Source organism: Mesorhizobium sp. M0808, from assembly GCF_040320025.1.
Classification (GTDB): domain Bacteria; phylum Pseudomonadota; class Alphaproteobacteria; order Rhizobiales; family Rhizobiaceae; genus Mesorhizobium.
Genome location: NZ_JAMYOX010000007.1, coordinates 1 through 227,011 on the forward strand (window position 1 = coordinate 1; position 227,011 = coordinate 227,011).

Annotated in this window: 210 protein-coding genes, 4 tRNA genes, 1 pseudogene and 1 riboswitch (1 of these 216 cut by a window edge); of the genes and pseudogenes, 106 read left to right on the plus strand and 109 right to left on the minus strand. The window is 62.8% G+C overall.

Translation table 11 applies throughout. The features are described from left to right. Positions 1–33: 33 nt before the first annotated feature. The 3 genes from NKI25_RS11475 to NKI25_RS11485 are packed head-to-tail and all read left to right on the plus strand — an operon-like array spanning position 34 to position 1,621. On the plus strand, positions 34–366 hold the full coding sequence (locus tag NKI25_RS11475; RefSeq protein WP_352587685.1) for a DUF6422 family protein: 333 nt from the start codon (positions 34–36) through the stop codon (positions 364–366). 19 nt (positions 367–385) lie between these two features. Beyond that, positions 386–748 (plus strand): hypothetical protein, encoded by a 363-nt coding sequence (locus tag NKI25_RS11480; RefSeq protein WP_023676489.1) that lies wholly within the window; start codon positions 386–388, stop codon positions 746–748. 48 nt (positions 749–796) lie between these two features. Beyond that, positions 797–1,621 (plus strand): class I SAM-dependent methyltransferase, encoded by an 825-nt coding sequence (locus NKI25_RS11485; RefSeq protein ID WP_352587688.1) that lies wholly within the window; start codon positions 797–799, stop codon positions 1,619–1,621. Positions 1,622–2,028: 407 nt separating this feature from the next. On the opposite strand, the gene mmsB is transcribed toward NKI25_RS11485, so the two are convergent. Then, the gene (gene mmsB, locus NKI25_RS11490) at positions 2,029–2,913 is read right to left on the minus strand and encodes a 3-hydroxyisobutyrate dehydrogenase (RefSeq protein WP_352587691.1); all 885 of its coding nucleotides are present in this window, start codon (positions 2,911–2,913) and stop codon (positions 2,029–2,031) included. 169 nt (positions 2,914–3,082) lie between these two features. Next, positions 3,083–4,249, minus strand: a complete 1,167-nt coding sequence (locus tag NKI25_RS11495; RefSeq protein WP_352587693.1) for an isobutyryl-CoA dehydrogenase — start codon at positions 4,247–4,249, stop codon at positions 3,083–3,085. 151 nt (positions 4,250–4,400) lie between these two features. Between NKI25_RS11495 and NKI25_RS11500 the strand changes: the two genes are divergently transcribed. Both NKI25_RS11500 and NKI25_RS11505 read left to right on the plus strand, forming a co-directional pair. Further along, a complete protein-coding gene (locus tag NKI25_RS11500) occupies positions 4,401–5,015 on the plus strand; it encodes a dimethylsulfonioproprionate lyase family protein (protein ID WP_352587696.1) in 615 nt (204 codons plus the stop codon). Positions 5,016–5,017: 2 nt separating this feature from the next. Continuing rightward, positions 5,018–6,487, plus strand: a complete 1,470-nt coding sequence (locus NKI25_RS11505) for a cobyric acid synthase (protein WP_352454593.1) — start codon at positions 5,018–5,020, stop codon at positions 6,485–6,487. A gap of 52 nt (positions 6,488–6,539) precedes the next feature. On the opposite strand, the gene NKI25_RS11510 is transcribed toward NKI25_RS11505, so the two are convergent. From NKI25_RS11510 to NKI25_RS11520, 3 genes are all read right to left on the minus strand, one after another. Next, positions 6,540–6,959 (minus strand): VOC family protein, encoded by a 420-nt coding sequence (locus tag NKI25_RS11510; RefSeq protein ID WP_352587699.1) that lies wholly within the window; start codon positions 6,957–6,959, stop codon positions 6,540–6,542. Positions 6,960–7,032: 73 nt separating this feature from the next. Beyond that, positions 7,033–7,863: a helix-turn-helix domain-containing protein gene (locus NKI25_RS11515; RefSeq protein WP_352454591.1), complete on the minus strand. Its 831-nt coding sequence runs from the start codon at positions 7,861–7,863 to the stop codon at positions 7,033–7,035. 111 nt (positions 7,864–7,974) lie between these two features. After that, entirely contained in the window at positions 7,975–8,145 is a 171-nt protein-coding gene (locus tag NKI25_RS11520) for a hypothetical protein (protein WP_023676480.1), read from the minus strand. Between the two features lie 511 nt (positions 8,146–8,656). Between NKI25_RS11520 and NKI25_RS11525 the strand changes: the two genes are divergently transcribed. Further along, a complete protein-coding gene (locus tag NKI25_RS11525; RefSeq protein ID WP_023676479.1) occupies positions 8,657–9,088 on the plus strand; it encodes a TerB family tellurite resistance protein in 432 nt (143 codons plus the stop codon). Positions 9,089–9,339: 251 nt separating this feature from the next. On the opposite strand, the gene NKI25_RS11530 is transcribed toward NKI25_RS11525, so the two are convergent. The 7 genes from NKI25_RS11530 to NKI25_RS11560 all read right to left on the minus strand — a co-directional run bounded on the left by NKI25_RS11530 (position 9,340) and on the right by NKI25_RS11560 (position 17,864). Beyond that, positions 9,340–9,576, minus strand: coding sequence for an Imm53 family immunity protein (locus tag NKI25_RS11530; RefSeq protein WP_352998484.1), 237 nt, complete (start codon positions 9,574–9,576; stop codon positions 9,340–9,342). 820 nt (positions 9,577–10,396) lie between these two features. Next, on the minus strand, positions 10,397–11,149 hold the full coding sequence (locus NKI25_RS11535) for a CPBP family intramembrane glutamic endopeptidase (RefSeq protein ID WP_352644762.1): 753 nt from the start codon (positions 11,147–11,149) through the stop codon (positions 10,397–10,399). Positions 11,150–11,299: 150 nt separating this feature from the next. Continuing rightward, on the minus strand, positions 11,300–12,919 hold the full coding sequence (locus tag NKI25_RS11540) for an ABC transporter ATP-binding protein (protein ID WP_352998485.1): 1,620 nt from the start codon (positions 12,917–12,919) through the stop codon (positions 11,300–11,302). Further along, positions 12,916–13,785, minus strand: a complete 870-nt coding sequence (locus NKI25_RS11545) for an ABC transporter permease (RefSeq protein ID WP_352644758.1) — start codon at positions 13,783–13,785, stop codon at positions 12,916–12,918. The genes NKI25_RS11540 and NKI25_RS11545 overlap by 4 nt, the downstream gene beginning before the upstream one ends. After that, the gene (locus tag NKI25_RS11550; RefSeq protein ID WP_352998486.1) at positions 13,782–14,729 is read right to left on the minus strand and encodes an ABC transporter permease; all 948 of its coding nucleotides are present in this window, start codon (positions 14,727–14,729) and stop codon (positions 13,782–13,784) included. Before NKI25_RS11550 ends, NKI25_RS11545 begins: the two co-directional genes overlap by 4 nt. A 236-nt stretch (positions 14,730–14,965) precedes the next feature. Further along, on the minus strand, positions 14,966–16,444 hold the full coding sequence (locus NKI25_RS11555; RefSeq protein WP_352998487.1) for an ABC transporter substrate-binding protein: 1,479 nt from the start codon (positions 16,442–16,444) through the stop codon (positions 14,966–14,968). 130 nt (positions 16,445–16,574) lie between these two features. Beyond that, positions 16,575–17,864 carry an acetylornithine deacetylase/succinyl-diaminopimelate desuccinylase family protein gene (locus tag NKI25_RS11560; protein ID WP_352998488.1) on the minus strand — a complete coding sequence of 430 codons (1,290 nt, stop codon included), beginning with the start codon at positions 17,862–17,864 and terminating at the stop codon, positions 16,575–16,577. Between the two features lie 222 nt (positions 17,865–18,086). Between NKI25_RS11560 and NKI25_RS11565 the strand changes: the two genes are divergently transcribed. Beyond that, a complete protein-coding gene (locus NKI25_RS11565; protein ID WP_254818202.1) occupies positions 18,087–18,515 on the plus strand; it encodes a L,D-transpeptidase in 429 nt (142 codons plus the stop codon). Between the two features lie 142 nt (positions 18,516–18,657). Here the strand turns inward: NKI25_RS11565 and NKI25_RS11570 are convergent, their stop codons facing one another. The 8 genes from NKI25_RS11570 to NKI25_RS11605 form a co-directional block, all read right to left on the minus strand. Next, positions 18,658–19,650 (minus strand): lipid A biosynthesis lauroyl acyltransferase, encoded by a 993-nt coding sequence (locus NKI25_RS11570; RefSeq protein ID WP_352998489.1) that lies wholly within the window; start codon positions 19,648–19,650, stop codon positions 18,658–18,660. Between the two features lies 1 nt (position 19,651). Beyond that, positions 19,652–20,680: a zinc-binding dehydrogenase gene (locus NKI25_RS11575; RefSeq protein ID WP_352998490.1), complete on the minus strand. Its 1,029-nt coding sequence runs from the start codon at positions 20,678–20,680 to the stop codon at positions 19,652–19,654. Between the two features lie 83 nt (positions 20,681–20,763). Further along, positions 20,764–22,053, minus strand: a complete 1,290-nt coding sequence (locus NKI25_RS11580) for a beta-ketoacyl-ACP synthase (RefSeq protein WP_352998491.1) — start codon at positions 22,051–22,053, stop codon at positions 20,764–20,766. Between the two features lie 75 nt (positions 22,054–22,128). Next, positions 22,129–23,316 carry a beta-ketoacyl-ACP synthase gene (locus tag NKI25_RS11585; RefSeq protein ID WP_352998492.1) on the minus strand — a complete coding sequence of 396 codons (1,188 nt, stop codon included), beginning with the start codon at positions 23,314–23,316 and terminating at the stop codon, positions 22,129–22,131. 39 nt (positions 23,317–23,355) lie between these two features. After that, entirely contained in the window at positions 23,356–23,640 is a 285-nt protein-coding gene (locus NKI25_RS11590; protein ID WP_023676462.1) for an acyl carrier protein, read from the minus strand. 213 nt (positions 23,641–23,853) lie between these two features. After that, positions 23,854–24,402, minus strand: a complete 549-nt coding sequence (locus NKI25_RS11595) for a histidine phosphatase family protein (RefSeq protein ID WP_352454578.1) — start codon at positions 24,400–24,402, stop codon at positions 23,854–23,856. Between the two features lie 106 nt (positions 24,403–24,508). Next, the gene (locus tag NKI25_RS11600) at positions 24,509–26,944 is read right to left on the minus strand and encodes a caspase family protein (protein ID WP_352998493.1); all 2,436 of its coding nucleotides are present in this window, start codon (positions 26,942–26,944) and stop codon (positions 24,509–24,511) included. After that, positions 26,887–27,522: a caspase family protein gene (locus NKI25_RS11605; protein WP_352757462.1), complete on the minus strand. Its 636-nt coding sequence runs from the start codon at positions 27,520–27,522 to the stop codon at positions 26,887–26,889. Before NKI25_RS11605 ends, NKI25_RS11600 begins: the two co-directional genes overlap by 58 nt. Before the next feature lie 149 nt (positions 27,523–27,671). Here NKI25_RS11605 and NKI25_RS11610 point away from each other — a divergent pair, with 149 nt between their 5' ends. The 5 genes from NKI25_RS11610 to NKI25_RS11630 all read left to right on the plus strand — a co-directional run bounded on the left by NKI25_RS11610 (position 27,672) and on the right by NKI25_RS11630 (position 34,235). Continuing rightward, positions 27,672–28,622, plus strand: a complete 951-nt coding sequence (locus NKI25_RS11610) for an AEC family transporter (RefSeq protein WP_352470327.1) — start codon at positions 27,672–27,674, stop codon at positions 28,620–28,622. Positions 28,623–28,813: 191 nt separating this feature from the next. Next, positions 28,814–30,271, plus strand: coding sequence for an NAD-dependent succinate-semialdehyde dehydrogenase (locus NKI25_RS11615; RefSeq protein WP_352454576.1), 1,458 nt, complete (start codon positions 28,814–28,816; stop codon positions 30,269–30,271). Positions 30,272–30,353: 82 nt separating this feature from the next. Further along, a complete protein-coding gene (locus NKI25_RS11620; RefSeq protein ID WP_352470329.1) occupies positions 30,354–31,379 on the plus strand; it encodes an aldose epimerase family protein in 1,026 nt (341 codons plus the stop codon). Between the two features lie 449 nt (positions 31,380–31,828). Next, the gene (locus tag NKI25_RS11625; RefSeq protein ID WP_352998494.1) at positions 31,829–33,565 is read left to right on the plus strand and encodes an adenylate/guanylate cyclase domain-containing protein; all 1,737 of its coding nucleotides are present in this window, start codon (positions 31,829–31,831) and stop codon (positions 33,563–33,565) included. 187 nt (positions 33,566–33,752) lie between these two features. Next, a complete protein-coding gene (locus tag NKI25_RS11630; RefSeq protein WP_352697837.1) occupies positions 33,753–34,235 on the plus strand; it encodes a GNAT family N-acetyltransferase in 483 nt (160 codons plus the stop codon). Positions 34,236–34,734: 499 nt separating this feature from the next. On the opposite strand, the gene NKI25_RS11635 is transcribed toward NKI25_RS11630, so the two are convergent. The 5 genes from NKI25_RS11635 to NKI25_RS11655 form a co-directional block, all read right to left on the minus strand. Next, positions 34,735–35,727 carry a phosphorylase family protein gene (locus NKI25_RS11635; RefSeq protein WP_352577041.1) on the minus strand — a complete coding sequence of 331 codons (993 nt, stop codon included), beginning with the start codon at positions 35,725–35,727 and terminating at the stop codon, positions 34,735–34,737. Continuing rightward, a complete protein-coding gene (locus NKI25_RS11640; RefSeq protein ID WP_352624600.1) occupies positions 35,670–36,461 on the minus strand; it encodes an ABC transporter permease in 792 nt (263 codons plus the stop codon). Before NKI25_RS11640 ends, NKI25_RS11635 begins: the two co-directional genes overlap by 58 nt. Next, positions 36,454–37,341 carry an ABC transporter permease gene (locus NKI25_RS11645; protein ID WP_352998495.1) on the minus strand — a complete coding sequence of 296 codons (888 nt, stop codon included), beginning with the start codon at positions 37,339–37,341 and terminating at the stop codon, positions 36,454–36,456. The genes NKI25_RS11640 and NKI25_RS11645 overlap by 8 nt, the downstream gene beginning before the upstream one ends. After that, complete coding sequence (locus NKI25_RS11650) at positions 37,338–38,375, minus strand: ABC transporter ATP-binding protein (RefSeq protein ID WP_352568997.1); 1,038 nt, start codon at positions 38,373–38,375, stop codon at positions 37,338–37,340. Before NKI25_RS11650 ends, NKI25_RS11645 begins: the two co-directional genes overlap by 4 nt. A gap of 127 nt (positions 38,376–38,502) precedes the next feature. Then, positions 38,503–39,543 (minus strand): ABC transporter substrate-binding protein, encoded by a 1,041-nt coding sequence (locus NKI25_RS11655; protein WP_352635575.1) that lies wholly within the window; start codon positions 39,541–39,543, stop codon positions 38,503–38,505. A 33-nt stretch (positions 39,544–39,576) separates the two neighbouring features. Between NKI25_RS11655 and NKI25_RS11660 the strand changes: the two genes are divergently transcribed. Further along, on the plus strand, positions 39,577–40,740 hold the full coding sequence (locus tag NKI25_RS11660) for a LacI family DNA-binding transcriptional regulator (protein WP_352635573.1): 1,164 nt from the start codon (positions 39,577–39,579) through the stop codon (positions 40,738–40,740). A 12-nt stretch (positions 40,741–40,752) separates the two neighbouring features. On the opposite strand, the gene NKI25_RS11665 is transcribed toward NKI25_RS11660, so the two are convergent. Continuing rightward, a complete protein-coding gene (locus NKI25_RS11665; protein WP_352587761.1) occupies positions 40,753–41,337 on the minus strand; it encodes a TetR/AcrR family transcriptional regulator in 585 nt (194 codons plus the stop codon). A gap of 107 nt (positions 41,338–41,444) precedes the next feature. Here NKI25_RS11665 and NKI25_RS11670 point away from each other — a divergent pair, with 107 nt between their 5' ends. From NKI25_RS11670 to NKI25_RS11680, 3 genes are all read left to right on the plus strand, one after another. After that, a complete protein-coding gene (locus NKI25_RS11670; RefSeq protein WP_352587764.1) occupies positions 41,445–42,260 on the plus strand; it encodes an oxidoreductase in 816 nt (271 codons plus the stop codon). Positions 42,261–42,346: 86 nt separating this feature from the next. Then, a complete protein-coding gene (locus NKI25_RS11675) occupies positions 42,347–43,267 on the plus strand; it encodes an alpha/beta fold hydrolase (RefSeq protein ID WP_352998496.1) in 921 nt (306 codons plus the stop codon). A gap of 32 nt (positions 43,268–43,299) precedes the next feature. Further along, positions 43,300–44,301, plus strand: a complete 1,002-nt coding sequence (locus tag NKI25_RS11680; protein WP_352624594.1) for an NADP-dependent oxidoreductase — start codon at positions 43,300–43,302, stop codon at positions 44,299–44,301. On the opposite strand, the gene NKI25_RS11685 is transcribed toward NKI25_RS11680, so the two are convergent. Next, positions 44,294–45,223 (minus strand): sugar kinase, encoded by a 930-nt coding sequence (locus NKI25_RS11685; RefSeq protein ID WP_352624592.1) that lies wholly within the window; start codon positions 45,221–45,223, stop codon positions 44,294–44,296. The two genes, NKI25_RS11680 and NKI25_RS11685, sit on opposite strands and share 8 nt — an antisense overlap. Before the next feature lie 157 nt (positions 45,224–45,380). On the opposite strand from NKI25_RS11685, the gene NKI25_RS11690 reads away from it, so the two are divergent. Together NKI25_RS11690 and NKI25_RS11695 are read left to right on the plus strand one after the other, a co-directional pair. Continuing rightward, positions 45,381–45,827 (plus strand): FixH family protein, encoded by a 447-nt coding sequence (locus NKI25_RS11690; protein WP_352624626.1) that lies wholly within the window; start codon positions 45,381–45,383, stop codon positions 45,825–45,827. A gap of 7 nt (positions 45,828–45,834) precedes the next feature. After that, complete coding sequence (locus NKI25_RS11695) at positions 45,835–47,034, plus strand: cytochrome-c peroxidase (RefSeq protein WP_352624591.1); 1,200 nt, start codon at positions 45,835–45,837, stop codon at positions 47,032–47,034. Positions 47,035–47,236: 202 nt separating this feature from the next. Here NKI25_RS11695 and NKI25_RS11700 read toward each other — a convergent pair whose 3' ends face one another. Then, positions 47,237–47,689: an Lrp/AsnC family transcriptional regulator gene (locus NKI25_RS11700; RefSeq protein ID WP_023676441.1), complete on the minus strand. Its 453-nt coding sequence runs from the start codon at positions 47,687–47,689 to the stop codon at positions 47,237–47,239. A gap of 162 nt (positions 47,690–47,851) precedes the next feature. On the opposite strand from NKI25_RS11700, the gene putA reads away from it, so the two are divergent. Then, positions 47,852–51,463, plus strand: a complete 3,612-nt coding sequence (gene putA, locus NKI25_RS11705) for a bifunctional proline dehydrogenase/L-glutamate gamma-semialdehyde dehydrogenase PutA (RefSeq protein ID WP_352998497.1) — start codon at positions 47,852–47,854, stop codon at positions 51,461–51,463. A 66-nt stretch (positions 51,464–51,529) separates the two neighbouring features. On the opposite strand, the gene tolA is transcribed toward putA, so the two are convergent. From tolA to NKI25_RS11720, 3 genes are read right to left on the minus strand one after another with little or no spacing between them, the layout of a single operon-like run. Next, entirely contained in the window at positions 51,530–52,828 is a 1,299-nt protein-coding gene (gene tolA / locus NKI25_RS11710; RefSeq protein WP_352998498.1) for a cell envelope integrity protein TolA, read from the minus strand. Positions 52,829–52,863: 35 nt separating this feature from the next. After that, positions 52,864–53,295: a hypothetical protein gene (locus tag NKI25_RS11715; protein ID WP_352568901.1), complete on the minus strand. Its 432-nt coding sequence runs from the start codon at positions 53,293–53,295 to the stop codon at positions 52,864–52,866. A 5-nt stretch (positions 53,296–53,300) separates the two neighbouring features. Then, positions 53,301–55,514: a TonB-dependent hemoglobin/transferrin/lactoferrin family receptor gene (locus NKI25_RS11720; protein WP_502894570.1), complete on the minus strand. Its 2,214-nt coding sequence runs from the start codon at positions 55,512–55,514 to the stop codon at positions 53,301–53,303. Positions 55,515–55,716: 202 nt separating this feature from the next. Between NKI25_RS11720 and hemP the strand changes: the two genes are divergently transcribed. Genes hemP through NKI25_RS11745 form a run of 5 tightly spaced genes read left to right on the plus strand, consistent with a single transcriptional unit; the run spans position 55,717 to position 59,819 of the window. Beyond that, positions 55,717–55,923, plus strand: coding sequence for a hemin uptake protein HemP (hemP, locus tag NKI25_RS11725; protein ID WP_352587787.1), 207 nt, complete (start codon positions 55,717–55,719; stop codon positions 55,921–55,923). 9 nt (positions 55,924–55,932) lie between these two features. Beyond that, positions 55,933–56,991: a hemin-degrading factor gene (locus tag NKI25_RS11730; protein WP_352998499.1), complete on the plus strand. Its 1,059-nt coding sequence runs from the start codon at positions 55,933–55,935 to the stop codon at positions 56,989–56,991. 11 nt (positions 56,992–57,002) lie between these two features. Continuing rightward, positions 57,003–57,911, plus strand: a complete 909-nt coding sequence (locus NKI25_RS11735; RefSeq protein ID WP_352587793.1) for a heme/hemin ABC transporter substrate-binding protein — start codon at positions 57,003–57,005, stop codon at positions 57,909–57,911. Positions 57,912–57,916: 5 nt separating this feature from the next. Next, complete coding sequence (locus tag NKI25_RS11740; protein WP_352635557.1) at positions 57,917–59,020, plus strand: FecCD family ABC transporter permease; 1,104 nt, start codon at positions 57,917–57,919, stop codon at positions 59,018–59,020. Between the two features lie 10 nt (positions 59,021–59,030). Further along, on the plus strand, positions 59,031–59,819 hold the full coding sequence (locus tag NKI25_RS11745) for a heme ABC transporter ATP-binding protein (RefSeq protein WP_352587799.1): 789 nt from the start codon (positions 59,031–59,033) through the stop codon (positions 59,817–59,819). 156 nt (positions 59,820–59,975) lie between these two features. Here NKI25_RS11745 and rirA read toward each other — a convergent pair whose 3' ends face one another. Then, positions 59,976–60,437 (minus strand): iron-responsive transcriptional regulator RirA, encoded by a 462-nt coding sequence (rirA, locus tag NKI25_RS11750; RefSeq protein WP_023676431.1) that lies wholly within the window; start codon positions 60,435–60,437, stop codon positions 59,976–59,978. A 191-nt stretch (positions 60,438–60,628) separates the two neighbouring features. Here rirA and NKI25_RS11755 point away from each other — a divergent pair, with 191 nt between their 5' ends. The 3 genes from NKI25_RS11755 (at position 60,629) to NKI25_RS11765 (ending at position 63,081) form a co-directional block, all read left to right on the plus strand. Beyond that, on the plus strand, positions 60,629–61,933 hold the full coding sequence (locus NKI25_RS11755; protein ID WP_352454554.1) for a DUF445 domain-containing protein: 1,305 nt from the start codon (positions 60,629–60,631) through the stop codon (positions 61,931–61,933). Positions 61,934–62,016: 83 nt separating this feature from the next. Then, complete coding sequence (locus NKI25_RS11760) at positions 62,017–62,445, plus strand: phasin family protein (RefSeq protein WP_023676429.1); 429 nt, start codon at positions 62,017–62,019, stop codon at positions 62,443–62,445. A gap of 138 nt (positions 62,446–62,583) precedes the next feature. After that, positions 62,584–63,081, plus strand: a complete 498-nt coding sequence (locus tag NKI25_RS11765; RefSeq protein ID WP_023676428.1) for a MaoC family dehydratase — start codon at positions 62,584–62,586, stop codon at positions 63,079–63,081. 39 nt (positions 63,082–63,120) lie between these two features. On the opposite strand, the gene NKI25_RS11770 is transcribed toward NKI25_RS11765, so the two are convergent. Beyond that, complete coding sequence (locus NKI25_RS11770; protein WP_352517638.1) at positions 63,121–64,524, minus strand: aminotransferase-like domain-containing protein; 1,404 nt, start codon at positions 64,522–64,524, stop codon at positions 63,121–63,123. A 104-nt stretch (positions 64,525–64,628) separates the two neighbouring features. Between NKI25_RS11770 and NKI25_RS11775 the strand changes: the two genes are divergently transcribed. Continuing rightward, positions 64,629–65,537, plus strand: a complete 909-nt coding sequence (locus tag NKI25_RS11775) for a DMT family transporter (RefSeq protein WP_023676426.1) — start codon at positions 64,629–64,631, stop codon at positions 65,535–65,537. Positions 65,538–65,579: 42 nt separating this feature from the next. On the opposite strand, the gene NKI25_RS11780 is transcribed toward NKI25_RS11775, so the two are convergent. Further along, the gene (locus NKI25_RS11780) at positions 65,580–67,028 is read right to left on the minus strand and encodes an MFS transporter (protein WP_023676425.1); all 1,449 of its coding nucleotides are present in this window, start codon (positions 67,026–67,028) and stop codon (positions 65,580–65,582) included. A gap of 139 nt (positions 67,029–67,167) precedes the next feature. On the opposite strand from NKI25_RS11780, the gene NKI25_RS11785 reads away from it, so the two are divergent. Further along, entirely contained in the window at positions 67,168–68,061 is an 894-nt protein-coding gene (locus NKI25_RS11785; protein ID WP_352998537.1) for a LysR family transcriptional regulator, read from the plus strand. A 19-nt stretch (positions 68,062–68,080) separates the two neighbouring features. Here the strand turns inward: NKI25_RS11785 and NKI25_RS11790 are convergent, their stop codons facing one another. The 3 genes from NKI25_RS11790 to NKI25_RS11800 are packed head-to-tail and all read right to left on the minus strand — an operon-like array spanning position 68,081 to position 70,513. Next, entirely contained in the window at positions 68,081–69,121 is a 1,041-nt protein-coding gene (locus tag NKI25_RS11790; protein ID WP_023676423.1) for a zinc-dependent alcohol dehydrogenase family protein, read from the minus strand. Between the two features lie 34 nt (positions 69,122–69,155). After that, the gene (gene maiA, locus NKI25_RS11795) at positions 69,156–69,806 is read right to left on the minus strand and encodes a maleylacetoacetate isomerase (protein WP_023676422.1); all 651 of its coding nucleotides are present in this window, start codon (positions 69,804–69,806) and stop codon (positions 69,156–69,158) included. After that, positions 69,803–70,513 carry a fumarylacetoacetate hydrolase family protein gene (locus NKI25_RS11800; protein WP_023676421.1) on the minus strand — a complete coding sequence of 237 codons (711 nt, stop codon included), beginning with the start codon at positions 70,511–70,513 and terminating at the stop codon, positions 69,803–69,805. The genes maiA and NKI25_RS11800 overlap by 4 nt, the downstream gene beginning before the upstream one ends. A 372-nt stretch (positions 70,514–70,885) precedes the next feature. Here NKI25_RS11800 and NKI25_RS11805 point away from each other — a divergent pair, with 372 nt between their 5' ends. After that, complete coding sequence (locus NKI25_RS11805) at positions 70,886–71,908, plus strand: acyltransferase family protein (protein ID WP_352998500.1); 1,023 nt, start codon at positions 70,886–70,888, stop codon at positions 71,906–71,908. Positions 71,909–71,927: 19 nt separating this feature from the next. On the opposite strand, the gene NKI25_RS11810 is transcribed toward NKI25_RS11805, so the two are convergent. Together NKI25_RS11810 and NKI25_RS11815 are read right to left on the minus strand one after the other, a co-directional pair. Next, entirely contained in the window at positions 71,928–72,416 is a 489-nt protein-coding gene (locus tag NKI25_RS11810) for a GNAT family N-acetyltransferase (RefSeq protein WP_023676419.1), read from the minus strand. A gap of 32 nt (positions 72,417–72,448) precedes the next feature. Then, positions 72,449–73,213, minus strand: coding sequence for a copper homeostasis protein CutC (locus tag NKI25_RS11815; protein WP_023676418.1), 765 nt, complete (start codon positions 73,211–73,213; stop codon positions 72,449–72,451). A gap of 225 nt (positions 73,214–73,438) precedes the next feature. Between NKI25_RS11815 and NKI25_RS11820 the strand changes: the two genes are divergently transcribed. Together NKI25_RS11820 and NKI25_RS11825 are read left to right on the plus strand one after the other, a co-directional pair. After that, positions 73,439–73,882, plus strand: coding sequence for an SRPBCC family protein (locus NKI25_RS11820; RefSeq protein ID WP_023676417.1), 444 nt, complete (start codon positions 73,439–73,441; stop codon positions 73,880–73,882). Between the two features lie 119 nt (positions 73,883–74,001). Beyond that, entirely contained in the window at positions 74,002–74,457 is a 456-nt protein-coding gene (locus NKI25_RS11825) for a carboxymuconolactone decarboxylase family protein (protein WP_023676416.1), read from the plus strand. Between the two features lie 27 nt (positions 74,458–74,484). On the opposite strand, the gene NKI25_RS11830 is transcribed toward NKI25_RS11825, so the two are convergent. Then, on the minus strand, positions 74,485–75,393 hold the full coding sequence (locus tag NKI25_RS11830) for a LysR family transcriptional regulator (protein ID WP_352587806.1): 909 nt from the start codon (positions 75,391–75,393) through the stop codon (positions 74,485–74,487). 128 nt (positions 75,394–75,521) lie between these two features. Between NKI25_RS11830 and NKI25_RS11835 the strand changes: the two genes are divergently transcribed. The 3 genes from NKI25_RS11835 to NKI25_RS11845 are packed head-to-tail and all read left to right on the plus strand — an operon-like array spanning position 75,522 to position 77,616. Then, a complete protein-coding gene (locus tag NKI25_RS11835) occupies positions 75,522–76,025 on the plus strand; it encodes a nuclear transport factor 2 family protein (protein WP_051406120.1) in 504 nt (167 codons plus the stop codon). A gap of 59 nt (positions 76,026–76,084) precedes the next feature. Then, positions 76,085–77,068: an alpha/beta hydrolase gene (locus tag NKI25_RS11840; protein ID WP_352697817.1), complete on the plus strand. Its 984-nt coding sequence runs from the start codon at positions 76,085–76,087 to the stop codon at positions 77,066–77,068. After that, the gene (locus NKI25_RS11845) at positions 77,065–77,616 is read left to right on the plus strand and encodes a nuclear transport factor 2 family protein (RefSeq protein ID WP_352568879.1); all 552 of its coding nucleotides are present in this window, start codon (positions 77,065–77,067) and stop codon (positions 77,614–77,616) included. Before NKI25_RS11840 ends, NKI25_RS11845 begins: the two co-directional genes overlap by 4 nt. Before the next feature lie 37 nt (positions 77,617–77,653). On the opposite strand, the gene NKI25_RS11850 is transcribed toward NKI25_RS11845, so the two are convergent. Next, a complete protein-coding gene (locus NKI25_RS11850) occupies positions 77,654–78,085 on the minus strand; it encodes a cupin domain-containing protein (RefSeq protein WP_352635535.1) in 432 nt (143 codons plus the stop codon). A gap of 70 nt (positions 78,086–78,155) precedes the next feature. Then, complete coding sequence (locus NKI25_RS11855) at positions 78,156–78,986, minus strand: AraC family transcriptional regulator (protein WP_352635533.1); 831 nt, start codon at positions 78,984–78,986, stop codon at positions 78,156–78,158. 84 nt (positions 78,987–79,070) lie between these two features. Here NKI25_RS11855 and NKI25_RS11860 point away from each other — a divergent pair, with 84 nt between their 5' ends. Next, positions 79,071–80,270, plus strand: a complete 1,200-nt coding sequence (locus tag NKI25_RS11860; RefSeq protein WP_352635531.1) for an amidohydrolase — start codon at positions 79,071–79,073, stop codon at positions 80,268–80,270. Here NKI25_RS11860 and NKI25_RS11865 read toward each other — a convergent pair. The 5 genes from NKI25_RS11865 to NKI25_RS11885 all read right to left on the minus strand — a co-directional run bounded on the left by NKI25_RS11865 (position 80,209) and on the right by NKI25_RS11885 (position 86,369). Beyond that, positions 80,209–82,470: a xanthine dehydrogenase family protein molybdopterin-binding subunit gene (locus tag NKI25_RS11865; RefSeq protein WP_352451927.1), complete on the minus strand. Its 2,262-nt coding sequence runs from the start codon at positions 82,468–82,470 to the stop codon at positions 80,209–80,211. The two genes, NKI25_RS11860 and NKI25_RS11865, sit on opposite strands and share 62 nt — an antisense overlap. Further along, positions 82,467–83,456 (minus strand): FAD binding domain-containing protein, encoded by a 990-nt coding sequence (locus NKI25_RS11870; RefSeq protein WP_352451925.1) that lies wholly within the window; start codon positions 83,454–83,456, stop codon positions 82,467–82,469. The genes NKI25_RS11865 and NKI25_RS11870 overlap by 4 nt, the downstream gene beginning before the upstream one ends. Further along, positions 83,453–83,938, minus strand: a complete 486-nt coding sequence (locus NKI25_RS11875; protein WP_352998501.1) for a (2Fe-2S)-binding protein — start codon at positions 83,936–83,938, stop codon at positions 83,453–83,455. The genes NKI25_RS11870 and NKI25_RS11875 overlap by 4 nt, the downstream gene beginning before the upstream one ends. Before the next feature lie 249 nt (positions 83,939–84,187). Further along, positions 84,188–85,168, minus strand: a complete 981-nt coding sequence (locus NKI25_RS11880; protein WP_352587831.1) for an NADP-dependent oxidoreductase — start codon at positions 85,166–85,168, stop codon at positions 84,188–84,190. Positions 85,169–85,295: 127 nt separating this feature from the next. Next, the gene (locus NKI25_RS11885) at positions 85,296–86,369 is read right to left on the minus strand and encodes an alkene reductase (protein WP_352587834.1); all 1,074 of its coding nucleotides are present in this window, start codon (positions 86,367–86,369) and stop codon (positions 85,296–85,298) included. Between the two features lie 87 nt (positions 86,370–86,456). Between NKI25_RS11885 and NKI25_RS11890 the strand changes: the two genes are divergently transcribed. Then, positions 86,457–87,326, plus strand: a complete 870-nt coding sequence (locus NKI25_RS11890; RefSeq protein WP_352998502.1) for a LysR family transcriptional regulator — start codon at positions 86,457–86,459, stop codon at positions 87,324–87,326. 433 nt (positions 87,327–87,759) lie between these two features. On the opposite strand, the gene NKI25_RS11895 is transcribed toward NKI25_RS11890, so the two are convergent. Further along, positions 87,760–88,410, minus strand: a complete 651-nt coding sequence (locus tag NKI25_RS11895) for a hydrolase (RefSeq protein ID WP_023676403.1) — start codon at positions 88,408–88,410, stop codon at positions 87,760–87,762. Between the two features lie 180 nt (positions 88,411–88,590). On the opposite strand from NKI25_RS11895, the gene NKI25_RS11900 reads away from it, so the two are divergent. Next, positions 88,591–89,484, plus strand: a complete 894-nt coding sequence (locus NKI25_RS11900) for a LysR family transcriptional regulator (RefSeq protein WP_023676402.1) — start codon at positions 88,591–88,593, stop codon at positions 89,482–89,484. A 511-nt stretch (positions 89,485–89,995) separates the two neighbouring features. Here the strand turns inward: NKI25_RS11900 and NKI25_RS11905 are convergent. Continuing rightward, positions 89,996–90,070, minus strand: a tRNA-Asn gene (locus NKI25_RS11905). A 220-nt stretch (positions 90,071–90,290) separates the two neighbouring features. On the opposite strand from NKI25_RS11905, the gene NKI25_RS11910 reads away from it, so the two are divergent. After that, on the plus strand, positions 90,291–90,551 hold the full coding sequence (locus NKI25_RS11910) for a hypothetical protein (RefSeq protein WP_352998503.1): 261 nt from the start codon (positions 90,291–90,293) through the stop codon (positions 90,549–90,551). 64 nt (positions 90,552–90,615) lie between these two features. Here the strand turns inward: NKI25_RS11910 and NKI25_RS11915 are convergent, their stop codons facing one another. Further along, a complete protein-coding gene (locus NKI25_RS11915) occupies positions 90,616–90,816 on the minus strand; it encodes a hypothetical protein (protein WP_352998504.1) in 201 nt (66 codons plus the stop codon). Between the two features lie 218 nt (positions 90,817–91,034). Here NKI25_RS11915 and NKI25_RS11920 point away from each other — a divergent pair. The 8 genes from NKI25_RS11920 (at position 91,035) to NKI25_RS11955 (ending at position 102,133) form a co-directional block, all read left to right on the plus strand. Next, positions 91,035–91,108 (plus strand) — tRNA-Cys (locus tag NKI25_RS11920). Between the two features lie 88 nt (positions 91,109–91,196). After that, positions 91,197–91,865 (plus strand): protein-L-isoaspartate O-methyltransferase family protein, encoded by a 669-nt coding sequence (locus NKI25_RS11925; protein WP_352998505.1) that lies wholly within the window; start codon positions 91,197–91,199, stop codon positions 91,863–91,865. 186 nt (positions 91,866–92,051) lie between these two features. Continuing rightward, a complete protein-coding gene (locus NKI25_RS11930; RefSeq protein ID WP_352587844.1) occupies positions 92,052–93,443 on the plus strand; it encodes a TolC family outer membrane protein in 1,392 nt (463 codons plus the stop codon). Positions 93,444–93,642: 199 nt separating this feature from the next. Beyond that, on the plus strand, positions 93,643–94,512 hold the full coding sequence (locus NKI25_RS11935) for a PopZ family protein (RefSeq protein ID WP_352998506.1): 870 nt from the start codon (positions 93,643–93,645) through the stop codon (positions 94,510–94,512). Positions 94,513–94,898: 386 nt separating this feature from the next. Beyond that, the gene (locus tag NKI25_RS11940; RefSeq protein WP_352998507.1) at positions 94,899–97,682 is read left to right on the plus strand and encodes a valine--tRNA ligase; all 2,784 of its coding nucleotides are present in this window, start codon (positions 94,899–94,901) and stop codon (positions 97,680–97,682) included. 403 nt (positions 97,683–98,085) lie between these two features. Further along, the gene (locus tag NKI25_RS11945; protein ID WP_352998508.1) at positions 98,086–99,306 is read left to right on the plus strand and encodes an outer membrane protein transport protein; all 1,221 of its coding nucleotides are present in this window, start codon (positions 98,086–98,088) and stop codon (positions 99,304–99,306) included. A gap of 279 nt (positions 99,307–99,585) precedes the next feature. Then, positions 99,586–101,310, plus strand: a complete 1,725-nt coding sequence (gene ilvD, locus NKI25_RS11950; protein WP_352587856.1) for a dihydroxy-acid dehydratase — start codon at positions 99,586–99,588, stop codon at positions 101,308–101,310. Next, positions 101,297–102,133 (plus strand): tetratricopeptide repeat protein, encoded by an 837-nt coding sequence (locus tag NKI25_RS11955; protein WP_023678939.1) that lies wholly within the window; start codon positions 101,297–101,299, stop codon positions 102,131–102,133. The genes ilvD and NKI25_RS11955 overlap by 14 nt, the downstream gene beginning before the upstream one ends. A 24-nt stretch (positions 102,134–102,157) precedes the next feature. On the opposite strand, the gene NKI25_RS11960 is transcribed toward NKI25_RS11955, so the two are convergent. The 4 genes from NKI25_RS11960 to erpA all read right to left on the minus strand — a co-directional run bounded on the left by NKI25_RS11960 (position 102,158) and on the right by erpA (position 104,117). After that, on the minus strand, positions 102,158–102,475 hold the full coding sequence (locus NKI25_RS11960; protein WP_352587859.1) for a hypothetical protein: 318 nt from the start codon (positions 102,473–102,475) through the stop codon (positions 102,158–102,160). Between the two features lie 77 nt (positions 102,476–102,552). Beyond that, positions 102,553–103,347: an exodeoxyribonuclease III gene (gene xth, locus NKI25_RS11965; RefSeq protein WP_023678937.1), complete on the minus strand. Its 795-nt coding sequence runs from the start codon at positions 103,345–103,347 to the stop codon at positions 102,553–102,555. A gap of 30 nt (positions 103,348–103,377) precedes the next feature. Next, positions 103,378–103,767, minus strand: coding sequence for a VOC family protein (locus NKI25_RS11970; protein ID WP_352998509.1), 390 nt, complete (start codon positions 103,765–103,767; stop codon positions 103,378–103,380). A 2-nt stretch (positions 103,768–103,769) separates the two neighbouring features. Then, positions 103,770–104,117: an iron-sulfur cluster insertion protein ErpA gene (erpA, locus tag NKI25_RS11975; RefSeq protein ID WP_031212336.1), complete on the minus strand. Its 348-nt coding sequence runs from the start codon at positions 104,115–104,117 to the stop codon at positions 103,770–103,772. 73 nt (positions 104,118–104,190) lie between these two features. On the opposite strand from erpA, the gene NKI25_RS11980 reads away from it, so the two are divergent. The 13 genes from NKI25_RS11980 to NKI25_RS12040 all read left to right on the plus strand — a co-directional run bounded on the left by NKI25_RS11980 (position 104,191) and on the right by NKI25_RS12040 (position 120,834). Next, a complete protein-coding gene (locus NKI25_RS11980) occupies positions 104,191–105,405 on the plus strand; it encodes a deoxyguanosinetriphosphate triphosphohydrolase (protein WP_352454504.1) in 1,215 nt (404 codons plus the stop codon). A 61-nt stretch (positions 105,406–105,466) separates the two neighbouring features. After that, positions 105,467–107,224 carry an arginine--tRNA ligase gene (argS, locus tag NKI25_RS11985; RefSeq protein WP_352467014.1) on the plus strand — a complete coding sequence of 586 codons (1,758 nt, stop codon included), beginning with the start codon at positions 105,467–105,469 and terminating at the stop codon, positions 107,222–107,224. A gap of 103 nt (positions 107,225–107,327) precedes the next feature. Beyond that, positions 107,328–110,942, plus strand: a complete 3,615-nt coding sequence (locus NKI25_RS11990; protein WP_352998510.1) for an SPOR domain-containing protein — start codon at positions 107,328–107,330, stop codon at positions 110,940–110,942. Between the two features lie 116 nt (positions 110,943–111,058). Continuing rightward, complete coding sequence (gene nagZ, locus NKI25_RS11995) at positions 111,059–112,078, plus strand: beta-N-acetylhexosaminidase (protein WP_352998511.1); 1,020 nt, start codon at positions 111,059–111,061, stop codon at positions 112,076–112,078. Between the two features lie 58 nt (positions 112,079–112,136). Then, positions 112,137–112,937: a segregation and condensation protein A gene (locus tag NKI25_RS12000; protein WP_023678931.1), complete on the plus strand. Its 801-nt coding sequence runs from the start codon at positions 112,137–112,139 to the stop codon at positions 112,935–112,937. After that, positions 112,934–113,713, plus strand: coding sequence for an SMC-Scp complex subunit ScpB (gene scpB / locus NKI25_RS12005; protein ID WP_352998512.1), 780 nt, complete (start codon positions 112,934–112,936; stop codon positions 113,711–113,713). The genes NKI25_RS12000 and scpB overlap by 4 nt, the downstream gene beginning before the upstream one ends. 178 nt (positions 113,714–113,891) lie before the next feature. Further along, positions 113,892–114,113 carry a twin-arginine translocase TatA/TatE family subunit gene (locus NKI25_RS12010; protein WP_352490594.1) on the plus strand — a complete coding sequence of 74 codons (222 nt, stop codon included), beginning with the start codon at positions 113,892–113,894 and terminating at the stop codon, positions 114,111–114,113. A 28-nt stretch (positions 114,114–114,141) separates the two neighbouring features. Next, a complete protein-coding gene (tatB, locus tag NKI25_RS12015) occupies positions 114,142–114,828 on the plus strand; it encodes a Sec-independent protein translocase protein TatB (RefSeq protein ID WP_352998513.1) in 687 nt (228 codons plus the stop codon). Continuing rightward, a complete protein-coding gene (gene tatC / locus NKI25_RS12020; protein WP_023678927.1) occupies positions 114,825–115,688 on the plus strand; it encodes a twin-arginine translocase subunit TatC in 864 nt (287 codons plus the stop codon). The genes tatB and tatC overlap by 4 nt, the downstream gene beginning before the upstream one ends. A gap of 413 nt (positions 115,689–116,101) precedes the next feature. After that, positions 116,102–117,409 carry a serine--tRNA ligase gene (serS, locus tag NKI25_RS12025; RefSeq protein ID WP_352827175.1) on the plus strand — a complete coding sequence of 436 codons (1,308 nt, stop codon included), beginning with the start codon at positions 116,102–116,104 and terminating at the stop codon, positions 117,407–117,409. A gap of 244 nt (positions 117,410–117,653) precedes the next feature. Beyond that, complete coding sequence (surE, locus tag NKI25_RS12030) at positions 117,654–118,412, plus strand: 5'/3'-nucleotidase SurE (protein ID WP_352827173.1); 759 nt, start codon at positions 117,654–117,656, stop codon at positions 118,410–118,412. Further along, a complete protein-coding gene (locus NKI25_RS12035) occupies positions 118,409–119,074 on the plus strand; it encodes a protein-L-isoaspartate(D-aspartate) O-methyltransferase (RefSeq protein ID WP_352500868.1) in 666 nt (221 codons plus the stop codon). The genes surE and NKI25_RS12035 overlap by 4 nt, the downstream gene beginning before the upstream one ends. 227 nt (positions 119,075–119,301) lie before the next feature. Then, positions 119,302–120,834 carry a peptidoglycan DD-metalloendopeptidase family protein gene (locus NKI25_RS12040; protein WP_352622430.1) on the plus strand — a complete coding sequence of 511 codons (1,533 nt, stop codon included), beginning with the start codon at positions 119,302–119,304 and terminating at the stop codon, positions 120,832–120,834. 97 nt (positions 120,835–120,931) lie between these two features. On the opposite strand, the gene NKI25_RS12045 is transcribed toward NKI25_RS12040, so the two are convergent. Next, positions 120,932–121,807 (minus strand): ATP-binding protein, encoded by an 876-nt coding sequence (locus tag NKI25_RS12045; RefSeq protein WP_352998514.1) that lies wholly within the window; start codon positions 121,805–121,807, stop codon positions 120,932–120,934. A 292-nt stretch (positions 121,808–122,099) separates the two neighbouring features. Between NKI25_RS12045 and yajC the strand changes: the two genes are divergently transcribed. The 4 genes from yajC to NKI25_RS12065 are packed head-to-tail and all read left to right on the plus strand — an operon-like array spanning position 122,100 to position 126,303. Beyond that, on the plus strand, positions 122,100–122,441 hold the full coding sequence (gene yajC, locus NKI25_RS12050) for a preprotein translocase subunit YajC (protein WP_352451381.1): 342 nt from the start codon (positions 122,100–122,102) through the stop codon (positions 122,439–122,441). Between the two features lie 51 nt (positions 122,442–122,492). Continuing rightward, complete coding sequence (gene secDF, locus NKI25_RS12055; protein WP_352577596.1) at positions 122,493–125,045, plus strand: protein translocase subunit SecDF; 2,553 nt, start codon at positions 122,493–122,495, stop codon at positions 125,043–125,045. Positions 125,046–125,060: 15 nt separating this feature from the next. After that, positions 125,061–125,450, plus strand: coding sequence for an Mth938-like domain-containing protein (locus tag NKI25_RS12060; protein ID WP_352746044.1), 390 nt, complete (start codon positions 125,061–125,063; stop codon positions 125,448–125,450). Positions 125,451–125,475: 25 nt separating this feature from the next. Continuing rightward, positions 125,476–126,303 carry a phytoene/squalene synthase family protein gene (locus tag NKI25_RS12065; protein WP_502897365.1) on the plus strand — a complete coding sequence of 276 codons (828 nt, stop codon included), beginning with the start codon at positions 125,476–125,478 and terminating at the stop codon, positions 126,301–126,303. Positions 126,304–126,386: 83 nt separating this feature from the next. Here the strand turns inward: NKI25_RS12065 and NKI25_RS12070 are convergent, their stop codons facing one another. The 5 genes from NKI25_RS12070 to NKI25_RS12090 form a co-directional block, all read right to left on the minus strand. Next, complete coding sequence (locus NKI25_RS12070; protein WP_352998516.1) at positions 126,387–126,722, minus strand: type II toxin-antitoxin system RelE/ParE family toxin; 336 nt, start codon at positions 126,720–126,722, stop codon at positions 126,387–126,389. Further along, the gene (locus NKI25_RS12075; protein WP_352454489.1) at positions 126,706–126,996 is read right to left on the minus strand and encodes a type II toxin-antitoxin system ParD family antitoxin; all 291 of its coding nucleotides are present in this window, start codon (positions 126,994–126,996) and stop codon (positions 126,706–126,708) included. Before NKI25_RS12075 ends, NKI25_RS12070 begins: the two co-directional genes overlap by 17 nt. A gap of 70 nt (positions 126,997–127,066) precedes the next feature. Further along, a complete protein-coding gene (trmFO, locus tag NKI25_RS12080) occupies positions 127,067–128,476 on the minus strand; it encodes a methylenetetrahydrofolate--tRNA-(uracil(54)-C(5))-methyltransferase (FADH(2)-oxidizing) TrmFO (RefSeq protein ID WP_352647786.1) in 1,410 nt (469 codons plus the stop codon). A gap of 374 nt (positions 128,477–128,850) precedes the next feature. Next, the gene (locus NKI25_RS12085; RefSeq protein ID WP_023678914.1) at positions 128,851–128,991 is read right to left on the minus strand and encodes a DUF1127 domain-containing protein; all 141 of its coding nucleotides are present in this window, start codon (positions 128,989–128,991) and stop codon (positions 128,851–128,853) included. A 48-nt stretch (positions 128,992–129,039) separates the two neighbouring features. Next, complete coding sequence (locus tag NKI25_RS12090) at positions 129,040–129,180, minus strand: DUF1127 domain-containing protein (protein WP_023678913.1); 141 nt, start codon at positions 129,178–129,180, stop codon at positions 129,040–129,042. A gap of 222 nt (positions 129,181–129,402) precedes the next feature. Between NKI25_RS12090 and NKI25_RS12095 the strand changes: the two genes are divergently transcribed. After that, positions 129,403–130,521, plus strand: coding sequence for a DUF2157 domain-containing protein (locus tag NKI25_RS12095; protein WP_352568847.1), 1,119 nt, complete (start codon positions 129,403–129,405; stop codon positions 130,519–130,521). Beyond that, a complete protein-coding gene (locus NKI25_RS12100; protein WP_352587907.1) occupies positions 130,518–131,102 on the plus strand; it encodes a GDYXXLXY domain-containing protein in 585 nt (194 codons plus the stop codon). Before NKI25_RS12095 ends, NKI25_RS12100 begins: the two co-directional genes overlap by 4 nt. A gap of 91 nt (positions 131,103–131,193) precedes the next feature. Here NKI25_RS12100 and NKI25_RS12105 read toward each other — a convergent pair. Then, positions 131,194–131,278: transfer RNA gene (locus tag NKI25_RS12105), tRNA-Leu, on the minus strand. A gap of 343 nt (positions 131,279–131,621) precedes the next feature. On the opposite strand from NKI25_RS12105, the gene tig reads away from it, so the two are divergent. The 5 genes from tig to NKI25_RS12130 all read left to right on the plus strand — a co-directional run bounded on the left by tig (position 131,622) and on the right by NKI25_RS12130 (position 136,553). Beyond that, entirely contained in the window at positions 131,622–133,097 is a 1,476-nt protein-coding gene (gene tig, locus NKI25_RS12110; protein WP_023678910.1) for a trigger factor, read from the plus strand. A 160-nt stretch (positions 133,098–133,257) separates the two neighbouring features. Then, a complete protein-coding gene (locus NKI25_RS12115) occupies positions 133,258–133,779 on the plus strand; it encodes a hypothetical protein (protein WP_023678909.1) in 522 nt (173 codons plus the stop codon). Between the two features lie 212 nt (positions 133,780–133,991). Beyond that, positions 133,992–134,345: a c-type cytochrome gene (locus NKI25_RS12120; protein WP_502894605.1), complete on the plus strand. Its 354-nt coding sequence runs from the start codon at positions 133,992–133,994 to the stop codon at positions 134,343–134,345. 146 nt (positions 134,346–134,491) lie between these two features. Then, positions 134,492–135,424: a heme o synthase gene (locus NKI25_RS12125; protein ID WP_023678907.1), complete on the plus strand. Its 933-nt coding sequence runs from the start codon at positions 134,492–134,494 to the stop codon at positions 135,422–135,424. A gap of 316 nt (positions 135,425–135,740) precedes the next feature. Next, positions 135,741–136,553, plus strand: coding sequence for a DUF2189 domain-containing protein (locus NKI25_RS12130; RefSeq protein ID WP_254818341.1), 813 nt, complete (start codon positions 135,741–135,743; stop codon positions 136,551–136,553). Positions 136,554–136,619: 66 nt separating this feature from the next. Here the strand turns inward: NKI25_RS12130 and NKI25_RS12135 are convergent, their stop codons facing one another. From NKI25_RS12135 to NKI25_RS12180, 10 genes and pseudogenes are all read right to left on the minus strand, one after another. Then, positions 136,620–137,093 (minus strand): aminoacyl-tRNA deacylase, encoded by a 474-nt coding sequence (locus NKI25_RS12135; RefSeq protein WP_352454470.1) that lies wholly within the window; start codon positions 137,091–137,093, stop codon positions 136,620–136,622. A 144-nt stretch (positions 137,094–137,237) separates the two neighbouring features. Continuing rightward, a complete protein-coding gene (locus tag NKI25_RS12140) occupies positions 137,238–137,642 on the minus strand; it encodes a cytochrome C oxidase subunit IV family protein (protein ID WP_352998517.1) in 405 nt (134 codons plus the stop codon). A 10-nt stretch (positions 137,643–137,652) separates the two neighbouring features. Next, positions 137,653–138,375, minus strand: a complete 723-nt coding sequence (locus NKI25_RS12145) for a heme-copper oxidase subunit III family protein (protein ID WP_023678903.1) — start codon at positions 138,373–138,375, stop codon at positions 137,653–137,655. Positions 138,376–138,388: 13 nt separating this feature from the next. Continuing rightward, on the minus strand, positions 138,389–139,093 hold the full coding sequence (locus NKI25_RS12150) for a cytochrome c oxidase subunit 3 (RefSeq protein WP_023678902.1): 705 nt from the start codon (positions 139,091–139,093) through the stop codon (positions 138,389–138,391). Then, a complete protein-coding gene (gene ctaD, locus NKI25_RS12155) occupies positions 139,090–140,859 on the minus strand; it encodes a cytochrome c oxidase subunit I (RefSeq protein ID WP_352470447.1) in 1,770 nt (589 codons plus the stop codon). The genes NKI25_RS12150 and ctaD overlap by 4 nt, the downstream gene beginning before the upstream one ends. Positions 140,860–140,951: 92 nt before the next feature. Next, on the minus strand, positions 140,952–141,767 hold the full coding sequence (gene coxB, locus NKI25_RS12160; protein ID WP_023678900.1) for a cytochrome c oxidase subunit II: 816 nt from the start codon (positions 141,765–141,767) through the stop codon (positions 140,952–140,954). 167 nt (positions 141,768–141,934) lie between these two features. Further along, positions 141,935–142,127: pseudogene (locus tag NKI25_RS12165) on the minus strand (efflux RND transporter permease subunit); the annotation flags it as partial. A 6-nt stretch (positions 142,128–142,133) separates the two neighbouring features. Beyond that, positions 142,134–143,480: a PQQ-dependent sugar dehydrogenase gene (locus tag NKI25_RS12170; RefSeq protein WP_352998518.1), complete on the minus strand. Its 1,347-nt coding sequence runs from the start codon at positions 143,478–143,480 to the stop codon at positions 142,134–142,136. Then, positions 143,480–143,929 (minus strand): DUF2231 domain-containing protein, encoded by a 450-nt coding sequence (locus tag NKI25_RS12175; protein ID WP_352647795.1) that lies wholly within the window; start codon positions 143,927–143,929, stop codon positions 143,480–143,482. The genes NKI25_RS12170 and NKI25_RS12175 overlap by 1 nt, the downstream gene beginning before the upstream one ends. Positions 143,930–144,060: 131 nt before the next feature. Then, positions 144,061–144,417 carry an SPW repeat protein gene (locus tag NKI25_RS12180; protein ID WP_023678896.1) on the minus strand — a complete coding sequence of 119 codons (357 nt, stop codon included), beginning with the start codon at positions 144,415–144,417 and terminating at the stop codon, positions 144,061–144,063. Positions 144,418–144,911: 494 nt separating this feature from the next. Between NKI25_RS12180 and NKI25_RS12185 the strand changes: the two genes are divergently transcribed. The 3 genes from NKI25_RS12185 to NKI25_RS12195 all read left to right on the plus strand — a co-directional run bounded on the left by NKI25_RS12185 (position 144,912) and on the right by NKI25_RS12195 (position 150,037). Continuing rightward, positions 144,912–146,006: a glycosyltransferase family 4 protein gene (locus NKI25_RS12185; protein WP_352680115.1), complete on the plus strand. Its 1,095-nt coding sequence runs from the start codon at positions 144,912–144,914 to the stop codon at positions 146,004–146,006. A 234-nt stretch (positions 146,007–146,240) separates the two neighbouring features. Beyond that, positions 146,241–147,107, plus strand: coding sequence for a class I SAM-dependent methyltransferase (locus tag NKI25_RS12190; protein WP_023678894.1), 867 nt, complete (start codon positions 146,241–146,243; stop codon positions 147,105–147,107). A gap of 350 nt (positions 147,108–147,457) precedes the next feature. Continuing rightward, positions 147,458–150,037: a bifunctional diguanylate cyclase/phosphodiesterase gene (locus tag NKI25_RS12195; protein ID WP_352647839.1), complete on the plus strand. Its 2,580-nt coding sequence runs from the start codon at positions 147,458–147,460 to the stop codon at positions 150,035–150,037. 89 nt (positions 150,038–150,126) lie between these two features. Here the strand turns inward: NKI25_RS12195 and radC are convergent, their stop codons facing one another. Next, positions 150,127–150,873, minus strand: a complete 747-nt coding sequence (radC, locus tag NKI25_RS12200; protein ID WP_352647799.1) for a RadC family protein — start codon at positions 150,871–150,873, stop codon at positions 150,127–150,129. 52 nt (positions 150,874–150,925) lie between these two features. Next, positions 150,926–151,753, minus strand: a complete 828-nt coding sequence (map, locus tag NKI25_RS12205; RefSeq protein WP_352998519.1) for a type I methionyl aminopeptidase — start codon at positions 151,751–151,753, stop codon at positions 150,926–150,928. Positions 151,754–152,050: 297 nt separating this feature from the next. Between map and NKI25_RS12210 the strand changes: the two genes are divergently transcribed. Continuing rightward, the gene (locus NKI25_RS12210) at positions 152,051–152,347 is read left to right on the plus strand and encodes a DUF982 domain-containing protein (protein WP_352647801.1); all 297 of its coding nucleotides are present in this window, start codon (positions 152,051–152,053) and stop codon (positions 152,345–152,347) included. A gap of 125 nt (positions 152,348–152,472) precedes the next feature. Here NKI25_RS12210 and NKI25_RS12215 read toward each other — a convergent pair. The 3 genes from NKI25_RS12215 to phaC form a co-directional block, all read right to left on the minus strand. Further along, positions 152,473–152,547 (minus strand) — tRNA-Glu (locus NKI25_RS12215). 174 nt (positions 152,548–152,721) lie between these two features. Next, the gene (locus NKI25_RS12220; RefSeq protein WP_352998538.1) at positions 152,722–153,834 is read right to left on the minus strand and encodes a YcbK family protein; all 1,113 of its coding nucleotides are present in this window, start codon (positions 153,832–153,834) and stop codon (positions 152,722–152,724) included. 327 nt (positions 153,835–154,161) lie between these two features. Beyond that, on the minus strand, positions 154,162–155,997 hold the full coding sequence (gene phaC, locus NKI25_RS12225) for a class I poly(R)-hydroxyalkanoic acid synthase (protein ID WP_352568837.1): 1,836 nt from the start codon (positions 155,995–155,997) through the stop codon (positions 154,162–154,164). A gap of 97 nt (positions 155,998–156,094) precedes the next feature. On the opposite strand from phaC, the gene NKI25_RS12230 reads away from it, so the two are divergent. The 5 genes from NKI25_RS12230 (at position 156,095) to recJ (ending at position 162,124) form a co-directional block, all read left to right on the plus strand. Then, the gene (locus NKI25_RS12230; RefSeq protein ID WP_352587928.1) at positions 156,095–156,481 is read left to right on the plus strand and encodes a hypothetical protein; all 387 of its coding nucleotides are present in this window, start codon (positions 156,095–156,097) and stop codon (positions 156,479–156,481) included. A gap of 40 nt (positions 156,482–156,521) precedes the next feature. Beyond that, positions 156,522–157,739, plus strand: a complete 1,218-nt coding sequence (locus NKI25_RS12235) for an LL-diaminopimelate aminotransferase (protein ID WP_352647807.1) — start codon at positions 156,522–156,524, stop codon at positions 157,737–157,739. 40 nt (positions 157,740–157,779) lie between these two features. Further along, positions 157,780–159,093 (plus strand): homoserine dehydrogenase, encoded by a 1,314-nt coding sequence (locus NKI25_RS12240; protein ID WP_352454459.1) that lies wholly within the window; start codon positions 157,780–157,782, stop codon positions 159,091–159,093. Between the two features lie 202 nt (positions 159,094–159,295). After that, entirely contained in the window at positions 159,296–160,279 is a 984-nt protein-coding gene (gene glpX, locus NKI25_RS12245) for a class II fructose-bisphosphatase (RefSeq protein WP_352998520.1), read from the plus strand. A gap of 60 nt (positions 160,280–160,339) precedes the next feature. Then, positions 160,340–162,124, plus strand: a complete 1,785-nt coding sequence (gene recJ, locus NKI25_RS12250) for a single-stranded-DNA-specific exonuclease RecJ (protein WP_352998521.1) — start codon at positions 160,340–160,342, stop codon at positions 162,122–162,124. 19 nt (positions 162,125–162,143) lie between these two features. Here the strand turns inward: recJ and NKI25_RS12255 are convergent, their stop codons facing one another. From NKI25_RS12255 to folE, 3 genes are all read right to left on the minus strand, one after another. Beyond that, positions 162,144–163,115 carry a patatin family protein gene (locus tag NKI25_RS12255; protein ID WP_352998522.1) on the minus strand — a complete coding sequence of 324 codons (972 nt, stop codon included), beginning with the start codon at positions 163,113–163,115 and terminating at the stop codon, positions 162,144–162,146. Between the two features lie 84 nt (positions 163,116–163,199). Continuing rightward, positions 163,200–163,670, minus strand: coding sequence for a phosphoribosyl-AMP cyclohydrolase (hisI, locus tag NKI25_RS12260; protein ID WP_352568834.1), 471 nt, complete (start codon positions 163,668–163,670; stop codon positions 163,200–163,202). 10 nt (positions 163,671–163,680) lie between these two features. Continuing rightward, positions 163,681–164,343 carry a GTP cyclohydrolase I FolE gene (folE, locus tag NKI25_RS12265; RefSeq protein ID WP_023678880.1) on the minus strand — a complete coding sequence of 221 codons (663 nt, stop codon included), beginning with the start codon at positions 164,341–164,343 and terminating at the stop codon, positions 163,681–163,683. Between the two features lie 240 nt (positions 164,344–164,583). On the opposite strand from folE, the gene NKI25_RS12270 reads away from it, so the two are divergent. After that, the gene (locus NKI25_RS12270) at positions 164,584–165,030 is read left to right on the plus strand and encodes an iron-sulfur cluster assembly scaffold protein (RefSeq protein WP_023678879.1); all 447 of its coding nucleotides are present in this window, start codon (positions 164,584–164,586) and stop codon (positions 165,028–165,030) included. Here the strand turns inward: NKI25_RS12270 and NKI25_RS12275 are convergent. Next, entirely contained in the window at positions 165,027–165,941 is a 915-nt protein-coding gene (locus tag NKI25_RS12275) for a LysR substrate-binding domain-containing protein (protein ID WP_352998523.1), read from the minus strand. The two genes, NKI25_RS12270 and NKI25_RS12275, sit on opposite strands and share 4 nt — an antisense overlap. Before the next feature lie 91 nt (positions 165,942–166,032). On the opposite strand from NKI25_RS12275, the gene NKI25_RS12280 reads away from it, so the two are divergent. The 4 genes from NKI25_RS12280 (at position 166,033) to thrS (ending at position 169,757) form a co-directional block, all read left to right on the plus strand. Further along, positions 166,033–166,200 carry a hypothetical protein gene (locus NKI25_RS12280; RefSeq protein ID WP_198023609.1) on the plus strand — a complete coding sequence of 56 codons (168 nt, stop codon included), beginning with the start codon at positions 166,033–166,035 and terminating at the stop codon, positions 166,198–166,200. Positions 166,201–166,279: 79 nt separating this feature from the next. Further along, positions 166,280–166,654, plus strand: coding sequence for a membrane protein insertion efficiency factor YidD (yidD, locus tag NKI25_RS12285; protein ID WP_352454656.1), 375 nt, complete (start codon positions 166,280–166,282; stop codon positions 166,652–166,654). A 146-nt stretch (positions 166,655–166,800) separates the two neighbouring features. After that, complete coding sequence (gene blaOXA, locus NKI25_RS12290; protein ID WP_352587947.1) at positions 166,801–167,616, plus strand: class D beta-lactamase; 816 nt, start codon at positions 166,801–166,803, stop codon at positions 167,614–167,616. 167 nt (positions 167,617–167,783) lie between these two features. Continuing rightward, positions 167,784–169,757, plus strand: a complete 1,974-nt coding sequence (gene thrS, locus NKI25_RS12295; RefSeq protein WP_352587949.1) for a threonine--tRNA ligase — start codon at positions 167,784–167,786, stop codon at positions 169,755–169,757. A 151-nt stretch (positions 169,758–169,908) separates the two neighbouring features. Here the strand turns inward: thrS and NKI25_RS12300 are convergent, their stop codons facing one another. After that, positions 169,909–170,874 carry an RgsD C-terminal domain-containing protein gene (locus NKI25_RS12300; protein ID WP_352587951.1) on the minus strand — a complete coding sequence of 322 codons (966 nt, stop codon included), beginning with the start codon at positions 170,872–170,874 and terminating at the stop codon, positions 169,909–169,911. Positions 170,875–171,030: 156 nt separating this feature from the next. On the opposite strand from NKI25_RS12300, the gene NKI25_RS12305 reads away from it, so the two are divergent. Beyond that, complete coding sequence (locus tag NKI25_RS12305; protein ID WP_352568828.1) at positions 171,031–171,615, plus strand: nitroreductase family protein; 585 nt, start codon at positions 171,031–171,033, stop codon at positions 171,613–171,615. Positions 171,616–171,634: 19 nt separating this feature from the next. Here NKI25_RS12305 and NKI25_RS12310 read toward each other — a convergent pair whose 3' ends face one another. Then, entirely contained in the window at positions 171,635–172,516 is an 882-nt protein-coding gene (locus NKI25_RS12310; RefSeq protein WP_352587953.1) for an HpcH/HpaI aldolase/citrate lyase family protein, read from the minus strand. 3 nt (positions 172,517–172,519) lie between these two features. Next, positions 172,520–173,011, minus strand: a complete 492-nt coding sequence (locus NKI25_RS12315; RefSeq protein WP_502897363.1) for a MaoC family dehydratase — start codon at positions 173,009–173,011, stop codon at positions 172,520–172,522. A gap of 110 nt (positions 173,012–173,121) precedes the next feature. On the opposite strand from NKI25_RS12315, the gene NKI25_RS12320 reads away from it, so the two are divergent. Next, a complete protein-coding gene (locus tag NKI25_RS12320; RefSeq protein ID WP_352998524.1) occupies positions 173,122–174,243 on the plus strand; it encodes a DUF2336 domain-containing protein in 1,122 nt (373 codons plus the stop codon). Here the strand turns inward: NKI25_RS12320 and NKI25_RS12325 are convergent. Both NKI25_RS12325 and parE read right to left on the minus strand, forming a co-directional pair. Continuing rightward, positions 174,240–176,306, minus strand: a complete 2,067-nt coding sequence (locus tag NKI25_RS12325) for an FUSC family protein (protein WP_352587959.1) — start codon at positions 176,304–176,306, stop codon at positions 174,240–174,242. The two genes, NKI25_RS12320 and NKI25_RS12325, sit on opposite strands and share 4 nt — an antisense overlap. A 42-nt stretch (positions 176,307–176,348) precedes the next feature. Then, a complete protein-coding gene (gene parE, locus NKI25_RS12330; protein WP_352587961.1) occupies positions 176,349–178,400 on the minus strand; it encodes a DNA topoisomerase IV subunit B in 2,052 nt (683 codons plus the stop codon). 273 nt (positions 178,401–178,673) lie between these two features. Between parE and NKI25_RS12335 the strand changes: the two genes are divergently transcribed. After that, entirely contained in the window at positions 178,674–179,843 is a 1,170-nt protein-coding gene (locus NKI25_RS12335) for a GGDEF domain-containing protein (RefSeq protein WP_352998525.1), read from the plus strand. A 72-nt stretch (positions 179,844–179,915) separates the two neighbouring features. Here the strand turns inward: NKI25_RS12335 and gcvP are convergent, their stop codons facing one another. The 3 genes from gcvP to gcvT are packed head-to-tail and all read right to left on the minus strand — an operon-like array spanning position 179,916 to position 184,236. Continuing rightward, positions 179,916–182,726 carry an aminomethyl-transferring glycine dehydrogenase gene (gene gcvP / locus NKI25_RS12340; protein WP_352998526.1) on the minus strand — a complete coding sequence of 937 codons (2,811 nt, stop codon included), beginning with the start codon at positions 182,724–182,726 and terminating at the stop codon, positions 179,916–179,918. 17 nt (positions 182,727–182,743) lie between these two features. Continuing rightward, a complete protein-coding gene (gene gcvH / locus NKI25_RS12345) occupies positions 182,744–183,112 on the minus strand; it encodes a glycine cleavage system protein GcvH (protein WP_352865088.1) in 369 nt (122 codons plus the stop codon). Between the two features lie 5 nt (positions 183,113–183,117). Continuing rightward, the gene (gene gcvT / locus NKI25_RS12350; RefSeq protein WP_352998527.1) at positions 183,118–184,236 is read right to left on the minus strand and encodes a glycine cleavage system aminomethyltransferase GcvT; all 1,119 of its coding nucleotides are present in this window, start codon (positions 184,234–184,236) and stop codon (positions 183,118–183,120) included. Positions 184,237–184,384: 148 nt separating this feature from the next. Next, positions 184,385–184,471: riboswitch (glycine riboswitch) on the minus strand. A gap of 203 nt (positions 184,472–184,674) precedes the next feature. On the opposite strand from gcvT, the gene NKI25_RS12355 reads away from it, so the two are divergent. Beyond that, on the plus strand, positions 184,675–185,673 hold the full coding sequence (locus NKI25_RS12355; protein WP_352998528.1) for a hypothetical protein: 999 nt from the start codon (positions 184,675–184,677) through the stop codon (positions 185,671–185,673). Between the two features lie 298 nt (positions 185,674–185,971). Here NKI25_RS12355 and NKI25_RS12360 read toward each other — a convergent pair whose 3' ends face one another. Further along, the gene (locus tag NKI25_RS12360; protein ID WP_352827149.1) at positions 185,972–186,418 is read right to left on the minus strand and encodes a Fic/DOC family protein; all 447 of its coding nucleotides are present in this window, start codon (positions 186,416–186,418) and stop codon (positions 185,972–185,974) included. 356 nt (positions 186,419–186,774) lie between these two features. After that, positions 186,775–187,605 (minus strand): transporter substrate-binding domain-containing protein, encoded by an 831-nt coding sequence (locus NKI25_RS12365; RefSeq protein WP_352998529.1) that lies wholly within the window; start codon positions 187,603–187,605, stop codon positions 186,775–186,777. Between the two features lie 86 nt (positions 187,606–187,691). On the opposite strand from NKI25_RS12365, the gene NKI25_RS12370 reads away from it, so the two are divergent. Next, positions 187,692–188,294 (plus strand): DUF3011 domain-containing protein, encoded by a 603-nt coding sequence (locus NKI25_RS12370; RefSeq protein ID WP_352998530.1) that lies wholly within the window; start codon positions 187,692–187,694, stop codon positions 188,292–188,294. Positions 188,295–188,317: 23 nt separating this feature from the next. Here NKI25_RS12370 and NKI25_RS12375 read toward each other — a convergent pair whose 3' ends face one another. From NKI25_RS12375 to NKI25_RS12400, 6 genes are all read right to left on the minus strand, one after another. Next, a complete protein-coding gene (locus NKI25_RS12375; RefSeq protein ID WP_352587982.1) occupies positions 188,318–189,127 on the minus strand; it encodes a molybdopterin-binding protein in 810 nt (269 codons plus the stop codon). 1 nt (position 189,128) lies between these two features. Next, the gene (locus NKI25_RS12380) at positions 189,129–190,007 is read right to left on the minus strand and encodes a cytochrome b/b6 domain-containing protein (RefSeq protein WP_352587985.1); all 879 of its coding nucleotides are present in this window, start codon (positions 190,005–190,007) and stop codon (positions 189,129–189,131) included. 102 nt (positions 190,008–190,109) lie between these two features. Further along, positions 190,110–190,787, minus strand: a complete 678-nt coding sequence (locus NKI25_RS12385; protein WP_352998531.1) for a DUF1345 domain-containing protein — start codon at positions 190,785–190,787, stop codon at positions 190,110–190,112. 5 nt (positions 190,788–190,792) lie between these two features. Continuing rightward, positions 190,793–191,260 (minus strand): YaiI/YqxD family protein, encoded by a 468-nt coding sequence (locus NKI25_RS12390; RefSeq protein ID WP_352454435.1) that lies wholly within the window; start codon positions 191,258–191,260, stop codon positions 190,793–190,795. A 66-nt stretch (positions 191,261–191,326) separates the two neighbouring features. Next, the gene (gene gfa, locus NKI25_RS12395; protein ID WP_352697755.1) at positions 191,327–191,896 is read right to left on the minus strand and encodes an S-(hydroxymethyl)glutathione synthase; all 570 of its coding nucleotides are present in this window, start codon (positions 191,894–191,896) and stop codon (positions 191,327–191,329) included. 71 nt (positions 191,897–191,967) lie between these two features. After that, positions 191,968–193,095 (minus strand): S-(hydroxymethyl)glutathione dehydrogenase/class III alcohol dehydrogenase, encoded by a 1,128-nt coding sequence (locus tag NKI25_RS12400; RefSeq protein WP_352998532.1) that lies wholly within the window; start codon positions 193,093–193,095, stop codon positions 191,968–191,970. A gap of 213 nt (positions 193,096–193,308) precedes the next feature. Here NKI25_RS12400 and NKI25_RS12405 point away from each other — a divergent pair, with 213 nt between their 5' ends. Beyond that, on the plus strand, positions 193,309–195,321 hold the full coding sequence (locus tag NKI25_RS12405; RefSeq protein WP_352998533.1) for an acetyl-CoA carboxylase biotin carboxylase subunit: 2,013 nt from the start codon (positions 193,309–193,311) through the stop codon (positions 195,319–195,321). A gap of 436 nt (positions 195,322–195,757) precedes the next feature. After that, positions 195,758–199,285: a DNA polymerase III subunit alpha gene (gene dnaE / locus NKI25_RS12410; protein WP_036239474.1), complete on the plus strand. Its 3,528-nt coding sequence runs from the start codon at positions 195,758–195,760 to the stop codon at positions 199,283–199,285. Between the two features lie 14 nt (positions 199,286–199,299). Here dnaE and NKI25_RS12415 read toward each other — a convergent pair whose 3' ends face one another. Continuing rightward, a complete protein-coding gene (locus NKI25_RS12415; protein ID WP_023679994.1) occupies positions 199,300–200,181 on the minus strand; it encodes a DMT family transporter in 882 nt (293 codons plus the stop codon). Between the two features lie 173 nt (positions 200,182–200,354). Here NKI25_RS12415 and NKI25_RS12420 point away from each other — a divergent pair, with 173 nt between their 5' ends. Further along, on the plus strand, positions 200,355–200,861 hold the full coding sequence (locus tag NKI25_RS12420) for a hypothetical protein (protein ID WP_352594501.1): 507 nt from the start codon (positions 200,355–200,357) through the stop codon (positions 200,859–200,861). A 5-nt stretch (positions 200,862–200,866) separates the two neighbouring features. On the opposite strand, the gene NKI25_RS12425 is transcribed toward NKI25_RS12420, so the two are convergent. Continuing rightward, positions 200,867–202,195 (minus strand): DNA polymerase IV, encoded by a 1,329-nt coding sequence (locus NKI25_RS12425; RefSeq protein WP_352594500.1) that lies wholly within the window; start codon positions 202,193–202,195, stop codon positions 200,867–200,869. Between the two features lie 68 nt (positions 202,196–202,263). Here NKI25_RS12425 and NKI25_RS12430 point away from each other — a divergent pair, with 68 nt between their 5' ends. Together NKI25_RS12430 and NKI25_RS12435 are read left to right on the plus strand one after the other, a co-directional pair. Next, on the plus strand, positions 202,264–202,839 hold the full coding sequence (locus NKI25_RS12430; RefSeq protein WP_023679991.1) for a GNAT family N-acetyltransferase: 576 nt from the start codon (positions 202,264–202,266) through the stop codon (positions 202,837–202,839). A gap of 96 nt (positions 202,840–202,935) precedes the next feature. Continuing rightward, the gene (locus NKI25_RS12435) at positions 202,936–204,483 is read left to right on the plus strand and encodes a hypothetical protein (RefSeq protein ID WP_352998534.1); all 1,548 of its coding nucleotides are present in this window, start codon (positions 202,936–202,938) and stop codon (positions 204,481–204,483) included. A gap of 190 nt (positions 204,484–204,673) precedes the next feature. Here NKI25_RS12435 and NKI25_RS12440 read toward each other — a convergent pair whose 3' ends face one another. Beyond that, the gene (locus NKI25_RS12440; protein ID WP_352568802.1) at positions 204,674–204,973 is read right to left on the minus strand and encodes a DUF3572 domain-containing protein; all 300 of its coding nucleotides are present in this window, start codon (positions 204,971–204,973) and stop codon (positions 204,674–204,676) included. A gap of 172 nt (positions 204,974–205,145) precedes the next feature. Here NKI25_RS12440 and NKI25_RS12445 point away from each other — a divergent pair, with 172 nt between their 5' ends. The 8 genes from NKI25_RS12445 to NKI25_RS12480 all read left to right on the plus strand — a co-directional run bounded on the left by NKI25_RS12445 (position 205,146) and on the right by NKI25_RS12480 (position 213,715). Beyond that, entirely contained in the window at positions 205,146–205,562 is a 417-nt protein-coding gene (locus tag NKI25_RS12445; RefSeq protein WP_348625950.1) for a response regulator, read from the plus strand. A gap of 33 nt (positions 205,563–205,595) precedes the next feature. After that, positions 205,596–206,969, plus strand: a complete 1,374-nt coding sequence (locus NKI25_RS12450; RefSeq protein WP_023679987.1) for a PleD family two-component system response regulator — start codon at positions 205,596–205,598, stop codon at positions 206,967–206,969. 462 nt (positions 206,970–207,431) lie between these two features. Further along, on the plus strand, positions 207,432–208,166 hold the full coding sequence (locus NKI25_RS12455) for a FadR/GntR family transcriptional regulator (protein ID WP_352622652.1): 735 nt from the start codon (positions 207,432–207,434) through the stop codon (positions 208,164–208,166). After that, complete coding sequence (locus tag NKI25_RS12460) at positions 208,163–209,350, plus strand: PLP-dependent transferase (protein WP_352622650.1); 1,188 nt, start codon at positions 208,163–208,165, stop codon at positions 209,348–209,350. The genes NKI25_RS12455 and NKI25_RS12460 overlap by 4 nt, the downstream gene beginning before the upstream one ends. 29 nt (positions 209,351–209,379) lie before the next feature. Beyond that, positions 209,380–210,657: an ABC transporter substrate-binding protein gene (locus NKI25_RS12465; RefSeq protein WP_031212851.1), complete on the plus strand. Its 1,278-nt coding sequence runs from the start codon at positions 209,380–209,382 to the stop codon at positions 210,655–210,657. A 214-nt stretch (positions 210,658–210,871) separates the two neighbouring features. Continuing rightward, positions 210,872–211,795, plus strand: coding sequence for a carbohydrate ABC transporter permease (locus tag NKI25_RS12470; protein ID WP_352622648.1), 924 nt, complete (start codon positions 210,872–210,874; stop codon positions 211,793–211,795). Further along, positions 211,795–212,643, plus strand: a complete 849-nt coding sequence (locus NKI25_RS12475) for a carbohydrate ABC transporter permease (RefSeq protein WP_352998535.1) — start codon at positions 211,795–211,797, stop codon at positions 212,641–212,643. The genes NKI25_RS12470 and NKI25_RS12475 overlap by 1 nt, the downstream gene beginning before the upstream one ends. A gap of 4 nt (positions 212,644–212,647) precedes the next feature. Further along, the gene (locus NKI25_RS12480) at positions 212,648–213,715 is read left to right on the plus strand and encodes an ABC transporter ATP-binding protein (RefSeq protein WP_023679981.1); all 1,068 of its coding nucleotides are present in this window, start codon (positions 212,648–212,650) and stop codon (positions 213,713–213,715) included. Between the two features lie 68 nt (positions 213,716–213,783). Here the strand turns inward: NKI25_RS12480 and rpmG are convergent, their stop codons facing one another. The 9 genes from rpmG to NKI25_RS12525 all read right to left on the minus strand — a co-directional run bounded on the left by rpmG (position 213,784) and on the right by NKI25_RS12525 (position 223,469). After that, complete coding sequence (gene rpmG / locus NKI25_RS12485) at positions 213,784–213,951, minus strand: 50S ribosomal protein L33 (RefSeq protein WP_006201775.1); 168 nt, start codon at positions 213,949–213,951, stop codon at positions 213,784–213,786. A gap of 322 nt (positions 213,952–214,273) precedes the next feature. Next, positions 214,274–214,642 (minus strand): YybH family protein, encoded by a 369-nt coding sequence (locus NKI25_RS12490; protein ID WP_023679980.1) that lies wholly within the window; start codon positions 214,640–214,642, stop codon positions 214,274–214,276. Between the two features lie 51 nt (positions 214,643–214,693). After that, the gene (locus NKI25_RS12495) at positions 214,694–215,155 is read right to left on the minus strand and encodes a YqfO family protein (RefSeq protein WP_023679979.1); all 462 of its coding nucleotides are present in this window, start codon (positions 215,153–215,155) and stop codon (positions 214,694–214,696) included. Positions 215,156–215,265: 110 nt separating this feature from the next. After that, complete coding sequence (locus NKI25_RS12500; protein ID WP_023679978.1) at positions 215,266–216,441, minus strand: MFS transporter; 1,176 nt, start codon at positions 216,439–216,441, stop codon at positions 215,266–215,268. A 16-nt stretch (positions 216,442–216,457) separates the two neighbouring features. Further along, positions 216,458–217,192 carry an NUDIX hydrolase gene (locus NKI25_RS12505; RefSeq protein WP_023679977.1) on the minus strand — a complete coding sequence of 245 codons (735 nt, stop codon included), beginning with the start codon at positions 217,190–217,192 and terminating at the stop codon, positions 216,458–216,460. A gap of 72 nt (positions 217,193–217,264) precedes the next feature. Beyond that, on the minus strand, positions 217,265–217,717 hold the full coding sequence (locus NKI25_RS12510) for a DUF983 domain-containing protein (protein ID WP_352998536.1): 453 nt from the start codon (positions 217,715–217,717) through the stop codon (positions 217,265–217,267). Next, positions 217,717–220,023, minus strand: coding sequence for a ribonuclease R (gene rnr, locus NKI25_RS12515; protein ID WP_502897364.1), 2,307 nt, complete (start codon positions 220,021–220,023; stop codon positions 217,717–217,719). Before rnr ends, NKI25_RS12510 begins: the two co-directional genes overlap by 1 nt. 6 nt (positions 220,024–220,029) lie before the next feature. Beyond that, a complete protein-coding gene (gene topA / locus NKI25_RS12520) occupies positions 220,030–222,645 on the minus strand; it encodes a type I DNA topoisomerase (RefSeq protein WP_023679974.1) in 2,616 nt (871 codons plus the stop codon). A gap of 446 nt (positions 222,646–223,091) precedes the next feature. Then, a complete protein-coding gene (locus tag NKI25_RS12525) occupies positions 223,092–223,469 on the minus strand; it encodes a COG4315 family predicted lipoprotein (protein ID WP_352594491.1) in 378 nt (125 codons plus the stop codon). A 187-nt stretch (positions 223,470–223,656) separates the two neighbouring features. Here NKI25_RS12525 and NKI25_RS12530 point away from each other — a divergent pair, with 187 nt between their 5' ends. Further along, a complete protein-coding gene (locus tag NKI25_RS12530) occupies positions 223,657–224,403 on the plus strand; it encodes a cytochrome c biogenesis CcdA family protein (RefSeq protein WP_352594490.1) in 747 nt (248 codons plus the stop codon). A gap of 53 nt (positions 224,404–224,456) precedes the next feature. On the opposite strand, the gene NKI25_RS12535 is transcribed toward NKI25_RS12530, so the two are convergent. After that, positions 224,457–225,362, minus strand: coding sequence for an SDR family oxidoreductase (locus tag NKI25_RS12535; protein ID WP_352594489.1), 906 nt, complete (start codon positions 225,360–225,362; stop codon positions 224,457–224,459). 129 nt (positions 225,363–225,491) lie between these two features. On the opposite strand from NKI25_RS12535, the gene NKI25_RS12540 reads away from it, so the two are divergent. Together NKI25_RS12540 and glmU are read left to right on the plus strand one after the other, a co-directional pair. Then, a complete protein-coding gene (locus NKI25_RS12540) occupies positions 225,492–226,439 on the plus strand; it encodes an AraC family transcriptional regulator (protein ID WP_352594488.1) in 948 nt (315 codons plus the stop codon). A gap of 129 nt (positions 226,440–226,568) precedes the next feature. After that, positions 226,569–227,011 carry the beginning of a bifunctional UDP-N-acetylglucosamine diphosphorylase/glucosamine-1-phosphate N-acetyltransferase GlmU gene (glmU, locus tag NKI25_RS12545; protein ID WP_352594487.1) on the plus strand. Its footprint extends 919 nt past the window's final position, so only the first 443 of its 1,362 coding nucleotides appear in the window; the start codon lies at positions 226,569–226,571; its stop codon lies beyond the right edge, outside the window.

Genomic DNA, 227,011 nt, shown 5'->3' on the forward strand with positions numbered 1-227,011 from the left:
GTAATCGGGCGCCCGGAGATTGAATGCCGCTTCATGCGAAGAGTTCGCCAGACGAGGATCTTTAAATATCTGTCTCGGGAAGGTCTCACGCGCGAACAATCGGAAGCCCTGGAAAAGGCCGCGTTCTTGATCATTAGCGCGCGGAAAGAAGCCGCGGCGCTACTGGCGCGGGCGGGAGTAACTTTACCTGATGATGGGTTTGGGTTCGGGAACCCTTGCAACGCGCACATAGAGGCGCACGGCAACTGCCCGTGCAACGATTACACGGGCGATGGTGGGCCATGTTTGACGCAGACTACCCTCGATACGGCCTTCCCCCCGTCCCGGAGTTGCGGCCATCCACCATCAAAACATCTCTCCACGTAAGGCGTATTGGAGACAGTTGATGCGCACCATTTCTTTGATCCTAGCCTTGGTTATGCAATCGGTCATCACTGTATGTCTTGCGCAGGACGCCAAAACACCTTTCAAAAGGCCGGTTCCAGAAGAGCACAAGGGCTTCGTGTCAGAAATTGAGAGTGTTTTCAGGAAATATCCAAAGGCGATCGCTCGCTACAAACTCGTGGATATCGGCCTCGTAAATATTGGCGAGATGCCGCGCGTGGAGTGCACAGTGGAATGTGAGTTTGATTCTACTTGGGGCGGATGGTGTAAGACCGTTGTGATACGGAACGAGAAGAATAGCACCCTGCCGGTTTCCATTGCCCGGTTGCTAGTCGACAGACACGCGCTTTATGATGGCTGCTGAAGCGCCGATCGGGCCCGTTGCCCGAGATCGTTGTGCGGGAGGGAAACTATGGCCAAACAGGAGCAGTGGCAGCTGGAAGGCAGCGCCGCGGACCTCTACGAGCGCTACCTAGTCCCGGCAATCACAGCCCTGTGGGCTGCGGACCTGATGGATCGTGCTGCGCCTCAATCTGGTGAGCGGATTCTGGACGTAGCTTGCGGCACCGGCGTGGTGGCACGCTCGGCTGCCGAGCGTATGGGAAGTGGGCAGGTCGTCGGGCTCGACATCAATACGGGCATGCTCGCCGTTGCTCGGTCGCTCCCGAGAGGCGCTGGAGCGCGTATCGACTGGCACGAGGGAAGCGCGCTCGAAATGCCGTTCCCTGACTCCGCCTTCGATCTGGTTCTTTGCCAGCTCGGACTGCAGTTTTTTCCGGATCGATCTAGTGCGCTCCGTGAGATGTTCCGGGTTCTGGTGCCTGACGGCCGACTGGCTTTAAACGTTTTCAGCGCTATTGAGCACACTCCTGCGGCGAAGGCGCTGGCGGATGCCTTGGATCGACACCTCGGTCCAGGCGCTTCGGCAACGAAAAGGTCTGAGCATTCACTCGCTGATGCGGACGAGCTTTACCGATTGGTGGCCGAGGCGGGATTTCGTCAGGTGACCATCCACACGACGACACAGAACATCCGATTTCCCTCGTCGAGGGAATATGTGCGACTACAATTGGCGGCGACTCCGCAGGCCGGGCTGGTCAGCGGAATGGATGCCGGACATCGGGAAGCAGTCATCGCAGCGATCACCGGTGATCTAAATTTTTCGCTGGCAATCTATTCAACTGAAGGGGAGCTGATGTTCCCCCAAGAGGCCCACGTCGTGCTCGCACGCAAGTAGCGTAGCTGACCGATGAGCCATGGCACCGACGCGCTGGGGGGTTGGGGCGCGACCACCTGTGGGTCGACGTAGCTCAGGACAGCAGCCACGACGCCGACGATCATCTGGAGACGCGCCAGGGCGATCGCCTCATTGTCCTTGAAGAATGCGAAACGCAAAAACCGCGCTCCATCGGAACGCGGCTTTGCCAGATACGCATGGCGCTTCGCCAACAATACACTTGCGAAACTAACGGCGAAACTTACGGGCTCCGGTACGCGAGACCTGATCCGGAGCGCCGGGCGGATGTCCGCCTCGCAATCCGTTCTAAACGCATATCGTTACTGCAGGGTTAGCAAGAGCTTAAGCAAACCTAAATTTGCCGACTTTCCGCTTTGGGCAGATCGAAAACCTGTGAACTTGGAAGGTTACGCCGGGTTACCACGGAGCAAATTAATGATGCCGGAAAAATCCGCGCCGGCATTCCCTTGTGCGTTGAACAGCGCATAGAGCTGGGCTGCCTCGGCGCCGAGCGGCGTTGCTGCACCGACGCTCTGTGCGGCCTCCTGCGACAGTTTCAGGTCCTTCAGCATCAGTGCCGCCGCGAACCCAGGCTTATAGCCATTGTTGGCGGGCGATGTCGGCACCGGGCCGGGCACCGGGCAATAGGTGGTCAGCGACCAGCACTGGCCGGACGAGGTCGAGGCGACGTCGAACAGCGCCTGGTGCGACAGGCCGAGCTTTTCCGCCAGCACGAAGGCCTCGGCAACGCCGATCATCGAAATGCCCAAAATCATATTGTTGCAGATCTTCGCCGCCTGTCCGGCGCCGTCGTCGCCGCAATGAACGATGCGGCCGGCCATCGGCTTGAGGATTGGTTCGGCCTTGGCGAAGGCATCCTTCGAACCGCCGGCCATGAAGGTCAGCGTGCCGGCCGCCGCACCGCCCGTGCCGCCGGAGACCGGCGCGTCGATCGACAGCAACCCGTGCTTGGCGGCGATGGCATGGGCCTTTCGAGCCGACTCGACATCGATGGTCGAGGAATCGATGAACAGCGCGCCTTTTTTTGCCTTGGACGCTATGTCTGCGTAAACCGACAGAACATGCTTCCCGGCCGGCAACATGGTGATGACCGCATCGGCGTCTTTCACCGCCGCAACGGCGTTGGCCATGACGACGACGCCGTGTTCCCTGGCGATGACGAGGTTCTCCGGCACCAGGTCGAAGCCGTGCACGGCATATCCGGCCTTGACCAGGTTGGAGGCCATCGGATTGCCCATATTGCCGAGGCCGATGAAGGCGATGGTGGTCATAATGGCGCTCCGTGAGTGGAATAGTGAATAGTGAATAGTGAATAGTGAATAGTCAGTAGTCAGTAGTCAGTAGTAAGTAGTCAGTATGGATCATGTATTACCTCATGGTCTATATGATAGCCTCACCATTCACCATTCACCATTCACTATTCACTATTCACTAAATTCTCTATCGTCCGATCAGCGCGCGAGCGATGATGACGCGCATGATCTCGTTGGTGCCTTCGAGGATCTGGTGGACACGCAGGTCCCGCACCAGCTTCTCGATGCCGTAGTCGTGCAGGTAACCATAGCCGCCATGCAGCTGCAGGGCGTCGTTGGCGACGTTGAAGCCGGTGTCGGTGACGAAGCGCTTGGCCATCGCCGACCATTTCGAGGCATCCGGCGCGTTGCGGTCGAGCTTCGAGGCGGCGGTGTAGAGGAAGACGCGCGCTGCCTGCAGTTCGGTCTCCATGTCGGCGAGCTTGAACTGCAGCGCCTGGAACTGGTTGATCTTCGAGCCGAAAGCCTTGCGTTCGGCGGTGTAGGCGAGTGCCTTGTCGAGCGCCGATTGCGCGCCGCCGAGCGAGCAGGCAGCGATGTTCAACCGGCCGCCGTCCAACCCGGCCATGGCGATGCCGAAACCGGCGCCCTCGACCGACAGCAGGTTTTCCGCCGGCACCTTGCAGTCCTCGAAGACGACCTGGCGGGTCGACTGCATGTGCCAGCCCATCTTGCGCTCGTTGGCGCCGAAGGAAAGGCCGGGCGCATCGTTCGGCACGACGAAGGTGGAAATGCCTTTCGGCCCGTCGGCGCCGGTGCGCGCCATGACGACATAGAGGTCGCTGTCGCCGGCACCGGAGATAAACTGCTTGGCGCCGTTCAGCACATAATCGCCGCCGCTTTTGACCGCACGCGTCTTCAGCGCCGCGGCATCGGATCCCGAACCCGGCTCGGTCAGGCAGTAGCTGGCCAGCCATTCCATCGAGGTCAGCTTCGGCAGGAAGCGCCGACGTTGCTCGTCGCTGCCGAAGCGGTCGATCATCGATGCCGCCATATTGTGGATCGAGATGAAGGCGGAAAACGCCGGATCGGCCCGCGAAAGCGCTTCGAAGATCAGCACGGCGTCGAGCCGGCCGAGCCCCGAGCCGCCGACATCCTCGCGGACATAGATGCCGCCAAGGCCGAGCGGACCTGTCTCGCGGATCACATCGGCGGGGAAATACTTGTTGCGATCCCAGTCGAGTGCGTTCGGCGCCACACGGTCGGCGGCGAAGGCTTGCGCCATCTCCTGGATGGCGCGCTGGTCTTCGTTGAGTTCGAACTGGCTGGTGCCCGCATCGACAGCGGCGTCCATGGCGTGCTCCCTGATGTTTCCGGCCTGCTGGCCTGTCGTTTTTGGCTTTGCGCGCAGTCCAATCTAGACCAATGATGCCGCCGCGCAACCCGATCGTCTCCATCCAACCATCTGGGCAGCGGCTGTGTGCGAATGCGCTTTGGAGCAAAGTGTGACGACAAATTTCGACGAACTGCTTGGACGCTTCCATGCCTATCTCCAGACGTTCGATGATGCGCTGGTGCGCGACGCCGTGGCCCGAATCGGCTGGGACATGCCAAGCCGGCCGCTCGAACCGCATGCACTGCCTTGTCTCCTTCAGCTCGACCGTATCGTCGAACTCGCTCCCGCTGCGGCCAAGCCGCTGGCGCGGCTGGTTGCGGAGCGTCGCGGCGATCTGCGCTGGGGGCAAACCTATGGCGAGGCGGATTTCGGCAAGGTTTTCATCGACAATTACGGCTGGCTGGAGGTGTTCGGTACACGCGGGCATTTCGTCAATGACGAGGTTGCGGCCGGCCTGCTGATCCTTGGACCCGACATCGTCTACCCCGATCATCACCATGTCGCGGAGGAGATCTACATCCCGCTGACCGGCGGCACCGAATGGCGCATGGGCGACGGCGGTTTTCGCCTTCGAGCGGCGGGCGAGGTGATCCACCATGCCTCTGACGTCAACCACGCCATGCGCACTGGCAAGGAGCCGCTGCTGGCGCTCTATCTCTGGCGCGGCGGCCCGCTGGCAGCCAAGTCGACGATCACCGCAACCGTTGCGCAGGGCAGGGGCTGATAATGGCCAAGGCAATCATGCTGCAGGGCACGGGTTCGGATGTCGGCAAGACAGTGCTCGTCGCCGGTCTGTGCCGCGCGGCGAAGAAGCGCGGCTTGAAAGTGCGGCCCTTCAAGCCGCAGAACATGTCGAACAACGCCGCTGTCGCCGATATTCCGGGCGATTCAGGCGGCGGTGAGATCGGCCGCGCGCAATGGCTTCAGGCGATCGCCTGCGGCGTGGCGCCGACCGTCCACATGAACCCGGTGCTGCTCAAGCCGCAGACCGATGTCGGCGCTCAAGTCGTCGTGCAGGGCAAGGTGTTCGGCGAGGCGCGGGCGCGCGACTACCAGGCGCTGAAGGGCCGGCTGATGGATGCGGTGCTGGACTCCTGGGCAAAGGTCGGCGAGGGCGCCGATCTGGTCATCGTCGAGGGCGCGGGATCGCCGGCCGAGATCAATCTCAGGAGCCGCGACATTGCCAATATGGGCTTTGCGACGCGCGCCGGCGTGCCGGTGATCCTGGTCGGCGATATCGATCGCGGCGGCGTTATCGCCTCGGTCGCCGGCACCCATCTGATCCTGCCGGAGGAGGACCGGCGCATGATCGTCGGCTATCTCATCAACAAGTTCCGTGGCGACGTCTCGCTGTTCGAAGACGGCATCAAGGCGATCGAAAAATTCACCGGTTGGCGCTGTTTTGGCGTCGTGCCGTGGCTGAAGGCGGCGGCGCGGCTGCCATCGGAAGATTCCGTCGTGCTCGAGCGACTGGCGTCCGGCGAGAAGCGCGCGCTGAAGATCGCCGTGCCGGTGCTCTCGCGCATCGCCAATTTCGACGATCTCGACCCGCTCAAGGCCGAACCGCAGGTCGAGGTGGTGTTCGTGCCGCCTGGTGAGCGCTTGCCCGAAGGTGCGGGTCTGGTGGTCATTCCCGGCTCGAAGTCGACGATCGGCGATCTCCTGAAATTTCGCGAGAACGGCTGGGACCGCGACCTTGCCGCGCATAGGAAACGCGGTGGTCATATCGTCGGCATTTGCGGCGGCTTCCAGATGCTTGGTCATATCGTGCGCGATCCCGACGGCATCGAGGGCAGCGTTACCGAAACGCAAGGCCTCGGCCTGCTCGACGTCGAAACGGTGATGGAGCCGGAAAAGACGGTGCGCAACGTCAGCGCGCGCTCGGTGCCGTTTGATCTGCCGCTCGACGGCTACGAGATCCATCTCGGCCGCACCACCGGTCCGGATACGCTGCGGCCGTCCGCCGTTATCAACGGCATCGATGACGGCGCTATCTCGGCCGATGGCAAGGTGCTGGGCACCTATATGCACGGGCTGTTTTCCGCCGATGCCTTCCGGGCGAAATTCCTCGAAAGCCTTGGCGTCAAGGGCGGCGGCATCGACTACCGCGCCGAGGTCGAACGGGCACTCGACGAGATCGCAGCCGAACTGGAAACCCACCTCGACTGCGACGCGATTTTTGGGCTGGCGCGTTAGATACTTTGCTTGAGCATGATCTTGTCCGAAAACCGGTCTCCACTTTTCGGGATCATGCTTTCTCGTCAGCCTTCGGCCAGTAGGTGCCGAACGACCAGACATTGCCTTCCGGATCGCGGCATATGAATTCGCGGCTGCCATAGTCGCGGTCGGTGAGCTCTTCCAGAATCTCGGCGCCGGCGGTTTTTGCGCGCGCGTATGCCGCGTCGGCATCAGCGACCGCAATGTAGATCGACTTGCCGCCGCCCGAGCCGGGCGCGCCGACCATCTTGCCATAGGCATCGTCGCGCGCCGTGCCGAGCATGATGATCGAAGAGCCGAATGCGAGTTCGGCGTGGTGCACCACGTCGCCTTCGCCATGGCGGGCGCGAACGCTGAAGCCGAAGGCCTCGCACAGCCAGTCGATCATGTTGCCGGCATTTCTGTAGCGCAGCGCCGGATAAAGCCGCGGTGGTTCGGTGGTGTTCGGCATGGCTGATCTCCTTCAACGGGTTGGTCGATCAACCCAGTCTGCGCGAAGGCCGGTTGCGCGTCTTGAAGAAATGTTACCTCGCGGCGACAGTGGTCGGCGTGACGCCTGCGAGGTCGCGGAACTCGCGCACCAGATGCGCCTGGTCGGCATAGCCGCAGCCGGCGGCGATGTCGGCCCAAGCGCTGTTCGCCTGTCTCGACAGGCCAAGCGCATGGTTGAAGCGGACGATGCGCGACAGCGTTTTTGGGCCGGTTCCGATCGCGTCCGAAAATTTTCCGGCAAGATGCTTGCGGCTCCAGCCAAGCTTTTCGGCCAGCGTCGAGATGCGGGTCCGGCCACGCGTCGAGACGATCGTCTCATAGGCCCAGACTATGTCGGCTTGAGTGCGGTCTGCGGTTGCCAACCGATCGGCGACGAAGGCTTCGACGATGGCGAAGCGTGTGCTCCAACCCGGCGCATTGCCGAGCCTTTCACGAAGGGCGATGCCTTCAACGCCGAGCACGTCATCCAGGCCGACCATGCGGTCGGTCAGTTCGCTCATCGGCCGGCCGAAGAAGCGACGAGCGCCGAGCGGGGTGAAATTGATCTGCACACAGCAGGTGCCGCCGCAGGATTCGATCACCACCGGCCCGGCATAAAGGCCGGCGGCAAAACTGGCGAAGCGGTCATTGTCGCTGGGGTCCCTGCCGAGCCCGATGGCAAAGGGTTCGGCAAAGCTGATGACCAGCGGCACGGTCAGCGAGGCATATTCGATGGCGCGGAAATGGCCTGGCATGGTTTCGCGAAAGCCGCACATGTCGGTGACGGCGCCCTGAAGCCGATGGCTCGGCGCGCGCCGCACCATCTCGAATCGATCGAGGCCTGGGCTGTCGTGATGGCTGCCGTCTTTGCTGTCGGCGGGCATGCGCTTTCCTTCCGCCAAGCGACTTTAACAGACCATCCGTCGGAATCAAAAGCGCCCGGCTTTTGGCCGGGCGCTCCGAGTTGCCTGAGATTCGGAGTTGTCTGGATGTGTTTAAGCCCCGCGCATCAGGCAGCCGGCGGCCAGCACGATGTAGGCGATGACGACAATCCACGCGGCATTCAAAGGTATAAACGCAAGAACGCCAAGCGCGGCGAGAACGCCGATGATGGCGATGACAAGGGATATAATGAAAATAAGCTGGGTAGGCGCACTGAGATTCATGTTCGGTCCCTCCTCAACATGATTCGTACAGCGGCATAGTATCAGGCGCGCGGTCACACACCAATGAGCGCACGCAGCGGGGCTTGCCGGATTGGCCAGCAGTTTTATGGGAGTGGCCAGAACGGTGCTGCGCGTTCGATCAGAAGGGCATCGCTTCAGACGAATGACAGTTTCCAAATTGTGGCGGAGACCACCAATTGTCGATGTCGCCGCCGCCCCTCATTGCCCTGCCGGGCATTTCTCCCCGTATAGTGACGGGGAGAAAGGGCTGGTCGCAACGTCGGCGCCTTTTCTTGCATCGCCTGCGATTGGCGAAATCGGTGACGAGAGCGCCCCTCTCCCCGTCACTAAACGGGGAGAGGACGCCGGCAGGCAGGTGAGGGGCAGCGCCAACGCCCTAAAAGGGTGAGGAGGCGAATTCAAACCTGAAGCGATTGTCCTTTTCACCATTCGCACCCCGTTTGCGCAAATCCGATTCCGCGCTACCTTCCGAACGAATCGGAAGGGGCTGATGGCGATGGGATTGCTGGACCAGATACGCTCGATCTTCGACGGCGATCCTGGCGTGCGCAAGGTCGCGGACGATCCGGTGCTGTCGGCGGAGCTGCTGATGCTGTTCCGTATGATATTGGCCGATGGATCGGTCAGCGAAAGCGAAATGACCGCCTTCAGGCGTATCTGCCGGGACGCCTTCGGCATTCCCGAAACCAGCATCGACAGCGTCATCGAATATCTCAACGAATTCGGCTACGAGACCAACGGCTCGCAGGCCGTCGCGCAGTTCCGCGACCTCGACGTCGAACGGCGCAAGCTGCTCGCCCGCCACATGGCCGAAATCGCCAAGGCCGATTCGCAACTCGCCGGGAGCGAAATGCAGCTGTTGCGCCGCACGCTCGACCTGCTCGACATCAGCCCGGCCGACGTGGTGAAGCCGCAAGGCTGAGGCATCGGCTGACTGTTGACGTTCTGAACGTCATTTTGTCTGTCATAGGCCATCCTCCAAGGATAGCCTGTCACAGAAATTACCGTGTCTCACTTACGGGGTGCAGTCCAGCACTGTCACCGTAGTTCCCGTTTTGTACATCTGGCGAAAAAAAATCTTGAGGCATCTAATTGCTCTATTTACCTTTGCGTATCCATCGCAAACTTTTTAAACTCTTCGATAATCTTCGACAAGTTCCTTGCCCCTCCAAATCACTTGAAAGTACCGTCCTTTACTGTTACAAAAAACCAATCTATTTCGTCGCCATACTGAAAGCTTACGTCTGTAAACTTTCTTCCATAGAGCTGCGTCCCGTGCAAATCTATTGAAACTTCCCATCCAGGGTTGTCGATCGTATCAATTTTTATGCCGTATTGGTGTTCCCAATCGCCGTTGCACTGCCCTTGGTACCACTCCTCTAACCACTCGAGCATTGATAGGTCGACCATTAGCCCCTCCTGTTAGTCGTTTGGAACAGAGGGAGGTTTATCGCCTCCTTTGTTGGGGGACTAGGCGAAGGCGACAAAGTGCACCCGTCACCCCATCCCCTAATTCGTCACCGCAATTTAGAAAAGTTCGCCGGCAAAGTCCCGTCGCGCAATCAGATGTCGTTCAGGCCGAAAGCTGGCGTCCTGTAGCCTTGGGAGAAGGACAATGCCCTCGAAGTAGTCACGTATGCCACGTCTCACAGTCGAAGCCGCTACAATCTCCATGATCTGACTTCATTTACTTATTGAATTATCCACTATTATTATGTTATCCTCGCCGTGATAGACAAAGCTTTCCGGAGAAATCCCGCGCTCAATTACTCGCGATATGCGAATCTCAGATCTGTCAGAGAATATAATGGAAACCCATCCGGAGTCGGTGACAACGTCAATAATATTGATAGACTGCATGTATGCCAGGATAGAGCATGAAATTTTGGTATTTACTGCGATAGAACCTCTCTCAAGTACGATCATGATACTGCCGTTTTCGTACTTAATTGATCGAAATTCTTTTCCAATGAGATTTTCCTTTAGGTAGTCCATATGACGTTTACCCTCTCGCGTTCAGTTTGGAATGTGTGCGAATTGACGTTCCCTTGAACTCGCCCCCCCCCGGAAGGTACCAAAAGTGGGCCCCGGTGTAAGGGTTCAGAGATTGTCTGGCAGGACTTGAACTGCCGCACTCGGGTTTGTCGCGTTCATCATTCTCAGATTCGTCGTTTCCTTGGTTCGGCAGCTTTGCTCCGCTCCGCGTCAAGCCCTTCACTTCGTGCGGCATTCATGCAAGCCCGAACGCCAGGACCAAGAAGCCCATCGCTCCGAACCCGGCGTGGATAACCATCCCGGCCCATGTGCTGCGACGCCGCTGGACGACATAGGGCAGCAGCAACGTGATCGGCACAAGGGTCAACAGGACTTGCCAGGGGAAGGCAGCGTGGAACAGCAACCACGGGATCCCATTGACCAGCCAAGCCCGCCTGCCGAAGGCGATCTCTTGCCGCGGCAGCGCGAAACCCCGCCAGACAAACTCTTCCCCAACGATGTTCAGCACAAAAAACGGAAGCCACGCGCCGAGAATCCAGTACCGGCCGGGACCGAGCGGCTCGAAAGCCATGAACGAGGGATTAAAATTCTTCCCGTCTTGCAGCATCCGGAGCGCGGCGCCGATGCCGCCGGTCAACACGCCGACGGCCGCCAGCCCTCCAACAGCCCAGAGCCAGTCGCCGCCATTCATCGGGCGAAGCCATAGCCGCGCGCCCAACCACCCCGGCCTTCCTGAACGCCGTTCCCGATACAACAGCAGGGCAGCCGTGAGAAGCAGGGGGCCAAAAAGGACGATGCTTGCGGCCAGGAACCACATCACCACAGGCTCTGCCCCGGTGGCGGAGACGAATGCCGGGACGGCTACCCGCGTTGTCAGGAACAGCAGCAGAGCACCCGCGCCGAACAGAGCAGCGGAGCCGCCCAGGCCCAGCGGAGGAACCCGATCAGGCTCCGGCCCGTCGCGCCTTTCATAACCGTTTGCTGTCAATGGCCATTCTCCCGCCCGTGCGCCGAACGAATAAGGTTAGCCGTGCCACGAAGCGACACAGCCGGGTCCCCGCTGCTCCGCAGCGTCCCGGCGTTCGCTGGCCTTTCATTGTGCCACCGGCACGATGAACTCGCTTTGCGAACCGGCTGCTCAGCCCTGTTCCTGCAGCCGTTTCGCGATCGCCCGGTGCAAATCGGGAGCAGCAGTGACCAGCGCCTTGGCCGCTTCGGATTGCGGGTGGTCGAGCACTTCGCTCGTCCTGCCGCGCTCGACGATCTTGCCATCATGCATGACCATCACCTCGTCGGTGATGGCGCGGGCGACGGTCAGATCATGGGTGATGAACAGATAGGCGATGCCGAGTTTTTGGTTGAGCTCGGCGAACAAATCGAGGATCTGCGCGCGGATCGAGACGTCGAGCGCCGAGACCGGCTCGTCGGCGACGACCAGCTTCGGCCGGGTGATGATGGCGCGGGCGATCGACAGGCGCTGGCGCTGGCCGCCCGAAAACTCGTGCGGGTATTTGTCCATGTCGCCTGGTGAGAGGCCGACCTCGTGCAGCGCATGCGCCACCATCTCGCGCCGCGCGGCGGGCGCCGGCTTCTTCTCCAGCACATGCAGCGGCTCGGCCACCAATCTCTCGACCTTCTGGCGTGGGTCGAACGAGCCGTACGGGTCCTGGAACACGACCTGCATGTCGCGCCGCGCCGGCTTCAGCTCCGCCTCGCTCTTGCCGGTGAGGGTGTCGCCGCGGAAGCGGATTGTCCCTGATGTCGGCCTGTCCAGCGCCAGGACCATGCGGGCAAGCGTCGACTTGCCGCAACCGGAGCGCCCGACCAACGCCACCGACTGGCCGGGCGCCATGGAGAAGGAAACATCGTCGACGGCGCGGATGGGAGCCCCTCGCTTGAGCAGCGATATGCGCCGTGCCGGATAGTCGCGCGTCACGCTGTCTACCTCAACCAGAGGTTTTCCTTGGCCGACGCTGTGCCTAGCCCGCGCGGGCACATGCATCGAGGCCTGCGCCAGCTGGCGCGTATAGGGATGAAGCTGTCCGGACAGAATGCGCGCCGTGTCGCCGGCCTCCATCACCTCGCCATGGCGCAGGATGGTGATGCGGTCCGCCATCTCGGTCACCACGGCGAGGTCGTGCGAGATCAGCAGCAGGCCCATGCGGTTTTCCGCTACGAGGTCGCGCAGCAGGTCGAGGATCTGCGCCTGCAGCACCACGTCGAGCGCGGTCGTCGGTTCGTCGGCGATCAACAGCTTGGGTTTCAGCGCACAGGCGATGGCGATGACGACGCGCTGGCGCTGGCCTCCGGACAACTCGTGCGGATAACGCGACAGCGGGAACTGCGCCGCCGGCAGGCCGACCCGGTCGAGCATTTTTCGCGCCCGTTGCTCGGCGTCGCCGCGGCTCGCCCTGGTGTGCCAGCGAATACCCTCGGCGACCTGCTCGCCGATGGTCTTGACCGGGTTGAGCGCCGTCATCGGCTCCTGGAACACCATGCCGATGTCGTCGCCGCGCAGCGCGCACATCTGGTCCTCGCTCGCCGCCAGGATGTCGATGCCGTCGAAGGTGACGCGTCCGCTGGCGTGCGCCGCCCAGGGCAGCAACTGCATCACCGTGAGCGCCGTCATCGACTTGCCGGAGCCGGATTCGCCGACCAGCCCCATCACTTCGCCGGGCGCGACGGAAAGTTCGATGTCCCTGAGGATGGGCGTGCCGCCGATGGTCAGCGACAGCTTGTCGATTTCGAGCAGGCTCATCGCTGCCGCCGCGATTTCGGATCGAGAATGTCGGCAATGCCGTCACCAAGCAGGTTCAAGCCAAGCACGGTGATGACGATCGCCATGCCGGGAAAGATCGCCATCCACGGCGCCACCACCATGCGGGTCTGGGCGTCGAACAGCATGCGGCCCCAGCTCGGCATTGGTGGCTGCGTGCCCAGCCCGACATAGGAAAGCCCGGCTTCGGCCAGTATGCCCAGCGCGAACTGGATGGTGCCTTGCACCAGGAGCAGCGTGGCGATGTTGGGCAGCACATGTTCGATACTGATCAGCGTCCTGCTCTTGCCGGCGGCGCGCGCGGCGAGGATGAATTCGCGCGGCCAGATCGCCAGGGCGCCGGCCCGGGCGACGCGCGCGAACACCGGGATGTTGAAGATGCCGATGGCAATGATGGCGTTGAACGCGCCCGGCCCGAAGATGGCGGTGATCATGATTGCCGAAAGCAGCGCCGGAAAGGCGAAGACCAGGTCGTTCAGCCGCATCAGCATGTCGTCGACGAAGCCGCCGCGCGCCGCGGCAAAGGCGCCGAGCGGCACGCCGATGCCCATGCCGATGCCGACCGCCACCAGCGCCACGGCAATCGAGTTGCGGGCGCCGACCATGATCATTGACAGGATGTCGCGACCGAAATGGTCGGTGCCGAACCAGTGCGCCAATGATGGCGCCTGGGTCTTGTCGGAAATGACAAGCCTGGTGACGTCGTAAGGCGTCCACAAGAAGGAGAGGATCGCGACCGCGGCCACCAGTGCGGTGACGACGAGGCCGGCGAGGAACGAACGGTTTCGAAACGCCTTGGCCAGGATGCCGGCAAGGTTCTCGTCGGGGATGTCGATGTGCAGCGTCATTGCCGGCCTTTCAGGCGCGGATCGACCACCGCATAGGAGAGATCGACAACGAAATTGACGATGATGACCGCGGCGACCAGCAGCATGACGACGCTCTCGACCACGATCAGGTCACGCTGGTTGATCGCCTGGAACACCAGCCGCCCGAGGCCGGGCAAATAGAAGACGTTTTCGATGATGATGGTGCCGGCAAGCAGGAAGGCGAATTGCAGGCCTAAAATGGTGACCACCGGGATCATGGCGTTGCGCAGTGCGTGCCGCCACAAGACAAGCCGGTAGGGCAGGCCCTTGGCGCGGGCGGTGCGGATGTAGTCCTCGTTCAGCACTTCGATCAGCGCCGAGCGGGTGACCCGGGCGAGGATCGCCGCCTGCGGCAGAGCGAGAGCGACTGCCGGCAGGAGCAGCGACTTCAGCGCCGGCCAGACACCGGCGCTCCAGCCGGGAAAACCGCCGCCCGGCACCAGCCGCAGCCAGACGGCGAACAGATAGATCAGCATCAGCGCGAACCAGAAGTTGGGCACGGCGACGCCAAGCTGGGCGGCGCCCATCGCGATCGTGTCGCCGGCCCGGCCGCGCCGGCTGGCGGAAAACAGCCCGACCGGGATGGCAATGACGGTGGACAGCGCCAGCGCCATCAGTGCCAGCGGCAGCGAGACGACGAGGCGCTCACGGACCAGATCGACGACCGGCACCGAATAGGTGTAGGAACGGCCGAAATCGAGGCTCAGCAAGCCGCCGGCCCAATGCAGATAGCGCAGCACGACGGGAGCGTTGAGGCCCATCTGGTTGCGCAGCAATTCGATCTGGTCGGCGCTGGCGTTCAGGCCAAGCATCAGCCGCGCCGGGTCGCCGGGAATGATCTCCAGCACGGCAAAAACGACCATCGAGGCCAGAACCAGCGTGACGACGGCGATGACCAGGCGCTTGAGGAGGTAGGCGGTCATGAGCTGCCTGATGCAAGCACTGGGCGAAGGTAGCGTTCCCGCCCACCCCCCTCTGTCCTGCCGGACATCTCCCCCTCAAGGGGGGAGATTGAGCCCTCATCGCCGCTTTCGCTAACCACTAGCGTTGCAAGGACAGGGCCAGCGTGGAAACTGCCAATCTCCCCCCTCGAGGGGGAGATGTCCGGCAGGACAGAGGGGGGTGTGACGGAGTGCAACTTTCGCCTTTCTGTCAGCGATCAATCCGTCCACTTCACCTTGGTCAGGTCGTTGGCCTGGATCGGGGCGTTTTCCCACAGGCCCTGCAGTTTGGCGTCCCAGACGCCGACCTTCGGCAGCTCGTAGAGGAAGCCGACCACGGCGTCATCGGCCAGGACCTTCTGCGCCTCGCCGAGCAGCGTCATGCGCTTGGCCTCGTCGGAGGTAAGGTTCAGCTCGTCGATGATCTTGTCGAAGGCCGGGTTGTCGTAGTTGAAGTAATAGTCCTTGCGCGAATAGATATCGATGTCGTTAGGCTCGGTGTGGGAAACGATGGTCAGGTCGTAATCCTTCTTGGTGAAGACCTGGTCCAGCCACTGCGCCCATTCGACCGGTATGATCTCGAGATCGATGCCGATTTCGCGAAGCTCGGAGGCGATGATCTCGCCACCAAGCCGCGCATAGGAGGGCGGCGGCAGCTTCAGCGTCGCCTTGAAGCCATTCTCCAGGCCGGCTTCCTTCAGCAACTCCTTGGCTTTCTCCACATTGTGCGGGTAGAGGCCGGTGAGGTCGACATAGGCCTTGCTGGCGGGCGACATGTGCGAGCCGATCGGCACGCCGAGGCCGGCCGAGGCGCCGTCGATGATCGCCTTGCGATCGAGTGCAAAGGAAATAGCCTGCCTGACCTGCAGCTTGTCGAAGGGCGGCTTCTTGTTGTTGATCGACAGGATGGTTTCACCCTCGGTCGAGCCGATTACCACCTTGAAGCGCGGGTCGTCCTTGACCTGGGCGACACTGTCAGGATCGAAGAACGGAAAGGCCTGGACGTCGCCGGAAAGCAGCGCCGGAACGGCGGCGGCGGCATCTGGAATGATGCGGAATTCGGCCTTGTCGAGGAACACCGGGGCGCCCCAGTAATTGTCCGACTTGACCAGCGTGATCGACGAGCCCTTGGCCCAGTTCTGGAACTTGAACGGGCCGGTGCCGATCGGTTTTTCCTTGTTGGTGTCGGCTGTCTCAGGCGCGACGATAACCGCGTCGCCCCAGCCCATATTGTAGAGGAACGAGCCTTGCGGGTTCTTCAGCGTGACATTCACCGTCGTGGGATCGACGACCTCGACCTTGTCGATGGCGGCGAACAGGCTCTTTTGCGCGTTGACGGAATTGTCGGCGCGGGCACGATCGAGCGAGAATTTCACGTCGTCGGCATTGAAGTCGCTGCCGTCATGGAATTTCACGCCTGTATGCAGCTTGAAAGTGTAGACCTTGCCGTCGTCGGAAATGCTCCAGCTTTCGGCGAGATCGGGCAGCACCTCGCCGTTCGGGCCGATGCGGGTCAGGCCCTCGAAGACATTGGCATAGAGCACCTCGTCGATCGCCGCCGCGGCGCCCGCCGTCGGATCGAGATGCGGGGGTTCGAGCGTAATGCCGATGACCAGGTCGGTGCGCGCGGCCATCGCCGAGGTTCCGGCGGCCAACGCCAGCGCCGCGGCGGCCAGAATGGTTTTCCACAATTTCATCGTGCAACTCCCCATATCTAAAACACGTGCTCAAACCCGGGCGGATAGAAGCGTGAATTCGCCGCCGAGTAAATTGCGTTTCGTACCGTCCGCCGTCGCCGGGAGGAATGTTTTTTCGCCCATGGCCGGATCATCGCGGGCCGGCGTCCCTCAGCAGAACGTCGAGGCCGATGGCCATCACCTTTGCCGAGTCCAGCATGTCGGCAATGCCGACCCATTCATCGGGCCGGTGGGCGAGATCGAGGATGCCCGGGCCATAGGCGATGCAGTCATAGATATGGCCGATGCGGGCGATGTGCTTCTGGTCGTAGGTGCCGGGCGAAATCACATAATCCGGCTCGCGGTCGAATATCTCCATGATGCCTTGCGCGACCGCCTTCACCACCGGTGCGTCGCGCTCGGTCATCAGCGGCAGCACCTCCATCAGATCGCGGATCTCGTAATCGAACTTTTTGCGCTCGCGCTTCAGCCGTTCCAGGATATCGGTCACCTCGCTCTTGACCGTAGCGAGATCCTCTTCGAGCAGGAAGCGGCGGTCGATTGTCAGCCGGCAGGAATCAGGCACGTTGGGCGAGGGCAGGCCGGGCAGGAAATCCTCCGTCTGGCCGCCATGGATCGAGTTGATGTTCATGGTCGAGCGCTTTGCGCCTTCGGGCACGACCGGCATGCGCGTCATCTTGCGGTCGAGCGCCGGAAACAATTCGTCTTCGAAGGCCCGCAGCACGGCGCCCATATGGCGCACCGCATTGTCGCCGAGGAACGGCATCGAGCCATGCGCGATCTCGCCCTTGGTCTCGATCTCCGCCCACCAGACGCCGCGATGGCCAAGGCAGATGCGATCCTTGTTGAGCGGCTCGGGAATGATGACGTGGTCGACCTTCGGCCTGGAGAAATAGCCGAGCGTCGCCAGATGCGCGACGCCGCCAAAGCCGCCGGACTCCTCGTCGACCGTCCCCGAAATCTCGATGGCGCCGGGAAAATCGGGAAACACCTCCATGAAGGCTTCAGCGGCGATGATCGAGGCGGCAAGCCCGCCTTTCATGTCGCAAGCACCGCGGCCATAGACCTTGCCATCCCTGACGATGCCGGCGAACGGATCGAGGCTCCAGCCGTCGCCGGGCTCGACCACGTCGATGTGCGAATTGAAGTGCACGCAAGCACCCGGCGCCCGGCCATCGAAACGGGCGACGACGTTGACGCGCGGATAACGGTCAGTGTCGCCGGGCGTGCCCTCGGCACGGATGAATTCGATCTCAAAACCACGCTTCTTCAGCCGCGCGCCGATATATTCGGCACATGGCCGATAGGCCTCGCCGGGCGGATTGATGGTCGGAAAGCGGATCAGATCCGCAGTCAGTGCAACCAGATCATCGGCTCGGTCATCGATAGCCTTGAGGAGCCGTTCGTTCGGTTCGTTCATTCGGCGAATTGAGCAGCGGATGAGGCGGTTTTGCAAGCCCGATGGCGAATTGCGAGGCGATTGCGTGTCGTTGCGGCAACTATTGCGGGAAATCGTTCAAATTCACTGCTTTGGATTGGTGAAATCGTCAGGGAGTAGGTGTTAGCTCGCTGGCTTGCCATCAAAACGCTGGAGAACAGCGTGACGGCAGGCAGGCAAGGGGCATCAAAGGGGTTTGATTGCATGAAAAACACTGTTCTCATGGCAGCGGCATTGGTGGCGATGCTGTTCGGTTCGTCGTTCGAGAGCCGGGCGGCCAGCCTGGTCGCGAACATCGACATATCCTCACAGACGATGACGGTAAGATACGGGCTTTCGTATTACCGGTGGAGCGTTTCCACCGCCCGCAAAGGCTACATCACGCCGCGCGGCAGCTATCGCCCACAGCGGACGGCCCGGATGTGGTATTCGCGCAAATACGACATGTCGCCGATGCCCTATTCGGTGTTCTTCCGCGGCGGCTATGCTATCCACGGCACCGGCGCGATCCGGCAATTGGGGCGCCCGGCATCGCATGGCTGTGTGCGCCTCCACCCCAGCAACGCCGCCGCGTTCTATTCGATGGTGCGCAAAGCCGGCTTCGGTAATACGCGGATCCTCGTGACGAATTAGGGCCTGCTCCTCGGCCCGCAATAAAAAACCCGCCGGAGCGGCGGGTTCGTCGGGGCCAAATAGCACCATACCGAAATTAGTAGCATAGCTGCCGGCACAAAGCAAGAACAAAATAGGGCCTGTGCCCAAAAGATCGTTCCGCTCAGGCGGCTTTGTCGCGCATTGTCGCCGGCCGACGCTTTTTGCGGCCGCTGATCTCCCAGCGCTTGTGGAACCACATCCACTGGCCGGGGTCTTCTCGCACCCAGCGCTCGACCACGTCGTTGAGAAGCTGGGTGGTGGCGCGGACGTCGACACTGCCGCCGGCGGTGCGCGGCAAGGTGAGCTTGTCCTCGATCTCGAGCCGGAAACGGTTGTTCGGCAGGCGCACGCAGCGCGCCGGGTAGACATCGCAATCGTAGTGCCGCGCCAGGGTGCCGAGAACCCGGTTGCTCTCGCAGGGGCGGCCGAAGAATGTCGTCTCGAGCCCGCCCGTGAATTTCTGGTCGACCAGCACGCCGATATTGCCGCCTTTCTCGAGGATGGCCGCAAGTGCGAACGAGGCACCGGTCGAAGACGGCAGCAGCGATCCCATGCTCGAGCGGCGGGTCGAGAGGATGTAGTCGGCGAGGTAAGGGTTGTTGGGCGGGCGAAAGAGCGCCGTGATGTTCATGCCGAAGGTCGCCGCCGCCACCGGCAGCAGCTCGAAATTGCCGAGATGCCCGGTGAAGACGATATGCGGCTTGTCCTCGCCGGCAATGCGCACGAAATGCTCCACGCCCTTGACCTCGACACGGCCCGGCTTCGTCGCAGCGGGATCGTAGTCGAACAAAGCATCGAGAAAGATGTATTCGGCGGCCAGGCGGGCCATGTTGCCCCACATGTCGGAAGCGATCGCCTCGATCTCGGCATCGCTCTTTTCCGGATAGGCCTTGCGCAGATTGTCGACAGCAACCTGATGGCGCACTACCCAAGGGCCGATGCGGCGGGCAGCGCGGTCGGCGAAATTGAGCGCCCTGTCGGGCGGCAGCAGGCGCAGCGCGGAGATGATGATCATCGCGACGCGCGCGACCAGCCAGTAGTTGAACTGGCGAAGCCGCCTGCCATAGCGGAATCCCACGTCCCTGCGGATCTTCCTGAAGGCGTTGCCGATCATTTCAGCCGACGCGCAGGATGATCTTGCCGAAGACGTCGCGGCCTTCCATGCGCTTCAGCGCCGCATCGATTCCGTCGAAGCCAACCTCGGTGTCGATCACCGGCGCCACCAGACCCGCCGCCATCTTCTGCATGGCGTCCGCCATGTTTTCCATGCGGCAGCCGAACGAGCCTAGCAGCTTCAGCTGCTGCTGGAACAACTGCATCAAATTGATCTGCGCCGACACGCCGGAGGTCGAGCCGCAGGTGACCAGCCGACCGCCGCGTTTGAGGCACAGCATCGAGGCGGCAAATGTGTCGGCGCCGACATGCTCGAACACCACGTCGACGCCCTTCTTCTTGGTCAGCTTGCGAACGACGCCTTCGAAGCGGTCGTCGCGGTAATTGATGACGTGGTCGGCGCCGAGCGCATTGGCCTTGTCGATCTTGTCGTTCGAGCCGACGGTGGTGATGACCGTGCAGCCCATCTTCTTGGCCAGCTGAATCGCGGCGGAGCCGATGCCGGAGCCGCCGGCATGGACCAGTATCGTCTCGCCGGGCTGCAGCCGGGCATTGTCGAACAGCATGTGCTCGACCGTGCCGAAGGTGACAGGCGCCACCGCCGCGCCGATTTCGCTCACGCCGGGCGGAGCTGGGACCAGAAGGCGCGCCGGCAGGTTGATCTTTTCCTGCGCAAAGCCGTCGAGATGGAAGCCGTGCACGCCCGAAACATGCTCGCAGAGATTGTCGCGGCCTTCGCGGCAGGCGCGGCAAAGACCGCAGGTGCGGGCGCCATAGATCGACACCAATTGCCCGGTCACAAGGCTGGAAACGCCTGGGCCGACCGCCTCGACCTCGCCCGAGGCCTCGGCGCCGACGACCAGCGGCAGCTTGCGCTTGGCGAAGGCCATGCCGCGCCAGCCCCAGACGTCGATATGGTTCAGCGCCACGGCCTTGATGCGCAGCGTCACCTCGCCGAGCAAAGGCGGCGGCGGCGGCGGCAGGTCCACCGTTTCAAGCCGGCGATCCTCGATAAGTTGCAATGCGCGCATGCCAGATCCCAGGTTGCGCATGACCGAGAACCGTTTCGGAAGGGATCATGCGCACGACAACAGTGCTAGAGCGGAACGGTCGCTTAGACCGGTTCCCGCGCCATGACAAGGCAGGTGTTCTGGCCGCCGAAGCCGAAGGAGTTCGACAGGACCGTGCCGACCTCGGCGTTGCGCTTGGTGTTCGGCACCACGTCGAGGACGATCGCCGGGTCGGGATTGTCGTAGTTGATGGTCGGCGGAATGACGCTTTCGCGCATCGTCATCAGCGAAAATGCTGCCTCGACAGCACCGGCAGCCGATAGGGTATGGCCGATCATCGACTTGTTCGACGAGACCGGCATTGACGAGATCCGCTCGCCGAACACCGTCGACAGCGACAAATGCTCCATCTTGTCGTTTTCGGGCGTCGAGGTGCCATGGGCGTTGACATAATCGATCCCGTCCTCGCTCAAGCCGGCATCGGCAAGGGCGGCGCGCACCGCCGCGATCGCCGGCGAACCGTCCGGCTTGGAGCGGGTGCGATGGAAGTCGTCGGCCTTTTCGCCGCAGCCGCGCAATATGCCGAGAATGGTGGCGCCGCGGGCAAGTGCTGCCTCCAGCGATTCCAGCACAAGGGCGCCCGAGCCTTCGGCCAGCACGAAGCCGTCGCGGTCCTTGGAGAAGGGTTTTGAGGCCTTTTCAGGGATGTCGTTATGGGTGGAGAGCGCCGACAGAAGCGAGAAGCGGATCAGCGCCTCGGCGGTCGCCGAGCCATCGGCGCCGATCGACAGCGCCCTGTCGCATTCGCCGCGGCGGATCGCCTCGACGCCGAGCTGGATCGCCGTGGCGCCCGAAGCGCAGGCTGTCGACAGCGTGATCGGCAGGCCGCGCGTGCCGAAACGGTCGGCAAGCCGGTCGGCAATCGAGCCGAACTGTGTGGTCTCGAAGATGTCGAGTTCCCTGAGGCCGCGCGCCACCCGCAGTAGCCTTTCGGCGCCGGAATCGTGCCTGTCTGAATTATTGGGCTTGTCGGAATTATAGAGCGAAAAGCGCTCGCTCCAGTCGAGCTCGACCGGCGGCGAAGCGAGGAAAAGCGGTCCGCCGAAATCGCCGGCATCGAGGCCCGCCTCCGACATCGCTTCCTGGGCGGCGGTTTCGGCAAGCTCATAGGTGAGGAGACTGGCGCCCTTGGAGCTCGACGGCAGGAAATCGACCATGCCGGAGATGCGGGTGTTGAGATGATCGACCGGGAAGCGGGTGATCGGATGAATGCCGGATTTGCCTGACGTAAGCGCCGCCCAATTGTCGGCTTTGCCGACACCGAGCGACGTCACCACGCCGATGCCGGTGACGGCGACGATGGGCCTGCCCATGTGGTCGTTCAGATTGGCCATTTGTTGTCCAAAAACCTGTTTCTCTTGGAGCGTCGGATCGCCCGAAAACCGCGTCACACTTTTCGGTCCGATGCTCTAGGCGGCTTTGATCAGCGCCATGCCCTCGAATTGGTGATAGCCGATCGCAGTTGCAAGGACGGTCTTCGGGACACCGGCAAACGGTTTTTCGACTGTGGCGTCGAAGACAGGGTAGGCGGCCTTGCGGTCGACAGCCAGTGCCGCCAGCGCAACGGCAAAGGGGAACTGCGCTTCCTTCATGTGGCCGGTCAACGTCGAAAAGCCGCGTGCGGCGATCGCCGGATTGGCGTCGAGCGCCGATTTCTCGGCGGCGGTCGCGGCATGGGCGCCCGAAGCGCCGGAGATCGCCAGCAGTTCGCCGTCCGGCAATACCGCTTGCTTCAGCAGCGCGGCGATCTCACCGTCGAGTTCGCCCCGCCGGCGCTTGGCGCGGCCGGACAGGATCGGGCCGAGTTCCGCATAGATCTTCCGGCCACGGCTTTCCGCATGCTCTCGCTGCTCCAGGACGAGAAACGCGCCGCCGGATCCGGTCACCACACCGCCGCCCTCGGCACCTTGTCTTTGCCAGACCGGCGTCCACGGACCGCGATGCAGGTAGCCGGCCAGTTCATAGCCGAGCAGCATGTCGGAGTGTTCGGTCTGGAAAGCGCCGCCGACCAGTATATGCGTCGACTGGCCGGAGCGGATGCGCGCGGCCGCCGTCTCGACAGCGGCAACGCCGGCACCTTCCTCGCCCATGAAGGTGCGCGACGATCCCGTCACCTTGTGGACGATCGAGATGTTGCCGGCGAGCAGGTTGGAGAGCTGTGCCAGAAACAGCGTCGGGCGCAATTCCGTGGTCAGCTTCTCGTTGAGCAGCACGTCGCGGTCATTGCGGCTTTCCGATGCCGCGAGAATGGCCGCGTCGACTGCCTCGTCGCGCTCGCCGCCGCCGGCGGCCACCACCATGTCCATGGTCGCGCAGAGTTCGTCATTGCCCTTGATGCCGGCATCGTCGAGCGCAAGGCCGGCCGCATAGGTGCCGAGCCTCTGCCAGGTCTCCATCTGCCGCTGGTCGCCACGCTTGGCGATCTGCAGGTTCCAGTCGATCTCCGGCAGCGGGTGGACTGTATAGGGCGAGAAGCGCGAGGCCTCCAGAACCGGTTCAAGGCGCGCCTGGACGAGCTTTTGCCAATGCGCATCCGGACCCTCGCCCAACGACGAGACAAGGCCGATGCCTGATATGACGACGTCGCGGGGGTTCATGGGCGGCTGTTGTGGGTGAGGGCGCGTCAAGCGCTGTGCTTAGATGGCGTTCTTGGCGGCGACGAGCGCGTCGATCTTGGCGCACAGGTTCTTCATGACGAAATAGTCGTCGGTCGAGGCCTTGCCGTCGTTGACCTCCTGCGTCCACTTTTCCAACGGCACCTTGATGCCGAATTCCTTGTCGATGGCAAAGACGATGTCGAGGAAGTCGAGGCTGTCGATGCCGAGATCGTCGATGGTGTGGCTTTCGGGCGTGATCGTCTCGATGTCGATCTCGCTGGTGTCGGCGATGATCTTGGCGACTTTGTCGAACGTGGTGGACAAGGGCTTTTCCTTCGATTGCGGGCGGAATCTGTCCGCATGTGTTTTGGGCTGTCTAATCGGTTTTTCCGGGCAGGAAAAGGCCTCATACGCCGGGCGCAGATGGGATTGCTGCCCAGGCGGAGCAAGATGAGATCGGAATCCAACCACGGCTTCTCGTGGCAGTGGCATTTCGGCAACACCTATCTCGCTCGACGCGAGGAGCGACCGGCCCGGTCAGAAGGTAACGCGGCCGAGCACGCGCAGGCCGTCGCCTTGCGGCTCGACGACCACGGCTTCGCCTTCGCGCGGCGAGATGCCGGTCAATTCCTTGATGTCTTCGAGATGCGTGACCATGACCAGATTGTCGGATCCGGAATAGCCGCGGATCTCTGCCAGGATCGCCGCGATCTGAGCGGCCTTCTCCTTTTCGTCGGTCTTCAGCAGGTCAAGCGGTGCGAACGGCTCCGGTTCGCTTTCGAAAGCGATGCGCGCGGTTTCGAGGCAGCGGCAATAGCGGCTGGACAGCACGCGCTCGACCGGTGCCGCGCGGGCGCCAAACAGCGCGCCGATCTTGCGCGCCTGTTGCTTGCCGCGCTCCGAGAGATTGACCTGGGTGGCGCATTTGCCGAGGTCGAAATTGGCCGCATCGGTGGTGCCTGTGACCATGGCATGGCGAAGCAGCACGACATGCCCGCCGTCGCGCAGCAGCGCCCAGCCGGCTTCCGTCGCATGGGCTGTGGCGGAAACGGCAAGCAACAGCAGCGCCAGCACAAATCGAAGCATCAGACATCCTTTTCGGGTGACCGGCAGGCAGGTCCCCGGTGACCGGCATATAGGGACGGCAAAGCCGGCTGAAAGACAAGCCGAGTGCAACCTGCGGCCGAGACGCCTATTTCTTCGCTATCTGCTTCTTCACCAGATCGATCTTGCGGTCGGTCAGCGGGATCGGGAGTGTGTAGCCGGCTTCGGTAAAGCCCTGCTTGGCGTTCTCGAAGAATTCGATCGCCTTTTCGAATTCGGCATTGCCACCGCCATAGCTGCCGCGGTTCCAGTGGACGTCGCCGAGATTGTTCTGCTCGAAGGCCCATTGCATCGGCTGGCTTTCGCGGGTGAAGACCTTGAGCGTTGCCTCGAAGGCGGCTTCGGCTTCGTCCAGATATTTGCCGGTGCGTTCGAGATTGCCGAGATTGATCAGGCTCATGCCGATGCCGTTCTGCGCGTTTGCCCAGTCGACGGGCGAGGTCTCGAAGGTCAGCACCTCCAGCGCTGCCCGGCGCGCGGCGATCGAAGCGGCCAGTTTGCGGGGATCGGCCTCGCTCATGCTTAGCCATTGCAGCGCCGAGCCGAGGCCGGCCTGCGCCAGTGCCCATTGCCGCGGCGTGGTCTCGCGCTTGTATTCGCGAAGTGCATCGCGATAGGCCTCGATCGCGTCCTCGTAATGCACCGGCTTGTCGGTCACGCCGCCGAGCAGTTGCAGCGTGTTGCCGAGATTGTAGTGGGTCATCGCCCAGTCGAGCGGAAACTCCTTTTTGGTATAGACGCGCCGTGCCGCCCGGTATGCAGCGGCCGATTGCTCAAGCCTGGCAGGATCGCGCGTGCGCTGGCCAAGCGTCTGGTAGATCGAGCCGAGATTGTTCTCCGCCGAAGCCCAATACGTCGGAAAACGCTGGCGGGTGAAGATGGTCAGCGCATCGCCATAGGCGGCAGCCGCCTCTTCGAGCAGGCCGGTGCCGAGATCGAAACGTGCAGCACTGTTCAGCGCGTTACCCAGATTGAGACGGCTGCTCGCCCAGGAGAGCGGGAAGGTGTCGCGGGTGCGGATTTCGAGCGCGGCGCGGAATGCCGCGGCTGCCTCGTCGATTTTTGCCTTGTCGTTGCGTTGCGTGCCGAGAGACACCAGGGTATTGCCGAGATTGTTCTGGACCATCGCCCACTGAACGGGGGCTTTTTCGCGCGTGTATTCTTCAAGCGCCAGCCGATAGGCGGCCTCGGCCTCAGTCAGGCGCTCGCCGTCCGGTTCGCGCTCCGAAAGCGCGTAAAGCGCAAGGCCAAGGTTGCTTTGCGAGGCGGCCCAGTCCAGCGGGACTTTGTCGCGCGGCCGCTTCTCCAGCGTGGCGCGCATCGCCACCACCGCCTCGTTCAGGCGTTTCGGGTCGCTCTCGCGTTCGCCGATCTTCAACAGCACATTGGCCAGGTTGTTCTGGGCCGCGGCCCAGTTGATGTCGTCCTTCTCGCGCTCGAACACGGCAAGCGAATCGCGAAAGATTTTCGCTGCCTCTTCCAGCCGGTCGGTTTCGCGCTCGCGCTCGCCGATGGTCTGCAGCACCACCGCCATGTTGTTGCGGGTGATCGCCCAGTCGCGGTTCTGCTCGCCATTGGGGATGAAGTTCAGGATGACGCGGTAGGCGTCGATGGCGCGCTGCAGCACTTGCCTGTCGCCGGTGGCGCTGCCATGCGCGTTGAGCGCTTCCGCCTCCTGGTTCTTGTAGTTCCAGCGCAGCCTGTCGTCCCATCTCTCGACCAGCGAGAAGGCCTTGCCGTAATCGTTGGCGGCCGACAGATAGTCGAAGACCAGCGCCGAGGCGTCGGCACGCCTGGCATAGATCGCCGCGTCGGCAAGACGCTTCTGCCTGACCAGATCCTCTGCCCGATCGACCACGCCGCTGGCCTGCTCGACCCGGCCCACCGCCTGGTCGAGGAAGTTGCGCGCGGTGACGATGGCGCCCTGGCCGATCGCCTTGTCGGCCGAGGCGACGAGGCGGCTGATCTCGGGGTCGTCGGTGCGCAGCGCGTCGCGCTCGGAGATCATCTTCTTCAGGCGCTCGGCCTGGGCGTCGAGCAGCTTTTGCAGGTCGGTGGGGTCCTCCGGCATCTTTTCGGTGCCGAGCGCCTTCAACACGCCATAAAGCGCGTCGAGCGGCACGCCGTCCTGCAGCGAGGCCAGTTCCACCTGTGCCCGCTTGGGGTCAGGCAACTCGGCGATCGTCAGCAGCAATTGCCGCCGCTCGCCGGTGATCAGGCCGTCGTCGCCGGTCGGTTCCTGCGGTGCTACGCCGAAGTAGAGCAGCCGGCGCAGGCTTTCATTGACCCATGGCCGCTGCTTGGCCTTGGTGTCGAGATAGACCTCCTCGGTCACCATGCGCATGACCGAGCCGAACTCGGTGCCCTTCATCGCCGCGAGGTGGCGCAGAAGTGCCGCTGCGTAGGGGCTGTTTTCGCCGACGATGCCATCGAGTGCCGGCCGCCCCGGCTCGGCGGCAAAGCCGATCACCGTTCCCAGATTTTCCGTCGCGGTCGCGTTTGCCAGTGCCCTGGCACCGCGCACCGGCTCCAATCCGCCGGCGCGCTGATCGGCGAGGCCGAGGCCGTCGGCGCCCGGCGCAGCACCGCATCCGCCGGAAACGGGTTGGTGCGGCAGGCATCGAGCAGCATGATCGTTACCGGCACGGTCGTCTTCAATTCGTCCATGACGGCGGAGATCGGCACCAGGGCCTGATCGGCGTCCTTCAATGAAGAAACGTCGGCGTCGACCGGCACCAGATAGTTTTCGCCGCCGGCCTCGATGCCGTGGCCGGAATAGTAGATCAAGGCGACGTCGGCGTCCTCTGCATCCTCGGCGAAACGCTCGAGGTCGCGCTTCAGCTTTGCCGTGTCGCGGTCGGTGACGCTGCGCGCGTCGAAGCCGAGATCGGTCAGCATCTTGGCGATGTCGCGGGCGTCGTTGGCGGGGTTGGGAAGAGCCGCTATGTGCTGGTATTTCGACTGGCCGACAATCAGCGCCACGCCCTTGAGGCTCGCCGGCTCCGCGGCATGAGCCGAGGTCACCACGAGGCAAAGCATGGCGCCGACGAAAGCCGTCAGCCACGCCTGCTTGAAGAAGTGCTGATTTCCGACAAGGCCCATTCGCCGCGTGTCCCCCGACAACCCTGTATAGCGCTGGCATCCAACCATGAGCAAATTCGGGCAAGATCCGAGCGGCCGGATTGTTGGCCGGTACATTCGCGAGGGAAGGGCGATTGCGCCGCCGCCGGGGCTCGCCTATCACGGGAAAAATGTCTCCGCTTACCGAAACCGTCCTCTTCGTCTTCAGTCTCGTCGGGCTCGGCTATCTTGCCGGGTTGACCGGCTATTTGAAGCCGGCGAGCGGCGAGGGCGTATCCGAATTCGCCATCAACGTGGCAATGCCGCTTTTGCTGTTCCAGACCATGGTAAAGGCCGATTTCCACGGCGTGGCGCCGTGGTCGCTATGGGGCGCTTATTTCGCGGCGGTGGCGCTTACCTGGGCTGCCGGCCATCTGGTCATTACGCGCATCTTCGGGCGGGACGCCCGCGCCGGCGTCGTCGGCGGCGTGTCGTCGTCCTACTCCAACGTCGTCCTGCTCGGCGCGCCCTTCATCATCGGCGTGTTCGGGCCGGCGGGGTTCGAAGTGCTGTCACTGCTCGTTTCCATTCACCTGCCGGTGATGATGATGGCCTCGATCATCCTTTTCGAGATGTTCGGCCGCGGCGGCAGCGAGCCTGTGCATCCGCTCCGCGTCGTCAGGAGCTTTCTCAGGAGGGTATTCATCAATCCGCTGATCATCGGCATACTGGCCGGGCTGGCGTGGCGCTTCACCGGTGCGCCGCTGCCGGTGCTTGCGACGCGGCTGAGCGACGCGCTGGCCGGCACGGCCGCCCCGGTGGCGCTGTTCGCCATGGGGCTCAGCCTGCGCCGTTTCGGCATTTCCGGCAATGTAAGGCCGGCGCTGGCGCTGTCGGCGCTGAAACTGTTCCTAATGCCGGCGCTGGTTCTCGGCCTGGTCTGGCTGATCGGCCTGCCGCCATTGACGGCCAAGGTGGCGGTCATGGTTGCGGCGTTGCCGTCCGGCATCAATTCCTATCTCATCGCGGTGCAGTTCAACACCGGCCAGGCGCTGGCGTCGAACCAGATGACCATCGCCACCGCCTGTGCGGTCGTGACCACTGCGTTTTGGCTGACAGTGGTCGTCCATGTTTTTGGATAAGAGCCCGGGTTTTTGGATAAGAACCCGGCTGCATCGCCTCTCGCTTTGGCTGGCCCAAACCCTATATGCCATCTTGTGATTGCTTGCGGGGCTTGCCCTGGGCTAAGAGCAGTGGCTCTAGCGATGCTATCGCGCACGTCCATTCACGAAATCAGCGACCGGCCCGCCAGGTGCCGAACGGAGGCGAGATCATGCTTCAGAAAACCAGCCATTTCATGCGGCAGGCCAATCTCATCAATGGCGAATGGGTGCAGGCCGATTCAGGCCAGACGGTCGACGTCAACAATCCTGCCACCGGCCTCAAGATCGGCACCGTGCCGAAGTCGGGCAAGGCCGAGACCCGCCGCGCCATCGAGGCCGCCGACGCTGCCTTCAAGACATGGCGCAAGACCACCGCGCTCGAACGCTCGAAGCTGTTGCGCAAGCTGCACGACGCGATGATGGACAATCAGGACGTGCTGGCCGAACTACTAACCATCGAGCAGGGCAAGTCGCTGTTCGAATCGAAGGGCGAGATCGGCTCGGCCGCGTCCTACATATTGTGGTTCGCCGAGGAAGGTCGCCGCACCTATGGCGACGTCGTGCCGTCGCCCTGGGCTGACCGCCGTATCCTGGTGACCAAGGAACCGGTCGGCGTCGTCGCCGCCATCACGCCGTGGAATTTCCCATCCTCGATGCTGGCCCGCAAGCTTGGCCCGGCGCTTGCCGCCGGCTGTACCGCCGTGGTCAAGCCGGCGTCGCAGACGCCTTATTCCGGCCTTGCCTGGGGCGCGCTTGCCGAGGAAGTCGGCTTCCCCAAAGGCGTAATCAATATCCTGACCGGCGCTGCCGGTGAGATCGGCGACGAGATCTGTGCCAACCCGCTGGTCAAGAAGATCACCTTCACCGGCTCGACCGAGGTCGGCAAGATCCTGATCCAGAAGTCGTCGGTGACCGTCAAGAAAGTGTCGATGGAGCTCGGTGGCAATGCGCCGTTCATCGTCTTCGACGACGCCGACATCGAGCGGGCCGTCGCCGGCGCCATCACCGCCAAGTACCGCAATTCCGGCCAGACCTGCGTCTGCACCAACCGCTTCCTGGTGCAGGCCGGCATCTACGACCGGTTCGTCGAAAAATTGGCTGCTGCGAGCAACGGACTGAAGGTCGGTTCCGGCCTCGAAGACGGCGTCCAGCAGGGGCCGCTGATCGACGAAAAGGCGGTGGAGAAGGTCGAGGAGCTGATTGCCGACGCTACCGCCAAGGGCGGCAAGGTCGTCGCCGGCGGCAAGCGCCACGCGCTCGGCGGCTCGTTCTTCCAGCCGACGGTGATCGCCAATGCGACGCCGAAGATGCGCTTCATGAAGGAAGAAATCTTCGGCCCGGTGGCGCCGGTGTTCAAGTTCGAGACCGAGGAAGAGGCGGTAGCACTCGCCAACGACACCGAGTTCGGCCTGGCCTGCTACTTCTACACCGGCGATCTCGGCCGCGCCTTTCGGGTCATGGAAGGGCTCAAATACGGCATGGTCGGCGTCAATGAAGGGCTCATCACCACCCCTGAGGCGCCGTTCGGCGGCGTCAAGGAATCGGGCCTCGGCAAGGAAGGCGGCCATCAGGGCATCGAGGACTATCTCGACACCAAATATGTCTGCATCGGCGGACTTGGTCTCTAGAAGCCTCATGCGGTAATACCGAAAAAGACCCTGAGCCGCTTCGGAAAAGGCCAGGCTGGCGTCGAGCAACGAACTTGCGAGCATGGCGATGAAGGACGGCGAGGTTTTCGGCACGACGCAGGCGGGCGAGGAAGTCCGCCGTTTCACCATTCGTGGCGGCGGCCTTACCGCCAACATTATCGGCCTGGGTGCGATCATCCAGGATCTGCACCTGGCCGGGCACGAGGCGCCATTGGTGCTCGGCTATGATCGTTTCGAGCACTATGAGACGGATACCGCCTTCTTCGGCACTGTCGTCGGGCGCTATGCCAACCGTATCCGCGACGGCCGCTTCACGCTTGCCGGCAAACGCTACCAGACCGAGCGCAATTTCCTCGAAAAGCACACGCTGCATGGCGGTTCGCAAGGTTTTTCGCGCCGTGCCTGGGCGGTTTCGCTGCATGGCAGGGATTTTGTCACGCTGACATTGCACGACCCGGACGGCATGATGGGCTTTCCCGGCGCGCTCGACGTGACCTGCACCTACCGGCTCAAGATCCCCGGCACGCTCAGCGTCGAACTGACCGCCACCTGCGAGGAGCCGACGCTCTGCAATCTCACCCAGCATTCCTATTTCAACCTGGACGACGGCGGCGCCGGCGACATTCTCGATCACCGGTTGATGCTGAATGCCGGCGCCTATCTGCCGGTCGACGCGGATCTCATTCCGACAGGCACGGTAAAGCCGGTCGACGGCACACCTTTCGACTTTCGCCAGGCGCGGCCGCTGCGCATGGAGACCGAGGGCGAGCAACTCCCCTACGACCAGAATTTCTGCCTCGCTTCGACGCGCGGGCCGCTGAAGCAGGCGTCGTGGGCGCAAGGCGCGAATTCCGGCGTCGAGATGGAGCTCTGGACGACCGAGCCGGGCGTCCAGCTCTATACCGGCCAGTATCTGGCGCCGTCCTCGCCTGGACTGGGCGGACGCCAGTACAAGGCGTTTTCAGGCTTCTGCCTGGAACCGCAAATCTGGCCGGATGCGCCGAACCGGCCGTATTTCCCGCAAGCCACGCTGTGGCCGGGCCAGATCTATCATCACGTGACGGAATACCGGTTCAGGCTGCCTTAGGGCATGACCCCCGGAAACCGGCATGGTTTTGCTGCGCTGACCTCCGGTTCGGAAAGGATCATGCAAAATTCAAAGTGTTATAGCGTCCTTTGCGCGTCCAATGACGCGCGGCGCTCTGGAGTCAAAACGCAATCACTCTGAACGACCGACTTCGAACCCTCTCGGACCTTTGACGCCGAGAGCCCTGACGACGCAAGTTGACCCTGAGCTGCCCTTCGTCAGCCCATTTCACTGCCCGATAGCCGACATTCGCGGCAATCGGCACTGATCCCTTGCTGACCTTCTCCAAGACGATCCCCAAGGGCAAGTCGTGGCCCCAATGGGGACAATCGACAGGCGCGATCACCCTATGTAGCTGCTTGACGATCGAGCCTCGAAGTCAGCCTGATAGACTTTTGAAATGGGCGGCATAAAATTCGCTTTTCTGCTTTCAATGAAAGCAACGCGAAATGGCCGAAGAACGCGCCCAACGCCGCCTTGCCGCCATATTGGCTGCCGACGTGGTGGGCTACAGTCGACTTCTGGACCTGGACGAGCAAGGAACGTTGGCCGCTTTAAGGAGGAGGAGGAAGGAAATCCTCGAACCACTCGTCCGCGACCGTCATGGCCGTATTGTGAAAGTGATGGGTGATGGCGTTCTGGTCGAGTTCGGAAGCGCGGTGAACGCCGTGTCATGCGCCGTGGACCTTCAGAAGCGGATGGCGGCCGCAAACGAGGGTGTGACCGCCGACCGGAGAATCTACCTGCATATCGGCATCAATCTGGGCGATGTCGTTGTCGAGGACGGCGATCTGTTCGGCGACGGCGTCATTGTCGCAGTGCGGCTCCAGGCAATGGCCGGGGCAGGAGATGTCTGTGTGTCCAGCAGCGTCTACGACCAAGTCAAGCGGAAGCTCGATTGCGGCTTCGACGAACTTGGTCCGCAAGCGATCAAGAACGTCACCGAACCAGTGTCTGTCTACCGGATCCGGCTGTCGACCGCATCGGACGATGGCGGGCTCGCGGAGAAAGCGCCTCTGCAGCTCCCCGCCAAGCCCTCCATTGCCGTCCTCCCCTTTATGAACATGAGCAATGATCCGGAGCAGGAGGCATTTGTCGATGGCCTCACCGAAGACTTGATCACGGATCTGTCGAGGACAAGCGAGTTGTTCGTCATCGCCAGCAACTCGGCATTTGCATACAAAGGCAGGCACGTGGATGTGCGTCGCATCGCGCGAGAACTGGGAGTTCGCCATCTTCTTGAAGGTAGTGCACGGCGGGCCGCTGGACGGGTGCGTATCAACGCCCAACTGATCGACGCGATCGCGGGTGACCACCTTTGGGCCGAAAGATTCGACCGGAGTCTAGAAGATATCTTCGCCGTTCAGGACGAGGTGACCGGCAAGATTGTCGAGGCTCTGGTTGGCCGCCTGACCACCGCGCCGGCGCGCAACAGACCGAGCAACCTGGAGGCCTATGATCTCTGTGTGCGTGCCCGGGCCCTTGGCCTGCAAACGGCGCTCACCGCGAAAGAGGCCATTTTGCTGCTAGACCGGGCAATCGCGCTCGACCCGGAATACGCGGAGGCGCACCGTTGGCTGGCACTCAACCTCTGGCTGGGCTGGGAGTTCTGGGACGAACCGATGGACCCCAACCGCGCAAGAGCGCTCGCCGAAGCACAGCTGGCGGTCGAACTCGACCCGAACGACGCCGGGAACAGATGGGTATTGGGCGTCATACTGGGACATGAGAGTCGCTGGGTGGAATCGGATGCCGAATTCGATGCTGCCCACGAGCTGGACCCCAACCACGCCGACGCTTGGGCAATGCAGGCCGAGTTGACGACGGAAAAGGGGCGACCTGCCGAAGCCATAGAGCAGGTCCGCAGGGCACTGCGACTCAACCCTCACCCGCCCGGTTGGTATTACTGGATGTTGGGCCAGGCCCAATATGCCATGGGCGACTACGAATCCGCGATCCAAACGCTGAGCAGGCCCGAAACCTATCGCACGACTTCACGACGCCTGCTTGCAGCAAGCCTTGCGCAACTTGGCCGTTTGGAGGAAGCGCGCTGGGAGGCGAAAATGTTCATGATAAGCAATCCGCACTTCACCATCCGGCACTGGTCGGATTCGCAGCCATTCCCAGCCGAAGACGTGCGACGGCATATCGTGGAGGGCTATCGCATGGCGGGGCTGCCAGAATGACTGTCATTGGCTATACCTTCGGCCTGCTGTCGACAGGCGTCCCAAGGGCTGCCGCAGCAGCGAACATTTGGTCTTCTGACGGAACGAAATTCGCCATATCGTGCGTTTGTTTCGCCTCACGGTGTGCTTGAACATGGCCAGTGAAGACTTTCGGCACCGGATAGCGCGACGCGAGGACCTCGCTTCCATGATTGCGCTCATGGATGCAGCGATCTCCGAACTCCAGAAACCGTTTCTCGACGATGACCAGATCCGATCCAGCCGCGCAATCATGGGGCTGGACACGCAGCTTGTCGATGATGGCACCTATTTCGTCGTGGAGCACGACGGCGTCCTGGCAGGGTGCGGTGGCTGGAGCCGGCGCCCGACCATGTATGGTGGTGATCAGTCACCGGGACGCAACGCGGCACTGCTTGATCCAGCCACGGACGCGGCGCGTATCAGAGCCATGTATACGCATCCGGACTTTGTCCGGCGAGGCGTCGGCCGCCTTATCCTTTCGCTGTGTGAACGTGCCGCTAAGGCTGAGGGCTTCCGCCGTGCCGATCTGGCAGCCACGATGGCAGGAGAGCCGCTCTATCGAGCCTGCGGCTACCAACCCGCCGAGAAATTCGTCGATGACCATGGCGGCGCTCCGGTTCCGATCCTGATGATGAGCAAGACGCTCTGAGCTACGCTCAAAGGCCACTCGCTCGCGGCCGGCACTCGCTCCGGCCAGTATGGCAGGAGGAGGATGCTGGAGATTGAACCAGGCCATCTCGAACGAAACAGTACTTCGCCTGTACTTCCGCTCCATGGTCGAGTCGCGACCGACGTGGAGGTTTTCGCGAACGTCTCGAGATGGCGCGCGTGGTAGGGTGGCGCGTTGAGTTTAACCGGATCAAACGACCATCCGCTTCGGGTCCGCATCAGGTCGTAGCGAGAACGACCGCAATGGTGAAGCGCCATGATTGTCAGCAAATGGCGCTCTGTGCTCATTCCCGCCGACTAATTCAAACGGCAAGTTCCGCCCATCTGGGCCATTGGCGGCAGCCAGTCTGATTGAGTTTTGACCCTAATCCTCAAACGCGGCCCTCAGCGTTTCGAACGTCGCAAACACGCCCAATGCAGCGCCCTCGGGATTCTTGGTCGGTGGCAGAGCTTCAGCTATCCGGCGCACCAAGGTCGTCTCAGAACCGGCTGGAGCGTTCTTTCGGCTGAGGCGACTTCAAGCCGTGACAGGAGCATTCCGGATCAGCGGGAAGTCGCGCGGCGGTCTCCAGCGCGACCCGCGAGGCTGTCATGGAGAGACTGGGCAGCACGTCCTCCTGCAGCAATTTCTGGCGATTGCGATCCATATAGTCGTTGAAGCCCGCCGTCACGAACGCGCAAGGCACGAAACACGCGCCGATCTCGCGCGACAAGGTCGCCTCAGGGGCGATGGAATGGTTGAGTACATCCGCCCCCATGCCCCGATATGCCAAGGCTTCGGCAGGCGTTGTCAGCCGGGGCCCATAACAATGGGCAGCCACCAACTGCTGTTCGATGCCATAAACGCGGCATTCGGCTGGCCAATGACGGCGGGCCGTTTCGACCAGAACCGCCGCACATCTTGGACACACGATTTGCTTGCCCGAACAGTCGAAGCTCTGGCGGTCAGGAAGCAGTGAAAACGGGGTCTGCGTCAGTTCAATGATATCGGCGGTCACCACCATGTCGCCCGGCTGGATCGCCTTGTTGACGGCGCCTACAGTCGAGCAGGCGAGAACTTGCCGTACACCCGCCCGCATCAATACCCAGAACGCGCGGCGATGGCAGGAATGGTCGATACGGTCGCGGGGATTGCCGTGCGAATACATGCACAGCGCGCGTTTTGCTCTCCCTTCCGCTGTGATCGACGCATCGAACTCGAGCAGCTTCCAGTTGTCGGTGCGACCGAAAGGTGTTTCAAAACTCATGTCGCGCCGCAAGGTGCGCACACCATCGAATTCGACATCTTCCGGGAAGGCAAGCCCCCAGTTTGCCGACCCGGTGATGATGGCCAACCCTACCTGAGGGATGTCCGTCGAATGATCCGTCAGATCGTCGGCTGCATGGTAATTGGTGGGCATGTTTCCAGTCTCGGTCAGGATTTTTGGCGAAGGGTCACAATCAGGACCACGGCCACGACGATGACGGTCCACAATGTCGAGATCGCCGCAATGGTCGGATCGATCTGATCGCGCAGCGACAGGAACATAAGCTTCGGCATCGTGCTATTGCGACCACTTGCGATGAAGATCGAAATCACGGACTCGTCGAGCGAAGTCAGGAACGCCATTAATGTCGCCGACAGCAAGCTGATCCGAAGTTGCGGAACGATGATTCCGCCAATGGACCTGGCCCAGTTTGCACCGAGGCTGCGCGCCGCCTGAACCTGGTTCCAGTCAAAGCGGGCGAGAGCGGGTAGCAACACAATGCAGGCGACCGGAACGGCCAGCACCACATGTCCGACCAGCACACCGAATAGCGTTCCGATCAGATGTTGTGCGGCCAACACAAAGAAGAGACCGATCGCAAGCAGGATACCTGGGGTGATCGAGGGGGTCAGCAGGACGCTCTGGATGGCCGCAGCGGTCTTTCCGCCCAGCCGATTCATTGAAATGCAGGCGAGCAGCGCGAAAGGCACCGCGATCAACGCCGTCAACGTCCCGAGGATCAAACTCGTTCTGAGCGCGGCCATCCACGTTGCCGAGCCGAAGAAGTTCTCGTACCAGCGCAACGAGTAGGCGTGCGGCGGAAACTCGAGGAGATTCGACGCCGAAAAGGAAAGCGGCACCACCACGAGCGTCGGCAGCATCAGAAATGCCATGACAAGAGCGGCAAAGCTCCAGAGCAAAATGCGGGCGAGCCTGTTTTGCGGATAGGCTTCAAGCATGGGAGGCTTCCACGGTGTTCTGGGCCACCAGACGGCGTGCCGCCAGCAACATCACACCGATCAGCGCCATAAGAACGAGGAGCAGAATGCCCAGGACGCTTGCCGACCCCCAGTCCTGAAAGGTCGATAATGTACGCTCGATCCGGGTAGAGAGCGGATTTACCTTGCCGCCGCCAAGCACCGCCGGCGTGATGAAAAAACCTATGGCGTAGATGAGGACGATGATCGAACCCGAGAAGATGCCGCCCGCCGAAAGCGGCATAATGACTGTGCGGATGACCTGCCTGAGAGTGGCTCCCATGCTCGCAGCCGCGCGAATGAGATTTGGGTCGATATCGCGCATCGCAGCATAAACAGGCAGCAGAAAAAGTGGCAGCATGTAGTGCACCATGCCGATGAGCGTTCCCGTGAAGTTGTAGACCAGCGGCAATGGCTCCGCCGTCAGGCCTGAACCGGTCAAAGCCGCGTTGATCAGGCCGTCGCGCCGCAAGAGCACGAGCCAACCATAGGTACGCACCAGAATAGAGGTCCACAGCGGCAGCATGACGAACGCCATGAGCACGTTGGCCAGCCTTGGTCTGACGCTGGCCAGCGCCAGCGCCAGAGGAGTGCCGAGGAGAATGCAGGCCGCCAGCGTACCCAAGGACAGTTCGAGGGTCGTGACGAGCGCCGACCACGTCAGTCCGCTCGAAAGGACCTTCTCGTAGTTGCCGACGGTGTACTCACCCCCGGTGGTCAGGAAGGATTGCCGGATGATCCAAAGGATGGGCAGTATCGCCGCCAGTCCAACGATGAACAGCGCCGGGAGCGAAAGTGAAAGAAAAAACCGCCGCTCGCGCCGCGCATCCGCCGCGAGCGCCGGGTCCCGGACGACGATCACGCCATCGCTCCCGGTATCGCGTGAACCTTCGCTGCTGGTGCATATGCGGTCATCCGCTGACCGGCGGCAAGCTCGGCGCAGCCGCCGGCCAGCGCTGCCGGAATGCAGACAAGAACCTCTTGCCCGCCGTCAAGCGCCAGCGTCAAAAGCCAGTTCTCGCCGCGGAACGCTTTGGCGCGCAGTATTCCTTCGAGAGCCACTCCGTCTCCCCCGACGAGCTTCGCATCAAGATGGAAGCTTTCGGCGCGGATCATCAGAGTTTCGCGTGATGCTTCGGCGCCGTCGATTCTGCGCGCTGAGCCCGGGGCCACAATGTTGGCCTCGCCCATGAACTCCGCGACGAAGCGGGTCGATGGACGATCATAAATCCGCTGCGGCGTATCTATCTGCTGGATGCGGCCAGAATTCATCACCGCAATCCGGTCAGACATAATCAGCGCTTCGCGCTGGTCGTGGGTTACATAGATTGTGGTGATCCGTAGATGATCATGCAGACGCCGGATCTCATACTGCATGCTCTCGCGCAGGTTCTTGTCGAGCGCCGACAGCGGCTCGTCCATCAACATCACGCGCGGTTCGAAGACGATAGCCCGCGCCAATGCCACCCGTTGACGTTGGCCGCCGGATAGTGCGGCAATATTGCGCTCCGCCAGACCATCCAGCTTCACGCGGGCCAAGGTATCAAGCGCCCGCTGACGCGCCTCCGCTCTCGGTACCTTGCGCAGCACCAGCGGATACGCGACGTTCGCCATGACATTCATGTGGGGAAACAAGGCGTAATTCTGGAATACTATGCCGATGTCTCGTTTGTTGGGCGGCAGGCGGGTGATGTCTCGATCGCCCAAGAAAAGTTTACCGGAATCCGGCCGGACAAAACCGGCCAGAGCCATGAGTAACGTGGTCTTGCCCGATCCCGATGGCCCTAGCAGCGTGAGGAATTCGCCAGCCTGGATGTCGAGCGAAACATCATCCAGTGCGACGTAGGACCCATAAGCCTTGTGCACGCTTTCGATGGTGATCGCGAGCGACTTCATCATGTGCTCCAGCCTTGAAGCGCGTCGCGTTCGACCGGCTTCACGCGACGCGCTTTAGGTTCTTGTTTTCATGCATGTCGTTGTCGCGCGCTGCACATTTTTGCGCGACATGCGTCAGAGCTGAGAGTCAGCGGGCCATCATTTCATCGAAGGCTCTTTGGGCAGCCTCGCCATTCTTGACCCACCATTCTGAATTGGAAAACACCGAAGTGCCAGCATTTTCAGGCGCGGTCGCAAGGGTCTTCAGACGGTCCTCGGGAATAAGGCCACCCTCATATGCCGCAGGATTGACTGGGCCGTAGGCAATGAAATCGGTCAGCTTCGCAACCCGCGCGGGCTGCGTCATCGCTGCGATGAGCTTCATCGCGGCTTCCTTGTTCGGCGCTCCCTTCGGCACCCCAAGGCAGTCCGTGCCGATGACCGAACCCTTGAACGTGTAGTCAGCCGCGCCGCCATCTGCTTTCACGGTTTGCGCTCGTCCGTTCCAGGTAACGACCAAATCCGCTTCACCGTCTTTCAGCAACTGCGCGGACTGAGCTCCCGAGGTCCACCACACGGCGACGTTTGGTTTGATCGCTTCAAGCCGCTTGATGGCGCGCTCTAGCCCTTCCGGGGTGCTGAGCACGGAATAGACGTCCGCCGGTGCCACGCCATCGGAGAGAAGCGCGATCTCGATCGAGTCTTGCGCATTGGCGCGCAACGCGCGACGGCCAGAAAATTTGGCAACATCCCAGAATTCCGCCCACGTCTTCGGCGGGTTCTCGCCATAGGTCTTGGTGTTCCACGACATGACGGTGCCATAGGAGTCAAACGGATAGCAGTAGTCGGACTTCGCACCCTCCGGCACGGATTTCGGATCGATGATCTTGTAGTCGAGTGGCTCCAGCAGCGATTGTGCGGCCGCCTGGGCACCTTCCGGTGAGCCCAGGTGAATGACGTCGGTCGTGACCGCACCCGAGGTGACCTGCATCTTCAAGGCGGCCAGGCCGTCGCTTAGGGTCTCCTCGCGGACATCATAGCCAAGCTCTTTTGCAGCAGGGGCCCACATGGCCTCCTTCATGGCGTTGCCATAGTCGCCACCCGCAGTCGTGATGGTGACTGTTTGCGCATGAACGGGCAGGGCAGCCGAGATTGCGAATGCTGTTAAGGAAATGCGTAGCCAGGACATAGGTTCTCCTCCCCAACTTTTATGGAATATCGCTTGAAAGAGCCATTATTTTGTAATCGTAACGTTACGATTGCATCTGAATACGCCGGAGTCAAGCTGCTTCCTGGGGGAGTTTGGATTGACCGGGATGTCGAATTCGGTAACGTTATGGCGGTCAGCAAATCAGCCGGCGCTTTCGCAAATGAAGTCGGGCGAACAATGGCCAATCTAAAGCAGATCGCCGCTGAACTTTCCCTGTCGGTGACCACGGTATCCCGCGCTCTGAAGGATGGGCCGGAGGTGCAGCCCTCGACCATAGCCCGCGTCAAGGAGGCGGCCAAGCGGGTCGGCTATTTACCAAATCATCATGGTCGCGCGCTCAAAACCGGTCGAACGCAGACGCTGACGGCCGTACTCCCGATGGAAACACGAGACCATCTGTCCGATCTGTTGAAGCTTCCTTTAATCGAAGGCATGACGCTGGCGGCGCGGCAAGCCGGCTATAGTCTGTCCATCTATTCCACCACTCCCGACGACGATCCCGTTGAGAGTGTGCAACGGCAGCTTCAGGCGCACAGCGCAGACGGCCTGGTCATCACGCGCCTGGTGTCGGCTGATCCGCGCGTCAAGCTGCTGCTGGATAAACGCATGCCGTTCGTCGCGTTTGGAAGAACCGACCTGGATATCGCGTATCCTTATGTCGATGTCGACAATGAACAGATTGCCTACGAGGCGACCCGGCGGCTCATGGATAAGGGCTGTCGACGCATTGCGCTGCAACTTCTCGTTCCGGAGGACCAGGCGAGTGCCATGCGTCTTTCCGGGTATGGAAGGGCAATGGCCGAGGCCGGTATTCCGATCGACCAATCGTTGATCGGTCATGGCATGTTCACCATGGAATCGAGCGCAGGCTGGTTCGATCGCTTGCTGGCGTCATCATATCCGCCAACGGGCCTGGCGTGCGCCAACGAACTGGGCCTTCTGGGAGCGTTGCACGCTCTCGGCAAGCGGGGTCTTACACCAGGCCGCGACGTCCACATCGTCACCCGTGACAGCACGCGGCTGGCACGCTTCCTGCCGGCAAAGATCGGAGTTCATTCCGTGGATATGGCGGGTGTTGGACGCAAACTTATCGAAGTCCTGGAGAGCCGGATCATCAATCCGCTTGGGCCGGTGGAGACAGTCTTGGTGCAAGGTAGATTCGAGCCGGCCGAATAATCCGGGCTGCCCTCAGGGGGCCACCTCGTCTTGAACCGGCCGGATCAGCGCCTTTGCGGCAACTGCTCCCGCCGCAAGGATACGATCCGACAATTCCGTCCCTTCCACGGCGCGCGCGAGTTGAAGCGCGCCGATGAGCGTTGCAAACATGCCCAACGCAGCGCCCTCGGGATCGTTCGTCTGCGGCAGAGCTTCAGCTATCTGGCGCACCAGGGATTGAGCGCGCTCGGCATAGAGGGCTCGCGTTTCAGGCGGCTGCCGCGCGATTTCCGGCAACAACGCGGCCGAAGCACAGCCCTTTCCAGGATTGTCCCGGTGCTCGGCCGACAGATATGCCTCTATGGCCATTTCCGGGCCGCCGGCGTCCAACGCTTCCTGCACTTGATGCGACTGCGCGTCCAAGGCCGCCGCCACGCTTTCACGGACGAGCTCCGCCTTCGACTGGAAGTGCGGATAGAAGGCGCCGTTCGTCAGCCCGGCGTCGCTCATGATGGTTGCCAGCCCGGACGCCGCGATGCCGTCAGATCGAAAACGTTCGGCGGCGACCTCCATGATCCGGCTGCGTGACGCGTCTTTTCGGCCCTTTTCGTAGCGCATGGTCTTTCTTTCCTGTCCTGCTATTGCATTATGCTCATAATCTGATATTACGACCATAATTCAATTCGTGGAAATAAGCTAGACCTCTCGAACCTGGAACATCAAAAATGAATGGGAATTCTGAAAAGACCGCAATCGTGACCGGAGCCTCCTCGGGCATCGGCCGCGCCAGCGCCGAGGCCTTGGCGCGGGCGGGTTTCACTGTCTTCGGGACAAGTCGCCGCAAGACCAGTAATGGTCCGGGCGGAGTGACCATGCTGGCATGCGACGTGACCGATGATGCGGCCGTCAATGCGCTCGTTGCCAACGTGCTCGCGCAGACCGGCCGGATCGATCTCCTGGTCAACAATGCCGGTGTCGGTCTGCTAGGAGGCGCCGAGGAATCCTCGGTCGCACAGGTACAAGCCCTATTCGACGTCAATCTGTTCGGCGTCATGCGGATGACCAATGCGGTGTTGCCGTCGATGCGGCGGCGCGGCGACGGGCGCATCATCAATATCGGCTCGATTCTGGGACTGGTACCCGCGCCATACTCAGCTCATTACTCGGCGGTCAAGCACGCGCTCGAAGGCTATTCGGAATCGCTCGACCACGAGGTGCGCGCCTTCAACGTCCGCGTTTCCGTCATCGAGCCGGCATTCGTCCGCACCGTCTTCGACCAGAACGGCATCGAGCCGGATTCGCTGTTGAAGGAATACGATCGGGCTCGAGCCGGGCTCAAGGCGCTGCTGGGCGATGTGATGCCCAAGGCCGATCGGCCGGAAGTGGTGGCGGATGTGGTTGTCAAGGCAGCGACCGATGCCCGTCCGCGGCGGCGCTATACCGCTGGCAAGGCAGCGCGCCAGGTCAGCCTGCTGCGCCGCTTTGCCCCCGCGGGGATTTTCGACAAGAGCCTGCGCAAGCAGTTCCGACTGCCGGTCTGAATAACGGCGAGGCAGAGGATTTCACGCACATGCGACTAGCAACTACGACACATTTGGCCAGGCCCTACGAAACGGAGGCGCCAAGCATGACACATAGATCCAATCGGTCGCCGCGTTCACCGGCGTTGTTCCAGGACGCACCAACGCGCTCGGTCGATGTCGGCGGCACAGCCTTTGCTTACAGGGAACTCGGGCCCAGGACGGGCGTGCCGGTGATCCTGCTCAACCATCTGGCTGCTCAGCTGGACAATTTTGATCCGCGCATCGTCGATGGCCTCGCTGCGACCCGGCGGGTAATTGCCTTCGACAATCGCGGCATCGGTGCTTCGGGTGGCAAAACTCCGTCGACCATTTTCGGCATGGCGCGGGATGCGGTCGCCTTTGTCCGGGCGCTGGGGTTCGAAGAAGTCGATCTCTTCGGCTTTTCACTCGGCGGCTTCGTGGCGCAAGAGATTGTGCTGACCGAGCCCAAGCTTGTGCGCAAACTCATCCTGGCTGGCACGGGGCCGGCCGGTGGGCAAGGCATCGACAAGGTGACGCCGCTGACGATCGTGGACATGATCAAGGGCGCGCTGACTTTTCGGGATCCGAAGTACTATCTCTTCTTCACAAGAACGCCGAATGGCCGCCGTGCCGCAAACGCATTTCTGCAACGGTTGAAAGAGCGCCGGAATAACCGGGACAAAGCGGTATCGCTGAGCGCGTTCGGCGCGCAACTCAAGGCGATCAAGGCCTATGGACTCCAGGCGCCTCAAGACCTGAGCACCATCCGCATTCCCACTTTGGTTGCGAATGGCGACCAGGACAGGATGGTGCCGAGCAGCAATACCTACGATCTCGCCGGGCGTATCCCTGGGGCGCATCTGGTCATCTATCCGGATGTCGGGCATGGCGGGGTATTTCAGAACTACGCCGATTTTGTCCCGAAGGCCCTGTCCTTCCTCGAGGCTGAGGCCTTGCCGCAGGGCGGCTATGCAGCTGAAAACGTTCGGCTTGTTTCGTCCTGAACAGCAACAGACATTCTTAGAAAGTAACTGCCATGAAGGCATTCGTTGTCGATAAGTATAATAAAAAGGGCACCCTGCGGCTGGCCGAAATGCCGGAGCCGGAGCTCCACGACAGCGATGTCTTGGTCGAGGTCCATGCCGCAGGGGTGAACCTGCTCGATTCCAAGGTCAGAACCGGGGAATTCAAGCTCATCCTGCCCTACCGCCGGCCCTTCATCCTGGGCCACGACGTGGCTGGGAAGGTTATCCGCGTGGGATCGAAAGTCAGCAAGTTCAAGGCAGGCGACGAGGTCTATGCGCGGCCGCGCGATGGCCGGATTGGGACATTCGCCGAATTCATTGCCGTGAATGAGGCCGACGTAGCCTTGAAGCCCGAGAATCTCAGTATGGAAGAGGCGGCGTCGATTCCCCTGGTCGGTCTCACCGCCTGGCAGACGCTCATCGAACGGGCAAACCTGAAGAAGGGACAGAAGGTCTTCATTCAGGCTGGTTCCGGCGGCGTCGGGACATTTGCTATTCAGTTAGCCAAGCACCTCGGCGCGACCGTTGCGACAACCGCGAGCGCGGCGAGTGCCGATCTGGTCAAAAGTCTCGGCGCCGATGTCGTCGTCGATTACAGGAAAGACGACTTCGAGAAAGTTCTGTCGGGCTACGATGTCGTCTTGAACAGCCAGGACGCCAAGACACTGGAAGAATCCCTGAGCGTGCTGAAACCGGGTGGCAAGCTCATCTCCATCTCCGGTCCACCGGATCCCGAATTTGCCAGGGAAAAGGGACTGAACTTGATGCTGAGGCTGGTGCTGCGCTTCCTGAGTCGCGGAATTCGGGCCAAAGCCAAGCGCCGTGGCGTGCAGTTTTCGTTCCTTTTCATGTGGGCGCAGGGCGATCAGCTGAGCAAAATCACCGCTCTCATCGAAGCCGGCGCGATCCGCCCGGTTGTGGATCGGGTCTTTCCATTCGAAGCGACCAATGACGCTCTGGCCTATGTCGAAACAGGACGCGCCAAGGGCAAGGTCGTCATCAAGGTCAGATAGCAGTTGCCTCGAACGCAGCCTTGAGCGTCTCGAACGGCGCCAGGGCGCCGCGCACCTGCACGACGGCGGCGGCGACGCGATGGGCGCGCAGCACCGCCTCTGCCGGGGCATGGCTGGCAAGGCGAGCGGCGAGATAGGCGCCGTTGAAGGAGTCGCCGGCCCCGGTGGTGTCGACCGGGGTGGCGACGTGTACCGCCGGCACCGATTGCAAGGTTCCGTTTTGCGCGATCAGCGCCGGTTCCTCGCCGTTCTTGACGACGACTTCGCCGACCAGCTTTCGCAGCCGTTCAGCTGTTTTCTGCGGTGTCGTATCACCAAACAGCATCTGCTCGTCGGGAAAGGTCGGGAGCGCGATGTCGGCGACGGCGAGCGCCTCGAGGATCGCGGCCTGCGCTTCCTCGCTTTGGCGCCATAGCCGCGGCCGGTAATTGGGGTCGAAGGCAATCAGCGAGCCGGCCGCGCGCGCCTTGGCCACGGCCGTCAGCAGCACCTCGCGGGCGTCGTCGTCGAGGATTGCCAAAGTGATTCCGGAAAAATAGACAAGCGCCTGGTTTTCAAGGCTTTTCTGCAAAGCGGCTGGGTCCGAAGCCAACTGCCTTGCGGCCGCATCGGCCCGCCAATAGGTGAAAGAACGTTCGGCGCCGGTCAGCGTGATCGCATAGAGGCCGGGGCGGGCGCCCGCTATCACCGGGCTGGCGCCGATGCCGATGCCGCTCTCGGCCAGGAACTTGATCTGGTCGCGTGAGAACGGGTCGTCGCCGAAGGCCGACACATAGGTCGCCGGCCGCTCGCCGCTCAAGGCATGCAGAGCCCACAAAGTGTTGAACGTGTCGCCGGCAAAGCCCATGCGCCAGTTCGGCCCGGCCTGGTCTGAAAGCTCTAGCATGCACTCGCCGATCGAGGCGATGCCGTTTCCTGCCATGAAGTACTCCTCCATCCTGCAATTGCGGTGCTGTAGCTTTTTGCAGCCGGCAGCGCCATGCTTGGCGACGGCGGATTCTTGCACTGGGCGCGATTTCCCACAGGGGCGTGGGACGCGATCTGCCCAGCGAAACGTTATCCGCAGAACAGGAATGGGTTTGGCATCGTTATGGCGTTATCTTCTTGGAGGCCTCGGCCTGGCTGCCTTGCTCGCCGGCGTGCTGGCAATCGTCTATCTGACGGCGCCGCGTGCGCCGCAACCAAGCTCGGATGTAGGCCGTTCCAAGACGACGGCGAACAAGCTGTTCGCGGCGACTTTCGAGCCCGAGAAGGGCGTCATTCGGCAGGGCGAAATGGAATCCTGGCTGCTGACGCTGAAAACCGTCGAGGGTGCGCCGGTGGAAGGTGCTGCGATAACGATTTCCGGCGGCATGCCGCAGCACAAGCACGGTCTGCCGACCAGCCCGCAGGCGACCGATTACCTCGGCGAGGGACGCTATCGCATCGACGGCGTGAAATTCACGATGAGCGGGTGGTGGCAATTGCATTTTGCCATTTCCGCTGCGGCCGGTTCGGACACTGTCGTCTTCAATGTGGTGCTGTGAGCCACTGATGAGCCGGTTTCCCAGTCTTCTCGCGTTGGTGGTGGTGGCCGTGCTTGCCGGCTGCGGCAGACCGGAGTTTTCCGATGCCGAAAAGCAGACCATCGCCTCACTGGCCCTGTCCAAGCTGCCGCCGCTGAAGCCCGATACCACCAATCGCTTCGCCGATGTGCCGGCCGCCGCGGCACTCGGCTCGACGCTGTTTTTCGACACCGGGATGAGCGGCGACGGCACGGTATCGTGCTCGACCTGCCACAAGATCGACCGGCAGTTCCAGGACGACCTGCCGCAAGCGGTCGGCGTCGGCCGCACCAACCGTCGTACCATGCCGTTGGCCGGCGTCGCGCATGATCCCTGGTTCTTCTGGGACGGGCGGCGCGACAGCCTGTGGGCGCAAGCGCTGACACCGCTCGAAAATCCGCTGGAGCAGGCCGGCAACCGCGCCGCCTTCGTGCATTACATCAAGGCCCGCTTCGGCGAGCGCTACGAGCGCATCTTCGGGCCGCTGCCTGACCTTTCCGGCGTGCCGGCCAATGCCGGCCCGTTCGGCACCGATGCCGAGAAGGCGGCCTGGAATGCCATGCCCGCCAGCCAAGCCGAGGAGGTCAACCGCGTCTTTGCCAATATCGGCAAGGCGATCGCCGCCTTCGAGCGCTCGATCGCGCCGCCGCAGACACGCTTCGACCGCTTTGCCCTCGACCTGGCTGCGGGCGCCGAGCCGAAAGGCGACGCCGCCTTTTCGTCGGAGGAAATCCTCGGCCTGAAATTGTTCATCGGCAAGGCCAATTGCGTGACCTGCCACAACGGCCCGCGTTTTACCGACGGCAGCTTCCACAACACCGGCGTGCCGCCGGTCGCGGGCCTGCCGCCGGATCGCGGCCGCGTCGAGGCGGTGGCGCAGGTCGAGGCCGATCCGTTCAACTGTTTCGGCGCCTTTCGCGACGGCGATGCCAGCGCCTGCCGCGAGTTGCGCTTCATGGTCAAGACCGGGCCGGAACTCGTCCGCGCCTACAAGACGCCGTCGCTGCGCGGTGGCGCCACCCGTCCGCCCTACATGCATGCCGGGCAGTTTTCCTCGCTGGACGAGGTGGTGGCGCATTATTCGAAGGCGCCGGCAAGTGTCGAGGGTGTGTCAGAGGTCCACCCGCTGCAGCTTTCGGATCGCGAACGCGCGGCGCTGGTGGCGTTCCTGAAGACGCTGGCGGAGTGAGGGTGGCGGGGTAGCGATCCTTCGCGCCCCCCTCTGTCCTGCCGGACATCTCCCCCTCTAGTGGGGAGATTGGCAGCTTCGGTGCGCCGTTCACTCCTGCGACGTTTAGAGATTGGCGAAAGCGGCAGTGACAACCGATCTCCCCCCTGGAGGGGGAGATGTCCGGCAGGACAGAGGGGGGGCGCTGTCCCGCCGGCGTTTCCTACCGATCCTTCACCGTCTCCATCGCGACAAACGTCGAGGTCTGGGCGACGTGCGGCAGGGCGGAGATGCGCTCGCCAAGCACGCGGCGGTAGGCGGCGATGTCGGTGGTGCGGACCTTCAGCAGATAGTCGAAGCTCGATGCCATCATGTGGCACTGCTCGATCTCCGGCACCGCCTGCACGGCGCGGTTGAAGGCGTCGAGCGCGGCCGAGCGGGTGTCGGACAGTTTCACCTGGACGAAGGCGACATGGCCTTCGCCCATGCGCTCGCGGTCGATGATCGCCTGGTAGCCCCTGATGAAGCCGTCCTTCTCCAGCCGTTTGACTCGCGCCTGCACCGGCGTCTTCGAAAGGCCGACTTTCGCCGCCAGTTCCGACATGGAAAGCCGGCCATTGCTGCCCAGAGCCGACAGGATGTTCCTGTCGATCCGGTCCAATTGGTCTTCTGTCATCAGATTTCCAGGCAAATCGGAGATGAACTGGCCAAACAGTAGATCAATTGACCTGTCCTGTCGATTTCTTTGGACCGACCGAAATCCCTACTTATGTTAGTTTGCGCCATTCGGTCCGGTGACCGCCGGCCTGCTCCCTTATGCTCGCTCTACAGGACCGCCATGCCAGCGCTCGACACCATCCGCCAGCAGATCCGTGCCAATTATTTGCCCGACGAAGACCAGGCGGTGAAGCGGCTGGCCGAGGCGGCCGGGCTGTCCGTGCAAGACCGCAAGGCGATTTCGGCCCGTGCCGCCGATCTGGTGCGGGCGGTGCGCGGCTCGTCCGATCCGCGGCTGATGGAGGTCTTCCTGTCCGCCTATGGCCTCTCGACCAAGGAGGGCGTGGCGCTGATGTGCCTGGCCGAGGCGCTGCTGCGGGTGCCCGACACCGAGACGATGGACGACCTCATCGCCGACAAGATCGCGCCGCACGACTGGTCGGCGCATTCGGGCGGCTCGAGCTCGATCTTCATCAATGCATCGACCTGGGCGCTGATGCTGACCGGCCGCGTGCTCGATGAAGGCGAGGGCGGCATCGAAGGCACGCTGCGCGCCATGGTGCGCCGGCTCGGCGAGCCGGTCATCCGCAAGGCGGTTGCGGCGGCCATGCGCGAGATGGGCGAGCAGTTCGTCCTCGGCCGCACCATTGCCGAGGCGGTCAGGCGCGGCCGGCTGATGACGCAGAAGGGCTATCTCTATTCTTTCGACATGCTGGGCGAGGCGGCCCGCACCGAGGCCGACGCGCTGCGCTACCTCAAGGCCTATGCCGATGCCATCTCTTCGCTCGACGCCGGCGCCAACGGCCCCGACATCCGCCAGAACCACGGCATTTCGGTAAAACTGTCGGCGCTGCATCCGCGCTATGAAGCGACGCAGAAGGAAAAGATGCTGCCCGTCATGGCCGAGCGGCTGCTGTCGCTGGCGTTGGCGGCGCGCCATTCGCGCATGGGCCTCAACATCGACGCCGAGGAGGCCGACCGGCTCGACCTGTCGCTCGACGTCATCGAACGGGTACTGGCCGAGCCGGAGCTTGCCGGCTGGAACGGCTTTGGCGTCGTCGTCCAGGCCTATGGCCCGCGCGCCGCCTTCGTCATCGACTGGCTCTACGAGCTGGCGAGGAAATACGACCGCAGCATCATGGTGCGGCTGGTCAAGGGCGCTTATTGGGATACCGAGATCAAGCGGGCGCAGACGCTCGGGCTCGACGGCTATCCGGTTTTTACCCGCAAGGCCAATACCGACGTCTCCTACCTGGCCTGCGCGAAGAAGCTTTTGTCGATGACCGACCGCATCTACCCGCAATTCGCCACCCACAACGCCCACACCGTCGCCGCGATTCTGTCGATGACGACGGAGCGCGATACATTCGAGTTCCAGCGGCTGCATGGCATGGGCGAGGCGCTGCATGAGACGGTGCGGCGGGCCGAAGGCACGCGCTGCCGCATCTATGCGCCGGTCGGCGCGCATTCCGACCTGCTCGCCTATCTGGTCCGCCGGCTGCTCGAAAACGGCGCCAATTCCTCTTTCGTCCACCAGCTCACCGACGAGGAAGTCGAGCCCGAGGACATTGCCCGCGACCCGCTCGAAACGGTGGAGAAACAAGGCCCCGCCGCCAATCCGGCGATCGTGCCGCCGTCGGCGATCTTTGGCCCCGGCCGGCGCAATTCCAAGGGCTTCGATATCACCGACACGCCGACGATGGCGGCGATCGACAAGGCCAGGGCCGAGTTCGCCGGGCCGGAGCGCTGGCACGCCAAGCCGGTCAGCCGCGCTGCCGGCTATGGCAAGCAGCGTCCGGTGGTCAATCCGGCAAAACCTTCCGAAGTGGTCGGCACGGTGAGCGAGGCCGGCGCCAAGCAGGTCGAGACCGCGGTACGCATAGCGGTGGAGGCACAACCGGCATGGGCAAGACGCCCGGTCGCCGTGCGCGCTGCCATCCTCAACCGGGCGGCCGATCTCTACGAGGCGAACGCCGTCGAGTTCTTTGCGCTCGCCGCCCGCGAAGCCGGCAAGTCGCTCGCCGACGGCGTTGCCGAGGTGCGCGAGGCGGTCGATTTCCTGCGCTACTATGCGGCCGAGGCCGCCAATGCCGAGGCGGGCACCGAGGCGCGCGGCGCCATCGCCTGCATCTCGCCGTGGAACTTTCCGCTGGCCATCTTCACCGGCCAGATTGCGGCGGCGCTCGTCACCGGCAATTCGGTGATTGCCAAGCCGGCCGAACAGACGCCGCTGATCGCCTTCCGCGCCGTCCAGCTGCTGCGCGAGGCCGGCGTGCCGGAAGACGTCATCCAGCTTCTGCCCGGCGACGGCCCCTCGGTCGGCGGCCCGCTGACCGCCGATCCGCGCATTGCCGGCGTCTGCTTCACCGGCTCGACCGAGGTCGCCAAGCTGATCGAAAAGCAGCTCGCCGAGACCGCCGTGCCCGACGCCATGCTGATTGCCGAGACCGGCGGCCTGAACGCCATGATCGTCGATTCCACAGCACTTCCCGAACAGGCGGTGCGCGACATCCTCGCCTCCGCCTTCCAGAGCGCCGGCCAGCGCTGCTCGGCATTGCGCATTCTCTACGTGCAGAAGGACGTCGAGAAGAAGATGCTTGAGATGCTGAAAGGCGCGATGGAAGCGCTCAGCCTCGGCGACCCGTGGCGGATATCGACCGATGTCGGCCCGGTCATCGATGACGAGGCGCAAGCGTCGATCCGTGACTATTGCACCAAAATGGGCCTGCAGGGCCGGCTGATCGCCAAGCTCGAAGCGCCGAAGGACGGCCGCTTCGTTGCGCCGCACGTCTTTCGGGTCAAGGGCATCGAGGAGTTGGAGCGCGAGGTGTTCGGGCCGGTGCTGCATGTCGCCACCTTCGATGCCGACGAGATCGATGCGGTGATCGCTGCGATCAACCGCAAAGGCTATGGCCTGACCTTTGGCCTGCACACCCGCATCGAAGGCCGCGCCCAGCATTTCGTCGATGGCATCCATGCCGGCAACATCTACGTCAACCGCAACCAGATCGGCGCCGTCGTCGGCGCGCAGCCGTTCGGCGGCGAGGGCCTTTCCGGCACCGGGCCGAAGGCCGGCGGGCCACATTATCTCCGGCGCTTCCGCAAGGGGCCGGAAGCCGGCACCCATCTTGCCGAAGGCCGCAAGGTGACGGCGACCGAGCTCGCCGACAATCTGCCGGACCCGGCCTTTGGCGGCTGGTCGACGCGGCCGGATCGCGTCGCCATCCTGAGGAAACATCTGCGCGGCAAGGGTGCCGCGGCTATCGGCACTGCCGCCGGCATCGATTTCGGCCAGGTCGACCTGCCCGGGCCGACCGGCGAGGCCAACACGCTGTCGCTGTCGCCGCGCGGGCGCGTGCTGTGTCTGGGTCCCGACGCGGATACGCTGCTTGCGCAGACGATCCAGGCGCTGGCCGCCGGCAATGCCGTGCTCGCCGTCGCACCCGGCGCGCCGGCGGCACTTTCATCATTGACCGGCAAGGGCCTGCCGCTGGCGGCGATCGACGGCCGGCCGGACCCGGTCGAAGCGCGCTCGCTGCGGGTCGATGTCGTGGCCTTTTCCGGCACGCCCGAGGCCGCGCGCATCGTGCGCAAGGTCATCGCCGAGCGCGCCGGCCCGATCGTGCCGCTGATCAGCGAAGTCTATTATCCGGCCGCCTACGCCCACGAGCGCGCCGTCTGCGTCGACACCACGGCGGCGGGCGGCAATGCCAGCCTGCTGGCCGCTGCGTAGGTTCGCCAGGGCTCGCGTATCGCGGGCAGGGCGGCGCCAACTTTGGTGCCGGCATGGGGACGGTCGCTATCTGATACCGAGCGGCACTTCGAACTGCCAGGCCGAGCGACCGGCTCCGTCTGGAATAGGGGGAAAGGGAGAAGCCCGGCGGACTGCGTCGAGTGCGGCCTTGTCCAGCGCGGCAACACCCGAACTGCCCGTCAGCCTGGCCGACCGGACGCTGCCGTTCGAGCCGACGGTAAAGGCAACCGTAGCTGTGCCGGTGGCGCGCGTGCGTGTCGAATTGAAGGCCCGCACCAGTTTTGACCTGATCTTGCCGGGATAGTTCGTGACGGCTGCATTGCCGATGCCTGATTTGCCGCCCCTGCTGGCGGTCAGGATCTTGCCGTCCTTCTTGCCGTCGGCCATGCCGCGCGCGACATCCGTTTCGTCACGGCCGCCGGAGCCGGTCTTTTTCTTCTTGGAATCGGCTTTCGCAAGTGCCTTGCTCGCCTTCCTGCGCAGGGCCGGCTTTTCAGGCTCGTTTGGTTCGGCCTTCCTGGCCGGCTTGTTCTTTGCGGTTGCCTTCTTCGGCTGCCTGGGCTCCGGCCTGTCCGGCTTCGGTTCTTCCGCCGCGCCGACTGTCTCGGCTGTCTGAACCGTTTCGGCCGGCGCCGGGTCGGTTGGTGCCGGCGAACTCGTCTCGGCAGGCTCGGCCGTTTCGACCGCACTGACTGGCGGCGGCACCGCATTGTCGTCGGCGGGCACCAGCCTGTCTGTCGCAAGAATGTCGGGCGACGGGGCCTGGCGCGCCGGCTGGACAGGTTGAACAGGCGCAGGCGCGGTCCGGTCGGCAACGGCAGCGGTTTCCGTGGCCGCCTCGCTGACCGGCTCGACCACTTCTTTGTCCGATGCTTCCACCGCATCGGTGACCGGCTGGAGCGTCTCCTCTGCCGCGGTCGCCTGCGCCTCGACCGTTTCGACGGGCTTGGAGTCGAGCATGGTCACCATCGTTACGTTGGCCACGTCCGGGTCGTCTGCGACATCGCCGGCCGCCTGCTGCGGGTCGGCGCCGAGCAGCATGTCGCCCTGCTGGTCGGCACCTTCGATCCTTGGCCGGTCGTCCGGCAGCGTGAGAAAGGCCAGCGCCACGGCTACGTGGAATGCGCAAGAGCAGGCGATCGCCACCGTCCAGTTGCGGCGCCGCTGCATCTGTCGCGTCTGCCGCAATGGCTCCGCAGGCACCGTCGGCAATTCGCCGTCGGCATCGGCGATGTAAGTGTCTTCCGGCCTGTCGCGCGGCGAAACAAGCAGCGCCCCGCGCGGGATGGCGAAATCCGGATCGTCCGGCTCCGGCGGCAGGAAACCGGCTAGTGGCCACGCCACGGTGTTTCGCGCGAATGCGGGTTCCAGTCCCAAATTCAGACCCCGAAGGCGATGCCGGTCCTGGTCTGCGTCTTCAGCCCGCGCATGCAGGCATTCGGCTCGGCGCCGGCGCATTCCGTGGCGCTGTTGATCAACACGCGGCTGACCTTGCCGCAATCCGTGCCGGCAAGATCGAAACGCGTCACCTTGGTCTTGCCTGCCGGCAGCTCCTTGAAATCGAGTACCGTCAGCCGGTCGACAACGCCGGCCCCGTTGAACAGCGCGATCTCGAACGCCGCCTTGGAAAGACCGGCGCCGAGATTGTTGGTGACCACGAAGGTAAGGCGGCAGCCCTTGTCGGAAGGCTGCGCGCCATTGAGCTCGAGGATCAGCGCCGGTGCTTGCTGCTGTGTCCATGCCGGAGCCGCCGCAAGCAATATTGCCAGCACCGCGGCGAACAGACGAAGGGATGCCGTCATGCCTGTCATTGTCGTCAGCCTCCAAACCTCATCGTCGCCGCCAGCTTCAGGGTGACGCCGGGCTCGTAGACGACGCTCGTCGTCGATGCGTTCAGCGGGTTGGCGTATTTGACGTCGAACAGATTGTCGGCGCGGAAATCGACCTTGAAATTGTCGGTCGCCTGGTAGCTGGCGAAGGCATTGACCAGTGTATAGTCCTTGGCCACCGGGTTGCCCTGCGGCTTGCCGTTGTACTGCACCTCGCCGCCGATGGTCAGCCTGTCCTCGAGGAAGCGAAAGCCGAGTTGCCCGGTGATCTGGGAGGAGGGGACGGTGACAAGGTCTGCCCGTTCGCCTTCATAGGAAATCGTGTGGCCATCGGTGAACGACGCCGAAAGCCCGGCAAAGCCCCAGGCGGCATCATAGACGCCCTCCATCTCGAAGCCGTGGATCCTGGCCTTGGCGAAATTCTGATACTGGAAGCAGATCGGTATGCCCGGACCGAACGGGCAGCCGCTGGTCGGGTCGAACGGCGAGAGCGTCACGCCGTCGATGTAATCGTCGACATTGTTGTTGAAATAGGCCGCCTTCAGCCGCAGCGCGTCGTCGGCCTCAATGACGCCGTTGGTACTGTAATTGACGCCGAATTCCACGGTCTTGCCGGTTTCAGGCTTGAGATCGGGATTGGGGAGGAACGGGAAGCTGACGCCGGCCGGATGATTGCCGCTGATCAGGGTCTCCGACAGCGACGGAGAACGGTAGCCTTCCGCATAGGTGCCGTAGAATTGCAGGCCGGAAAGGCTGGCGGTTTCGAAGGGCGAAATGCCCACTGTGATGCGTGGCGACAGCCGGTCGCCAGAGGTTTCGCCGACATCACTGTCGAGCTTATAGCTGTCGTAACGCAGCCCGGCGATGACCTCGAGCCAGTCCCAGGTGAGCTTGTCCTGAACGTAAGCGCCGGAGACGTTCCTGTTGCCCGAGGGCGTATAGAAGCTGTCGCCGCCCGCCGTGCCGCCTGTCTCGACATCGTCGCCAACCCAGTCGCCGCCATAGGTCAGCTCATGCGCGATTCCAACGGTCTCGAATCTCGACGTGTTCCAAATGTCGATGCCGGAGGTGCCGATGTCGAACGTCGATTTCGAACCCGCCGGCAAAACCACGGGCAGACCGGTGACCGGATCAAACCGGTTTTGCGCCACAAGGGTCGTCAGATCGAGCTTGGTCTTGTTGTAGGACGCGTTGATGTGGAGGTCGAGCCAGCTCTTGTCTTCGTCGGTGATGTTGTAGCGGGCCGTGAAGGTATTCGCCTTCAGGTCGGCGTCGTTCACCGGCGCGCTGCCGCTGGTCTCGGTCCATCCGTCGTTCGAGCCGATCCAGCCCAGCTTCAGCTCGCTGTTTTCGCTGGGGCGGATGGTCGTCTTGAGGAGGCCGCTCAAGACGTCGAAGCCGGTGCCCGCTACAGTGTCGCCGCCGCCATGCTTGTAGTCGTCATAGTCGCGGTAGACGATATTGCCGAGCACGTCCCAGTTCTCGTTGATCCGATAGGCGCCGGTGGCGCTGGTGGTCCAGCCTTTGCCGTTGGTTTCGTAGCGCCCAGTTGCGGATACCGCCCAGGTCTCGTCCGGCTTGAGGAAATCCTGCGCATCCTTGGTGTCGAAAAATACGACGCCGCCGATCGCCCCGGAGCCATAGGTGTTGGCGACCGGGCCGCGGATCACATCGACGGATTTGATCAATTCGGGATCGATGTAGAAGGTCGATTGCGTACCGTGATCCGAGCGCTGGAAATTCTGGCGGGCACCGTCGACGATGACGGAGACGCGGCCGAAATCCTGCAGGCCGCGGATGTTGATGCTGGAACTGACACGCCTTGCGTCGGCCTGGACGGCGACACCCGGCACACCGAACAGCATTTCGTTGGGCGTCGTCGCCATGCGGCGCTCGAGCTGTTCCTCGTCGACATGGCTGGCTGAAGCAAGCGACTCGATCGCCGTCTCGCCGGTACGGCTGAGGATCAGGATCTTGTCGAGCAGTGTGGTACCCGCCGGGGCCGGCTTTACCTTTTCGGGCTGTTGAGACGGGTCAGTCTGCTGCTGGTCGGCTGCCGGTTGGGCGGCCTGCTGGGCGCCGGCCGGTGTTGCGAGCAGCGGGATCGCCGCCGCGCCGGCCAGCAACGCGGCCATTTTGCTTGTCATAGAACAATGTGTCAGGCCGCTGCCCGCCAGCCGTCCCCAATTCGCCAACCCCATGCTGCAACTCCAAGAATCCATGTTCGATGCTGGCTGGCTTGGGGCTCGCTGGCATTTTTCATCGCGTCCGGCGTCTTAAATGTTGACTCATTTACTCCGGTATTGCACTGCTAGATAACATGATTATTCGAGTCAAGAATGGAATCGGCATTTCACGCAGGCGCCGAGCCAGATGCCCGGCACAGGAAAAGGGATCGAACCAATGAACACGCACAATCCCAGCGACTTTCGCTATCGCGTCCGCCGTTCCGACGAAAATTCCGTCCGTTTCGACCGGATCCAATCGGCCGTGAGAACGCTGTCCAGCAACACGCTGTTCCAGGGCGAGCACGAGATCGGCATCGAGCATCATGGTGCGCTGTACCGGCTGAAGATCACCCGGCAGGGCAAGCTCATCCTCAACAAGTAGGTGGTAGAAATGGACCAGCGCGTAAAACCCGCCCCACACGAGATCCGGCGGGCACGGGCAGACAATCCGAAAATGCGCGAGCGCGACCTCGCCGCCCAGCTCGGTATTTCGGAGGCCGAACTGGTCGCCGCGCATTGCGGCGACGGCGTCGTGCGCGTCGAGCCGCGTGTCAACGACCTTTTGACTGGCCTCGAAGCTGTCGGTGAGGTGATGGCGCTGACCCGCAACGAAAGCGCGGTGCACGAGAAGATCGGCGTCTACGACAAGGTCGTCACCGGCAATCACAATGCCATGGTGCTCGGTGAGAATATCGACCTGCGCATTTTCCCAAAAGTCTGGGCGCACGGCTTTGCCGTGGAAAAGCGCGATGGCGCCGACATCCGCCGCAGCCTGCAGTTCTTCGATACCGCAGGCGAGGCGGTACACAAGGTGCATCTCAGGCCAGCCTCCAACCTTTACGCCTATCAGAAACTGGTGGCCGGGCTGGAATCGCCGAACCAGGAGCCGACGGTGGCGATTTCAGCGGGCACGGCCGACGAGACCGAGACTGCGGACAACCCGGCGAGCATCGACGCTCTGCGCGACCGCTGGAGCCAGCTGACCGACGTGCATCAGTTCTTCGGCATGCTGAAGACACTGAAGATCAGCCGCCGACAGGCGGTGCGCATGGTCGGCCAGGACTACGCCTGGCTGGTCGACAAGGATGCGGTGAACGCCATGCTCAACCACGCCGCTGCTGGCGCCATGCCGATCATGTGCTTTGTCGGCAATCGCGGCTGCATCCAGATCCATTCCGGCCCCGTCGCCTCGATCAAGCCGATGGGACCATGGCTCAACGTGCTCGACGAGACCTTCCATCTGCACCTGCGGACCGACCACATCGATGAGGTCTGGGCCGTGCGCAAGCCGACCAAGGACGGCTATGTCACGTCGCTCGAAGTCTATGGCGCCGACGGCAAGATGATCATCCAGTTCTTCGGTAAGCGGCATGAAGGCGAAAGCGAGCGCGAAGACTGGCGCTTTCTGGCCGAAAACCTGCCGCGTATCCCAAGCCCGACCGCAGCTTGAGGAAAACGACGATGGTTCTTTTCTCCAGGCTGGCATCGGTCTCCAGGTCGGCGCTTGGTCCTGTGGCCGCTGTTTTCCTGGCCTTCGCCGCGCTGATGACGGCTCAAGCCGCCGAGGGCATCGCGACTTTCGCCGATCGCTCGAGGATCGTGGCTATTGGCGGCTCGATCACCGAGATCGTCTACGCGCTCGGTGAACAGGATCGTCTTGTCGCGCGCGATTCGACCAGCCGCTATCCGCAAGCGGCGGCGGAACTGCCTGATGTCGGCTACATGCGCCAGCTGTCGCCGGAGGGTGTGCTGTCGGTCAATCCGTCGGGCATATTGGCCCTGCACGGCAGCGGACCGAAGGAAGCCGTCGACGTCTTGAAGAAATCAAGCATCCCGTTCATCGAGGTGACCGAGCGCTATGATAATCAAGGCATTCTCGAAAAGATCCACATCGTCGGCAAGGCGCTCGGCACCGAGGCCAAGGCCGATGCGCTGGCGGTCCAGATCGATGCCAGGCTGAAGGCAGCCGAAAAGCAGACCGCCTCGATCAAGGATCGCAAGCGCATCCTGTTCGTGCTGTCGATGCAGGGCGGCAAGCTGCTTGCCGCCGGCAGCGACACCGCCGCCGACGGCATCATCAAGCTTTCGGGCGGCATCAACGCCGTCGACGGCATTGCCGGCTACAAGCAATTGTCGGACGAGGCAGTCATCACCGCCAGGCCCGACGTGATCCTGATGATGAACAATGCCGGACCGGCCACCGCGGATGACGAATTGTTTTCGAACCCTGCCGTGGCTTCGACGCCGGCGGGTGCCGCCCGCAAGCTGATCCGCATGGACGGCGGCTATCTGCTCGGCTTCGGCCCGCGCACGGCCGACGCCATCCACGACCTCGCCGTCTCGCTCTATGGCGGCCAGGTCACGGATTGAGCGCGATGGCCGATCATTCGATCGCCGGTGCGGCGGGCATCATGGCGACGGCAGCCGAGGGTGACCGTTCGCGGCGCGCCCGCCTCGTCGTCGTGCTGCTCTGCGTCGGGCTGGCTATCGCCGTGCTGTTGTCGCTGACCTCCGGCGCATCCGATGCCTCGGCCATCGGCGTCATGCATGACTGGCTGTTCGGCGCGTTGCCCGGCGACGCGGCGTTGAGCGCCCGCGACCACCTGATCATCCATGACATCCGTCTGCCGCGCATCATTATGGGCGTGCTGATCGGCGCATCGCTTGCCGTCTCCGGTGCCGTCATGCAGGGGCTGTTCCGCAATCCGCTGGCCGACCCCGGCCTGATCGGCGTTTCGGCCGGATCGAGCCTCGGTGCGGTCGCCGTCATCGTGCTTGGCTCGACCATGCTGGCGCCGCTGACTTCGGCGCTCGGCACGATGGCTTTGCCGCTGGCTGCGTTCTGCGGCGGGCTGGCGACGACATTGCTGCTCTATAAGGTCGCGACACGGCAAGGCCGGACCTCGGTCGCCACCATGCTGCTCGCCGGCATCGCGCTGGCGGCGCTTGCCATGGCGCTGACCGGCATCCTGATCTTCATGGCCGACGACCGGCAATTGCGCGACCTGACCTTTTGGCAGCTCGGCTCGCTGGGCGGCGCAACCTGGCAGAAGATCGGCTCGGTCGGGCCGGTCATCGTGCTGGCGCTGGCGGCAATGCCGTTCCTGGCGCGCGGCCTCAACGCGCTGGCGCTCGGCGAGGCCACGGCCGGCCATCTCGGCATTCCGGTGCAGCGGCTGAAATACACCGCGATTGTCGGCGTCTCGGCAGCGGTCGGCGCATCGGTCGCCGTCAGCGGCGGCATCGGTTTCGTCGGCATCGTCGTGCCGCATCTGCTGCGTCTGCTGATCGGCCCCGATAACCGTTATTTGCTGCCGGCATCGGCGCTGCTTGGTGCGGCGCTGCTGCTGTTGGCCGACGCCGTCGCCCGCACCATCGTCGCCCCAGCCGAATTGCCGATCGGCATCGTCACCGCGGTCGCCGGCGCACCGTTCTTCCTGTGGATCCTGCTGCGCAAGCGCGGCGTCATCGACCTGTGAAAGTTTGCCTATGATCGAAGCGCGGGATGTCTCGGTGGCGATCGGCGGCAAGGGCATTGTCGCCAATGTCGATTTCGAGGCGCGGCCCGGCGAAATCGCGGCCATCGTCGGCCCCAACGGTTCGGGCAAGACGACCTTCCTCCGAGCACTGTCCGGCGATCTTGGCTATTCGGGAGAGGTCACCGTCAACGGCCGCAATCTATCGGCGATGAAGCCGGTCGAGGCGGCGACGGTGCGCGCGGTGCTGCCGCAGGCGACGACGCTGTCGTTTCCGTTCACCGTGCGCGAGATCGTCAGGCTGGGCCTGGTCGGCGGGCGCTCCGGCGCGCTGTCCGGCGAGGACCAGCGCCTGCCCGAACTGGCGCTGGCTCGCGTCGACCTCGACGGTTTTGCCGGCCGCTTCTACCAGGAGCTGTCCGGCGGCGAGCAGCAGCGCGTGCAGCTTGCCCGCGTTCTGTGCCAGGTGTGGGAGCCGGTGCTCGACGGCAAGCCGCGCTATTTGTTCCTCGATGAGCCGGTGTCCAGCCTCGACATCAAACACCAGCTGATCATCATGGACATCGCGTGCGATTTCGCCAGACGCGGCGGCGGCGTGGTCGCCATCCTGCACGACCTCAATTTGACGGCGATGTATGCCGACCGGATTTTCGTCATGCATCGCGGCAGGCTCGCCGCTACAGGTTCGCCGCAACAGGTGCTCAGCGACGAGCTGATCGAAAAGGTCTTCGATTGCCGGCTGAAGGTCGGTGTGTTGCCGGCCGCAAACATGCCGTTCGTATTGCCGCAGTCGGTCTGTTGATATCCAGGTGATGCCGGCCCGCAAATGGCGGTTTCCTGCGCTTCCGGTACTCACGTACCCAAACGTACGCTCCGTTCCGGTTCTCGGAACCCACCATTTTCGGCTCGGCCTGACCTGAATCTCAACAGACCTCACCAACTGAGATGCGACCAGAAATCAGGCGGCCGGCGCCCTTTGCACCAGCATGTCGATGCCGAGCAGGTGCCGCACATTCGGGCGCGCCGCCACCAGATCGGCGATCGTGTAGCGCGACAGCACGGCGAAGAAGGCGTTGAGCGCTTCGCGCAATGCCGAATTCAGCGCGCAGCTATCGACCAGCGGACATTCGGCGGCGTCGTTCTCGAAGCACTCGGCCATGGCAAAGCTTTCCTCCGTTACCCGCACGACATCGAACAGGCTGATTGATTCGGCCGCGCGGCCGAGCCTGACGCCGCCATTCCTGCCGCGCACCGTTTCGATCAGGCCGTTTTCGACCAGCGGCTGCAGGATCTTGAACAGGAAAAGTTCCGATACCGAATAGGCGGCGGCGATCTCGGGGATGCGGCTCAACCGCTCGGTGTTGGCGGCGCAATACATCAGAATGCGCATGGCGTAGTTGGTCTGACGGGTAAGCCGCATTGTGTCCTCACATAACAGTGGTTGGCGTCAATATGGCCTATAGTTTGGAACAATTCCAGACTGGCGCTGCATAATAGATGAATTCCGGCGTCAAGTTTGCGTGCACGATTGCGCGCACCGGAACCAGCGGCGCGCTTTCTGGGGCAGGCGACACTAGATAAGTTCGCATACACGATCAGGAGCGGCCCATCATGTCACGACCAGCCCCGGCATTTGCATCCGTCGCGTCCGTCCGGTTCGACGCCGATGCCGACGCCAAGCTTTCGGCGCTCAGGCGCACCAAGTTCGTTGCCGCCGCAGCGCTTGCGTTTTGCGTGCTGGTCTTTGCGGTGGCGAAATCGCTCGAGAGCCGGCATGCGTGGTTGGGCTTCGTCGCCGCTTTCGCCGAGGCGGCGACGATCGGCGGCCTGGCGGACTGGTATGCGGTGGTGGCGCTGTTTCGGCGGCCGCTTGGCCTGCCGATCCCGCATACGGCCATCATCCCGGAAAACCAGAATCGCATCGCCGACAATCTCGGCCGCTTCATCGAGGTGAATTTCCTGGCGCCGGAACCGGTGCGCGAAAAGCTCGCCGAGGTCGACTTTTCCGCGCTGGTCGCGGACTGGCTGGCCGACCCGAACCGCGCCGCCGATTTGTCGCGCTTCGTCGGCCGGCTGGTGCCGCAGACGCTGGCGGCGGTCGAGCAATCCGGACTGCGCGGCTTCGTCACCAGCCGTATGCTGGAGCAGATCGAAAAGGTGCCGCTGGCGCCGCTCGCCGCCGAGCTGCTGTCGGCGCTGACTGACGATCGCCGCCACCAGAAATTATTCGACGAGTTCACCAAGGTGGTCGGCCGCTTCCTGAGCGACGAGCAGGCGCTGGCGACGATGCGCGAGAAGATCCGCGAGGAACTGCCGTCGCTGTTCAACCTGTTTCGCGCCGACGCCTATCTGTTGAAGAAGATCATTGCGTCGGCCGGCTCGCTGCTCGATGAGGTGCGGGCCGATCCGCACCATCCGATGCGAGCCGAATTCGACCTTTTCGTCGAAACCTTCGTCGAGCGGTTGAGGACATCCAAACAATATGCCAGGCGCGCTGAAAAGCTGAAGCGCGATTTCCTTGCCCGGCCAGAGCTCAGCGCGCTGGCCGGCGATATGTGGGACAGCCTGCGGCTGTTCATCGAACAGGACGCCAAGGCGCCGAATTCGATGATCCGCGACCATCTCGCCACCATGTTCGTCGAGGTCGGCCGCCATCTTGCCGACGACGCGCAGATCAGGGCCGACATGAACCAGGGGTTCATCGTGGCGCTGGCGTCCTTCGTCGAAAGCCAGAAGAGCGGCGTGTCGAAGTTCATCGCCGACCAGGTCAAGCGCTGGGACCTCGCGCAACTGACAAGGCTTATCGAAATGAACATCGGCAAGGACCTGCAATATATCCGCTTCAACGGCATGATCATCGGTGGCCTTGCCGGGCTCGTGCTCTACACTGCCGAACGGCTGTTTCTTGTCGGCTGACTCGTCCGAATGGACCGCTGAGCTTCGCTGCACTATCTTCCGTGCAGTGGCGGCGTTCACGGCAACAAGGGGAGAGAACCAGCATGGCAAAACGACCGGAGTCCGAGTCCTTCATCGACATGTTCGGCAAGTTCGGCCGCGACCTGAAGCTGCCGAATGTCGACGTCGAGGCGATCCTCGCCCACCACGCCAAGAACCTGGAAGCGCTGGAGAAGTCGGCACGGGCGAGCGCCGCTGGAGCCTCGGCGCTGTTGTCAAGGCAACGCGAGATGCTGCAGGACACGCTGCGCGAAATCACCGACATGGCACAAAGCTACAGAGCGCCCGGCAATCCGCAGGAAATGATGCAGAAGCAGGCGGCGTTCGCCAGGAAATCCTTCGAGACCGCGCTGAAGAATGCCGGCGAGATGGCCGAACTGGCGAGGGCGTCCGGCACCGAATCGATCGAAATCCTGCGCAGCCGCATCAAGGAGGCGATGGAGGAGATCCGCGCCGGCCACGACAAGAGGTAGCTGTTCCCCGGCAGCACACTTGCCGGCGGCGAAGACTGGCGGTTCGCGGGCCGAAGATTATGCGCTGGAATCGCATTGGCGAATTGACAGGGGCGGCCCGTCGTGGTCCGGAACAGGCAAGCGATCGGGAAAGCAGGAATGACGCAGATACGGCCGAGGACGCCGCCGACCTTCGAGCAACTCAGGGCGATGGCCGGGCAGGAGTTGGGCGTTTCGGACTGGACGCTGGTCGATCAGCACCGCATCGACCAGTTTGCCGAATGCACGGGCGATCATCAATGGATCCATGTCGATCCCGAGCGGGCGAAGCGGCAAAGCCCGTTCCGCACCACGATCGCGCATGGCTATCTGACCCTGTCGATCATCGGCGCGCTGGCGCTCGAGATGGGGATCGTACCCGAAAACACGCAGGCCGCGTTCAACTACGGTTTCGACAAAGTGCGCTTCGTGGCGCCGGTCAGGGTCGGCTCGCGTATCAGGCTGCGCACCACGCTGTTGTCGATGGAAGACAAAGGTCCGGGGCAATATCTAATGAAGGCCGCCAATACGGTCGAGATCGAAGGCGAGCAGAGGCCGGCGCTGACCGCCGAGACGCTCGTCATGCTTTATGCACGCCGCAAGCGGGCAGGGGCCTGAGAGCACAGCCTCAGGCCAGCAGGGTTCCGGCAGCGCGAATCAACGCGACATCGCCTGTTCAAGCGCCCTGAAAATCCGGTCATCTCCGGACTGCGCGACGTTGAAGCGCATGAAACGGCTGGCCGACCGGGACAGGCTGAACGCATTGCCGGGCGCAAGCACGACGTTGGCCGACAAAGCGTGACGGGCGACGTCCGCGGCATCTATTCCCTCCGGCAGCCTGCACCATAAAAACATGCCGGCCGGCTGATCTATCCACGGCACGATGCTGATTGCCCTGAGCCGGGTGCCGGTTTCTTCCATGGCGCGCGAGAGCCGCGCGCGCAGCAGATCGACGTGCTTGCGATAGAGGCCGTCCTTCAGCAGCGTCAGCACCAGTTCGGATGCAAGTCGCCCGCTGCCAAAGGACGTGGCGATCTTGAGATCGGTCAATCCTTCCATCCAGTCGCGAGGAGCGGCGATGAAGCCGCAGCGCACCGATGCCGACAGCGTCTTGGAAAAGCTTCCGATATGGATGACCCTACTGAGGCCGTCGAAGGCCGCCAGCCTGGGCGCGGACGTGTGTTCGAAATCGGCGAAGATATCGTCCTCGATGATCGTCAGCCCCGACTGGTCGGCGAGCTTCAGCACCCGATGGGCAACGACCGGGGACAATATCGCGCCGGTCGGATTATGGAGCGCCGAATTGGTGATGTAGAGGCGCGGCCGGTGCTCGTTCAGCGCCTGCGCGAACAGTTCGATGTCCGGCCCCGAACGCGTGTAGGGGACGCTGATCACCTTGGCCCGATGGGCGCGCAACAGGGCATGGAAGTTGAAATAGCAGGGATCGTCGACCAACACCGTGTCACCCGGTTCGAGCAGGAACCGGCACAGCAGGTCGATCGCCTGAGTGCCCGATTCCGTCAGCATGATCTGGTCCGGGGAGGCTTCGATGCCGTGCTCGGCCATGCGCCGCGCCAGCAGATGGCGTAGCGCCGGCAAGCCGAGCGGCGTGCCGTAGTCGGTCAGCGCGGCGTCGTCGGCGCGGGCCGTCGTCCGCAGTGCCCGGCGCAATCCAGCCTCGGGCATCCATGTTGCCGGCAGCCAGCCGCAACCCGGTTTCAGGACGCCGTCGCCGGCTTCCAGCGATTGGCGCGAGACCCAGAGCGGGTCGACGGCACGGTCAAGCCTGGGGCCGATCTCGGCCAGCGACAACGGAGCCAACGGTCCGGCGGCATAGAAACCCGAGCCCGGCCGCGAGCGGATCATGCCTTCCGCCGCAAGACGCTCATAGGCTTCGACCACGGTGGATTTGGAAACCTGCATGGCCTTCGCAAACGCCCGGATCGAAGGCAGCCGCGTTCCCGGCGTCAGGCTGCGCGCGGCGATCCTGTGCCTGATCGTCACCATGACGCTTTCGACAAGCGTCCGGCTGCCTTCATCAGTTGTCGTCTGCTCATCCATCCGTACTGCTCGCCCTACCATGACGGTTTTGTCAAACTGTACCTGATTGTCTCTGGCGGAGCCAGACGCCCGGCCCGATAGAGGGCGAAATCAGCGGGGCATCGATGGACAAGGCGGCGAGTAGTTGGGCGGCGAGTAGTTGGGCGGCGAGTGGTTGGGCGGCGAGTGGCTGGGTCAACGGGTTCATAGGCGTGCTGATCTTCAGCGGTTCGCTTCCGGCGACGCGCGTGGCGGTGATGGATTTCGATCCGGTGTTCGTAACGGTCGCCCGTGCGGCTTCGGCGGGCATCCTCGGCCTGGCGCTGCTGCTCGTTTTTCGTCAGAAGCGCCCGGAGCGGCGAGATCTGTTCCCGCTGGCGATCGTGGCGCTTGGCGTCGTGGTCGGTTTTCCCCTGCTGACGGCGCTGGCGCTCAAGCACATCACGTCGGCTCACTCCATCATTTTCGTCGGCCTGTTGCCGTTGGCGACCGCGATCTTCGGTGTGGTTCGAGGCGGCGATCGCCCGAAGCCGGCGTTCTGGCTGTTCTCGTGCCTCGGCAGCGCCCTTGTCGCCGGTTTCGCAGTCACGCAAGGCCTGTCGGTCTCGCCGCTCGGCGACATCTTGATGCTGGCCGCCATCATCGTGTGCGGATTGGGCTATGCCGAAGGAGCGGCGCTGTCGCGCAAACTCGGCGGTTGGCAGGTGATTTCGTGGGCGCTGGTGCTGTCGCTGCCCCTCATGCTGGCGCTGACGTTCATCACCATGCCGCCGTCGCTCGAAAGTGCCGGCAGGGGCGCATGGATTGGTCTGGCCTATGTCTCGCTGTTCAGCATGCTGATCGGTTTCGTGTTCTGGTATCGCGGCCTGGCGCAAGGCGGCATCGCCGCGGTCGGGCAGTTGCAACTGCTGCAGCCCTTCTTCGGCCTGGGGCTGGCGGCAGCGCTGCTGCATGAGCAGGTCAGTCCCGCCATGATCGCCGTCACCGCCGCCGTCGTGCTTTGCGTCGTCGGTGCCAAGAGATATGCGAGATAGGTGCGCCGGCTGCCGGAGTTGCATGCGAACCGGGTGGAATCCTCAAGGATGCTTGGCAACGATATCAGTTCGCCCGGCAGTGGCGCGGGCTGAAAATACCGCAAGGATCAGCGCCATCAGCACCAGGCCCGTCGCCACCTGGAAGGTGACCTGCATCCCTCGTGCCGCTGCCGCAGGTGCCAACACTGCCAAGCCAGTGCCTTCCCCAGCCGATGCGAAGGCAAACACTGCGCCCATCACGGACGCACCGGTGATCAGGCCGAGATTGCGCGACAGATTGAGCAGGCCGGAGACGACGCCGCGCTGGTCGGATGCGACGCCCGTCATCACGGCCGAATTGTTGGAGGTCTGAAACAGGCTGTAGCCGGTGCAGACGATGATGATCGGCACGACATAGCCGGCAATACCGAATTCCGCCCGCGACAGAGCAAAGGTGCCAATAGCGAGATCGAACAGGCCGACGATCATGATCCGGTTCGCCCCGAAACGATCGACCAGGCGTCCGGCCGGCAGCGCCGCCAATGCGGTAACCAGAGGGCCGGTCGACAGAACCAGCCCGACCATGGCTGCGTCCAGCCCGAGCGCGCGCGACAGATAGAATGGTGCGACCACCAGCGTCGCCATCATCACCGTGGCGACGATCAGGTTCATGGCGAGGCTTGCGTTCAACGCCTGGTCGCGGAACCTCGCAGGTTGGATCAAAGGGTTCTGGACCCTTGTCTGCGCAATGACAAACAGCAGGCCAGCCACGGTTGCGGCAATCAGCAAGCCGACATTGAGAGAACCAAAACTGCCACGCCCAAGGGTCATGGCGAGCGCATAGGCGGCTAGCGTCAGCGCGAGCAAAGCCGTGCCGATCCCGTCGAAACCGCGCCGACCTGGCGTCTTTTTTCCGGCCGACAGGAAGCGCCAGGCAAGCGCAAAGGCCAGCACCCCCAACGGCAGATTGATGAGGAAGATCGCGCGCCAGCCGAGGCCGGCAATCAACAGTCCGCCAAGCGAGGGGCCAAGCGTGGTGCCGATCGCCGACATGGCGCCGAGCAGGCCCATGACGCTGCCGGTTTTATCCCGGGGAACCGCGTCGGCGACAAAGGCCAGCGTCAGAGCCATCATAATGGCCGCGCCGAGCCCCTGTGCCGCCCGTGCGGCGATCAGCAGCCAGAGCGTCGGCGCGAGCCCGCAAAGCACCGATGCGAAGGTGAACAGGGCAATGCCGCCGAGCAATAGCGGGCGGCGGCCGAATATATCGGCGAGCCGCCCGGCGCTTACGATCAAGGTGGTGATGGCGAGCAGATAGGCCAGGACGACCCATTGCACGAGCTGGAACGATGCGTCGAACGCCTGCATCAGCGATGGCAGCCCGACGCTGGCGATGCTGGTGGCGAGCGACGACAGCAGCGTTGAAAGCGACAGGCTTGCCAATGCCCATCGGGTCGAGCGTGCGCTCACCGGGGCAACTTCGTCCCAGGTCTTTTCAGCGGTCGATGCCAAGGTGAACTCCTTTGCCGGCAGCCCCCAATCGGAGCTGTCGGACGCTATTCCCTCGCATGATGTGGCGGAAGGCGCAGTATTTGCATCTTATTCGTGCATGAAACGCCACATCGCGGCCGAGCTGTGCTACGGTCCTTCCATGTCGTCGCCAGATCTCAATCTGCTTGTCGCCCTCGATGTGCTGCTGACCGAGGGCAGTGTGGCGCGCGCGGCCGGGGGGCTGCGCCTCAGTCCCTCGGCGATGAGCCGGACGTTGGCGCGGTTGCGCCAGGCGACAGGCGACCCATTGTTGGTCCGGGCCGGCCGTGGCCTGGTTGCGACGCCGCGCGCGCTCGAATTGCAGCAACAGGTAGGCCGAGTCGTTCAGGATGCGGAAGCGCTGCTGCGCCCGGCCAAGCTCCTCGACCTCTCTGCTCTCGACAAGGTCTTCACGCTGCGCGCCAACGAAAGTTTCGTCGAGGAGTTCGCACCGCGTCTTCTGACCCGTGTCGAAGCGGATGCACCTGGCGTGCGGCTGCGTTTTGCGCCGAAATCCGACAAGAACGACATGTCGTTGCGTGACGCGGCGGTTGATCTCGAAATCGGGGTTGCCAGTGAAACGAGCCCCGAAATGCGCATTCAGGCGCTGTTTCGCGACCGCTTCATCGGTGCGGTGCGAACGGGTCACAGGCTGGGCGAGGGCCCAATGACGCCGGAACGCTATGCGGCCGGCCGCCACATCAGCGTTTCGCGGCGTGGCCGCGAAAAGGGCCCGATCGACGAGGCCTTGAAACTGCTCGGTCTCCAGCGGACGATCGTGTGCATGGTTTCCAGCTTCTCGGCCACGCTCGCCATGGCGCGCGCCTCCGATCTGATCGCCAGCGTCCCCGAACGGCACACGCTGGGCGCGCGCACGGGCATGTACAGCTTCCCGTTGCCGGTCGATATCGAGGAGGTCACCATTTCGATGCTGTGGCATCCGCGACTCGATGCCGATCCGGCACAACGCTGGCTGCGAGCCTGCGTGCGGGAGGTCTGCGCGTCGTTTCGCTGATCCAGACTCAGGGCGTGATCTAGAATCTGGTCACCACGCCGATGCCTATGCCTTCGAAGCCGCCCATCGCCATCAATGCGGCCGGCGCCTCTTCGAGGCTGATCTTCTTGCCGACCAGCAGTTCGGGTTTCAGCTTGCCGGTGCGGATCATCTCCATCATCGCCTGGTAGCGGAAGGCCTGCATGCCGTGGCTGCCGCGGATTTCGAGCTCGAATGCGATCACCTTGTCCATCGGTATCTGCGGCCTGGCATGGTCGCCGAGCATCAGGCCGACCTGCACGTGGCGGCCGCGGCGGCGCAGGTTTGCGATCGAGTTGAACGAGGTACTGGGGTGGCCGAGCGCGTCCATCGACATGTGCGCGCCGCCATTGGTGATCTGCTTGACCGCCTTGACCACGTTCGGCGTCTTTGCCGCGTTGATCGTCGCCACCGCGCCGATCTTTTTGGCAAAGTCCAGCTTCTCGTCGGTGAGGTCGATGGCGACGACATTGGCGCCCATGGCGCTGGCGATCATGATCGCCGACAGGCCGACGCCGCCGCAGCCGTGCACCGCCACCCATTCGCCGGGCGTCACCCGGCCCTGGTCGACGATGGCGCGGAACGAGGTGACGAACCTGCAGCCGAGACTGGCGGCGGTGGCGAATTCCATCTCATCGGGCAAGCGCACGAGATTGGTGTCGGCATGGTCGATGGCGACATATTCGGCGAACGAACCCCAGGCAGTGAAGCCGGGCTGGAATTGGTGCTCGCACACCTGGTGATTGCCCGAGGTGCATTCGAAGCAGCGGCCGCAGCCGACGGCAAACGGCACGGTGACGCGCTCGCCGCCCTTCCAGCGGGTCACCTGGTTGCCTGCGGAGACCACGACGCCGGCCAGTTCGTGGCCCGGCACATGCGGCAGGCGGATGCCGTCGTCGTGGCCCATCCAGCCATGCCAGTCGCTGCGGCAGAGGCCGGTCGCCTCCACCTTGATGACGACGCCTTCCGGTGCCGGCTCCGGATCGGGAACGGTCTGGATCGTTGGCGTTTCGCCGAACTTTTCGAAGACGACGGCTTTCATCGGCAGTTCCTCATCACTTCATGCAATTTGCGGTCTATTCGGCATCGATCTGGTTCTCAGGCGCGGCCTTCTGGAACGCCGGCAGCGCCATGCAGGCGGCATTGATGCGCGAGATCGTCGGGTAGGGCGTCATGTCGACGCCGAAGCGGGCATTGCTGGTGACCTGTGCGACCAGGCAGATGTCGGCCAGCCCCGGCGTGTCGCCATGGCAGAATGTCTTGGTCTCGGGCGAGGAAGCCAGAATCTTTTCAAGCGGCTGGAAGCCTTCGTTGACCCAGTGCCGGAACCAGTTGACGACATCCTGGTCGCCGGCGCCGAACAGTGTGCGCAGCGAGGTCAGCACGCGCAGATTGTTCACCGGATGGATGTCGCAGGCGATCATCTGCGCCAGCATCCTGACGCGGGCGCGGCCAGGCGCATCCTTGGGCAGCAGCGGCGGCTCAGGCGTGGTCTCGTCGAAATATTCGATGATCGCCAGCGATTGCGTCAGCAGCGTGCCGTCGTCCAGGACCAGTGCCGGCACCAGCCCTTGCGGATTGACCGCGAGGTAGGCGGGTTCGAGATGCTCGCCGTGGCGCAAATGATGCGGCACGTAGTCGTAGGACAGGCCCTTCATCTCCAGCGCGATCCGCACCCGGTAAGAGGTCGAGGAGCGGTAGTAGTTATGGAGGACGATGTCGCTCATCGGATCGGTTGGCCGATGGTCAGTTCGATTTCGCCGATGCCGTCGACGCCACCGGTGATCTTTTCGCCCGGCCCGACGGCGCCGACGCCAGCCGGTGTTCCGGTGAAGATCAGGTCGCCGGGCTTAAGCTCTAGCGCCTCGCTGCAAATCGAGACGATGTCGGGAACCGGCCAGATCAGTTCGGCAAGGTCGCCGTCCTGCCTGATCTCGCCGTCGACCGCGAGCCAGATGCAGCCCTTTTCGGGATGACCGGATTTTTGCGCCGGGACCAGCGGGCCGCAGGGCGCTGAACGGTCGAAGGCTTTCGACCAGTCCCACGGCCTTGCCGCCTTTTTCGCCTCGTCCTGAAGGTCGCGGCGAGTCAGGTCGACGCCGACGCCGTAGCCCCAGACATGGTCCAGCGCGCGCTCGCGCGGGATGCGAAAGCCGGCTCTGCCGATCGCGACGACCAGCTCGATTTCGTGATGCAGGTTTTGGGTCAGTGGCGGGTAGGGGATCGTGGTGCCCGAACCGACCACCGAGTCGACCACTGCGTCGCCTGGTTTGGTGAAGAAGAAGGGAGGGTCGCGCTCGTCATTGCCGAGCTCGCGGGCATGGGCTGCGTAGTTGCGGCCAACGCAGAAGATCCGGCGCACCGCAAAACGCTCCGGCGAGCCGGCCACGGCCACCGACGGGGTTGCGGGCAAGGGAAGGACGAAGCCGGTCATGCACTGTCTCTGTTTCAGTGGATATGTCGCCGGCACATTCGACCGATTTGGCCGGTCGGGCAAGGCATTGCATCGCGCAAAGGCTAGGCCTGCCGCACGGTGCCGCGGAAATCGCCGGTACATTTTGCTCTGCCGGCCAGATGGCAATGTACCATTTGGGAATAAGCCGGCCACGGCGCGAAGCGCCTGCCGCCAACGCCTGAGACTGTCGACCGTTGGTTTCGGGGAACGGACGTGACAGCCCCTTTCGGTCCGTCCTGTGCTTCGGGCGTGTCGTTATCTCGCACTTGCACAAAGTTCTGGTGCGCTGCAATATAGCTGGAGGAATGCGGCCTCCAGCCCGCCTTTCGCAGGTTCAATGAAGGGACCGGCATGACGGACATTTCCGCGACGCGTCTTGTCGTATCCAGGCCTGTGGCCGACAGCTCGGCAAGAACCAGGCTTGCCTATCTCGACGGCTGGCGCGGCCTGTCGATCGCGCTGGTGCTGATCGGCCATTTCTTCCCCGTTCCCGGCATCAATCTCGGCGTCCTGGGCGTCGAATTCTTCTTCGTGCTCAGCGGCCGGCTGATGGCCGAGATCCTGTTTGTCGAATACTATCCGCTGAAGAAATTCTTCAAGCGCCGGTTCTCCCGCATCTACCCGGCACTACTCATCTTCGTCGTCGCCGCGATGGTTGCCTTGTCCGGCACATTCATCGCCTTCAAATGGAAGGCGGCGCTGACGGCGCTGACGTTCACCTACAACTATGCCGGAATTCTCGTCACCCGCGCCGGCGCGCTCGACCATATCTGGTCGCTCTGCGTCGAAGAGCACGCCTATATCATCCTGGCGCTGATCAGCGTCGTCGTCTCGGGGCGGTCCCGGGTCATCATGTTGCTCGGTGCATTGTCGGCGCTGGCCATGGCAAACGGCGCCATCTCCTACTGGGTGCTCGCAATAGGCTACGAGGGCACCTATTGGCGCACCGACGTGCACATCGCCTCGATCCTGCTGTCGGCGGTGATATGCCTGCTCAAGGCCGACGACAGGCTGCCGGCGCTGCTCAAGGGGCCGCATGTCGCCCCGGCGGCCTCAGTAGTGGCTGTGCTCCTTTTCATGGCTGCCGTGCCAACCCCGATCCACTATCTGGTCGCGGTGCCGCTGTTGGCACTCGCCGTCAATTTGCTCGACTTCAGCAGCCGGTATCTGACCGGGTTTCTATCGTCCCTGCCGATGACGATGCTGGGGCTGTGGTCGTATTCGCTCTATCTTTGGCAGCAGCCCTTTTATCAAATCGTCGACATAAAAGGCAGTTCGCCGTGGTTGATGCTTGCGGCGGCGTTCGCTTGCGCGCTGTGCAGCTACTACATCATCGAAAAGCCGGCCCGCTCCTGGCTGAACCGCAATTGGTAGGGCGAACGGCGCCCGCCGTTCAGCCAGCGATCCGTCTTGCATAATACCGCACGGCTTTCCTGCCGCCGTGGATTACCGCGTCGCCCACTTCCGCAAAGCCGAGTGCGGCATGGAAGGCGTCCGAAGCCGGATTGGGTGGCTCGGCATTGACTTCGCAGGTGACGATCGCCTGGCCCGCGCGTGACGCCTGCTCGAACAGATCCTCATACAGCCGGCGGGCATGGCCGCGGCCGCGCGCTTTGGCGCCGACCACGACGCGGTCGACGTAGACGAACCGCGGATAGCGCTCGCGAAACCACAGGAAGTTGGGGCTGTCGTAGCTCGCGTCCTGGTCGAAGGTCATGATGAAGGCTTCGAGTGCACCGATGCGGCGCGTGTAAAACGCTTCGCCGAGCAGGAAGGACAGGCGCTCAGGTTCGAGCCATGATAATTCCGCAGCGTGCTCGTTGTTGAGCGCGAGGATGGCGGGCTCATCCTGCGGCGAAACCCGTTCGATCGGCAAACGCATTTCGATCATGTTTTTTCTTCGATCTTCCAGGATCATGTCCGGGCAGCGGCGATGGTCGCCGCCACCAGCGCCTCGTCGGTCACGGTGTTGCGGTATTCGCGGTCGAGGTCGGTGCCGCCCATGCCGACTTTCGGGTTGCGGTAGCGCATGGCACTCGGCACGTCCTTGAGCGCGGCGAAGTGCATTTCGCTCAACCCGGTTTTCCTCCGCACCTTGCTGATGTTCTCGGGATCAAGCCCGCCGCAGCCGAGGATGATGATGCGGTCGCCGGCCTGCCTGACAAGCTCGGCGAGCAGGTCCGCGCCTTCCAGTGCCGTGTCGCGCTGGCCGCTGGTCAGCACGCGGCCGACCTTGCAGCGGATCAGCGCTTCCAGCGCCTCGGTCGGGTCGCGGGTCATGTCGAAGGCGCGGTGGCAGGTGACGTTCAAGCGTCCCGCCGCCTTAACCAATTCGCTCATGCGCTGTTCGTCGATAGTGCCGTCGGCAGCGAGGCAACCGACGACGACACCGGCGACGCCGAGCTCGGCAAGCGCGCCGACATCGGCGAGCATCGAACGATATTCGGCTTCGCCATACAGAAAATCGCCGCCGCGCGGCCGCACGATGACGTGGAACGGGATCGTCGCCAGCTCGAGCGCGGCGCGCACCGTGCCGAAGCTCGGCGTGATGCCGCCCTCGATCAGGCTGGCACAGAGCTCGACACGGTCGGCGCCTGCGGCTTGCGCGGCCAGCAGGCCGTCTATGCCTTCGACGCAGATCTCGATCAACGGGAGGCGAGGGCGTTCGGTCTCGGTCATGGGCGATCCGTCGATGATTTCAGCTGGCCAGCGGTAGCATCGGGCATGGTGCGATGAAAGCCGGAAGTGTTGGCTCAATGTGCTTGCGGGCGCGCCTGCCATTCCGCCGCTTGACACATTCATAACTTAAGCGTTATACGTAACTCATAGCTGGTGGGTTATTGGTTCTCATGGAGAGCGCGTTGTTGATAGCCCAGCCAAACCGCAAACAACGGGTCCGAAGTCATGACTGAAGCAACCACAATCGAAACCAAATCCATTGTCGTCGAGCGTCTGATCCCGCATGCGGCTGAAAAGATATGGCGCGCACTGACCGTGCCGCATCTAGTTGCCGAATGGCTGATGGAGAACGACTTTGCGCCTGAGCAAGGCCATCGCTTTACCTTTCGCGCGACGCCGGTGCCTGGCTGGTCCGGCGTGACGAACTGCGAGGTGCTGAAGATCGAGCCGCCACGCCTGCTAGCCTACAGCTGGGGCGACGGCACCGAATCCGACAGCGGTCTGAAGACCGTGGTGACATGGTCGTTGACGCCCGAAGGTACAGCGACGCGGGTGCGCATGGAGCATTCCGGGTTCCGGTCCGAGGACGAGCGCGGCTACATCGGCATGGGAAGCGGTTGGCCGCGCATTCTCGAGCGGCTTGAGCGGGTGACTGCCTCGCAAAGCTGAAGATCCCGGCGCTCGCCTTGCCGCAACGCGGCGGCCGGCGAACTGACAGAACCAAGACATATCGAGACCCCGGATGTTCGTCGTCCGGGCTTGAAAAAACACGCCCGAAGGAGACCACTATGCAAGCACGATTGAAAAACCCGGTGGTGCTCATTCCCGGCGCCTTGCAGGCGCTGCTCGCGCTGGACAAGTCTACGGAAACGGCTGACCTGTCCTATGTGACGCGCAAGCTCGTCCATTTGCGCGCCAGCCAGATCAACGGATGCAGCCTCTGCGTCGATATGCATGCGCGCGAATTGAAGAAGGCCGGCGAAAAGGACGAACGCATCTTTGCCGTGTCCGCATGGCGGGAGACACCCTACTTCACCGACGCCGAACGCGCCGCGCTGGCACTGACCGAGGCGGCAACCCGGTTGGCCGACCGGCCGGATCCGGTGCCGGATGCAGTCTGGGACGAGGCCGCCCGGCACTATGACGAAAAGGCGCTTGCCGCCCTGGTCGTCCAGATTGCCCTGATCAACGCATTCAACCGGCTCAACGCAACCACCAGGCAGATGGTCGGCGCCTGGGGCTGAACGGGGCCGGATTCTCGAAAAGCCACATCAGATCCGCAGCTTGTGCGAATTCGCGCGGACGAAGTCGATGAAGGCCCGCAGCTTCGGTGGCACGAGGCGGCGGCTGGGATAATAGAGGTGGAGCGGCTCGTAAGGGGGACAGAAAGGCTCCAGCACCTTGACCAGCGCGCCTGAGGCGAGAAGCGGCGCGGCGAGGCCCTCGACCGCGAAGGCGAGGCCAAGCCCTTGCGCGGCGGCGGTAATGCACAGCGGAAGCGTGTTCACGACCAGGCATGCGTCCGGCGTGAATGCGACTTCGCGTCCCTCCACAATGAACTCCCAGGGCGAAATCGCGCGCGTGCGGGTCAGGGCGAATGCGATGCAGCGATGGGCGGCGAGGTCGGCCGGCCGCTTCGGTGTGCCGTTGCGCGCCAGATAATCGGGGCTACCCACCGCGACCATCTGCAGTGGCCCGCCCAGACGCGCGCCGATCATGTCTTTCTCGAGAAGTTCGCCGATGCGCAGGCCGGCGTCGAAGCCATCGGCGGCGATATCGACGAAGCTGTCGTCGAAAATCAGACTAAGCCGCACTTCGGGATAAGCATCCATGAACGGCCGCATCAGCGGCTCGATCAGCAGCGGAGCGGCGATCCACGGCAGGCTGAGCCGCAGCGTGCCGGCGGGACGATCGCGGCTGTCGCGCAGAGCCGCACCAGCCGCCCAGATATCTTCGGCTGCCGGACGCACATGGTCGAGGTATTGGGCGCCAGCTTCGGTCAAGCCAACGCTGCGGGTCGTCCGGTTGAGCAGCCGCACCCCCAGGCGCTCCTCGAGCCCCTTGACCGCCTCGCTCAACGAGGCCGGAGCGACGCCGAGCTCGGCGCCGGCGCGGGTGAAGCTTTTGGCCTCCGCAACCTTGACGAAGGCGACGATGCCGCTGAATTGGTCGAGGCGCATTGTAAGGATTTTCCAAATAGCCCTATCGAACTCTACTGGTTTTTCCGGCGAACGAAAGGCGTCATGTTGGGTCCGACGAACGGGCCTCGGTGTTGGGAACGGCTCGAACGGGCAAGGAGACAGGACCGATGACCAGGCTTGCTTTACTCGCCGCCGGCACTCTTCTGGCGGTGTCTGCCGCCCCGGCGCACAGCGGGCCACTGGAAGACCGCAATATCCAGCTCATCAAAGACTACTACGCAGCTTACGCGACCGGCAATCCCGAGGCCGTGCGGCCCTTCCTCGCGCCCGACATCGTGTGGCGCATTCCCGGTCATCATCCGCTCGCCGGCGACAAGCGCGGGCCGGACGAGGTGGTCGCCTTCTTCCGCGGCCTGGCCGATGGCAAGTTCAAGGCCGAGCCGATCTTCTTCCAGGCGCAAGGCGACCTCGTGGTCGACGTCCATCGCGGCTGGTCGAATGTCGGCTCAGGTCCCGAGATCGACCAGTTCTACGCGCTGATGTTCCGCATCACGGACGGCAAGATCGCCGAGGCACAGAATTTTTTGACCGACATGTACCAGTCGGACGCTTTCTACTGGGCGCATTACCCGCTGAAGCCACTGCCCAGCCGACTGGCTGGCGAGCGCTGAGACGGCGGTCTTTCTCGCAACGCGCCGCGCTTCTCATTCCAAGCCAAAGGAGACTTGCGATGCTTAAAACCCTGACACTTGCCGTAGCAACCACCGCCGCGCTCGCCGCCTCCAATGCCTTCGCCGCACCGCGCGTCGAGCGCGTCGCTTTTGCCTCGTACGGTGAGCAGATCATCGGCGAGCTCTATCTCCCGGAGGATCTGGACGCGGCGAAACCTCGGCCGGCGCTGGTCGTGACCGGCGCCTGGATGACGGTGAAGGAACAGATGCCGGCCCGCTACGCCCGCGAGATGGCCGATCGCGGCTTCGTCGCCTTGACCTTCGATTTTCGCGGCTGGGGCGAAAGCGGCGGCGTGCGACGCCAGTACGAGGATCCTTACGCCAAGATCGCCGACATCGAAGCGGCGGTTGCCTATCTCGCGAGCCGGCCCGAAGCCGATCAGGACCGCATCGGCGGGCTCGGCATTTGCGCCAGCTCCGGCTACATGGTCACCGCCGCCGCCGAAAACGCCGCGATCAAATCGGTCGCCCTCGTTGCGCCCTGGTTGCAGGATGCCGAAGTGGTCGAGCAGGCCTATGGCGGCCGGAATGGCGTCTTCAGGCTTGAGGCCGTGGGCGATGCGGCCAAGGCTGAGTATCGCCGCACCGGCAAGCAAGCGTTCTTGCCGGCCGCGAGCCTGACCGACGAGCGCGCGATCATGTTCAAGGTGCCTTACTACACCGAACCCGATCGCGGCATGATCCCGGCGTGGCGCAACGAGGCCGATCCGGCGTTCTGGCGCGGCTGGCTGACGTTCGACGCCATCCAGGCTGCTCCGCGCCTGCACCAGCCTTTTTTGATGGTGCACAGCGAGGCGGCTGCCATTCCGAAGGGGGCGCACAAATTCTACACGCGGCTGACCAGTTCCAAGCGGGAGCTGTGGCTCGACAATGTCACCCAATTCGATTTCTACGATCGTGCCGCGCCGGTGAAGGCGGCGAGCGATGCCGCCGCCGCGCACTTCCGCGCGACGCTCGGCAGTGCGGGGGAGGCGGGACAATGAGCCTCGTCACGCGCCGGCATGTCCTGGTCTCGGCGATTTCCGCTGCGATGATTTCCGCCGTCTCGGCGCCCGCCTCGAGCGCGCCGGGAGATGCGCTGACGGTCAAAGACAGGATCGCAATCACCGAGGCAGTGGCCGGGATCGGCCTCTATGCCGACCTGCGTGAATGGAACCGGGTCAGATCCTATTTCGCGGCCCGTGTCACGACCGACTATACCAGCCTCTTCGGCGGCGAGGTCACGACCAGCGGCCGCGACGCGCTGATCGCCCAATGGCAAGGGCTGCTGCCGGGCTTCGACGCCACCCAGCACCTCATCACCAACATCATTGTCGAAGGCGCGGACAACGGTGCGGTTGCACGCAGCCATGTCCGCGCAACCCATTGGATCGGTTCCCGGTTCTGGACGGTTGGCGGCAGCTATCTCCACCGGATGGTGCGGACGCCTGAAGGCTGGCGCGTCAAGGCAATCTCCATCCGCCGCTTATACGAAGAGGGGGATCGCGCGGTGCTGGCCGCCGCCGCCGACCGGGTGAAAGCTGCGGAGTGAATCCGGTGTTCCTTGCTGGAGTGCCCGACGACCGCAGTTACTGGCGCAACACCGTGTTCTTGGTACCTTCTTCGACCTGGTCGATGACCAGCAGCTTGACCGGATCGGCGCCGACATTGGTCGCCTGATGCCATTGCCCGATCATCTCGATGATGAAATCACCTGTTTGATAGGTGTTGCTCTTGCCGGTCTCGACGTTGGTGACCTGAAGCGTGCCGGCCTCGACATAGGCATAGCGCGGAAACGGATGCTTGTGGACCGGCAAGGTCGCGCCCGGCGCGATCTGATAGGCCGAGACCAGGACCTGGACGTTCTTCTGCGGCAGCGTGATCGGCTGGCCGGACGCGGTCTCGGTGTGAGAGGCAAGCGGGGTCACGATGACCGGCGTGCCGCTGGCATCCAGCGCCTGGGCGCTGTTTGCAAACAGTGGAGCCGCGAGCAGCAGCATCGATGCCAAGATTTTTCGCATGATTCCCCCCGAGCTGCGTCAGCATTGCGCAGCAAGCATTGGCGCGCAAGCTTGTCTGTTCAGGAGCGCCTTATCCCGCTCTTCTGAACATGCCCGGCGTCATGCCATGCATAGCCCGGAATGTACGGGAAAGATGGCTCTGGTCGGCGAAACCCGCCGCGATGGCGGCGTCGGCGAGGCCAAATCCCTGTTCGATCAGCGCACTCGCCCGGCGCAATCGCCGGTCGCGGATATAGGCCGCCGGCGTCAGGCCGATCGCCTTGTTGAAGTCGCGGATGACCTGGAATCGGGTCACGCCAGCCGCGCCGGCTAGCCGCTTGAGGTCGAGCTGCGAGCCAAGCTCGCTTTCGACAAGATCGCGGTAGAGCGAGAACCGCCGCTGCGATCCGGAGCTTTCGATCTCTTCGGCCTGTCCGCTCGAGTCGCCATGCCGAACGATCAGCCGTCGCAGCGCCACGAGCAGGGACGTCTCGGCCGTCATTGTGTCCGGGGATGTCGAGCCCTGGTGTGCTGCCATCAATGCTGCGGCGAGACTGCTGTCTTCGATAGTCGCGCGCGAAAATACTGGAGCGCCGTCGCGGCCGAGTTCGCGGGTAAGCGCGGTCATCATCGGCACCGAAGGATAAAACGTCCGGTAGGCCCAGCCTTCATCCGCCCCGCGTTCGCCGTCATGCCACTCCTCGGGATTGACGACGGCAATGGTGCCTGCCGGAGCGAGAACGCTTTTGCGGCCGATGCGAATGCGCTCGCAGCCAGAGGTGATCAGGGCGATCACATAGGTCGGGTGCGTGTGCAAGTCATAGCGGTGCCGGGTGAAGCGCGCCTCGAACAGGCCCAGGTCGGGGAAGCACGGATGGCGCCAGTATTTCCCGGTCTCTGCCGCTTCGTTTGTCCTTGCCATGGTCAATCCGGTTCAAGACGCCTCTCGCCGGGCCTTCTATGGCAGGCAAACCAAGCCGCTTTTTGTCGGCGGAAAGGAGGCATCATGTTGCATAATGACCCCGTCGCCGCGCTGACACCAGAGGTTATAGGCTGGCGGCACCATATCCATGCCAATCCGGAACTCGCATTCAATGAATACGAAACGGCGCGTTTCGTTGCAGAGAAGCTGCGCTCCTTCGGCGTCGACGAGGTGCACGAAGGGATCGGCGGCACCGGCGTCGTCGGTGTCCTGCGCAGCGGCGCTGGAACGTGCGCTATCGGCCTTCGCGCCGAGCTCGACGCGCTTCCGGTGCTGGAGAAAACCGGCCTGTCCTATGCTTCGAGGCAAGAGGGCGTGATGCACGCCTGCGGCCATGACGGCCACGCCGCCATGCTGCTCGGCGCCGCCAAACTGCTCAGTCAATCGCGCGCCTTCGACGGAGCCGTCACTTTCATCTTTCAGCCGGCCGAGGAAAACGAGGGCGGCAGCATGCGCATGATCGAGGACGGCCTGTTCAAGCGCTTTCCGGTCGAAGCGGTCTATGCGGTTCACAACTGGCCGGGCATCAGGCTGGGGACGATCGCCGCCCGCGTCGGGCCGCAAATGGCGGCCGTCGATAATTTCGAACTGACCTTTGAGGGTCTTGGCGCTCATGCCGCCATGCCGCAGCTCGGGGATGACCCGATCCTGGCCGCGGGCGCCTTCGTGCAAGCCGTCCAGCGCATCGTCAGCCGCTCGGTCGACCCTCAGAGCGCGCTTGTCGTCAGCATCACGCAGATTCATGGCGGCAATGTCGGCAATATCGTGCCGGGCAAGGTCTGGCTGCAAGGCACCTGCCGCTTCTTCGAGCACGGCCTTTCCGACCATTGCGAGAGGCTGATCGGCGAGATCGCACAAGGTATTGCCGCCGCGCATTCGCTCAAGGCCAGGCTCGACTACAGGAAGGGCTATCCGCCGCTGATCAATACGGCCGATGCGACGGCCCGCGCCGTCGAGGCCGCCGCCTCCGTCGTCGGCCGGGAGAATGTCTTGACCGAGTTCAGCCCCAGTCTCGGCTGCGAGGATTTCGCTTTCATGATCCGCGCCGCCGGCGGCTGCTATGCGTGGATCGGCGCCGGCGAGGTCGGCCCGGGCGAAGGCCTGCACGGCGACCGCTACGTTTTCAACGACGAGATCGTGCCGACGGTGATGCGCTATTACGTCAACCTCGTCGAGCAGACGCTTCCGCGGGCCGATCCTTCCACAGCAGTTTTTCCGGCGTGATCGGCAACTCCCGGATCCGCTTGCCTGTGGCGTCGAAGACGGCGTTGGCAACAGCAGCGGCAACGCCGGTGGCGCCGAGTTCGCCGATGCCTTTGCCGCCGATCGGGCTGGCATGCTCGTCCACCTCATCGACGAAGTGGATTATGATGTCGCCGGGAATGTCGGCGTTGACCGGAATGGCGACTCCGGAAAGGTTCTTCGACAGGAACCGGCCAAGCACCGGTTCGTGCCTGCTCTGCTCCATTGCCGCCATGCCCCAGCCCCAGATGATGCCGCCCGTCATCTGGCTGCGTGCGGTGCGGGGATTGACGATGCGGCCGGCGCTGTAGCTGCCCACGGCGCGACGAAGCCTGAGCAGGCCGAGCCCCGGATCGACGCCGACCTCCATGAAAATCGCGCCGAAAGTGCGCATCGCGAGGCCTTTGCCATGCTGCGCCGGATCGAACGAGCCGGAGCCGGTGATCTCGCCGATGTCGGTATGGCTCATCACGTCGGCGATCGTCTGACCGCCGGCAGCGCCTCTGCGGCGAATCTTGCCGTCCTGCATCTCGACCTCGTCCGGCAGCAGATTGGCAAGACGGGCAAGCTGCGAACGCGCATCTTCGGCAGCGGCAAGCACCGCCGCGCCCACCCCCATGGTCGATGACGAGCCATAGGTCGGTCCCGCCTCCGGCAGCTGTGTATCGCCCATTTCCATCTCAATCCTCTCCATCGGCAGGCCCAGCACGTCGGCCGCGATCTGCGGAAAGATGGTGAGTGTTCCGGTCCCTATGTCCTGGGTGCCGGTGCGGATGAGCACCGTGCCATCTCGGTGCAACCTGACCTCGGCTGCAGGCGTCGGGTTGCGGAAACAGCCCATGCTGCAGGTCGCCATGCCGTAGCCGATCAGCCAATCGCCGTCGCGTTGCGGCTTGCGCGGGCGCTCGCGCCAGCCGAACAGGCGGGCGCCTTCCTCATAAGCCTCGCGCAGCTTCTTCGACGACCAGGGCTGGCCGGTGGCCGGATCCGTGTCCGCATGGTTGACCAGACGCAGATCGAGCGGATCGATGCCGAGGCGGTGGGCGAGCTCGTCCATCGCGCTTTCGAGCGCCCAGGTGCCCGGACCCTCGACCGGCGCGCGCAGCGGCGTCGGCATGGCGACGTTTGCGCGCTCCACGCGCTGGCTGAGACGCATGGCCGGCGTGGCGTAGAGACCCTTCGAGGCTTCGGTGGCGAACTCGACGAAATCGTCGGTCACGGTGGTCAGGTTGACCACGTCCTGTTGCACGGCGGTCAGCTTGCCCGACCTGTCCGCCGCCAGCACGATCTTCTGTGCCATGCGCGGCTGATAACCGAGGCACGAATAGGCATTGGCTCGGCTTAGCGCCAGCCTGACCGGGCGCTCCATGATGCGCGCGGCGGCGGCGGCCAGCACCTGATGCGGCCAGATCCAGCCCTTGCCGCCGAAGCCGCCGCCGGTATGGCGGGAAATCACGCGGACCTTCTCGGCCGGGACATTCATGCGGGCGGCAACCACCTGGCGGACACCGTAGACGTGCTGCGTGGCGTCGTGCAGCGTCAGCTCTCCGTCATTCCATTCGGCGAGCGTCGCCGAGGGCTCCATGGCGTTGTGATGGCGCGACGGCTGCAAATAGACGGCTTCGACCGTGGCGGCGGCATCAGCAAGCCCGCGGTCGACCTCGCCCTTCGTAAACGTCGGCTCCAGGAACAGGAAGCCGCTCTCCCTCGGCACGACAGCAGCCTTGTCGATGGCGGTCCACTCGGGGGGTGCCGGCAACTCCGGCTCGGCGAACGCGTAGCGCAACGCGACGCGGCGAGCGCCGGCCTCCGCCGCCTCCAGCGTCTCGCCCAGCACAATGGCAAGCGGCTGGCCCTCGTGACGTATTTCGTCGCCCTGCATGGGCATGAAGCTCTGCGCCGCGGGCGGGCCTTCGGCTTGCTGCATCTGCGTATCGGGCTCGGCCCTTGGCGATACGAACCGGCCGAATTTGGGCATGTCCTCATGCGTGAGCACACGCACGACGCCGTTCTCGGCGAGCGCGTCGTCGACCATGATCGACGTCACGCGGCCGGCCGGAACGGGCGCGGTCACGAGTACCGCATAGAGCAGGTCGGGGGCGAAATAGTCGGCCGCATAGCGGGCGCGGCCGGTGACCTTGACGCCGCCGTCAGGGCGGGCAACAGGCTGGCTGATCATCATGACGGCATCCTCGCTGCTCTTTCGATCGCCCGCAAAGCGGCGGTCTTGGCCAGTTCGATCTTGTAGGCGTTCTGCGACAAGGGACGCGCTTCGGCGAAGGATTGCTCGATAGCGGTGCTCAACGCCTCGCGATCGCCGATTTCGGCACCGGCGAGCTGCTGGTCGGCGGCGCTCAGCCGCCACGGCCGCAGCGCGACGGACCCCAGCGCCAGGGCCGCCCGACGGATGGTTTGGCCGTCCATCTCCAGCACAGCGGCGGCAGAGACGATGGCGTACTCGTAGGATTCGCGCTCGCGCACCTTGAGGTAAGCCGATCGCGGCGCCGGCGCCGGCAGCTCGATTGCCGTGATCAGTTCGCCTTGCTGCAACACATTGTCTGCCTCGGGCCGCGTGTCGGGAAGCAGGTGGAATTCCGCTGCCGGAATGCGCCGGCCGCCGCTGCGGTGCGCGGTGACGATGACCGCATCAAGTGCTGCCAGCGCCACCGCCGGGTCGGATGGCTGGGTGGCGACGCAATCCTCGGTCCAGCCGAATATCGCGTGATTGTCGTTGATGCCATGCAATGCCGAGCAGCCGGAGCCGAGCTGACGCTTGTTGCATGGCAACTGCTCTTCGGCACGGAAATAGGCACAGCGCGTCTTCTGCAGAAGATTGCCGCCTATCGTTGCTAGGTTTCTCAGCTGCGGCGATGCGGCGTTGAGGATCGCCTGGCTCAACACCGGATAATCGCGCATCACCAGCGCATGCTGCGCGACATCGTTGAGATGCGTCAGCGCGCCGATCGTCAAGCCGCCGCCGGGCAGTGCCTCGATCTGATCCAGCCCGTCGAGGCGGGAGATATCGATGATCCGCGCCGGCCCGGCAATTCCAAGGCGCAGCCAGTTGAGCAATTCGGTGCCGCCGGCGAGAAAGGCGCTGTCGGGCGCGGCACCGGCTGCGATCGTGTCGCCCAGGCTGTCGGCGCGCGCATAGACGAATGGGGTCATTGGCTCGCCCTCCCGGCCGCTGAGCGCACCGCCTCGACGATTTGCGGATAGGCCGAGCAGCGGCACAGATTACCGCTCATCCATTCGCGGATCTCGGCATCGGAGCCGGTATGTCCCTCCTCGATCAGTGCCGCCGCCGACATCACCTGTCCGGGCGTGCAGAATCCGCACTGGAACCCATCATGATCGATGAACGCCTGCTGCACGGGATGAAGCGCATCGCCGTTTGCCAAGCCTTCGATCGTCGTGACCTCGCGTCCCTCGCAGGACACGGCAAGTATCATGCAGGCATTCACACGCCGTTCGTCGAGATGCACGGTGCAGGCGCCGCACTCGCCGAAATTGCATCCCTTTTTCGTTCCGGTCAGATTAAGCCGCTCGCGCAGCAGGTCGAGCAGCGTGACGCGGGGATCGAGATCGGAAAGGCTGTGATCCTCTCCGTTCACCCGCAACCGCAATAGGTGCCGATCGTGGAAGTCCATTGGGGGTTACCTCGAAGCACATGCCGTACTCGTCGCAGGGACTCGTCCAGCAAGCAGCCACCCACCTGTCGAGGCGAAATAGGGCGGTCGATTCCGGTGAAAAGGCGCTGCCGGTCAGGGAAGGCTAAAAAACGCGCATTTGAGATTTGCGGCGGAGCGGAAAGGCCCTGCATAACTGTGGTTCACGGCCGTCCCAACATGAGCCGAATGCAGACGGTCCCCTTTAGGGACGATTACCATGAGCTGAAGTCACCTGGTGAGGTCTAAGACTATCTTTCCGGGAGCGTGGCCGGTGCGATTGCGCTCGATCGCGGATGCCAGATCGTCGAAGCCGACCACTTCTGCAATCGTGGACCGCAGCGAGCCGTCAGCGATCTCTTGAGCGATTGTGGCTAGGCGCGCGGTGTCAGGTTTGACTGACAACCAGATGCCACGACGGCCTGCCGGGGCGCGCGAAACCACATCAGTTGCAGCGATGCTGGCCAGGACGCCGCCAGGCGATAGGACCGACCAAGATTTGTCCAAGACCTGGCCCCCGACAAGATCGACGATAAGGTCAATGTCGCTCGCAAGAAGCTCGAAGTTCTGTTTCTGGTAATCGATCACTTCGTCAGCGCCCAAGGCTTGGACATGGGCCACGCTCTTGGTTGAGGCTGTAGCATAGACGGTCGCTCCAGCCGTCTTGGCGAACTGGACAGCGAAGCTGCCCACCCCACCAGCCGCGCCGTGGATCAACACCCGCCGCCCCCGAAGGTTGAAATCGGCGACCTGAAGGACTTGCCATGCCGTCATCGCCGCCACCGGTACTGCCGCCGCGTCAATGTCTGACAGGACCGCAGGCGTCTTGACGAGTTTTTCGGCATTTATCAGCAAGTGGTCAGCATAAGCGCCCAGGCCACCCAGCGCGGCCATGACCCGGTCTCCGACCCTCACGCCTTCGACGTTGGAGCCGGTCCGCAGCACGACCCCCGCCATTTCGATGCCAAGCGTCGCGGGCAAAGATAACTTGAACTTGTCGCGGACGTAGCCTTCACGGATTTTCCAGTCGATTCCGTTTACTCCGGCAGCCTTGACCTGGACGAGCACTTGGTCGGGACCAGGCTCGGGGGCGGATAGCCAATCGACTTTCAAGCTCTCAGTGCCGCCATATGCTTGAAGACGTAGGGCCCGGCCGGAGCCAAGCGGTTCAGCCCGGCCGGGGGCGCTTTGGAAGTCATTGTGTTGGTTCATCAGGCTTCTCCTTCCTGTTGGACGATATAGTTTGAAGTCTCTCAAGAAGAACTTCGAATTATGCAGTCCACCTCGGGTGAGAAATGTTATTAGACTGCCGGCGCTTGGGGATTTACTTGCTTGCGCTTTACGCGCTCAAAGCGGGATAGTCGGTGTAGCCCAGGGCGGTGCCACCATAGAAAGTGGCTTGGACTGCCGCATTCAGCGCCGCATTGGTCTTCAACCGTTCCACAAAGTCCGGATTGGCCAGGACCATCTGGCCGTAGGACTCCTGATCGGCCAGCCCCGAAGCTACGTCGGCGCCGATCTGGTCACGCGGACGACTTGGCCGATTGAGGGTCAGCGATTGGTGCCAGAGCTTGCGGATATCGGCCAGCAGCGCCTCGTCGCCCTGGTGCATGATGTGCACGTAAGCGAGCCCGAGCTTGTCGAGTTCGGCGACCAGATAGCGGTAGAGGTCCGGCCCTTCGGCGCCTTCGTCGATCCCCCATATCGTCGTCCCGGGTGACAGGCGGATCGCGGTGCGGTCCGCGCCGATCTCCTCGGCGATCGCCGTGGCGACTTCGATGGCGAAGCGCGCTCGGTTCTCGATCGACCCGCCATATTCGTCCGTGCGCGTGTTGGCGCTGGGCGCGAAGAACTGCTGGACCAGGTAGGCGTTCGCGCCGTGAATCTCGATGCCGTCGGCGCCCGCCTCGATCGCCGAGCGGGCCGCATGGCGGAAATCGGCGACCGTCTGGCGCACCTCTTCGGTCGTAAGCGCGCGTGGCGCAGGAATATCCTGCATCCCGGTCATCGTGAACATACCCGCCGCCGGCGCGATTGCGGAAGGCGCGACGGCTTGGCGGTGATGCAGCGTATTGTCGGGATGCGACATGCGCCCGGCGTGCATCAGCTGGATGAAGATGCGGCCGCCCTTGTCGTGCACGGCGGAAGTGATCTTCCGCCAGCCGGCGACATGGGCAGGCGTGTAGATGCCCGGTGTGGTGAGATAGCCCTGGCCGTCATCCGAGGGCTGGGTGCCTTCGGTGACGATCAGGCCGACGCCGGCGCGCTGGGAATAATATTCGGTGGCCAGCTCGCCCGGCGTACCGTCGAAGCCGGCGCGGCTACGGGTCATCGGGGCCATGACGAGGCGGTTCGGCAGAGTGTAGCGACCGACGCGGACAGAGGTGAATAAGGGACTCATTGGGATCTCCATTCTTTTGCTGGAGCCCTTGTCCACTATTCCAATGTCGGGATAAATCCGGCAAAAGTGAAATCAATATTCCAAATATGGAGCAATAGCGTGAGCCACTTGAACGACATGGCGCTGTTCGTGGAGGTGGCGAGAGCGAGGAGCTTCCGGAAGGCGGCTGAGGCTCTGGGCATGCCCAACTCGACTCTGTCGCGACGTATCAGCGCGCTGGAGAAGGCGATCGGCCTGAGGCTTCTGCATCGAACGACGCGCAAGATCGAGCTCACCGAGGCCGGCCAGCTCTATTACGAACGAAGCAAGCGCATCGTCGACGAGGCACGGCTCGCACACGAGCAGCTCGGCGCCATGCTGGAGCAGCCGAGCGGTGTCCTGCGGGTCTCGCTCCCGGTCGACTTCGCCACGCTTTACCTGACGCCGATCATCGTCGATTTCGTGCGGCACTATCCCGGCATCACCTTCGAGTTCGACCTGACCCCGCGCCGCGTCGATTTGGTGGCCGAGCCGTTCGATGTAGCGATCCGCATCGGCGAGCTGGAAGACTCCAGCCTGATCGCTCGCCTGATCGGGCGCCACGCGCGCCACCTCTATGCATCTCCTGGCTACATCGAAGCGTCCGACGAGCCGGCGACACCGGCGGATCTGGCGGAGCATGAATGCATCTGCATGCCGAAGATCTGGGCCCTGCATCAGGGGATGAACAAGGTCGAAGTCGAGGTTGGAGGCCGCTTCACAGTCAACAGCGTCGGGATGATCCGCGCCCTGGCGGTCGACCACCAGGGCATCGCCCTGCTTGCCGAGAAGATCGTCGCCGAAGATTTGGCCTCGGGCAGGCTCCGGCGTGTCCTGCCCGAATGGCAGGGATCGTCGGTCAGCATTCACGCCGTCACCGAAACTCGCCTCATTCCAGCCAAGGCCCAGCGCTTCATCGAATTCCTGTCCGCCAGGCTGGTGGAAACTTGACCCAGATCGTTACGCGGAGAAAAGTCGGACGGCGGCGCGCTGCATCGCGCCTTAGCGTCGAAAAGACGATGGCTCGCCGGAGTCGATGAAGCTGAGAAATACGAATTTGCCATACCCCTACACCAGAATGCACCAGAGTCGCCAAAAATGCGCAAACGTGACCGGACGGCGCAGAAGCCCTACGCCTCGCCGGCGGGCCGACACCGACGCTCAGGGAGCGGGCCATCGCTCTACCGCGAGGGCGGGGCGAGGTGCGCACGGCTGAACTCACGGCCATCGGCATCCCCGATGCTATCTATCCAGGATGTGCGACGAGCGACTGCTCGTGAAGGTGGGTTCGGCATCACAAGGCTTCCCTGTGAGGTGAGATGGCGAGGGCCGGCAAACGGATCGATTCCGACCCTCACCGAAATGCTCGCCATCCCGGCCCGAATCAGCCTTCGCTCGGCACAGGCGTCTTGAGGAGTTGTTGCTCCCACAGGAAGGCGATGCCGCTGCCGCCGAAGTGCTGGATGAGAATCTCGGTCAGCTCTTCGACATGCTCGGTGCGCGCCCAGTCGCGCTGCCATTCGCCAGCGAGCGCCATCACGGTCATCATGTTTGCGCCAGCCGCGATCATCCGCTGGATGGCGATCTGGTGGGACTCGGTCGAAACGCCGCCCGACGCATCGGTGATCACGGACACGTCCCAGCCTTCGCCGAGGGCTTGGATGACAGGCATCGCGACGCAGACTTCGGTCCAAAGGCCTGCGATAATCAGTTGTTTGCGGCCGGTCGCCTTGACCACGTCCACCACCTTCTCGTCCTGCCAGGCGTTCACCCAAGTCCGGTCGATCACTTCCTGCCCCGGGAAGACGTCAGTGATCTGCTTGAAGAGGATGCCGCCACGACCCGCGATCACGCTGGTGAGAATGGTCGGAACATTGAAGGCTTTTGCTAGCTTCGCCAGCGCGGTCGCGTTGTTGACCACAGCTTGCGGATCGTGGCTGTTCAGGTTCGCGAGTTGGTAAGGCTGGTGGTCGATCAGAACGAGTACCGAGTCTTCAGGACGAAGAAGCGAATCAAGGCCGTTGCGAGGGGTCATCAAGACTTCCTTTCTCTGCCGCCATGGACGGCAATCTTTCTCTGCCGCTATGGACGGCAATGGGTTCACGGGAGACATGCGCCAGCGGGCGACGTTGCCTGGACGCAATTTGCCGTTCCTTTTGGTGATGCAGTAGTGCCATAATCAGGCAAGCTGTGTCGCGAAATGAGGAACGCTGAATTGGACATCGAAGATTTACAGACATTCGTCGCAGTGGCCGATGCAGGGGGCGTATCGGCCGCCGCGCGCCGGCTCGGCGTCTCCAAGTCAATCGTCAGTCGGCGGCTCTTTCGGGTTGAAGCGGAACTTGGCGTCCAGCTTCTTGCACGAACGACCCGCGGCGCCGCGCTCACCGAAGCGGGAATCGCGTTCAGAGACCATGCGGCCCGGGCCAGCGCAGAGATCGATACGGCTCGGGAAACGATCCTCCCCACCGGTGAGCTGCGCGGCCGCCTGAGGGTTGCCATGCCGCTTACTTTCGGCGCGACCCACTTCGCCCCCGTGCTCGCGGAAATGGCGCGTCTGCACCCGAAGCTTCACATCCATACTTCCTACAGCGATCGCTTCGTCGATCTCATCGCAGAAGGTTTCGATTGCGCGATCCGGGGCGCCTACCTTCAAGACTCCAACCTGATCGCGAAGCGCGTCGGGCCGATCCATGGAAAGCTTGTCGCAAGCCCGGATTATATCGAGGTGCACGGGTCACCCGAGACTCTGGACGAACTCGTCACCCATCAGGCCCTCATGCAGGGAACGGAAGCCTGGCAGTTCATAAATGGCAGCAAGATTGTTACGGTCCAGCCGCAGGGCAGGTTCAAGGCCGATAGCGCCACGGCGCTTGCCGCCGCGGCGGCGGCAGGTCTCGGCATCGCCTGGCTCCCCGATTGCATCACACATGAATATGTGGCCTCCGGCGCGCTGGTCCCGATCATGACACGCTATCCGGTACCTCCAGGGGCCGCGTATGTCGTCCGACCGCCGGGTCAGCATCCCACGCGGAAAGTGCGGGTGCTCACCGAGATGCTAATTGAGTACTTCAAACGGAACACGGATCTTTGGGGTCTTGACAACTAGGACACGAACGGTGCGAAGCCTCCCCACCGGCAGGAGGCACGGGGGTAAATTCTCCAGGCAACGCCGCAGGCGCGACGTCCACGCGGATCATGTTCAACCGAGTAGGCGTTGAGATCTTGCCTGTGCAGATCTGGCGCGAGGCCTCTCCGCTTTGTCCCAGCGACGCCTCGCGCGCGCAGGCTCAAAGCTATGCAATCCGCCGTCCACGAACACCTCGCGCCCGTCTGTAAGCTGCTGTCGTTGAGGCAGCGACGGCAAGTAATAACGGGCGGCAACGTTCGGACGCCGCCGCGGCGAACTGAACGGCGCACTCGGGCGCGAAGCCGCCGGTCATCAGTATTTCCGCGCGGTAGCCGCCGAATAGGCGTGGGCGGGCGAGCCCTGCTATTCTACGCCTGATTTCATCGGTCCTCGATGCTCTGACACTCTGGAGGCAGGACTATCGAGATCGACGCGTAGGGAGAAATTGCACGCTGGCGCGCAATATCGCGCTATGGCGTAGAAGAGGCGGTGGCTCCCCGGGCCGGATTCGAACCAGCGACCAACCGGTTAACAGCCGGTTGCTCTACCACTGAGCTACCGGGGAACAGAGGCTCTTGCGTGAGTGGGGCAGCCTATAGCAAACCCGTTTCGGCTTTGCAAAGAAGCATTTCGCATTTTTTCGGTGCTTTTTGGCGCAGGGCTTGCTGGCAATGGCCGGCGAGCGCCCTCATATGAGCTGTCTCTCGCATGTCACGGAACAGAAAAGGCCGTTGCGGCTTTCTCCGGCTGACGGTGCTACTGATGCAAACGGATCGACATTTCACATGACGGCAATGAGCGACGAACAGCCACCGGCCCGGAAAATCTCGGTCTTCGGCCGCCAGTTCACCATGCCGCGCTCGCGCGGCCTCAGGATTTTGATCGGCGTTGTGCTGATCATCGGCGGCATTCTCGGCTTCCTGCCGATCCTGGGTTTCTGGATGGTGCCGATCGGATTGCTGGTGCTCTCCTACGAATTCGCGTTGGTGCGCCGTCACCGGCGCCGCTTCGTCGTCTGGTGGGAGCGACGGCGCCGGCCGGATTGAGATTGCCCCGCTGACGGCCGCCAGTCTGCCATATGTCGGCGAGCGGCGTCGTCCGCCCATACGTTTACCGAGGTTGGTCGAAGCAGCTCTCCAGACGTTCGCAAAGCTCCTTGAGAACGGCGGTAGCCGATGCCAGCCGCGCCCGGTCGCGCGGCGGCAGGCTGTTTGCGCCTTCTATGCTGAGGCGGTCGATGGCATAGCGCACAAGCTCTGCAGACTGCGACAATCCGCGCGACGTGCCGTCCTTCGTAGCTGCTCGACCCATGGCGAAGCCCTCCTTTCTGCCCAACGTGGCCGCCGGTTTCGGGTTCCCGTCGCCCAGAATCATGCTTAACGATAAGCTAATATGTTATTGCTAACATGGGCATTGCGTTGATAAGGCAGGGCATGGAATGTCGAGGAACCGTTGGGAATGCATGGTGGCCGCTTGACGGCATTTTCGCCGCAACCTATTGGAGCCGGGTGGAACGCCGGGAGCAATGAGGCCTCGTGGCGGAGTGGTTACGCAGAGGACTGCAAATCCTTGCACCCCGGTTCGATTCCGGGCGAGGCCTCCAATGCCCGAGCTCCCGCGCGTCAGCGCCAGGGGGCTTCAGTTCCGGTCGAAACAGCCGCGGCCTTTGCGCGGCAAGCGGATGGTTGGAAATGAGCGCTGATTTTGCCGAACGCCGGGTGAAGATGGTCGACGGCCAGATCCGCACCACCGACGTCACCAGCGCACCGCTGCTCGAAGCGATGCTTGTCGTGCCGCGCGAGGCCTTTGTCGGCGCCGGCCAGCGTGACCTTGCCTATATCGATGAGGACATCCGCATCGCCGATACGGCCGATGGCCCGCGCTATCTGATGGAGCCGTCGCCATTGGCCAAGCTGATGCAGCTGGCCGATGTCGATCCCAGCGATTCGGTGCTCGATGTCGGCTGCGGCACCGGCTATGCGGCGGCGATCCTGTCGCGGCTGGCAAGCTCCGTGGTCGCGCTGGAAAGCGATGAGGCGCTGGCCGAGACCGCCACTTCGACGCTTGCGGCGCTGGGCTGCGGCAATGTCACCGTGGTCCACGGGCCGCTGCCGCAAGGCCATGCCGCCAAGGCGCCTTACGACGTCATCCTGATCGGCGGCAGCGTCGGCGAGGTGCCGGCGGCGCTGTTCGACCAGCTTGCCGAAGGCGGCCGACTCGTCGCCGTGGAGGGGCAGGGCAATTCGGGCGTAGCCCGGCTTTTTTTTAAGACTGGAGGGGTTGTAACGGGAAGACGCGCATTTAATGCGGCAATTAAGCCACTACCGGGATTCGAACGCATTCCCGCCTTCGAATTCTGAGTGATTTTGCCTTGCAGCGAAGGCGCTGTCATGATCGCTTGCGTTTGAACAATCGTTGCTGATCTGCATAACCGGGCGTTTCTGGGGGCTTTCAGCGGGGGAACGATAAAAAACGCGGCGCCGGCTGATCAGAAGGAGAAGCCAGCGTGGCGCAGTTCCCGTGCAAAACGAATGAGGGAATATAACGTGCCGTCTGTACGCAAGTTGCTTTTTACCGCTGTCCTCGTTTCGGCGACAGCGCTGTCTCCAATGGCCGCCTCGGCCGAAACGATCATCGGGGCCCTTTCAAAGGCCTACCAAAACAATTCCTCGCTCAATTCTTCACGCGCCGGCGTTCGTGTCACCGACGAGGGCGTCGCCATCGCCAAGTCGGGCTGGCGCCCGACCATCACCGGTTCCGCGAGCATCGATTATACCGCCAGTCACAGCAACCGGTTGCACCGAAACATCTCGTTGACCACCGGCAACTTCGGCGTCGAGATCGACCAGACGCTGTTTGACGGTTTTCAGACCAGGAACAATGTGGCGGCCGCCGAATCGCGGGTCCGCGCTTCGTTCGAAAGCCTGCGCAACGCCGAAGAAAACACTCTTTTCAACGCGGCAAGCGCCTATATGGACGTTATCCGCGACCGCCAGGTCGCCGTGCTGACCGAACAGAATCTGCAATTCCTGACCGAGCAGGCGCGTGCGGCGCGTTCGCGCTTCGAGGTCGGCGAAGGTACGCGCACCGACGTCGCGCAAGCCGACGCCCAGCGTGCCTCCGCGGTGGCGCAGTTGAGCGCCGCCCGCGCGACGGCGCTGGCAAGCGCTGCGACCTATCGCCAGATCGTCGGCGACGAGCCGGGCAGGCTCAGGCCGGCTTCGCCGGTGTCGAAGCTGTTGCCGTCGAGCCTCGATGCGGCGATCGCGATCGCATCGGCCGAGCATCCGGCCATCCTCGCCACCGCGCATCTGGTCGACGCGGCGGGGTTTTCGGTGAAGTCGGCAGAGGGCGCGTTGCTGCCGCAACTATCGGCGTCGGCAGGTGTTTCGAGCGCCTTTCGCGGCACCGCGCCCGGCTCGCTCTCCTCGACACAGGATGGCGTAACCAATTCGGCGAACATCGGCGCGACATTGACGATACCGATCTATTCCGGCGGCCGGACCTCGGCATTGGTTCGCCAATCAAAGGAATCACTTAGCCAGGCCCGTATCGAGGTCGATGTCAGCCGCGACACCGTGCGCCAAGCGGTGACCTCGGCATGGTCGCAATACACCGCCGCGCAGCAAAGCGTCACGGCCAACCGGCAGGTGGTCGCCGCCGCGCAGCTTGCCCTGAACGGCGTCATCGAAGAGCGCAATGTCGGCCAGCGCACCACGCTCGACGTGCTCAACGCGCAGGCGACCCTCATCACTGCCAAGATCAATCTTGTCAGCGCCGAACGCGACGTGGTGGTGGCGAGCTATGCCATCCTCTCGGCGGTTGGCCATTTGTCGGCAGACCGCCTTGCGCTCAACGTGACGAAGTACAGGCCCGAAGAGCATTACAACGCCGTCAAGGACAAGTGGATCGGCCTGCGTACGCCGGACGGCCGCTGATCGCCAAGCCTTGTTTTCAGCCCGCGCTCGAACGACGCGCGGGCTTTCAACTCCCGACCCTAATCTGTTGAAATCCGAGATGTCGCCAGATTGGGGATTCTCGCAAGCCGTTCCGTCGGTTACGCTGTTGCCATGATTCGAATCCGGCATTGCCGGACCGGAAATCTGAGAACGAGTCACAAGGGCGGCGGATGTGACGATGGCGACGGCAAGCAGCGTACAGCGCGAACCTTCCATGGAAGAAATACTGGCTTCCATCAGAAGGATCATCGAGGACAGCGATACCGGCCGCAAGCAGCCGGGCGACGCGGACGAGCTGCGCCAGGATCTGCAACCGGCGCCGGCAGCCGGACGGGCAGCGGAGGCGGATGCGTTCCGCTCCGAACTGCGCGGCGGACTGGAGATCGCCAAGCCGGCCACGCGCGCCGAGGTGCAGCCAACGACCGCGCCGGTCATTGAGCGCCTGGAAACGCCGCTGCGTCCCGGCCCGGTAAAGGCAGCGGTGACGCTGGCTGAGGTGAACGCCGCTCCCGAACCGCCCGCAAAGCCGGATCGGCCTGCGACAGCCAAGGCTGCCGAGACGACCGACACCATCATCGCCGATTGGCGGCGCGAGATCGCCGCGGTTGGCGACGCGATGGCCAAGCCGGAGCGCGCCGAGCCACTCCGGACGCCGGACGCCGAGCCGAAAGCCGAGGTTATTGAGAACGAGGCGACTGCTGGATCTGTGCCGGAGCCTTCGGAAATTGGGCCGGAGTCTTCGGAAAGCGGCCCGGAACCTTCGAAAATCGGCCCGGAATCTTCGAAAATCGGATTGGCGCGTCCGGCGGCCAGCGAGGCGCCGCCCGCACGTCCGGCAATCCTTTCGGAGCATACGGGCCGGCAGGTTGCCGCCGCCTTCGGCGAGCTTTCCGACGCGTTTGCCAGCCGCAGCAAGAAGACTTTCGACGAGATGGCCGAGGAGATGCTGCGGCCCATGCTGCAGGACTGGCTGGACAACAACCTTCCGACGCTGGTCGAGCGGCTGGTGCGCGAGGAAATCGAGCGCGTCGCGCGCGGCGCGCAGTAGCAATTCGGAGAGCCGCCAATGGGCGGCGCTCGACCGGCGAATTGTCGAAGTCGGCGCTGCCCCTCATCCGCCTGCCGGCACCTTCTCCCTGTATAGTGACGGGGAGAAGGGGTTGACCGCAATTTAGGCGCCTTTTCCGCAACGTTTGTGACTGGCGAAAGCTTCAGTACAGGCGTCTTTCTCCCCGTCACTATACGGGGAGAAATCCCCCGCAGGGCAATGAGGGGCAGCGCAAACCTGAAGCGATTGCCGTGCAACATTCAGTTCCGCGAGTTGCACCGAACCATCCCGGCGCTATCTATCGGCCATGCCCTTGCGGTTGACTTGGCAACAACCTTCCGATTTACACCGGACCACAAATTCCGGACAGCGCGGACCGTTTTCCCATGCTCGAAAAGACCTACGACGCCAAAGCCGTCGAGCCGAAGATTGCCAGGATATGGGAAGAGGCCGACGCGTTTCGGGCCGGCGCCGGGGCCGAGGAGGGGGCTGAAGCCTTCACCATCGTCATCCCGCCGCCGAATGTCACCGGCTCGCTGCATATGGGTCATGCGCTCAACAACACGCTGCAGGACATTCTGGTGCGCTTCGAGCGCATGCGCGGCAAGAACGTTCTTTGGCAACCAGGCATGGACCATGCCGGCATCGCCACGCAGATGGTGGTCGAGCGCCAGCTTATGGAAAAGCAGATCCACCGCCGCGACCTGACGCGAGATGAGTTCATCGACAAGGTGTGGGAGTGGAAGGCCGAGTCCGGCGGCGCCATCCTCAACCAGCTGAAGCGGCTCGGGGCCTCGGCCGACTGGAGCCGGGAGCGCTTCACCATGGACGAGGGCCTGTCCAAGGCCGTGCTCGAAGTGTTCGTGACGCTCTACAAGGAAGGGCTGATCTACAAGGACAAGCGCCTTGTGAACTGGGATCCGAAGCTGTTGACCGCCATCTCGGATCTCGAGGTCGAGCAGCAGGAAGTCAACGGCAACCTCTGGCACTTCCGCTATCCAGTCGAAGGCATGACCTTCGATCCGGAAAATCCGAAGACCTTCATTACCGTTGCGACGACCCGCCCGGAGACGATGCTGGGCGATACGGCTGTCGCCGTCCACCCCGACGACGAACGTTTCCGGCATCTCGTCGGCAAGAACCTCATCCTGCCGATCGTCGGCCGCAGGATCCCGGTGGTGGCGGACGAGTATTCCGATCCCGAAAAAGGCAGCGGTGCGGTCAAGATCACGCCGGCGCATGACTTCAACGACTTCGAGGTCGGCAAGCGCCACCGGCTGCCGGCGGTCAACATCCTTACCGTCAATGCGGCGGTGAGCCTCAAGGACAATGAGGACTTTCTCGCCGGACTGGACGTGACACCGGAGCGCCAGGCCGTCTGGGACAGCCTCGATGGTCTGGACCGTTTCGATGCGCGCAAGAAGATCGTTGAACTGATGCAGGCGGGCGGCTTTCTCGAAAAGGTCGAGCCGCATCGCCACGCCGTGCCGCATGGCGACCGCGGCGGCGTGCCGATCGAGCCGTTTCTGACCGACCAGTGGTATGTCAATGCGGCGGAACTGGCCAAGCCGGCGATCGCCTCGGTGCGCGAGGGCCGTACCAATTTCGTGCCCAAAAACTGGGAAAAGACCTATTTCGACTGGATGGAAAACATCCAGCCCTGGTGCATTTCGCGCCAGCTCTGGTGGGGTCACCAGATCCCTGCCTGGTACGGGCCGGACGGGCATGTCTTTGTCGAAAAGACCGAGGAAGAGGCGCTCGGTGCCGCCGTCGAATATTATCTGGCGCTGGAAGGGCCGTGGAAGGCCTGGGTCGAGGACAAGCTTGAGAATTTCCAGCCTGGCGAGATCCTGACCCGCGACGAGGACGTGCTCGACACATGGTTCTCGTCGGCGCTGTGGCCGTTCTCGACGCTTGGCTGGCCGGACCAGACGCGGGAGCTGAAGACCTATTACCCGACCGACGTGCTGGTGACCGGTTTCGACATCATCTTCTTCTGGGTCGCCCGCATGATGATGATGGGCCTGCATTTCATGGATCAGGAGCCGTTTCATACCGTCTATGTCCATGCGCTGGTTCGCGACAAGAACGGGCAGAAGATGTCGAAGTCGAAAGGCAACGTCATCGATCCGCTCGAGCTCATCGACGAATACGGCGCCGATGCGCTGCGCTTCACCTTGACTGTGATGGCGGCGCAAGGGCGCGACGTTAAGCTCGATCCGGCCCGCATTGCCGGTTATCGCAATTTCGGCACCAAGCTGTGGAACGCGACGCGCTTCGCCGAGATGAACGAAGTGGCGCGCGACGACGATTTCTGGCTGCAGGACGCCAAGCTGGCGGTCAACCGCTGGATCTTGACGGAGCTGACGCGAGCCGCGCGGGACATAACGGACGGTATCACCTCATACCGCTTCAACGAGGCGGCGGGTGCCGCCTACCGCTTCGTCTGGAACCAGTTCTGCGACTGGTACCTGGAACTGCTGAAGCCGGTGTTCATGGGCACCGACGAGGCCGCCAAGGCCGAGAGCAGGGCATGCGTCGCCTTCGTACTCGACGAGATCTACAAGCTGCTGCATCCGATGATGCCGTTTATGACCGAGGAACTGTGGGCCGAAACCGCCGGCGAGGGCAGGCAACGGCAATCGCTGCTTTGTCATGCGGCATGGCCGTCGCCCGACTTCGAGGACGAGGCGGCCGCCGCCGATATCAACTGGCTGGTCGACCTTGTCTCCGGCATCCGCTCGGTGCGTTCGGAGATGAACGTGCCACCGGCGGCTATCGCACCGCTCGTGGTGATCGGCGCCAACGACGCGACACACGAAAGGCTCGAGCGTCAGGGCTCGGCTATCAAGCGTCTGGCGCGGGTCGGCGACATCTCGCTCGCCGAGGCGCCACCGAGGGGATCCGCCCAGATCGTGGTCAACGAGGCGACGATCTGCCTGCCGCTCGGCAGCCTGATCGACCTTGCCGCCGAGGCAGCGCGCCTGCACAAGGAGCTTGCCAAGGTGACCGAGGAAATAGCGCGGCTCTACAAGAAGCTGTCCAACGAGAAATTCGTCGCCAACGCGCCGGAAGAGGTGGTGGAGGCCGAGCGTGAAAAACTCGCCGAATATCGCGAGGCGCAAGAGAAGCTTTCGGTGGCATTGGCGCGGGTGCGCGATGCCGGCTGATCGAACAGATTGGGCCGGCTGATCAAACAAATTGGGCCTGCTGGCCGCAATAGATTCGCCGGTCACGAATCTGCCTTCCAGACAGGCCGCCTGCCACGAAAACAGGCATTCCGCAGCGTAAATCTTGAGGCAAACTGAATGTTTTTGCCCCATTGTTGCCATAATGTAACAATGGCTGACTGGGCAGGCAAAATGCCCTGTTCTTTAGTGATTTAGGGGGTTTTCCCGAGTTTTCTCGCCGATCTGTATCGTGGCGGCCATTTTCCCGCCTCGGTAAGAAGGCCGACACCTTGTCGGAAATGCGTTCAGCCAAGGTGTACATGTACGCACGGCGAATTCGTTGTTGCGCCGTTAACCTGAATTGGTTCTAGCTTGATGCAAGGATATTTCGGGGAGGAGATTCATGTGTTATTCGCGTCTGAAAGTGCTGCTGGGCGCGGGGGCTTTTTCGCTGGCTTTGGCTGGGACGGTGCAAGCCGGGGGCTTTGACCGGGGCGGCGTCAATATCGACCAGCTGTTCGACGCGGCGCCATATTCGTTCGACGCAGGCGTCACCTATGTTTCGCCACAGCGCAAACTCAAGAATGTGCAGCGCCTCGATGGCTCGGGTTTGTCGACATCAGCGGTGGACGTTGGTGGCGATTATGCGGTGCCGCATGTCGGCATCAAGGCCAACATCTTTGAGCCCGTAGACTGTCTTGCCACCTATACGAGACCGTATGGTGCGGACGCGAATTTCGGCATGAACAACGCCTATTCGCCGACAGCGGTCAAATACGCCGTCGACACAGACGATTTCGGTCTCACCTGCTCGTACAAGATGAACGTCGGCAAGGGCGCCATACGATTCATCGGCGGTGTCTCCTACCAGCAGGTCGACGCGTTTCTGTCCCGCCAGACACTGCTCGCCTTCGGCAATACCGGCCTCGGCGTCTTCAAGCTATCCGACGAGGCATGGGGTTGGCGTGCGGGCGCAGCCTATGAGATCCCCGAGATCGCCCTGCGCGCCAGCCTGATGTACTCTTCAAGCTACAAATATGACGGGCTATCGGGAACCGTCGACACTACCGGCTTCAGGGGCGCCTTTCCGGCGGATCTGATTCCTGGCTCTACCGACGTGTACCCAGTCTCGGCGTCGGCTGAGATACCTCAGGCTCTGGAATTCAAGCTGCAGAGCGGTATAGCTCCTGGCTGGCTGGCCTTTGGTTCCATCCGCTGGCAGGAGTGGAGCAAGCTTGGCGTCATTGCCATCAATGGCGTGCGCAGTCCGGTAACCGGTTTGCCCTCGCCCGTTTCGTTCGACCTGCTTTATCGCGACGGCTGGACGGTCACGGGCGGTATCGGGCACAAGTTCACCGATCAATTGTCGGGCGTGGTTTCGCTGACCTGGGATCGCGGCACCTCGACGACCTCCGGCTATCAGTCGGATACCTGGGCCGTTGCCAGCGGCGTCTCCTATTCGCCGAACGACCAGGTCGAGGTCAGGCTCGGCGGCTCGATCGGTGTGCTGACGAGCGGGTCATCGACTTTCAGCGGTGTCGGCGACGTGGCGAATGCCGTTACCTATACCTACGGCAACGACCTGCTTCTCGCCGGTTCGGCTTCCGTCAAGATCAAGTTCTAACTATTAAATTTTAAACGACAAAACGGCCGGGCACTGCCCGGCCGTTGGTTGGATGCGTGGCGTCCGGCATTCGGCCGGCGCAACAATTGTCCCCATGATGTTCGCTTCTGTAATTGTGACGTTTTGGCAACAGTTTCTGAACAACCCTCGCGCCACCCGGCCGCCCGGGAACATTGCCCATTTCCCGCCATAAACCCGGCGCACCTCGAACTTGTCTCGGGACATGCGCCAAAAGGCTAGGCGAAGAGGCAGGCCGCACCGCCCGCGGCAAGGACGAGTATGGACGCCAGAGCGATCTCCAAGGCCAAGCTGCCGAGCCGCCACGTGACCGTTGGTCCCGAGCGGGCGCCGCATCGCTCCTACCTTTATGCGATGGGGCTGTCGGCGGCCGAGATCGCGCAGCCTCTGGTCGGTGTCGCCAGCTGCTGGAACGAGGCCGCGCCCTGCAACATCTCGCTGATGCGCCAGGCGCAAGTGGTCAAGAAGGGCGTGGCGGCCGCCAGCGGCACGCCACGCGAATTCTGCACCATCACCGTCACCGACGGCATCGCCATGGGTCATCAGGGCATGAAGTCGTCGCTGGTGTCGCGCGAGGTCATCGCGGACTCGGTCGAGCTCACCATGCGCGGCCATTGCTACGATGCGCTGGTTGGATTGGCCGGTTGCGACAAGTCGCTGCCCGGCATGATGATGGCCATGGTGCGCCTCAACGTACCGTCGATCTTCATCTATGGCGGCTCGATACTGCCCGGCAGCTACCGTGGCCGGCAGATCACCGTGCAGGACGTGTTCGAGGCGGTCGGCCAGCATTCGGTCGGCACGATCGGCGACGCCGAGCTGCTCGAGATCGAGCAAGCCGCCTGTCCGTCGGCCGGCTCCTGCGGCGCCCAGTTCACCGCCAATACCATGGCCACCGTCGCTGAGGCGATCGGCCTGGCGCTGCCCTATTCCTGCGGCGCGCCGGCACCCTACGAGATGCGCGACCGCTTCAATTTCGCTTCCGGCGAAAAGATCATGGAGCTGATCGCAAGGAACATCCGCCCGCGCGACATCGTTACTATGAAAGCGTTGGAAAATGCCGCGACCGTGGTCTCGGCCACCGGCGGCTCGACCAACGCGGCGCTGCATCTGCCGGCGATCGCGCACGAGGCCGGGATAAAGTTCGACCTTTTCGACGTGGCCAGGATATTCGAGAAGACACCCTACATCGCCGACCTCAAGCCGGGCGGCAAATACGTCGCCAAGGACATGTTCGAGGCCGGCGGCATTCCGCTGTTGATGAAGACGCTGCTCGACCATGGCTATCTTCACGGCGATTGCCTGACGGTGACCGGCCGCACTTTGGCCGAAAATATGGAACATGTTTCCTGGAATGACAGCCAGGATGTGGTCCGTCCCGCCAATAGGCCGATTACCCAGACCGGCGGGGTCGTGGGCTTGAAGGGTAACCTTGCCCCCGAAGGCGCGATCGTGAAGGTCGCTGGTATGGCGGAACTGAAATTCTCGGGTCCGGCACGCTGCTTCGATTCGGAAGAGGAATGTTTCGAAGCGGTTACGCACCGTAACTATAGCGAAGGCGAGGTTCTCGTCATCCGTTACGAGGGTCCGCGCGGCGGCCCGGGCATGCGCGAAATGCTGTCGACGACGGCGGCTCTCTACGGCCAGGGCATGGGCGGCAAGGTGGCGCTCATCACCGACGGGCGTTTTTCGGGCGCAACGCGCGGTTTCTGCATCGGCCATGTCGGGCCGGAAGCGGCTGTCGGCGGCCCGATCGGGCTGCTTAGGGATGGCGACTTGATCTCGATCGATGCGGTGAACGGCACGATCGAGGTTGCATTGTCCAAAGCCGAACTGGCGGCGAGGGCAAAAGCATGGAAGGCGCGCACGACCGACTATCAGTCGGGCGCGATCTGGAAATACGCACAGACGGTCGGATCTGCCCGCGACGGCGCGGTCACCCATCCCGGCGGTGCCAAAGAAACACACTGCTATGCGGACATCTGAGTTGTTGAGGTCGTCTGTCCTTTCGGCACTGGTTGCGCTCGCCACGTTTGGCGCGACCTTGGGCGCCGTCGGCCAGGCCATGGCCTTCGACGATAAGGTGTTCGACGACAAGACCGGCGTGAAGCCGCAGTCGAGCCCTTGGGCGGTGTTCCAGTTCGGCTTTTCCGCCTACAAGAACGGCCATAAGGAGCAGGCCGCGGAAGCCTATAAATATGCCGCCGAGAACGGCCAGATCGGCGCCACCTGGAAGCTTGCGCGCATGTATGCCGAAGGCGATGGCGTGGCGCGAGACGACTACGCGGCATTCAAGTTCTTCAGCGAGATCGTCGACCAGGATGTCGAGCCCGGTTCGCCCGAGGAAAGCTATGTTTCGGACGCGCTGGTGGCGCTTGGCGACTATCTGAGGAAGGGCATTCCCGGCAGCCCCGTCGAGGAGAACGAAGTGGCGGCCCAGGAATATTACATGCGTGCCGCCGCCAACTACCGCAATCCGAACGCCCAGTTCGAGATGGGCCAGATGTTCCTCAAGGGTGAGGGCGGCGTCAAGGCCAGCGTCAAGCAGGCCGGACGCTGGTTCCAGCTGGCGGCCGAAAAGGGCCATGCGGGCGCGCAGGCGACGCTCGGCAACCTGCTTTTCCAAAGCGGCAAGATCGTGCGGGGGCTGGCGATGATGACCGCGGCGCTCGAACGGGCCTCACCCGCCGACCAGCCATGGATCCGCGGCATGCAGGAAGAAGCGTTTGCAGCCGCCGGCGAAGCCGACCGCCGCACCGCGATCTCGCTGGCCGACGACATCCTCACCAAGGGTGGCGGCGACCAGTAGGCCGGCAGAAATTCCGTTTTGAAATCAATTCTCGGTCGGTTCCGCCGGCATGCCGCTGGGCGCCGGTGTTGAGATCGGCGTGCCCTGCAGATGTGGGGCCAGCGTGTTCTCCGGGCAGCCATCCCGCTGCTTTGTCCAGGACGTGTTGTTGAGCACCATCTCGCAACGGGCGAGGTAGCTTTGGCCGGCAGGCGTCAGGCAAGCCACCCGGCCGATCTCGAATGATTTGCCGTTAGCCAGGCACTCTGCATCGGCAAAGGCCGGCGTCGCCACCGCCATCGCAAGCGCGCAGCCGATCGGGCAAAGTGCAAATCGAGTAGTCATGGGAACCCCAGCCACCATGATGATTTCTCATCAAGCACGCGATTTGTGGCGATAAGAGGTCAACTTATCAATGTGCCGCCGGACAGCAGCTCCGGTCAGGCCGGCTGCAGCGCCAGATCGATCGCCACCGGCACGTGGTCGGAGGGTTTTTCCCAGGCGCGCACCTGTTTTTCGATCGAAGCCGAGGAAAACCAGTTGGCGGCTTCGGGCGACAGAAGCAGGTGGTCGATGCGGATGCCGTTGTTCTTCTGCCAGGCGCCGGCCTGATAGTCCCAGAACGTAAAAATGTCCGGTGCGTCGGTGACGGCACGCACGGCTTCGGTGAAGCCGAGATTCTTCAGCCGCCGGAACGCCTGCCGCGTCGCGGGCTGGAACAGCGCATCGCTTAGCCAGTTTTCCGGATACTTCGCGTCGATCGGCTCGGGAATGACATTGTAGTCGCCGGCCAGAACCAGCGGCTCTTCCAGTGCAAGCCGCTCCTCGGCCCAGCGCTCAAGTCGCGCCATCCAGGAAAGCTTGTAGGAGAACTTCTTCTCGTCGTCGATCGGGTTGCCGTTCGGCAGATAGATCGAGGCAACGCGCAAGGCGCCCTTGTCGGTCGAGAACACGCCCTCGATGAAACGCGCCTGCTCGTCGGCATCGTCGCCCGGCAAGCCGCGATTGACCTCGTCGAAACGCAGCTTCGACAGGATGGCGACGCCGTTGAAGCCTTTTTGGCCGTAAGTCTCGACATTGTAGCCGAGCGCCTCGATCTCGGCGCGGGGAAACTGCTCGTCGACCGTCTTGATCTCCTGCAGGCAGGCGATGTCGGGCGCGCTTTCCGTCAGCCAATGGGTCAAATTGCCGATGCGGGCGCGAACGCCGTTGATGTTCCAGGTGACGATTTTCATGACGGCCTCGATAGGCTGGTGGTCCGGAGACTAGCGATCCGGTGGATGACGTTCGACAAGGCCGATCGTATTGCCTGCCGGGTCCTTTAGGAAGGCCATCCATTCGCTTTCCCCCGCCTGGCCGAACAGGCCTTCGGTGTCGCGATGGACGAGCGCCGGCGGCGCGGTGAAGGGAACGCCGGCGGCCTTGGCCGAAGCGTGGAACTCGTCGAGGCCCGAGATGTCGAGATAGACGGTGCCGGCAGGCAGGCCGTCGGTGAAAAGCAGGCGCACGTCACCGGCCATGATGAAGGCGATGCCCGGCGGATCGAAACGCGCATGCAGGTTCATGCCGAGCACCTCGCGCCAGAACGCCAGCGTTGCATCGAGGTCGCGCCCGGCGGAAAGCGCGACCTGACGGACCGCGCCGATGTCGGGCATTTCTAGATCGAGAAGCTGGTGCCGCAGCCGCAGGAGGCGACCGCATTGGGGTTTCTGATCTGGAACGACTGGCCCATCAGATCGTCAACGAAATCGATCACCGAGCCGCCCATATAGACCAGCGACAGGTCGTCGATCAGCACGGTGGCGCCGTCCTTTTCGATGGCGACGTCGTCGTCATTGCGCCTGTCGACCAGGTCGAACTTGTAGGAGAAGCCGGAACAGCCGCCGCCCTCGACCGAAACGCGCACGGCCGTCTTACCGGCTTCGCTCGCTACAATCTTGGCGATCCGCCTGGCGGCGGCGTCGGTCATCTCGACTTTCATGGCGGTCTTGGCATCAGCGCCCATGGGCGTCACCTTGCATTCGGTTTCGTATGATAGGTATGAAGCGCGACGGGGCAAGTCAACTGCGGCATACGCTATGACCAACGAGTTGGGCGACATCGGATTCGGCTATCGGCCGCGCGCGGCCTATGCCAGCGACCCGGCGAAGTCGCGCGGGCGGCTGTTCGACGAGGTGGAAAGCCCGACGCGCACGCCGTTCCAGCGCGACCGCGACCGCATCATCCATTCGACGGCGTTCCGCCGGCTGAAGCACAAGACGCAAGTGTTCGTCGCACACGAAGGCGACCATTACCGCACGAGGCTGACGCATTCGATCGAGGTCGCGCAAATCGCACGCGCTCTGGCGCGGGCGCTGCGCGGCGACGAGGACCTGGCCGAGGCGGTGGCCCTAGTGCACGACTTCGGCCACACGCCCTTCGGCCATACCGGCGAGGACGCGCTGAACGAGAAGATGGCCGCCTGGGGCGGCTTCGACCACAATGCGCAGTCGCTGCGTGTGGTGACGCGGCTGGAGCGGCGCTATGCCGAGTTCGATGGGCTGAACCTCACCTGGGAAACGCTGGAGGGGCTGGTCAAGCACAATGGCCCGCTGACCGATGCCAAGGGGAAAGGGCTGAAGGGGCCGGTGCCGCAGGCTATCCGCGACTATTCCGAACTGCACGACCTCGAGCTCGACCGCTTCGCTGGTATCGAGGCGCAGTGTGCGGCGATTGCCGACGACATCGCCTACAACACCCACGACATCGATGACGGCTTGAGGGCAGGGCTGCTGACGCTGGATATGCTGGAGGGCGTCTCGCTGCCGGGATCGATCCTCAAGGGCGTGCGTCAGCGCTATCCGGCGCTCGATGACGTACGCACCGGCCACGAGCTGATGCGCCGGCAGATCACTATCATGGTCGAGGACGTGATCGTCTCGACGACAGCCAATCTGGCGCGCATCAAGCCCGGCAGCGCCGAAGCGGTAAGGGCGGCCGGCGAGCCGATGGTGAGCTTCTCCGCCGAGACGGCCGTATTGGAAAAGGAGCTGAAGGCCTTTCTCTACAAACACCTCTACCGGCATGCGGAGGTCATGCGGGTGCGCGCCGATGCCGACCAGATCGTCAGGGACCTGTTCGACGTCTATTTCGCCGATCCGCGCGCTATGCCGGATGGCTGGCGCGAAGGGCTCGATCGGGCAGAGGACCGCGTCAAGGCGCGCAGTGTTGCCGATTTCCTGGCCGGCATGACGGACACTTATGCGCTCAAGGAACACAGGCGTTTGTTTGACCATACGCCGGATTTGAGCTAGGGCGGGCGCGATTTTGCCGGCCAACGAGCCGGATCCCTGCAAAACCGTCAGAGCCACAGCAATGAACATCTTCGCCGATTTCAACGCGCGAATCATAAAGGCCGTCGAAGCGCTTGATTTGAAAGACAAGGATGGCGTGTCGCCGGACCTGTCGCGCATCGCCGTCGAGCCGCCGCGCGATGCCAGCCATGGCGATCTCGCGACCAACGCAGCCATGGTGTTGGCCAAGCCGACCGGCCAGAACCCGCGTGCGCTGGCCGAAAGGCTGGCCGAGGCGCTGCGCGCCGACGAGGATATCGCGGCCGCCGAGATCGCCGGCCCGGGCTTCGTCAATCTCAGGCTCAAGGACGGCTTCTGGCAGGCGCATCTGACGGCGCTGCTCGGCGAAGGCCGCAATTACGGCCGCTCGACTATCGGCGGCGGCAAGAAAACCAATGTCGAATATGTCTCGGCCAACCCGACCGGCCCGATGCATGTCGGCCATTGCCGGGGTGCCGTGGTCGGCGACGCGCTCGCCAATCTGATGGCCTTCGCCGGTTACGACGTGACCAAGGAATACGTCATCAACGATGCCGGTTCGCAGATCGACGTGCTCGGCCGCTCAGTCATGCTGCGCTACCGCGAGGCGCTCGGCGAGGAAATCGGCGACATTCCGGCCGGGCTTTATCCAGGCGACTATCTCGTCCCGGTCGGCCAGGCGCTGGCCAGCGAATTCGGCCGCTCCCTGCTGCAGATGCCGGACGAGGAGGCGCTTGCCATCGTCAAGGACAGGACGATCGACGCGATGATGGCGATGATCCGCGAGGATCTGGCGCTGCTCAACGTGCATCACGACGTCTTCTTCTCCGAGCGGACGCTGCATGCGAACAACGCCCGCAAGATACGCTCGGCGATCAGCGACCTGACGCTGAAGGGCCACATCTACAAGGGCAAGCTGCCGCCGCCCAAGGGCGAGAAGCCGGACGACTGGGAGGACCGCGAGCAGACGCTGTTCCGCTCGACCGCGGTCGGCGACGACATGGACCGGGCGCTGGTCAAGTCGGACGGCACCTTCACCTATTTCGCCGCCGATGTCGCCTACCTCAAGGACAAGGTCGATCGCGGCTTCGTCGACCTGATCTATGTGCTTGGCGCCGATCATGGCGGCTACGTGAAACGGCTGGAAGCGCTTGCCCGGGCGATTGCCGGCGACGAGGTCAAGCTTACCGTGCTGCTTTGCCAGCTGGTGAGGCTTTTTCGCGCCGGCGAGCCGGTGCGGATGGGAAAGCGAACTGGCAATTTCGTCACTCTTCGGGAGGTCATCGAAGAAGTTGGACGAGATGCAGTTCGCTTCATGATGCTCTACCGCAAGAACGACGCGCCGCTCGACTTCGACTTCGCCAAGGTGACCGAGCAGTCGAAGGACAATCCGGTGTTCTACGTGCAGTATGCCTCGGCGCGCTGCCATTCGGTGTTCCGGCAGGCGAGCGAGCAATTGGGCGAGGCCATGTTCGACCGCAACCAGCTGGCCGCCGAAGTGGCTTTGCTGACCGATGAGGGGGAGATCGGCCTGATCAGGAAGCTCGCCGAATATCCTCGGCTGATCGAAGCCGCGGCGCTCGCGCTCGAGCCCCACCGGCTGGCATTTTACCTCTACGAACTCGCTTCCAGCTTCCACGGACACTGGAACCGGGGCACCGACAATCCCGACTTACGTTTTGTTAAGGTTAACGACCGACAATTGACGCATGCCAGACTAGGGCTGGTGCAGGCTGTTTCGGACGTTTTGACGTCCGGCCTGACGCTGATCGGAGCCAATGCGCCCACCGAAATGCGTTAGGTTTGAGTAAAAAACCTGTCACCTTTTGCCCACATTGCGCTGGTAAGGGCCAACCCTACGCGACGTCCATGGCGTCCGAATGAGTGCGAGTTCGGGAACAATAATGGCAGACAGAACCCAGCTGAGAGCAGCCGACCACAACGACATCGCCAACGATGATCCGTTCGCGGAACTGACCAGGATCATGGGGTTCGACCCGCGCCAGCCGGTCAAACCGCAAACGCCGGCCCAGCCGAAAACCGCTGCCGCCGAACCGTCGGTGGACGAGGGCGATTTCGAGATCGATCTCGAGAAGGAGTTGATGGGCGAATTCGGCGCCGACGCCAATGACAATGCTTCCTCTGCCAAGCTTCGCGAGCCGACACCCGAACCGGCCGCCGCCGACGAAATGGAGGACGCGCTTGCTGCCTCGTTCGAACAGGATTTCGCGTTCGACGACAATGCGGCGGATGATGCTGCTCCTGTTGCAGCAACTCCTGTTGCCGCCGACGAAATTGCCTCCGCCCCCGAAAGGGCGTTCGCTCCCGCTGTCGAGCCGGAGTTCGACGACGAGTTCGATAACGCCGTCGCCGGCTCGCTCGAAGACGTGTCGCCGTTCGAGGACGACCTTTCGAGTGACGACGAACTTGCCGCCTCTGTCGACCAGGATTTTCGGCACGACGACGATGTGACGGCCAAGATCGCGGTGACCGGCGAGGATGAACCCAGGGCCGCAGCCGAGGCGATCGAGCCGGTCGACGAGCCCGCCTTCGACGATGAGTTCGACAACGCCGTGGCAAGTTCGCTCGAAGACGAGCTGATGCTCGAAGAGCATGAGCCGATGGAGCAGACCGTCGCCGTTGAAACCGCCGCGCAAGCGGCCGCGTTCGATGACGAGTTCGACGATGCCGTTGCAAGCTCGCTCGAAGACGAGCTGATGTTCGACGAGCATGAGCCGGCGGAAAACGTCGCCGCCCCGGCATCGCCGGTTGAGGCGGTTTCGGCCGATGAGGATCTTGCCGGCCATTTCGATGATGCCATGGCCGATGTCGACATGGACTTCGACGTTCGCTCGAACGGGCCTGCCGAAATCGAAGAACCGGAGTTTGTCGAAGTGCCAGATGCCGCCCGGCTTTCCGGCACGGCCGCTGAAGCGGCGTTCGACGACGATTTCGATCTGAGCTTCGACGATGCGCCTGCCGAGGAAGCCGAAGAGCCCGTGGCGCAGGTTGCGGCCGAACCAGTGGCGCCGGCCGCTGTCGTCCCGACGGCCCCAGTGGCTGAGGAACGCAGCCTGGAAGACGAACTGAACGCGCTGCTCGGTGCGATGAGCACACGGCCGGCACAAGCGGTCAACGAACCTCAGACAAGCCAGCAGTCTGCCCAGCAGCCTGCCCAGAAGCCCGTGATGGCTGTTCAGCAGCCTATCGCGCCGGTAATTCAGAAGCCAGCAGTGGCCGCTGAACAGCCAATGGCGGCGGTCAAAGACGTCGCCAACGAACCGGTGCATGCTGTCGACGAGCTGGATTGGGAACTCGACGAGCACGAGCCCGCTGAGCCGCCGCAGTCCAGTGCCGCCGATGACGCCGAACTTGGCAGTGTCCTCCTCGATGAGCTTGAAGGCGAGGATTTCGGTGTTGAAGCCGCTGCCGGACCCGCGGATGATCTCGACAGCGATGCGCTCGATGCCGACTTCGCCAGGAATATCGGCCTGGATCATGACTCGGCCGACAAGAGTGCGGCAGCTGCTGCCGAAGAAGACCCGCTCGATGCGCTGAACTGGCTGACGACACGCGCCACGCCGCCCGAGCCGGCCCGCTCGTGGAGCCGCGTGACGCCGGTCGCACAGCCTCAGCCTGCCTTTGCAAGCCAGCCGGTGGCTTCGGCGCGTCCGGCACCAGCGCCGCAGCCGGCTGCAACGCCGTCCTATCGGGCCGCACAGGTCGAAGAGAGGCCATCCTATGAAGATCGGCCCGCCTACACGGAAGCTGCACCAAGCTCGCATCAACAGCCTTCCGCTTATGACGAGATGCCCGATGTCGAGACGGTCGACGTGCCCGAGCGCGTCGTGGCGCTGGCGGACGATCTCGACATTCCGGAGCTCAACTTCGACGATGACGAGCCGGTGGCGCCCGCCTACGACGATCTCGATGCCGATTTTGCCAGCCTTCTCACCGAAATGAATGCCACGGATATAGCGCCTGCCCCGGTGCGCAGTGCTGGCTATGACGATGAATACGATGCCGGCTTCGCGTCTGGCTACAAGCAAGATCGTAGCGAGACGCGCGCCTATGGCGCCAAGCCTGCGGAAGCCCCCGTCAGCGCGGCGGCCGCTTCCTATGCCGATGCAGCGGACGGTTTCGATCTGGGCCCATTGCCTGGCGGCCAGCCGGTTTCGCAAGCCGACGATTTCACCTTCGATGAGCTCGACTACGATCCCGAACTGGACGAGGAGATGTCGGTTCCGGGCCTCGCCGAACGCGAGGCCGAAAGGCAGCCGCGCAGGCGCGGGCTGCTGATAGGTGCGGTGGTCGGCGCCGTGGCGATCGCCGGAGGCCTTGGCGCCTTTGCGTTGACCCTCGGCGGCAAGAGCGGCAGCGATGCGCCGGTTATCGTCAAGGCCGACAACAGGCCGATCAAGATCAAGCCGGAAAATCCAGGCGGCACCGTCGTGCCGAACCAGGACAACAAGGTTTATGACGCTGTGGTCAAGGGCGCCAAGCCCGCCGAGCCGGTTCAGCAGAAGCTGGTCACCAACACCGAAGAGCCTTTGGACCTGAAGGCCGACGAACCGGAGAGCCGCGTCGTCGATCTTTCGCCCAATGACCCCGATGCCGCAGACGATATCGACGCGCCCGGCACCGAGGCGTCTGATAGCAATGCGTCTGGCACCAACGCGCCCGGCACCAGCGCGCCTGACACCAATGCGCTTGGCGCCAATGCGGCTGGCGCTACCGAAACCGCCGCCGTACCGGCGCCCAAGTCCGAGGATCGCATCGCGCAGGTTCTGCAGGAGGCCGAGAAGGGTGCAACCCCCGAGATCGTCGCTGTTGCGCCGCGCAAGGTACGGACCATGGTCGTGAAACCTGACGGCTCGCTCGTGGCGCGCGAGGATCCGGCGCCCGCCGCCCCGCAGATGGCTGCTGCCGAGCCGGCCGATCCGGCGCCGCAGCACGTGGCTCCGGCCGCCCAGGCCGACGCCGCGGCGCAGACCGGCACCGTGCCCCTGATCGACCAATTGACAAGTGATCCGAAGATTGGCGACCAGCCGAGTGGCGACCAGGCGAGCGGCGATCAGGCCGAAACCTCCAAGCTGCAGCCGGCGCCCAAGCCCGACACAAAGGCTGAAGCCAAGCCGTCAGCCAGCAAGCAGTCCGCCAGCACCCCGGCCACGGTTCCGGTGGCGCCGCAGCGCCCGTCCGACCAGCCGGTCGACGTGGTCGGCGAGGTCAAGCCCGATCAGGTCGCTTCCATCGATCCGGCCGCGGCCGGCGCTGGTTCGTGGTCGATACAGATCGCTTCGCAGCCGACAGTCGAAAGCGCCCAGGCGACTTATCAGGATCTGCAGCGCCGCTACGGCAGCGTGCTTTCCGGCCGCACCGCCAACATCGTCAAGGCCGAGATTGCCGGCAAGGGCACCTTCTACCGCGTCCGCGTTCCGGCGCAGTCTCGCAACGAGGCGATCAAACTGTGCACCAGCTACAAGGCTGCCGGCGGCAATTGCTTCGTGTCCCACTAGGCACCAAAACCTCTCGAAAAGCCGGCGTCCGCGCCGGCTTTTTTGCGTGAACGGAAACCTCTGAAGGCAATTGCGGGCGATTCCCTTTGTCGGCGCGAAGCTCTAAACTGTTCCGCATGACCGAATCAAAATCCATGATCCTCGGCTGCGCCGGGAAATCACTGACCCGCGACGAGATCCGTTTCTATCGCAACGAATGCCCGTGGGGCTTCATCCTGTTTGCGCGCAATATCGGCGAGACCGAGCAGATCCGCGATCTGGTCGCCGCGATGCGCGACTGCGTCGGGCGTGCGGATGCGCCGGTGTTCATCGACCAGGAGGGCGGCCGGGTGCAGCGCCTACGGCCGCCGCTGGCGCCGAACTATCCGGCTGCCGGTGCACTCGGCGCCTTGTGGCGCGACGACCATGACGCCGGCACCCGTGCCGCATGGCTGATGGCGCGGCTGCATGCCTTCGACCTGCTGCGCTACGGCATCACGGCGGATTGCCTGCCGGTGCTCGACGTGCCCATCGAGGGCGCCAGCGACGTCATCGGCGCGCGCGCCTATGGCAAGGAGCCGCGCGCCGTCATCGAATTGGGTCGCGCCGCGGCGGAAGGCCTGATGGCGGGCGGCGTGCTGCCGGTGATGAAGCATATTCCCGGTCATGGAAGGGCCTTCGCCGATACGCATTTCGAACTGCCGACCGTCGACGCCTCGATCGGCGAGTTGCAGCGGCATGATTTTGCCCCGTTCAGGGAGCTCAACCATTTGCCGATGGCGATGACGGCGCATGTCGTCTATAGCGCGATCGACCCGAAGAACCCGGCCACCATATCCGGCAAGGTCATCGAAAAGATCATCCGCGACGAAATCGGCTTCGACGGGCTGTTGATGAGCGACGACACCTCGATGAAGGCACTTTCTGGGGATTTCCCGTCAAAGGCGGCCGCTATCCTTGCGGCGGGCTGCGATCTGGTCCTTCACTGCAACGGCGTGTTCGAGGAGATGGCCGGCATTGCATCGCGCACGACCGGGCTTGAAGGCAAGTCGTTTGAGCGCGCGGAGCGGGCGCTGACCTATATCAGGAACCGTGACGTGGCGGACGAGACCGAGATTCGGGCCGAATTTGCCAGTTATTTCGACGCGGCGGCCTAGCATCAAAGGAAGCGAAGTGGCGGAAACATTGGACCTGAAGGCCGGCAAGGCCGCACCGATGGACCGCTTGTGGGCCGAGAACGACGATTCCCGGCTGACCGGCGATCCGGCGTTGGTCGTCGATGTGGCCGGCTTCGAAGGTCCTCTCGATCTTCTGCTGCATCTTGCCCGCAATCAGAAGGTCGACCTGTCGCGCATCTCGATCCTGGCGCTGGCCGAACAGTATCTGGCCTTCGTCGAGAAGGTGAGGGCGCTGAGGCTGGAGCTTGCCGCCGACTACCTGGTGATGGCGGCATGGCTGGCCTTCCTCAAGTCGAAGCTCCTGATCCCCAAGCAGCCCGGCGACGAAGGCGAAAGCGGCGAGGAACTGGCGGCGGTGCTGCAGTTCCGGCTGAAGCGGCTGGAGGCGATGCGCGACGCGGCGGCACGGCTGGTCAACCGCAACCGGCTCGGACGCGACGTGTTTGCACGCGGCATGCCGGAAATGGTCATCGTCGAGAAGCGCAATGCCTATTCGGCCTCGCTCTACGACCTGTTGACCGCCTATGCCCAGCAGCGCCAGAAGCAGGCAATAACCAATGTGACGATCGCCAGGCGCGGCGTGTGGTCGCTCAAGGATGCGCGCGACGTGCTGACCAGGCTGATCGGGTCGCTGCGCGACTGGACGGCGCTCGACAGTTTCCTGGTCGAATATCTGGCCGGCCCGGAAGAGCGGCGCACCGCGGTTGCCAGTTCGTTTGCGGCGACGCTGGAACTGGTGCGCGAAGGCAAGATGGAAATGCGGCAGGACCAGGTGTTCGCGCCGCTTTATCTGCGCGGCCGCGCCCAGGCCATCAAGATAGTCGAGGTAACACCATGAGCGAACGCGCCAACGCTTCGGTCATTCCGTTCAAGGTCGACGACGACGCCGAGCAAGGCGCGGTCGCCGAAAACCCGGCACAAAATCAGGGGCAGAATTTGTCGCGGAATCCTGGCGAGCGGCTGCATATGGCGGAGGCCGTACGGATGGCCGAGGCGATCGTATTCGCCAGCGCCGAGCCGGTCAGCGAAAAACAGCTCACTTCGCGACTGCCCGACGGCATCAACATTGCCGCGGCGATGGCCGACCTGCAGCAGATCTATGCGCGGCGCGGCGTCAATCTGGTGCGCGTCGGCGATGCCTGGGCGTTTCGCACCGCCGGCGACCTCGCCTTCCTGATGAGCCGTGACACGGTGCAGCAGCGCAAACTGTCCCGCGCTGCCCTCGAAGTGCTGGCGATCATCGCCTACCACCAGCCGGTAACGCGCGCCGAGATCGAGGACATCCGCGGCGTCGAGACGTCAAAGGGGACGCTCGACACGCTGATGGAGACCGATTGGGTGCGGATGCGCGGCCGGCGCCGCACGCCCGGCCGTCCCGTCACTTATGGCACGACCGATATTTTCCTCGACCATTTCGCGCTGGAGGAGATACGCGATCTCCCCGGCATGGAGGAATTGAAGGGTGCGGGGCTGCTGTCCGGCCGTATGCCGTCGAATTTCTCGGTGCCGCTGCCGCCGGCCGACCCCGATGCGCTTACCGACGACGAGGATCCGCTGACCGACATCGACCTCGAAGAACTCGGCCTTTTGACGCCGCGCGTCACGGAAGATTGAGCCGAGCGCCATCTTAAAGCCACAGGCAGGATGGAACTGCGCCGATTGGTAGCGGGCCGCCGTGCCGAAAGTGCGTGACTTCGGCGACTCATTCATGAACTCTGTCGCAGTTCTGTTTGAATCCGAACCCGAAAGCGCATAGATCAGCGTCTGGGAAACCGTTCGAGAGAGATTTGCTATGGGTTCATTTTCGATTTGGCACTGGATGATCGTTCTGGTGATCGTGCTGCTGGTGTTCGGCCGCGGCAAGATCCCCGAGCTGATGGGCGACATGGCCAAGGGCATCAAGAGCTTCAAGAAGGGCATGGCGGACGACGAGACTGCCGAGGACAAGCGTACCGTTGAACACCGTGCCGACGAAACCGTTTCGGTACCGAAGGAAAAGGCCAGCAAAAGCTGAGCCCAAACTTTAGTCGGAACGTATAGCCATGTTCGAAGTCGGCTGGACCGAGATGCTGGTGATCGCGATCGTCATGATCGTGGTCGTCGGGCCCAAGGATTTGCCCAACATGCTGCGCACCTTCGGCCGCACAACGGCGAAGCTGCGCGCCATGGCGTCCGATTTCCAGCGGCAGTTCAACGATGCGTTGAAGGAAGCCGAGCTCGACGACGTCAAGAAGTCGGTCGATTCGCTGAGAAGCCTCAATCCGGCAGCCGAGATCAGGAAGCAGCTCAATCCATTCGAGCAGGCCGCCGCCGACGTCCGTTCCGGCGTCGACGCAGTGATGAAACCCAAGCCGGCCGTCGATGCCGCCGCTTCGACGGAGCAGGCGGCCGAGCCGCTTAAGAACGGCGCAACGACGATGCCGGGCGTCAGCCCGCCGGAGCCGACGCCGGCCACGCCGATCTTTCCGGCGATGACGGACGAGTCCGTCGTAGCGCCGGCAGTGCAGGCGCAAACGGCTGCAGCGGCCGTGCCGAAAAAAGCACCTGCGGCAAAGATGAAGCCAGCGCCCGCGAAAGCCGCGGCCGCCGTCCCGGCCAAGCCGGCAAAGACTGCTGCGCCAAAGGCTGCCGCAAAAGCTGAGCAAAAGGCGCAGTTGTCAGCAGCGAAGAAGCCGCCGTCAGCAACGAAGAAGCCGGCCGCCAGGAAAACGGCGGGAGCCGCCAAGTGAGCGTTTCGGACAAGGAAAAGGACGAGATAGAAAAATCGTCGGCTCCGCTGATGGAGCACCTGATCGAGTTGCGCCGGCGGCTGATCTGGTCGATCGGCGGTTTTTTTGTTGCCTTCCTGGTCTGCTTCTTTTTCGCCAAGCGGCTGTTCAACCTTCTGGTCATTCCGTTCAGATGGGCGACCCAATGGGCCGGGCTCGACCCGCACAAGGTCGAGCTGATCTATACGGCGCCACAGGAGTTCTTCTTTACCCAGGTCAAGCTCGCCATGTTCGGCGGCATGGTCATCGCCTTTCCGCTGATCGCCACGCAGATCTACAAATTCATCGCGCCCGGCCTCTACAAAAACGAGCGCAACGCCTTCCTGCCGTTCCTGATCGCCTCGCCGATCCTGTTCCTGATGGGCGCATCGCTGGTCTATTTCTTCTTCACGCCGATGGTGATGTGGTTCTTCCTCGCCATGCAGCAGACCGGCACCAACGACCAGGTGCAGATTTCGCTGCTGCCGAAAGTGTCCGAATATCTCAGCCTGATCATGACGCTGATCTTCTCCTTCGGCCTGGTGTTCCAGCTGCCGGTGGTGACAAGCCTGATGACGCGGGTCGGCATGCTGTCGTCCACGGCGCTGGCCGAGAAGCGCAAATGGGCGATCGTCATCGCTTTCGTCGTGGCGGCGGTGCTGACGCCGCCCGACCCGATGAGCCAGATCGGCCTCGCCATTCCGACGATCCTGCTCTACGAGGTCTCGATCTGGTCGGCCCGGCTGATCGAGCGCAGCAAGGAGCGCGACCGTGTGGCCCGCGAAAAGCAGGACGCCACCGAAGAGGTGGCCGAAAAGCCGGCGGACGCGTCTTCGACGTAGGTTCGGTTGAGGCGGGCAGCATCTTTTTGCCGGCCATAGCAACTTTGTTCTTGCTTTGTGCCGGCAGCTATGCTACTAATTTGGGTATGGTGCCAATTGGCTCCAAAAACCCGCCCACTCAGGCGGGTTTTTTTGTTTCTTCCTTTGAAGTTCCGGTGTTGCCGCCTGAGGTCGGCGGGACAGCGCCCCCCTCTGTCCTGCCGGACATCTCCCCCACTTGGGGGGAGATTGGCAACTTCGCCGATGGCTTGCTTTTTCAGCGCCGGAGATTGGCGAAAGCAGCAGTGACGGCCGATCTCCCCACCCGTGGGGGAGATGTCCGGCAGGACAGAGGGGGGCGCGAAGGAACTCTGCCTTGACGCCTTGCATCGATGCGGTTTACCCCCTCTGGCCTACTCAAGGACGAACAGACCATGCTTGACATCAAATGGATTCGCGACAACCCGACAGTCCTTGTCGAAGCGCTCCAGAAGCGCTCGTGGTCGGCTGAGGATGCGCAGTCCACGGTCGATGATTTGATCGCGCGGGACGAGGCGCGGCGCGAGCATCTGACCGAGCTGCAGACCAGGCAGGAACGCCGCAACGCCGCATCGAGGGAGATCGGCAATGCCATGCGCTCGGGCGATGCCACCCTTGCCGAACGGCTGAAGGCCGAGGTCGGCGAGATCAAGGCGTTCATCCAGAATGGCGAGGCGCGCGAGCGCGAGCTCGACAAGGCGCTGAACGATGCATTGGCGGTGCTGCCAAACGTGCCGTTCGACGACGTGCCGGTCGGCAAGGACGAGCACGACAACGTCGTCAAGCGCGTCGTCGGCGAGGTGGCGACGCGGCCGAACTGGGTGAAGGAGCATTTCGAGATCGGCGAAGCGCTCGGCATGATGGATTTCGAGCGGGCAGCACGGCTTTCCGGCTCGCGCTTCACCGTGCTCAAAAGCGGCCTGGCGCGGATGGAACGCGCGCTCGGCCAGTTCATGCTGGATCTGCACACCACCGAGCACGGCTATGTGGAGATCCAGCCGCCGTTGATGGTGCGCGACGAGGTGCTTTTCGGGACCGGGCAACTGCCGAAATTCGAGGAGGATTCATTCTTCGTTCGGCATGGGGACGGCAGGCTCGGCCTAATACCAACCGCCGAAGTCCCGCTCACCAATCTCGTTCGCGACGAGATCACACCGCATGAAAAACTGCCGCTTCGCTATACCGCGCTGACGCCGTGCTTCCGCTCCGAGGCGGGCTCGGCCGGGCGCGACACGCGCGGCATGCTGCGCCAGCACCAGTTCTACAAGGTCGAGCTGGTGTCGATCACCGACCAGGAGACTTCGGTTGCCGAGCATGAGCGCATGACCGAATGCGCCGAGGAGGTGCTGAAGCGGCTCGGCCTGCCGTTCCGCACCATGACCCTGTGCACTGGCGACATGGGCTTTGGCGCGCGCAAGACCTACGATATCGAGGTCTGGCTGCCCGGCCAGAATGCCTATCGCGAGATCTCGTCGTGCTCGGTGTGCGGCGATTTCCAGGCGCGGCGCATGGACGCCCGCTACAAGGACAAGGACGGCAAGGGCAATCGCTTCGTCCACACGCTGAACGGTTCGGGCACCGCCGTCGGCCGCGCTCTTATCGCAGTCATCGAAAATTACCAGAATGAGGACGGCAGCGTAACCATTCCTGAAGCGCTTCGTCCTTACATGGGCGGTCTCGCAAAGATCGAATCATCGAGGTGACAAGCTTGTCGGCCCCGCGTTCCTTCGCGCCCCCCTCTGTCCTGCCGGACATCTCCCCCTCAAGGGGGGAGATTGCGCCGTCATCACAGCTTTCGCCAACTGTTGGCGTAGCAAGGAAGGCGGCGGCTACGGTATTGCCGATCTCCCCCCTTGAGGGGGAGATGCCAAGTGGTGGAAAAGAGGGCAGGACAGAGGGGGGTATCGTAGAGCGCTGCCGTCAATCCAATTCTGCAAAGGCGGTCTCATGCGCATCCTCCTGACCAACGACGACGGCATCCATGCCGAGGGCCTTGCATCACTCGAACGCATCGCGCGCACGCTGTCGGACGACGTCTGGGTGGTGGCACCGGAACAGGATCAGTCCGGCTATGCGCATTCGCTGTCGATCTCGGAGCCGCTGCGGCTCAGGAAAATCGGCGAAAAGCACTTTGCGGTGCGCGGAACGCCGACCGACTGTATCATCATGGGCGTGAAGAAGATCCTGCCCGAAGCGCCTGACCTGATCCTGTCCGGCGTCAATTCCGGCGCCAACATCGCCGACGACGTCACCTATTCGGGCACGGTCGCCGGCGCCATGGAAGGTGCGCTGCTCGGCGTGCGATCAATCGCCATCAGCCAGGCCTATTCCTATGTCGGCGAGGACCGCGTCGTTCCCTACGAGACCACCGAAGCGCTGGCGCCGGCCCTGCTCGAAAAGCTCGTCGCCATGCCGTTGCCGGACGGCGTGCTGCTCAACGTCAATTTTCCGAACTGTGCGCCGGAAGAGATCGCCGGAACTGTAGTCACTTCGCAGGGCAAGCTGGTCCACAGCCTGTGGGTCGACGAGCGGCGCGACGGGCGCGGCCTGCCTTACTACTGGCTGCGCTTCGGCCGCGAGCCAGTCGAGGGCAAGCAAGGCACCGACCTCCATGCCTTGCGCAATCGGCTGGTGTCGGTGACGCCGCTGCAGCTCGATCTCACCGCGCATGAAATCCGCGATCAACTGGCCAAGGCGCTCGCATGAACTTGAACCACGCTGCAACGGTCGACGAGCGCGAAGGTTTCGCTGCCTTCCTGCTTCGCCTGCGCGGCAGGGGGACGGTGCCGAAGGCGCTGATCGCCGCCTTCGAGGCGACGCCGCGGCGCGGCTTTCTGTCTCCGCATTTCCACTCGATAGCCTGGTCGGACCGTATGCTGCCGATCGAATGCGGCGAGGCCATCGAAGGCGCCGACCTGCAGGCGGCGGTGATCGCGGCACTTGCCATCGAGCCGGGCAACCGGGTGCTCGAGATCGGCACCGGGTCCGGCTACACGGCGGCGGTGATGTCGCGGCTTGCCGCGCGGATCGTCACCATCGACCGTTACAAGACGCTGGCCGAACAGGCCCGGCAGCGGCTCGAGGCGCTCGCCATCGGCAATGTCATCGTGCGCCAGGCGGACGGTTCAAACGGGCTGGCCAACGAAGCGCCGTTCGACCGCATCGTCGCCTGGGCGGCCTTCGACAGCCTGCCGCGCTTTCTCCTCGACCAATTGTCGAGCGGCGGCATCGTCATCGCGCCGATCGGACCCGACGAAGGCGAGCAGGTGCTGGCCAAGCTGACCAAGGTCGGCAGCCGCTTCGAACGCGAGGATATCGGCCTGGTGCGCCTGCAGCCGATCCTGCACGGTGTCGCCGCGGTCATCTGATTCCGGGTACATCGCGCCGCTTGGGGATCAGCCGAAGCCTGTCGTTTCGTCATCCCAGGGTCTCCGCGACGGAGCTTCGCTCCTGCTCCGCCCTAGGACGACGAAGTTGAGAGCCTTCCTCGAATATTTTAAGAAAATTTGCGTCTGATTCTACAGGTTTAACCGACCGGTAACATTAACGCGCTTTAATCACACTCAGTTGTACCGGGTCTGTGCGGGTTAGTGCGATGCAATTCAGTGTTTTGAAGGCAAACGGACGCAATCTGGCGCGTGGCTGCGCCGTCCTCATGATCGCAGGCGCTGCGACGGGGTGTAGTTCCCAGGTGGCGCGGTTCAACAGCGTCGATGACGTGTTCACCGCCTCGACCAACAACCAGCGCGCCATCATCGACAAGCAGGATGCTGCCCAGCCCTATCCGGGCGATGTTGCTGCCGCGCCGGTCGACGGCAGCCACACCCAGTCGGTCAGCCGCTCAAGCCTCGAACCGGTTACGGCGCAGCAGTTGCCACCGCCGGCTCCCGCCCTGGCACCCGCCGCCCGCCCGATGCGTACCGCTGCCGCGCCGGCGATGGCGCCTGCCGCTCCTCGTGTCGACAGGACGGCAACCGGCACCGTCGCTCCGGCGGCAAGGCCGTTCAAGAACGCCGAGCCCGACGCGCCGCGCATGGCGACGGCCGCCGGCGCACCGCATGCAACCGAGATCGTCGTCAAGGACGGCGAGACCATTTCCGGCCTGTCTCGGCGCTACGGCGTGCCGGCCGATGCCATCATGAAAGTCAACGGGCTGAGCGCGACCAAGGGGCTGAAGACCGGCCAGAAGCTCGTCATCCCGGCCTATGCGTATTCGAGCAACGGCGCCACGCCGAAAGTCGCCGACGCCAAGCCCGCGAACGGCACTAGGCACGACCAGCCGGCCGACGCGCCGGAGAAGGTGGCCGTGCTGCCGCAGCAGCCGAAGCTCAGGGAAGGCAAGTCTGCCGCGCAGGTGGACGCCTCGGCTGCCGCGAGCCAGCCGGAGGATGGAAAGACCGCGCCCAAAGTGGCTTCGGCGACGGCCAAGCCGGCCGGTGCCGGCGGCACCTACACGGTTCAGCAAGGCGATACGCTGTCGGCCATCGCCAGAAAGACCGGCGTCGGCGTCGTCGCGTTGAAGCAGGCGAACGGCATGCAAGATGGACTGCTCAAGATCGGCCAGACCCTGAAAGTGCCGGCAGGCGGAACCGCTGTCGTCGCCAGTGCGAAGCCGGCAAAGGTCGATCCGGTGACGACGGCCACCACCCAGCCGCCTGCCAAGGCCACGCCGACGCAGACGCTCGCCTCCTACACGCCGCCAAAGAAGGACGCGAAAGTCATCCAGCAGGCCGAGGACGACGATGCGGTGGCGCCGGACGCAACCGGCATCGGCAAGATGCGCTGGCCGGTGCGCGGCCGCGTGATCTCAAGCTTCGGCGGCGGCAAGGACGGCGTCGACATTGCCGTGCCCGAGGGGACGCCGGTCAAGGCAGCTGAAAACGGCGTCGTCATCTATGCCGGTGACGGCCTCAAGGAATTCGGCAACACGGTGCTGGTGCGTCACGAAAACGGTCTGGTCACCGTCTACGGCCACACCAGCTCGATCGAGGTGCAGCGCGGCCAGAAGGTAAAGCGCGGTCAGGAAATCGCCCTGTCCGGCATGAGCGGCACCACCGACTCGCCGAAACTGCATTTCGAAGTGCGCAAGAACTCGGCGCCGGTCGATCCTTCGACCTATCTCGAATAGACGACGAAAAGCGATTTGCGGGCCACCTGACCTTCAGCCCGCCGAGGAAGTCCGCTCCGCAAGGTGCGGGCTTCTTCTGCTGTTAGTCCTTGAGCGGCTAATCCTTAAGCGATTTGCCGAGCCGGCCTGCCAGATCCTGGGTGAACTGCCAGGCGACGCGGCCCGAACGGCTGCCGCGCGTCGTCGCCCATTCCAGCGCCTCGGCGCGCAGCGTCTCGGGATCGATGGCGAGATTGTGATGGCGGACATAGCCGTCGATCATGTCGAGATATTCGTCCTGCGAACATTTGTGGAAGCCAAGCCACAGGCCGAAACGGTCCGACAGCGAAACCTTTTCCTCGACCGCTTCGGACGGATTGATCGCCGTCGAGCGCTCATTGTCGATCATGTCGCGCGGCAACAGATGCCGCCGGTTCGAGGTGGCGTAGAAGATGACGTTGGCCGGGCGGCCCTCGACGCCGCCTTCAAGAGCTGCCTTCAGCGATTTATAGGACGTGTCGTCATGGTCGAATGACAGGTCGTCGCAAAACAGGATGAAGCGGAAGGGTGCCGCCTTCAGCAGTCCCATCAGCTTCGGCAGCGTGTCGATGTCTTCGCGATGGATCTCGATAAGCTTGAGCGGCAGGTCGAGGTTGGCCGAAGCGTTGACCGCGGCGTGCACCGCCTTGACCAGCGACGATTTGCCCATGCCGCGCGCGCCCCACAACAGCACGTTGTTGGCAGCATAGCCTGAGGCGAAGCGCTCGGTGTTGTCGACCAATATGTCGCGGACGCGGTCGACGCCGCGGATCAGGCCGATGTCGACGCGGTTGACCTTGCGCACCGGCTCCAGATAGCCGGGATCGGCCTGCCAGACGAAGCAATCGGCCTCGCCGAGGTCGGTTTGCGGCACCGGTGTTGGGGCGAGGCGGGCGACCGCCTCGATCAGGCGGTCGAGCTTCTGGCTCAGGATATCGATGGTACTGTCGGTCATCTCTTGTCTTTTTTGTTTCGCATTTGGGATGGTGCGGCAGGCCAACCTACCTGATTTCAGCGGTTTCGAAACTCGTCCCAAGCATTTGTTCGGGCATGATCTTTTGCGGAAACCGAGCGTCGCTTTTCGGGATCACCCTCTAACACGGCTCACCAAGCCGGAAAAGCAGCCGATTTGCCCGGCGGCGCAGTTGCATTGGCAACGTTACCGACTATATTCCGGCCAAATTTGGCGGGGCCGTCAAATTCCCAGAACGGTTTGGCGGCTGTTTTTAAAATTCAGGAGTACCTCGATGTTCGTGACACCGGCATACGCCCAAGGCATCGGCGGGGACTCGTCCGCAATGTTTATCCAGATCGTGCCGTTTGCTCTGATTTTCGTGATCATGTATTTTCTGATCATCCGGCCGCAGCGTACACAGCTGAAGAAGCGCGGCGAGATGCTGGCGGCGGTTCGCCGCGGCGACACCGTTGTCACCGGTGGAGGCTTGGTCGGCAAGGTGACCAAGGTGATCGACGATAACGAGCTCGAGATAGACCTTGGCGGCGGTACCAAGGTGACGGCGCTGCGCTCGACGATCGCCGACGTGCGCGTCAAGGGCGAGCCGGTGGCGAACCAGAACGCCAAGAAATAACCGAATTGTCGGCGGAACGATCCGCCAGTACGCCCTGACGGACGACGCCATATGCTTTATTTTTCGCGCTTCAAGATGATCCTGATCTGGCTGGCCGTGGCCGCCACAGTGGTCCTCGCTGCGCCCAACCTTTTTTCCGCCAGCACGCTGGCCAAGTTGCCCGACTGGGTGCCGAAGCGGCAGATGACGCTCGGCCTCGACCTGCAGGGCGGCTCGCACATCCTGCTCAGGATGGATCCGAACGATCTGATCAAGGACCAGCTGGAGACGACGCGCGACGAAATTCGAACGCTGCTGCGCAATGCCAAGGTCGGCTATACCGGCCTTTCCGGATCGGGCCGCAGCGTTCAGGTCCGCATCACCGATGCCAATCAGGTCGATGCCGCCAAGAATGCGTTGAAGACATTAACCGATCCGGTGCAAGCTGGCCTGTTCAGCGGCGGCTCCATCCGGGAGATGACACTGGATGAATCCCAGCCCGGCCTGCTCAAGTTCACCGTCACCGAGGCCGGCATCAAATACCGCACCTCGGCGGCGCTGACGCAGTCGATCGAGGTCGTCGGTCGCCGCGTCAACGAGCTCGGCACCACCGAGCCGATCGTGCAAAGGCAGGGCGACGATCGCGTTCTGGTCCAGGTGCCGGGCCTGCAGGATCCGCAGCGGCTGAAGGAGATCCTCGGCCAGACCGCCAAGCTGACCTTCCAGATGGTCGACCAGTCGATGCCGGTGCAGGATGCGCTCAAGGGCCGCCCGCCGGCGGGGTCCTCGGTGCTCTATTCGCAGGACGATCCGCCCGTTCCCTATCTGATCGAGAACCGCGTCATCGTCTCGGGTGAAGACCTCGACAAAGCGAGTGCGACCTATAATTCCCAGACCAACGAGCCGGTGGTTTCGTTCACCTTCAATTCCAGGGGAGCGACGCGGTTCGGCCAGGCGACATCGCAGAATGTCGGCAAGCTGTTCGCCATCATCCTCGACAATCAGGTGATTTCGGCGCCGCAGATCCGCGAACCGATCCTTGGCGGCAGCGGCCAAATCTCGGGCAATTTTACTGCCGAGAGCGCCAACGACCTCGCCGTGCTGCTGCGTGCCGGTGCTTTGCCGGCGACGCTGACTGTGATCGAGGAGCGCACCGTGGGGCCTGGTCTCGGCCAGGATTCCATCCATGCCGGCAAGGTCGCGGGTATCATCGGGTCAATCCTGGTGGTGGCGTTCATGTTCGTCGCCTACGGTTTCCTCGGCTTCCTCGCCAACATCGCGCTGGCGGTGCATGTTGCGATGATCGTCGGGCTGCTGTCGCTGCTTGGAGCGACGCTGACCCTACCTGGTATCGCCGGTATCGTGCTGACCATCGGCATGGCGGTCGATTCGAACGTCCTCATCTATGAACGCATCCGCGAGGAGCGACGTGCCGGCCGCTCGGTCATTCAGGCGATCGATACCGGTTTCAGCAAGGCGCTGGCGACCATCGTCGATTCCAACGTGACCTCGCTGATCGCAACCGTGGTGCTGTTCTGGCTCGGAACCGGGCCGGTGAAGGGCTTTGCCGTCACCTATGCCATCGGCATTCTGACCACGGTCTTCACCGCCTTCACCTTCACCCGCCTGCTGGTGTCGATCTGGCTTCGCCGCGCCCGTCCGAAGGAGTTGCCGCGGGCGCCAGTGACGTTCATTCCGCCGGGAACGAAAATTCCGTTCATGGGCATCCGCCGCTGGACGTTCACACTGTCCAGCGTGCTTTCGGTGCTGTCGGTCATCGGCTTCATGACCATCGACATCAATTACGGCATCGATTTCAAGGGCGGCTCACTGATCGAGGTGCAGTCCAAGGCCGGCAATGCCGATCTGGCCGACATCCGCGGCAGGCTGACGGAACTCAATATCGGCGAGGTGCAGGTTCAGCAGTTCGGCGAGCCGAACGACGTGCTGATCCGCGTCGGTACGCAGGAGGGCGGCGAGAACGCCGAGCAGACGGTCATCGACAAGGTGCGCGGCGAATTGCAGGACCAGTATGATTTCCGCCGCGTCGAAGTGGTCGGGCCGACGGTCTCGGGCGAGCTTGCCAAGCAAGGCACCATCGCCATGCTGGTCGCGCTGCTCGGCATCCTGATCTACGTCTGGTTCCGCTTCGAATGGCAGTTCGCGGTCGGCGCCATCGTTGCGACCGTTCACGACGTGGTCATGACGATCGGCTTCTTCGTCATCACCGGCCTCGAATTCAACCAGTCGTCGCTGGCGGCGATCCTCACTATCATCGGTTATTCGCTCAACGACACGATCGTCGTCTATGACCGTGTTCGCGAGGATCTGCGAAAATATAAGCGAATGCCGCTGCCGCAATTGCTGAACAACGCCATCAACGAGACGCTGTCGAGGACGACGCTGACCTCGGTGACGACGATCCTGGCGCTGCTGGCGCTGGTGCTGTTCGGCGGCGAGGTGATCCGCTCGTTCACCATGGCTATGCTGTTCGGCGTCGTGTTCGGCACCTATTCGTCGATCTTTATCGCCGCGCCACTGCTTATCCTGTTCAAGCTGCGGCCGCAGGCCACAGCGTCGGACGAGGAAAAGCCGGTGGGCGGCGGCAAAGCCATAGCCACCTGACGGCTTGCCTCAAAAGTGGCCAAGGGCATCGTCATCCGCGAGGCGCATTTCCCCGGCCGCGCACCGATCGAGGCTTACGGCAATGGCGGTTTCCGCTTTGCCGACATGTCGCATCGCGGCTCGCTGCTGTGCCTGCCTTCTGGCATCTATGGCTGGGAGCCGGCCGATCCGTTGGCGCTGACGGCAGCGGATTTCACCAAGCTGTTCAACGAGGCCGCCAAGGTCGAGATCTTGCTGGTCGGCAGCGGCAAGGATCTGAGGCCGTTGCCGGCCGCGCTGCGTGCCGCGCTGAAGGACGCCGGCATTTCCGCCGATCCCATGTCGACCGGGGCGGCTGTGCGGACCTACAATGTGCTGCTGGCGGAAAACCGCGCCGTGGCCGCAGCACTCATCGCCGTCGACTGACGTGGCCGAAAACGCCAAAGTCGTCATGGAGACGGTGCGCGCCGCCGATCATGACCGCTATCTGACCGCGCTCTACGCGCCCGAAGACAAGCGGGACGCGCTGTTTTCGCTCTATGCCTTCAACGCCGAAATTGCCGGCATACGCGATCGCATCCGCGAAGCGCTGCCGGGCGAGGTCCGGCTGCAATGGTGGCGCGACGTCATCGCCGGCGAAGAGGATGAGGCTGAGATTGGCCATCCCGTGGCGGACGCGCTGAAGGCGACGATTTCCACTCACCGCCTGCCCAAGGCCGCTTTCGACAATATGCTCGAAGCGCGCGTCTTCGATCTCTATGACGACCCGATGCCGTCGCGCACCGATCTCGAAGGCTATTGCGGCGAGACTGCCGCCGCGCTCATCCAGCTTGCGGCGATGGTGCTCGATCCGGTCGAAGCACCGCGCTTTGCCGAACTTGCCGGCAGGGCAGGTTGTGCGCAGGCGATGACCGGTCTGCTGCTTCTGCTGCCGCTGCATCGTAAGCGGGGACAGTGCTTTGTCCCGGCCGATATTTTGGCCGCGGCGGGATCATCGCCGCAAGAGTTCGTTACAGGCGACGGCGGGCCGGGCGCGGAACGCGCCGTTGCCGCGATGATCGCGCTGGCACGCGAGCATCTTTCCGCTTTCGAGCAGGGGGCGTCCGCTCTGCCGGTTTCGCTACGCCCGGCCTTTCTACCGCTGGCTCTGACGGGCGCGTATCTCGGCAAGATGGAGGGCTCCCGCCATTCACCGCTTGATGGCGCGGTGCGGCTTTCGGCCTTGCGCCGGCATTGGCTCTTGTTCCGGCGAGCGACGCGAGGCTGGCCGGTCGCATAGAGGCTGATGACCAATGAGGAAGTCCGGGGAGGCCGCCAAGCCTGGACTGCAGGCGGCGAGCATCGCCCCGGCCGAGTAGTTTTTCATCGCGATGGATTACTCGATCCGCCATCGCGCATCAGCGTCTCATAATCGCGACCGCCGTAGAAGATGTTGACGATGCGAACAAGATCGTCGCTGACAACATAGGCGATAATAGCCGAGTGCTCGAACGGCACCGTTCGCAACCCTGGTGCAATGTCATCGCGCGGCCGGCCGCCACGCGGTGCATTGCCGATGCTTCGGCAGCGATCTTCGATTCGAAGCACGAATTTCAGCGCTATGTCCGGATTTCCGCCGGCCTCGATGATGTGCTTGAAAATGTCAGCCAAATCGTTTCTGGCGGTTTCACGGTAGTCGACCTCAAGCCGCTGAATCATCAGCGCGGCCTGAATACCGAGCAAACAGTCCTCGGAGATGATCGCGCACCTCTTCTCCGGTATAGCCAGGCCTCGTATCCTCGATCGACGCCTTTACACGGGCCCTGATCGAGGCCATGCGCTCGGCATGTTCTTCCTCCTCGCGCTGGAAGGCGCGAAGCGCTGCGCGGATGACTTCGCTGGCCGAACCGAAGGAGCCGTCTTCAACCTTTTCGCGGATCATACGCGCCATGGCGGGCGTTACGGTGATTGACAGTTTCTCAGCGGATTCCATAGAATTTGGCCTCGCGATACAAAGTAGGATGTTATCCTACTTCTGCGCCGCGCAATCCGCAAGCAGGGAGCTACTCCGCCGCTTCCGCCCGAAAAGGCAGCCCCAGCCATTCGCGGCAGTCGGCGAGCGCGCGCGATGTCACCGCATGCCGCTTGGCAACCGTCTTGTCCTTGCCGCGCAGCCGCTTGCCCTCGATCTTTGGCGCGTCCACGGGCGGGAACAGACCGAAATTGACGTTCATCGGCTGGAAGGAGCGCTTTCCCGGCTCGTCGTCGGAGACAATATGGCCGCCGGTGATGTGGTTGAGCAAGGCGCCGAAAGCGGTGGTCAAGGGCGGCAGCGACGGCGCGTGGCCAAGCCTTTCGGCGGCGGCAAAGCGCCCGGCAAGCAGACCGATGGCGGCGCTCTCGACGTAGCCCTCGCAGCCGGTGATCTGGCCGGCAAAGCGCAGGCCGGGTCGCGACTTCAACTGCAGCGACGCGTCGAGCAGCGTCGGCGAATTGATGTAGGTGTTGCGGTGCAGGCCGCCTAGGCGGGCAAATTCGGCGTTTTCCAGCCCGGGGATGGTGCGGAATATGCGCACCTGCTCGGCGTGCTTCAGCTTGGTCTGGAAGCCGACCATATTGTAGAGCGTACCCAGCGCATTGTCCTGGCGGAGCTGGACGACGGCATACGCCTTTACAGACGGATTATGCGCATTGGTCAGTCCCATCGGCTTCATCGGCCCGTAGCGCAATGTCTCGACGCCGCGCTCGGCCATCACCTCGATCGGCAGGCAGCCGTCGAAATAGGGCGTGCCTTCCCATTGCTTGAATTCGGTTTTCTGGCCGTCGACCAGCGCCTGCACGAAGGCAAGGTACTGCTCCTTGTCCATCGGGCAGTTGATGTAATCCTTGCCGGTGCCGCCGGGGCCGACCTTGTCGTAGCGCGACTGGAACCAGCAGATATCCATGTCGATCGTGTCGAAATGGACGATCGGCGCGATGGCATCGAAGAAGGCGAGTGCGTCGGCGCCGGTTGCTTCCGCAATCGATTGGGCGAGCGAAGGCGCGGTCAGCGGGCCGGTGGCAACGATCGCCTGGTCCCAATCCGCCGGCGGCAGGCCCGGCATTTCCTCGCGCCGAATGGTGATGAGCGGGTGGGCTTCGAGCTTTCTGGTCACCGCTTCGGAAAACCCGTCGCGGTCGACGGCCAGCGCACCGCCGGCCGGCACCTGGTGAGCATCGCCGGCGCTCATGATCAGCGAACCAGCCAGCCGCATTTCGGCGTGCAGCAGGCCGACGGCATTGGTTTGCGCATCGTCGGAGCGGAAGGAATTGGAACAGACGAGCTCGGCCAGCCCGTCGGTCTTGTGCGCATCGGTGCCGCGGACGGGACGCATTTCATGCAGGACAACGGGAACGCCGGCTTCGGCCGCCTGCCAGGCGGCTTCGGAGCCGGCAAGTCCGCCGCCGATAACGTGAATGGGGTTCTTGTCCATGAGCGCCGAAATAGTCGCTTGGCGCAAGGATTGCAATTGCCACGCGGGAGAATGGCTGACGGGGGAAGCCGCCCCAAAACAACAACACCCGCCGGGGGAGGAGGTCCGGCGGGTGTCGTTTTGTTGGTCGATCCTCGGGAGGAGGTGAAGATCGACCGTATTCGTCATCGCCGGGGAGGAGGTCGGCTTTGACGAAATTCTTTTCGCCATTTGAAAGGGCGCGAAACCCTTTTTAGAAACAACCTGGAAACAGCGCCCGCCGAGGGAGGAGGTCCGGCGGGCGCCGTTTTTGTGGTCAACCCTCGGGAGGAGGTGAAGGCTGACCGTATCCGTCAGGGTCGGGGAGGAGGTCGACCCTGGCGAAATTCTTGTGGTTAGATCGCCCTGCGAGCGACCATCTTGATCTCGTCGCGGACGATGCCGAGATCGTTGAGCTGGCGATTCGACAGGCGACCCAGCTCGGTAACCGTCTCGCGGTAGACGCGCCAGTTACGATAGTTGCGGATCAGGTTCATTGTCGTTCTCTTTTCAAAACTGGTTCGGACCATTTGCGGCCCGAAGGATTAGACCGCCTTGCGGGCGACGTAGTGAATGTCGCTGCGGCTGATGCCGAGGTCGGTCAGTTCACGGGTGCTCAGGCGGTTCAGCTCGGACACGGTGTCCCTATAGCGGCGCCAGTTGCGATAGTTGCGGATCAGGTTCATGGTAGTCTCGTTTCGTCTTTCTTTCGGATCATTCCGTCTTTGTGTGCACCGTGAAAATAGGTGAGGTTATATCGATTTAAAAGCGCTATTGGTGCATGGCAGCAATGCAAATTGTGCAATGCAGCATTAACGCGCGTCCGGTTTTCCGCCCAGATCGGAAAATGCCGTTAGGTCAAACGCTTGGCCGGACGAGCTAAAAGGACCAAGCAAAGGGGGAGGGGCATGGCGAGCTATTCGTCACGGGTCAGGTCGGATATCGCGCGATGGCAGCAGGCTGGCCTGATCGACGCGCCGACAGCCGATGCGCTGACGCGCGACGTCGAGGCAAACGAACGCAAATCGCTGAGTTTCGGCTCGATCCTGGCGATGATGGCGGCGCTGCTGTTCGGCGCGGCTATCCTGATCTTTATCGCCGCCAACTGGGAAGTCATCCCGCGGCTGGTGCGGGTCGCGGCACTTTTTGCCGTTATCCTTGCCGGCTATGTCGGCGGCGCGGTGCTGAAGATGCGCGACCATGCGGCGATCGGCGAAGCACTGTGGATCGTCGCGGCGGCGGCATTCGGCGGTTCGATCGCGCTGATCGGCCAGATGTATCATTTGTCGGGCGACGAGGCCTCGGCCTTGATCACCTGGGGCGCCGGCACGGCGCTGGCGGCGGTGGCGCTGCGCTCAAACCCGCTGACCGTCGCTGCTGTCGGCATCGCCGATGCCTGGCTGTTCCTGAGAGGGTTCGACTACTTCCGGCGCACGGAATTTCCGCATCTCTTCGTGGTCATGGCGCTAATTCTGTTCGCCGTTTCGTTCTGGACGCGCAGCCAGGCGGCGCGCCACCTGATCATCCTGTCGGTCCTTTTCTACCTCGTGCTGTTGGCCATGGAATACGACACGCTGCAAGTCGCCATCCCGCTCGTTGCCGCATCGGTGCTGCTTTTTACCGCTGCGATCTTTGCTGCCGGGCCGGTCGAGAGGGTTTTGCAACTCGGCGGCAGGTTGCCCTTGCACGCGCTGATCGGCTTTCTCACCGGCCTGGCGATGATCCAATTCGAACTGGCGGATGAAAGCAGCTACAATAGCGGCTTCGCCATTGCCTCGGCTGTTGCGCTGGCCGGCATCGTCGCGGCGATCGTGCTGGGCGGCCGCGAGAGCCGGGGACTGCGCTGGGTTGCCTATGCGGGCTTCGCCTTCGAACTCGCCATCATCTATGTGGTGATGCTGCAATCAATGCTCGACACGGCAGGCTTCTTCCTTGCGGCGGCGGTGCTTCTCGCCGTTCTTGCTTTCATTATCATCCGCATAGAAAAGCGCATGAACGCCTCGAACATGACAGGAGCGGCGGCATGATGACCGGCAAAAGACTGATCATCTCGGCGCTGGTCCTGGCGCTCGTCCAGATCGGCTTTCTGAGCTGGATCATCGCCGGACGCGCGGCGATCCTGCGCGATGGCAAGCAGGTCCTGCTCAGGGTCGAGCCGATCGATCCGCGCGATCTCTTGCGCGGTGACTACATTCTGCTCGGCTACGATATTTCGCGCATACCGGTGAAGCTGATCGGCAACATTCCGGCCGGCAAGCTTTCCAGCGAGGAAACGTCGATCGTGGTCAGGCTGAAGCAGGGCGCCGACGGCTATTGGGGGCCGACCGCGGCTTGGTTCGGGCAAGCGCCGGCGCCGGCAGCATCCGATGAAGCCGATATCGTCGGACACGTCTCCGAGGGCTGGAATATCAGCCAGGGAGCAACGACGATCGCGCCGGATTACGGCATCGAGCGCTTCTATCTGCCGGAAGGCGAGGGGATGGCGATCCAGAACGACATGCGGGTGCGGCCGTTCGGCATCCGGGTGGCGATTGCGGCCAACGGCACCGCGCAGATCAAGGCGCTGGTGGACGGCGACAAGACACTGTTCGAGGAGCCGCTTTACTAGATCGCGCTACGGCCTTGGCAATGATCCTCCTTCGCCAAGGCTTTGGAGGAGCTTCGAGTGGCCTGCCACCCGAAGCTCGAAGAGCGAAGGATGGTGCGGATGAAGGGACTCGAACCCCCACGCCTTTCGGCACTGGAACCTAAATCCAGGGCGTCTACCAATTCCGCCACATCCGCATTGCCCGGCCAATCCCATGTAGCCATCATTCTGTCAATGTCAGAGCCCACATCGGCATCCTTGGCCGGAATGCAAAGATGGTTGAAAATCGGCCGCGCCTGTGACAAAAGGCGTGTCGAATGTGACGGGACGCGACGATCCGCTTCTGCAGAATGTGATAAGAAGTAGGAAAAACAAAGACTTATTCACATTTTGGAGCGTATTTCTGGAGGATTTGTGCCGCGTTGAGCGGACAGATCGCCAAGTCCCGCACCAAAAGCCATTCCCGGCAAGATCATACCGGCAGGCTGTAAACGGCAGGGGCCGTTTGACGGCCTCATTGGTGGAAACAAAGGTTTTATGATGCAGGTCACCGAAACGCTCAACTCCGGTCTCAAGCGCGAGATCAAGATCACCGTGCCGGCCGGTGACATGGAAGCCAAGCTGATGGCGCGGCTCTCCGACGCCAGGAACAAGGTCCGCATCAACGGCTTCCGCCCCGGCAAGGTGCCGGTGCAGCATCTGCGCAAGGTCTACGGCAAATCATTCATGGCCGAAGTGGTCAACGAGATTCTCAATGATTCGACCCGTTCGATCATCACCGGGCGCGGCGAAAAGGCCGCCATGCAGCCTGAAGTGATCATGACCGAGGACGAGAAGGAAGCCGAGAAGATCCTGGCAGGCGGTGCCGATTTCGAGTTCCGCCTGAACTATGAGGTCATTCCGCCGATCGAGATCAAGGATTTCTCCGACATCAAGGTGACGCGCCAGGTGTTCGACGTGCCGGATGAAGAGATCGACGAGCAGGTCAAGCGTGTCGCTGAATCCGCCCGCACTTACGAGCCGAAGACCGGCAAGGCCGCCGAGGGCGATCGCGTGACCATCGATTATGTCGGCAAGATCGACGGCGAAGCCTTCGGCGGCGGCGCCGGCACCGATCAGCCGCTGGTGCTCGGCTCGAAGGAATTCATCCCCGGCTTCGAGGACCAGCTGGTCGGCAGCAAGGCCGGCGACGAGAAGCAGGTCACGGTTACCTTCCCGGAAAACTACCAGGCGGCGCATCTGGCCGGCAAGGAAGCCACTTTTGACGTGACGATCAAGGAAGTGTCGAAGCCCGGTGCGCTTGAGATCAACGACGAGATGGCCAAAAATCTCGGCCTTGAATCGCTGGAGCGCCTGCGCGAGGTGGTGCGCGGTCAGATCGAGAACCAGTTCGGCTCGATAACGCGCCAGAAAGTCAAGCGGCAGTTGCTCGACCAGCTCGACGCTGCTTACTCGTTCGAGGCGCCGTCCAAGCTCGTCGAGGCCGAGTTCAACAACATCTGGAACCAGGTCAACCGCGACCTCGAAGCTGCTGGGCGCACCTTTGCCGACGAAGAGACGACGGAAGAAGAAGCGCGTGCCGAATACATGCGGCTTGCCGAGCGCCGCGTGCGTCTCGGCCTGGTTCTCGCCGAAATCGGCGAGAAGGCCGGCGTCACCGTGACGGACGAGGAATTGCAGCGCGGCCTGTTCGAGCAGGTGCGTCGCTATCCGGCCAACCAGCAGCAGGAAGCCTTCGAATTCTATCGCAATAATCCCGAAGCGCTGAACACGTTGCGCGCGCCGATGTTCGAAGAGAAGGTGGTTGACCATCTGCTCGGCCAGATTTCGGTCACCGATGTCAAGGTCAGCAAGGAAGAGCTGCTGGCCGACGACGAGGATACGGAGACAACCAAGGCCAAGCCGGCGAAGAAGGCGGCTGCGAAAAAAGCGGACACCAAGAAGGCCGACGACGACGCTGAAGAGCCGAAGAAAAAGGCCGCGCCGAAGAAGAAGGCCGCCAAGGACGCTGAATAACGTCCCTGCTGAATTCCGAAAGGCCGCCTTCTCGAGGCGGCCTTTTTCGTTGTGGCGCAGACGCAACGGATTTCACGCATCTGGCGGTCGAGGTAGCGATATGAAGCTTTGATGATTATCTGCGCTGGGTTGCTGACCGCAGCGGTTGTTGGAGGCATCGTTGAGACAGTTCTTCGGTATCGGAAGCGTGGCGGCGGCGTTCCTGCTTGCGTCGGTCTGCGGCATTGCCCAGGCTGATACGGTTCTCGACAACTGGCGGTTCGACAAGAGCAGCGATGGCCTTGTCACCGCCTCGCTTTACGCGACCAACAAGCTCATCACCGGTGGCGGCGCATTGAGCTACAGCCCGGTTTTGACGATCGCCTGCCGGACAGCCGGCGAACCGCGTTGGAGCGAATGGCTGCAACTGAGCGACACCGTTTCCGCCAGCCGAACCATCGCCATGTCGGTGACTGTCGGCCAATCCGGCAAGCTCAACGAAAGCTGGTCGGTCGGCCCGCGCAGCAGAATGCTGGTCCGCGACGGTGCCGACGGCATCAGGCGACTGATTTCCGCGGACCGGCTGCTGCTGTCCTGGCGGTTCGGGCTGCTGTCGGGGCGCGGCAAAGCCGAGTTTGACCTCACCGGAGTTGAAGAGGCGATCGGCCGGATCGCCGCCAGCTGCAACACCAAATTGCCTTGAGCAGATTGTCCGCATTAAACCTTTGCATGGCCGAACTCTACCTGCCGGCCGGGTTCTGTGGTATGTAGGTGCCGCAACCCCAGGCATTGGATATCCGTTCTGCCATTCAAGAGCGCATGCCAGCGGACTAAATGTCGGCCTGTGCAGGTCAGCCAGGGCAAATTGGCGATCAGGGAGGAAATGCCATGCGTGCCATTGTGTTTTTCATCATCATGTCCGTCGCCACCGTCATTGCCGGCCCCTCGCGGGCACAGGATGCCGCGGCGGGTGAGAAGGTCTTCGCCAAATGCAAGGTCTGCCATATCGCGGACAAGGATCAGAACAAGATCGGTCCGTCCTTGAACGGCGTCATCGGCCGAACGGCCGGCACGCATCCAGGGTTCAGCTATTCCAAGGCTATGACCGAGGCCGGAAAATCCGGCGTTAAATGGGACGAAGCCACGCTGACGACCTACCTTCGCGATCCCAAGGCGATGGTCAAAGGAACCAAGATGGCGTTTGTCGGCCTCAAGAAAGACGAGGACATCGCCAACGTCATTGCTTATCTGAAGCAATTCTCCAAATAGCCCGGCTCTTCCGCCGGATCTTGGCATAGCAAACAGGTCGAGGCATAGCCTCGGCCGCAATCTGCCGGCAGTGTCGGTGGGAGGGCGGCTCGTTGCAAAAAAGACATTGGCCGGCTAGGCTGCCATTCCCATCGGTGGTCGTCTGAATGTCGACTGAAGAAAGCCGTCTCAAGGATACCGGCATCCGCCTCTCGGAGGCGACGGCGGGTGATTTCTTTGCGCTTTTGAAGCCACGCGTCATGGCGCTTGCCGTGTTTACTGCCTTCGTCGGCCTGATGATGGCGCCCGGCGTGATGAATCCAGTTATCGCCGTAATTGCCATCGGCGCAATCGCGGTTGGAGCGGGAGCCGCCGGCGCGCTCAATATGTGGTACGACGCAGACATAGACGCCTTGATGTCTCGCACGTCCAAGCGACCAATTCCGTCCGGTCGCGTCACGCCTGGCGAAGCTCTCAGCTTCGGTCTGGTGCTTTCCGCACTGTCGGTCATGACGCTCGGCGTGCTGGTGGGGTGGCTCGCCGCATCGTTGTTGGCGTTCACCATCTTTTTCTATGTTGTTATCTACACGATGTGGCTGAAGCGCTCGACGCCACAGAATATCGTCATAGGCGGCGCGGCAGGCGCCCTTCCTCCGGTGATCGGGTGGGCTGCTGCAACCGGCGCAATCGGCATTGAAAGTCTCATCCTGTTTCTGATCATTTTCCTCTGGACGCCGCCTCATTTCTGGGCGCTGGCCCTTTTCAAGGTCGGTGACTATGCCGCGGCGGGGGTCCCGATGATGCCGAATGTGGCCGGCCAGCACTCGACCAGAAAACAAATCTTCGCCTATTCGCTGCTCTTGGCGCCAATCGGCGTGCTTCCTTGGGGCTTCGGCTTCGCGAGCGGATATTACGGCACTGTTTCAGCCGCGTTGGGTGCAGGTTTCATTTGGCAGGCCTGGAAGGTTCTCGTCGCCGACAAGGAGATGAAGCCGGCAAAGGCACTGTTTGCGTATTCGATTGTCTATCTTTTCGCAATATTTGCGGCGTTGCTTGCCGACACCATTGTAATGCGAGTGATCGCTTCAGCCGACTATTGACCCCGGCTCAAAACATCACGTTGGCAGAGCACAAAATCCCAGCAACAGCAGAATAATGACGCCAAGGCCGAGTATGAGAACTGTCCTTCCGTCCATGACCTTCACCTTCGACTAGAAGAGCATATCGAAGAACGGCGTCCGTAGCTAGTCAGGCTACCCGGGAGCTCCTACTCCCGGGCCTTCCTACAAAGCGCGACAAGTCCCCCGCATGAGAGTATATTGATCATGGTGCAGGTCGCGGTTTGCGTGGGCCAATCATGCAGAACGGCAGCACCGTAAAACGCGACCTTACCGGACCTGGTCTGGAGGAATGGTCATGGCAAGCTTTCACGTGATAGCAGGCGCCAGCGAGACGCTGGAACACACCAGAATTCGAAAAATCGGTGTCTCCGATCTTTTTGATGCGCTCAGGCGTGGCGTCGATGATTTCATGGTCAAACCGTCGCACATCGTTTTTCTCTGCCTGATCTATCCGATTGCGGGAGTCGTGCTTGCTGTCTGGACATCAGGTAACAACACGCTGCCATTGCTGTTTCCGCTTGTATCCGGCTTTGCACTGATTGGTCCGTTCGCGGCGATCGGCCTCTATGAGATCAGCCGGCGACGGGAAGCCGGGCTCGACGCCTCGTGGAGGCACGCCTTTGAAGTCAGGAGTTCTCCGGCACTGCCGGCTATTGCAGCGGTCGGCGTCATGCTGCTTGCGATCTTTATCGCCTGGCTTTTGACGGCCCAGATATTCTACCAGACCCTGTTCGGCCCGGCGCCGCCGCAATCGCTGTCCAGCTTCATCAGTGAAATATTCGCCACGGGACGCGGCTGGACGCTCATCATCCTGGGTCACGCCATCGGCTTCGTGTTCGCCGCGGTTGTGTTGTGCACCACGGTCGTCGCATTCCCGTTGTTGCTCGACCGCGATGTCGGCGCCTACGAAGCCATCCACACCTCGGTGCGCGTTGTCCTGGCCAACCCGATCGTGATGGCCGTGTGGGGCCTTATCGTCGCCGTCGCCTTGATCATCGGCTCGCTGCCAGTGTTCGCCGGGTTGGCAGTCGTGCTGCCGATCCTTGGTCATGCGACCTGGCATGTCTATCGGAAAGTTGTGGAATCGCCGCCGGCCACCAGACCGTGAGCTGAAAAAAACCTGCCCTGCGCGCACCGGTGAAAGTGCCGGTGCGGGCAGGGTGAGGCAGAGCTTTCAATAGGCCGGGTGGCTGAAACGGGCCTGGCGCGCGTCCTTTGTCAGGTCGCGGAAATCCTTGCCGCTCACATGCACCAGCGTCCTATGGTCACCGCCCTCGAAATAGATTTCGGGAGCGTCGCCGAGGCTTTCATCCAGGACCACTGGCACATCATAGGCAGCGCCGATCGGCGGCACAGCGCCGACATCGCAATCGCCGAACAACGAGACCACCTCGTCTTCGGAGGCAAGTCCAAGAGGCTTGTCCATGACATCCTGCAATGTCGCGAGTTCTATCCTGTGCGTGCTTGGAACCACGGCGAGCGCGTAGCCACGGTCGTGGTGAACGACCACCGATTTGGCCATTATGCTGCCAGGCACATGTGCCGCAATGGCAGATTGTCTGCTTGTCGCCGTGCGGTGATGCTCGACGGTGTCGTAGGAAATTCCTTTCCTATCGATGAAGTCCTTCAGTCTGTTTGCGATGGTCATCTTGGGCGCCCCTTGCTGGTGTTCGCGACGCATGTGGAAACGCCGGCATCGCCTGTCGTTTCCGATACCAACAGAAATGGACCAGCCGTGGATTGTTTCAAGGCGAAGGCTCCAGGACCGGACCGCCTGGATCCGGATTGCATGTCAGGGCCCGGCCCCGAAAAACGCCATTCGGGTGAGAAGCGTGTAGTCCGCTTCGAAGACCATCATCGTCACGAACACCAGCACCAGCACCGGCGGCAGGATAATTGCATATGTCAGCGCCAGCCGTTCCCAGGCCATGTGCATGAAGATGGCGACGATCAGCCCTGCCTTGAGGACCATGAAGATCAGGATCAGCGACCATCTGAGATAGCCGTGGAGACCGAAATAGTCGACCAGATAGGAGCAGGTGCTGAGGATGAACAACCACGCCCAGACCACCAGATAGAGCTTGATCGGGTGCTCCTGATGAACCTCCGCCGGGGTAAACCCGGTCGTCGTCGCATCATGGGTACGGGCGCTGTCCAGCGCATGCTGTCCCAGGCCGTTTGCGGTTGCTTCAGCCATGTCCTGCCTCTCACCAAAGATAGAAAAATGCGAAAATGAACACCCAGACCAGGTCGACGAAATGCCAGTAAAGCCCCATGATTTCGACGTTCTCGTAGCGGCCCCTCCGGCTGGTGAAGAAGCCGGGCCGTCCGACATCGTAATCCCCGCGCCAGACCTTTCGCGCCACGATGATCAGGAAGATCACCCCGATCGTCACGTGTGTGCCGTGAAAGCCGGTAATCATGAAAAAGGATGCGCCGAACTGGGCAGCGCCCCAGGGATTGCCCCAAGGCCGCACGCCCTCGGTGATCAGCTTGGTCCATTCGAAGGCCTGCATGCCGACGAAGGTCGCGCCGAGTGCTGCGGTCAAGAGCATCAGCACTGCCGTCTTGCGGCGGTCGCGGCGGTAGCCGAAATTGACCGCCATGGCCATCGTTCCGCTGCTCGAGATCAGCACGAAGGTCATGATGGCGATAAGGATCAGTGGAATGTCGGAGCCGCCGATGCGCAGGGCGAAGACCTCGCTCGGATTGGGCCACGGCACGCGTGTTGAGATACGCGCGGTCATGTAGGAGAGCAGGAAGCAGCCGAAGATGAACGTGTCGCTGAGCAGGAAGATCCACATCATGGCCTTGCCCCAGGACACGTTTTTGAACGCCCGCTGATCCGAGGACCAGTCGGCGGCGATGCCTTGCCAGCCTGCGGGCCGCGGCTCTGTTCGGCCGATGTGGGCCAGTGTCGTCTCTGCCATCCGCCCGTTCCTCCTAGGTCAGCAACCCTCGGCAAATGTCGATTAAAGTCGAAGCCCAGCCGGCCAGAAGCGCAAAGATGGCGAGCCAGACGAAAAGCAGGAAATGCCAGTACATGGCGCACAGCTCGACACTGAGGCGAAGCCGCTGCGGCTGCGCTCCGTTCCAGGCGCCGACGCTCGTTCTGCCCAGCCCGACCAGTCCTCCCAGTATATGCAGGCCATGCATTCCCGTTAGCAGGTAGAAGAAGCTGTTGGCCGGATTGGATGCCAGAAAATAGCCGTCCGCACTCAGTTCCCGCCATGCCACAAGCTGTCCAATCAGGAAGACGAGCGCCGTGAGTCCAGCGGTGGCGAGGCCAAGCCTGACCATGTCCACTTGACCCTTGCGCGCCGCGAGCGAAGCGCACTGTATCGCAATGCTGCTCAAGACCAGTACGCCGGTGTTAAGCCAGAGCAGGGGCGGGATGGGCAGCGGCCGCCAATCCGACAGCGCCATGCGCATGAAGTAAGCACTGGTGAACAGCGCGAACAGGCAGCCGACGACGGCAAGGAAGACGCCGAGACCGATCTTTGCGGTCGGCAGCGCCGATCGGTCCAGAGCGACAAAATCCCCGATCATACCTTGCTCGAGCCACGGTTTCGTCATTAGCCGCTGATGGGAAAGCCACCACCCGGCAATACCGGCGATCACGAGCAGGAAGACCAGGATTACGCTCATGCCGGCTCCCTGGAGGGCGCGAAGGAGCCCGGAACGTTTTGCGGTATGAAGTCCTCCTTGGCTCCCGGTACGCTGTAGTCATAGGCCCAGCGATAGACGATCGGCAGATCCTTGCCGAAATTGCCGTGGGCGGGCGGTGTTTCGGGCGTCTGCCACTCGAGCGTCGTTGCCCGCCACGGATTGCCGCCAGCCTCACGGCCATGGCGGATGCTCCAGATGAGATTGAACAGAAACACAATCTGAGCAAAACCGACTATAAAAGCCATGATGCTGATAAACGAGTTCAGGTGATGGGCCGATTCCGTCATGATCGTCATGTCGGTCAATTCGTTGTACCGCCGCGGCACGCCCATCAAGCCGAGATAGTGCATGGGAAAGAAGATCAGATAGGCGCCGAGGAAGGTGACCCAGAAATGGAACCGGCCCAGTGTCTCGTTCAGCATCCGGCCGGTGACCTTCGGATACCAGTGATAGATCGCGCCGAAGATTACGATGATCGGGGCAACCCCCATGACCATATGGAAATGGGCGACGACGAACATCGTGTCCGACAGCGGAACGTCGACGACGACATTGCCAAGAAATAGCCCAGTCAACCCGCCATTGACGAAGGTGACGATGAAGGCCAAGGCAAAAAGCATCGGGATGGTGAGGTGGATGTCACCGCGCCACAGCGTCAGCACCCAATTGTAGACCTTGATGGCTGTTGGGACGGCGATGATCAATGTCGTTGTGGCGAAGAAAAAGCCGAAATAGGGATGCATGCCACTGACATACATGTGGTGCGCCCAGACCACGAAGCTCAGCGCGCCGATGCCGACGATGGCCCAGACCATCATGCGGTAGCCGAAGATGTTCTTGCGCGCATGGGTGCTGATCAGGTCGGATACGATGCCGAAGGCCGGAAGCGCCACGATGTAGACCTCCGGATGGCCGAAGAACCAGAACAGATGCTGGAACAGGATCGGGCTGCCGCCGCCGTGCTGCAACTGTTCGCCCATCTCGACGATCGCCGGCATGAAGAAGCTGGTGCCGAGCGCCCGGTCGAGCAGCATCATCACGCAAGCAACGAACAGCGCCGGGAAGGCGAGCAGCGCCATGACGGTGGCGGTGAAAATACCCCAGACAGTAAGCGGAAGGCGCATCAGCGTCATGCCGCGCGTGCGCCCCTGCAGCACCGTCACGACATAGTTCAAGCCGCCCATGGTAAAGCCGACGATGAACAGGATCAGCGAGACAAGCATCAGGATGATGCCCCAGTCCTGGCCGCCTGGCGTACCGGTCATGATCGCCTGCGGCGGATAGAGCGTCCAGCCGGCACCCGTCGGTCCGCCGGGCGCAAAGAAGCTCGACACCAGGACCAGCACGGCGAGCAGATAGATCCAGTAGCTCAGCATGTTGACATAGGGAAAGACCATGTCGCGAGCACCAACCATCAACGGGATCAGATAGTTGCCGAAGCCGCCCAGGAAGAGTGCCGTGAGCAGGTAGATCACCATGATCATGCCGTGCATGGTGATGAACTGGTAGTAGGCTTCCGGGGTGATGAAGTCGAATGTGCCGGGGAAGCCGAGTTGCAGCCGCATCAGCCAGGATAGCACCAGCGCGACCATGCCGATCGCTGTCGCCGTCGCCGAATACTGGATGGCGATGACCTTGGCGTCCTGCGAGAAAACGTATTTCGTCCACCAGCTGTGCGGATGGTAGAGTTCCATTTCCGCGACTTCGGCCGGCGGTACCGCATCTGCAGGTGTGATATCGACCATAGGAACACCTCCGTGCCCTTTTTCGGCCAGCCCGACAGTTCGGGCTTGCCGCATTAATTTCAATCCCGACGGCGCGCCGTCGTTCCGGCTTCCTATTCTGCCGAGCCCATCTGCTGGGGGGCGGACAGCTGCGCAAAAGTCTGCTGCTGGCCAAGCCACGCCAGATAGTCTTCCTGAGTATCGACCATGACCACGCCATGCATCATCGGATGTCCCTGGCCGCAGAGTTCGGCACACAGGACCTGGAAGGTTCCGGTCTTGGTCGGAGTGAACCAGAAATAGGTGACCGAGCCCGGGATCATGTCCATCTTGGCGCGGAATTCCGGCACGTAGAAATCGTGCAGCACATCGACCGAGCGGAGCAGCATCTTGACCGGTTTGCCTACCGGGAGGTGCAGGTCGGCCGCTTCCACTACGACATCGTCCTGACCGTTGGCATCGGTGGCGATGACGCCGAGTGGATTTTCAGCGTTGACGTCGCGAGTGTCGGATGTGCCGAGCTTGCCGTCCTTGCCGGGGAGGCGGAAACTCCATTGCCACTGCTGGCCGACGACTTCGACCTCGGTTGCGTCGCTTGGAACGTTAACGAACCGGCTCCAGACGAACAGGCCCGGAACGAGCAAAGCGGTGACGCCAACCGCGGTGACGACCGTCAGCCAGGATTCGAGCCGCCTGTTCTCAGGTTCATATGCCGCCTGATTGCCTTCCCGATGACGGAAGCGGAAGACGCAATAGGCCATGAAAAGAACCACGGCGGCGAAGACGACACCGGTGATCCAGAAAGTTATGATGATGGTGTTGTCGATATAGTCCCAGTTCGAGGCAATCGGCGTCCACCACCATGGGCTCAGGAAGTGGAACAACACCGAGCCCACGACTATCAGAACGAGTACAAGCGCAACGGCCATGTCCCGGTTCCTCCCGGTATTCCAAGCGGCGCAAGCCGTCCCGGGAAATACCAAGTGCATCATAACTTGATTTGCGATGAAAATTCTAGAGCCGGCTGTGGGAAGGGCAAAAATACCATTTCGGCGCTGGCGGTCCTTCGGTTCGGCGGTGATCAGCGGCAGCGCGTGGCAAACATCGTCAGCGTCGAGTAACCGGCAAGGGCGGGCACGCCGAATGTGCCCGGCAGAACCACCGGAACGGCGATCGTCGGGGATCGTCGCGCGCAGGTTCTGCAGGAACAGCAGCATGACGAAGAACGTCAGCACGATTGCTTCGACCAGTGTCCGTTCACCTGCTCGACGCTCGACGAAGGGAGTGGAGCCACTTTATTGGCCGGCAGATGTCACCCGCCAAACTGTGTTGCCGACGTCGTCGGCGATGAGCAGGGCCCCGGTTTTGTCGACAGCCAGGCCGACAGGCCGGCCGCGCGCCTTGTTGTCCTTGTCCAGGAAGTCAGTCACCACGTCGGTAGCGACGCCGCTCGGACGGCCGCCGCTGAATGGTACGAACACTACCTTGTAGCCATTAAAGCGCGTGCGGTTCCAGCTGCCATGCTCGCCAACGAAGGCGCCGCCGCGATATGCCTCGGGAAGGCTGGTTGCCGTATAGAAGGCCAGTCCCAGAGGGGCGACGTGGGAACTCAGTGCATAATCCGGAACGATCGCTTTTGCGACCAGGTCCGGACGTTGGGGCATGACGCGGGGATCGAGATGCTGGCCGTAATAGCTGTATGGCCATCCGTAGAAGCCGCCATCCTTTACCGAGGTCAGATAATCCGGCACGAGATTGGGGCCGAGCTCGTCGCGCTCATTGATCACTGCCCAGAGCGCCCCGGTCTGCGGCTCCCAGCTCAGGCCGTTTGGATTGCGCAAACCGCTGGCGAAAATGCGCGACCGGCCGGTGGCCCTGTCTACCTGCCAGATGGCGGCGCGGTTCTTCTCCGCCTCGATGCCGTTTTCGGCGACGTTGCTGTTCGAGCCGATGCCGACATAGAGCAGCGAGCCGTCGGGGCTTGCCGCCAGGCTCTTCGTCCAATGGTGGTCGATCGGGCCGCCGGGCAGGGCGGTTAGCGGCGTCCCGGGCGCGGTGATCTTTGTGTCACTGGTGCTGTAGGGATAGCGGACGATGGAGTCGGTATTGGCGACGTAGAGATCGCTTCCCACCAGCGCCACGCCAAAGGGGGAGCTCAGGTGGTCGAGGAATACGCTGGTCAGCTCCGGCTTGCCATCGCCATTGGTGTCGCGCAGCAGCGTAATGCGGTTGCTTGGGCCGCTGTCGCCGCCCGAGGTGACCCAGGATTCGATCCAGCCCATCACCAAATCTTTGGGCCGTTTGATCGGTTCGCCACCCGGCGCCTTGGACTCGACCACCAGGACGTCGCCATTGGGCAGCACGTAAAGCGACCGCGGATGCTGCAAGCCGTGGGCATAAGCCTGGATCTGCAGCCCCTGCGCGACGGTCGGCTTTTCGTCGTTCTTCCATCCGACCACGGAAGCGAGATGCATGGGCGGGAAGAAATATTGGATCGGCTCCGGCAGGTTTGGATTCGGCCCTATCTGACTGCTGGGATCCGGGTCGTTGCCGCTGCACGCTGCAAGAGTGATCGCCGCAGTGCAAACGAGGACGGACACCGCGATGCGCCTGGTCTGACCGATGGAGCTTGCTATGCGCATCAATCCGCCACTCCGACGTGATGCCGGTACACCATGGACCAGCCCAGCCAACCAGTGAAGATGAGGATGAGCACGACAACCGCCGAGAGGATCAAGCCGGTAGGAACGATGGAGGTCCATGCATCGCGGGTGTGCACGAGCATGTTGATGATGGATAACGCCAGCGCCAGAAGATTGCCGAGCACGTGCGGCCAGGCGGGGGGCTGTGCCCTTATCAGCGGATTGGCCAGGAAATCGATCAGCCCCGCGATCGCTGCTAGGCAGCCCATGATCACGCCGACGGTAACCAGCCAAGCGGAGAAGTCAGCCCACATCACCTCCGCTGTTCGCCAATAGGCTAGATCCGTCAGCAGGGTGCCGACGAAGCAGGCGATCGGAAATGGCACGAGCATCGGATGAATAGGATGTCCCGCAATCCTGGCCGTCGAACGCGGATTGTCACCGACCATAATGCGCCATCCTTCCTATTCTCGTCCAAACAAACGCCGCCTGCCCGGCCTCCGGTGGCTGTTGCCGAGAGACCGGCAGACGACCGATAGATCCGTCAGGCCCAAAAAAGGGCGCTGGCTGGCTGCGCCTGTTAGGCGGCGGACTGGGTCGGCGGGTTCTGATACATCATCCAGAGCTCGATCGCCGCCAGCACGGCGACCAGAATGCCGATCACGACATGCACGGTCATCGCCGTGGTCGCCTGGAATCCAAGCACCCAGGGCGATGCGAGAACCCACAGTCCGACGACCAGGTTCACCCACTCTTCCCACACGGCAAATGCTGCGAGGGCGGCAACCGAAAGCACGACGATCAAGATTCCGCTGCCGAGGGCGTTCTGCGTCTGCGGGCCTGCCGCAAATGCGAAGATCCAGGGAGAGAAGAACAGAATTGCCCCAAGGATCAGGTTGGCTACGTCACAGAGCCTGGCGTTTGTCCACTGGTTCATGGCATCCTCCATAAGGAGCGTTTATGGCTCCTGAGTTCGGCAAGGTGGTGCCTGAGTTCGGCGAGATGCGCCCGAAGCCGCTCACTCCGTGTCACGGTAGTGCCCTGCCCGGCTGGAATTCCGCATCTGGCGGTACTCCAGCCAAATCCAGCTATCTAACTGAATTCCGGGCTTTATGTTCCATTCGGCACCGGCACGCCTGGATCAATTGGTGGTGATCGAGCGATCCAAAGCTGCCTGTCAGGGGGCGGCGGGGCGGCGGCGCGTAGCTCATTCTGTCTTTTTATCGAGCCGGTGAAACATTTCTCATGGATCGCAGTTCTTGGATGCAGAGGAGTTGAATAAGGGAAACCTGATTGCACGGGAGGAGCACGGACGGCACAACTATAAATACGCTCTGCATAGAATACTTCGCAACGGGAAGCTCTCGCTTGTCTTGGTTGCCGCCGAAGCTTGTTTGAAAGACGGCGATCGCCGCCGAAAAGATTTTCTAAATGAAAATAGCCCAGATCGCACCGCTAACCGAATCCGTGCCGCCCCGAACCTACGGTGGAACCGAGCGAATTGTTTCGTATCTGACCGAAGAACTTGTCCGACAGGGCCACGAGGTGACGCTGTTCGCCAGCGCCGATTCTCGTACCTCAGCCGAGCTGGTGCGGTGTTGCGACGTCGCGCTGCGCCTGAACCCCAGGGTCCAGGACGGTGGTCCGCACCATGTTATGATGCTTGAACGGGTGCGTCGGCGAGCCGATGAATTCGACGTTTTACATTTCCACGTCGATGTCCTGCACTTCCCCATAATTCGGGATTTTGCCAGACGAACGGTTACCACGCTTCACGGCAGGCTCGACCTGCCCGATCTGGCGCAGCTTTATGCGATGTTCGACGACGTTCCCCTGGTCTCGATCTCCTTCGACCAGCGCCGGCCCATGCCGCCCGTCAATTGGGTTGGAACCGTGCATCACGGCCTGCCCCGCGATCTTTTACCATTCCACCCGAACACCTCTGGCTATCTTGCGTTTCTCGGTCGCATCTCGCCGGAAAAGGGGCCGGAAGCGGCCATAGAAATAGCAGCGCGGGCCGGGTTTCCCCTGAAGATCGCCGCCAAGATCGACAAGGTGGACCAGTCGTTCTGGAAGGAAAGGGTCGAGCCGCAAGTGCTGCGGCATTCGAACGTGGAGTTCATTGGCGAGATCGATGAGCGGCAAAAGGCGGATTTTCTGGGCAATGCGATAGCGCTTTTGTTTCCGATCGACTGGCCGGAACCCTTCGGGCTCGTAACGATCGAAGCAATGGCCTGCGGTACGCCGGTGGTTGCGTTCCGGCGTGGCGCCGTCCCGGAGATCATCGATGACGGTGTGTCCGGATGGATCGTGGATACGGTGGAGGAAGCCGTGGGCGCGCTCCGGCGCATAGACAGCCTCGATCGCGCACGAGTGCGGCAGACGTTCGAGAAGCGGTTCACGGTCGAGCGCATGTGCAGCGATTATGTGGCACTCTACCGAGCACTTACGAGCGGCACGGCAGACGCAGTTGCCCCCACAAACGAGCTCACCAGAAATATCGCGATGGTGGCTGTGCCGGGCTGAGGAACCGACTAATCCACATACAGAGGACGGCGGAGTCCGGGAGCGCCTGCGGGGTCTTGTCGCCGGGCGCGGCGATCGCGCCAGAAGCCTTCGATCAGCAGCCAGCCTTCCCGGGGCTAATGCTTTCGCGAGCGGCGGCGCACTGCCGCCCGGTCCGGATTGACGCGCGCTACTTTCGCTGCAAAGGTGCTTTAACGACTTGTTTACCATGCGTCAGTCAGGGGTGGGGGGAATTTGGAACGGTTTCTGGGCGCGAACCGCCTTAATTGGGATGATCGGGCCGAACTGCACTCGACCGACACAACGGGCAGCTACCACATCGAGAACGTGCTGGCCGGCGGATCCAATCTCTATGAGCTGGAAACGCGCGAGCTCGGCGATATCGCCGGCAAGGATATCGTCCACCTGCAGTGTCACATCGGTCTTGACACGATCAGCCTGAAGAATCTCGGCGCAGGCAGCGTGACCGGGCTCGACTTTTCACCGACGGCGATCGTGGCGGCGCGGGATTTTGCTGCGAAGGCAGGCACCGACGTGCGCTTCGTGGAAGCGCCACTGTTCGAGGCGGTGGAAGCGCTCGGCCGGACCTTTGATATCGCTTACGTTACTTGGGGTTCGGTAAACTGGCTGGACGACGTGTTCCGTTGGGCGCGGGTGGTTGCCGATCTTCTGCGACCCGGCGGCCGCCTCTACATGGCCGAGGGCCATCCATTGATGTTTCAGTGCGATCGAAAGGCCGCGGCCCTGGAATTGAAGCACGACTGGCGAACGCCGATAGCTCGGCCGCTCGCCTGGAACGAGGAACTGACCTACACCGGCGATGATCGTATCTTGAAGCATCCTCGCTATTATGAATGGATCCACCCGATCAGTGACGTGGTGAATGCGCTGATTTCAGCTGGTCTGACGCTCGATTTTCTCAATGAGCATGACACGGTTTCGTGGCAGCACTTTTCATTTGCCGTGCGGGCCGGCAAGGATATGTACGGCCTACCCGAGAACTCTCCCAAGATACCGATGGCCTATTCCATTGGCGCGACGAAGCGCAGCGTCGGCAAGATACCATACCTTGTGTCTCCCAAGGCGATTGAGGGGCACTAGTCCAAGGTCAATGCTCTGACGTACTCGGGTCGGAGCGTCGAAATGTGCAATGGCGCTCGTGCGCCTCGATCTTCCGAGCAAGGCTGATCTAGCTGGCGTTTCATGTTGGTCCGCATCGTGCAGCCCGCCTTCAGCATCGCTGTCGGTATCGCAGCCGGCGTCAGCCGTCGGAAAATGAAATTTCTCAGGAGTATGAAGGTCAAATTAAACATTGAAAGCTAATGTTCCTCATCGGGTCGACCCCGAGAACCTGAAAATGGCACTTGAGGAATCGCCTATTGGCTTTTTTCCGCGCTAGGTTCAACGGCATCAAGGAGGCCGTCTTTTCGTCGGCAAATATTCCGGCGGCGATCGCGTTTGTCGTCATCCTTGTCAGCGCAGCGTTCGCGGAGCACCAGAACAAAATCGTCTCGGACCAGGCCGTCCGTGCGGACGTGCTGACCAAGGTCAATCTCATCCGCGCCAAGCTCGAAGGCAATATCAATGGAAACCTCCAGCTCGTGCGTGGACTGGTCGCCGCGGTCGTGACCGAGCCCTATATGGGACAGCAACGCTTCGCCTCGCTCGCGAGCAATCTGTTTGGCGCCGACTCGCAATTGAACGATATTGCCGGCGCGCCCGATCTGGTCGTTTCCCTTATGTATCCGATGGAGGGTAACGAGCAGGCGATGGGTCTGGACTACCGCAAGAACGAGCGGCAGCGTGCGGCTGCGCTAAGGGCGCGAGACGAACGCAAGCTGGTGCTTGCCGGTCCCGTCGACCTGAAACAGGGAGGACAAGGCTTCATCGGCCGCTTTCCGGTCTTCGTGCCGAGCGCTGGCAATACGGAAAGGTTCTGGGGTATCATTTCCGCCGTTGTCGACGTGCAGCGCCTTTACAGAGCGAGCGGCTTGCTTGACGACGATCTCGGGATCGACGTAGCGCTGATCGGCAGGGACGCCCTCGGTCACCGAGGTGGTCAATTCTACGGCAATGAGGAGATCAGCAAAAGCGATCCCGTGACGGCTGACGTTTTGCTTCCTTCCGGCTCGTGGCAGCTCGCGGCCATTCCCAAAAATGGCTGGCCTTCGACGCCAAGCAACGCATGGTTGTTGCGCGCGATCATGGCGACGGCCGGAGCCTTGGTTGTGTTCCCTTTCCTGGTCACAGGCCGCCTGATTGGCGAAAGACAGCGCAATTATGCGGAATTGCGTCGATTGTCACGACGCTTGGAACTCGCTCTGGAAGCTTCGGCTATTGGGGTTTGGGAACACGATCTCGCGACCAACGAGCTTACGTGGGATGATCGCGTCAACGAAATATATGGCAAACCAACCGGCGAGCACCGGGGCTACCCAGACTGGGCGGGAGCAATCCACCCAGATGATTTGGCTGGCGCCAACGCGGACTTCGACAGGGCGGTGGCCAGCGGAAGACCATATTTGTCGGAGTACCGGATTGTGCGTCAGGATGGCGAGATCCGTCATGTCCGGTCCAAGGCGATCCTTTACCGGGTCGCAAACGACACCCCAAAAATGATCGGCGCGGAATGGGACGTGACTGCCGACGTCCTGCTGAACAAGGATCTGGTTCGTGCAAAACAGCTGTCCGAGTCGAAAAATGCAGAACTCGAGTCGGCCAAAGCGCGCATAGAGCACATCGCGCTTCATGATTCGCTGACCGGCTTGCCCAACCGGCGTTACCTCGACCAGGTACTGGAACATTACGCGGCAAACGCCAGGCGCTCAGGCGGGCACGCGGCACTGCTTCACATAGATCTGGATCGGTTCAAGCACATCAACGATACGCTGGGCCACGCCGCCGGTGACGCGATGTTGGTTCACGCGTCAACCGTGCTCAGGTCGAAGGTCGGCGACGAGGGATTCGTCGCCCGTATCGGAGGAGACGAATTCATCGTTCTGTGCGTGGTGCGCGACGATACCAAGCAACTGGCGCTGCTCGCCGACCGCATCATCAGCCAGATGCGCGAACCCGTCTACTATCAGGGTCATCGATGCCGTTTTGGTGTCAGCGTGGGAATCGCTGTCGATAACGCAAAAGATGTCGAAGCCAAACACCTGCTGGTGAACGCCGATATCGCCCTTTACCGCGCAAAGGGGCGGGGCCGCAATCGATACGAATTCTTCACCGACGCGATGCAAAGCGAAATCGTCGATACTAAGCGGATTGCCGACGAAATTCTCGGCGGCCTCGAGCGCAACGAGTTCATCCCCTTCTACCAGCCCCAATTTGACGCAAAGACGCTCGAAATCGTTGGGGTTGAGGCGCTGGCGAGGTGGAAACATCCAACAAAGGGTATTTTGGCGCCCGACGTCTTCCTGAGAATTGCAGAAGAACTGAACGTCGTCTCGATCATCGACCAAGCCATATTGAAGCAATCGCTTTCGGATTTCGAAGAGTGGTCCGCTGCAAAACTTCACATTCCGCGGGTGTCGGTCAATGTCTCGGCCAGGCGCCTTCAAGACGAGGAGCTCATCAAGAGCCTGCGAGAACAAAATATCAAGAAAGGAACAGTTTCGTTCGAGCTTGTTGAGTCGATTTTCCTGGACGAGAACGACGACCTTGTCACCTGGAATATCGAGCAGATAAAAGAGCTGGGGATTGACGTCGAAATAGACGATTTTGGTACCGGCTACGCTTCGATGGTCAGTTTGCTGAAGTTGCAGCCGCGCCGGCTGAAGATAGATCGGCAGCTGGTCACCCCAATCGTCAAATCTCCGCAGAGAAGGCAGGTTGTCTCGTCGATCATTGAAATCGGCAAGTCGCTGGGTATCGAGGTCGTGGCGGAAGGCGTCGAGACGATGCAGCATGCACGGCTACTCAAGGGCCTAGGCTGCGACATATTGCAGGGTTATGCGTTCGGCCACGCATTCGATTCCGAGGGACTTAAGACCTTTGTCAGATCGCGGCGCCTGCGCACGGCCAGCTGAGCCTCGGCGCCAGAGTTTTATCGAGCCGACCGCCTTGACGTTGCGGTCCATAGGCGCACAGCGGACAAAGCAGAAAACAACGCCAAACCTCAGATCAGCAGCAGGCCCTTCATGCTGGAGTGGCCTTTCCTGCCGATGATGATGTGGTCGTGAACGGCAATGCCAAGCGGTTTGGCCGTCTCTATGATCAGCTTGGTCATCTCGATGTCGGCGCGCGACGGCGTCGGGTCTCCCGACGGATGGTTATGCGCCAGAATGATCGCCGTGGCGGAGAGCTCCAAGGCGCGCCTGACCACCTCGCGCGGATAGACCGGTGTGTGGTCGACGGTGCCGACCTGCTGGACTTCGTCGGCGATCAGCGCGTTTTTCTTGTCGAGGAACAGGATGCGGAACTGCTCGCGCTCCTCGAAGGCCATCACCGACCGGCAGTATTCGAGAACCTGCGTCCAGGTCGACAACAGCTCGCGGCCGGCGATCTCGCCGCGCGCCATGCGCTGCGCCGTTGCCGCAACCACCTTGAGGTCGAGCGCCACCGCCGGGCCGATGCCCTTCACCTCCTGCAGGCGCTCGACGGGCGCACCGAGGACCTCGGCCAATGTACCGAAGCGTGCCAGCAATGCCTTGGCGACAGGCTTGGTGTCGGCGCGCGGGATCAGCCGAAACAATAAAAGCTCGAGCAGTTCGTAGTCGGGGAGGGTGTTGGTACCGGCGGCGAAGCGCTCGCGCAGGCGGTCGCGATGGCCGAGATAATGCGGCTTGTTGGCGGCCACCGCCTTCGCGGGCGATCGCACTGGCCTTTCGGGAAAGAAGGCCCGCTCGTCGTCGTCACCATTCATGACTGCCCCACCCAGCATTTGCCGGGCAAGGTAACGCCCGATCTGCCAGACACTAGGCCCGCAGGCCGGGGCGGTCGAGGTTTTTTGGCGACAGCGTGAAGATCTCGCAGCCGGTCTCGTTGACGCCGATCGTGTGCTCGTACTGCGCCGACAGCGAACGGTCGCGCGTCACCGCGGTCCAGCCGTCCGACAGCACTTTCACATGCGGCCGGCCGAGATTGATCATCGGCTCGACGGTGAAGATCATGCCCGGCCGCATCTCGACGCCTTCGCTGGCGCTGCCGTAATGCAGGATATTCGGCGCGTCGTGAAACAGCCGGCCAACCCCGTGGCCGCAGAAATCGCGCACCACCGAGCAACGCTCGGCTTCGGCATAGGTCTGGATGGCGGCGCCGATGGCGCCGGTTCGGGCGCCCGGCTTGATTGCCGCGATGCCGCGCATCAGGCACTCATACGTGACTTCGAGCAGCCGCTCCGCGGCACGCTTGATCGTGCCCACCGGATACATGCGCGAGGAGTCGCCATGCCAGCCGTCGAGGATATAGGTGACGTCGATATTGACGATGTCGCCATCCTTCAACGGCTTGCTGTCGGGTATGCCGTGACAGACGACGTGGTTGATCGAGGTGCAGGATGATTTCGTGTAGCCACGGTAGTTGAGCGTCGCCGGAAGCGCGCCATGGTCCATCCCGAACTCGAAGACGAAGCGATCAATCGCTTCGGTGGTGACGCCGGGCGCCACAATCGGTACCAGTTCGTCGAGGCAGCGCGCGGTGAGATCACAAGCCTTGCGCATGCCGACAAAACCTTCCTCGTCGTAAAGACGGATCTGGCCGGTGTTTCTGAGCGGTGCCGTGGCGGCGTCGAGATAGGTGACCATTTTTGTCCGTCTTGCAGGGATGCGAGGCGTGGATGAGCCCCGCGAGAGAAATCCCCCCAGATTTGGCACTGGAAAGCGCAAGGTTCAAGGACGAACTGCCGGCGACGGCCGAAGACCGGCGATATTCATGCCTGGGAGCATTCTCCTTGCCTGCAGCGGCTCATGCTTCCGCCGGATTCATCTGGCTACCGCAGTGACGACACATTTCTAGGCGAGAAGTCGGCCCAAGCGTTAGCCGCCACGGCAACTTTTTGCGACGAACGGCGCTGCTGCGGGGGTCGGTTCGGGAGAGATCGAATGGACAGACTGCAATTCGAGGTGCCGGTGCGGATCGCGCCTGTGCCCGGCCAGCCGGTCGAGGAAATCTACAGTGTCGAGCAGGCGCTCGATTTCCTGCAAACGTGGCCGGTTCGCCGGAAGGGACCAACCTACCAGGCCGCGTTCAATGCCTGTTTTGGCGCCACGGTGGACATCGTCGAGACCGAAGACGCATGGCGGGCCTTCATGGCCTTTTGCCGGGTGAGCCGCCTGCTTGCCAGGGACATGATGGTTCCGCGCAAGCGCGGCGGCGAGGCGAGGGGACTGCGGGCGTAGACAGCCTTCGACGTAGTCCTCAGTCGTCTTCGCCTCTTGTTGCCGACATCCCTATCAGAGTGGCGGGTCCAGCAAAGCTTGCGCAGCATCACGCTGGCGATAGACATAATGCCAAGTTGAAATGCTGGTACGCCCAAGGGGAATCGAACCCCTGTTACCGCCGTGAAAGGGCGGTGTCCTGACCGCTAGACGATGGGCGCGCTCAGATGTGAGCGCTTATAGTTGCGTCGCGACAAACCGGCAACCCGTCTGCCGCCGGCTGCGACAACTTTTTTCCTTTGGCTCCAAACCGCGTCTTTCCGACAGCCAAGCTGGTTTTTGCGGCATGATGCAACGCCGCCGAAGGGCCTTCGCGGTGACGGAAGATCCTCGCCCTAGCCGCGCCTGCGGCAGCGCCAGTTCCAGTCGCGCTCCGGTCCGACATCGACGTGAACGGATTCGGTGTGGCAGTAGGTGCCGACGCCGCCGCGGCCCGGCATGGTGCGGATGTAGCTCGCCAGTTCCCACTTCGAGACGCCGGGGACCTGGATGTCGGCGGCGGCGCAGTACATGTGCAGCGAATTCTTGGCGCCGTTGGCGCGGCGGTTGCGGGCCGGATCGCGATAGCCGGAGGTGACCGTCATCTTGCGGCCGTAGTGGCCTTCGATCGTCTTCAGCACGCGAACCAGCGACGGCTTCAAGCAGGCGACATCGACGCTTTCGTTCTGTTTCAGGAGGCCGTTGGGCGCCAGCCGGGCAAGGCCGGCGGCGGAGGCGACCTGGTAGGCGCCACCCGAACCTTCGTCTTCGTTGAGATCGACGTCACTCTCATCGTCGAGGCCGGATTTGCGCTTGATCTCGAACAGCGCCGTCTGTCGCACGCCGGGCAGCGCATCGGCCGTGAAGTGGCTGGTATCGCCCGTCGACACCAGCTGCACCGGCTTTTCAGCCGGGTTGGCCGAAGCCAGGGTCACGGTAGGTTTTGCCGCAGGCGTCGCCTTGGCCTGCATGACCGTTGGCTGCCCGCCCGATCTGCTGTTGGCCGGCGATGCTGCCGAAGCGGGGGTGGCGCTGAACAGCGAGGCCAGGAAGTTTTTCTTCGGTGCGTAGGCCTGTGGCTGCGGCATCTCACCGGCGGTCACATAGACCGGGTTGTTCATCGCCGGCGCGGCGGCCTTGGCGTCGGGCTTCGATGCATCAGCACTGTTCTGCGCCACGGCCTGTTCGGCCGTCTGGGCGTTTGGTTGCAGCGGCTGCGGCGTGTGTGCCGCGATCGTCTCGGCTGCCGTGGGGACGGCGATCGGGAAGCCAGCGTCGAGCTTGGCCCCTGGCTTGGCCACCGGCACATAGGCGACCTGCTCGGGAAGGTTGGCGTCACCGTCGGCATTCATCGTCATTTGTGCGGTCGTCATCTGCGACGATGATGCGGCCGTGCTGGCCTGGGGCGCACCGGCGGCCGTGCTGATTTCGGTAGCCGAGGTATTATAGCCTGGCATGCCGACCGACATGGTCGGGTCGCCGGCCGAGGTGCAGGACGCCAGGAGCACCGAGAAAAGCGCCGCCACAATGGCGCGGCTTTCTCCCTTCGCGAGGCGCGATCCTGCTGATCTCAAAACAAAATTCCCCCTCGATATCCGACCGGTTCGTCATTGGCGCGGCGTCGAAACGTCTCGTCGAAATGACCCTTGTTCCCCGAACCGGAAACGAGACCTGTGTCAAATCTGCAAGCCTCAAAGTAATTTGGCGGCTAGAGGATGAATCAAGGCTGCTCAGGGTTGACGGCACCATTTCGCCCGCTTTTGGCGGCGCGTCAACTCACCACACATTACAGATGGTTACACGCGCACCTTGACATAGGTGCCGGGGGCTTCGCCTAGAACTTGCATATGCTCGCCCGGTTTGCGGGCCGGTACGCGGGTATTGTCCCTGGCTTCGATCCAGCGTTGCCAGTGCGGCCACCAGGAACCGGGATGGTCGGTGGCCCCGGCGAGCCACTGGTCGAAGTCGCCGGCCGGCTTGCCGCCGGTCGAGTAGTGATATTTCTGCGCCGCCGGCGGATTGACGACCCCGGCGATGTGGCCGGAGCCGGCCATGACGTAATCGACCTCGCCGCCGAAATATTTCGAGCCGAGGAATACCGACAGCGCCGGCGCGATATGGTCCTCCTTAGAGGCGAGGTTGTAGACCGGCATGGTAACGTCCTTCAGCGAAACCGTGCGGCCCGCCAGTTCCATCATGCCTTGCGAAAGCCTGTTCTCGAGATAGCAATTGCGCAAATAGAAGGAATGGTTGGCAGCGCCCATGCGGGTCGAATCGGCATTCCAGTAGAGCAGGTCGAAGGGCAGGGGATCCTTGCCGCGCATGTAGTTGTTGACGACATAGGGCCAGATCAGGTCGCCCGAGCGCAGCATGTTGAATGCAGTCGCCATCTTGGTGCCGTCGAGATAGCCTTTTTCGTTCATCGCCTTTTCGACGGCCGCGACCTGTTCCTCGTCGACGAACACTTTTAGATCGCCGGCATAGGTGAAATCGACCTGGGTGGTGAAGAAGGTCGCCGATTTGATGCGGTGGTCGCCTTCCTGCGCCATCAAGGCCAGCGCTGCCGCCAACAGCGTGCCGCCGACGCAATAGCCGATGGCGTTGACTTGCCTTTCGCCGGTGGCCTTCTCGATCGTGTCGAGGCCGTATTGCAGGCCCTCCCTGATATAGGCCTCCCAGCTCTTGGCGCCGTGCCGCTCATCCGGGTTGATCCAGGAGATGACGAAGACGGTGTGGCCTTGCTCGACCGCCCAGCGAATGAAGGATTTTTGCGGGTTGAGGTCGAGGATGTAGTATTTGTTGATCCATGGCGGGCAGATCAGCAGCGGCCGCTTGAGCACGGTGTCGGTAGTCGGTTCGTATTGCAGGATTTCGGCGACGTCGCTGCGGCCGACCACCTTGCCCGGCGTGGTGGCGAGATTCTTGCCGATCTCGAAAGGCGAATAATCGGCCTGCCGCAGCTTCAGGTCGCCCTTGCCGGCGGCAATGTCCTCGGCCAGCATCTTCATGCCGCGCACCAGGTTTTCGCCGTTCGAGGCGACAGTCTCGCGAAACAATTCCGGATTGGTCAGGATGAAATTCGACGGCGAGATGGCATTGGACACCTGCTTGACATAAAAGCCGGCCTTGTGGCGGGTGTGCTCGTCCAGGCCGTCGGCGTGCTCGACCAGTTCGGCCGCCCAGCGCGAGGTGACCAGATACGCCTGTTTGAGGAAATCGAAGAAGGCGTTGCGGCCCCATTCCGGGTCCTGGAAACGCTTGTCACCGCGCTCGGGCTTGACCGCGTCCTCGGCGTCCTCGGCGCCGGCGCCGATGCGCTGGACGGCGTTGGCCCAGACGGTCATGTAGCCGGAAAACAGCCGCGTTTGCGCCTCCAGCGCGCGCTGCGGGTCGGAGAGCCAGTACTCGGTGAGCTTGGAGAACGTCTTCACCATGTCGACGACCGGCTCGGCGACGTGATCGCGCACCTCGCCCTTTTCCCGCGGCTCGGCCCATGCCGAGGCGGCCTTGCCGGCCTGCTCGATCATGCGGGCCATGTTCAGAGCGAAGCGTTCCGGGTCCTTCACCAGATATTGCTCGACGGTCGAAGGTTGGTCATCTTCCGCTTTGCCCGAATCGGGTGTTTTGGACATGGTTCGCAGGGTTCCTCCCGAAGCGTTTTGTTGACATATTACCATGGGATATCGAACAGGGTCCAATGTGCTCTAACCCGGCCGCCAGGAAAACAATATGACGATTAATATTGGCAAGAACGTTTTTTCCGGCACTGGTCGTTTTTGCCGCATGGCGCTCGTCATGTTGGCGATGGCCGGTTGCACGAGCAGCAACATAGAAGGTGCAGCGCCCGCCACCGGCCTTGTCGGCGCGAAGGACACCGGTTCCTATCCGAACCTGAACATCCGGCCGCAGGTGGCGGCCGAGCAATTCACCGACGAGGAAAAGAACGCCAAGCTCGCCCAACTGAAGGCCGAGGAGCAGAGCCAGGCCGCCAAGGGCGGCGGCGTCAAGGTTGCGGACCAGGCAGCGCTGGACCAGCTGGCAAAAAAACACGGCGCCGAGGCGCTGAAGCAGATCGAAGGCAAATGCGACCCCGCTCTCGACCCTAGTTGCAAATAAGCTTATACGCGCGACCGCAACCTCACTGTCTGGAACTGCCATGGAAGAATTTCACAAGGTCCGCCGGCTTCCGCCCTATGTCTTCGAACAGGTCAACCGGCTGAAGGCCAGCGCCCGTTCGCGCGGCGCCGACATCATCGACCTTGGCATGGGCAATCCGGACCTGCCGACGCCCAAGGCCATCGTCGACAAACTCTGCGAGGTGGTACGCGATCCGCGCACGCACCGCTATTCGTCGTCGCGCGGCATTCCGGGCCTGCGTCGTGCCCAGGCCAACTACTATGCCCGCCGCTTCGGTGTGAAGCTCGACCCGGACAGCCAGGTGGTGGCGACGCTCGGCTCGAAGGAGGGCTTTGCCAATATGGCGCAGGCGATCACCGCCCCCGGCGATGTGATCCTGTGCCCCAACCCGACCTATCCGATCCACGCCTTCGGCTTCATTATGTCAGGCGGCGTCATCCGCTCGCTGCAGGTCGAGCCGGACGACGGCTTCATCCCGGCGTTGGAGCGCGGCATCCGCCATTCGATCCCGAAGCCGCTGGCACTGATCCTCAATTATCCGTCCAACCCGACGGCACTGGTCGCTTCGCTCGATTTCTACAAGGAGGTGGTGGCCTTCGCCAGGAAGAACGACATCATCATCCTGTCGGATCTTGCCTATTCGGAGATCTATTTCGACGGCAATCCGCCGCCTTCGGTGCTGCAGGTGCCGGGCGCCATAGACGTCGCCGTCGAGTTCACCTCGATGTCGAAGACCTTTTCGATGCCGGGCTGGCGCATGGGTTTTGCGGTCGGCAATGAACGGCTGATCTCGGCGCTGACGCGAGTGAAATCCTATCTCGACTACGGCGCCTTCACGCCAATCCAGGTGGCGGCGGCGCATGCACTCAACGGCGACGGCGCCGACATCGCCGAAGTGCGCGACGTCTACCGCAAACGCCGCGATGTCATGGTCGACGCTTTCAGCCGCGCCGGCTGGATCATTCCCGCACCGGCGGCTTCGATGTTCGCCTGGGCGCCGATCCCGGAGCCGTTCAAGCACCTGGGCTCGCTTGAATTCTCCAAGCTCCTGATCGAGCACGCCGACGTCGCGGTGGCGCCGGGCGTCGGCTTCGGCGAGCATGGCGACGATCACGTACGCATCGCGCTGGTCGAAAACGAGCACCGGATCCGGCAAGCGGCGCGCAACATCAAGCGCTTCCTCGCATCCAGCGCCAAGCAGCCGAATAACGTCGTGCCGCTCGCCGCGCATCGCTGATTTTCTACACATCAACCGACTGAATGGGGCGTCGCCGGACATGGCTGAAGCGTTGCGTGTTGGAATTGCCGGGCTCGGCACCGTCGGTGCGTCGGTGGCCCGCGTGCTACGCGACAAGGCGGCCGAACTGACGCGGCAGTGCGGGCGCGACATCGTCGTGTCGGCGGTTTCGGCCCGCGATCCCAAACGCGACCGCGGCGTTGATCTTGGCACAGCACAGTGGTTCGACGACGCCGTCAAGATGGCGCAGACCGCCGAGATCGACGTGTTCGTCGAGCTGATCGGCGGCGACGAAGGCCCATCACGCTCGTCCGTCAAAGCGGCGCTCGAGGCCGGCCGACATGTCGTCACCGCAAACAAGGCGTTGCTTGCCAAACACGGGGTGGCATTGGCCGAGATCGCCGAGAGGAAAGGCGTGCTGCTCAATTACGAGGCGGCGGTGGCCGGCGGCATTCCGGTCATCAAGACAATGCGCGAGGCGATGGCCGGTAATTCGGTGACCCGCGTTTTCGGCATCCTCAACGGTACCTGCAACTACATTCTGACGCGCATGGAAGCCGAGGGCCTGTCTTTCGATGCCTGCCTGAAGGATGCGCAACGGCTGGGCTATGCCGAAGCCGACCCGACCTTCGACATCGAGGGTCACGACACCGCGCACAAGCTGTCGATCCTGACCAGCCTTGCCTTCGGCACGAAGATCGCCGCCAACGATATCTACATGGAAGGCATCTCCAACATCAGCCAGGCCGACATCCGCGCGGCCGGCGATCTCGGCTACCGGATCAAGCTGCTTGGCGTCGCCCAACGCACCGAAAGCGGCATCGAGCAGCGCGTGCACCCGACCATGGTGCCGACGGCCTCGGTCATCGCGCAGGTGCACGGCGTCACCAATGCGGTGGCGATCGAAACCGACATCCTCGGCGAATTGCTGCTTTCCGGCCCTGGCGCCGGCGGCAACGCCACCGCGTCGGCGGTGATCGGCGACATTGCCGACATCGCCAAGAGCCGGCCTGGCTTCCAGCATGGTCCGGTCTTCGGCCGGCCGGCGAAGGAATTGAAGCCTTACAAGAAAGCGCAGATGCGCAGCCATGCTGGCGGTTATTTCATCCGGCTGACCGTACACGACCGCCTCGGCGTCTTCGCGGCAATAGCCAAGCGCATGGCCGACAACGACATTTCGCTGGAATCGATCGTCCAGCATGCCGCCGGGCCGGAAACCGAGGCACAGAAGACCGTCATCCTAGTGACCCACGAGACAACCGAGGCGGCGGTGCGCAAGGCCGTCGACGGCATCACCAGGGACAGCCTTCTGACCGACAAGCCGCAAGTCATCCGCATCGAGCGGGCCGGATAGCAGTCTCACATTTTGCGTTTAATCGATTGATATTGCTGCGCTTTCAAAAAGGTCCAGCGCAGGTCTTGCTGTTGTCACGGGGCTTTGACACAAGAAGCGCGTCTCTGGCGGGAGGCTAATGCATGTCGCCCAAAAGTGTGCAGCGGTTTTGGGACAACGACATGCATAATAAAAACAAACTGCCAACGAGGATTGTCCATCGATGAATGTGGCCCAGAACATTGTCGCCGGCCTCGACCGGATACTGACCATGGAATTGGTGCGCGTCACCGAACGCGCCGCGGTCGCGGCCGCCAAATTGCGCGGACGTGGCGACGAGAAAGCCGCCGACCAGGTCGCGGTCGATGCCATGCGGCAGGAGCTCAACCGTCTTGCCATCAACGGCGCGGTGGTGATCGGCGAGGGCGAGCGCGACGAGGCGCCGATGCTCTATATCGGCGAGGAGGTCGGCACCGGCAAAGGCCCGGCTGTCGACATAGCGCTCGATCCGCTCGAAGGCACGACGATCTGCGCCAAGAACCTGCCCAACGCATTGGCCGTTATCGCCATTGCCGAAAAAGGCAGCCTTTTGTTCGCGCCGGACGTCTATATGGACAAGATCGCGATCGGCGCGGGCTATGCCGACGGCATCATCGACATCGATGCCTCGCCGGCCGAAAACATCGCCAGCCTCGCCAGGGCCAAGGGCGTGCCGGTGGCGGAGATCACCGCCTGTATTCTCGACCGGCCGCGCCATGGCGCCTTGATCGAAGCCGTGCGGGCGACCGGAGCCGCAATTCGTCTGATCGGCGATGGTGATGTCGCCGGGGTCATCCATACCACCGACCCGGACGAGACCGGCATCGACATCTATCTCGGCACCGGCGGCGCGCCGGAAGGCGTGCTCGCAGCTGCCGCCTTGCGCTGCACCGGTGGCCAGATGCAGGGCAAGTTGATCCTCGATACGCCGGAAAAGCTGGCGCGCGCCGCCAAGATGGGCATCTCCGACCCTAAACGGATCTACCACACGCAAGACATGGCACGCGGCGACGTGCTGTTTGCCGCGACCGGCGTCACCGACGGCAATATGCTGGCCGGCGTCAAGTTCGGCCGCAATTTCATCACCACGCACACGATCGTCCTGCGATCGTCATCGCGGACCGTGCGCGAAATCAAGGCCAGGCACCAGGATCTGGAAAAGTTTTGATTTCGACTCAGTTAGCCGTTGCATACTGTGCGCAATGACAAATTGCAGACGGCGCGTCACGTGACGGGGGAAAGACGCTTTTTCCTCGATGTCAGGCAGTCGGCCACCGGCGTTTCCTGGGAACACCGGCTGACCGAGCGTCAGGACATGGCCGCGCTCGCCATCGCGCAAGGGTATGGCGTGCCCGATATCGTGGCACGCGTGCTGGCCGGGCGTGGCGTCACCGCCGAGCAGACCGAGCAGTTTCTGGATCCGACCATCCGCAACCTGCTGCCCGACCCGGCATCGCTGACCGACATGGACAAGGCCGCCTCTCGCATCGCCCAGGCGGTGATGGCCAGGGAAAAGGTGGCGATCTTTGGCGACTACGATGTCGACGGCGCCGCCTCATCGGCGCTGCTCAAGCGCTTTCTCGCGCATTTCTCGGTGCCGTCGGAGATCTACATACCGGACCGCATCTTCGAGGGCTACGGCCCCAATCCGGAAGCGATGCGCGAACTCGTTTCGCGCGGCGCGACGCTGATCGTCACCGTCGATTGCGGCACCAATAGTGCTGCTTCCATCGACGCGGCGAAGGCCGTCGGCGCCGACGTCGTGGTGCTCGATCACCATCAGGTCGGCGGGCCGTTGCCGGCGGCGACTGCGGTCGTCAACCCCAATCGCGAGGACGACCTTTCCGGCCAAGGTCATCTTTGTGCCGCCGGTGTCGTCTTCCTTTGCCTGGTGCAGACCGCGAAGATTCTGCGCAGCCGCCTGCCGGATGCCGCACCGCCTGACCTGCTTGGCCTGCTCGATCTGGTAGCGCTTGGCACCGTCTGCGACGTGGTGCCGCTCACCGGCATCAACCGCGCCTTCGTTGTCAAGGGGCTGCAGGTTGCGCGGCAGCAGAGGAACGAAGGGCTGGCGGCGTTGGCGCGGGTCTCGCGTATCGGCGAGCCGATCAACACGTTCCATCTGGCCTTTCTGATCGGTCCGCGCATCAACGCCGGCGGGCGCATCGGCGACGCAGCACTTGGCAGCCGCCTGCTTGCAACCGACGACCCGGTCGAAGCCCGCACCATCGCCGAGACGCTGGATCGGCTCAACCAGGAGCGGCAGTCGATGGAGCAGGAGATGCTGGCCGCGGCGCGCTCAGAGGCCGACGCCGAGCTTGCCGGCGGCAATGGTCCGGCCATCGTGGTCACAGCCAGCAGCAACTGGCACCCGGGCATTGTCGGCCTGCTTGCCTCGCGGCTCAAGGACCATGCGCGCCGGCCCGCATTTGCCATCGCCTTCAACGTCAATGGTGTCGGTACCGGTTCAGGCCGTTCAGTGTCTGGCTTCGACCTCGGCCGGCTGGTGCGCGAGGCTGCCGATGCCGGACTTATCGTCAAGGGCGGCGGCCACGGAATGGCGGCCGGCATCACTGTCGAGCGGGCGAAGCTCGGCGAACTCAGGGCTTTCTTCGAAGAGCGCGCGGCGGTGGATGTATTCCGGCTGCAAGGCGAGGAGAGCCTGGCGATCGACGGTGCGCTAGCCGCCGAGGGCGCCACGCTTGGGCTGCTCGATGCACTAGAGAGGGCAGGGCCGTTCGGCGCCGGGCATGTCGCGCCGGTGTTCGCGCTGCCGCGCCACCGGCTTGTCGATGCGCGGGCGGTCGGCAGCAACCATATCCGCGCCGACCTGCAGTCGGAAAGTGGCGGCCGCATCCAGGCGATCGCCTTTCGCGCCGTCGATACTGCGCTCGGCGAATTCCTGTTCAAGAACAGGGGCAAACCGGTGCACGTCGCCGGCTCATTGTCGGGCAATCACTGGAACGGCAACCGCACGGTGCAGTTCCGCATCGTCGACGCGGCGCTTGCCTGAGAGCTCGCTGCCGCCCTGCCTAAGCGAGGACGGTCTGCAGCCGGGTCAGGTCGCCGATCTGCGCCATCGTTGCCTGGTAGCCGATACGGATCGCTTCGTCGGCGCGGTGGAATTCGGTCAGGCCGATATGGCTGAGCTTCGGCTGCAGCGATATGTCCGGCGGGTCGCCGGCCAGCCTGGCGCGCGAAATGCGGTCCTGGATGATGTTGAAGGCCTCGACCATGACGCCGGTAATGCCGAGCCGCGTCTCGCGCGACTGGCGTTCGGGATCGGCGTGGCCGGCCCTCGGCGCGTCTTTCTCGATGACCAGCTCGCCGGCATTGTGCTTGATCACCGCGGCGCGGCCGAACAGATCGTAGTGAAGGTTCACCGCAACTACGAGCGGCTGCTCGTAGGCACGGCAGACCGAGACCGGCACCGGATTGACCAGTGCGCCGTCAACCAGCACGCGCCCATTGCAGGCGACCGGCTCGAACACGCCGGGCAGCGCGTAGGAGGCGCGCATTGCGGTGCTCAACGAGCCGCTCGACAGCCAGATCTCATGGCCGGTGCGGATTTCCGAAGCGACGCAGACGAATGGTTTTGGCAGGTCCTCGAAGCGGATGCCGGCTATGTGCTCGCGCAGCCGCGCATCGAGCTTCATGCCACCGAACAGGCCGCTGCCGCGTAGATTGAGGTCGAGAAGGCCAAAAATGCGCCGCCTGGTCAGGCTGCGCGCGAATTCTTCCAGCTCGTCAAGCTTGCCGGCAACATAGCAGCCGCCGACCAGCGCGCCGATCGAGGTGCCGGCGATCATCGACACTTCGATGCCGGCTTCGTCAAGCGCGCGCAGCACGCCGATATGCGCCCAGCCGCGCGCACAGCCGCCGCCCAATGCCAGCGAAATCCCTGTTTTGCCCGGAGATTTGGTTTCGGATGCGCCCGCGGCCGAGGAGAGGCCATTGCCCTCCCGAACGTCAGGTCTGTTGCGCAATGACGCCCAGTCGAGCATCACAATCTCCCTTGTCCCACGGCCATCCTATAGGCGGGCCGTATCGAAATCATGAATATACGTGGCTGAAGTGCTGCGAATGGTTCATATTGATGGTGTATTGCGCTTTCGATACGTTTTTTCCGCATCGAACAGTGGCTTGCTGCCGTCGCTGGCAAGTGTCCCTTTGCCATCGCTCAGCCCCACCGTCCGATAAAAGCATGAACGTCGGCCGGTGTGACAAGTTGCTTGGTGACCCAGCACTTTGACGCGCAACCATATCGCGTCCTGGTCACAATCCGTGAGCATCTCGACAACCTCCTGGACATTGCCCGAGGTTTCGCCCTTCTTCCACAGCGCGTTGCGCGAACGCGACCAGTAGTGCGCGATGCCGGTCTCGAGCGTCAGCGCCAGCGCCTCGGCATTCATGTGCGCGACCATCAGCAGCATGCCGTCTTCGGCATCGGTGACGACGGCGGTGACGAGGCCGCCGGCATCGAAGCGCGGCGAAAGGACCGTGCCTTCCTCAAGCGCCTTCTTGTCTGAGGGAGCTTTCGGGAACTCCAATGCCGACATTCGCCGGTCCTTATTTAACTAAGGTGGGGCGGGTCTGATCAGTTCCGCCGCCGCGCACCATGGTGACGAAGCGGACCTGCTCTTCGGGTGTATCCTTGAAGACGCCGGTGAAGGTCGAGGTCAGCGTGGTGGAGCCCTGTTTGCGGATACCGCGCATGGCCATGCACATATGCTCGGCCTCGAGCATGACGGCGACGCCACGCGGATTGAGCACGTCCTGGATGACCCCGGCAATCTGCGCCGTCATCGCTTCCTGGGTCTGCAGACGATGGGCGAAGATGTCGACGACGCGGGCGATCTTGGACAGGCCGACGACCTTGCCGTCCGGCAGATAGCCGACATGTGCCTTGCCGATGATCGGCACCATGTGGTGCTCGCAATGCGAGTGGAACGTGATGTCCTTGACGATCACGAGGTCATCGTAGCCGGCGACTTCCTCGAAGGTGCGGCCGAGTTCCTCGGCCGGACACATGTCGTAGCCGTTGAACATTTCGCGGAACGCCTTAGTGACGCGCTTCGGCGTGTCGATCAGACCCTCGCGGTCAGGGTTGTCGCCGGTCCAGCGCAGCAAGGTGCGCACCGCGGCTTCGACTTCGGCCTCGCTTGGCCGGTCGGTGACCGGCTTTTCCATATAGGCCGACTGCGGCATGAGTTTCTTGATAACGGCGTCCATAAAGGCGTCTCCCGTAGTTCCTCTCTCAGGAGGAACGAGTTGAACGGACCACGACCTTTCGGGTGTTAGAAACTCGCCCGGTTTCCAGCCCGTAAGTGGCGTGAACAGATTTGGGCATGACGAGGTTTGTGGTCGCCTTGTCGATACCCGACTACCGCCATTATATATGTTCGTGCCGAGCGAAAGGAAGACGCCAGAGCGGCAATCGCTGTTCGCTGGGCGGCGACGGATTGGAAAAATATGATCGACGATGTCTACAATGCGAAAATTCTGGGTTTTGCCGGAAATATCGCACGGATCGGCCGGCTCGACCGGCCCGACGCAACCGCACGAGCACATTCCAAACTGTGTGGCTCGACGGTGACCGTCGATCTGAAGATGGATGACGGCGTCGTCAGCGATTTCGCGCATGACGTGAAAGCCTGTGCGCTTGGCCAGGCGTCGTCTTCGATCATGGCGCAGCATGTCGTCGGCGCCAGTGCAGAAGAATTGCGCAGCGTGCGCGAGACGATGCTGAAGATGCTGAAGGAAAATGGCCCGCCGCCCGAAGGCCGCTTCGCCGACCTGAAATACCTGGAGCCGGTGCGCGACTATAAGGCGCGCCACGCCTCGACCATGCTGACCTTCGACGCAGTGGTCGACGCGATCGGCCAGATCGAAAAGAAGCGGGCGGAAGAGGCAGCTTAAACCTTCGCGAGAAAACGCCGGCTTTCGGCGAATTCCGCCCGGACCCAGTCGGCAAAAGCCCTGGCTGGCTCGGAAAGGTCATTCAGCCTTCTGGCCACTAGCCAATAGGCGCCCGACGCGACGTCGATGTCGAAAGGCTTGATCAGCGCGCCGGACGCAAGTTCTTCGCCGATCTGCAAAAGATCGCCCAGCGCGACACCATGTCCAAGCAAGGCTGCCTGCTTTGAAAGCGAAGCATCGGCCAGCATCGGGCCGCGCGCAGGCACGGCATCAGCCGTCACGCCCGCCGCTTCGAACCAGCGCGCCCAAGCCTGACGGTTTTCTTCGTGCAGCAATGTATAGCGACCAAGGTCGATCGGCTTTTCCAGAGCTGGGCCGGATGCAAGAAGTGCCGGCGACAGAACTGGGGAATCGACGACCGCGGCAAGCTGTTCGGCTTCGCTGCGTGGCCATGAGTTGGCGTGCGCACTGAAACGTAGGGCAAGTTCGGGCTGATCGCTGCGAAACTCTATCAACCTCGGGTCGACCTCAAGGGAAACGTCGATGTCGGGTCGCAACTCGCGAAACCGGTTGAGCCGCGGCACCAGCCATACGGATGCAAGCGATGGCTCGACGCTGACACGTACCACGGACTGCGTCGGGGCTGCCGTCAATTTCGAAAGCAGCCTGTCGATGCCCTCGAAACTTCTGACCAACTGATCGAGCAGCCGCCGGCCGGTGTCGGTCAACTCGACGCGGCGATGATGGCGGAAGAACAAAGGTTGGCGCAGGAAGGTTTCGAGCTCGCGGATCTGTCGGCTGATCGCCGCCTGCGAAACATAAAGCTCCTCGGCCGCACGGCTGAAGCTCAGGTGACGACCGGCTGCTTCGAAGCTTCTGAGAGCCGTCAGGGGGAGGTGTCCGCGCTTCATTCGCATAACTCAGAGTTATCTGACGTGGACGTTATACTCGTTTGAAGAGCAAGGCCAGCGGCGCTCTAATCGGTGCTCAAGGAGTGCCGCCGTGATCCAGTTTCTCAACATTCTGGGCGATGTCGTGCGGATCGCGACGTTTCAGTGGTACGACGAGAAACCGCATAGGGATTGGTGCGAGGAGAGGCCGCCGACCAGCGTCGCCGTATGTCGGAAGCCGACGCCCGACCGCTACCCGGTTCGCCGTACCAGGCCATGACGGGATTGCCGGAACGGCATTGCGTTCCTGGCCCGATGCGCACATCTATCGCGTAGGGAAACGCGATGTGGAGACTGCGGTGGTCGGCCAACATCGGCAAGCGCACGGCGCCAGACCGATTCGACAAGGACGCAATTGGCCCGGCCCGTGGCGCAAGACGCCGGGCCGCGTCTTCGGCACGTCGCTTGTCCGACTCTACCAGCTGACGCTGTCCGGCTTCGTCGGCAATTCCTGCCGGCATCTGCCGACCTGTTCCGAATACGCGCACGAAGCGATCGCCCGCCACGGGCTGTGGGCCGGCGGCTGGATGGGGTTTTTCCGGGTGCTGCGCTGCGGACCGTTCGGCACGCACGGCATCGACCGGGTGCCTGAGGCACTGGCTGATCGCTACCTCTGGTTCACGCCATGGCGGTACTGGCGGATCGGGAAAAAACGTGGCGACCTGGACAGTTGACCGCAGCTGTGCGGTGCACAAAGGGATCGCTTTTTACGATCTGTTAGGGTTAACCGCAGCTTGCGCTGACATAGCGCATTTGAGACAAAATCGAGACAAGACACCTCGCTAAGCCGCTCCTGACACCCTTCAGGAGAGATTACCAAATGCGCCGGATAGATCGTCTTCCCTTCGTTTTCGCCGTGGTTCTCTATGTCCTGGCGTGGCTGATGGGTTTTCCGATCCGTGCGCAATCGGCGCCGCTCGGGGACGTCGAATGCACGCTGATCGTCGACGCCGCAAGCGGCGAGACGCTGTATCGCCAAGGGACCTGCGATCAGCGCTTCAGCCCCGCCTCGACGTTCAAGGTTCCGCTGGCGCTGATCGGCTATGATGCTGGAATCCTGAGCGACGAGCATACGCCAAGCTGGGAGTACAAGGCAGAGTTCAATGCCCCGAAACGGGACCGCAAGACCGTCGACCCGACGATCTGGGAAAGGGATTCGGTCCTTTGGTTCTCACGCGAGATTACGCGCCGGCTCGGCAGCAAACAGTTTGCCGGCTATGTGTCCAGATTGGACTATGGTAACACCGAAGTCTCCGGCACTGCCGGCAAGAATGACGGCCCCACCCATTCCTGGGTGAATTCTTCGCTCAAGATATCGCCGGTCGAGCAGGTCGATTTCCTGCGCAAGCTGCTGGCGCGGAAACTGCCGGTCTCGGACAAGGCCCATGCGATGACCAGCGCGATTGTCCCGACCTTCCGGGCAGGCGGCTGGACGGTGCAGGGCAAGACCGGAACGACCAGGCTCGGCGACAGCGCCGACAAGCGCTCGCTTGGCTGGTTTGTCGGCTGGGCGCAGACCGATGCCCGCAAGATCGTCTTTGCCCGCCTGGTAGTCGATACGAAACGTGCCGACACGCCAAAGGGGCTCAAGACGCGGGCGATGTTCCTGAAAGATCTGCCGAATCTCCTCAGGTGACCTACATCCGGCTTTACGGCGCCGAAAACTGCCCATAAAAGACCGCTCGCCGCCGGACGCATCCGGCTCTTACTGATGCATGTCGTAGCCCCAAAACCGCTAAGCAGTCTTGGGCGACATGCATTTCACCACCCGCGCTCGTTTGCGGGACTGGATAGGAGAATCTTATGCTGAATTCCGTTTCCCTGACATTTCCCGATGGTTCCGTTCGCGATTACGACGCGGCGATGACCGGCGCCGGCCTGGCGGAATCGATCTCGAAGTCGCTGGCCAAGAAGGCCGTTGCCTATTCGATCGACGGCACAGTGCGCGATCTTTCCGACCCGATCGGCAGATCGGGCAAAGTCGAGATCATCACCCGCGAGGACCCGCGTGCGCTGGAGCTCATCCGCCACGATGCAGCCCATGTGCTGGCCGAAGCCGTGCAGGAACTTTGGCCGGGAACGCAGGTGACCATCGGGCCGGTGATCGAAAACGGATTCTACTACGATTTTGCCCGCAACGAGCCGTTCACGCCCGACGATTTCCCGGTGATCGAGAAGAAGATGCGCGAGATCATTGCGCGCAACAAGCCGTTCACCCAAGAGGTCTGGTCGCGCGAAAAGGCGAAGAGGATCTTTGCCGACAAGGGCGAGCGCTACAAGCTTGAGTTGATCGACGCCATCCCCGAGGATCAGGACCTCAAGATCTATGCACAAGGCGACTGGTTCGACCTTTGCCGCGGCCCGCATATGGCCTCGACTGGCCAGATCGGCAACGCCTTCAAGCTGATGAAGGTCGCCGGCGCCTATTGGCGCGGCGATTCGAACAACCCGATGCTGACGCGCATCTACGGCACGGCCTGGGCCGACCAGGCGCAGCTCGAAGCCTACCAGACGATGCTGGAGGAGGCCGAGAAGCGCGACCACAGGAAGCTCGGCCGTGAGATGGACCTGTTCCACTTCCAGGAAGAGGGCCCCGGGGTCGTGTTCTGGCACGCCAAGGGCTGGAGGATGTTCCAGAACCTGGTCAATTACATGCGTCGCCGCCTCGACGAACAGGGCTATCAGGAGGTCAACGCGCCGCAGGTGCTCGACAAGAGCCTGTGGGAGACGTCGGGCCACTGGGGCTGGTACCGGGACAACATGTTCAAGGTGACGGTTGCTGGCGACGACACCGACGACGACCGGGTGTTTGCGCTGAAGCCGATGAACTGCCCCGGTCACGTCCAAATCTTCAAGCACGGGCTGAAATCCTACCGCGATCTGCCGGTAAAACTTGCGGAATTCGGCAATGTGCATCGCTATGAGCCGTCCGGCGCGCTGCACGGGCTGATGCGCGTGCGCGGCTTTACCCAGGACGATGCGCACATCTTCTGCACCGAGGAACAGCTCGCCGACGAGTGCATCAAGATCAACGATCTGATCCTCTCGACCTATGCCGATTTCGGCTTCGACGAAATCACCGTCAAGCTGGCGACCCGCCCCGAAAAACGGGTCGGCACCGACGCGATGTGGGATCATGCCGAGGGCGTGCTGCAGGACGTGCTCGACAAGATCGCCGCGCGGTCGGGCAACCGGATCAAGACGGGCGTCAATCCGGGTGAGGGCACGTTCTACGGGCCGAAGTTCGAATATGTGCTGAAGGACGCCATCGGCCGCGACTGGCAATGCGGCACCACGCAGGTTGATTTCAACCTGCCGGAACGGTTCGGCGCCTTCTACATCGGCTCGGATTCGGAAAAGAAGCAGCCGGTGATGGTGCATCGCGCCATCTGCGGCTCGATGGAGCGTTTTCTCGGCATCCTGATCGAGAATTATTCCGGCCATTTCCCGCTCTGGTTCGCGCCGCTGCAGGTGGTGGTGGCGACGATCACTTCCGATGCCGACGATTACGCCCAAAAGGTCGTTGCGCAGCTGAAGGCGGCGGGGCTGATCGCCGAAGCCGATCTGCGCAACGAGAAGATCAACTACAAGGTCCGCGAGCATTCGCTGGCCAAGGTCCCGGTCATCCTCGTCTGCGGCAAGCGCGAGGCCGAGGAAGAAACGGTCAATATCCGTCGTCTCGGGTCGCGCGACCAGGAATCACTCGGCCTCGCAGCCGCCGTGAAGCTGCTTGCCGATGAGGCGGTGACACCCGACCGCAAGCGCCGCGCGGCCTGAACCAGCCGACCAGCAACGAATGGCGGTGGAGCGATCCACCGCCATTTTCATATGCCTGTCACGCCGCGCGCCTATCTGGCAAATCGATCGACGTGCGCGTCGGCGATGCGCTGGCGCGACGCATGCGCAAGGCAGCTTAGAGGGGCGCGCCTCAGTCGGCGCCTTCCTCGGAATCGATGGCCGAAGCCTCGGTGGCCAGAACCTCGATGTCCTGGTTGTGCCCAGCCACCACCGTAAAATCCTTCTGGTAGATGCGGTCGCGGTTCTTGGCGATGATAGTGTAGTCGCCCTCGGCCAGCACCATCGAGGCAAAGGCGCCGACGGTTTCCTTGATCGGATCGCCGGATTCATTGAGCAACGACCAGGAGGTGTCGGCGATAGCCTCGCCGCCTGGTTCGCGCACCAGCTTCATGGTCATCTCGGCGGCACGGTGCTCGACGGTCGCTTCGGTCAGCTTGCCGGCCTCGACGCGGATGTCGGAGCGGATGACCGCGTTCACCGCGCCATAGGTCGACACGACGTGGTAGGTGCCGGCATTGAGCCGCACGACGCTGTTCGGCTCGACATCGGGTATGATCAGGGCGCGATCGCCATCGGCCGCGGCGTGGCTCTCATAGATCGAGAAGCGCAGCTTCTTCGGCGGTATCCGTACCCCGCCGGACAGCACGGCATCGAGCTTGAGGCCACCGGCATCGAGCACGAGGCTCTCGCGCTTGGCTTCCTTGCCGACGGTGATGCGCTTGGTGGCGCCGGCCCGCCCGTAGGAGGCGTGGACCAGATACGAACCCGGCTCGAGCTGGAATATGGCGGTGCCGCCATGAGCGGAGGCGACCATCGGCAGCTTGCCGTCGCTAGCCGATTCGGGTTTGAAGACGCGCCAGACTATGCCGCGCGTGATGTCGGCGCCCTTGTCGGTCAATTGCGCCGACAGCGTGATCGCCCCGCTGTTGCCCAATGCCAGCGACGTCTCGCTTTTCGGAGGCGCATAGCCCGAAATTCCGGGAAGCTTCAGCTCGCCGAGGCCGTCCACATCCTGGGCGACGGCAAGCGAAGCCGGCACCATCAACAGTGCGGCAGCGAGCCATATCAGGAAAAGACGCAATGTCCCCTCAAACATGCCTTGCGTTGAAGCCCAAGGCGGTGGCAATTTCAAGGCTTAAGAGTCCGGTCGGCTTCTGCTACAGGGCTCTTTGTCCGGCGCGCCGCGCCAATGCCCAAGCCGCCCGATGTCCCGATGGTGCGCTTCAGCTCAAATTCCAGGAGACTTGCGCCCATGGCGTCGCCGATCATCGATCTTCTGCTGACCCGAAATTCCGCGCCGATCCCGGATTTGAAAGAACCGGCACCGGGCGATGCGGAGATCGCGACGATGATCGCCGCCGCTTCGCGGGTGCCGGACCATGGCCGGCTGGAGCCTTGGCGTTTCATCCTTTATCGCGGCGAGGCCCGCATCGAGATCGGCAAGAAGCTGGCAGAACTTGCCGAACAGCGCGAAGGGCCGCTGCCGGAAGGCCGGCGCAACCAGGAACTGGCGCGCTTTTCGCGGGCGCCGCTGGTCATCGGCGTGATTTCTATCCCCAGGGAAAACCCAAAGATCCCGCAATGGGAGATGTTCCTGTCCGGCGGCATGGCGGCGATGAACCTGATGCTTGCCGCCAATGCGCTGGGCTACGGCACCAACATGATCAGCAACTGGTATTCCGACGTGCCCGAGGGCAGGGCGATCCTCGGCCTGGCGCCGCATGAGCGGGTCGTCGGCTTCGTCCATATCGGCTCCTACCAGGGGCCAGCGCCGGAACGACCGCGGCCCGATCCGGCAAAGCTCTATGCCGACTATTCAGGGCCGTGGGTGGGATAATTTCGGCGCGGAACAGACCCTAAGCGTCAAGCCCCGCTGCCTTGGCTCGCGCCAGGAGCCGTTCGGCGAGCTTGAGATGCGGCCGATCGTACATCTTGCCGTCGATGCCGACGACGCCGGGATTTCCTGCCGCCTCGAACGCCTCGACGATCGCCAGGGCGCTTTTCACCGCTTGCGCCGAAGGTGTGAAGGCGGCGTTGATGACCGGCACCTGCGCCGGATGGATCGCCATCTTGCCGGTGAAGCCGTCGCGCTCGGCCTCAGTGCATTCGGCCTCGAAGCCGGCCATGTCGCGAAAGTCCGGAAAGACGGTGTCGATCGCCGCGACTTCCGCGGCACTTGCGGCAAGCATGGTCATGGTGCGGGCGAAGCGGAACACATCCGTGTAGCGGCCGTTCCCGTCGCGCGTCGCGCGTGCGCCGATTGCCGCCGACAGATCTTCCGCGCCCCAAGTGAGGCCGGCAAGCCGCGCGCTTGCCTTGGCGTAGGTTGCAGCGGCCATTACGCCGGCTGCGGTTTCGGTGATGATCGGCAGGATCCTTATCGCGCCATCCGGCAGGCCGCCTTCGGCTTCGTGCACCCTGAGCTTGGCCGAGAGATGCTGGACATCCAGTCCGCTGTTCGACTTAGGCAGCATGATGCCGTCTGGTTTCACCGGCACGAGCGCCGCCAGATCGTCGTCGGTCAGTCCGGTCGAAAGATCGTTGACGCGAACATAGATCGCGGAGCTGGTCCGGTGCCTGTGCGCGGCGATAAAACGCGCCGCTGTGTCGCGCGCCAGACCTTTGTTCTGCGCGGCAATCGAATCCTCGAGGTCGATGATGACCACGTCGGCGCCTACGCCAAAGCCCTTCTCCAGCTTCTTTTCCGAATCGCCGGGAACGAAGAGCAGAGAACGCATCGGCTATGCCTTTTTCATCATCATGGCTTGCCTCGTGCATTTGGCAACCAGCACATCGTTCTGGTTATAGGCGCGGTGCTCGAACTCGACGATACCGCGGTCCGGTTTCGACCTGGAATCGCGCACCGAAACCACCGTGGTCTCGACGCGAATGGTGTCGCCATGGAAGACGGGGTGCGGAAACACTGTCTCCTTCATGCCGAGATTGGCGATGGTGGTGCCGACGGTGATGTCATTGACCGAGATGCCGATCATCAGGCCAAGCGTGAACAGCGAATTGACCAGCGGCTTGCCCCATTCGCTCTTCGCCGCGAAGTCGAAGTCGATGTGCAGCGGCTGCGGGTTCAACGTCATCACCGAAAACAACATGTTGTCGCTTTCGGTCACGGTTTTGCGCAGCGTGTGCGTGAACACTTGGCCGACAGCGAACTCCTCAAGATAAAGCCCGGCCATGGTCGATCTCCTCCGCTGCTTCAGGGTTGATAGGCGTTGCATATCGCGCTCGCAAGCCAGTTAACGAACATGGTGAACCGTTCGTAAACCATTTGTGCCTACGGTCTCCGCCAGGGTCAGAAGCGTTCTGGCAAGGGGCGTAAGCAGGCGACATGGTCGTTTCGCATTTCCTGAAATGGATCCATACGGCGAAGGTGTCGGAGCGTGCTGCGGCGGCAAGCGCGCTGGCTCGCGCCTATGTCGACTCGGAGCTGCCTTTCGAGGACCGCTGCGCTGCCGAGGCGGCGCTGACGTTGCTGCTCGATGACGTATCGTCGAAGGTGCGGCTGGCGATCGCCGACGCGCTTTCCATGAGCCATCATGCGCCGCCGCAGATCGTCAGCGCGCTGGCCTCGGACCAACCGGAAGTCGCAGCCTTGGTGCTGGCGCGCTCGCCGCTGCTCACCGATGCCGACCTGATCGATCGGGTTGCCGGCGCCCAGAAAGCGACGCAGAGGGTGATCGCCGACCGGCCGCGTGTCTCGATGTCGGTTGCGGCGGCGATCGCCGAGATCGGTGAGCCGGAGGCTTGCACCACGCTGCTCGCCAACAGCGGCGCCGACATCGCATCCGTCAGCTTTCGCCGCATGGCCGAGCGGCACGGCCATCTGCCTCTAGTGCGCGAGGCGCTGATTGCCGACGCGCGCCTGCCCGCCGACTGCCGGCATATGCTGCTGGTCAAGCTCGGGGAGATGCTCAAGGGGTCGCCGCTGGTGCTGGCGCTGATGGGCGCCGCCAGGGCCGAGCGCGTCACGCGCGATGCTTGCATCAAGGCTTCGGTGACGCTGATCGAAGGCACGCGGACAGAGGAACATACCGCACTTGTCGAACATCTGCGCCTGCGCGGCGACCTGACCGCAAGCTTCGTCGTCCGCACCATTGCGCACGGCAAGGTCGACTTCTTTGGTTCGGCGCTGGTCGCGCTCAGCCAACAGTCCGAACAACGGGTGAGAGCACTGCTGGCCGGCGGGCATGACATAGCGTTGCAGGCACTGTTCCGCAGCGCCGGGCTTGCCGCCGCCACCCACGCCATCATTCTGCGCGCGCTGAAGGTCTGGCGCGAGGTCGCCAATGGCAAACGCCTCGCCGGCGTCCAGGAAGTCAGTTGGCTGATGCTGAAGGAATTGGGCGGACAGTCCGCCGAAGGCGATCTCGCCGGGCTGGTCAAATCGATCCATCTCGACGCGCTGCGCGAGAACGCACGCGGGCACGCGCTGGCGATCGCTGCTGCCTAAACCCGGTCTTTCGCGAAAAAATCCGGAAAATCCTCGATCGCGGCGGCGATGATGCGCAGCGAGGCGGCGATCTGCAGCATTTCGGCCGCGACGCTGCGCTCCGCGATGCCTGCTGCATACTGCCTGGCGACTGCGACGGTCGCCGTCTGCGGCTCGCCGACGCGCCTGAACAGCAGTTCGCGTGCCAGCCCGCGCAGGAAATTGGTGATGGAAAGTGCCGTTTCGGATGGCATCGTGGAACTTTGCTGCGCGTTGCGCAGCCGCAGGATTTCGAGGCCGACGGTAACCGCAGCTATGCCGCCGCCGAGAACCGCATCGCCTTTCTTGCCGGCGTTCTGCAGCAGTGGCATCAACTGGTTGATCCGGTCGTAGGCAAGGCTTTCGAAGGCCGATCGCCGCGGTAGGCGGTCGTGCAGGCAAAGGCGTGCAAGATCTTCGCGCATGGTTTGCAGGATGCGGTTGACTGTAACCCAGGGGTCGGCGGGCAGCACGACGGCGAAGACGCCGATCGCCAGAAGAATGCCGACAAGGACCGCTGCCGAATTGGCGAGGAACGGCTCCGGATCGTAGGTCATGACCTGATGTGGGCTGAGGAAGGCGAGGAAATTGATCGCAAAGGCCGTTGCCACGCCGACATAGCGCGGATTGGCCATGCCCAGTGCCGCTGGCACCAGGATCGGCACGACAAAGACCATGAACCATCCGAAGCCTGGCAAAGCCGGAAGCGCCAACTGGCCGATGAGAAACGCAAAGGGCAGGGCGAGCAACGTGCCCTCGAAGAAGTTCCATGCCGACCGGATCGGATCGGGGCGAGCGGCGAACAGGCTGGAGACGACGGCGACCAGAATGACCGTGCCGGTCGCGTCCGACCATTTCGTCGCCAGCCAGAAGCCGGCGACCAGGAGCGTGGCGATTGCTGCGCGCACGGCATTGCGCGATGCCGCACGGTAATCGCGGTGCACCACCAGCGCTGGCTGCCGCCGTTCGCGACTGGCACGAGACGGGGGAGAGCGGAGTGCATCCAGGCCGCGCAGCACTTGCTGCATTGCCTCGGCGAAGTCGGCGGCAATGGTTAGGCGGGTGACAGTGCCAGCCCAGTCAATGTCTTGCCCGGCCGCGATGTCAGGCATCTGCCGTGCCTTGCCGGCGATTGCGTCGAGCCGCGCCACCCAGGGCGCCGTATCGTCCAGCGCGCCCGGCTTGGCTACCAGTTCGCCGACAACGGCCTGCAACTCGGCGCGAACGGGGATGAGGGCTGCATTCTTCGGCGCGGCGTGGGCATGCAGCGCACGCGCCGCCGACAGGGCCGACAGAAGCTGGCCGATGGTACGCCGGACCGGATAGGCGCGGGTGGCGAGGCTCGGCCCCTCCAGCCTTGCGTAGGTGCGCATCTCGCCGAGCGTCTGGACGTCGCCGATCAGCTTGCGGTGCAGCCCGGCAAGCTTTTCCGCATCGCCGCCGGAAAAAGCGCCGTCCGCATAGGCCGCCAGGTCGAGAATGCTGCGTTTCAGTCTTGAGATGATGGCGTCGGCGGCCAGTTTCGGCAGGATCAGCCGGCTGGTCAGCGCAGCGCAGACGATACCAAGCACGATTTCCGCGCAGCGCGCCACGGCGAGATCGATGACGAGGTGCGGCTGGCCGAAAGCCGCCAGGCCGATGATCATCGCGGTGTAGCCGGCAAGCGCCGCGCCATAGGCTTCCGGATTGCGTAGCAGCGACGAGACCAGCGAGCAGATGCCGATCCAGCCGGCAAGAACTGCAACCAGCAACCACGGGTTGGCATCGAAAACAGTGGTAATGCCGATCGCCGCCAGCGCGCCGGCAAGCGTGCCGAGGAGACGATAAAACCCCTTCGCCAGCACCATGCCGGCGACCGGCTGTGCGACGATGAACACCGTCATCATCGCCCATTGCGGGTGGTCGAGCTTCAGCGCATAGGCGGCCAAAATCGCGATGAGGCCGGCCGAAACGGTGCGCAGGGCAAAGATCCAGTCCGAGCGCGTCGGCCGCGTCAGGCCAGCGATCCGCGTGCCGATATCGTCCTTCAGCCGCGCCCAGGTCAAGTGCTCGTCTCCAGCTCAGAAGGCCAAGCTAGCGGCGGGAGCTCAGATATCCAGCACTTCCGTCTCGGCGAATTCCGCGCGTTCCTGGATGAACCGGAAACGGGCCTCGGGCTTGGTCCCCATCAATGCGTCGACCGCATCCTTGGTCGCCGCCTCGGCATCGATAACGTCGACCCTGAGCAGCGTGCGCTTTTTCGGGTCCATGGTGGTTTCCTTGAGCTGGGCGGCCATCATTTCGCCCAGCCCCTTGAAGCGGCCGATTTCGATCTTGCCGCGCCCGGTGAATTCGGTGCGCAGGAGTTCGTCCTTATGCGCGTCGTTGCGGGCATAGGCGACCTTGCCGCCTTGCCGGATCGAATAAAGCGGCGGCACCGCCAGATAGAGATGGCCGCCGCGGACCAGGCTTGGCATCTCCTGGTAGAAAAAGGTGATCAGCAGCGAGGCGATATGGGCGCCGTCGACGTCGGCATCGGTCATGATGATGACCCGGTCGTAACGCAGGTCCTCGTCGCGGTATCTCGAGCGCGTGCCGCAGCCAAGCGCCTGGATGAGGTCGGATATCTGCTGGTTGGCGGCAAGCTTGTCGTTGCCGGCGCTGGCGACGTTGAGGATCTTGCCGCGCAGGGGCAGCACCGCCTGGCTGGCGCGGTCGCGCGCCTGCTTTGCCGAACCGCCGGCCGAATCGCCCTCGACGATGAACAGCTCGGCACCGGCGGCGGCATTCTGCGTGCAGTCGGCGAGCTTGCCGGGCAGGCGCAGCTTGCGCACCGCACTCTTGCGCGACACTTCCTTTTCCTGGCGGCGGCGCACCCGCTCGTCGGCGCGCGCGATCACCCATTCGAGCAGTTTCGAAGCCTCCTGCGGATTGTCGGCCAGCCAGTGGTCGAACGGGTCGCGGATGGCGCTTTCGACGATGCGGATCGCCTCGATCGTCGCCAGCCTGTCCTTGGTCTGGCCGACGAATTCCGGTTCGCGGATGAACACCGACAGCATGCCCGCCGCCGAGATCATCACATCCTCGGAAGTGACGATCGAGGCGCGCTTGTTGCCGACCAGGTCGGCATAAGCGCGCAAGCCGCGCGTCAGGACGTTGCGGAAGCCGGCCTCATGCGTGCCGCCTTCGGCGGTCGGAATGGTGTTGCAATAGGAATTGATAAAACCGTCGCCGCCGAACCAGGTTACCGCCCATTCGAGCGAACCGTGGCCACCCTGCTTCTCGCTCTTACCGGCAAACATTTCACGGGTGACCTGGAATTCGTCGCCGAGCGAGGCTTTCAGATAATCCTTGAGGCCGCCCGGAAAATGGAATTCTGCCTTGGCCGGCGTCGTGTCCTTTTCCTTGATCAGCGACGGATCGCAGGTCCAGCGGATTTCGACACCGCCGAACAGATAGGCCTTTGACCGCGCCATGCGGTAGAGCCGCGCCGGCTCGAAAGCAGCACCCTTGCCGAAAATCTGCTCGTCTGGATGGAAGCGGATCTTCGTGCCGCGGCGGTTGTGCACCTCGCCGAGCTGCTCCAGGCCGGTCACCGGAACGCCTCGCGAGAAGCGCTGGCGATAGAGCTTGCGCCCAATCGCGACCTCGACCTCGAGATGGTCGGACAGCGCGTTGACCACGGAAACGCCGACACCGTGCAGGCCGCCGGACGTCTCGTAAACCTTGCTGTCGAACTTGCCGCCTGAATGCAGCGTCGTCATGATGAGTTCGAGCGCCGGCTTCTTGAATTTCGGGTGCGGATCGACCGGAATGCCGCGGCCGTTGTCGGTGACGGACAGGTATCCGTTGGCGGACAGCTCGACATCGATGAAAGTCGCATGGCCGGCGACCGCCTCGTCCATCGAATTGTCGATGACTTCGGCGAACAGATGGTGCATCGCCTTGTCGTCGGTGCCGCCAATGTACATGCCCGGGCGCCGTCGCACCGGCTCCAGCCCCTCCAGCACTTCGATGTCGGCGGCACTATAGCTCTCGCTGGCGTCGCGGGGCGCCGGCCGCTTCGCCGCCTGCACCAGCGGGTCGGCCGGGCGCGCGGCGGCGCGAGCCGGTTGCGGCTGCTTGTCCAATTTGGCGAAAAGATCGTTATTGTCGTCCATGCCGATCCTGGATTCCGATGCTGCGAATCACCACCCGATACTGCCACGCTTTTCGCGGGCAGGCGACGGAGGTTCCTGTTACGTTCGAGGATAGAGCCTCTTACTGCAAAACCATTCGACAGCCAAGCGGCGGAAATGGGGTCGAAGCCTGGAGCATCGACGCTTTGTAAACCTTGTCCGAAGGTTACGCCGCAAGGTTGGCTGAAAAACGATATCCGCGAACTGTCGCTGACCTAGAATGCAGTGGAACCCTCAAGAGGCTGTCGCTTAAGCATGTTGGATTACAGTTCGCTTCTGCTCGCGGCGGCGCTGTCGGGCACGTGCCTTAGCATCACCATGTTTGCGATCTGGTTCAGCGCGCCACAGGCACGCTTTGTGCTGACGGTGGCCTGCGGCATTCTCGTGCTGGTCGCACATGTCGCGTTGTTCTGGCATTACACCAGGGATCCAAGCGCCTGGCTTTGCCAGATCGTGCTTGCGCTTCTCAGCCTCGGTTTCCTGATTATCTGCCTGTCGGCCATGCAATATCTCGGCATAGGCGACTACAGGCGCGCCATCTTGCCGACCTTGGTTGCGATGGCTGTTTGCACAGGCGCGACGTATCTCGGATTTGATGGTGTCGGCTTCATTGTCACCTACGCGACGGTAACGGCGCTGCTCTCGCTCATCGGAGCGATGTTCTGGATTGAGGGTGGTCACGATCGACGGATATTGCTGGTCGTCTCGTTCCTGAGCGGCGTCTGTGCGCTGTCGTTCGGACTTTGCGGCGCGGTCCTGCTGGTCAAGGGCCAATGGGTGCTGGGTGTTGCGCCCGACAATTGGGCCGAGCGGGTGAATTCCGTCGTGGCCGTCGCCTGCATGACCGGGCTCGGCGCATTGACGCTCTCCCTGCACCACTTGCAGGCGCAGATCGAATTGAAGGCCGAGACGATGACCGATCCATTGACCGGGCTGATGAATCGGCGGGCGTTGACGGCACTCTACGGCGAGCGGGTCTTCGGCCCGTTCATGTCCGTCGCCATGTTCGACCTCGACCATTTCAAGAGGACGAACGACGTATTCGGTCACCCGGTCGGCGACCAGGTCCTGCGCCGCTTCGCCGGCATCATCAGGAAGTACGCCAGAACCGGCGTCGACGCCTTCCGGTTGGGCGGCGAGGAATTCGTGCTCGTCATGTCGCGGATGACGGAAGAGAAGGCCTATGACATTGCGAGCAAGATCAGCGTCGCCTTCGGCACGGAAGTCGTGGCCACCCAACTCGGTCCGTTGCGAAGCACAGTCAGCGGCGGCATCGGCTTTGGCGGAACAAACGGCACCGGTCTCGACGATGTGCTGGCCGAAGCCGACGCAGCACTCTATGCGGCAAAGCGCGCCGGGCGAAATCGCGTCGTCGTTCGGGACCGGGCGAGCAAGGCCGACGGGCCGGCCTTGCGTTCTGCCTGATTGAGGTTTCTATCTTCTTGTTAGACCCATGATCTTGTCCGAAAACCGGATTCCACTTTTCGGGATCATGATCTATTCCGCCGCACCCAGATATTCCGACAGCGGCGGGCAGGAGCAGACAAGGTTGCGGTCGCCGGCGACATTGTCGATGCGCGACACCGGCGGCCAGTATTTTGCCGCCGTGTCGGCATCGCCGGCGGGGTAGGCCGCCTCCAGGCGCGAATAGGGATGGGTCCACTGGCCGGCCAACGCCTCGGCGGCGGTGTGCGGCGCATTGACCAGAGGATTGTCGGCCAACGGCCATTCGCCCTTCGCCACCTTGGCTGCCTCGCCGGCTATGGCGATCATCGCCTCGCAGAAGCGATCGAGCTCGCGCTTGGGCTCGGACTCGGTCGGCTCCACCATCAGTGTGCCGGCCACCGGGAACGACATGGTCGGTGCATGGAAGCCATAGTCGATCAGCCGCTTGGCGATATCGTCGACGCTGATGCCGGCGCTGTCCTTGAGCACGCGGGTGTCGAGGATGCATTCATGAGCAACGCGTCCGTTGCGCCCTTTGTAAAGCAGGGGGAAATGCTCGCCGAGCCGCGTCGCCACATAGTTGGCGGAGATGATCGCCGTCTCGGTCGCCTGCTTCAGGCCGGAAGCGCCCATCATGCGGATATACATCCAGGTGATCGGCAGGATGGAGGCACTGCCGAACGGTGCCGCCGCCACGGCATGGGCCGAGCCTTCGGTGACGTGGCCGGGCAGATATGGCTCCAGATGCGCCTTGACGCCGATCGGGCCGACGCCGGGGCCGCCGCCGCCATGCGGGATGCAGAAGGTCTTGTGCAGGTTCATGTGGCAGACATCGGCGCCGATATCGCCGGGACGGGCGAGGCCGACCAGCGCGTTGAGATTGGCGCCGTCGAAATAGACCTGGCCGCCATGGCTGTGGACGAGGGCACAAAGGTCGCGCGCGCCTTCCTCGAAGACGCCATGCGTCGAAGGATAGGTGAACATCAGCGCCGCAAGATTGTGCGCATGCTCGGCCGTCTTGGCCTGCAGGTCTTCCATGTCGATATTGCCGTCCTCGGTGCAGCGCACGACGACGACGCTCATGCCGGCCATGGCAGCACTTGCCGGATTGGTGCCATGCGCCGAGGATGGGATCAGGCAGACGGTGCGATGGCCTTCGCCACGCGACAAATGATAGCCGCGAATGGCGAGCAGGCCGGCATATTCGCCCTGGCTGCCGGCGTTGGGCTGCAGGGTCACCGCGTCGAAGCCGGTGATCTCCGCCAGCCAGCCTTCCAGCTCGTCGATCATGGCGCGATAGCCTGTCGAATGGTCAGCCGGGGCGAAGGGATGCAGGTTGGCGACATCAGGCCAGCTCACCGGCATCATTTCGGCGGCGGCGTTGAGCTTCATGGTGCAGGAACCGAGCGGGATCATGGCGCGGTCAAGCGCCAGGTCCTTGTCGGACAGCCGACGCAGGAAGCGCATCATGTCGGTTTCCGAGTGGTTTTCGCGGAAGACGGGCTGGGTGAGGAACTCCTTGCCGCGCGGTTTTCCGGGCATGGAACTGCCGGCGGCAACGCCGGCCTTGGCGCCGAAAAGTGCTGCGATCGCCTCCAGATCGGCTTCGGTGGAGGTCTCGTCGAAGCTGATGCCGACATGGTCGGCGTCGATGACGCGCAGCAGCCGGCCGGTCTTCTCGGCGGCGGCGGCGATGGCGCCGGCTCTGCCCTTCACTTCCACTGTCACAGTGTCGAAGCGGCTGTCGCCGAGCACCGAAACGCCCGCTGCCTTGAGGCCGGCAGCCAGGCGGTTGGCCAGCGTGTGGATGCGGCCGGCAATCGCCTGCAGCCCGGCAGGGCCATGCCAGATCGCATAGGCCGTCGCCATGTTGGCGAGCAGCGCCTGTGCGGTGCAGATGTTGGAGGTCGCCTTGTCGCGGCGGATATGCTGCTCGCGTGTCTGCAAAGCGAGGCGATAACCGGGACGGCCCTTGCTATCCGTCGACTGGCCAACGAGCCGGCCGGGCATCAGCCGCGTCAGCCTGTCGGAGACGGCGCAATAGGCGGCGTGCGGCCCGCCAAAGCCCATCGGCACGCCAAAACGCTGCATCGGGCCGACGGCGATGTCGGCGCCAAGCCTGGCCGGCGCATCGGTCAGCGTCAGGCCAAGCGGGTCGGCGATGAAGACGACCAGCGCGCCGGCCGCGCGGGCCTTGTCGATTGCTGCCTTGTGATTGCCGTAGACGCCGAACGTATCGGGCCAGGAGACCAGCAGGGCGGCGGTGTTGTCGTCGATCACCTCGCCGTCCACCTCGATGCCAAGCGGCTCGGCGCGCGTGCGCACGACGTCCAGCGTCTGCGGGTGCGGCGTGCCGGCCAGTGCCACCTTGGTGCGCTTGTCGCGATGATGGCGCAGCGCGATGCCAACCGCTTCGGCCACCGCCGTCGCCTCGTCGAGCAGCGAGGCCGATGCCACCGGCAGGCCGGTCAGTTCCGTCACCAGCGTCTGGAAGTTGAACAGCATTTCCAGCCGGCCCTGACTGATCTCGGCTTGGTAAGGCGTGTAAGCGGTATACCAGGCCGGGTTCTCGAACAGGTTGCGCTGGATCACCGGCGGCACGTGGACGCCATGATACCCGGCACCGATGAAGCTCTTCAGCACCGTGTTCTTTGCCATCGTCGCCGCGAGCTCGGCCAGCGCTTCCGCTTCGCTTGCGGGGGCGGGCAGGGCCAGCGGCCGGTCGAGGCGGATCGACTTCGGCACTGCCTGGCTGATCAGGGTCTCGACCGAAGGAACGCCGATCGTCGCCAGCATGGCTCTGACGTCATGGAGGCCCGGGCCGATATGGCGAGCCGAGAAGGGGTAGGGTGCTGCGGTCATCTTTCCTGGTCCTGCTCTCAACCAATATGGGCTTTGTAAGCGGCTTCATCGAGGAGGCCGTCGAGCTGGCTCTCATTGGCCAGCTTCATCTTCCATAGCCAGCCGTCGCCGGTTGCCGCCGAATTGACGAGTGAAGGATCCGATGACAGCGCGGTGTTGGCCTCGGTGATCTCGCCGTCGACCGGCGCGTAGACATCCGATGCGGCCTTGACCGATTCGACCACCACGGCGGTGTCGCCCTTGGCCAGTTTTCTGCCCAATTCCGGCAGCTCGACGAAGACAAGGTCGCCGAGCTGCTGCTGTGCGTAGTCGGTGATGCCGACCGTGGCGATGCCGCCCTCGACGCGCAGCCATTCGTGATCTTCGGTGAAATAGGTCTTTGCCATTGAAATCATCCTTTGCGGTAGCGATGGGGCGTGAAGGGCAAGGGGTGGATGTCGACCGGGATTTTCGTCCCGCGGACATCGGCGAACAGTTTTGCGCCGGATTTGGCAAGCGGCGTCTGGACGTAGCCCATGGCGACCGGATGACCGGCCGAGGGGCCGAAGCCGCCTGAGGTGACATGGCCGGCAGGGTTGCCGTCAGCATCGAAAAGGGCAGCACCGGCGCGCACCGGCTGGCGGCCTTCCGGCTTCAGGCCGACGCGTTTTTGCGCCGGACCACGCTCCAGGATGGCGCGCAGCGCATCGGCGCCGATGAAGGCGCCAGAGGCGCGAACCTCCTTGGGGATGGCCCACATCAGCCCGGCGCTGGCCGGATCGATCTCTGGCGTGATGTCCAGCCCGTGCAGGCACAGTCCGGCTTCGAGCCGCAGGCTGTCGCGGGCGGCAAGGCCGACCCACATCACCCGCTCGTCCTCGAGCAGCCTGGCGACGAGGTTTCTTGCATCCGCTTCCGGCAGGCCGATCTCGAAGCCGTCTTCGCCGGTATAGCCGGACCGGCTCATGAACCATTTTTCGCGCGGTTCGATGCCGTGCATGAACACCAGCGAACCGGTCTCGATGCCGGCGCGGGAAAGGGCAGCCCACGCCTCGGGGCCCTGTATGGCCAAGAAGACGCGGTCGAGCGCATCCACTTTTACATCGAAATCGCCCTCTGCATCGAAATTTTTGGCCAGTGCGCGCAGATGCTTTTCGTCGGCGGCGGCGTTGCCGGCATTGGCGACCATCATGAAGCGCTCGGCGCCGAGCCTGGTGACGATCAGATCGTCCAGAATGCCGGCCGCCTCATTGAGGAAGAACGTGTATTTGGACTGGGAAATCTCAAGCGCGCCGGCATCGAACGGGCAGGCGCGGTTCAGAAGCGCTGCTGCGCCCGGGCCGCTGATCTCGAACAGCTTCATGTGCGAGATGTCGAACAGGCCGGCATGCTCGCGGCTGTGCAGGTGCTCCTTCATCACGCCGGCCGGATAGGTCAGCGGCATCGACCAGCCAGCGAAGGCGCCAAAGCGCGCACCAGCTGCCATGTGCAGATATTCGAGGGGAAGGTGTTTGGTGTCGTCGCCCGTCATGTCATCTCCAGAGTCGCACGCAAGCGGCCGCGAATGGCGACCAGTCCGTGCCCCTCTGTCTGAAGCCTGAGAGACTCGCGCCCCGTAACTCTGTCGGCAGCGCTTACACCTTCGGCGCGGGGGCAAGCCCCGACTTTCCAGAGTGTCTTTCCCGTCTACGGTTCTTTTGCCTGAGAGATTTCGGGCGATTTCCCCTTCGGCGGCAGCTCTCGCTGCTCTCTCCCACAAACAGGTAGGACTCGGTCAGGAGCCCTCGACTCGTCATCCATAGCCCGTGGACGACACCTTGTCACCTGCCGGCGACATTTTTACGCCAAGTCTTCTGCGGGCCTTCTTTACAGGCAAGCCTTCGCTAACCACGCCGCTTGCCGGTTTCTCAAGACCTTGCCGATATACCGCATAAGGGCCGGCAATTACCGGCGGCGGGCGGGGAAGAAAATGGGCGAATTGATCATGAGCGCGCCGGTGGCCGGGCTGACCTCGAAAAATCGGATCACGGCGGAAGACGTGGTCATGCTGCGCGGCGAAGTGTTCGGCGACGGCGTGGTAACGCGCGGCGAGGCCGAGGCGCTGTTTGCGCTGGATGCAACGGCGAGGGACAAATGCGCAGAATGGCTTGAGTTTTTCGTCGAGGCCGTCACCGATTTCATCGTCCACCAGGAAAAGCCGGCGGGCTATGTTTCGCAAGACAATGCCGACTGGCTGATCCGGACGATTTCGCGCGACGGCATGGTCGACAGCCAGACCGAACTCGAGGTGCTGGTGCATGTGCTGGAAGTTGCCAAATCATCGCCGAGCACGCTTTCCAGCTATGCGCTGGAGCAGGTCGCTCATGCGGTCGTGGACGGCAAGGGGCCGCTGATGACCGGCGGCAGGCTTATCCCTGGGTCGATTGCCAAGGCTGAGGTCGAGCTGTTGCGCCGCATCCTTTACGCCTACGGCGGCGATGGCAACATCGCCATCAGCCGCGCCGAGGCCGAGGTGCTGTTCGAGATCAACGAGCGGACAGCGGCGGGCGACAACGATCCGTCCTGGAACGATCTGTTCGTCAAGGCGATCGCCAATTTCGTCATGTGTTCGGCCGGCTACGAACCGCCGGTGCGCGACGTGGCGCTGCGCCGGGATGCTTTTTTCGAACAGGCCGATCCGGAGATCGGCGGGTTCTTCAGCCGCATGGTATCGGGCGGCCTGTCCGGCATCATGGAAGCCTATCGCTCACCGGGCGACGTCGAGGCCGAATGGGAATCGAGGAACAAGGCAGCCGAGGCACTGGCCCGCCGCGCCGAGACGGTCGATGCCGGCGAAGCGAAGTGGCTTGCTGAACACATCGGCGACCGGCCGCTGCAGGAGAACGAGCGTGCGCTGCTGACGCTGATCAAGCACGCCTCGCCGGAAATCCACCCGGCGCTGAAACCGCTGATCGACAAGGTTGCGTGAGCCTTTCACGAGCAACCGAGCGTCACTGCCAACCCTGAAGCGATGCGAACGGACAGGCAGCCAATTAACCGGACAGGCTCAAGTGCATCTCTAGCGACTGATTACAGCCGACGGCAGCGCATTAACCTTTCCGAGGACAGGCAACATCAGCCAGGATCGGTAGGCAGCCCTTAAGCGACAATGTCCTGAATCAGGCGCGTGAGTGGGGCTTCGTCGCCGGAAAAGCTTGAGATCATGGCCTTCATGACCCGATCGCGATCCAGTTCGTCATCGTCGAAACCATGGCCGGCGTTGTCGGCTAATATCGCCAGAAACGCCAGCTGAGTGCGGCCGTTGCCTTCTCGGAAGGGTGTATCGCATTGATCTCAGCGAGAACGTGTGCTGCGCCAGCTGCAAAGACCTCGGCTGATGTGCCGGAATAATGGCCGGCGGCTGAGAGTTCTCCGAAAACCCGCTGCATCTCGGCATCGATGTACTCGGGGTAGCAAAACCAGTTACCGCCCTTGCCGATGCGGATGGTGCGCGGTTCACCGGCCCACGCATAGACGTCCTGAAACAGGTGACGATGCAGTGCCAGATAGTGCGGATAATCCAGATCACCAGCTGGAAAAGCCTCATCGGCCCGGGTCAGAAACAGAGCGAGCTCAAACTCGTCGAGCTCGGACTGATCATGAATGTCGAGGAGGTTGCGAAGGACGGTCGTGCCCGGATAGCACAGAGGATCGGATTCTGCGGCATAGACCAAGGTCCGCTACTTCTTGCGCGCCTGTTCTTTGATGAGCTTGCGTCGCTCATCACCGCTCAGCCCACGCTGCGAGCTTTGCTCAAGGATATGCCCCATGCGTGGACTTAGCTTCATACCTTCGACGGCGCTGATTTTGGCGCCTCGACTGCTCGTCAGGACATATTGTCTGCTCTTTGGCGAGCGATCTAATTTGGGGGAACGACTTTTCATCTGGCAACGCTAGCACATGCCGGCCAAGGGGACCAAAGCGAATTTTGCGGCCGTGAAACAGCTGAATCCGACGATCATGGAGCGAGCGCGCCACTGTCGCTGAAATACGGTCGCTGATCGACAAGGTCGCATAACAGGTCGCGACGCTATTGTTTGGCGGGCTCCGGCTTGGCACTGGTGTCGAAGCGCGACATCCATTTGAAGCTGCCGAACCAGTAGCGGCGCACGCCGCCTATGGTGCCGTCGGCGGTGCGCGCGCCGATCCAGTTGTTGACGTATTGGATGAGGCGGACATCGTCCGGGCGCATCGCAAACGCTTCCGGCGTCCGCAACAGCGGGCCGCCCACCATCGTCAACTTCGCGTCATAGAGCCTGGCGGCCATCTGCGGCGTCGGCGACGTCGCGACCATCGCCTGTGCGTCGCCGCCGATGATCGCGGCGAAAACATCTGAGGTATTGTCGAAAGACAGGATGGTCGCCTTGGGAAAAGCTTCCTTCGCGGCGGCTTCATCGGTGGAATTGGACAGCACGGCGATCTTGTATCCCGGCGCCGCCACCGCCTTTCCCGGCCTTTTCCCAAGGCTGGCGATCGTCGCAACCATACGGATATCGGCGGTACCGGTCTGGTTGGAGAACACCACCTCGCGTGCGCGTTCCGGCGTGCTGGCGTAGCCCGCCGCGATCATGTCGAAATCACCCTTGAGCAGTCTTGTCTTGAGGTCGTTCCAGGGCACCTCGACCAGCTTCAGGTCGACGCCGAGATCAGACGCCAGCGCACTGGTCAGGTCGACATCATAGCCGGCGAACTTCCCGTCGGCCTTCTTGAGGATCCATGGCGGGTTGAGCGCCACGCCGATCGTCAGTGTCTTCTGGTCGATGATGCGCTTGAGGCTGTCGTCCGCCCGGGCTGGCAGCAGCGACAAAGCCAACCAAGCAGAAAGGGCAAGTATAGTTGTGGCGATCATCTTAGCGCGCATTAATATAACCTCGCTGAGCCCGTCCGGTTGTCAGATTTACACAGAGGTGCCATTCTGTCGATAGCGGACCCTGATGGAGAGTTGCGATGTCGACACGGATGACGGTTACCGGTTCGATGATGTTCCTGGTTTGCATCCTGGGCAATCCGGCGAAGCTTTCGCTGCTGCCGGCGGCAGCGCAGGCTGCGGGGGCAAAACGCGTGGTCTGCTCCAGCGCCGACTACCGCTATTCCTATTGCTGGATCGATACGCGCCGCGGCGTGCAGTTGACCTCCAGGCTGTCGAAGGCGCGTTGCGTATACGGTAGAAGCTGGGGCTATGACGGCGGCGGCATCTGGGTCGACAATGGTTGCTCGGCCGAATTCGCAGTCGCCGGCCCCAACCGCAATCCCTCTGCTGGCGACGTCGCCGCAGCCATTATCGTCGGCGGCGTGGTAGGCGCCATTCTCGATAACGGCAATTCGCATCGCCATCATTCCGATAATTACTATCCGAAGCCGCGCCCGCGCCGTTACGACCAATTGATCGATCCGACGCCGCAATTCGACAATCAGGGCAACCCCAACTTCGATACCCACGGCAACTACCAGGGACCGCACGGGCTGGGCAAGCTTGTCACCCCTGACGATAATCCTGACCTGAATCCGGCCCTGCGCAACGACGGCGACGACAGCGACGACGACAGTTAGATGAAGCTTGGGTCAGGTTTCGGTCAGATGCCGCCGTACCAGTCGTAGCCATTGTCCTCCCAATAACCGCCTCTGCCGCCGCCGAGATTGGCGAAGCCGTCGACCAGCTCGATCTTGTAGAGGTATTTCGGCATCTTGTAGCCGAGCTGGCGCTCGACGCGGACGCGCAGCGGCGCGCCGTTTTCGACCGGCAACGGCTTGCCGTTGAGGCCATAGGCAAGGATCGTCTGCGGATGACGGGCATCGACCAGGTCGATCGAGCCGTAATATTTGATATCGCCGGCCAGGCTGCGGTCGATCGTGTCGAGACAGTGGAACATGACGTAGCGCGCCTGCGGCTTGACCACTGCCTGGTCGAGCACCAGCGACAGCGGCGTGCCGGTCCATTTGGCAATGCAGCTCCAGCCTTCGACGCAGTCGTGACGGGTGATCTGGGTGCGGCTCGGCATGTTCATCAGCTGCTCGCGGCTCAGCGACAGCGGTTTTTCGACGAGGCCTGAAACCTCCAGCCGCCAGTCGGCGAAATCGCTGGCGAGTAGGCCCTTATAGTAATCGTCGTCGGGCGCGGTGACGCCGTTCGGCCGCTGCGGCTGGCGAATGTCGGCCTCGGTGAACTCCGGCGCCAGCGCGTCACGGCCGGCAAGCAGTCGCTGCGCCCGCCAGGTCAGGCCATTGGCGCTTTCGAGGAAGCTGCGCAGGCTGTCGCCGACGCCAAGCTGGCTGTCGAAGGCGTCGCAGCCCGACAGCATGATGCCGGAAAGGCCGAGGCTGGCCGAGGTCAGGAACTTTCTTCGGCTTATCTGTAGCTTGGGGCTGATCTCGAATTTCGCCATGTCAGGCACTCCTCTCTGGCGCTTTGTCGCCATGCGCCGGCGGGTCGGTTCGGTACCACCCGGTGATGATGGAGCGCAGCTCGTTGATCGGGCCGGCGGCCAGGATCATCAGGATGTGGATAATGAAGAAGGCGACGAGCAGCAGCATCACCGTGAAATGAATGGTGCGCGCCGTCTGCCGGCCGCCGAGCAGATCATTCAGGAACGGCAGCACCGAATCCATGCTCGGCGACATGGCAAGGCCGGTGATGATCATCAGCGGCAGCAGCACGAACAGCACGCCGCCATAGGCCATCTTCTGCAGCGTGTTGTAGTCGCGCGTGTGATGGAACCTGAGCTTGGCGTGCTCGACAATGTCTCGCGGCAGGCGCCTGAAATCATCGAGGCGCGGGGCAAGATCGCGGCGCAAATGGCCGTTGATCAGGCTGGCGACCAGCCAGACCAGCAGCGTGGTGGTCAGCACCCAGGCAAAGAAGAAATGAACGACGCGCGCGGTGCCGAGATCGTAATAGGAAGGGATCGTCGCCCAGGACGGGAAGGCACGGGAGGTCTCCTGGCCGGCCGGACCCGACCAGCCGAGCACGCCAGTGGTATCGAAGCGCTTGCCGAAGATTTCGGTATAGCCGCGCGGGCCAGTCGCCGTATTCTCGGCGCCAATGGCGAAGACGGTGTTGTTGTAGCCAAAACCCGACTCCTTGCCGATGTAGAGCTGTGGGCGGGCGTTAAATATTTGCAGACCGGAAAGCAGCATGAAGAACAGCGCGATCGCCCACAGCCAATGCGTCAGCCGTGTCCAGCGCGACTGCCGATAGATCAGCGTCGCATCACTCGGCGCGGCGGTATCTGCTCCGGCGGCTTGGTTTCTGGCAAGCGATTCCATTTGTTGTTTCCTCCGGCCGCGCGTTCGTCGCGGCCTCGTCAGATCTCTTCTCCTCCCAATACGTCGCCAGCCTAAGCGATGTTTCACCCGATCACGGATTTATTACGGACTGCCGAGGCTGACGGCGAGGTTGACCGCGGCTGCCACGATGACCGTGTTGAAGAAGAACGACAGGATCGAGTGCACAAGCACGACACGGCGCATTTGCGAGGTCGTGATGTTGGTGTCGGCGGTTTGCGCCGTCATGCCGATCACCGTGGCGAAATAGAGGAAATCCGAGCCTTCCGGCCGCTTGCCGCCCGGGAAGTCGAGGCCGCCGACCGGAATTTTCTTTTTTGCGTCGCCACCCATCGCATCGCCATCCAACCAGTAGATATGCGCGTAGTGAAGTGCGGCCATGGCATGGATGGTCAACCAGCCAAGCGGGATAGACAGCAGCGCCACCGTAAGCTCGACGGTGTCCGCGCTCTTCTCCCTGTTGATCAATTGAAACAACGAAATGATGGCAATAGCGACGACAATCAGCGTGACCGCGAAGATGGCCAGTACCGGCAGGTCCGTGTCGCCTGCATTCTTGCGCAGATAGCTGCCGGTAAGCCGCGGCATGTGGGCGATGACAAGAACGAGATAAGCGGCAAAGAACACATTGGCGCCGATCGAGTAGGCAAGCGGCGCACGCCAGACCAGCGCGGCGCCAAAGGCTGCCACGCCGATGCAGGCCGACACCGCGAACGGCGTGTGGCGTTGCATGGGCATCTTGGTCGGGGTACCAGTCGTCATGGCCTTCAGTCCGCTGACGCGGATTTCAGCGCTCGCCGTAGGATGCGGTCAAGCTCGCCGAGGAACCGCGAGCGATCCTGCGGCGCGAAGCTCGAATTGTAGCCCTTGCTTTCGCCGGTTTCGCGCAGATGCTGCTTGAGATCGCGCATTGCCACCGCCATGCCGATCGTTTCGGGCGTAAACGGGCGTCCGGTCGGACCAAGTACGTGGGCGCCAAGCGCCACCGCACGCGCGGCAAGCGGGATATCGGCGGTCACCACAATGTCGTTGGACCGGGCATTTTCGACGATCCAGTCGTCGGCGGCATCGGCGCCCTTGGAGACGACGACATTGCGGATCATCGGATCGCGCGACGGACGCAAGCCGCCATTGGAGACGAAGGTGACGACGATACCGTGCCGCTCGGCGACTTTTTCGACCTCGGCCTTCACCGGGCAAGCGTCGGCATCGACGAGAATAGCAGGTGCGGGCATCGTTGTTCCAAATGTGAAAGAGCCGGGCGGCGTCGCCCGGCTCGATCGATGATAGTCGAGCGGCCACTAGGCCGGCAACGCGCCGGACCTCTTGGCCGTCCAGGTGGCGATATAGTCCATCAGTCCTGGATTGAGGCAATCATAAGGTTCGAGCCCGATCGACTTCAGCTGTGACCTTATGCCGTCCATGCGGCTCGGATCGACACCGGACTCGATGATCGAAGAGACAAAGGCGGTGAAGCCCGGCGGCGCCCAGCCGTCTTCCTGGAAGCGTTCCGGATGGATGAAGGACAGCCCCTTGAAAGCGTGGTCGCGCTCGACCGGGCCGTGCATGTGGACGCCGCAGCCTGTGCAGGCATGGCGCAGGATCAGCGCGCCCGGATCGACGATCTTCAGCTTGTCGCCGTTTTCCGTCACCGTCACGTCGTTTGTACCGGCAACCGCCACGACCGAGAACAGCGCGCCTTCCGGCTTCCAGCATTTGGTGCAGCCGCAGGCATGGTTGTGGGCGATCTGGCCCTTGACCTTCACCTTGACCGGGTTGCTGGTGCAGGCGCAGACCAGCGTGCCGCCGGCAAAGTCGGCCTTTTCCCGTGGCAGTCCATTGTCGATTTTAGGATGCAGTTTTTCCGGCATTTTTGTCTCCTCCCGTGTTGAACATCTGCATTTTTCGGCCGCTGGCTGGTTAGCCGGCGGCTTTCTCGTCCTCAGTAAACCACCACGCTCCTGATCGACTTGCCTTCATGCATCAGGTCAAAGCCCTTGTTGATATCCTCGAGCGTCAGCGTGTGGGTGATCATCGGATCGATCTCGATCTTGCCGGCCATGTACCAGTCGACGATCTTCGGCACGTCGGTGCGGCCGCGCGCGCCGCCGAAGGCGGTGCCCATCCAGGTGCGGCCGGTGACCAGCTGGAACGGCCGCGTCGAGATCTCCTGGCCGGCGCCGGCAACGCCGATGATGACCGACTTGCCCCAGCCGCGATGCGACGCTTCGAGCGCCTGCCGCATGACTTTGGTGTTGCCGGTGCAGTCGAACGTGTAGTCGGCGCCGCCGATCTGGTCGGCGCCGCGCTTGGTCATGTTGACGAGATGGGCCACGACGTCGCCGTCGATCTCCTTCGGATTGACGAAATGCGTCATGCCGAATTTCTCGCCCCATTCCTTCTTGTCGTTGTTCAGATCGACGCCGATGATCATGTCGGCGCCGGCAAGGCGCAGGCCCTGGATGACGTTGAGGCCGATGCCGCCGAGGCCGAAGACGACCGCGGTCGCGCCTTGCTCGACCTTGGCCGTGTTGATCACCGCACCGATGCCGGTGGTGACGCCGCAGCCGATGTAGCAGATCTTGTCGAACGGGGCGTCGGCATTGACCTTGGCCACCGCGATCTCGGGCAGCACGGTGAAGTTGGAAAAGGTCGAGCAGCCCATATAGTGGAACAGCTTGTCCTTGCCGATCGAGAAGCGCGAGGTGCCGTCGGGCATCAAGCCCTGTCCCTGCGTGGCGCGGATGGCGGTGCACAGATTGGTCTTGCGCGACAGGCAGGACGGGCACTGCCGGCATTCCGGCGTATAGAGCGGGATGACATGGTCGCCCTTCTTGACCGAGGAGACGCCCTTGCCGACGTCGACGACGATGCCGGCGCCCTCATGGCCGAGGATCGCCGGAAACAGGCCTTCCGGGTCGGCGCCCGACAGCGTGAACTCGTCGGTGTGGCAGATGCCGGTTGCCTTGATCTCGACCAGCACCTCGCCATCACGGGGGCCTTCGAGGTCGACCTCCATGATCTCCAGCGGCTTTCCGGCGGCGACGGCGACAGCGGCGCGCGTTTTCATCAGGCAATCCTCCCAAGGCAGTCTGCAATCCAGGTTAGATTTAACTTACCATTCAGCTCTGCGCTATGCACGAAGCGACGTTCTGACCCCGGATTTTCGTCAGCGCCCGCCGATTTGCATGCGGGATAGGCTCCGACTTTGCCTTGACCGGCCCCCTGAAGCCCATAAAACGGGAAGCCCGTAAAAGAAGGGCAGCCGAGGGACGAGGCCTGCATGTTCACAAAGATCCTGGTCGCCAACCGTGGCGAGATCGCCTGCCGCGTGATCAAGACGGCGCGCAAGATGGGCATCGCCACCGTTGCGGTCTATTCCGACGCCGACCGCGACGCCGTGCATGTCGAAATGGCCGACGAGGCGGTGCATATCGGGCCTTCGCCGGCTGCGCAAAGTTATCTGGTCGCGGAAAAGATCATCGCCGCCTGCAAGGCGACAGGAGCAGAGGCCGTGCATCCCGGCTACGGTTTCCTGTCCGAGCAGGCATCCTTCTGCGAAGCGCTGGAGCAGGAAGGCATCGTCTTCATCGGCCCGAAGCCCAAGGCCATCAAGGCGATGGGCGACAAGATCGAATCGAAGAAGTTCGCCAACGCGGCCAAGGTGTCGACGGTGCCCGGCTGGCTCGGCGTCGTCGAAAGCGCCGCCCATGCCGAAAGAATAGCCGGCGAAATCGGCTATCCCGTGATGATCAAGGCTTCGGCCGGCGGCGGCGGCAAGGGCATGCGCATCGCCTGGAGCAAGGCAGAGGTGCGCGACGGCTTCGACCGGGCGCGGTCGGAGGCCAAAAGCTCGTTCGGCGATGACCGCGTCTTCATCGAAAAATTCATCGTCGATCCGCGCCATATCGAAATCCAGGTGCTCGCCGACGCGCATGGCAACACGCTCTATCTCGGCGAGCGCGAATGCTCGATCCAGCGCCGCAACCAGAAGGTCGTGGAGGAGGCGCCGTCCCCGTTCCTCGACGCCAAGACCCGCAAAGCCATGGGCGAGCAGTCGGTGGCGCTGGCCAAGGCCGTCGACTACCAGAGCGCCGGCACGGTCGAGTTCATCGTCGACAGCGACAAGAACTTCTATTTCCTGGAAATGAACACGCGGCTGCAGGTCGAGCATCCGGTGACGGAACTCGTCACCGGCATCGACCTGGTCGAGCAGATGATCCGCGTGGCGGCCGGCGAAAAGCTCGCCATCAAGCAGAGCGATGTCAAGCTGAACGGCTGGGCGGTGGAAAGCCGCCTCTATGCCGAAGATCCGTATCGCAACTTTCTGCCGTCGATCGGCAGGCTGACGAAATACCGGCCGCCGGAAGAGGGAAAATTCGGCGAAATCGTTATCCGCAACGATACCGGCGTTACCGAAGGCTCGGAAATCTCGATGTTCTACGACCCGATGGTCGCCAAGCTGTGCACCTGGGCGCCGACACGGCTGGCGGCGATAGACGCGATGTCGGAAGCGCTGGACAGTTTCGTCGTCGACGGCATCGAGCACAACATACCGTTCCTGGCGGCGCTGATGCAGCATCGGCGCTGGCGGGAAGGTCTGATATCGACCGGCTTCATCGCCGAAGAATACCCCGATGGCTTCGCGCCCATCGTGCCGAACAGCGAAGAAAAAGCGGTGCTGGCCGCGATTGCCACCGCGGTGGAACTGCTGCGCCGCGACCGGCTCGACCGGCTGGGCGGGCGGCTGGCGCCGCATTCGGGTGCCTTGAAACGCGATTGGGTGGTGAAGATCGGCCGGGACTATCTTTCGGTCGCCATCGTCGAAGGCATGATTTCCATTCCGATCGAGCTTGACCTGTCGATCGACGGCGGCGAGCCACTGACGGTGGCATCCGACTGGCGGCCGGGCGATCTCATCTGGCGCGGCACGGTCGGCGGCCGCAAGGTCGCGGCGCAAGTCAGGCCGGTGCTGAACGGGTTCCGCATCGCCTGGAAAGGCATCTCGGTGACAGCCCGCGCCATGCTGCCGCGCACCGCCGAGCTCGAAAGGCTGATGCCGGAAAAAGTGGCGCCGGATACCTCGAAGATGCTGCTTTGCCCGATGCCCGGCCTCGTCGTATCGATCGCCGTTGCCGAGGGGCAGGAGGTCAAGGCCGGCGAGACGCTGGCCGTGGTCGAGGCGATGAAGATGGAAAACGTGCTGCGCGCCGAGCGCGACCTCATCGTCTCGAAGCTCAACGCCAGGCCCGGCGACAGCCTTGCCGTCGATGCGGTGATCATGGAATTCGCGTGAGGCCGAAACCCCCGCCCTCGACGCCCGTCAGAAGTTGGCAGGACAGAGGGGGGCGCGAAGGAACGCGACCTTGCAATTGGTTGGGCACGCTCAGTGGAGGAGGGACAAGGCGAGGCCGTGAGGAATTCGCACTTTTTTGCCGTCACAACGTATTTTGTTCTTGCTTTGTGCCGGCAGCTATGCTATTAATTTGCGCATGGTGCTAATTGGCTCCAGCGACCCGCCCGCAGTGGCGGGTTTTTATTTGCAGCCTGACGTCGGCGGGACAGCGCCCTCTCTGTCCTGCCGGACATCTCCCCCACGAGGGGGAGATTGGCAGCTTCGGTGGTTGCTCTAAACTTCCAAAGCTCCAATCACCACCGCTGGACTCGTGTTACCCGGTGCCGGACAATACATCTTCATCGACTGAGTCCTTGTGAGGCGGCGCGAAAAAACCATGGCGGATGAGAGACTTCCACGCGATCCCTTGCTGCGCGAGGCCTATGCAAAGGCGTCGCGGGCGGAGGCGGCGGCGCGTCGGTTCATTCATCTGCGCGTGCATTCGGCCTATTCGCTGCTCGAAGGTGCCTTGCAGCTCGGCAAGATCGTCGGCCATGCGGTGCAGGACGAATGCCCGGCAATCGCTGTCACCGACACCAACAATCTGTTCGGCGCGCTGGAATTCGCCCAGAAGGCGGCAAAGGACGGCATCCAGCCGATCATCGGCTGCCAGATCGACCTCGCCTTTTCCGGCGAGGCGAGCGACAGCCAGCGCGACCGCAGGCGGCAAGGACCGGAGATGCGGCCGGTCGTCCTGATCGCCGCAACCGAGGCCGGCTACGGCAATCTGGTCAGGCTGGTCAGCCGCGTCTACCTCGAGACACCGCCCGGCGAAGCGGTGCATCTGACGAGCGAGATGCTGCAGGGCCATTCCGACGGTCTGATCTGCCTTACGGGCGGGCCGCGCGGTCCGATCGGCACTGCCTTGAAACAGGATCGCCGCGAACTCGCCGAGACCCGGCTCTCGGCGCTCAAGAGCCTGTTCGGCGACCGGCTCTATGTCGAGCTTGAGCGCGTGTCGAGCTACGACCGCGCCATCGAGCAGTCGTCGGTCGATCTCGCCTACCGCCACGATCTGCCGCTGGTTGCCACCAACGAGGCGTTTTTCTTCTCTCGTGAAGACTATGAGGCGCATGACGCCCTGATCGCCATCGCCGAAGGTTCCGTGGTTGCGGCCGACAATCGCCGCCGCCTGTCGCCCGACCACTTCCTGAGAAGCCAGGCCGATATGGCGAGGCTGTTCGCCGACCTGCCGGAAGCAATCGACAACACCGTCGAGATCGCGCTGCGCTGCTCGTATTACCCGAAGACCCGCAATCCGATTCTGCCGCGCTTTGCCGGCCGCGATGTCGCCGACGCCGATGCTGCGGTCAAGGCGGAGGCGCAGGAGCTTGCCAGGCAGGCGCATGAAGGGCTAGAGGCGCGGCTGGCGGCGCACGGGCCGACGCCCGGCTATACCGTCGAGCAATATCGCGAAAGGCTGGATTTCGAGCTCGGCGTCATCGAGAAGATGAAATATCCGGGCTATTTCCTGATCGTTGCCGACTTCATCAAATGGGCCAAGGCACAAGGGATTCCGGTCGGCCCGGGCCGCGGTTCGGGCGCCGGCTCGCTGGTCGCCTATGCCACGACCATCACCGACATCGACCCACTGCGTTTTTCGTTGCTGTTCGAGCGCTTCCTCAATCCCGACCGCGTGTCGATGCCCGACTTCGACATCGACTTCTGCCAGGACCGGCGCGAGGAAGTCATCCGCTACGTCCAACGGAAATACGGCCGCGACCAGGTTGGCCAGATCATCACCTTCGGCACGCTGCAGGCGCGCGCGGTGCTGCGCGACGTCGGCCGCGTGCTGCAGATGCCTTACGGGCAGGTCGACAAGCTGAGCAAGATGGTGCCGTCGAACCCGGCCAATCCGGTCAAGCTCGCCGACGCCATCGCCAACGAGCCGCGCTTTGCCGAAGAGGCGGAGCGTGAGCCGATCGTGCAGACGCTGCTCGATACGGCGCAGAAACTGGAAGGTCTTTATCGGCACGCCTCGACGCACGCCGCCGGCATCGTCATCGGCGACCGGCCGCTGTCGGAGCTGGTGCCGATGTACCGCGATCCGCGCTCGGACATGCCGGTCACGCAGTTCAACATGAAATATGTCGAGCAGGCCGGGCTGGTGAAATTCGACTTCCTTGGCCTGAAGACGCTGACGGTGCTGGACAGGGCCGTCAAGCTGATCCGCCGCCGCGGCATCGAGATCGATCTTGCCCACATTCCGCTCGACGATCCCGAAACCTACGCCATGCTGTCGCGCGGCGAGGTGGTCGGCGTGTTCCAGGTGGAAAGTGCCGGCATGCGCAAGGCGCTGATCGGCATGCGGCCCGACTGTATCGAGGACATTATCGCGCTGGTCGCGCTCTACCGGCCGGGGCCGATGGAGAACATACCGACCTACAACGCCAGAAAGCACGGCGAGGAGGAGATGGCGTCGATCCACCCGAAGATCGACCATCTCGTCAAGGAGACGCAAGGCGTCATCGTCTACCAGGAACAGGTGATGCAGATCGCGCAGGAGCTCTCCGGCTATTCGCTGGGCGAAGCCGATCTGCTGCGCCGCGCCATGGGCAAGAAGATCCGCGCCGAGATGGACAAGCAGCGCGAGCGCTTTGTTTCGGGCGCGGTCGAGCGCGGCGTCGGCAAGCCGCAAGCCGACTTCATCTTCGACCTGCTGGCAAAGTTTGCCGACTACGGTTTCAACAAATCGCATGCCGCCGCCTATGCCGTCGTCTCCTACCAGACCGCCTATCTGAAGGCGCATTACCCTGTCGAATTCCTGGCGGCATCGATGACGCTCGACATGGGCAATACGGACAAGCTCGCCGATTTCCGCCAGGATGCGCTGCGCCTCGGCATCGAGGTGGTGGCGCCGTCGGTCATGACGTCGTTCCGGGATTTCGAGGTCGGCGAGAACCGCATCTTCTATTCGCTGGCCGCGCTCAAGGGCGTCGGCGACGCGGCGGTCGAGCACATCGTCGCTACGCGCGGCGAAAAACCCTTCAAGAGCCTCGCCGATTTCTGTGATAGGGTCGATCCGAAGATCGTCGGCAAGCGCGTCTTCGAAAGCCTGATCATGGCCGGCGCGCTCGACTGCTTCGGTCATGACCGTGCGGCGATGATGGCCGGCGTCGAGCGGATGATGGGGCTGGCGTCGCTGGCGCAGCAGAATGCCGTCACCGGCCAGCATGACATCTTTGGCGCCTCGCTCGGCGCACAGTCGCAGGCGCTCAACTTGCCGGCGACCGATCCCTGGCTCGCCGCCGACCGCCTGCACCGTGAATTCCAGGTGGTCGGGTTCTATCTCTCGGCGCATCCGCTCGACGAATACAAGGCGGCGCTGCAGAAAATGCGGGTGCAGACCTGGGGCGAGTTTTCGGCCGCCGTCAAACGCGGTGCTGCCGCCGGCCGGCTCGCCGGCACGGTGACCACCAAGCAGGAGCGCAAGACGCGCACCGGCAACAAGATGGGCGTCGTGCAATTCTCCGACACGTCCGGCCAGTATGAAGCGGTGCTGTTTTCCGAGGGGCTGGCGCAATACCGCGACTTGCTCGAACCCGGCCGCTCGGTGGTGATCACCGTTTCGGCCGAGGACAGGCCTGAAGGCGTCAATCTGCGCATCCAGACCGTGCAGTCGTTGGAGGAAGAGGCAAGCCGTATCCAGAAAGCGTTGCGCATCTTCGTCAGAAATGACGCACCGGCATCGACAATTCAATCGCAGCTTGGCCAGCGTGGCGACAGTCAGGTGAGCATCATCGTCATCAAGGAAGGCGGCGAGGGCGAGGTCGAGATCGAGTTGCCCAACCGCTACCGCGTATCGCCTCAGATCGCGTCGGCGATGCGGGCGGTGCCGGGCGTGGTCGAGGTGGAACTGGTCTAAGAGTTAGCGCACGCTTATGAAGCGGCGATCTCCGCCGGTTGCGGTGCTCTCCGCTGCAGGTTGAGCAGATTTCCCATGAGGATCAGCAGGGCGCCACCGGCGGTGAAGGCGTCGATCTGCTCGTGATAGAGCAGCCATCCGATCACCGCCGACAGCGGCACGCGCAAAAAGTCCATTGGCGAGATGACCGTCGCATCGGCATAGACAAGTGCGCGGGCCATGCAGAAATGCGACGACATGCCGGTGAAGGCGATGAGCAGGATCCACGGCCAGAGCTCAAGCGGCGGGTTTTGCCATTCGTAAAGCGCCGGGACCAGGCCAAGCAGCGACTGGATGATCAGCATCCAGAAGATGATGCGCACGACGCTGTCCGTCCGCGTCAGCGACTTGACGAGGACCACCGAGACGCCGAAGCAGACCGCGGCTCCCAGCACGATTACATGTCCCGGATTGACCGCGCCGACGCCCGGACGCACGATGATCACAACGCCGATCAGCCCGAGCACGATCGCTGCGAGCCGTGGCCGGGAGAGCCTTTCGCCGAGGAAACCGACGGCCAGCAAAGCAGTCCAGATCGGCGTCGTGAATTCGATCGAGATCAGTACCGCAAGCGGGATCAGCGTCAGGGCGTAGAGCCAGGCAGCCTGGCCGGTATAGTGGACGACGTTGCGGGCGATATGAGCCAGCGGGCGTCCGGTGCGCATCGCCGCAAAACCGCCTGACATCATGACCAGCGGCAACAGGATGAAAAAGCCGATCACCGAGCGCAGCTCGAGCACCTGGAAGACGTTTAGTTCGGCCGTCGTGGCGCGGCCAGCCACCGACATCGCCAGGAACGAGGCGATCGACAGCGCCATCCAGAACGCGGCCTTGGGGATCGAGGGTGCGGGTGCCATGCGGCTATGTCGCAAGCCGGAGCGCTCATCGCAACCGCTAGCCGACGCATTCGGCTGGGCCAGCCGTGCAGCGCTTCACGCAGTGATGTTGAAGCCGGAACTCGCGACTGAGGGAAGCGTTGGTCTGTCACTGCTTGCGTTCTGTGTTTTGGATACCAACGAGGAGCGGTCCGATGAAATCATTCGCACGATTTGTACTTGCCGGCTGCCTGACGGCCGGGGCCGGCGCAGCGCATGCCGACGATCCGGATTTTCTTCGCTCATTCCAGGGGAATTTCGCCGGCAAAGGCATCGTCAAGGTGACCACCGATGCGCCGACGGTGAATGTCTCCTGTCATTTCAATTCCGACGCAACGTCGAGCTCGCTATCGCTCGACGGCAGCTGCCGCGGTCTTATCGTGGTAACGCGCGCCATCAGCGCCGATCTCAAATCGAGCGGGACGAAATACACCGGCACCTATGTCGGATCGCGCACCGGGCCGGCGCAATTGAGCGGCAGCCGCTCCGGCAACGCAATCAATCTCGGCATCCGTTGGGCCAAGGAGGTCAATGGCGATCGCAGGGCGCAAATGACTGTTGAGAAAACCGGCGAGGACGGCATGCGGCTGACCGTTATCGATACCGATCCGAAAACTGGAAAAAGGGTGGTGACCAGCAGGATCGATCTGCGGCGCACCTGACGGGCTCACTCCTCGACCGGTTCGGGCGGATGGGCATCGCGGCCCTTGCCGAAGGTATAGCCGGTTTCCACCGCCCTGCGGCCGAACTTGCCGCGCAGCGTGTCGATGGCGCCTTCGGCCATGGCGCGCTTGCGTGACTGGACGTCGACCAGGTCGGGCGGGTCCGCCCGGTCATCGTCGGAGAGATCGCTGACGCCAATGCCGAGCAGCCGGTATTTCGTGCCATCCGCTTCCTTGCGCAGCAGCTCGAGCCCGGTCTGAAAGATGCGGTCGGCCAGCCGGGTCGGATCGCCGAGCTGGCGATTGCGCGTGCGGATCTTGAAATCCTGGGTCTTCAGCTTGAGGACGACGGTGCGTCCGGCAATGCCGGATTTCTTCAGCCGGGCCGAGACTTTTTCCGACAGCGCCCTCAGCACCGAAACCAGTTCGTCGACGGAGGCGATGTCGGTATCGAAAGTGGTTTCTGCCGACACACTTTTCGCGTCCTGGTCGGGAACGACGCGACGGTCGTCCTCGCCGCGCGAAAGCCGGTAGAGCCGGTCGCCCATGACGCCGTAGCGGCGCATCAGATCGCCACGTTCCATGCGCTGCAACTGGCCGATGGTGCGGATGCCGTCGCGCTCGAGCGTGGCGGCAAAGGCCTTGCCGACCCCCCAGATCAGCGTCACCGGCTGCTCGGCCAGGAAGCCGATAGCCTCGGCCTCGCCGATCACCGAAAAGCCGCGCGGCTTGCGGAAGTCCGACGCCACCTTGGCCAGGAACTTGCAGTAGGAAAGGCCGGCCGAAACGGTGATGCCGATCTCCTTTTCCACGCCGAGTGCGAAGCGCGCCAGCACCACCGCAGGCGGCAGGCCATGCAGGCGCTCGGTGCCGGCGAGGTCGAGAAAGGCCTCGTCGATCGAGAGCGGCTCGACCAGCGGCGTCAGCGCCTGCATCATGGCGCGCACCTCGCGGCCGACGCGCACGTATTTTTCCATGTCCGGCGGCAGGACCACCGCTTCCGGGCAGGCTTCGAGCGCCTTGAACATCGGCATTGCCGAGCGCACGCCGTGGATGCGGGCAATGTAGCATGCGGTGGAGACGACGCCGCGCTTGCCGCCGCCGATGATCAATGGCCGGTCCTTCAACGCCGGGTTGTCGCGCTTTTCGACCGCCGCGTAGAACGCGTCGCAATCGATATGGGCAAGGCGCAGCCGGTAGAGCTCCGGATGGCGGGCGAGCCGTGGACTGCCGCAGCGCTCGCAACGGCCTGCCTCGCTGCGCTGAAAACTCAGGCAGTCGCGGCAAAAACCGTGTTCGGGATTGTTGACAGGGGCCGCCATCGCTGCGAACATAAAGAGAACAAATGCAATGGTACGTCAGGACGGACGCCACGACAAGGCGGTGGGCCGGGAGAGAGCTCATGAATACGACCATAGCGCCGCTAGTGCCCGAGCTTTGGGCGGATTTCGAAGATCTTTTCGGTAGGCAAGGCGCCTGCTACGGCTGCTGGTGCACACATTTCCGGCTGTCGCCCGCAGCGCGCCGCGCGAGCAACCGGGAGCGCAACAAGGACCACATCAAGGCGCGGATCGAGGCCGGGCCGCCGCCCGGCCTGTTGGCCTTCGAGGGTGGCCAGGCGGTCGGCTGGATGCAGATCGGCCCGCGTGCCGACGTGCCCGAATGGAACAACCAGGGCAGGGGGTCGGCGCCGATCGACCCCGCCGACGCCAGCGATCCGGGCGTCTGGGCGATCTCCTGCTTCTTCATCCGCACCAAAGCACGCGGCAAGGGCCTGTCGCACCGCCTGGTCCAAGGCGGCATCGAGTTCGCCCGCCAGAACGGAGCGCGGCTGATCGAAGCCTGCCCGATCGATCTATCGAAGGATTCGCGCTCGATCGGGCTGTTCGTCGGCTCGTCGCGGGTCTTCGAAAAGGCCGGGTTCCAGCGGTTGGTCGAACGTAAGCCAGGCCGACCGCTGATGCGGCTGGTGCTGTAACAGCTCCGCAACACATAGGCCTTCTCTTGCGGCTGCGATGGTATTTGCCTACCAGTGATAGAACGGCTTGAGGGCCGCGATTAAGTGAGGATCGAGATGAAGCGCGTTTTGCCACTTGTTTTACTTCTTGCCTGCAGCGCACCGGCCTTCGGCCAAGCGGTCGACAGGCAAGGCGCGAAGCAGCTTTCCGACGATCTGGCGCACTACATCGGCAAGAAGCTGTTCGATATCGGGTTCGTGAAAATTTCAGTCGACGGCGATGCCTACAAGCTCGCTTTCGACTTCAAGCCAGTCACGGATTTGATGGCAAAGCAGCAAGCCTTCAAGTTCGACGTCACGCCTTACTTCATCTTGGTCAAGCCACGCCAAGATGGACACTGGGACGTTTCGGCGGACGTGTCCCCGAAGGGGTCTATCGATTTCGTTGGCCCTGAGGGGGCGCAGCACATCGACTTCTCCGTGTCGGACAACAAGTTCACCGGAGTTTATGACCCCGACCTGGCCGCTTTCGCGAGCGCAACCGGTTCGATGGCTGGCATGACGATGACCACCCGAGAGCCCAAGCAGCAGGCGGATGTCACGGTCGGTGCTGGCACTGCCGTAATAGTTTCGACCAAATCCGCAAATGGCGGCATCGATTTCACGGTGATGGAAAAAATAACGAACTTCGCCGAAACGATCAAAGTCAACGATCCCAAAAGTGGGTTGAGTTTTCCGGCTGCTGTAAAAGCGCCTGAACTTTCCGTGGATGCGTCCGGCAAGGGTTTGCGGACAAAGCCGCTGCTCGACCTGCTTGCTTTCATCGTGGCGACTGATGATGCAGCCAAATTCAAGGCGGATGAGGCGGAGTTCAAATCGCTTCTGACGGCAGCACTGCCATTGTGGGAGCGGATCGACGGCACCTACGGCTTCAAGGACTTTGTGGTGGAGAGCCCGGTAGGCAAGTTCGGTGCGACGCAACTGAATACCGCCGTCGGCATGGACGGCATCGCCAAGGACGGCAAGATCAACTACGCGTTCAAGGTTTCCGGCCTGACAATACCACAGCAGGTGCTGCCCAGCTGGAGCGTTGCGTTGCTGCCGACGGATATCGACCTCAACTTCGGCGGCACCAACATCGATCTGGACAGCATGGCGAAGAAAACCATCGAAACCCTTGATTTCAGCAAGGATCCACCGCTGCCGGCAGATTTCGGCAACCAGATCTTCGCCGATTTCCTGGCCAAGACGCCAAAGGCCATTCTCGGACACAGCACGATCAAGAACGGCAACATCGAGATTGCGATGGAAGGTGAAATGACGTTCCCCGGCAAGAAGCCCGAGGCGAGCATGACCATCGATGTCGCGGGCTATGACAAGATTGTGGAGGCTCCGCAGACGGCGGCCAAGACCGAGCCGGAAGCGGCGCAGTATTTCCCCTTCGCACTCGCCGTCAAAGGATTTGGCAAGGCGCTGCCGGATGGTCGACTGGAATGGGTCGTCAACGCTAAGGCAGACGGTTCGGTCACGGTCAACGGCGCCATGCTGAAGCCGGCCGATGCCGTTCAGGACAACCCCGTCATGGACCCAAGCGAGGCTACCGTTCCGGATCATGGCTCGGGCGAGAATGACAATGGCGGGGCAGGGGCGAAGTTGAAACCCTAAGCGCCGAGCTTGGAGCGGTTCATCGTTTCCCGGAAACGCCGAACCGCTCCATGTCTTTGTTTTTGCACAATCCGGACGGAAAACCGTTTCACACTTTTCCTGGAATTGCTCTAGAAGCGGCTGGCGTTAACGCCCGAGTGCGCTCACGATTTTCGCCGCCGCGATCTGCCCGCAGTCTCGGGATCGCCGCTTATATCGAATGCTCATGATTGTCGTCGCCGAGCGGCAGCGCCCGCAATGCCTTGCCGACTGCGGCGGGCGGCGTTCCGGTCTCCTCGGAAAAACGCATCAACGTCGGCTCGTGGGCAAGGATGAACTGCAGCACGCCGGCCAGGAATCCCGGCTCGCCCGCCGCCCGGCGGATGGAATGGGCTTCGATGCCGGTGATCGCCAGGAAGCGGGGCAGAAGTTCCGAATCGGCGGCGACGAAGCCCAACGCCTTTACGGCAACCGTTTCCGCTTCCTCGCGCATTGACGCTGCGTTTGCCATCGCTACCTTCCTTCATGGGCGGAATCGTTCTGTTTTCGCAGTAGTGGCAAGTGTCGCCGGCAGCAAGCTCGCCGACCTGGAATCCGAACGCTTTTAGGGCGACCGGTTTCCGTTTCGTCAATCATATTGCCGTATAGTGGGAACAGGTTTGGTGCGTGCCGACAAGGGGCGCATGACGGCACCCTTCGAGTGGAAGGCCAGCCGGGACGGGAAATCGATGCCAAAGAAGGTTATGATCGTCGAAGACAACGAGCTCAACATGAAGCTCTTTCGCGACCTCATCGAAGCGAGCGGCTACGAGACGGTGCGCACACGCAACGGCCTGGAAGCGCTGGATCTGGCGCGGCAGCACAGGCCGGACCTCATCCTGATGGACATCCAGCTGCCGGAAGTGTCGGGCCTCGAGGTCACCAAATGGCTGAAGGAGGACGATGATCTCCACGTCATCCCGGTCATCGCCGTCACCGCCTTCGCGATGAAGGGGGACGAGGAGCGCATTCGCCAGGGCGGCTGCGAGGCATATATCTCCAAGCCGATCTCGGTGCCGCGTTTCATCGAAACCATCAAATCCTACCTGGGCGATGCCTGATGTATCTTTCCAGCCGAGCCGGAGCTTTGTGAAATGACCGCGCGGATCCTCGTCGTCGACGACATCCCAGCCAATGTCAGGCTGCTGGAGGTTCGGCTGCTCGCCGAATATTTCGAGGTCCTGACCGCCACCAACGGGCCGGACGCGATCGAGATCTGCGAGAACGGCAAGGTCGACGTCGTGCTGCTCGACGTGATGATGCCCGACATGGACGGGTTCGAGGTCTGCCGGCGGCTGAAGGGCGACCCGGCAACATCGCACATCCCTGTCGTGATGATCACCGCACTCGACCAGGTTTCGGACCGGGTGCGCGGCCTCGAGGCCGGCGCCGACGATTTTTTGACCAAGCCGGTCAACGATCTGCAGTTGATGACGCGCGTCAAGAGCCTGGTCAGGCTGAAATCGCTGACCGACGAGCTGCGGCTGCGCGCCTCGACGACACGCAATATCGGCATCGAGGAGCTTTTGAGCCGCAACTTCGCTGCCGACGATGCGGTGCCGAAGGTGCTGCTGGTCGACGAGCGCAAATCCTCGTTCGAGCGCATCCAGAAGATGCTGCGCGGCAGTGCCGATCTCGACGTCGCCAATGATCCGCATGCCGGCTTCTTCCAGGCCGCCGAGCAGCCGTATGAATGCGTGATGATCTCGACAGCCTTCGCCGATTTCGACCCGCTGAGGCTCTGCTCGCAATTGCGCTCGCTCGATCGCACCCGTTTCCTGCCGATCATCCTTCTGGCGGACGAGGGCGAGGAGGGGCGTATCATCCGCGGCCTCGAACTCGGCATCAACGATTATCTGATGCGGCCGATCGACCAGCAGGAGCTGACCGCGCGGCTGCGCACGCAGGTGCGCCGCAAGCGCTACAACGACCAGCTTCGCGCCAGCGTCACCCAGACCATCGAGATGGCGGTGACCGATGCCCTGACCGGCCTGCACAACCGCCGCTATCTCGACAGCCATTTGCAGACGCTGTTCGACCGCGCCGTGGCACGGCGCCGGCCGCTGTCGGTGATGATCACCGATCTGGACCGCTTCAAGAGCATCAACGACGCGCATGGCCATGACGGCGGCGACGACGTGCTGCGCGAATTCGCGCGGCGGCTGCGCAAGAATGTGCGCGGCATCGATCTGGCCTGCCGCTTCGGCGGTGAGGAGTTCGTCGTGGTGATGCCGGACACCGACGGCGCGGTAGCCGAAAAGGTCGCCGAGCGCATTCGCGCCGAAATCGCCCAGCTGCCGTTTGCCGTCGGCACCGAAGGCAAGGCCGTCGAAGTCACCGTCAGCGTCGGCGTGTCGTCGGTGCTGAAGGGGGTAGACACGGTTTCGGCGCTGATGAAACGCGCCGACCTCGCGCTCTACGAAGCCAAGAGCGGCGGCCGCAATCGCGTCGTCGCCAAGGCGGCTTAGCACCGAACACCAATTGCCGGGTCAACGCGACAAGGTTACGAATTTACCTTAATCCAAGCGATTTGCGAGGCTTGGTTAAGAAACGGTTGATTTCCATAAGTTGTTGCGCAAATGTGCAGCCCTTAGACGTAACCGGCACGAGGCTAGATCGCCGGTTCGACCCGAAGAATACCCCATGATGCTCAGGTCCGCCGCATCTCCTGGGTCCGTGGGGTCGGCCGGCCGGCGCTGGCACATAGTGGCCTCCTCGTACCGCTGCCAAACGCCGGCCGGCCCCCAATTTTCAAAACACATCAGGATTCTACGTCAAGACCCGGAAAACGCTTGGTTTTTGTTGCGGCAGCGACAGCGCCCTTTGAAATAGCCGGCTGGGCAGAGCGTATGCGCCAGCAGTCGGTTGACAGGGCCTTTCTTCTATGCAGAAATTGGTTGGACCATTGAGCCATTTGGTGACCCGTTGGCATGACGGAATTCGGCCTTTCCCCCATACAGGCAACTGCTCGCGACGACGCGGTGCTCAAGGCGCTGGCCGGCTTTGTGATGCGGGAAGCTCTCGGGCCCGGCCAGAGACTGCCGACCGAACGCATCCTTGCCGAGCGCCTCAAGGTGAGCCGCAACACCGTGCGCGAGGCGCTGACGCGCTGGGAAGGGCTCGGCCTGGTCGAACGGCGGCAAGGCAGCGGCACCTATCTCAAGGGAGTGGTCTCGCTGGACATGCTGCACATGCCGCTGACGCTGGCCGGCGGCAATGATTTCACCAGCCTGATGCAGACGCTGGAAATCCGCCGGGCACTGGAAGCGGAAGCCGCCGCCCTGTGCGCCGTCCGCGCGGGCCAGGCAGATCTCGTCGGGATCGGGCGCAAGCTCGACATTATGGAGCAGGCCTTCCACACCCGCGCCGGGATGTCGGCGGAGGAGGACTGGGAATTCCACCAGTCGATCTACCGCAGTTCCGGCAATCCGCTGTTCGAGCAGATCATCGCCGCCATGCACGAACTGTTCCATCGTTTCTGGGAGCATCCGCTCGGCGTGCGTGATTTCGGCCACGCCAGCTTTCCCTACCACCGCACCATCTACGAACGCATCGCCGCGCACGATCCGGAGGGGGCCCGGGCCGAGGCGCTCAAGCTGATCGCCACCGTCGAGGACGATCTGAAGCGCGGCGCGGCCAAACTCGAACTTTCAGGCCAGAAATGAGCGATCATCCCGCCGGTTTCGAAAACGACTATCTCGCCGAGGCAGCGACGCTTCTCGCCCATGACGAGCCTTTCCCCGGCGGCGCGGTGGTCCCGCCGATCTACCAGACTTCCCTCTTCACCTTCGCCAACTATTCCGAGATGGCCGACACATTCGCCGGCAGGCGACGTCAGCCGATCTATTCGCGCGGCGACAACCCGACGGTCATGGAGTTCGAGGCGCGTGTCGCCGCTCTCGAAGGCGCGGAGGCCGCGCGCGGCTTTTCCAGCGGCATGGCGGCGATCAGCGCCACGGTGCTTGCTTTCGTCGGTGCCGGTGAGCGCATGGTTGTCGTGCGCAATTGCTACGGCGATGCCTACCGGCTGTTCGAACGGCTTTTGCCACGGCTCAACATCAAGGTCGACTATGTCGACGGTTCCGATCCGGACGCGGTCGCGGCAGCACTTCCCGGCGCCAAGCTGCTCTACCTGGAAAGCCCGACGTCGATGATGTTCGAGCTCCAGGACATAACCCAGCTGGCGCGGCTGGCCAAAGAGCAGGGCATCATCACCTCGATCGACAATTCCTGGGCGACGCCGGTGTTCCAGAAGCCGATTTCGCACGGTGTCGACCTGGTGCTGCATTCGGCCTCGAAATATCTCGGCGGCCACAGCGACACCGTCGCCGGTGTGGTGGCCGGTTCGGCCGCCCATATCCGACATATCAACGAGCAGACCTATTCCTATCTCGGCGGCAAACTTTCGCCTTTCGAGGCCTGGCTGTTACTGCGTGGCCTGCGCACATTGCCGCTGCGGTTGCCGCATCACATGAAGAGCGGGCTGACCATCGCCGAACGGCTGAAAGCGCATGACCATGTCGAGCGGGTCAACCACCCGGCCTATTCCAACCATCCAGGCAAGGCGACGCTTGCCGGCTATGCCGGGCTGTTCTCGTTCGAAGTGACGGAAGACGTCGACATCCCGGCTTTCGTCGATGCGCTGAAACTCTTTCGCATCGGCGTCAGCTGGGGCGGCCATGAGAGCCTGGTCGTTCCGGCAAAGGCCTCGCTCGAGCAGACGCCGGGCCTGAATTCGATGGCGCGCTTCGGCGTCAGCCCACGAACCATCCGCCTCAGTGTCGGATTGGAAAGTGTCGAAGACCTGTGGGCGGATGTTGCCCAGGCCTTCGACAGAGCAAAAAGATAAAGGAGCCGTTCAAAATGGGAGTGCTGAACATGAAAAAACTGAGCATCCTTCTTGGTGCCGTCGCGGGTCTGGCGATTTCCGCCGGCAGCGTGCTGGCCGATTCCACGGTCAAGATGGTCGAGGTCATCACCAGCCCGCCGCGTACCGAATTCCTCAAGAAGCAGATCGCCGAATTCGAGGCGGCCAATCCGGGTGTCAAGGTCGAGCTGGTATCGCTGCCCTGGGGACAGGCGTTCGAGAAGTTCCTCACCATGGTGCAGGCCGGCGACACGCCCGACATCGTCGAGATGCCAGAACGCTGGATGGGCCTTTATGCGACCAACGGCCAGCTCGAGGATCTCGGGCCATACATGGCCAAATGGGACGATGCCAAAACGCTGGGCGAGCGTGCCAAGCAGTTCGGCTCGACGGTCGATAACAAGCAGTACATGATCCCTTACGGCTATTACCTGAACGCGCTGTTCTGGAACAAGAAGCTGTTCAAGGAGGCCGGTCTGGACGGTCCGCCGGCGACGCTCGATGAATTCGTCGAGGACTCCAAAAAAATCTCGGCGATACCGGGCAAATACGGCTACTGCCTGCGCGGCGGCCCGGGCGCCTTCAACGGCATGCATATGTTCATGAACATCGCCGCCGGCAAGGGCGGCTATTTCAACGAGGACGGCACCTCGACCATCAACGAGGAAGGCTCGGTCAAGGGCCTGCAGATGCTCGCCGACATGTACAAGAACGGCCTGGCGCCGAAAGATGCGGTGAGCTGGGGTTTTAACGAGACCGTCACCGGCTTCTACAGCGGCACCTGCGCCATGCTGAACCAGGATCCCGACGCGCTGCTCGGCATCGCCGACAAGATGAGCGCCGACGATTTCGCCGTGGCGCCGATGCCGGTCGGGCCGAGCGGCAAATCCTATCCGACGCTCGGTTATGCCGGCTGGGCGATGTTCGCCAATTCCCAGCACAAGGACGATGCCTGGAAGCTGATGGCGACGCTGTTGTCGCCCAAGGACAATCTGGAATGGGCAAAGGAAGTCGGCGTCATTCCAATCCACAACGGCGCCGACCAGGACGCCCACTTCAGGACCGAGCAGTTCAAAGGCTGGTTCGAGGAACTGAACAACGGCGACAAATACGAGATGGTGACGCCTCCGACGCATCTGGAAAACCTTGGCAATTTCGTAGACCAGGTGGCGATCAAGAATTTTCAGGAAGTGCTGCTTGGCCAGAAAGCGGCCAAGGACGTGGCTGACGAATGGGCCAAGTTCCTGACCAAGGAACAGCAGGACTGGCTGGCCAAGAACAAGAAATAGCTTTTGTTCCTTCTCCCCGTTCACGGGGAGGGGGTGTCACGAAGTGACGGATGAGGGGCGGCGCCAACCCGACTTGGCTCGCGCTGCTTCTCATCTGCCTGCCCGTCCTCCACAGCAGCTGCGCTGCAGCTGCGGAGGGTGGACCGGCATCTCCCCGTAAACGGGGAAGGCGCTGTCGCCAGCCCGTGCTTACCCAGGAGACGATCCAGTACCAATGACCTATGCCGTGTCCGAAATCCGATCCGCCGGCAGGCCGCGAAAGAAGCGGCTATCCCATGCCGCGATCGAGCCTTGGCTCTATCTCAGCCCGGCGATCGCGCTGCTGGTCGTCGTGCTCCTGGTGCCGCTGGTTATCGGTGTCGGCTACTCGTTCCGCAAATTCTCCGCTTTCAAATCCGAATATGTCGGGCTTGGGCAGTATCAGGCGATGCTGTCGGATCCTGTGCTCGGGCAGGCGCTCGTCAACACCCTATGGTGGACGGCAGCCAGCCTGTTCTTCCAATTTTTCCTTGGACTCGGCCTGGCGCTGCTGCTCGATACGCCGTTCCGGGGCAGAAAGATCGTGCAGGCCGTGGTGTTCCTGCCTTGGGCGGTACCGTCCTTCCTCTCGGGCCTGACCTGGGCCTGGCTGTTCAACCCGATCATCGGGCCGCTGCCGCATTGGCTCTACGCCTTGGGGCTGAAAGCCGAGCCAACCAACGTGCTCTCCGATCCCTCGACAGCCATGTGGGGGCCGATCGTCGCCAATGTCTGGTTCGGCATTCCCTTTTTTGCCATCACGCTTTTGGCGGCGTTGAAGTCGATCCCGTCAGAACTGCATGAGGCGGCGGCGATCGACGGCGCCTCGCCGTGGCAGCGCTTTACCAAGGTAACGCTGCCGTTCCTGGCACCGACCATCGTCATCACCGTCATGCTGCGCACCATATGGATCGCCACCTTCGCCGACCTGATCTTCGTCATGACCGAAGGCGGGCCTGCCGGTTCGACCGCTACCGTCCCGGTCTATATCTACGTCAGCGCGTTCAAGTCGCTGGACAAAGGCTATGCCTCCGCAGTGGCGGTGCTGCTGCTTGCCTTGCTAATCGTCTACGCGGTTGCGCTTATCGGCATCCGCCGGTCGCTGGTGAGGCACGTCTGATGATTGCCGGACGCTCCGCTTCCTCGCGCGTCCTCGGCGGTATCGGCCTTTACGGCGCCATCGCCGCCTATATGGCCTTCGCGTTGTTCCCGATCTTCTGGACGTTGAAGATCTCGGTCACGCCGGAGCGGCTGCTCTATTCCGAAGGCATCACTTTCTGGCCGTCGCAAACGACGCTGCAGAACTTCGTCACCGTGCTCGAAGCCAGCGATTTCCCGCGTTACTTCCTGAACAGCGTTATCGTTTCGGTTTCGACGGCAGCCTTCGTAACGGTGATTGCCACGCTGGCCGGCTACGCCATGTCGCGATTTTCCTTCCGCGGCAAGGCGACCCTGGCCATCCTGCTTCTGCTCACCCAGACGTTCCCGCTGGTGATGGTCATTCCGCCGATCTACCGCATCATGGGACAGATCGGCCTCATCAACAGCCTGACCGGCCTCGTCATCATCTACACCGCCTTCAATACGGCCTTTGCGACCTTCCTGATGCAGTCGTTCTTCGACGGCATTCCCAGGGATCTGGAAGAGGCAGCGATGATCGACGGCTGCACGCGCCTGCAGGCGATGCGCAAGGTGATCGTGCCGCTGACGCTGCCCGGCATGGGTGCGACGCTCGGTTTCGTCTTTACCGCCGCCTGGAGCGAGTTGCTGTTTGCGCTGATGCTGATTTCCAGCGACGACCAGAAGACCTTCGCGGTCGGCCTGCTCACCTATATCGGCAAATTCGCGGTCGACTGGGGACAGATGATGGCGGCTTCCATCCTGGCGCTGATCCCGGTCTGCATCTTCTTTGCTTTCCTGCAACGCTACCTCGTCACCGGCCTTACCGCCGGTGCCGTCAAGGGATAGATCGATGGCCTCCGTCACACTCGACAAAGTCCGTAAAGACTATGGAGCCGTGCGCGTCCTGCACGCGGTCGATCTCGAAATCGCCGACGGTGAGTTCGTCGTTCTGGTCGGCCCGTCCGGCTGCGGGAAGTCGACACTGCTGCGTATGATCGCCGGGCTGGAGGAGGTCTCCGACGGCGAAATCCATATTGGTGAGCGCCTGGTCAACGACATTGCGCCAAAGGACCGCGACATTGCCATGGTATTCCAGTCCTACGCGCTCTATCCGCACATGGACGTGTCGAAGAACATGGGCTTCAGCCTGATGCTGAGGAAGGCCGGGAAGCCGGCGATCGATGCAAGGGTGGACGGGGCCGCCAAGCGGCTCGGGCTCGATGCGCTTCTGCAGCGCCTGCCTCGGCAATTGTCTGGCGGCCAGCGTCAGCGCGTCGCCATGGGCCGTGCCATCGTACGCGACCCGAAGGTCTTTCTCTTCGACGAGCCGCTTTCGAACCTCGATGCCAAGCTGCGCGTTCACATGCGTGCCGAGATCAAGGCGCTGCACCAGCAATTGAAGACCACTTCGGTCTATGTCACCCACGACCAGACCGAAGCGATGACAATGGCCGACCGCATCGTCGTCATGCATGACGGCCTCGTCCAGCAGGTCGGTGTGCCGCTCGATCTGTACGACCGGCCGGTCAACATGTTCGTCGCCGGGTTCATCGGCTCGCCCGGCATGAATTTTCTGCCTGCCGTGGTTGAAAAGGGCGCCAAGCCGGATGCCATCCTGGCCGACGGCCAGAAGCTGAGGCTGCCAGACGGCCTGCCGCTCAGGGATGGCGATACGATCACCGTCGGCTTGCGGCCCGAGCATATCCGGCTCGCCGACAATGGCGCGCTGAAGGGCGAGGTGGGTGTCGTGGAGCCGCTCGGCCTGTCCACCCAGTTCTATGCCAGGCTTGCCGGCCAGCAGGTCTGCGTGTTTGCCATGGGCCGGGCCAGCGTGAAGCCGGGTGAGGCCGTGCGCCTGTCGGCTGATCCGGCATCGCTCCATCTGTTCGATCCGGCAAGCGGCGGTCGCATCGGCTAGTCCTGTATTCCCGAAACGAAAAACGCCGCCCGGAGGGCGGCGATTCGGTACCGCGAGAGAAAACCCGATTACTTGATCTTGGTTTCCTTGAATTCGACGTGCTTCTTGGCGACCGGGTCGTATTTGCGGAACGACAGCTTGTCCGTCTTGGTGCGGCTGTTTTTGCTGGTCACGTAGAAGAAACCGGTGTCGGCGGTCGACAGAAGCTTGATCTTGATGTTTGCGGCTTTGGCCATGATGTTCGTCCGTTAAATGTTCGTGGAGTTTTGGCCGCTGGAGCACGGGGAAAACACCCGGACGCGGGAAACTTGCCGCGACACATAAAGAACGCGCCCGGAAAGTCAACCCTTGTCCAGGTTCTGTGTCGTAGGCAGATGGGTTGTCCGGATTAGGTGGCACATGAGTTGTCCGGGTTTGTTGCCAGCCGATGGAGGCTGGGGACGAAGCGGACATCGATGTGCTACCAAAACCCGACAATTTGATTGGGTGCCGACAGCCGCGGGAGGCTCCTGTGTGCCTCCGGCCGTCCTCCGGGTGGCGTCTCAGTTTGAATGCTGGCTATGAGTATCGAGCGATGGACGGCTGATCGATCACCCAAAGCCAGTTCCCGTCACCTTGCCGGCGAGCGATTTCCGCAGTAACGGTGCCATCGGCAAGGCGCGTGGAAGTGAGCGCCAAATCCCTGTTGATGATAGCCGGACGCTGATCTCCGAGATCAAACTTTCGTCCCGCTGCCACCAACTTGGCGTAAAATCGGCGGATGGCATCTCTGCCGCAGGCCAACCGCCCGTTGCCGGTATCGAGGATGGCACCGGGTTCGTAAAGAGCAGCCATTCCTTCCGCGTCTCCCGCTTGCTCGCGAGAAACCAATAGCCGCGCCAGGTCCTGGGGATCGCTTGCCGGTTTGCGGTTTGCTTCATCATTCATCGGCAGGCTTCCTGACAGCCAAATTCAAACCGAGAGACGACCAGGTTCCGGTCACTCCGCCGCGACGGTTTCCGGTTGCAACGCCTTCTTCCAGTCTCCCGTCGTGTTCCACCAGCGGTTCGGGTTGGCGCGGTCGTCGAGACCCTTGGAGCGGCTGGCAAGCAGTGGCTGAATGCGGATCACCGGTTCCTGATAGCTGTGAACCTGATAAATCGCTTCGACGACGCGTGCGGCGAGCTTCTGGTCGTCGGGCAGTTCGAACGACACCTCGACAGTGCCCGACCGCCTGCGCAATTCCGTCTCGGCGCCGGCGGCGGCACCTTCAAGCGGCCGGTAGCGTTCGATGCCGTCCGCCGACTGGAAAGCATTGCTGTCATATTTGCCCATTCCGAGCGGTACGATCGCGACCACCGCCTCCATGATGCGGTCGACATCGGCTGCCGGTGCCTGAAAGGTCACCAGCAGCAGCAATTCCATCCGCAGCGATTTCGTTTCAAAGCCACTGTCGATCATCCGAGGTCTCCCTGCTAATGCACTTTGGGGGAGCATATACTCGAGCCCTCCTGACATGGTTGTGTCAGGAGTTGGTCAGCAGTGGGAGCGATGTCGGCAGCTGGGCCGACTCAGAGGATTTTGCGGAGCAGCCTGGTGCCGACCAGCACGATATAGCAGGCGAAGAACAGGCCGAGCGCCCAACCGAAGCCCGACGGCCCGAAAGCGTCCATGCCGATGCCGATTGCCTGCGGGCCAAGCACCATGCCGACGCCGTAGCAAAGAACGAAGGCGGCGTTGGCGGAGGCCAGTTCGTGGCCGGAAAGCTGGGAGCCGAGGTGAGCAAGACCGATTGTATACATAGCGGCGACCACACCGCCCCAGATGAACAGAAGCGCTGCCATCAAATGCCAGTTATGCGCGAAGAACGGCATGAAGACCGTGCCGGCAAGCCCGACAGTGGCACAGGCCATCAGCAGATAGCGGCGGTCGCTGACGCGGTCGCTGATCATGCCGATCGGGATCTGCAACAGCACATTGCCAAGCCCGATCATGGTGAGCAAAAGGGCGGCGTCCGCCTCGGAGTAGCCGATGCGGCTACCGTAGACCGGGAACAGTGCAAAGCCGCCGGTCTCGACCGCGCCGAACACCAGCACGGCGGCGGTCGCCGTCGGCACCAGCCAGATGTAACGCAGGAAATTGCTGGTTTCGCCGTCCGAGACGATCGTCGGGCTCTCGTTGCGTGCCGCCAGGACCGGTATGGCAGCGAGCGTAACCAAGGCGATGGTAACGCCGAAGGGCAGGAAGCCACTGCTGCCGAGATGGGCGAACAGCCAAGGCCCGGCGGCAAAGCCGAGAGACAGCACGGTGGCATAGATGCCGAGGACCAGTCCGCGCCGGTGTGGCGGCGCCGAGGTGCTGATCCAGAATTCCGACAGGATGAACAGCACCGTCAGCGCGATATGCAGCAGCACGCGCAGCGGAAACCACATCCAGAAAGCTGGCGCGAAATGGAAACCGACAAAGGCCAGCGCCCCGGCGGCGATCATGGCAAGCATCGTCCAGGCGACCCCGAACCGCATGGCGAGCGGGGTGGCGAGCGGCGCGCCGGCGATCGAGGCGAGACCGGCGACCGCGGTGTTGAGACCGATCATCGACGCGGAATGGCCACGCGTTTCCAGGATCACGCTGAGCAGCGGCATGCCAAGGCCGATGGCAATGCCGACGACGCTGATCGACGAGATCGCCGCGACCATCGGCAGCCAGTGTACGCGTTCCTTGCCCTGCGGCTGGATATCGACTGTCATGGATTGCCTGGCTGCTCTAGAGAATTTCGCGGACGAAGCGATTGCGGACAAGCCGGTAGAACGGCACGGGACCGCCGGGGCTCAGCAGCGGATCCCGGGCGAGCCGGGTTTCCAGCTCCTCCAGGACCGTGCGCGTGATGTCTGGAATATCGGCTTGCCGGGCCTTGGCCAGCGGCAGCCAAACGACGTCCTCCAACTCGTCGGTCGGACCGCCATCCGGCAGTTCAACGGCGACATCGTCGCGCCATGCGGCGAGAAAGCGCGTATCGAAGCGGCGCACCCGGTTGGGCGGGGTGATGGCGCGTGCGACGAAGCGCAGCGCTTGCAGTGATGGGATGACGCCGTGCTCGACAAAGCCCTGCCAGTCGCGCCTGGCGGTCGCGAAGGTGCCTTTTTGGCCGATCAGCAAGCCGGCCTCCTCATAGGTTTCGCGGATTGCCGACAGGGCAATGGCGCGGGCGCGGGCCGGGCTGGTGCGGCCGATGCCAGCGGTCAATCTCGCTTCTTCCTCGGGATGAAGGGCGGTGGCTGTCGGGATGCGGCTGTCGGCCGGATCTGTGCGGCCGCCAGGAAACACGAATTTTCCCGGCATGAAGGCATGACCGGCGTGGCGCCGGCCCATCAGCACCAGGAACTCGTCGCCCTTGCGGTCGAGCAGGATCAGCGTCGCGGCGTCGCGCGGGCGTATAGGCTTGGCATCGAGCGCGATCCGCTCACCCTTGTCGATTTCCGCCTTGGTCATAACGTCCATGCGCTCGACCTAGCGGAATCTTCTCCAATGCGGAAGTGGCGTCCAGCCATGCCGATTGCGCCAGCCTCGGTTTCAAGCCTCGGGATGCGACTCGATCAGATCTTCTTCACCGCCGAAGCCGTGCATATAAAATGCCCATTGCAGGCCGATGACAGCGCCCTTGACTGGCTGCAGCAGGACGACGGCGAGAATGATGGTCAATGGCACCCAGATGGCGATGTGCTGCCAGGTAGACAGCGTCGAGGTTACCTCGACACCCATGAAGGCACCGAGCACGATGTGGCCGACAATGACCACCACGAGATAGGCCGGCAGGTCGTCGGCGCGATGGTGGTGGAGCTCCTCGCCGCAATGATCGCATTTGTCGACGGTCTTGACGAAGGCGCGAAACAGCTTGCCCTCGCCGCAATGCGGGCAGCGGCCGAGCATGCCGCGCTTCATTGCCGTCCATAGCGGCCGGGCGGTCCGGCCCGAGTGATGTTCACCACCGAAAATCCGTTCTTCCACCTGCAGTTCTGTTGGCATTACCGTCTCCTGCCGCGCGAGCCTGGACGCGATTGCGACGCCCGGGCGCGGCCTTTGGCCTTGTGGAACGACCGTTTGGAGCCGGGCAGCGGCTTTGGCTCGGTCAGCATCTCGAAACGCATCGCGCCGGCCATCGGCGCCACCTCGATCAGGCGAACCTCGACGCGATCAGCAAGCTGATAGCCCTTGCCGGTGCGTTCTCCGAAAAGCGATCGAGCAGTTTCGTCGTATATATAGTAGTCGCCGCCCAGGGTTGAAACCGGAATGAAGCCATCCGCGCCATACTGCGGCAATTGGACAAACAGGCCCGATTTGGTGACGCCCGAGATGCGGGCGTCGAAACGGTCGTCGATGCGCTCGGCGAGATAGGCGGCGATCAGCCGGTCGACCGTGTCGCGCTCGGCGGCCATCGCGCGCCGCTCGGTCGCCGAAATCAGCGCCGAGACCTCTTCCAGCCGCTCCGCCTCGTCCTGCGTCAGGCCCCCCGGACCAAGGCCGAGCGCGGCAATCAGCCCGCGATGCACGATCAGGTCGGCATATCTGCGGATCGGCGAGGTGAAATGCGCGTAGCGCTTCAGGTTGAGGCCGAAATGGCCGATATTGGCGGGCGAATATTCGGCCTGGCTCTGCGAGCGCAGCACCACTTCGTTGACCAGCCCCTCATTGTCGGCGCCCCGCACGCGAGCGAGGATGCCGTTGAACTGGTTCGGCCGCATTTGCGCGCCGCGCGCCAGCGACAGGCCGAGCGTCTGCAGGAATTCACGCAGCGATTCCTGCTTGGCGAGCGAGGGCGCATCGTGGATGCGGTAGACCAGCGCCTGGCGCTTCGCCTCGAGTGTCTCGGCGGCGGCGACATTGGCCTGGATCATGAACTCTTCGATCAGTTTGTGCGCGTCGAGCCGCTCCGGCACGACGACCTTGTCGACGGTGCCGTCCTGCTTGAGCAGGATTTTGCGCTCGGGCAGATCGAGTTCGAGCGGCTGGCGCGTGTCGCGGCCGCGCTTCAGGATCGCGTAGGCGTCCCATAGCGGCTTCAGCACCGTATCGAGGATCGGGCCAGTCGTGTCGTCCGGTGCGCCGTCGATCGCCGCTTGCGCCTGCTGATAGGCGAGTTTCGCCGCCGACTTCATCATGACGTGATGGAAGGAGTGTCTGAGTTTGTGGCCATCGGCCGAGAAAGTCATACGCACCGCTATCGCCGGACGATCCTGGCCCTCGCGCAGTGAACAGAGGTCGTTCGAGATGCGCTCCGGCAGCATCGGTACGACGCGGTCGGGAAAATAGACCGAATTGCCGCGCTTCAGCGCTTCGCGATCGAGCGCCGTGGCATAGCGCACGTATGCAGCGACATCGGCAATGGCGACGGTGACAACCACGCCGCCGGCGTTCTTCTCGTCGGTGTCGGGCATGGCGAACACCGCGTCGTCATGATCCTTGGCGTCGGCCGGATCGATGGTGAGCAGCGGCAGCTCGCGCCAATCCTCGCGTCCGGCAAGCGTCGCCGCCTTGACCGCCTCCGCCTCGGCGATGACGTCGGTGGGAAAAATATGTGGAATGTCGTGTGCATGGATGGCGATCATCGAGACCGCCTTTTCGCTGGTCAGCGACCCCAACACCGCCAGAACCTTGGCTCGCGGCAGCCCGTAGCGCGAGGCCCGCGCCGGCTCGACTTCGACCAGGTCGCCGTTCTTGGCGCCGTTCTGGAATTCCTTGTCGACGACCAGCTCCGGCTGGCGCCTTTCCACCGGCTCGATGCGGAACGTGCCGTCCTTCAGCACACGGAAAACGCCGAGAACCGCATCGGTGCGCTTCTCGAATATCTTCATCACCCGGCCGGTATAGGCCGGGCCTGCCGGATCGTCGGTCGGAAAGGTCTTGGCCAGCACGCGGTCGCCGATGCCAGGCGTCGGCCCATTGCCGCCGCGCGACACGCGGATCGCTATGACCGGAGGTTCGCCATTGCCGATCGCTTCGGTCGGGTGCGCCAGCAGCACACCGTCGGCGTCACGGCCGAAGATGTCGAGCACCGCGACGTGGGGCAGGGCGCCGACACGGGCAAGCCGCTTGCGCTCCTTGGTCAGCAGGCCTTCATCCTGCAGGTCGCGCAAGACGTCCTTCAGCCAGATGCGGTCTTCGCCGCGCAGCGCAAACGCCTTGGCGATGTCGCGTTTTCCGGCGCGGTCCGGATTTTCGGCGATGTAACGCAGTATCTCGTCGCGTGAAGGCCGGTAATTGTCCCTGACCTTGGCACGGGTATCGGCGGTGCGCAGATCGCCGTGGCTTCTTCCGGAGACTTTGCGCGCCAACCCGTCCTATCCCTTTTTCCTGGCCGCCGGTTTTTTGGCCGCAGCCGATTTCTTCGCAGGCGCGGCCGCTTTGCGGAAGGGCTTCCTGGGGCCATTGCCGCCCTTGGCTTCCTTTTCCGCAATGAGCGCCACCGCATCCTCGATCGTCACCGATTGCGGATCCTTGCCCTTCGGCAGCGTCGCATTGACCTTGCCGAAATTCACATAAGGCCCGTATTTGCCGTCGCGCACGACGATCTTGCCGCCGCCGGCAGGATGCTCGCCAAGTTCCTTGAGCGCAGCGGCTGTGCCGCCATTGCGGCCGCCTTTGCCCTTCAATTGCTTCTCGGCGATCACGGAGACGGCGCGATTGAGGCCGATCGAGAACACGTCCTCGATGCTGTCGAGATTGGCGTAGGTGCCGTCATGCAGCACGAACGGCCCGTAGCGCCCCAGCCCGGCCGAAATCATCTTGCCGGATTCCGGATGCTTGCCGACATCGCGCGGCAGCGACAAAAGGGCGAGTGCTTTTTCGTGATCGATCGAATCGACAGTCCAGCCCTTGGGCAGGCTGGAGCGCTTGGCATCCTTGCCGTCGCCGCGCTGGATATAGGGGCCGAACCGGCCATTGCGCAGCGTGATCTCCTCGGCGGTATAGGGGTCCTTGCCGAGCACTTTGGTGCCGTCTTCGCCACCGCCGTTCTCGCCATTGGGATTGGCGGCGTCGCCGAGCTGGCGGGTGAAGGAGCATTCGGGATAGTTCGAACAGCCAACGAAGGCGCCGAACTTGCCGAGCTTCAGCGACAGGTTGCCGGTGCCGCATTTCGGACAGATGCGCGGGTTCGAACCGTCTTCCCGCGCGGGAAAGACCAGCGGCGCCAGTTCCTCGTTCAACGCATCGAGGACGTCGGTGACGCGCAACTCCTTGATGTCGGCGACGGCGCCGGAAAAATCCTTCCAGAAATCGCGCAGCACGTCCTTCCATGCGAGCTTGCCGTCGGAAATCTCGTCGAGCTTTTCCTCCAGCGAAGCGGTGAAGTCGTACTCGACATAACGCTCGAAGAAGCTTTCGAGGAAGGCCGACAATAGCCGGCCCTTTGCCTGCGGCACCAGCTTGCGCTTGTCGATGGTGACATAGTCACGATCCTCGAGCGTCTTCAGGATCGCCGTATAAGTCGACGGCCGGCCGATGCCCAACTCTTCCAGCTTCTTGATCAGCGAAGCTTCCGAATAACGCGGCGGCGGCTCGGTGGTGTGCTGGGTGGCGTTGATCGCCTCGCGTGTGAGCTGCTCGCCGGCACGGATCTCGGGCAGGCGGCGGCTTTCCTCGTCTTCCGAATCTTCTTCCTTCTGCTCGATGTAAGCGGCAAGGAAGCCGTCGAAGCGAACAACCGAGCCTACAGCGCGAAGCTCGGCGGTGCGCGGGCCGTTGACTGCCTCTATCTCGACCGTGGTGCGCTCTATCTCGGCCGGCTGCATCTGGCTGGCGATGGCGCGTTTCCAGATCATCTCGTAAAGCCGCGCCTGGTCGGCGTCGAGATACTGCTTGACGGAAGCCGGCGTGCGCATGAAATCGGTCGGACGGATCGCTTCGTGCGCCTCCTGGGCATTCTTGGCCTTGGCGGAATAGTAGCGCGGCTTTTCAGGCAGGTATTTAGGGCCGAATTCCTTGGCAATCGCATCGCGTGCGGCAGAGATCGCCTCCGGTGCCATCTGCACGCCATCGGTCCGCATATAGGTGATCAGGCCGGTGGTCTCACCGCCGATCTCCATGCCCTCATAGAGCCGCTGCGCCACCTGCATGGTGCGGTTGGCCGAAAAGCCGAGACCCGATGAGGCTGCCTGCTGCAGCGTTGAGGTGGTGAAGGGCGGCCCGGGATTGCGCTTGGTCGGCTTCGCTTCGACAGACGCCGCCTTGAAGCTGGCGCCTTCGAGCATCGCTTTGATGTCGTCGGCCTGCCCCTTGTTGGAAATGTCGAGCTTTTGCAGCTTCTTGCGCTCGAAGGCGGTCAGCCGCGCCTCGAAATTTTCCTTGCGCGGCGTACCGAGAATGGCGGCGACCTGCCAGTATTCCTCGCGGATGAAGCGCTCGATCTCGGATTCGCGGTCGCAGACCAGACGCAGCGCCACCGACTGGACGCGGCCGGCGGAGCGGGCGCCGGGCAGCTTGCGCCACAGCACGGGCGACAGCGTGAAGCCGACCAGATAGTCGAGCGCGCGGCGGGCGAGATAGGCATCGACCAGCGGCGCGTCGATCTGGCGCGGATTGGCCATCGCCTCCAGCACGGACGCCTTGGTGATGGCGTTGAAGACGACGCGGCTGACCGGCTTGTCCTTCAACGCGCGCTTTTGCTTCAGCACTTCCAGGACATGCCAGGAGATCGCTTCGCCCTCGCGGTCCGGATCGGTGGCGAGGATCAGCCCGTCGGCGTCCTTGACCGCCTTGGCAATATCGGCGAGACGCTTTCCAGACGCGGTGTCGACGGCCCAGGACATGGCAAAGTCCTCATCCGGACGCACCGAGCCATCCTTGGCCGGCAGATCGCGGACATGGCCGAACGAGGCCAGAACCTTGTAGTTCTTGCCGAGGTATTTGTTGATTGTCTTCGCCTTGGCCGGCGATTCGACGACGACGACGTCCATACGGTCTCATATCAGTTGTGATGCGGCAGAAGAATTCCGCTGCGCGCGACGAAATCTCGTTCAATGTGTCGCTCACATGGCCGCGCTTTTGCGTCCGGTCAAGGCCAAGCAGTCAAAATGCGGCCCTGTACCGAATGCGCAACCCAACGGCGCCATGCGATTTTCCGCAATCCTGGATAAGGGAAATGGCCAGCCTATCACTGGACAAGCCCGGCAATTGATCCTGGAGAACGGGACAAACTCTCCCGCGGATATAAGAGAAACATCGAGCACGCGCCAGCCCTGCTTGAACAGATGCTGTGAAGCGCGCAATCGGTAGCCCGGCATTTTGCTCGGACAGTCGCAAGGAAGTACCGTGCTGAAAAGCTGGCCGCCGGGGCGGTTGGGTCGAGTTCCCAGCGACCAGCCGTGTTACCGCCTGTTACAGCCGATCAGAAGCTCAAGGCCTAGTCGGCCTTGGCGATATGCCAGACGCCGCCGACACCCTCGCCGGTCACGTCGCCGGCCTTCTTGTCCTTGATGAACGTGTAGAGCGGCTTACCTTCGTAGGCCCACATCCTGGTGCCGTCGGTGCGGTCGACGATCGTCCACTCGCCCTCGGCCTTGGCGTTGGCGTCAGCCTTCAGCGGCGGCCAATTGGCGGCGCATTTGTCGTAGCAGTTCGACTTGCCCGCCTCGTCCTTGTCGTAGGTGTAGAGCGTCATGCCGCTGGCGTCGGTGTAGATCTTGGTGCTGCCGACCTCCGCTTCCTTCCACGCCTCGGCGGCGAAGGATGCGGCAGTGCCGAGCAAAAGCGCGGCCATGCCAGTTGCGATCGTTTTCATGGACTTCTCCCTGGATCATTCGAAAAGCGCGCGGAACAACGCAGCTTCGTTTGATCAACGCTGCCTGGCTGCCCTTTCTTCCCGGGCGGGCGTCGGCTTGCTACCCAATGTGATGGGGCCACGCGATGGTGATTGGCGGACAGCTGTTGTCGCGGCTATATGGCTGCGCAGTGATCGGGAGACGGAAATGGCATTGGACGTCGGCTATGTCAGTGCGATCGGGGCGGGAGCGATTTCGTTCCTGTCGCCTTGCGTGCTGCCGCTGGTGCCACCGTACCTATGTTATATGGCCGGCGTCTCGGTCGACGATTTCCGCGGCGAAGCCGGCATTACGGCAAAGGCCGGGGCGCGAGGCGCGCTGATCAATTCCTCCATCGCCTTCGTGCTCGGCTTCTCGACTGTCTTCGTCGCGCTCGGCGCCGGTGCCTCGACGATCGGCCATTTGCTGCGCGTTTGGCAGGAGCCGCTGGCGATGGCAGCCGGCGTGCTGATCATCCTGATGGGGCTGAATTTCCTCGGCGTACTGCGCATCCCTTTGCTTTCACGCGAGGCGCGCTTCCAGTCACAAGGCAAGCCGGCCAGCCTGATCGCCGCTTACGTAATGGGCCTGGCCTTCGCCTTTGGCTGGACGCCCTGTATCGGCCCGGTGCTGGGGCCGATCCTGACGCTTGCCGGCGGCCGCGAGACGGTGGGCGAGGGCGCGCTGCTGCTTGCCGCCTATTCGCTCGGCCTCGGTATTCCCTTCCTCGTTGCGGCGCTGTTTTCAGGCGCCTTCATGCGCTTTCTCGGGAAATTCCGCGTCCATCTCGGCCGCGTCGAAAAGGCCATCGGCGCGTTGCTGGTGGTCGCCGGCGTGTTTTTCCTGACCGGCGGCGTGCAGGCGGTGTCCTATTGGTTGCTCGAGACTTTCCCGGTGCTGGGGCAATTGGGATAGGTTTGCCGCCCGGCCGAAGCGCGAGGCCGTAGCTGCGGCGCAAGGCACCGCAGCTACGCGGTCCATTCACCTTCGAAATAGCCCGGCTGGTCGATATCGGCGATGAGCCCGGGTCCGCTCGGCGCCCACCCCAGCAGCGCGCGAGTCCGCTCGCTCGAGGTCGGGACATCCATCGCCGCGAACATCGCGAACCAGCCAAAATGATCGGCGGCTTCTTCCGCGGACTTGGCGACCACCGGCACGTTCAGGTGCCGGCCGATCACGCCGGCGACGTCCTTGAACGGCACGCCTTCTTCGGCGATCGCGTGATATCGCCCGCCATCGGCTCCATGCTCGAGCGCAAGCCGGTAAACGCGAGCGGCATCGAACCGATGCACGGCAGGCCAGCGATTGAGCCCTTCGCCGATATAGGCCGACACGCCCTTCTTGCGAGCGAGGTCGATGAGAATAGGAACGAAGGCGTGGTCGCCCTGGCCATGGACCGCCGGAGGAAGGCGCACAACCGACGCGCGCACGCCGCGTGCCGCCAGCGCGGCGGCTGTCGCTTCGGAGGCGCGGGGATACGAAGCGGAAGAGGGGACAGGCACATCTTCCTCGGTCGCGATACGGCCCCGCGCCTGGAGCGCGGTTCCGGAGGTTACGAGCAGGGGCCGCTCGGAGCCTTCGAGTGCACCGCCCAAGGCCTCGATGGCGCGCCGGTCCATCTCGCAATTTTGCGCGAATTTCGAGAAGTCGTGGTTGAAGCCGGCATGGATCACGCCATCAGCTGCCGCTGCGCCCCTGCTGAGGCTTTCGAGGTCTTCGAGGTCACCTCGATGCACCTCGGCTCCGGTGGCTGCAAGCGACTTGGCCGACGCCGCCGAGCGGGCGAGGCCGAGCACCTGATGGCCGGCGCCGATGAGTTCTTGAACGACGGCAGAACCGACGAATCCGGTCGCTCCGGTAACGAAAACACGCATCACGACTTCTCCTTGTTCGTTTCTGACCACGACCATTTTCGCGGCTCAGTTATGTCGTGATAGGCGCTTGAGAAAATACGATCTATGCGGCAAAGTCCGTATTATCTTCGCAATCGTCCGGAATGACCTGTGGATCCCCTTTCAGATGTGCTCTCGCTGCTGAAGCCGCGAAACTATATGTCAGCCGGTTTCGATGCTGGTGGTGAATGGTCGATCCAGTTCCCCGACCAGCAGCAAAGCATCAAGACCGGAGCGGTGGTCTCCGGCCGGTGCTGGCTATCTGTGGAGGGCGTTGCTGACGCAGTGCGCCTTGAGACGGGAGACTGCTTCCTGCTGCCGAGTGGACGGCCTTTCCGCCTTGCAAGCGACATGAGCTTGACGCCTGTTGAAGCCGTCAGGATTTTTCCGCCTGCGCGAGCCGGCGGTGTCGTGACCCACAATGGCGGTGGTGATTTCTTTCTGGTCAGCAGCCGCTTCGCGCTTGGCGGCAATCATGCCGGCATCCTGTTGCGGATGCTGCCAGCCATTGTGCATATCCGCAAAGAGTCGGACCAGTCGGCGCTGCGCTGGTCGGTGGAGCGGATGATGCAGGAGCTGCGCGAGCCGCAGCCGGGCGGCTTTCTGATGATCCAGCACCTCGCCCACATGATGCTGGTTCAGGCGCTGCGGCTGCATCTTTCGGAAGGATTGAAAGGTGGCATCGGCTGGCTCTTTGCCCTCGCGGACAAACAGATCGGCGCGGCGATCAGCGCCATGCATGACGATCCGGCGCATGGCTGGACGTTACAGGAACTGGCGGAACGGGCCGGCATGTCGCGATCGACCTTTGCGCTCAGATTCAAGGAGACGGTTGGCGCGTCGCCGATGGACTATTTGACGCGCTGGCGAATGCTGCTGGCCGGCGAACGGCTGACGAATTCCAGCGATCCCGTCGCCGTCATAGCGCTCTCGCTCGGCTACGAATCCGAAAGCGCCTTCAGCACAGCCTTCAAGCGGGTCATGAACTGTTCGCCACGGCAATACGGCCGTGGCCGAGCCTCCAGTTTCGCATCACGCAACGAGGCGGAAGCCGCGTGAGCCGATCGGCTTGAGCGTGTCGCGGGTTGGAGGTTCCACCGTCTCACCGGAATTTAACCGCATTGGTGCAGCATGGCGCCAGTGCTACTAACGCTTCGATTCCAGACCCCTTTCAACGGTTGCCATCCCATGAGCCAGAGAACCTGCCTGTCCATCATCCTCGCCGCCGGCGAAGGCACGCGCATGAAGAGTGCAGTGCCGAAAGTGCTGCACACAATCGCCGGCCTGCCGATGGTTGCCCATGTCGTCAAGGCGGCCGAAGCCGCCGGCAGCGGCGAGTTGGCGCTGGTGATCGGCCATGGCGCCGATGAGATGCGCAAGGCGGCACTCAAGTTTGCGCCGAAGGCCGAGGCTTTCGTCCAGGAAAAACGTCTCGGCACCGCGCACGCCGTGCTTGCCGCACGCGCAGCAATATCAAAAGGTTATGACGACATCTTGGTGATGTTTGGCGACACGCCGTTGATCGATCCGGAAGCGCTCGCGGCGGCGCGGCTGAAGCTGGCGGAAGGTGCGGCCGTCGTCGTGGTCGGCTTCCGTACGGAAAATCCTTCGGGCTACGGCCGGCTTATCGA

Excerpts from the sequence above, each read along its gene's own strand:
- NKI25_RS11475 (WP_352587685.1), top strand. The coding sequence starts at position 34 with ATGCGAAGAGTTCGCCAGACGAGGATCTTTAAATATCTGTCTCGGGAA.
- NKI25_RS11480 (WP_023676489.1), top strand. The coding sequence starts at position 386 with ATGCGCACCATTTCTTTGATCCTAGCCTTGGTTATGCAATCGGTCATC.
- NKI25_RS11485 (WP_352587688.1), top strand. The coding sequence starts at position 797 with ATGGCCAAACAGGAGCAGTGGCAGCTGGAAGGCAGCGCCGCGGACCTC.
- mmsB (WP_352587691.1), bottom strand. The coding sequence starts at position 2,913 with ATGACCACCATCGCCTTCATCGGCCTCGGCAATATGGGCAATCCGATG.
- NKI25_RS11495 (WP_352587693.1), bottom strand. The coding sequence starts at position 4,249 with ATGGACGCCGCTGTCGATGCGGGCACCAGCCAGTTCGAACTCAACGAA.
- NKI25_RS11505 (WP_352454593.1), top strand. The coding sequence starts at position 5,018 with ATGGCCAAGGCAATCATGCTGCAGGGCACGGGTTCGGATGTCGGCAAG.
- NKI25_RS11510 (WP_352587699.1), bottom strand. The coding sequence starts at position 6,959 with ATGCCGAACACCACCGAACCACCGCGGCTTTATCCGGCGCTGCGCTAC.
- NKI25_RS11515 (WP_352454591.1), bottom strand. The coding sequence starts at position 7,863 with ATGCCCGCCGACAGCAAAGACGGCAGCCATCACGACAGCCCAGGCCTC.
- NKI25_RS11520 (WP_023676480.1), bottom strand. The coding sequence starts at position 8,145 with ATGAATCTCAGTGCGCCTACCCAGCTTATTTTCATTATATCCCTTGTC.
- NKI25_RS11525 (WP_023676479.1), top strand. The coding sequence starts at position 8,657 with ATGGCGATGGGATTGCTGGACCAGATACGCTCGATCTTCGACGGCGAT.
- NKI25_RS11530 (WP_352998484.1), bottom strand. The coding sequence starts at position 9,576 with ATGGTCGACCTATCAATGCTCGAGTGGTTAGAGGAGTGGTACCAAGGG.
- NKI25_RS11540 (WP_352998485.1), bottom strand. The coding sequence starts at position 12,919 with ATGAGCCTGCTCGAAATCGACAAGCTGTCGCTGACCATCGGCGGCACG.
- NKI25_RS11545 (WP_352644758.1), bottom strand. The coding sequence starts at position 13,785 with ATGACGCTGCACATCGACATCCCCGACGAGAACCTTGCCGGCATCCTG.
- NKI25_RS11550 (WP_352998486.1), bottom strand. The coding sequence starts at position 14,729 with ATGACCGCCTACCTCCTCAAGCGCCTGGTCATCGCCGTCGTCACGCTG.
- NKI25_RS11555 (WP_352998487.1), bottom strand. The coding sequence starts at position 16,444 with ATGAAATTGTGGAAAACCATTCTGGCCGCCGCGGCGCTGGCGTTGGCC.
- NKI25_RS11560 (WP_352998488.1), bottom strand. The coding sequence starts at position 17,864 with ATGAACGAACCGAACGAACGGCTCCTCAAGGCTATCGATGACCGAGCC.
- NKI25_RS11565 (WP_254818202.1), top strand. The coding sequence starts at position 18,087 with ATGAAAAACACTGTTCTCATGGCAGCGGCATTGGTGGCGATGCTGTTC.
- NKI25_RS11570 (WP_352998489.1), bottom strand. The coding sequence starts at position 19,650 with ATGATCGGCAACGCCTTCAGGAAGATCCGCAGGGACGTGGGATTCCGC.
- NKI25_RS11575 (WP_352998490.1), bottom strand. The coding sequence starts at position 20,680 with ATGCGCGCATTGCAACTTATCGAGGATCGCCGGCTTGAAACGGTGGAC.
- NKI25_RS11580 (WP_352998491.1), bottom strand. The coding sequence starts at position 22,053 with ATGGCCAATCTGAACGACCACATGGGCAGGCCCATCGTCGCCGTCACC.
- NKI25_RS11585 (WP_352998492.1), bottom strand. The coding sequence starts at position 23,316 with ATGAACCCCCGCGACGTCGTCATATCAGGCATCGGCCTTGTCTCGTCG.
- NKI25_RS11595 (WP_352454578.1), bottom strand. The coding sequence starts at position 24,402 with ATGCTTCGATTTGTGCTGGCGCTGCTGTTGCTTGCCGTTTCCGCCACA.
- NKI25_RS11605 (WP_352757462.1), bottom strand. The coding sequence starts at position 27,522 with ATGGGCCTTGTCGGAAATCAGCACTTCTTCAAGCAGGCGTGGCTGACG.
- NKI25_RS11610 (WP_352470327.1), top strand. The coding sequence starts at position 27,672 with ATGTCTCCGCTTACCGAAACCGTCCTCTTCGTCTTCAGTCTCGTCGGG.
- NKI25_RS11615 (WP_352454576.1), top strand. The coding sequence starts at position 28,814 with ATGCTTCAGAAAACCAGCCATTTCATGCGGCAGGCCAATCTCATCAAT.
- NKI25_RS11620 (WP_352470329.1), top strand. The coding sequence starts at position 30,354 with ATGGCGATGAAGGACGGCGAGGTTTTCGGCACGACGCAGGCGGGCGAG.
- NKI25_RS11625 (WP_352998494.1), top strand. The coding sequence starts at position 31,829 with ATGGCCGAAGAACGCGCCCAACGCCGCCTTGCCGCCATATTGGCTGCC.
- NKI25_RS11630 (WP_352697837.1), top strand. The coding sequence starts at position 33,753 with ATGATTGCGCTCATGGATGCAGCGATCTCCGAACTCCAGAAACCGTTT.
- NKI25_RS11640 (WP_352624600.1), bottom strand. The coding sequence starts at position 36,461 with ATGCTTGAAGCCTATCCGCAAAACAGGCTCGCCCGCATTTTGCTCTGG.
- NKI25_RS11650 (WP_352568997.1), bottom strand. The coding sequence starts at position 38,375 with ATGAAGTCGCTCGCGATCACCATCGAAAGCGTGCACAAGGCTTATGGG.
- NKI25_RS11655 (WP_352635575.1), bottom strand. The coding sequence starts at position 39,543 with ATGTCCTGGCTACGCATTTCCTTAACAGCATTCGCAATCTCGGCTGCC.
- NKI25_RS11665 (WP_352587761.1), bottom strand. The coding sequence starts at position 41,337 with ATGCGCTACGAAAAGGGCCGAAAAGACGCGTCACGCAGCCGGATCATG.
- NKI25_RS11670 (WP_352587764.1), top strand. The coding sequence starts at position 41,445 with ATGAATGGGAATTCTGAAAAGACCGCAATCGTGACCGGAGCCTCCTCG.
- NKI25_RS11675 (WP_352998496.1), top strand. The coding sequence starts at position 42,347 with ATGACACATAGATCCAATCGGTCGCCGCGTTCACCGGCGTTGTTCCAG.
- NKI25_RS11680 (WP_352624594.1), top strand. The coding sequence starts at position 43,300 with ATGAAGGCATTCGTTGTCGATAAGTATAATAAAAAGGGCACCCTGCGG.
- NKI25_RS11685 (WP_352624592.1), bottom strand. The coding sequence starts at position 45,223 with ATGGCAGGAAACGGCATCGCCTCGATCGGCGAGTGCATGCTAGAGCTT.
- NKI25_RS11695 (WP_352624591.1), top strand. The coding sequence starts at position 45,835 with ATGAGCCGGTTTCCCAGTCTTCTCGCGTTGGTGGTGGTGGCCGTGCTT.
- NKI25_RS11700 (WP_023676441.1), bottom strand. The coding sequence starts at position 47,689 with ATGACAGAAGACCAATTGGACCGGATCGACAGGAACATCCTGTCGGCT.
- putA (WP_352998497.1), top strand. The coding sequence starts at position 47,852 with ATGCCAGCGCTCGACACCATCCGCCAGCAGATCCGTGCCAATTATTTG.
- NKI25_RS11715 (WP_352568901.1), bottom strand. The coding sequence starts at position 53,295 with ATGACAGGCATGACGGCATCCCTTCGTCTGTTCGCCGCGGTGCTGGCA.
- NKI25_RS11720 (WP_502894570.1), bottom strand. The coding sequence starts at position 55,514 with ATGGGGTTGGCGAATTGGGGACGGCTGGCGGGCAGCGGCCTGACACAT.
- hemP (WP_352587787.1), top strand. The coding sequence starts at position 55,717 with ATGAACACGCACAATCCCAGCGACTTTCGCTATCGCGTCCGCCGTTCC.
- NKI25_RS11730 (WP_352998499.1), top strand. The coding sequence starts at position 55,933 with ATGGACCAGCGCGTAAAACCCGCCCCACACGAGATCCGGCGGGCACGG.
- NKI25_RS11735 (WP_352587793.1), top strand. The coding sequence starts at position 57,003 with ATGGTTCTTTTCTCCAGGCTGGCATCGGTCTCCAGGTCGGCGCTTGGT.
- NKI25_RS11740 (WP_352635557.1), top strand. The coding sequence starts at position 57,917 with ATGGCCGATCATTCGATCGCCGGTGCGGCGGGCATCATGGCGACGGCA.
- NKI25_RS11745 (WP_352587799.1), top strand. The coding sequence starts at position 59,031 with ATGATCGAAGCGCGGGATGTCTCGGTGGCGATCGGCGGCAAGGGCATT.
- rirA (WP_023676431.1), bottom strand. The coding sequence starts at position 60,437 with ATGCGGCTTACCCGTCAGACCAACTACGCCATGCGCATTCTGATGTAT.
- NKI25_RS11755 (WP_352454554.1), top strand. The coding sequence starts at position 60,629 with ATGTCACGACCAGCCCCGGCATTTGCATCCGTCGCGTCCGTCCGGTTC.
- NKI25_RS11760 (WP_023676429.1), top strand. The coding sequence starts at position 62,017 with ATGGCAAAACGACCGGAGTCCGAGTCCTTCATCGACATGTTCGGCAAG.
- NKI25_RS11765 (WP_023676428.1), top strand. The coding sequence starts at position 62,584 with ATGACGCAGATACGGCCGAGGACGCCGCCGACCTTCGAGCAACTCAGG.
- NKI25_RS11770 (WP_352517638.1), bottom strand. The coding sequence starts at position 64,524 with ATGGATGAGCAGACGACAACTGATGAAGGCAGCCGGACGCTTGTCGAA.
- NKI25_RS11775 (WP_023676426.1), top strand. The coding sequence starts at position 64,629 with ATGGACAAGGCGGCGAGTAGTTGGGCGGCGAGTAGTTGGGCGGCGAGT.
- NKI25_RS11785 (WP_352998537.1), top strand. The coding sequence starts at position 67,168 with ATGTCGTCGCCAGATCTCAATCTGCTTGTCGCCCTCGATGTGCTGCTG.
- NKI25_RS11790 (WP_023676423.1), bottom strand. The coding sequence starts at position 69,121 with ATGAAAGCCGTCGTCTTCGAAAAGTTCGGCGAAACGCCAACGATCCAG.
- maiA (WP_023676422.1), bottom strand. The coding sequence starts at position 69,806 with ATGAGCGACATCGTCCTCCATAACTACTACCGCTCCTCGACCTCTTAC.
- NKI25_RS11800 (WP_023676421.1), bottom strand. The coding sequence starts at position 70,513 with ATGACCGGCTTCGTCCTTCCCTTGCCCGCAACCCCGTCGGTGGCCGTG.
- NKI25_RS11805 (WP_352998500.1), top strand. The coding sequence starts at position 70,886 with ATGACGGACATTTCCGCGACGCGTCTTGTCGTATCCAGGCCTGTGGCC.
- NKI25_RS11810 (WP_023676419.1), bottom strand. The coding sequence starts at position 72,416 with ATGCGTTTGCCGATCGAACGGGTTTCGCCGCAGGATGAGCCCGCCATC.
- NKI25_RS11815 (WP_023676418.1), bottom strand. The coding sequence starts at position 73,213 with ATGACCGAGACCGAACGCCCTCGCCTCCCGTTGATCGAGATCTGCGTC.
- NKI25_RS11820 (WP_023676417.1), top strand. The coding sequence starts at position 73,439 with ATGACTGAAGCAACCACAATCGAAACCAAATCCATTGTCGTCGAGCGT.
- NKI25_RS11825 (WP_023676416.1), top strand. The coding sequence starts at position 74,002 with ATGCAAGCACGATTGAAAAACCCGGTGGTGCTCATTCCCGGCGCCTTG.
- NKI25_RS11830 (WP_352587806.1), bottom strand. The coding sequence starts at position 75,393 with ATGCGCCTCGACCAATTCAGCGGCATCGTCGCCTTCGTCAAGGTTGCG.
- NKI25_RS11835 (WP_051406120.1), top strand. The coding sequence starts at position 75,522 with ATGACCAGGCTTGCTTTACTCGCCGCCGGCACTCTTCTGGCGGTGTCT.
- NKI25_RS11840 (WP_352697817.1), top strand. The coding sequence starts at position 76,085 with ATGCTTAAAACCCTGACACTTGCCGTAGCAACCACCGCCGCGCTCGCC.
- NKI25_RS11845 (WP_352568879.1), top strand. The coding sequence starts at position 77,065 with ATGAGCCTCGTCACGCGCCGGCATGTCCTGGTCTCGGCGATTTCCGCT.
- NKI25_RS11850 (WP_352635535.1), bottom strand. The coding sequence starts at position 78,085 with ATGCGAAAAATCTTGGCATCGATGCTGCTGCTCGCGGCTCCACTGTTT.
- NKI25_RS11855 (WP_352635533.1), bottom strand. The coding sequence starts at position 78,986 with ATGGCAAGGACAAACGAAGCGGCAGAGACCGGGAAATACTGGCGCCAT.
- NKI25_RS11860 (WP_352635531.1), top strand. The coding sequence starts at position 79,071 with ATGTTGCATAATGACCCCGTCGCCGCGCTGACACCAGAGGTTATAGGC.
- NKI25_RS11865 (WP_352451927.1), bottom strand. The coding sequence starts at position 82,470 with ATGATGATCAGCCAGCCTGTTGCCCGCCCTGACGGCGGCGTCAAGGTC.
- NKI25_RS11870 (WP_352451925.1), bottom strand. The coding sequence starts at position 83,456 with ATGACCCCATTCGTCTATGCGCGCGCCGACAGCCTGGGCGACACGATC.
- NKI25_RS11875 (WP_352998501.1), bottom strand. The coding sequence starts at position 83,938 with ATGGACTTCCACGATCGGCACCTATTGCGGTTGCGGGTGAACGGAGAG.
- NKI25_RS11880 (WP_352587831.1), bottom strand. The coding sequence starts at position 85,168 with ATGAACCAACACAATGACTTCCAAAGCGCCCCCGGCCGGGCTGAACCG.
- NKI25_RS11885 (WP_352587834.1), bottom strand. The coding sequence starts at position 86,369 with ATGGAGATCCCAATGAGTCCCTTATTCACCTCTGTCCGCGTCGGTCGC.
- NKI25_RS11895 (WP_023676403.1), bottom strand. The coding sequence starts at position 88,410 with ATGACCCCTCGCAACGGCCTTGATTCGCTTCTTCGTCCTGAAGACTCG.
- NKI25_RS11910 (WP_352998503.1), top strand. The coding sequence starts at position 90,291 with ATGACGGCAATGAGCGACGAACAGCCACCGGCCCGGAAAATCTCGGTC.
- NKI25_RS11915 (WP_352998504.1), bottom strand. The coding sequence starts at position 90,816 with ATGGGTCGAGCAGCTACGAAGGACGGCACGTCGCGCGGATTGTCGCAG.
- NKI25_RS11925 (WP_352998505.1), top strand. The coding sequence starts at position 91,197 with ATGAGCGCTGATTTTGCCGAACGCCGGGTGAAGATGGTCGACGGCCAG.
- NKI25_RS11935 (WP_352998506.1), top strand. The coding sequence starts at position 93,643 with ATGGCGACGGCAAGCAGCGTACAGCGCGAACCTTCCATGGAAGAAATA.
- NKI25_RS11940 (WP_352998507.1), top strand. The coding sequence starts at position 94,899 with ATGCTCGAAAAGACCTACGACGCCAAAGCCGTCGAGCCGAAGATTGCC.
- NKI25_RS11945 (WP_352998508.1), top strand. The coding sequence starts at position 98,086 with ATGTGTTATTCGCGTCTGAAAGTGCTGCTGGGCGCGGGGGCTTTTTCG.
- ilvD (WP_352587856.1), top strand. The coding sequence starts at position 99,586 with ATGGACGCCAGAGCGATCTCCAAGGCCAAGCTGCCGAGCCGCCACGTG.
- NKI25_RS11955 (WP_023678939.1), top strand. The coding sequence starts at position 101,297 with ATGCGGACATCTGAGTTGTTGAGGTCGTCTGTCCTTTCGGCACTGGTT.
- NKI25_RS11960 (WP_352587859.1), bottom strand. The coding sequence starts at position 102,475 with ATGGTGGCTGGGGTTCCCATGACTACTCGATTTGCACTTTGCCCGATC.
- xth (WP_023678937.1), bottom strand. The coding sequence starts at position 103,347 with ATGAAAATCGTCACCTGGAACATCAACGGCGTTCGCGCCCGCATCGGC.
- NKI25_RS11970 (WP_352998509.1), bottom strand. The coding sequence starts at position 103,767 with ATGCCCGACATCGGCGCGGTCCGTCAGGTCGCGCTTTCCGCCGGGCGC.
- erpA (WP_031212336.1), bottom strand. The coding sequence starts at position 104,117 with ATGGGCGCTGATGCCAAGACCGCCATGAAAGTCGAGATGACCGACGCC.
- NKI25_RS11980 (WP_352454504.1), top strand. The coding sequence starts at position 104,191 with ATGACCAACGAGTTGGGCGACATCGGATTCGGCTATCGGCCGCGCGCG.
- argS (WP_352467014.1), top strand. The coding sequence starts at position 105,467 with ATGAACATCTTCGCCGATTTCAACGCGCGAATCATAAAGGCCGTCGAA.
- NKI25_RS11990 (WP_352998510.1), top strand. The coding sequence starts at position 107,328 with ATGGCAGACAGAACCCAGCTGAGAGCAGCCGACCACAACGACATCGCC.
- nagZ (WP_352998511.1), top strand. The coding sequence starts at position 111,059 with ATGACCGAATCAAAATCCATGATCCTCGGCTGCGCCGGGAAATCACTG.
- NKI25_RS12000 (WP_023678931.1), top strand. The coding sequence starts at position 112,137 with ATGGACCGCTTGTGGGCCGAGAACGACGATTCCCGGCTGACCGGCGAT.
- scpB (WP_352998512.1), top strand. The coding sequence starts at position 112,934 with ATGAGCGAACGCGCCAACGCTTCGGTCATTCCGTTCAAGGTCGACGAC.
- NKI25_RS12010 (WP_352490594.1), top strand. The coding sequence starts at position 113,892 with ATGGGTTCATTTTCGATTTGGCACTGGATGATCGTTCTGGTGATCGTG.
- tatB (WP_352998513.1), top strand. The coding sequence starts at position 114,142 with ATGTTCGAAGTCGGCTGGACCGAGATGCTGGTGATCGCGATCGTCATG.
- serS (WP_352827175.1), top strand. The coding sequence starts at position 116,102 with ATGCTTGACATCAAATGGATTCGCGACAACCCGACAGTCCTTGTCGAA.
- surE (WP_352827173.1), top strand. The coding sequence starts at position 117,654 with ATGCGCATCCTCCTGACCAACGACGACGGCATCCATGCCGAGGGCCTT.
- NKI25_RS12035 (WP_352500868.1), top strand. The coding sequence starts at position 118,409 with ATGAACTTGAACCACGCTGCAACGGTCGACGAGCGCGAAGGTTTCGCT.
- NKI25_RS12040 (WP_352622430.1), top strand. The coding sequence starts at position 119,302 with ATGCAATTCAGTGTTTTGAAGGCAAACGGACGCAATCTGGCGCGTGGC.
- NKI25_RS12045 (WP_352998514.1), bottom strand. The coding sequence starts at position 121,807 with ATGACCGACAGTACCATCGATATCCTGAGCCAGAAGCTCGACCGCCTG.
- yajC (WP_352451381.1), top strand. The coding sequence starts at position 122,100 with ATGTTCGTGACACCGGCATACGCCCAAGGCATCGGCGGGGACTCGTCC.
- secDF (WP_352577596.1), top strand. The coding sequence starts at position 122,493 with ATGCTTTATTTTTCGCGCTTCAAGATGATCCTGATCTGGCTGGCCGTG.
- NKI25_RS12065 (WP_502897365.1), top strand. The coding sequence starts at position 125,476 with ATGGAGACGGTGCGCGCCGCCGATCATGACCGCTATCTGACCGCGCTC.
- NKI25_RS12070 (WP_352998516.1), bottom strand. The coding sequence starts at position 126,722 with ATGATTCAGCGGCTTGAGGTCGACTACCGTGAAACCGCCAGAAACGAT.
- NKI25_RS12075 (WP_352454489.1), bottom strand. The coding sequence starts at position 126,996 with ATGGAATCCGCTGAGAAACTGTCAATCACCGTAACGCCCGCCATGGCG.
- trmFO (WP_352647786.1), bottom strand. The coding sequence starts at position 128,476 with ATGGACAAGAACCCCATTCACGTTATCGGCGGCGGACTTGCCGGCTCC.
- NKI25_RS12085 (WP_023678914.1), bottom strand. The coding sequence starts at position 128,991 with ATGAACCTGATCCGCAACTATCGTAACTGGCGCGTCTACCGCGAGACG.
- NKI25_RS12090 (WP_023678913.1), bottom strand. The coding sequence starts at position 129,180 with ATGAACCTGATCCGCAACTATCGCAACTGGCGCCGCTATAGGGACACC.
- NKI25_RS12095 (WP_352568847.1), top strand. The coding sequence starts at position 129,403 with ATGGCGAGCTATTCGTCACGGGTCAGGTCGGATATCGCGCGATGGCAG.
- NKI25_RS12100 (WP_352587907.1), top strand. The coding sequence starts at position 130,518 with ATGATGACCGGCAAAAGACTGATCATCTCGGCGCTGGTCCTGGCGCTC.
- tig (WP_023678910.1), top strand. The coding sequence starts at position 131,622 with ATGCAGGTCACCGAAACGCTCAACTCCGGTCTCAAGCGCGAGATCAAG.
- NKI25_RS12120 (WP_502894605.1), top strand. The coding sequence starts at position 133,992 with ATGTCCGTCGCCACCGTCATTGCCGGCCCCTCGCGGGCACAGGATGCC.
- NKI25_RS12125 (WP_023678907.1), top strand. The coding sequence starts at position 134,492 with ATGTCGACTGAAGAAAGCCGTCTCAAGGATACCGGCATCCGCCTCTCG.
- NKI25_RS12130 (WP_254818341.1), top strand. The coding sequence starts at position 135,741 with ATGGCAAGCTTTCACGTGATAGCAGGCGCCAGCGAGACGCTGGAACAC.
- NKI25_RS12135 (WP_352454470.1), bottom strand. The coding sequence starts at position 137,093 with ATGACCATCGCAAACAGACTGAAGGACTTCATCGATAGGAAAGGAATT.
- NKI25_RS12140 (WP_352998517.1), bottom strand. The coding sequence starts at position 137,642 with ATGGCTGAAGCAACCGCAAACGGCCTGGGACAGCATGCGCTGGACAGC.
- NKI25_RS12145 (WP_023678903.1), bottom strand. The coding sequence starts at position 138,375 with ATGGCAGAGACGACACTGGCCCACATCGGCCGAACAGAGCCGCGGCCC.
- NKI25_RS12150 (WP_023678902.1), bottom strand. The coding sequence starts at position 139,093 with ATGAGCGTAATCCTGGTCTTCCTGCTCGTGATCGCCGGTATTGCCGGG.
- ctaD (WP_352470447.1), bottom strand. The coding sequence starts at position 140,859 with ATGGTCGATATCACACCTGCAGATGCGGTACCGCCGGCCGAAGTCGCG.
- coxB (WP_023678900.1), bottom strand. The coding sequence starts at position 141,767 with ATGGCCGTTGCGCTTGTACTCGTTCTGATAGTCGTGGGCTCGGTGTTG.
- NKI25_RS12170 (WP_352998518.1), bottom strand. The coding sequence starts at position 143,480 with ATGCGCATAGCAAGCTCCATCGGTCAGACCAGGCGCATCGCGGTGTCC.
- NKI25_RS12175 (WP_352647795.1), bottom strand. The coding sequence starts at position 143,929 with ATGGTCGGTGACAATCCGCGTTCGACGGCCAGGATTGCGGGACATCCT.
- NKI25_RS12180 (WP_023678896.1), bottom strand. The coding sequence starts at position 144,417 with ATGAACCAGTGGACAAACGCCAGGCTCTGTGACGTAGCCAACCTGATC.
- NKI25_RS12185 (WP_352680115.1), top strand. The coding sequence starts at position 144,912 with ATGAAAATAGCCCAGATCGCACCGCTAACCGAATCCGTGCCGCCCCGA.
- radC (WP_352647799.1), bottom strand. The coding sequence starts at position 150,873 with ATGAATGGTGACGACGACGAGCGGGCCTTCTTTCCCGAAAGGCCAGTG.
- map (WP_352998519.1), bottom strand. The coding sequence starts at position 151,753 with ATGGTCACCTATCTCGACGCCGCCACGGCACCGCTCAGAAACACCGGC.
- NKI25_RS12210 (WP_352647801.1), top strand. The coding sequence starts at position 152,051 with ATGGACAGACTGCAATTCGAGGTGCCGGTGCGGATCGCGCCTGTGCCC.
- NKI25_RS12220 (WP_352998538.1), bottom strand. The coding sequence starts at position 153,834 with ATGTCGGTCGGCATGCCAGGCTATAATACCTCGGCTACCGAAATCAGC.
- phaC (WP_352568837.1), bottom strand. The coding sequence starts at position 155,997 with ATGTCCAAAACACCCGATTCGGGCAAAGCGGAAGATGACCAACCTTCG.
- NKI25_RS12230 (WP_352587928.1), top strand. The coding sequence starts at position 156,095 with ATGACGATTAATATTGGCAAGAACGTTTTTTCCGGCACTGGTCGTTTT.
- NKI25_RS12235 (WP_352647807.1), top strand. The coding sequence starts at position 156,522 with ATGGAAGAATTTCACAAGGTCCGCCGGCTTCCGCCCTATGTCTTCGAA.
- NKI25_RS12240 (WP_352454459.1), top strand. The coding sequence starts at position 157,780 with ATGGCTGAAGCGTTGCGTGTTGGAATTGCCGGGCTCGGCACCGTCGGT.
- glpX (WP_352998520.1), top strand. The coding sequence starts at position 159,296 with ATGAATGTGGCCCAGAACATTGTCGCCGGCCTCGACCGGATACTGACC.
- NKI25_RS12255 (WP_352998522.1), bottom strand. The coding sequence starts at position 163,115 with ATGCTCGACTGGGCGTCATTGCGCAACAGACCTGACGTTCGGGAGGGC.
- hisI (WP_352568834.1), bottom strand. The coding sequence starts at position 163,670 with ATGTCGGCATTGGAGTTCCCGAAAGCTCCCTCAGACAAGAAGGCGCTT.
- folE (WP_023678880.1), bottom strand. The coding sequence starts at position 164,343 with ATGGACGCCGTTATCAAGAAACTCATGCCGCAGTCGGCCTATATGGAA.
- NKI25_RS12270 (WP_023678879.1), top strand. The coding sequence starts at position 164,584 with ATGATCGACGATGTCTACAATGCGAAAATTCTGGGTTTTGCCGGAAAT.
- NKI25_RS12275 (WP_352998523.1), bottom strand. The coding sequence starts at position 165,941 with ATGAAGCGCGGACACCTCCCCCTGACGGCTCTCAGAAGCTTCGAAGCA.
- blaOXA (WP_352587947.1), top strand. The coding sequence starts at position 166,801 with ATGCGCCGGATAGATCGTCTTCCCTTCGTTTTCGCCGTGGTTCTCTAT.
- thrS (WP_352587949.1), top strand. The coding sequence starts at position 167,784 with ATGCTGAATTCCGTTTCCCTGACATTTCCCGATGGTTCCGTTCGCGAT.
- NKI25_RS12300 (WP_352587951.1), bottom strand. The coding sequence starts at position 170,874 with ATGTTTGAGGGGACATTGCGTCTTTTCCTGATATGGCTCGCTGCCGCA.
- NKI25_RS12305 (WP_352568828.1), top strand. The coding sequence starts at position 171,031 with ATGGCGTCGCCGATCATCGATCTTCTGCTGACCCGAAATTCCGCGCCG.
- NKI25_RS12310 (WP_352587953.1), bottom strand. The coding sequence starts at position 172,516 with ATGCGTTCTCTGCTCTTCGTTCCCGGCGATTCGGAAAAGAAGCTGGAG.
- NKI25_RS12315 (WP_502897363.1), bottom strand. The coding sequence starts at position 173,011 with ATGCAACGCCTATCAACCCTGAAGCAGCGGAGGAGATCGACCATGGCC.
- NKI25_RS12320 (WP_352998524.1), top strand. The coding sequence starts at position 173,122 with ATGGTCGTTTCGCATTTCCTGAAATGGATCCATACGGCGAAGGTGTCG.
- parE (WP_352587961.1), bottom strand. The coding sequence starts at position 178,400 with ATGGACGACAATAACGATCTTTTCGCCAAATTGGACAAGCAGCCGCAA.
- NKI25_RS12335 (WP_352998525.1), top strand. The coding sequence starts at position 178,674 with ATGTTGGATTACAGTTCGCTTCTGCTCGCGGCGGCGCTGTCGGGCACG.
- gcvP (WP_352998526.1), bottom strand. The coding sequence starts at position 182,726 with ATGACCGCAGCACCCTACCCCTTCTCGGCTCGCCATATCGGCCCGGGC.
- gcvH (WP_352865088.1), bottom strand. The coding sequence starts at position 183,112 with ATGGCAAAGACCTATTTCACCGAAGATCACGAATGGCTGCGCGTCGAG.
- gcvT (WP_352998527.1), bottom strand. The coding sequence starts at position 184,236 with ATGACGGGCGACGACACCAAACACCTTCCCCTCGAATATCTGCACATG.
- NKI25_RS12355 (WP_352998528.1), top strand. The coding sequence starts at position 184,675 with ATGGGCGAATTGATCATGAGCGCGCCGGTGGCCGGGCTGACCTCGAAA.
- NKI25_RS12365 (WP_352998529.1), bottom strand. The coding sequence starts at position 187,605 with ATGCGCGCTAAGATGATCGCCACAACTATACTTGCCCTTTCTGCTTGG.
- NKI25_RS12370 (WP_352998530.1), top strand. The coding sequence starts at position 187,692 with ATGTCGACACGGATGACGGTTACCGGTTCGATGATGTTCCTGGTTTGC.
- NKI25_RS12375 (WP_352587982.1), bottom strand. The coding sequence starts at position 189,127 with ATGGCGAAATTCGAGATCAGCCCCAAGCTACAGATAAGCCGAAGAAAG.
- NKI25_RS12380 (WP_352587985.1), bottom strand. The coding sequence starts at position 190,007 with ATGGAATCGCTTGCCAGAAACCAAGCCGCCGGAGCAGATACCGCCGCG.
- NKI25_RS12385 (WP_352998531.1), bottom strand. The coding sequence starts at position 190,787 with ATGACGACTGGTACCCCGACCAAGATGCCCATGCAACGCCACACGCCG.
- NKI25_RS12390 (WP_352454435.1), bottom strand. The coding sequence starts at position 191,260 with ATGCCCGCACCTGCTATTCTCGTCGATGCCGACGCTTGCCCGGTGAAG.
- gfa (WP_352697755.1), bottom strand. The coding sequence starts at position 191,896 with ATGCCGGAAAAACTGCATCCTAAAATCGACAATGGACTGCCACGGGAA.
- NKI25_RS12400 (WP_352998532.1), bottom strand. The coding sequence starts at position 193,095 with ATGAAAACGCGCGCCGCTGTCGCCGTCGCCGCCGGAAAGCCGCTGGAG.
- NKI25_RS12405 (WP_352998533.1), top strand. The coding sequence starts at position 193,309 with ATGTTCACAAAGATCCTGGTCGCCAACCGTGGCGAGATCGCCTGCCGC.
- dnaE (WP_036239474.1), top strand. The coding sequence starts at position 195,758 with ATGGCGGATGAGAGACTTCCACGCGATCCCTTGCTGCGCGAGGCCTAT.
- NKI25_RS12415 (WP_023679994.1), bottom strand. The coding sequence starts at position 200,181 with ATGGCACCCGCACCCTCGATCCCCAAGGCCGCGTTCTGGATGGCGCTG.
- NKI25_RS12420 (WP_352594501.1), top strand. The coding sequence starts at position 200,355 with ATGAAATCATTCGCACGATTTGTACTTGCCGGCTGCCTGACGGCCGGG.
- NKI25_RS12425 (WP_352594500.1), bottom strand. The coding sequence starts at position 202,195 with ATGTTCGCAGCGATGGCGGCCCCTGTCAACAATCCCGAACACGGTTTT.
- NKI25_RS12430 (WP_023679991.1), top strand. The coding sequence starts at position 202,264 with ATGAATACGACCATAGCGCCGCTAGTGCCCGAGCTTTGGGCGGATTTC.
- NKI25_RS12435 (WP_352998534.1), top strand. The coding sequence starts at position 202,936 with ATGAAGCGCGTTTTGCCACTTGTTTTACTTCTTGCCTGCAGCGCACCG.
- NKI25_RS12440 (WP_352568802.1), bottom strand. The coding sequence starts at position 204,973 with ATGGCAAACGCAGCGTCAATGCGCGAGGAAGCGGAAACGGTTGCCGTA.
- NKI25_RS12445 (WP_348625950.1), top strand. The coding sequence starts at position 205,146 with ATGACGGCACCCTTCGAGTGGAAGGCCAGCCGGGACGGGAAATCGATG.
- NKI25_RS12450 (WP_023679987.1), top strand. The coding sequence starts at position 205,596 with ATGACCGCGCGGATCCTCGTCGTCGACGACATCCCAGCCAATGTCAGG.
- NKI25_RS12455 (WP_352622652.1), top strand. The coding sequence starts at position 207,432 with ATGACGGAATTCGGCCTTTCCCCCATACAGGCAACTGCTCGCGACGAC.
- NKI25_RS12460 (WP_352622650.1), top strand. The coding sequence starts at position 208,163 with ATGAGCGATCATCCCGCCGGTTTCGAAAACGACTATCTCGCCGAGGCA.
- NKI25_RS12465 (WP_031212851.1), top strand. The coding sequence starts at position 209,380 with ATGAAAAAACTGAGCATCCTTCTTGGTGCCGTCGCGGGTCTGGCGATT.
- NKI25_RS12470 (WP_352622648.1), top strand. The coding sequence starts at position 210,872 with ATGACCTATGCCGTGTCCGAAATCCGATCCGCCGGCAGGCCGCGAAAG.
- NKI25_RS12475 (WP_352998535.1), top strand. The coding sequence starts at position 211,795 with ATGATTGCCGGACGCTCCGCTTCCTCGCGCGTCCTCGGCGGTATCGGC.
- NKI25_RS12480 (WP_023679981.1), top strand. The coding sequence starts at position 212,648 with ATGGCCTCCGTCACACTCGACAAAGTCCGTAAAGACTATGGAGCCGTG.
- rpmG (WP_006201775.1), bottom strand. The coding sequence starts at position 213,951 with ATGGCCAAAGCCGCAAACATCAAGATCAAGCTTCTGTCGACCGCCGAC.
- NKI25_RS12490 (WP_023679980.1), bottom strand. The coding sequence starts at position 214,642 with ATGAATGATGAAGCAAACCGCAAACCGGCAAGCGATCCCCAGGACCTG.
- NKI25_RS12495 (WP_023679979.1), bottom strand. The coding sequence starts at position 215,155 with ATGATCGACAGTGGCTTTGAAACGAAATCGCTGCGGATGGAATTGCTG.
- NKI25_RS12500 (WP_023679978.1), bottom strand. The coding sequence starts at position 216,441 with ATGACAGTCGATATCCAGCCGCAGGGCAAGGAACGCGTACACTGGCTG.
- NKI25_RS12505 (WP_023679977.1), bottom strand. The coding sequence starts at position 217,192 with ATGGACGTTATGACCAAGGCGGAAATCGACAAGGGTGAGCGGATCGCG.
- NKI25_RS12510 (WP_352998536.1), bottom strand. The coding sequence starts at position 217,717 with ATGCCAACAGAACTGCAGGTGGAAGAACGGATTTTCGGTGGTGAACAT.
- topA (WP_023679974.1), bottom strand. The coding sequence starts at position 222,645 with ATGGACGTCGTCGTCGTCGAATCGCCGGCCAAGGCGAAGACAATCAAC.
- NKI25_RS12525 (WP_352594491.1), bottom strand. The coding sequence starts at position 223,469 with ATGAAAACGATCGCAACTGGCATGGCCGCGCTTTTGCTCGGCACTGCC.
- NKI25_RS12530 (WP_352594490.1), top strand. The coding sequence starts at position 223,657 with ATGGCATTGGACGTCGGCTATGTCAGTGCGATCGGGGCGGGAGCGATT.
- NKI25_RS12535 (WP_352594489.1), bottom strand. The coding sequence starts at position 225,362 with ATGCGTGTTTTCGTTACCGGAGCGACCGGATTCGTCGGTTCTGCCGTC.